The 228,471-nt window shown below is 64.0% G+C and carries 200 protein-coding genes, 2 other RNA genes and 2 pseudogenes (1 of these 204 running past the window's edge); 79 read left to right on the plus strand and 125 right to left on the minus strand.

The window, feature by feature from the left end:
- The 3 genes from EN869_RS15535 to EN869_RS15545 form a co-directional block, all read right to left on the minus strand.
- Positions 1-1,805: potassium transporter Kup (locus EN869_RS15535; RefSeq protein ID WP_135859823.1), on the minus strand; the 1,805-nt coding region annotated here is incomplete at its 3' end.
- Positions 1,806-1,954: 149 nt separating this feature from the next.
- A complete protein-coding gene (locus EN869_RS15540) occupies positions 1,955-3,868 on the minus strand; it encodes a potassium transporter Kup (RefSeq protein WP_127228841.1) in 1,914 nt (637 codons plus the stop codon).
- An 86-nt stretch (positions 3,869-3,954) separates the two neighbouring features.
- On the minus strand, positions 3,955-4,695 hold the full coding sequence (locus tag EN869_RS15545; RefSeq protein WP_127228842.1) for a pyridoxine 5'-phosphate synthase: 741 nt from the start codon (positions 4,693-4,695) through the stop codon (positions 3,955-3,957).
- A 109-nt stretch (positions 4,696-4,804) separates the two neighbouring features.
- On the opposite strand from EN869_RS15545, the gene EN869_RS15550 reads away from it, so the two are divergent.
- Complete coding sequence (locus EN869_RS15550; protein WP_127228843.1) at positions 4,805-5,200, plus strand: STAS/SEC14 domain-containing protein; 396 nt, start codon at positions 4,805-4,807, stop codon at positions 5,198-5,200.
- Between the two features lie 12 nt (positions 5,201-5,212).
- On the opposite strand, the gene EN869_RS15555 is transcribed toward EN869_RS15550, so the two are convergent.
- From EN869_RS15555 to EN869_RS15595, 9 genes are all read right to left on the minus strand, one after another.
- A complete protein-coding gene (locus tag EN869_RS15555; RefSeq protein ID WP_127228953.1) occupies positions 5,213-6,340 on the minus strand; it encodes an ATP-dependent RecD-like DNA helicase in 1,128 nt (375 codons plus the stop codon).
- A 133-nt stretch (positions 6,341-6,473) separates the two neighbouring features.
- Positions 6,474-6,824 carry a nitrile hydratase accessory protein gene (locus EN869_RS15560; RefSeq protein WP_127228844.1) on the minus strand — a complete coding sequence of 117 codons (351 nt, stop codon included), beginning with the start codon at positions 6,822-6,824 and terminating at the stop codon, positions 6,474-6,476.
- Positions 6,811-7,470: a nitrile hydratase subunit beta gene (nthB, locus tag EN869_RS15565; protein ID WP_127228845.1), complete on the minus strand. Its 660-nt coding sequence runs from the start codon at positions 7,468-7,470 to the stop codon at positions 6,811-6,813. Before nthB ends, EN869_RS15560 begins: the two co-directional genes overlap by 14 nt.
- Positions 7,467-8,084, minus strand: a complete 618-nt coding sequence (gene nthA / locus EN869_RS15570; protein ID WP_127228846.1) for a nitrile hydratase subunit alpha — start codon at positions 8,082-8,084, stop codon at positions 7,467-7,469. The genes nthB and nthA overlap by 4 nt, the downstream gene beginning before the upstream one ends.
- Positions 8,085-8,230: 146 nt before the next feature.
- Positions 8,231-11,380, minus strand: coding sequence for an efflux RND transporter permease subunit (locus EN869_RS15575; RefSeq protein WP_127228847.1), 3,150 nt, complete (start codon positions 11,378-11,380; stop codon positions 8,231-8,233).
- Positions 11,377-12,678, minus strand: a complete 1,302-nt coding sequence (locus EN869_RS15580; protein WP_127228848.1) for an efflux RND transporter periplasmic adaptor subunit — start codon at positions 12,676-12,678, stop codon at positions 11,377-11,379. The genes EN869_RS15575 and EN869_RS15580 overlap by 4 nt, the downstream gene beginning before the upstream one ends.
- 214 nt (positions 12,679-12,892) lie before the next feature.
- Positions 12,893-13,489, minus strand: coding sequence for a LysE family translocator (locus EN869_RS15585; RefSeq protein WP_127228849.1), 597 nt, complete (start codon positions 13,487-13,489; stop codon positions 12,893-12,895).
- Positions 13,490-13,608: 119 nt separating this feature from the next.
- Positions 13,609-14,184, minus strand: coding sequence for an acetolactate synthase small subunit (gene ilvN / locus EN869_RS15590; RefSeq protein ID WP_127228850.1), 576 nt, complete (start codon positions 14,182-14,184; stop codon positions 13,609-13,611).
- 137 nt (positions 14,185-14,321) lie between these two features.
- Positions 14,322-16,106 carry an acetolactate synthase 3 large subunit gene (locus EN869_RS15595; protein WP_127228851.1) on the minus strand — a complete coding sequence of 595 codons (1,785 nt, stop codon included), beginning with the start codon at positions 16,104-16,106 and terminating at the stop codon, positions 14,322-14,324.
- 380 nt (positions 16,107-16,486) lie between these two features.
- Here EN869_RS15595 and EN869_RS15600 point away from each other — a divergent pair, with 380 nt between their 5' ends.
- Positions 16,487-18,295, plus strand: a complete 1,809-nt coding sequence (locus EN869_RS15600) for an NAD(P)/FAD-dependent oxidoreductase (protein WP_127228852.1) — start codon at positions 16,487-16,489, stop codon at positions 18,293-18,295.
- A 52-nt stretch (positions 18,296-18,347) separates the two neighbouring features.
- Here EN869_RS15600 and EN869_RS15605 read toward each other — a convergent pair whose 3' ends face one another.
- From EN869_RS15605 to EN869_RS15615, 3 genes are all read right to left on the minus strand, one after another.
- Positions 18,348-19,508 (minus strand): PcfJ domain-containing protein, encoded by a 1,161-nt coding sequence (locus EN869_RS15605; protein ID WP_127228853.1) that lies wholly within the window; start codon positions 19,506-19,508, stop codon positions 18,348-18,350.
- 703 nt (positions 19,509-20,211) lie between these two features.
- Positions 20,212-20,802 carry an HD domain-containing protein gene (locus EN869_RS15610; RefSeq protein ID WP_127228854.1) on the minus strand — a complete coding sequence of 197 codons (591 nt, stop codon included), beginning with the start codon at positions 20,800-20,802 and terminating at the stop codon, positions 20,212-20,214.
- Positions 20,799-21,944 carry a gamma-butyrobetaine dioxygenase gene (locus EN869_RS15615; RefSeq protein ID WP_245489315.1) on the minus strand — a complete coding sequence of 382 codons (1,146 nt, stop codon included), beginning with the start codon at positions 21,942-21,944 and terminating at the stop codon, positions 20,799-20,801. Before EN869_RS15615 ends, EN869_RS15610 begins: the two co-directional genes overlap by 4 nt.
- 117 nt (positions 21,945-22,061) lie before the next feature.
- Between EN869_RS15615 and EN869_RS15620 the strand changes: the two genes are divergently transcribed.
- Positions 22,062-22,946, plus strand: coding sequence for a LysR family transcriptional regulator (locus EN869_RS15620; protein WP_127228856.1), 885 nt, complete (start codon positions 22,062-22,064; stop codon positions 22,944-22,946).
- Here the strand turns inward: EN869_RS15620 and EN869_RS15625 are convergent.
- Genes EN869_RS15625 through EN869_RS15635 form a run of 3 tightly spaced genes read right to left on the minus strand, consistent with a single transcriptional unit; the run spans position 22,938 to position 24,397 of the window.
- Positions 22,938-23,477, minus strand: a complete 540-nt coding sequence (locus EN869_RS15625) for a GNAT family N-acetyltransferase (RefSeq protein ID WP_127228857.1) — start codon at positions 23,475-23,477, stop codon at positions 22,938-22,940. The two genes, EN869_RS15620 and EN869_RS15625, sit on opposite strands and share 9 nt — an antisense overlap.
- A gap of 39 nt (positions 23,478-23,516) precedes the next feature.
- Complete coding sequence (locus EN869_RS15630) at positions 23,517-23,825, minus strand: hypothetical protein (RefSeq protein ID WP_127228858.1); 309 nt, start codon at positions 23,823-23,825, stop codon at positions 23,517-23,519.
- Positions 23,826-23,830: 5 nt separating this feature from the next.
- Complete coding sequence (locus tag EN869_RS15635; protein WP_127228859.1) at positions 23,831-24,397, minus strand: XRE family transcriptional regulator; 567 nt, start codon at positions 24,395-24,397, stop codon at positions 23,831-23,833.
- A gap of 152 nt (positions 24,398-24,549) precedes the next feature.
- Between EN869_RS15635 and EN869_RS15640 the strand changes: the two genes are divergently transcribed.
- The gene (locus tag EN869_RS15640; protein ID WP_127228860.1) at positions 24,550-26,382 is read left to right on the plus strand and encodes an ATP-binding protein; all 1,833 of its coding nucleotides are present in this window, start codon (positions 24,550-24,552) and stop codon (positions 26,380-26,382) included.
- Positions 26,383-26,548: 166 nt separating this feature from the next.
- Here the strand turns inward: EN869_RS15640 and EN869_RS15645 are convergent, their stop codons facing one another.
- Together EN869_RS15645 and miaA are read right to left on the minus strand one after the other, a co-directional pair.
- Positions 26,549-27,340: a GGDEF domain-containing protein gene (locus EN869_RS15645; RefSeq protein ID WP_127228861.1), complete on the minus strand. Its 792-nt coding sequence runs from the start codon at positions 27,338-27,340 to the stop codon at positions 26,549-26,551.
- Between the two features lie 125 nt (positions 27,341-27,465).
- Positions 27,466-28,410, minus strand: coding sequence for a tRNA (adenosine(37)-N6)-dimethylallyltransferase MiaA (miaA, locus tag EN869_RS15650; protein WP_127228954.1), 945 nt, complete (start codon positions 28,408-28,410; stop codon positions 27,466-27,468).
- Between miaA and serB the strand changes: the two genes are divergently transcribed.
- On the plus strand, positions 28,400-29,287 hold the full coding sequence (gene serB, locus EN869_RS15655; protein ID WP_127228862.1) for a phosphoserine phosphatase SerB: 888 nt from the start codon (positions 28,400-28,402) through the stop codon (positions 29,285-29,287). The two genes, miaA and serB, sit on opposite strands and share 11 nt — an antisense overlap.
- Positions 29,284-29,856 carry a GNAT family N-acetyltransferase gene (locus EN869_RS15660; RefSeq protein ID WP_127228863.1) on the plus strand — a complete coding sequence of 191 codons (573 nt, stop codon included), beginning with the start codon at positions 29,284-29,286 and terminating at the stop codon, positions 29,854-29,856. The genes serB and EN869_RS15660 overlap by 4 nt, the downstream gene beginning before the upstream one ends.
- 45 nt (positions 29,857-29,901) lie before the next feature.
- Here EN869_RS15660 and EN869_RS15665 read toward each other — a convergent pair whose 3' ends face one another.
- The 6 genes from EN869_RS15665 to EN869_RS15690 form a co-directional block, all read right to left on the minus strand.
- Complete coding sequence (locus EN869_RS15665) at positions 29,902-31,419, minus strand: DegQ family serine endoprotease (RefSeq protein WP_127228864.1); 1,518 nt, start codon at positions 31,417-31,419, stop codon at positions 29,902-29,904.
- 145 nt (positions 31,420-31,564) lie between these two features.
- Positions 31,565-31,750 carry a DUF2065 domain-containing protein gene (locus tag EN869_RS15670; RefSeq protein ID WP_127228865.1) on the minus strand — a complete coding sequence of 62 codons (186 nt, stop codon included), beginning with the start codon at positions 31,748-31,750 and terminating at the stop codon, positions 31,565-31,567.
- Between the two features lie 5 nt (positions 31,751-31,755).
- Positions 31,756-32,697 (minus strand): protease modulator HflC, encoded by a 942-nt coding sequence (locus EN869_RS15675; protein ID WP_127228866.1) that lies wholly within the window; start codon positions 32,695-32,697, stop codon positions 31,756-31,758.
- Complete coding sequence (gene hflK, locus EN869_RS15680) at positions 32,697-33,800, minus strand: FtsH protease activity modulator HflK (RefSeq protein WP_127228867.1); 1,104 nt, start codon at positions 33,798-33,800, stop codon at positions 32,697-32,699. The genes EN869_RS15675 and hflK overlap by 1 nt, the downstream gene beginning before the upstream one ends.
- 248 nt (positions 33,801-34,048) lie before the next feature.
- On the minus strand, positions 34,049-34,567 hold the full coding sequence (locus EN869_RS15685) for a dihydrofolate reductase (RefSeq protein WP_127228868.1): 519 nt from the start codon (positions 34,565-34,567) through the stop codon (positions 34,049-34,051).
- A complete protein-coding gene (locus EN869_RS15690) occupies positions 34,567-35,583 on the minus strand; it encodes a DUF4424 domain-containing protein (protein ID WP_127228869.1) in 1,017 nt (338 codons plus the stop codon). Before EN869_RS15690 ends, EN869_RS15685 begins: the two co-directional genes overlap by 1 nt.
- Positions 35,584-35,724: 141 nt before the next feature.
- Between EN869_RS15690 and cobF the strand changes: the two genes are divergently transcribed.
- Complete coding sequence (cobF, locus tag EN869_RS15695; RefSeq protein ID WP_127228870.1) at positions 35,725-36,498, plus strand: precorrin-6A synthase (deacetylating); 774 nt, start codon at positions 35,725-35,727, stop codon at positions 36,496-36,498.
- A gap of 5 nt (positions 36,499-36,503) precedes the next feature.
- Here the strand turns inward: cobF and EN869_RS15700 are convergent, their stop codons facing one another.
- The 4 genes from EN869_RS15700 to modA all read right to left on the minus strand — a co-directional run bounded on the left by EN869_RS15700 (position 36,504) and on the right by modA (position 39,558).
- Entirely contained in the window at positions 36,504-36,845 is a 342-nt protein-coding gene (locus tag EN869_RS15700) for a winged helix-turn-helix domain-containing protein (protein WP_127228871.1), read from the minus strand.
- A gap of 85 nt (positions 36,846-36,930) precedes the next feature.
- The gene (gene modC / locus EN869_RS15705; RefSeq protein ID WP_127228872.1) at positions 36,931-38,043 is read right to left on the minus strand and encodes a molybdenum ABC transporter ATP-binding protein; all 1,113 of its coding nucleotides are present in this window, start codon (positions 38,041-38,043) and stop codon (positions 36,931-36,933) included.
- Positions 38,040-38,744, minus strand: coding sequence for a molybdate ABC transporter permease subunit (gene modB, locus EN869_RS15710; protein ID WP_127228873.1), 705 nt, complete (start codon positions 38,742-38,744; stop codon positions 38,040-38,042). The genes modC and modB overlap by 4 nt, the downstream gene beginning before the upstream one ends.
- Positions 38,745-38,763: 19 nt before the next feature.
- A complete protein-coding gene (gene modA / locus EN869_RS15715; RefSeq protein ID WP_127228874.1) occupies positions 38,764-39,558 on the minus strand; it encodes a molybdate ABC transporter substrate-binding protein in 795 nt (264 codons plus the stop codon).
- A 167-nt stretch (positions 39,559-39,725) separates the two neighbouring features.
- Between modA and EN869_RS15720 the strand changes: the two genes are divergently transcribed.
- Complete coding sequence (locus EN869_RS15720; protein WP_127228875.1) at positions 39,726-39,935, plus strand: molybdopterin-binding protein; 210 nt, start codon at positions 39,726-39,728, stop codon at positions 39,933-39,935.
- A 15-nt stretch (positions 39,936-39,950) separates the two neighbouring features.
- On the opposite strand, the gene EN869_RS15725 is transcribed toward EN869_RS15720, so the two are convergent.
- Together EN869_RS15725 and EN869_RS15730 are read right to left on the minus strand one after the other, a co-directional pair.
- A complete protein-coding gene (locus tag EN869_RS15725; RefSeq protein WP_127228876.1) occupies positions 39,951-40,745 on the minus strand; it encodes a thymidylate synthase in 795 nt (264 codons plus the stop codon).
- A 145-nt stretch (positions 40,746-40,890) separates the two neighbouring features.
- Entirely contained in the window at positions 40,891-41,202 is a 312-nt protein-coding gene (locus tag EN869_RS15730; protein WP_042644091.1) for a DUF2853 family protein, read from the minus strand.
- Between the two features lie 168 nt (positions 41,203-41,370).
- Between EN869_RS15730 and ssrA the strand changes: the two genes are divergently transcribed.
- Positions 41,371-41,731, plus strand: a transfer-messenger RNA (tmRNA) gene (ssrA, locus tag EN869_RS15735).
- 161 nt (positions 41,732-41,892) lie between these two features.
- On the opposite strand, the gene EN869_RS15740 is transcribed toward ssrA, so the two are convergent.
- Complete coding sequence (locus tag EN869_RS15740) at positions 41,893-43,098, minus strand: multidrug effflux MFS transporter (protein WP_127228877.1); 1,206 nt, start codon at positions 43,096-43,098, stop codon at positions 41,893-41,895.
- A gap of 212 nt (positions 43,099-43,310) precedes the next feature.
- Between EN869_RS15740 and EN869_RS15745 the strand changes: the two genes are divergently transcribed.
- The 5 genes from EN869_RS15745 to EN869_RS15765 all read left to right on the plus strand — a co-directional run bounded on the left by EN869_RS15745 (position 43,311) and on the right by EN869_RS15765 (position 45,572).
- Positions 43,311-43,994, plus strand: coding sequence for a TetR/AcrR family transcriptional regulator (locus EN869_RS15745; protein WP_127228878.1), 684 nt, complete (start codon positions 43,311-43,313; stop codon positions 43,992-43,994).
- A 116-nt stretch (positions 43,995-44,110) separates the two neighbouring features.
- The gene (locus EN869_RS15750; RefSeq protein WP_127228879.1) at positions 44,111-44,641 is read left to right on the plus strand and encodes an SspB family protein; all 531 of its coding nucleotides are present in this window, start codon (positions 44,111-44,113) and stop codon (positions 44,639-44,641) included.
- 7 nt (positions 44,642-44,648) lie between these two features.
- Positions 44,649-44,846, plus strand: coding sequence for a DUF4169 family protein (locus EN869_RS15755; RefSeq protein ID WP_127228880.1), 198 nt, complete (start codon positions 44,649-44,651; stop codon positions 44,844-44,846).
- 8 nt (positions 44,847-44,854) lie between these two features.
- Complete coding sequence (locus tag EN869_RS15760) at positions 44,855-45,082, plus strand: ribbon-helix-helix domain-containing protein (RefSeq protein WP_127228881.1); 228 nt, start codon at positions 44,855-44,857, stop codon at positions 45,080-45,082.
- A 58-nt stretch (positions 45,083-45,140) separates the two neighbouring features.
- Complete coding sequence (locus EN869_RS15765; protein ID WP_127228882.1) at positions 45,141-45,572, plus strand: helix-turn-helix domain-containing protein; 432 nt, start codon at positions 45,141-45,143, stop codon at positions 45,570-45,572.
- Between the two features lie 40 nt (positions 45,573-45,612).
- Here the strand turns inward: EN869_RS15765 and EN869_RS15770 are convergent, their stop codons facing one another.
- A complete protein-coding gene (locus tag EN869_RS15770) occupies positions 45,613-49,542 on the minus strand; it encodes an AsmA-like C-terminal region-containing protein (RefSeq protein WP_127228883.1) in 3,930 nt (1,309 codons plus the stop codon).
- A gap of 207 nt (positions 49,543-49,749) precedes the next feature.
- Between EN869_RS15770 and EN869_RS15775 the strand changes: the two genes are divergently transcribed.
- Positions 49,750-50,718, plus strand: coding sequence for a Dyp-type peroxidase (locus EN869_RS15775; protein WP_127228884.1), 969 nt, complete (start codon positions 49,750-49,752; stop codon positions 50,716-50,718).
- Between the two features lie 29 nt (positions 50,719-50,747).
- Here the strand turns inward: EN869_RS15775 and EN869_RS15780 are convergent, their stop codons facing one another.
- Both EN869_RS15780 and EN869_RS15785 read right to left on the minus strand, forming a co-directional pair.
- Positions 50,748-51,245 (minus strand): hypothetical protein, encoded by a 498-nt coding sequence (locus tag EN869_RS15780; protein WP_127228885.1) that lies wholly within the window; start codon positions 51,243-51,245, stop codon positions 50,748-50,750.
- A gap of 2 nt (positions 51,246-51,247) precedes the next feature.
- The gene (locus EN869_RS15785; RefSeq protein ID WP_127228886.1) at positions 51,248-52,666 is read right to left on the minus strand and encodes an FAD-linked oxidase C-terminal domain-containing protein; all 1,419 of its coding nucleotides are present in this window, start codon (positions 52,664-52,666) and stop codon (positions 51,248-51,250) included.
- Positions 52,667-52,831: 165 nt separating this feature from the next.
- Between EN869_RS15785 and EN869_RS15790 the strand changes: the two genes are divergently transcribed.
- Complete coding sequence (locus tag EN869_RS15790; RefSeq protein WP_127228887.1) at positions 52,832-53,317, plus strand: thioesterase family protein; 486 nt, start codon at positions 52,832-52,834, stop codon at positions 53,315-53,317.
- A gap of 145 nt (positions 53,318-53,462) precedes the next feature.
- Entirely contained in the window at positions 53,463-53,660 is a 198-nt protein-coding gene (locus EN869_RS15795; RefSeq protein ID WP_127228888.1) for a hypothetical protein, read from the plus strand.
- 3 nt (positions 53,661-53,663) lie between these two features.
- Here EN869_RS15795 and EN869_RS15800 read toward each other — a convergent pair whose 3' ends face one another.
- A complete protein-coding gene (locus EN869_RS15800; RefSeq protein ID WP_127228889.1) occupies positions 53,664-54,140 on the minus strand; it encodes an Lrp/AsnC family transcriptional regulator in 477 nt (158 codons plus the stop codon).
- Between the two features lie 88 nt (positions 54,141-54,228).
- Between EN869_RS15800 and EN869_RS15805 the strand changes: the two genes are divergently transcribed.
- Positions 54,229-55,155 carry a DMT family transporter gene (locus EN869_RS15805; RefSeq protein WP_127228890.1) on the plus strand — a complete coding sequence of 309 codons (927 nt, stop codon included), beginning with the start codon at positions 54,229-54,231 and terminating at the stop codon, positions 55,153-55,155.
- A 10-nt stretch (positions 55,156-55,165) separates the two neighbouring features.
- Here EN869_RS15805 and EN869_RS15810 read toward each other — a convergent pair whose 3' ends face one another.
- Complete coding sequence (locus EN869_RS15810) at positions 55,166-56,053, minus strand: dienelactone hydrolase family protein (protein WP_127228891.1); 888 nt, start codon at positions 56,051-56,053, stop codon at positions 55,166-55,168.
- A 213-nt stretch (positions 56,054-56,266) separates the two neighbouring features.
- Here EN869_RS15810 and EN869_RS15815 point away from each other — a divergent pair, with 213 nt between their 5' ends.
- The gene (locus EN869_RS15815; RefSeq protein ID WP_127228892.1) at positions 56,267-56,704 is read left to right on the plus strand and encodes a hypothetical protein; all 438 of its coding nucleotides are present in this window, start codon (positions 56,267-56,269) and stop codon (positions 56,702-56,704) included.
- Between the two features lie 16 nt (positions 56,705-56,720).
- Here EN869_RS15815 and EN869_RS15820 read toward each other — a convergent pair whose 3' ends face one another.
- Complete coding sequence (locus tag EN869_RS15820) at positions 56,721-59,036, minus strand: glucose/quinate/shikimate family membrane-bound PQQ-dependent dehydrogenase (protein WP_127228893.1); 2,316 nt, start codon at positions 59,034-59,036, stop codon at positions 56,721-56,723.
- Between the two features lie 205 nt (positions 59,037-59,241).
- On the opposite strand from EN869_RS15820, the gene EN869_RS15825 reads away from it, so the two are divergent.
- Positions 59,242-61,845 (plus strand): UvrD-helicase domain-containing protein, encoded by a 2,604-nt coding sequence (locus EN869_RS15825; RefSeq protein ID WP_127228894.1) that lies wholly within the window; start codon positions 59,242-59,244, stop codon positions 61,843-61,845.
- Positions 61,846-61,851: 6 nt separating this feature from the next.
- On the opposite strand, the gene EN869_RS15830 is transcribed toward EN869_RS15825, so the two are convergent.
- The 5 genes from EN869_RS15830 to EN869_RS15850 all read right to left on the minus strand — a co-directional run bounded on the left by EN869_RS15830 (position 61,852) and on the right by EN869_RS15850 (position 66,805).
- Positions 61,852-62,898 carry an ABC transporter permease gene (locus EN869_RS15830; RefSeq protein ID WP_127228895.1) on the minus strand — a complete coding sequence of 349 codons (1,047 nt, stop codon included), beginning with the start codon at positions 62,896-62,898 and terminating at the stop codon, positions 61,852-61,854.
- Positions 62,898-63,686: an ATP-binding cassette domain-containing protein gene (locus EN869_RS15835; RefSeq protein WP_127228896.1), complete on the minus strand. Its 789-nt coding sequence runs from the start codon at positions 63,684-63,686 to the stop codon at positions 62,898-62,900. Before EN869_RS15835 ends, EN869_RS15830 begins: the two co-directional genes overlap by 1 nt.
- A gap of 88 nt (positions 63,687-63,774) precedes the next feature.
- On the minus strand, positions 63,775-64,782 hold the full coding sequence (locus tag EN869_RS15840) for a substrate-binding domain-containing protein (RefSeq protein ID WP_126060124.1): 1,008 nt from the start codon (positions 64,780-64,782) through the stop codon (positions 63,775-63,777).
- A gap of 83 nt (positions 64,783-64,865) precedes the next feature.
- Entirely contained in the window at positions 64,866-65,771 is a 906-nt protein-coding gene (locus EN869_RS15845; RefSeq protein WP_189341208.1) for a sugar phosphate isomerase/epimerase, read from the minus strand.
- Between the two features lie 2 nt (positions 65,772-65,773).
- Positions 65,774-66,805 (minus strand): Gfo/Idh/MocA family oxidoreductase, encoded by a 1,032-nt coding sequence (locus tag EN869_RS15850; RefSeq protein WP_127228898.1) that lies wholly within the window; start codon positions 66,803-66,805, stop codon positions 65,774-65,776.
- 199 nt (positions 66,806-67,004) lie between these two features.
- Here EN869_RS15850 and EN869_RS15855 point away from each other — a divergent pair, with 199 nt between their 5' ends.
- From EN869_RS15855 to EN869_RS15865, 3 genes are all read left to right on the plus strand, one after another.
- Positions 67,005-68,030, plus strand: a complete 1,026-nt coding sequence (locus EN869_RS15855; RefSeq protein ID WP_127228899.1) for a LacI family DNA-binding transcriptional regulator — start codon at positions 67,005-67,007, stop codon at positions 68,028-68,030.
- Between the two features lie 346 nt (positions 68,031-68,376).
- On the plus strand, positions 68,377-69,792 hold the full coding sequence (locus EN869_RS15860) for an esterase-like activity of phytase family protein (RefSeq protein WP_245489347.1): 1,416 nt from the start codon (positions 68,377-68,379) through the stop codon (positions 69,790-69,792).
- 90 nt (positions 69,793-69,882) lie between these two features.
- Complete coding sequence (locus EN869_RS15865; RefSeq protein ID WP_127228901.1) at positions 69,883-71,355, plus strand: MATE family efflux transporter; 1,473 nt, start codon at positions 69,883-69,885, stop codon at positions 71,353-71,355.
- Positions 71,356-71,361: 6 nt separating this feature from the next.
- Here EN869_RS15865 and EN869_RS15870 read toward each other — a convergent pair whose 3' ends face one another.
- On the minus strand, positions 71,362-72,570 hold the full coding sequence (locus tag EN869_RS15870) for an MFS transporter (protein WP_127228902.1): 1,209 nt from the start codon (positions 72,568-72,570) through the stop codon (positions 71,362-71,364).
- 137 nt (positions 72,571-72,707) lie between these two features.
- Here EN869_RS15870 and EN869_RS15875 point away from each other — a divergent pair, with 137 nt between their 5' ends.
- Complete coding sequence (locus tag EN869_RS15875) at positions 72,708-73,283, plus strand: TMEM175 family protein (RefSeq protein WP_127228903.1); 576 nt, start codon at positions 72,708-72,710, stop codon at positions 73,281-73,283.
- A 5-nt stretch (positions 73,284-73,288) separates the two neighbouring features.
- Here the strand turns inward: EN869_RS15875 and EN869_RS15880 are convergent, their stop codons facing one another.
- On the minus strand, positions 73,289-73,570 hold the full coding sequence (locus EN869_RS15880; RefSeq protein WP_127228904.1) for a hypothetical protein: 282 nt from the start codon (positions 73,568-73,570) through the stop codon (positions 73,289-73,291).
- A 131-nt stretch (positions 73,571-73,701) separates the two neighbouring features.
- Here EN869_RS15880 and EN869_RS15885 point away from each other — a divergent pair, with 131 nt between their 5' ends.
- The gene (locus EN869_RS15885) at positions 73,702-74,568 is read left to right on the plus strand and encodes an SDR family NAD(P)-dependent oxidoreductase (RefSeq protein ID WP_127228905.1); all 867 of its coding nucleotides are present in this window, start codon (positions 73,702-73,704) and stop codon (positions 74,566-74,568) included.
- A 7-nt stretch (positions 74,569-74,575) separates the two neighbouring features.
- On the opposite strand, the gene EN869_RS15890 is transcribed toward EN869_RS15885, so the two are convergent.
- The 4 genes from EN869_RS15890 to EN869_RS15905 all read right to left on the minus strand — a co-directional run bounded on the left by EN869_RS15890 (position 74,576) and on the right by EN869_RS15905 (position 77,106).
- Positions 74,576-75,004: a low affinity iron permease family protein gene (locus EN869_RS15890; protein ID WP_167498503.1), complete on the minus strand. Its 429-nt coding sequence runs from the start codon at positions 75,002-75,004 to the stop codon at positions 74,576-74,578.
- A 328-nt stretch (positions 75,005-75,332) separates the two neighbouring features.
- Positions 75,333-75,974, minus strand: coding sequence for a DapH/DapD/GlmU-related protein (locus EN869_RS15895; RefSeq protein WP_127228906.1), 642 nt, complete (start codon positions 75,972-75,974; stop codon positions 75,333-75,335).
- Between the two features lie 59 nt (positions 75,975-76,033).
- Positions 76,034-76,519 (minus strand): CreA family protein, encoded by a 486-nt coding sequence (locus EN869_RS15900; RefSeq protein WP_189341207.1) that lies wholly within the window; start codon positions 76,517-76,519, stop codon positions 76,034-76,036.
- 80 nt (positions 76,520-76,599) lie between these two features.
- The gene (locus EN869_RS15905; RefSeq protein WP_127228907.1) at positions 76,600-77,106 is read right to left on the minus strand and encodes a cytochrome b/b6 domain-containing protein; all 507 of its coding nucleotides are present in this window, start codon (positions 77,104-77,106) and stop codon (positions 76,600-76,602) included.
- A 201-nt stretch (positions 77,107-77,307) separates the two neighbouring features.
- On the opposite strand from EN869_RS15905, the gene EN869_RS15910 reads away from it, so the two are divergent.
- The 3 genes from EN869_RS15910 to EN869_RS15920 all read left to right on the plus strand — a co-directional run bounded on the left by EN869_RS15910 (position 77,308) and on the right by EN869_RS15920 (position 80,788).
- On the plus strand, positions 77,308-77,892 hold the full coding sequence (locus EN869_RS15910; protein WP_127228908.1) for an SCO family protein: 585 nt from the start codon (positions 77,308-77,310) through the stop codon (positions 77,890-77,892).
- A 79-nt stretch (positions 77,893-77,971) separates the two neighbouring features.
- Positions 77,972-78,844: a 50S ribosomal protein L11 methyltransferase gene (locus EN869_RS15915; protein WP_127228909.1), complete on the plus strand. Its 873-nt coding sequence runs from the start codon at positions 77,972-77,974 to the stop codon at positions 78,842-78,844.
- Between the two features lie 99 nt (positions 78,845-78,943).
- On the plus strand, positions 78,944-80,788 hold the full coding sequence (locus tag EN869_RS15920) for an aminopeptidase P family protein (RefSeq protein WP_127228910.1): 1,845 nt from the start codon (positions 78,944-78,946) through the stop codon (positions 80,786-80,788).
- Positions 80,789-80,881: 93 nt separating this feature from the next.
- Here EN869_RS15920 and EN869_RS15925 read toward each other — a convergent pair whose 3' ends face one another.
- On the minus strand, positions 80,882-81,178 hold the full coding sequence (locus EN869_RS15925; RefSeq protein WP_127228911.1) for an AzlD family protein: 297 nt from the start codon (positions 81,176-81,178) through the stop codon (positions 80,882-80,884).
- The gene (locus EN869_RS15930; protein ID WP_127228912.1) at positions 81,175-81,903 is read right to left on the minus strand and encodes an AzlC family ABC transporter permease; all 729 of its coding nucleotides are present in this window, start codon (positions 81,901-81,903) and stop codon (positions 81,175-81,177) included. The genes EN869_RS15925 and EN869_RS15930 overlap by 4 nt, the downstream gene beginning before the upstream one ends.
- Before the next feature lie 329 nt (positions 81,904-82,232).
- Between EN869_RS15930 and EN869_RS15935 the strand changes: the two genes are divergently transcribed.
- Positions 82,233-82,991, plus strand: coding sequence for an SDR family oxidoreductase (locus EN869_RS15935; RefSeq protein WP_127228913.1), 759 nt, complete (start codon positions 82,233-82,235; stop codon positions 82,989-82,991).
- A gap of 127 nt (positions 82,992-83,118) precedes the next feature.
- Here the strand turns inward: EN869_RS15935 and EN869_RS15940 are convergent, their stop codons facing one another.
- The 21 genes from EN869_RS15940 to mraZ form a co-directional block, all read right to left on the minus strand.
- Positions 83,119-83,811: a TIGR02453 family protein gene (locus tag EN869_RS15940; RefSeq protein ID WP_127228914.1), complete on the minus strand. Its 693-nt coding sequence runs from the start codon at positions 83,809-83,811 to the stop codon at positions 83,119-83,121.
- Positions 83,811-86,018: an NAD-dependent DNA ligase LigA gene (gene ligA / locus EN869_RS15945; RefSeq protein ID WP_127228915.1), complete on the minus strand. Its 2,208-nt coding sequence runs from the start codon at positions 86,016-86,018 to the stop codon at positions 83,811-83,813. The genes EN869_RS15940 and ligA overlap by 1 nt, the downstream gene beginning before the upstream one ends.
- Before the next feature lie 134 nt (positions 86,019-86,152).
- Positions 86,153-87,826 (minus strand): DNA repair protein RecN, encoded by a 1,674-nt coding sequence (recN, locus tag EN869_RS15950; RefSeq protein WP_127228916.1) that lies wholly within the window; start codon positions 87,824-87,826, stop codon positions 86,153-86,155.
- A gap of 211 nt (positions 87,827-88,037) precedes the next feature.
- Positions 88,038-88,907, minus strand: coding sequence for an outer membrane protein assembly factor BamD (locus EN869_RS15955; RefSeq protein WP_127228917.1), 870 nt, complete (start codon positions 88,905-88,907; stop codon positions 88,038-88,040).
- 299 nt (positions 88,908-89,206) lie between these two features.
- Positions 89,207-90,154 (minus strand): UDP-3-O-acyl-N-acetylglucosamine deacetylase, encoded by a 948-nt coding sequence (gene lpxC, locus EN869_RS15960; protein WP_127228918.1) that lies wholly within the window; start codon positions 90,152-90,154, stop codon positions 89,207-89,209.
- Between the two features lie 342 nt (positions 90,155-90,496).
- Positions 90,497-92,164 (minus strand): cell division protein FtsZ, encoded by a 1,668-nt coding sequence (gene ftsZ / locus EN869_RS15965; RefSeq protein WP_127228919.1) that lies wholly within the window; start codon positions 92,162-92,164, stop codon positions 90,497-90,499.
- A 67-nt stretch (positions 92,165-92,231) separates the two neighbouring features.
- A complete protein-coding gene (gene ftsA, locus EN869_RS15970) occupies positions 92,232-93,539 on the minus strand; it encodes a cell division protein FtsA (protein ID WP_127228920.1) in 1,308 nt (435 codons plus the stop codon).
- Positions 93,536-94,480 carry a cell division protein FtsQ/DivIB gene (locus EN869_RS15975; protein ID WP_127228921.1) on the minus strand — a complete coding sequence of 315 codons (945 nt, stop codon included), beginning with the start codon at positions 94,478-94,480 and terminating at the stop codon, positions 93,536-93,538. Before EN869_RS15975 ends, ftsA begins: the two co-directional genes overlap by 4 nt.
- Positions 94,468-95,394 carry a D-alanine--D-alanine ligase gene (locus tag EN869_RS15980; protein ID WP_127228922.1) on the minus strand — a complete coding sequence of 309 codons (927 nt, stop codon included), beginning with the start codon at positions 95,392-95,394 and terminating at the stop codon, positions 94,468-94,470. Before EN869_RS15980 ends, EN869_RS15975 begins: the two co-directional genes overlap by 13 nt.
- A 311-nt stretch (positions 95,395-95,705) precedes the next feature.
- Positions 95,706-96,671 (minus strand): UDP-N-acetylmuramate dehydrogenase, encoded by a 966-nt coding sequence (gene murB, locus EN869_RS15985; protein WP_127228923.1) that lies wholly within the window; start codon positions 96,669-96,671, stop codon positions 95,706-95,708.
- The gene (gene murC / locus EN869_RS15990; protein ID WP_127228924.1) at positions 96,668-98,074 is read right to left on the minus strand and encodes a UDP-N-acetylmuramate--L-alanine ligase; all 1,407 of its coding nucleotides are present in this window, start codon (positions 98,072-98,074) and stop codon (positions 96,668-96,670) included. The genes murB and murC overlap by 4 nt, the downstream gene beginning before the upstream one ends.
- The gene (gene murG / locus EN869_RS15995) at positions 98,071-99,195 is read right to left on the minus strand and encodes an undecaprenyldiphospho-muramoylpentapeptide beta-N-acetylglucosaminyltransferase (RefSeq protein ID WP_127228925.1); all 1,125 of its coding nucleotides are present in this window, start codon (positions 99,193-99,195) and stop codon (positions 98,071-98,073) included. Before murG ends, murC begins: the two co-directional genes overlap by 4 nt.
- Before the next feature lie 6 nt (positions 99,196-99,201).
- On the minus strand, positions 99,202-100,353 hold the full coding sequence (gene ftsW / locus EN869_RS16000; protein ID WP_127228957.1) for a putative lipid II flippase FtsW: 1,152 nt from the start codon (positions 100,351-100,353) through the stop codon (positions 99,202-99,204).
- Positions 100,353-101,756 carry a UDP-N-acetylmuramoyl-L-alanine--D-glutamate ligase gene (gene murD, locus EN869_RS16005; RefSeq protein WP_127228926.1) on the minus strand — a complete coding sequence of 468 codons (1,404 nt, stop codon included), beginning with the start codon at positions 101,754-101,756 and terminating at the stop codon, positions 100,353-100,355. Before murD ends, ftsW begins: the two co-directional genes overlap by 1 nt.
- A 10-nt stretch (positions 101,757-101,766) precedes the next feature.
- On the minus strand, positions 101,767-102,849 hold the full coding sequence (gene mraY, locus EN869_RS16010; RefSeq protein ID WP_127228927.1) for a phospho-N-acetylmuramoyl-pentapeptide-transferase: 1,083 nt from the start codon (positions 102,847-102,849) through the stop codon (positions 101,767-101,769).
- A 26-nt stretch (positions 102,850-102,875) separates the two neighbouring features.
- Complete coding sequence (locus EN869_RS16015) at positions 102,876-104,309, minus strand: UDP-N-acetylmuramoylalanyl-D-glutamyl-2,6-diaminopimelate--D-alanyl-D-alanine ligase (RefSeq protein WP_127228928.1); 1,434 nt, start codon at positions 104,307-104,309, stop codon at positions 102,876-102,878.
- Positions 104,306-105,760, minus strand: a complete 1,455-nt coding sequence (locus tag EN869_RS16020) for a UDP-N-acetylmuramoyl-L-alanyl-D-glutamate--2,6-diaminopimelate ligase (protein WP_127228929.1) — start codon at positions 105,758-105,760, stop codon at positions 104,306-104,308. Before EN869_RS16020 ends, EN869_RS16015 begins: the two co-directional genes overlap by 4 nt.
- Positions 105,761-105,814: 54 nt before the next feature.
- On the minus strand, positions 105,815-107,539 hold the full coding sequence (locus tag EN869_RS16025) for a penicillin-binding protein 2 (protein ID WP_127228930.1): 1,725 nt from the start codon (positions 107,537-107,539) through the stop codon (positions 105,815-105,817).
- Positions 107,536-107,931 (minus strand): hypothetical protein, encoded by a 396-nt coding sequence (locus tag EN869_RS16030; protein ID WP_127228931.1) that lies wholly within the window; start codon positions 107,929-107,931, stop codon positions 107,536-107,538. The genes EN869_RS16025 and EN869_RS16030 overlap by 4 nt, the downstream gene beginning before the upstream one ends.
- A 4-nt stretch (positions 107,932-107,935) precedes the next feature.
- Positions 107,936-108,952: a 16S rRNA (cytosine(1402)-N(4))-methyltransferase RsmH gene (gene rsmH, locus EN869_RS16035; protein WP_127228932.1), complete on the minus strand. Its 1,017-nt coding sequence runs from the start codon at positions 108,950-108,952 to the stop codon at positions 107,936-107,938.
- Positions 108,949-109,407, minus strand: a complete 459-nt coding sequence (gene mraZ / locus EN869_RS16040) for a division/cell wall cluster transcriptional repressor MraZ (RefSeq protein WP_127228933.1) — start codon at positions 109,405-109,407, stop codon at positions 108,949-108,951. Before mraZ ends, rsmH begins: the two co-directional genes overlap by 4 nt.
- A gap of 394 nt (positions 109,408-109,801) precedes the next feature.
- Between mraZ and EN869_RS16045 the strand changes: the two genes are divergently transcribed.
- Complete coding sequence (locus EN869_RS16045; protein ID WP_127228934.1) at positions 109,802-110,917, plus strand: cystathionine gamma-lyase; 1,116 nt, start codon at positions 109,802-109,804, stop codon at positions 110,915-110,917.
- A gap of 148 nt (positions 110,918-111,065) precedes the next feature.
- On the opposite strand, the gene rnpB is transcribed toward EN869_RS16045, so the two are convergent.
- The 5 genes from rnpB to EN869_RS16070 form a co-directional block, all read right to left on the minus strand.
- Positions 111,066-111,462: RNase P RNA component class A (gene rnpB / locus EN869_RS16050), an RNA gene on the minus strand.
- A gap of 159 nt (positions 111,463-111,621) precedes the next feature.
- On the minus strand, positions 111,622-112,326 hold the full coding sequence (locus EN869_RS16055) for a transglycosylase SLT domain-containing protein (protein WP_127228958.1): 705 nt from the start codon (positions 112,324-112,326) through the stop codon (positions 111,622-111,624).
- Between the two features lie 184 nt (positions 112,327-112,510).
- Positions 112,511-113,278 carry an N-acetylmuramoyl-L-alanine amidase gene (locus EN869_RS16060; protein ID WP_127228935.1) on the minus strand — a complete coding sequence of 256 codons (768 nt, stop codon included), beginning with the start codon at positions 113,276-113,278 and terminating at the stop codon, positions 112,511-112,513.
- Positions 113,275-113,994, minus strand: coding sequence for a DnaJ family molecular chaperone (locus EN869_RS16065; RefSeq protein ID WP_127228936.1), 720 nt, complete (start codon positions 113,992-113,994; stop codon positions 113,275-113,277). The genes EN869_RS16060 and EN869_RS16065 overlap by 4 nt, the downstream gene beginning before the upstream one ends.
- Positions 113,995-114,124: 130 nt before the next feature.
- Positions 114,125-114,331 carry a hypothetical protein gene (locus EN869_RS16070; RefSeq protein ID WP_127228937.1) on the minus strand — a complete coding sequence of 69 codons (207 nt, stop codon included), beginning with the start codon at positions 114,329-114,331 and terminating at the stop codon, positions 114,125-114,127.
- Positions 114,332-114,507: 176 nt separating this feature from the next.
- Here EN869_RS16070 and EN869_RS16075 point away from each other — a divergent pair, with 176 nt between their 5' ends.
- Genes EN869_RS16075 through EN869_RS16085 form a run of 3 tightly spaced genes read left to right on the plus strand, consistent with a single transcriptional unit; the run spans position 114,508 to position 120,144 of the window.
- Positions 114,508-118,140, plus strand: coding sequence for a hydantoinase B/oxoprolinase family protein (locus tag EN869_RS16075; RefSeq protein WP_127228938.1), 3,633 nt, complete (start codon positions 114,508-114,510; stop codon positions 118,138-118,140).
- Positions 118,141-118,183: 43 nt separating this feature from the next.
- Positions 118,184-119,482: a DUF3419 family protein gene (locus tag EN869_RS16080; RefSeq protein ID WP_127228939.1), complete on the plus strand. Its 1,299-nt coding sequence runs from the start codon at positions 118,184-118,186 to the stop codon at positions 119,480-119,482.
- A complete protein-coding gene (locus EN869_RS16085; RefSeq protein WP_127228940.1) occupies positions 119,479-120,144 on the plus strand; it encodes a class I SAM-dependent methyltransferase in 666 nt (221 codons plus the stop codon). The genes EN869_RS16080 and EN869_RS16085 overlap by 4 nt, the downstream gene beginning before the upstream one ends.
- A gap of 2 nt (positions 120,145-120,146) precedes the next feature.
- Here EN869_RS16085 and EN869_RS16090 read toward each other — a convergent pair whose 3' ends face one another.
- Positions 120,147-121,532, minus strand: a complete 1,386-nt coding sequence (locus EN869_RS16090; RefSeq protein WP_127228941.1) for a serine hydrolase — start codon at positions 121,530-121,532, stop codon at positions 120,147-120,149.
- 287 nt (positions 121,533-121,819) lie between these two features.
- On the opposite strand from EN869_RS16090, the gene EN869_RS16095 reads away from it, so the two are divergent.
- The 3 genes from EN869_RS16095 (at position 121,820) to EN869_RS16105 (ending at position 124,377) form a co-directional block, all read left to right on the plus strand.
- Positions 121,820-122,611 (plus strand): GH25 family lysozyme, encoded by a 792-nt coding sequence (locus EN869_RS16095; RefSeq protein WP_127228942.1) that lies wholly within the window; start codon positions 121,820-121,822, stop codon positions 122,609-122,611.
- A gap of 181 nt (positions 122,612-122,792) precedes the next feature.
- Positions 122,793-123,971, plus strand: a complete 1,179-nt coding sequence (locus EN869_RS16100; RefSeq protein WP_127228943.1) for a lytic murein transglycosylase — start codon at positions 122,793-122,795, stop codon at positions 123,969-123,971.
- A gap of 22 nt (positions 123,972-123,993) precedes the next feature.
- Positions 123,994-124,377 (plus strand): hypothetical protein, encoded by a 384-nt coding sequence (locus tag EN869_RS16105; RefSeq protein WP_127228944.1) that lies wholly within the window; start codon positions 123,994-123,996, stop codon positions 124,375-124,377.
- Here EN869_RS16105 and EN869_RS35660 read toward each other — a convergent pair.
- Entirely contained in the window at positions 124,317-125,303 is a 987-nt protein-coding gene (locus EN869_RS35660; protein ID WP_348632014.1) for a LysR family transcriptional regulator, read from the minus strand. The two genes, EN869_RS16105 and EN869_RS35660, sit on opposite strands and share 61 nt — an antisense overlap.
- An 84-nt stretch (positions 125,304-125,387) precedes the next feature.
- Here EN869_RS35660 and EN869_RS16115 point away from each other — a divergent pair, with 84 nt between their 5' ends.
- Complete coding sequence (locus EN869_RS16115; protein WP_127228945.1) at positions 125,388-126,119, plus strand: SDR family oxidoreductase; 732 nt, start codon at positions 125,388-125,390, stop codon at positions 126,117-126,119.
- Between the two features lie 113 nt (positions 126,120-126,232).
- Here the strand turns inward: EN869_RS16115 and EN869_RS16120 are convergent, their stop codons facing one another.
- Positions 126,233-127,453: an alanine racemase gene (locus tag EN869_RS16120; protein WP_127228946.1), complete on the minus strand. Its 1,221-nt coding sequence runs from the start codon at positions 127,451-127,453 to the stop codon at positions 126,233-126,235.
- A gap of 208 nt (positions 127,454-127,661) precedes the next feature.
- Here EN869_RS16120 and EN869_RS16125 point away from each other — a divergent pair, with 208 nt between their 5' ends.
- Positions 127,662-128,582: a DMT family transporter gene (locus EN869_RS16125; protein WP_127229192.1), complete on the plus strand. Its 921-nt coding sequence runs from the start codon at positions 127,662-127,664 to the stop codon at positions 128,580-128,582.
- A 388-nt stretch (positions 128,583-128,970) separates the two neighbouring features.
- On the opposite strand, the gene metF is transcribed toward EN869_RS16125, so the two are convergent.
- On the minus strand, positions 128,971-129,891 hold the full coding sequence (gene metF / locus EN869_RS16130) for a methylenetetrahydrofolate reductase [NAD(P)H] (RefSeq protein ID WP_127229193.1): 921 nt from the start codon (positions 129,889-129,891) through the stop codon (positions 128,971-128,973).
- A complete protein-coding gene (locus tag EN869_RS16135) occupies positions 129,891-130,898 on the minus strand; it encodes a metalloregulator ArsR/SmtB family transcription factor (protein WP_127229194.1) in 1,008 nt (335 codons plus the stop codon). Before EN869_RS16135 ends, metF begins: the two co-directional genes overlap by 1 nt.
- Positions 130,899-131,039: 141 nt before the next feature.
- On the opposite strand from EN869_RS16135, the gene EN869_RS16140 reads away from it, so the two are divergent.
- The 4 genes and pseudogenes from EN869_RS16140 to EN869_RS16155 all read left to right on the plus strand — a co-directional run bounded on the left by EN869_RS16140 (position 131,040) and on the right by EN869_RS16155 (position 133,963).
- Positions 131,040-131,546: a TrmO family methyltransferase gene (locus tag EN869_RS16140; protein WP_127229195.1), complete on the plus strand. Its 507-nt coding sequence runs from the start codon at positions 131,040-131,042 to the stop codon at positions 131,544-131,546.
- A complete protein-coding gene (locus tag EN869_RS16145) occupies positions 131,543-131,857 on the plus strand; it encodes a DUF2293 domain-containing protein (RefSeq protein WP_095815677.1) in 315 nt (104 codons plus the stop codon). Before EN869_RS16140 ends, EN869_RS16145 begins: the two co-directional genes overlap by 4 nt.
- 86 nt (positions 131,858-131,943) lie before the next feature.
- Positions 131,944-132,898 (plus strand): annotated as a pseudogene (locus tag EN869_RS16150) (D-amino acid aminotransferase).
- A 222-nt stretch (positions 132,899-133,120) separates the two neighbouring features.
- Positions 133,121-133,963: an SDR family oxidoreductase gene (locus EN869_RS16155; RefSeq protein WP_127229196.1), complete on the plus strand. Its 843-nt coding sequence runs from the start codon at positions 133,121-133,123 to the stop codon at positions 133,961-133,963.
- 170 nt (positions 133,964-134,133) lie between these two features.
- Here the strand turns inward: EN869_RS16155 and EN869_RS16160 are convergent, their stop codons facing one another.
- Positions 134,134-134,760, minus strand: a complete 627-nt coding sequence (locus EN869_RS16160) for an MOSC domain-containing protein (protein WP_127229197.1) — start codon at positions 134,758-134,760, stop codon at positions 134,134-134,136.
- A gap of 178 nt (positions 134,761-134,938) precedes the next feature.
- Between EN869_RS16160 and EN869_RS16165 the strand changes: the two genes are divergently transcribed.
- Positions 134,939-135,529, plus strand: a complete 591-nt coding sequence (locus EN869_RS16165) for an isoprenylcysteine carboxylmethyltransferase family protein (RefSeq protein ID WP_127229198.1) — start codon at positions 134,939-134,941, stop codon at positions 135,527-135,529.
- On the opposite strand, the gene EN869_RS16170 is transcribed toward EN869_RS16165, so the two are convergent.
- From EN869_RS16170 to ettA, 4 genes are all read right to left on the minus strand, one after another.
- A complete protein-coding gene (locus EN869_RS16170; protein WP_127229199.1) occupies positions 135,512-136,633 on the minus strand; it encodes a beta-ketoacyl-ACP synthase III in 1,122 nt (373 codons plus the stop codon). The genes EN869_RS16165 and EN869_RS16170 overlap by 18 nt on opposite strands.
- 116 nt (positions 136,634-136,749) lie before the next feature.
- The gene (locus EN869_RS16175) at positions 136,750-137,085 is read right to left on the minus strand and encodes a hypothetical protein (protein ID WP_127229200.1); all 336 of its coding nucleotides are present in this window, start codon (positions 137,083-137,085) and stop codon (positions 136,750-136,752) included.
- Between the two features lie 109 nt (positions 137,086-137,194).
- On the minus strand, positions 137,195-137,962 hold the full coding sequence (tam, locus tag EN869_RS16180; protein ID WP_127229201.1) for a trans-aconitate 2-methyltransferase: 768 nt from the start codon (positions 137,960-137,962) through the stop codon (positions 137,195-137,197).
- 35 nt (positions 137,963-137,997) lie between these two features.
- A complete protein-coding gene (ettA, locus tag EN869_RS16185) occupies positions 137,998-139,647 on the minus strand; it encodes an energy-dependent translational throttle protein EttA (protein ID WP_127229202.1) in 1,650 nt (549 codons plus the stop codon).
- 261 nt (positions 139,648-139,908) lie between these two features.
- On the opposite strand from ettA, the pseudogene EN869_RS16190 reads away from it, so the two are divergent.
- Positions 139,909-141,188, plus strand: a pseudogene (locus EN869_RS16190) (GGDEF domain-containing protein).
- 17 nt (positions 141,189-141,205) lie between these two features.
- On the opposite strand, the gene EN869_RS16195 reads toward EN869_RS16190, so the two are convergent.
- Positions 141,206-142,204 (minus strand): ribonuclease, encoded by a 999-nt coding sequence (locus EN869_RS16195; RefSeq protein ID WP_127229203.1) that lies wholly within the window; start codon positions 142,202-142,204, stop codon positions 141,206-141,208.
- A 251-nt stretch (positions 142,205-142,455) separates the two neighbouring features.
- On the opposite strand from EN869_RS16195, the gene EN869_RS16200 reads away from it, so the two are divergent.
- The 3 genes from EN869_RS16200 to EN869_RS16210 all read left to right on the plus strand — a co-directional run bounded on the left by EN869_RS16200 (position 142,456) and on the right by EN869_RS16210 (position 146,288).
- Positions 142,456-143,388: an alpha/beta hydrolase gene (locus EN869_RS16200; RefSeq protein ID WP_127229204.1), complete on the plus strand. Its 933-nt coding sequence runs from the start codon at positions 142,456-142,458 to the stop codon at positions 143,386-143,388.
- An 81-nt stretch (positions 143,389-143,469) separates the two neighbouring features.
- Positions 143,470-144,642, plus strand: coding sequence for a CaiB/BaiF CoA-transferase family protein (locus EN869_RS16205; RefSeq protein WP_127229205.1), 1,173 nt, complete (start codon positions 143,470-143,472; stop codon positions 144,640-144,642).
- On the plus strand, positions 144,639-146,288 hold the full coding sequence (locus tag EN869_RS16210; protein ID WP_127229206.1) for a thiamine pyrophosphate-binding protein: 1,650 nt from the start codon (positions 144,639-144,641) through the stop codon (positions 146,286-146,288). The genes EN869_RS16205 and EN869_RS16210 overlap by 4 nt, the downstream gene beginning before the upstream one ends.
- Positions 146,289-146,369: 81 nt before the next feature.
- Here the strand turns inward: EN869_RS16210 and EN869_RS16215 are convergent, their stop codons facing one another.
- Both EN869_RS16215 and EN869_RS16220 read right to left on the minus strand, forming a co-directional pair.
- Positions 146,370-146,816, minus strand: a complete 447-nt coding sequence (locus EN869_RS16215; RefSeq protein ID WP_127229207.1) for a CHRD domain-containing protein — start codon at positions 146,814-146,816, stop codon at positions 146,370-146,372.
- Positions 146,817-146,981: 165 nt separating this feature from the next.
- On the minus strand, positions 146,982-148,265 hold the full coding sequence (locus EN869_RS16220) for a cystathionine gamma-synthase family protein (protein WP_127229208.1): 1,284 nt from the start codon (positions 148,263-148,265) through the stop codon (positions 146,982-146,984).
- Between the two features lie 123 nt (positions 148,266-148,388).
- Here EN869_RS16220 and EN869_RS16225 point away from each other — a divergent pair, with 123 nt between their 5' ends.
- The gene (locus EN869_RS16225; protein WP_127229209.1) at positions 148,389-148,847 is read left to right on the plus strand and encodes an Lrp/AsnC family transcriptional regulator; all 459 of its coding nucleotides are present in this window, start codon (positions 148,389-148,391) and stop codon (positions 148,845-148,847) included.
- A gap of 124 nt (positions 148,848-148,971) precedes the next feature.
- On the opposite strand, the gene EN869_RS16230 is transcribed toward EN869_RS16225, so the two are convergent.
- Genes EN869_RS16230 through EN869_RS16245 form a run of 4 tightly spaced genes read right to left on the minus strand, consistent with a single transcriptional unit; the run spans position 148,972 to position 152,817 of the window.
- Positions 148,972-149,943, minus strand: a complete 972-nt coding sequence (locus EN869_RS16230) for an ABC transporter substrate-binding protein (protein ID WP_127229210.1) — start codon at positions 149,941-149,943, stop codon at positions 148,972-148,974.
- 39 nt (positions 149,944-149,982) lie between these two features.
- Entirely contained in the window at positions 149,983-151,137 is a 1,155-nt protein-coding gene (locus EN869_RS16235; protein ID WP_127229211.1) for an ABC transporter permease, read from the minus strand.
- Positions 151,134-152,012, minus strand: a complete 879-nt coding sequence (locus EN869_RS16240) for an ABC transporter permease (RefSeq protein ID WP_127229212.1) — start codon at positions 152,010-152,012, stop codon at positions 151,134-151,136. The genes EN869_RS16235 and EN869_RS16240 overlap by 4 nt, the downstream gene beginning before the upstream one ends.
- A 13-nt stretch (positions 152,013-152,025) precedes the next feature.
- Positions 152,026-152,817 (minus strand): ABC transporter ATP-binding protein, encoded by a 792-nt coding sequence (locus EN869_RS16245; RefSeq protein WP_127229213.1) that lies wholly within the window; start codon positions 152,815-152,817, stop codon positions 152,026-152,028.
- 116 nt (positions 152,818-152,933) lie between these two features.
- On the opposite strand from EN869_RS16245, the gene EN869_RS16250 reads away from it, so the two are divergent.
- Positions 152,934-153,338, plus strand: a complete 405-nt coding sequence (locus tag EN869_RS16250; protein ID WP_127229214.1) for a cupin domain-containing protein — start codon at positions 152,934-152,936, stop codon at positions 153,336-153,338.
- A 17-nt stretch (positions 153,339-153,355) separates the two neighbouring features.
- Here EN869_RS16250 and EN869_RS16255 read toward each other — a convergent pair whose 3' ends face one another.
- The 4 genes from EN869_RS16255 to EN869_RS16270 all read right to left on the minus strand — a co-directional run bounded on the left by EN869_RS16255 (position 153,356) and on the right by EN869_RS16270 (position 156,905).
- Positions 153,356-153,733, minus strand: a complete 378-nt coding sequence (locus EN869_RS16255) for a hypothetical protein (RefSeq protein ID WP_127229215.1) — start codon at positions 153,731-153,733, stop codon at positions 153,356-153,358.
- 2 nt (positions 153,734-153,735) lie between these two features.
- Positions 153,736-155,187 (minus strand): dihydropyrimidinase, encoded by a 1,452-nt coding sequence (gene hydA / locus EN869_RS16260; RefSeq protein WP_127229216.1) that lies wholly within the window; start codon positions 155,185-155,187, stop codon positions 153,736-153,738.
- Between the two features lie 96 nt (positions 155,188-155,283).
- Positions 155,284-155,658, minus strand: a complete 375-nt coding sequence (locus tag EN869_RS16265) for a hypothetical protein (protein WP_127229217.1) — start codon at positions 155,656-155,658, stop codon at positions 155,284-155,286.
- Positions 155,655-156,905 (minus strand): Zn-dependent hydrolase, encoded by a 1,251-nt coding sequence (locus EN869_RS16270; RefSeq protein ID WP_127229218.1) that lies wholly within the window; start codon positions 156,903-156,905, stop codon positions 155,655-155,657. The genes EN869_RS16265 and EN869_RS16270 overlap by 4 nt, the downstream gene beginning before the upstream one ends.
- Before the next feature lie 121 nt (positions 156,906-157,026).
- On the opposite strand from EN869_RS16270, the gene EN869_RS16275 reads away from it, so the two are divergent.
- Positions 157,027-157,665, plus strand: coding sequence for a TetR/AcrR family transcriptional regulator (locus EN869_RS16275; protein WP_127229219.1), 639 nt, complete (start codon positions 157,027-157,029; stop codon positions 157,663-157,665).
- A 96-nt stretch (positions 157,666-157,761) separates the two neighbouring features.
- Here the strand turns inward: EN869_RS16275 and EN869_RS16280 are convergent, their stop codons facing one another.
- On the minus strand, positions 157,762-159,090 hold the full coding sequence (locus tag EN869_RS16280; protein ID WP_127229220.1) for an aspartate aminotransferase family protein: 1,329 nt from the start codon (positions 159,088-159,090) through the stop codon (positions 157,762-157,764).
- A gap of 235 nt (positions 159,091-159,325) precedes the next feature.
- Here EN869_RS16280 and EN869_RS16285 point away from each other — a divergent pair, with 235 nt between their 5' ends.
- Positions 159,326-159,955: a TetR family transcriptional regulator C-terminal domain-containing protein gene (locus EN869_RS16285; RefSeq protein WP_095769027.1), complete on the plus strand. Its 630-nt coding sequence runs from the start codon at positions 159,326-159,328 to the stop codon at positions 159,953-159,955.
- Positions 159,956-159,970: 15 nt separating this feature from the next.
- On the opposite strand, the gene EN869_RS16290 is transcribed toward EN869_RS16285, so the two are convergent.
- Positions 159,971-160,843: a helix-turn-helix transcriptional regulator gene (locus tag EN869_RS16290; protein ID WP_127229221.1), complete on the minus strand. Its 873-nt coding sequence runs from the start codon at positions 160,841-160,843 to the stop codon at positions 159,971-159,973.
- A 103-nt stretch (positions 160,844-160,946) separates the two neighbouring features.
- Between EN869_RS16290 and EN869_RS16295 the strand changes: the two genes are divergently transcribed.
- Together EN869_RS16295 and EN869_RS16300 are read left to right on the plus strand one after the other, a co-directional pair.
- Positions 160,947-161,792: an SDR family oxidoreductase gene (locus EN869_RS16295; RefSeq protein ID WP_127229222.1), complete on the plus strand. Its 846-nt coding sequence runs from the start codon at positions 160,947-160,949 to the stop codon at positions 161,790-161,792.
- On the plus strand, positions 161,789-162,511 hold the full coding sequence (locus EN869_RS16300) for an SDR family oxidoreductase (RefSeq protein WP_127229223.1): 723 nt from the start codon (positions 161,789-161,791) through the stop codon (positions 162,509-162,511). Before EN869_RS16295 ends, EN869_RS16300 begins: the two co-directional genes overlap by 4 nt.
- A 248-nt stretch (positions 162,512-162,759) precedes the next feature.
- Here the strand turns inward: EN869_RS16300 and EN869_RS16305 are convergent, their stop codons facing one another.
- The 5 genes from EN869_RS16305 to EN869_RS16325 all read right to left on the minus strand — a co-directional run bounded on the left by EN869_RS16305 (position 162,760) and on the right by EN869_RS16325 (position 167,654).
- On the minus strand, positions 162,760-163,218 hold the full coding sequence (locus EN869_RS16305; protein ID WP_127229224.1) for a carboxymuconolactone decarboxylase family protein: 459 nt from the start codon (positions 163,216-163,218) through the stop codon (positions 162,760-162,762).
- A gap of 30 nt (positions 163,219-163,248) precedes the next feature.
- On the minus strand, positions 163,249-163,767 hold the full coding sequence (locus EN869_RS16310; RefSeq protein WP_127229225.1) for an Rrf2 family transcriptional regulator: 519 nt from the start codon (positions 163,765-163,767) through the stop codon (positions 163,249-163,251).
- Positions 163,768-164,125: 358 nt separating this feature from the next.
- Positions 164,126-165,439, minus strand: coding sequence for an NAD-dependent dihydropyrimidine dehydrogenase subunit PreA (preA, locus tag EN869_RS16315; RefSeq protein WP_127229371.1), 1,314 nt, complete (start codon positions 165,437-165,439; stop codon positions 164,126-164,128).
- A gap of 2 nt (positions 165,440-165,441) precedes the next feature.
- On the minus strand, positions 165,442-166,806 hold the full coding sequence (locus tag EN869_RS16320; RefSeq protein ID WP_127229226.1) for an NAD(P)-dependent oxidoreductase: 1,365 nt from the start codon (positions 166,804-166,806) through the stop codon (positions 165,442-165,444).
- Between the two features lie 113 nt (positions 166,807-166,919).
- Positions 166,920-167,654, minus strand: a complete 735-nt coding sequence (locus tag EN869_RS16325) for a gamma-glutamylcyclotransferase (protein ID WP_127229227.1) — start codon at positions 167,652-167,654, stop codon at positions 166,920-166,922.
- Between the two features lie 174 nt (positions 167,655-167,828).
- Here EN869_RS16325 and EN869_RS16330 point away from each other — a divergent pair, with 174 nt between their 5' ends.
- Complete coding sequence (locus EN869_RS16330; protein ID WP_127229228.1) at positions 167,829-168,605, plus strand: VOC family protein; 777 nt, start codon at positions 167,829-167,831, stop codon at positions 168,603-168,605.
- Positions 168,606-168,628: 23 nt separating this feature from the next.
- Here the strand turns inward: EN869_RS16330 and EN869_RS16335 are convergent, their stop codons facing one another.
- Positions 168,629-169,117, minus strand: a complete 489-nt coding sequence (locus EN869_RS16335; protein ID WP_127229229.1) for a hypothetical protein — start codon at positions 169,115-169,117, stop codon at positions 168,629-168,631.
- A 197-nt stretch (positions 169,118-169,314) separates the two neighbouring features.
- On the opposite strand from EN869_RS16335, the gene EN869_RS16340 reads away from it, so the two are divergent.
- The gene (locus EN869_RS16340) at positions 169,315-169,713 is read left to right on the plus strand and encodes a DoxX family protein (RefSeq protein ID WP_127229230.1); all 399 of its coding nucleotides are present in this window, start codon (positions 169,315-169,317) and stop codon (positions 169,711-169,713) included.
- Positions 169,714-169,792: 79 nt separating this feature from the next.
- Here EN869_RS16340 and EN869_RS16345 read toward each other — a convergent pair whose 3' ends face one another.
- Together EN869_RS16345 and EN869_RS16350 are read right to left on the minus strand one after the other, a co-directional pair.
- A complete protein-coding gene (locus tag EN869_RS16345) occupies positions 169,793-172,219 on the minus strand; it encodes an FAD-dependent oxidoreductase (RefSeq protein WP_127229231.1) in 2,427 nt (808 codons plus the stop codon).
- A 79-nt stretch (positions 172,220-172,298) separates the two neighbouring features.
- Positions 172,299-173,837, minus strand: a complete 1,539-nt coding sequence (locus EN869_RS16350) for a trimethylamine methyltransferase family protein (protein ID WP_127229232.1) — start codon at positions 173,835-173,837, stop codon at positions 172,299-172,301.
- Positions 173,838-174,047: 210 nt separating this feature from the next.
- Here EN869_RS16350 and EN869_RS16355 point away from each other — a divergent pair, with 210 nt between their 5' ends.
- Positions 174,048-174,638 (plus strand): transglycosylase SLT domain-containing protein, encoded by a 591-nt coding sequence (locus EN869_RS16355; RefSeq protein ID WP_127229233.1) that lies wholly within the window; start codon positions 174,048-174,050, stop codon positions 174,636-174,638.
- A 13-nt stretch (positions 174,639-174,651) separates the two neighbouring features.
- Here the strand turns inward: EN869_RS16355 and EN869_RS16360 are convergent, their stop codons facing one another.
- From EN869_RS16360 to EN869_RS16385, 6 genes are all read right to left on the minus strand, one after another.
- Positions 174,652-176,985 carry an ABC transporter ATP-binding protein gene (locus tag EN869_RS16360; RefSeq protein ID WP_127229234.1) on the minus strand — a complete coding sequence of 778 codons (2,334 nt, stop codon included), beginning with the start codon at positions 176,983-176,985 and terminating at the stop codon, positions 174,652-174,654.
- 49 nt (positions 176,986-177,034) lie between these two features.
- Positions 177,035-178,192, minus strand: coding sequence for an ABC transporter permease (locus EN869_RS16365; RefSeq protein ID WP_127229235.1), 1,158 nt, complete (start codon positions 178,190-178,192; stop codon positions 177,035-177,037).
- A gap of 12 nt (positions 178,193-178,204) precedes the next feature.
- Positions 178,205-179,239: an ABC transporter permease gene (locus EN869_RS16370; protein WP_127229236.1), complete on the minus strand. Its 1,035-nt coding sequence runs from the start codon at positions 179,237-179,239 to the stop codon at positions 178,205-178,207.
- Between the two features lie 219 nt (positions 179,240-179,458).
- The gene (locus EN869_RS16375) at positions 179,459-181,117 is read right to left on the minus strand and encodes an ABC transporter substrate-binding protein (RefSeq protein WP_127229237.1); all 1,659 of its coding nucleotides are present in this window, start codon (positions 181,115-181,117) and stop codon (positions 179,459-179,461) included.
- 274 nt (positions 181,118-181,391) lie between these two features.
- Complete coding sequence (locus tag EN869_RS16380) at positions 181,392-187,445, minus strand: translocation/assembly module TamB domain-containing protein (protein ID WP_127229238.1); 6,054 nt, start codon at positions 187,443-187,445, stop codon at positions 181,392-181,394.
- A 2-nt stretch (positions 187,446-187,447) separates the two neighbouring features.
- Positions 187,448-189,391 carry an autotransporter assembly complex family protein gene (locus tag EN869_RS16385; RefSeq protein ID WP_127229239.1) on the minus strand — a complete coding sequence of 648 codons (1,944 nt, stop codon included), beginning with the start codon at positions 189,389-189,391 and terminating at the stop codon, positions 187,448-187,450.
- 277 nt (positions 189,392-189,668) lie between these two features.
- Between EN869_RS16385 and EN869_RS16390 the strand changes: the two genes are divergently transcribed.
- The 10 genes from EN869_RS16390 to EN869_RS16435 all read left to right on the plus strand — a co-directional run bounded on the left by EN869_RS16390 (position 189,669) and on the right by EN869_RS16435 (position 205,664).
- Positions 189,669-195,149: an alpha-2-macroglobulin family protein gene (locus EN869_RS16390; protein ID WP_127229240.1), complete on the plus strand. Its 5,481-nt coding sequence runs from the start codon at positions 189,669-189,671 to the stop codon at positions 195,147-195,149.
- Positions 195,150-195,266: 117 nt separating this feature from the next.
- Positions 195,267-197,357, plus strand: coding sequence for a penicillin-binding protein 1C (pbpC, locus tag EN869_RS16395; RefSeq protein ID WP_245489314.1), 2,091 nt, complete (start codon positions 195,267-195,269; stop codon positions 197,355-197,357).
- A 253-nt stretch (positions 197,358-197,610) separates the two neighbouring features.
- The gene (locus EN869_RS16400) at positions 197,611-198,321 is read left to right on the plus strand and encodes a M15 family metallopeptidase (RefSeq protein ID WP_348630808.1); all 711 of its coding nucleotides are present in this window, start codon (positions 197,611-197,613) and stop codon (positions 198,319-198,321) included.
- A 209-nt stretch (positions 198,322-198,530) separates the two neighbouring features.
- The gene (locus EN869_RS16405; RefSeq protein WP_127229243.1) at positions 198,531-199,559 is read left to right on the plus strand and encodes a sulfate ABC transporter substrate-binding protein; all 1,029 of its coding nucleotides are present in this window, start codon (positions 198,531-198,533) and stop codon (positions 199,557-199,559) included.
- 65 nt (positions 199,560-199,624) lie between these two features.
- Positions 199,625-200,476: a sulfate ABC transporter permease subunit CysT gene (gene cysT, locus EN869_RS16410; protein WP_127229244.1), complete on the plus strand. Its 852-nt coding sequence runs from the start codon at positions 199,625-199,627 to the stop codon at positions 200,474-200,476.
- Entirely contained in the window at positions 200,469-201,353 is an 885-nt protein-coding gene (gene cysW / locus EN869_RS16415; RefSeq protein WP_127229245.1) for a sulfate ABC transporter permease subunit CysW, read from the plus strand. The genes cysT and cysW overlap by 8 nt, the downstream gene beginning before the upstream one ends.
- Positions 201,354-201,423: 70 nt before the next feature.
- Positions 201,424-202,464 (plus strand): sulfate/molybdate ABC transporter ATP-binding protein, encoded by a 1,041-nt coding sequence (locus EN869_RS16420; protein WP_127229246.1) that lies wholly within the window; start codon positions 201,424-201,426, stop codon positions 202,462-202,464.
- Between the two features lie 200 nt (positions 202,465-202,664).
- Entirely contained in the window at positions 202,665-203,651 is a 987-nt protein-coding gene (locus tag EN869_RS16425; protein ID WP_127229247.1) for a sulfate ABC transporter substrate-binding protein, read from the plus strand.
- A 250-nt stretch (positions 203,652-203,901) separates the two neighbouring features.
- Positions 203,902-204,351, plus strand: coding sequence for an Rrf2 family transcriptional regulator (locus EN869_RS16430; RefSeq protein ID WP_027167615.1), 450 nt, complete (start codon positions 203,902-203,904; stop codon positions 204,349-204,351).
- 167 nt (positions 204,352-204,518) lie between these two features.
- Entirely contained in the window at positions 204,519-205,664 is a 1,146-nt protein-coding gene (locus EN869_RS16435; RefSeq protein ID WP_127229248.1) for a hypothetical protein, read from the plus strand.
- Positions 205,665-205,698: 34 nt separating this feature from the next.
- Here the strand turns inward: EN869_RS16435 and EN869_RS16440 are convergent, their stop codons facing one another.
- The 7 genes from EN869_RS16440 to EN869_RS16470 all read right to left on the minus strand — a co-directional run bounded on the left by EN869_RS16440 (position 205,699) and on the right by EN869_RS16470 (position 213,674).
- On the minus strand, positions 205,699-206,211 hold the full coding sequence (locus tag EN869_RS16440; RefSeq protein ID WP_245489313.1) for a gluconokinase: 513 nt from the start codon (positions 206,209-206,211) through the stop codon (positions 205,699-205,701).
- Between the two features lie 43 nt (positions 206,212-206,254).
- On the minus strand, positions 206,255-207,241 hold the full coding sequence (locus EN869_RS16445; RefSeq protein ID WP_127229249.1) for an ABC transporter permease: 987 nt from the start codon (positions 207,239-207,241) through the stop codon (positions 206,255-206,257).
- The gene (locus EN869_RS16450) at positions 207,238-208,218 is read right to left on the minus strand and encodes an ABC transporter permease (RefSeq protein ID WP_127229250.1); all 981 of its coding nucleotides are present in this window, start codon (positions 208,216-208,218) and stop codon (positions 207,238-207,240) included. The genes EN869_RS16445 and EN869_RS16450 overlap by 4 nt, the downstream gene beginning before the upstream one ends.
- A complete protein-coding gene (locus EN869_RS16455; protein WP_127229251.1) occupies positions 208,215-209,759 on the minus strand; it encodes a sugar ABC transporter ATP-binding protein in 1,545 nt (514 codons plus the stop codon). Before EN869_RS16455 ends, EN869_RS16450 begins: the two co-directional genes overlap by 4 nt.
- Positions 209,760-209,834: 75 nt before the next feature.
- Positions 209,835-210,959 (minus strand): sugar ABC transporter substrate-binding protein, encoded by a 1,125-nt coding sequence (locus EN869_RS16460; protein ID WP_127229252.1) that lies wholly within the window; start codon positions 210,957-210,959, stop codon positions 209,835-209,837.
- Positions 210,960-211,253: 294 nt separating this feature from the next.
- On the minus strand, positions 211,254-212,282 hold the full coding sequence (locus EN869_RS16465) for a LacI family DNA-binding transcriptional regulator (RefSeq protein WP_127229253.1): 1,029 nt from the start codon (positions 212,280-212,282) through the stop codon (positions 211,254-211,256).
- Positions 212,283-212,444: 162 nt separating this feature from the next.
- Entirely contained in the window at positions 212,445-213,674 is a 1,230-nt protein-coding gene (locus EN869_RS16470; protein WP_245489312.1) for an MFS transporter, read from the minus strand.
- 157 nt (positions 213,675-213,831) lie between these two features.
- Between EN869_RS16470 and EN869_RS16475 the strand changes: the two genes are divergently transcribed.
- Positions 213,832-214,119 carry a DUF3175 domain-containing protein gene (locus tag EN869_RS16475; protein WP_127229254.1) on the plus strand — a complete coding sequence of 96 codons (288 nt, stop codon included), beginning with the start codon at positions 213,832-213,834 and terminating at the stop codon, positions 214,117-214,119.
- A gap of 212 nt (positions 214,120-214,331) precedes the next feature.
- Here the strand turns inward: EN869_RS16475 and EN869_RS16480 are convergent, their stop codons facing one another.
- Both EN869_RS16480 and EN869_RS16485 read right to left on the minus strand, forming a co-directional pair.
- Complete coding sequence (locus EN869_RS16480; protein ID WP_127229255.1) at positions 214,332-215,108, minus strand: FadR/GntR family transcriptional regulator; 777 nt, start codon at positions 215,106-215,108, stop codon at positions 214,332-214,334.
- A 103-nt stretch (positions 215,109-215,211) separates the two neighbouring features.
- The gene (locus EN869_RS16485) at positions 215,212-216,108 is read right to left on the minus strand and encodes an NAD(P)-dependent oxidoreductase (protein ID WP_127229256.1); all 897 of its coding nucleotides are present in this window, start codon (positions 216,106-216,108) and stop codon (positions 215,212-215,214) included.
- A 13-nt stretch (positions 216,109-216,121) separates the two neighbouring features.
- Between EN869_RS16485 and EN869_RS16490 the strand changes: the two genes are divergently transcribed.
- Complete coding sequence (locus tag EN869_RS16490) at positions 216,122-217,183, plus strand: NAD(P)-dependent oxidoreductase (RefSeq protein ID WP_281015720.1); 1,062 nt, start codon at positions 216,122-216,124, stop codon at positions 217,181-217,183.
- Positions 217,184-217,279: 96 nt separating this feature from the next.
- Here EN869_RS16490 and EN869_RS16495 read toward each other — a convergent pair whose 3' ends face one another.
- Positions 217,280-218,269 carry a sugar-binding protein gene (locus EN869_RS16495; RefSeq protein WP_127229258.1) on the minus strand — a complete coding sequence of 330 codons (990 nt, stop codon included), beginning with the start codon at positions 218,267-218,269 and terminating at the stop codon, positions 217,280-217,282.
- A gap of 451 nt (positions 218,270-218,720) precedes the next feature.
- Here EN869_RS16495 and EN869_RS16500 point away from each other — a divergent pair, with 451 nt between their 5' ends.
- The 11 genes from EN869_RS16500 to EN869_RS16555 all read left to right on the plus strand — a co-directional run.
- Complete coding sequence (locus EN869_RS16500) at positions 218,721-219,464, plus strand: ATP-binding cassette domain-containing protein (protein ID WP_112127130.1); 744 nt, start codon at positions 218,721-218,723, stop codon at positions 219,462-219,464.
- A 40-nt stretch (positions 219,465-219,504) separates the two neighbouring features.
- Positions 219,505-220,503 carry an ABC transporter permease gene (locus EN869_RS16505; protein WP_127229259.1) on the plus strand — a complete coding sequence of 333 codons (999 nt, stop codon included), beginning with the start codon at positions 219,505-219,507 and terminating at the stop codon, positions 220,501-220,503.
- Between the two features lie 161 nt (positions 220,504-220,664).
- Complete coding sequence (locus EN869_RS16510) at positions 220,665-221,492, plus strand: AraC family transcriptional regulator (protein ID WP_127229260.1); 828 nt, start codon at positions 220,665-220,667, stop codon at positions 221,490-221,492.
- A gap of 104 nt (positions 221,493-221,596) precedes the next feature.
- Complete coding sequence (locus EN869_RS16515; RefSeq protein ID WP_127229261.1) at positions 221,597-222,040, plus strand: SRPBCC family protein; 444 nt, start codon at positions 221,597-221,599, stop codon at positions 222,038-222,040.
- Positions 222,041-222,052: 12 nt separating this feature from the next.
- On the plus strand, positions 222,053-222,847 hold the full coding sequence (locus EN869_RS16520; protein ID WP_127229262.1) for an FAD binding domain-containing protein: 795 nt from the start codon (positions 222,053-222,055) through the stop codon (positions 222,845-222,847).
- A gap of 58 nt (positions 222,848-222,905) precedes the next feature.
- Positions 222,906-223,388 (plus strand): (2Fe-2S)-binding protein, encoded by a 483-nt coding sequence (locus tag EN869_RS16525; RefSeq protein WP_127229263.1) that lies wholly within the window; start codon positions 222,906-222,908, stop codon positions 223,386-223,388.
- A 10-nt stretch (positions 223,389-223,398) separates the two neighbouring features.
- The gene (locus EN869_RS35500) at positions 223,399-224,766 is read left to right on the plus strand and encodes a xanthine dehydrogenase family protein molybdopterin-binding subunit (RefSeq protein ID WP_127229264.1); all 1,368 of its coding nucleotides are present in this window, start codon (positions 223,399-223,401) and stop codon (positions 224,764-224,766) included.
- Position 224,767: 1 nt separating this feature from the next.
- The gene (locus EN869_RS35505; protein WP_127229265.1) at positions 224,768-225,772 is read left to right on the plus strand and encodes a molybdopterin cofactor-binding domain-containing protein; all 1,005 of its coding nucleotides are present in this window, start codon (positions 224,768-224,770) and stop codon (positions 225,770-225,772) included.
- An 8-nt stretch (positions 225,773-225,780) separates the two neighbouring features.
- Positions 225,781-226,662, plus strand: coding sequence for a MoxR family ATPase (locus tag EN869_RS16540; protein ID WP_127229266.1), 882 nt, complete (start codon positions 225,781-225,783; stop codon positions 226,660-226,662).
- A gap of 226 nt (positions 226,663-226,888) precedes the next feature.
- Entirely contained in the window at positions 226,889-228,025 is a 1,137-nt protein-coding gene (locus tag EN869_RS16550; protein ID WP_127229267.1) for a VWA domain-containing protein, read from the plus strand.
- Positions 228,025-228,471 carry the 5' portion of an amidohydrolase gene (locus EN869_RS16555; RefSeq protein WP_167506926.1) on the plus strand. 441 nt of this gene lie beyond the right edge of the window, so only the first 447 of its 888 coding nucleotides appear in the window; it begins with the start codon at positions 228,025-228,027; its stop codon lies off the right edge, out of view. The genes EN869_RS16550 and EN869_RS16555 overlap by 1 nt, the downstream gene beginning before the upstream one ends.

Raw genomic sequence — 228,471 nt, forward strand, 5'->3', positions numbered from 1 at the left:
ATCGGCATGCCGGAATTGGGCGAGGCTTTCAGCGACCGGCGCGACAGGAAGAAGGACGTCGTCATGATGTCGAACTTCCAGCCCTGCTTGCGGCAGATCGCCAGAGCGCGCGGGATGTTGGGCTGCTCCATATAGCCGAAGGTCAGCGTCACGCGCATGAACAGCTCGTTGACCGTTTCCAGCTTCACGCGTTCGCTGTCGGGCACAATCGGCTGAGGCGCCGTCACCACCGACAGGATGACGTTCTTTTCGTGCAGCACCTTGTAGTGCTTGAGGCTGTGCATCAGCGCCGTCGGCGCGCTCAGCGGATCACTGGTCAGGAACACCGCGGTACCCGACACCAGCTGCGGCTTCTTCTTCAGGAGGTTCGCCGCCAGGAAGTCGAGCGGGATCTCGTTGCGGCGGGTCTTCTCGAACAAATAACGGCTGCCGCGCACCCAGGTCCACATGCCGAGGATGATGGCGAAGGCGACTGCGAGCGAGGCCCAGCCGCCCTCGAACACCTTGACGATGTTGGAGGCAAAGAAGCCGATATCGATCAGCGCGAACATCGCAGTCAGCGCCGCCGCCAGCCAGATGTTCCATTTCCAGATGCGCGTCATGACGACGAACAGCAGCGTCGTCGTCACCAGCATGTTGCCGGTCACCGAGATGCCATAGGCCGAGGCGAGCTTGCCGGATTCGCCGAAACCGACCACGAGCAGCATCACGACGAGCGCGATCAGCATATTGACGCGCGGCATGTAAACCTGACCGGACTGCTTCTCCGACGTATGCAGGATTTCGAGCCGCGGCAGCATGTTGAGCTGCACCGCCTGCCTCGTCAGCGAATAGGCTCCGGAGATGACCGCCTGGCTGGCGATGACCGTCGCCGCCGCGGCCAGCACCACTATCGGGATCAGCGCCCAGCCCTCGTTCATCTCGAAGAACGGATGACCGACCGTGCCGCCCTTGGCGAGCACATAGGCGCCCTGCCCGGCATAGTTCAAAAGCAGGCACGGAAACACGATTGCCAGCCACGCCAGAACGATCGGCTTGCGACCGAAATGGCCGAGATCGGCGTAGAGCGCCTCGGCGCCGGTAACGGCCAGGAAGACCGCGCCGACGGTCACGAAAGACACGTCGGGCGAATTGATGAAGAAAGCCACGATGTAATGCGGGCTTATCGCCCAAAGGATTTCCGGATCCGTGATGATGTGCTTCAACCCCGAGAGACCGATGGCAAGGAACCAGAGGGCGGTGACCGGGCCGAACACCAGGCCGACGCCACCCGTGCCGAAGCGCTGGACAGCAAACAGCATCGCAAGGATCAAAAGGGTCAGCGGCACGACATAGGGCTGGAAGGCCGGTGTGACGACATTCATGCCTTCGACCGCCGACAGCACCGAGATGGCGGGCGTTATCACCGCGTCGCCGAAGAACAGCGACGCCCCCACGATGCCGATGCCAAGCACGATCGCCGAGCGCGCCGGGAAGGTGCCGCGCGCCAGCGCCATCAGCGACAGCACGCCGCCCTCGCCGCGATTGTCGGCGCGCAGCACGAACATGATGTATTTGATGGTGACGGTTATCGTCAGCGACCAGATGATCAGCGATAGCACGCCCAGGATGTCGGCGCGATTGGCGACGTCGCCGCCGGACGAGGCATGCAATGCCTCGCGGAACGCGTAGATCGGGCTGGTGCCGATGTCGCCATAGACGACGCCCAGCGCCCCAAGCATCAGCACCTTGGTGCTGTGCTGCCCGATTTCCGCGTGGCTCGACTGGTCGGCGGGTTCTGCCTCAGCACCGTTGGCAAGGGCCATGGACGACACTCCGATAAAAACGCGCGGTGCTCTACGCTTGCTGCAGTGCAATATCAAGTGCCCCTGCGTGAGGGCTCCCATGCCGCCGGTGCACGGCTTTCAGTATACGGAACGGCTGGGCTTGTTCATACAATGGAAATCGGTCTCATTCAGATGGCGACCTGCGTGCCGATCTCGACGACCCGTCCGGTCGGAATCTGGAAATACTCCGTCGCGTCCGCGGCTGAGCGCGCAAGGCTGATGAACAGCCTGTCCTGCCACACCGGCATGCCGGAATTGGGCGAGGCTTTCAGCGACCGGCGCGACAGGAAGAAGGACGTCGTCATGATGTCGAACTTCCAGCCCTGCTTGCGGCAGATCGCCAGAGCGCGCGGGATGTTGGGCTGCTCCATATAGCCGAAGGTCAGCGTCACGCGCATGAACAGCTCGTTGACCGTTTCCAGCTTCACGCGTTCGCTGTCGGGCACCACCGGCTGCGGCGCCGTCACCACCGACAGGATGACGTTCTTTTCGTGCAGCACCTTGTAGTGCTTGAGGCTGTGCATCAGCGCCGTCGGCGCGCTGAGCGGATCGCTGGTCAGGAACACCGCGGTACCCGACACCAGCTGCGGCTTTTTCTTCAGGAGGTTCGCAGCCAGGAAGTCGAGCGGAATCTCGTTGCGGCGGGTCTTGTCGAACAAGTACCGGGTGCCGCGGATCCAGGTCCACATGATCAGCCCCATGAGAGAGGCGACCGTGATCGACACCCAGCCGCCCTCGACGACCTTGACGACATTGGCCGAGAAGAAGCCGAGATCGATGATGCCGAAGAGCACCACCAGCGCCAGCGCGAGCGCCAACTGCCACTTCCACAGCCAGCGCATCACCACGAACAAAAGCACGGTCGTCATCAGCATCTCGCCGGTCACCGAAATGCCGTAGGCGGCGGCCAGCGCGCTCGAACTGCCGAAGCCGACGACCAGAAGCATCACGCCGAGCGCCACCAGCAGATTGACCCGCGGCATGTAGATCTGGCCGCTCTGCATCTCGGATGTGTGCTGCACCTCGATGCGCGGCAGAAGGTTGAGCTGCACGGCCTGCCTGGTCAGCGAGAAGGCGCCGGAAATGACAGCCTGGCTGGCGATGACGGTGGCCGCCGTCGCCAGGCCGACCATCGGCATCAATGCCCATTCCGGCAGCATCTGGAAGAACGGGTTGGTCGGCTTGCCGCCATGCGAGAGCACGAAGGCGCCCTGACCGAAATAATTCAGCAGCAGGCAAGGAAACACGACGGCAAACCACGCCATCACGATCGGCTTGCGGCCGAAATGGCCGAGGTCGACATAAAGCGCCTCGGCGCCGGTGACCGCCAGGAATACCGCGCCGACGGTGACGAAGGCGCCTGTCGGCGTGGTGGCAAGATAGTAGATCGCGTAATACGGATTGATCGCCAAGAAGACGGATGGATCGTCGACGACGTGATAAAGGCCAGCCGCGCCGATGGCCACGAACCATGTCGCCGTCACCGGTCCGAACACGGCCGCAACTTTGCCGGTGCCGAAGCGCTGCACGGCGAAAAGCACCGCCAGGATGACCAGCGTGATCGGAACCACAAAGGCATCGAGCGCCGGCGTGACGACTTCCAGGCCTTCGACAGCCGACAGCACCGAGATCGCCGGGGTGATGATCGAGTCGCCGAGGAACAACGCCGCGCCGCAAAGGCCGACCACCAGGATGAGCCTTGAGCCGGGGGGATAGGCGCTGCGTGCCAGCGCCATCAGCGACAGCGTGCCGCCCTCGCCCTTGTTGTCGGCCCTGAGCACGAAGGCGACATATTTGATCGTGACGATGATCGTCAGCGCCCAGACGATCAGCGACAGCACGCCGAGCACGTCATGGCGGGCAACCGAGCTCGACGAAGCATGCAGCGCCTCGCGGAAGGCGTAGATCGGGCTCGTGCCAATATCGCCATAGACGACGCCCAGCGCGCCGAGCATGAGGACCTTGGTGCTGTGGTGCCGGTCGGTTTCGCCACGGCTCGAGCGTTCGAGGGATTCTGTTTCGCCTGCGTTGGCTAGCACCATGAACCCCGCATCACCGGATTCGCCACGCTCCGAGGTCGCCGCAATGCGCGGGACGCACCAAAACCGCCGAAACTAGGCAAGCCGCCCTACCATCCGCAGGCCTTCAAGAACCGCCCGACCGTGCCGGCCATGCCATACTCCAGCGCATCCGCTGTCAACCCATGTCCGATCGATACTTCGGCCAATGCCGGGATGCGTCTGGCCAATGCTGGCAGGTTCTGCACGGTCAGATCGTGGCCGGCATTGACGCCAAGCCCGGCCGCGAATGCCGCATCCGCGGTTTTTCCCAATCGTTCCAGTTCTTTCGCCGCCTTTGTGGAATCGGAATGAAAGCCGCCATAGGGGCCGGTATAGAGCTCGATACGGTCGGCGCCGGTATCGCGGGCCGCATTTATCCCCTGCGGGTCCGCGTCGGAAAACAGCGACACGCGCAACCCGCTTTTCTTCAATCGCCTGACGATCGGTGTGAGGAACGCTGCCTGGGCAACGAAGTTCCAGCCATGGTCGGATGTCGCCTGCGCCGGATCGTCCGGCACCAGCGTCACCTGCTCGGGCTGGTTCTTCTCGACAAGTGCCAGGAAATCCTCGCTCGGATAGCCCTCGATGTTGAATTCCGCCTTCGGAAACTCATCGTCGATCAGCGCCCTGATCTCGGGCAGGTCGGAATGCCTTGTGTGTCGCTCGTCAGGCCTGGGATGCACCGTCAGCCCATGCGCGCCGGCGGCGAGTGCGAGGCGGCCAATGCCGATGACGCTCGGCCACGGCAGATCGCGGCGATTGCGCAGCATGGCGATGGCATTGAGGTTGACCGAAAGCTTCGCGGGCATAAAACGGCGTCCAGTGGATCGGCGCGCATCTATACCGCCTTTCCAGGGAACAGATAGAGGGTTTCGGGTGTTCCAAGGGATGGATGGTGGCTAAGACAAGGATTTGCCAGTGAATTTCCTTGAAGCCGTGCCGGCGATCCGCCGCATCGATACCAACCGCGACGCGCTCTTCGCCATAGACGTCGTCGGCGATGTCTCGCCGGCCGACGCGGAAAACCTGTTCGGCCTGCTCGAGGCCGCCTATGCGCTGCATCCGAGGATCGACGTGCTGGTGCGGCTGACGGACGCGGAAAGCGTCGACTGGGCCAATATTTCGCCCGACACGCTCAAGCAAGGCGTGGCCGACGCCATGGAACATGTCGTGCGCTGCGCGGCCATAGGCGAGCCGAGTTGGGCCTCCCTCGTCGCCGGCGTCTTCCCGAAAACGTTGCCTGTCGAAGTCAGACGCTTCGATGTCGACGATGAGGAAGCCGCCTGGCAGTGGCTTGGTGCAAGGCCGACATGACATTCGCCGACGTCAGCGCACGACCGTCAGCCGCTCGGCGGCGCGGGTAATGGCCGTATAAAGCCAGCGCTGCCTGGTTTCCTTGAAGGCCCAGCTCTCGTCGAACAGCACGACGTCGTTCCACTGCGAGCCCTGCGCCTTGTGCACGGTCAGCGCATAGCCATAATCGAAATCGTCGAAACGCTTCTTCTGCTGCCAGGGGATCTCGGCGTCCGGGTCCTCGAACGCAGCCTTGAGCAGCTTGATCTTGGCGACGCCGCGGTCGGGATCGTCCTCTTCCGGCGAGACAAGAAGGTTGATGCCGGGCTTCACCGTCTCGCGCGAAGACGTCATCACCTTCCACAGCGAGCCGTTGAGCAGCCCCTTGGCCGGGTCGTTGCGCAGGCAGACCAGCTTGTCGCCGGCCTGCGGAAAATCAGCATTGAAACCCTTCAGCTCGCGCAGCCTTTGATTGTAGCGACGGCGCGTGCGGTTGGTGCCGACCAGCACCTGGTCGGCCTTGAGCACCAGATCCTGGTTGACGCCGTCCCTGCCGATCACCTGCGCCGTGCCGTAATTGCCATGCATGAATTCGCGACCCTCGCGCACGTCGAGCGCCAGCCGGATGATCGGATTGTCGCGCGCCTGGCGGTGGATTTCGGTCAAAAGCACATCCGGTTCGTGCTCGGTGAAGAAGCCGCCGCCCGAGATCGGCGGCAGCTGCGCCGGATCGCCAAGCACCAGGATCGGCGTGCCGAAACTCTGCAGATCGCGGCCGAGCTGCTCGTCGACCATCGAGCATTCGTCGATGACGACGAGCTTGGCTCGCGCAATCGGGCTTTGCCGGTTGAGTGAAAAGGTCGGCGACATCGAGGTCTTGCCGGTCACCTCGTCCTCGACTGATTCCTCGCCCTTCGGCCTATAGATCAACGAATGGATGGTGCGGGCGTTGGTCGCCCCTTTCGAGCGCAGCACCTGCGCTGCCTTGCCGGTGAAGGCGGCGAACTGCACTTGACCGTCGACATGCTCGGCGAAATAGCGCGCCAGCGTCGTCTTGCCGGTGCCGGCATAGCCGAACAGGCGAAAGACCTGCGGCCGGCCCTCTTTGAGCCAGCGCCCGACCGCCTTCAGAGCCTCGTCCTGTTGGGGAGAAAATTCCATCAGTGCGGCAGACCGGATTCGCGAGAGAAAGACAAGATTGGCCGTCACACCGACCGTGTCAGTGGCAATCACAAGCGCCTCCGACAAGTCAGGCTATCAGCCGCAAACCAGAACGTAAAGAGAACAAGATAACCTATCGCCTTGCGCGCGGATCATTCTCCAGCAGGATCGGCTTGCCATGCGGCGTGGCGTGCGCGGCGCGTTCCCAGGCGGCGGCGAGCGCATCGACATCATTCTTGCCGGCGACGCCCTTCCGGGACAAAAGCGTTTCCAGCGCCGCCAGCCAATGTTCGTAATAGTCATGCCCGTCGCTCGCCGCGCCAGGTTGCTTCACCTCGGCCGACAAGGCCTCCGCCCATTCGCTCCACGAAAACAGGCCCTTGCCGTGCAACGCAACCGTCAGGGCAAAGGCTTCGGCCTGCCACGGCTCGGCGAACACAGGCCCGTCGAATCCTGCCGGCAAGGCGCCTTCATGCCGGCTCAAGATAACTCTCCCAGGCGTCGATCGAGACGCTGAGCGTCGGATCGGCGCCCTCGCCCCAGATCTCCGGTCCGTCGAACACGACCGTATAGACCCATTGTGGGTTCTCGCCCTGGCCATGCGCGTTGCTGTCGGGGAAGACGAAGCCGTCGCGCACCGCCTCGATCGTCCCGTTCCTGCCGCGCGCGTAGCGCGGCAGGCGCGTATGGCCGGTCGGGTTGAAATTCTTCGTCCGCACCCGGTCGCCCGCTTGGAACCGAGCCGGCGTGGCGACCGGCCGGTCGCACGGCCCGCCCTTGGCGAGCACGGCCGGCACATCAGCAGCCTTCAGCACTCTCTTCGGCGTCGCGGCCGCATCGACCGCCTTGCCGGCGGCAAGGTCGCGCTCTGTGACGAAGCCGTGGCGTTTCAAGAGCGTTTCCAGCGCCTTGATCCAGATCTGATAGTAACTCGACGAATAGTAGTCGGCCGGATGCAGCGATTCCCGCGCATGCCGGCTTTCGTCGATATTCCACGCCCCCATGCCGCCGGCGGTAAGCGTCACGCCCAGCGCCCGCCGCTCCCAGGCGGCGTGGAAATAAGGCTCGTCCTTCTCGGGCGCGACTGGCCCGAAGCCCATCTGCCCGCCGAGATCCTGCGGCCCGTTCATGCCGGCTCCCCTTCCGGTTCCTTGGCCAGCGCGGTGCCGATCATCGCGTCGCGGCTGACCAGTCCGGCGAGATGTTCCTCGCTCCAGCCCTCGGTGCCTTTCGGCCGCATCGGCACCACGAGGTAGCGAAGCTCGGCGGTGGAATCCCACACGCGGATCTTCTTCTCGGCCGGCAGCGTCAGCCCGAACTCCTCGAGCACGCCGCGCGGATCGATCACCGCCCGCGATCGGTAAGGCGGCGCCTTGTACCAGACCGGCGGCAGGCCAAGTACCGACCACGGATAGCAGGAGCACAGCGTGCAGACGACGAGGTTGTGCGTCTCCTCGGTGTTGAACACCGCCTGCATATGCTCGCCCTGGCGCCCGGTATAGGAGAGCGACTCGATCGCGGCGGTAGCGTCGCGCTTGAGCCACTCGGCATAGGCCGGATCGTTCCACGCCTTCGCCACCACCCGCGCGCCATTGCGCGGACCGATCTTGGTCTCATAGGTATCGACGATGACGTCGATGGCCGCCGGATCGATCAGGCCCTTTTGGGTCAGGATCGTCTCCAGCGCGCGCACGCGCGCCGCGAACGGATCGAGCTCGTTGTCGTGGTCATTATCGTGGGTCATGAGGTCAGACTAGGATCGGCTGCCGTTGGCCGCAAGCGCGACGCCTTGGGCCAGTGGAACTGGAGCGAAACTGAGGCTTCGCTCCAGGCTTGTTTTCTGAGGCACGATCTTGTCCGAAAAGTCTGCAACTTTTCGGGATCATGCTTCTACTCGGCCGCCACCTTCTTCGGCTCTGCCTCTCCGTCAAACAGCGAGGCTTGCTCGCCGCCTTCCACCACTTCCAGTGCCGGCTTGTTCCTTCTCGAGGAGAAGCTGAGCAACCAGCCGGAGAAGTTTTCGAAATAGACGTAGATCACCGGCGTGACGAACAGCGTCAGCGCCTGCGAGGCGAGCAGGCCGCCGACCACCGCGACGCCGAGCGGCTGGCGAAGCTCAGCGCTGGCGCCGGTGCCGAGCGCGATCGGGAATGTGCCCATGAGCGCGGCCAGCGTCGTCATCATGATCGGCCGGAAACGCATCAGGCAGGCCTTGTGGATGGACTCCTTCGCCGACATGCCCTGTCGCCGAAGCTCCAGCGCGACATCGACCATCATGATGCCGTTCTTCTTGACGATGCCGATCAGCATCAGGATGCCGATCACCGCGATCACCGAAAGATCCATGCCGGCGAAGCGAAGCGCCACCACTGCGCCCAGCACCGCCGACGGCAGGCCGGTGAGGATGGTGAGCGGATGGATGAAGCTCTCATAGAGCATGCCGAGCACGATGTAGATCGTCAGGATGGCGCCGCCGATCAGCAAGCCCTGGTTGGCCAGCGAGTCCTGGAAGGTCTTGGCGGTGCCGGCGAAGCTGGTCGAGATCGCCGTCGGCATGCCGATCTGTTCCTTGAGCTGATCGATGCGGGTCACCGTATCGCCGAGCGAAACACCCTGCGGCAGATTGTAAGAGATCGTCACCGCCGGCAGCTGTCCAAGCTGGTTGACCGTCAAGGCGCCGGCCGTGCGGTCGACACGGGCGAAGGCGCCAAGCGGCACCAGACTGCCGCTCGCCGTCCTCACCTGGATGGCCAGCATATGTTCGGGCGACCACTCGATCTTGGGATCGAGTTCGGTGATAACTTGATAGCTGTCGGCCGAACCGAAGATCGTCGATACCTGGTCGGTGCCGAAGCCGCCATAGAGGGCCGAACGCAGCGTGCTGGTGTCGATGCCGAGCTGGGCTGCCTTGTCCCGGTCGACCACCAGCGATGCCTGCAAGGCGTTGTTCTGCAAATCGCTGGTGACATCGGTGAAGTTCGTATGGTCGGCCGCCATCGCATCATTCAACTTCTGCGCCCACATATCCGTCTGGCGGGTATCGAGCCCCTGGACCACGAGCTGATAGGCGCTGGCCGACGACCGCGAGCCCAGCCTGAGGTTCTGCACAGGCTGCATATAGGTCTCGATGCCCGCCACGCCGGCGAGCTGGCGCCTCAGATCCGCGAGCACCTTCTCGATGTTGGGACGCTGGTCCTTGCCCTTGAGCTGGACGAAGAGCTGCCCCTGGTTGAGCGCGTTGTTGCCGCTGCCCGCCGACCACGCCACATGATCGACATAGGGCGACTTCGAGAACACGCTGGCCACCTGGCCTTGCAGCTTCGCCATGGCATCGAACGAGATGTCCTGGCGCGCGATCGTCGTCACCGAGATCTGGCCGATATCCTCCTGCGGAAAGAAGCCCTTCGGCGAAACCTGGATCACCCACACCGACGCCGCGGCAGTGGTGATGAAGACCAGGAAGATCAGGAAGGTATGGCGCAGGCAGAAGCTCAAGAGCCAATCATAGGCGCGGGTAACGATGTCATGCCTGCCGGCGCCATGCGCCTCGCGATCCGCCTTCGTCACCGACAACAGCCGCGAGCAAAGCATGGGCGTCAGCGTCAGCGAGACGAACATGGAAGCCAGGATGGCGACGGTCACGACGACGGCGAATTCGTTGAAGATGCGGCCGATGACGCCGCCCATCAAAAGCACCGGGATGAACACCGCCACCAGCGAGATCGAGATCGAGATGATGGTGAAGCCGATCTCGCGCGCACCCTTCAACGACGCGTCGAAGGCCGAGAGCCCGTCCTCCTCCATGTGGCGGAAGATGTTTTCCAGCATGACAATGGCGTCGTCAACGACGAGGCCGACGGCCAAAGTCAGTCCCATCAGCGAGATGTTGTCGATGGAAAAGCCGAACAGGAACATCGCGCCGAGCGTGGCGATCAGCGAGATCGGCACGGCCACCGCCGGGATGATCGTCGCCGTTATTCTGCGCAGGAAGACGAAGATCACCATCACCACGAGCGCGATGGTCAACAGCAGCGTAAACTGAACGTCGTCGACGGCTTGGCGGATCGAGGTCGAGCGGTCGTTGAGCAGCTTGATCGAGGCCGCCGCCGGCATCTGGTCCTGGAAGGACGGCAGCATCGCCTTGACCTTGTCGACGACATCGACAGTGTTGGCGTCGGGTTGGCGCTGCACGGCCATGATGATCGCGCGCGTGCCGTCGTACCAGCTCGCGGTGGTCGTGGTCTGCACGGAATCGACGACCCGCGTCACCTCGCCCAGCCGCACCGGATGGCCGTTCTTGGTGGCGATGATGAGGTTGGAGAAGCCGGCGGCGTTGGTCAGCTGCGTGTTGGCGGTGATCGTCAGCTGCTGCTTGTTGTTCTGCAGCACGCCGAGCGGCGTGTTGCTGTTGGCCGAGGCGACGGCCGCCTGCAGCTGGTCGATGGAGATGCCGCGCGCGGCCAACGCCGTCGGATCGATCTGGATGCGTACGGCATATTTCTGCTGGCCGAAGATCGACACCTGGGCCACGCCGTCGATGGTCGAAAGCGACGGCGAGATGACGTTTTCGGCGAAGGCGTCGAGATCGGTCAGCGGGACCGTGTCGCTGACCAGCGACATCAAGAGGATCGGCGCGTCGGCCGGATTGACCTTGCGATAGCTAGGTGGCGAGGTCATTTCCGGCGGCAGCGACTTTTGCGCGCGCGCGATCGCCGCCTGGACATCCGCCGCCGCGGCGTCGATGTCACGGTTGAGCACGAACTGGATGGCGATCGAAGTCTGGCCAAGCGAGTTGGTGGTCGAGATCGAATCGATGCCGGCGATCGTCGCGAATTGCTTGATCAGCGGCGTCGCCACCGATGTCGCCATCGTCTCCGGCGAAGCGCCGGGCAGGCTGGCCGAAACATTGACCACCGGAAATTCGGCGCTGGGCAGCGCCGCCACCGGCAGGAACTTATAGGCAAAAATACCGCCCAGAATCAGGGCGAGCGACATCAGCAGCGTGGCGACGGGCCTGCGAATGCAGAATTCGGAAATCATTGGCTCGCCCCGCCGGCCTTGTCTGCCTCGGCGACCTTGGGCGATGCCTGGTCACCGGATCCGGCAGCCTTGCCTTCATGCACCGCCGCGCCGTTTTTCAATCGTGTCTGGCCTTCGACGACGACCTTCTCGCCGCTCTTGAGACCATCGCTAATGGCGCTGTTTTGCCCCTCCGTCAGCGCCACCTGCACCGGACGCATCTCGACGGTGTTGTCCGGCTTGACGACATAGACGAACGGGCCCTTCTGGCTGGGCTGCACCGCCACCGTCGGCACCGAGGTCATGTGCGGCATCGTGCCGGCGTCGAGCACCACATTCACATATTGCCCCGGCCACAGCGAAAGATCCGGGTTCGGGATGCTGGCCCGCGTGGCGATAGTGCCGGAAGCGGTATCGACGCTGGAATCGACGAAGTCGAGCGTGCCCTTGCCGATCGGCGTCGGATCGCCGTCCTTGGTCAGCGTCACGTCGCCTTGCTGCGGGTCGGCCAGCGCCTTGTGCAGCAGGGCAAGGTTGCTTTCCGGCAGCGTGAAATTAACCTGCAGTGGATCCATCTGCGTGATGGTGACCAGCGGCGTCGAGCTGCTGGAGTTGCCATTGCTTGTGGTGACGAGATCGCCGACCGACACATTGACGGCGCCCAGCCGGCCCGCGATCGGCGCCGCGATGGTCGCATAGCTCAATTGCACGGTATCGGCGTCGATCGTCGCCTTGTCGGCGTCGATGGTGGCGGCCGCGGCTTTCTGCGCCGCCAGCGCCTGGTCGTAGGTCTGCTGCGTGCCCGCCTGCTTGGCGACGAGGTCCTTGGCGCGCTGCAGATCGGCCTGGGCGCTCACCAGCATCGCCTGGTCCTTGACCAGCGTCGCCTGGTCCTTGGTCAGTTGCGCCTTCAGCGCGCGGTCGTCGAGTTGGAACAGCACGTCGCCCGCCTTGACCATCTGCCCGTCCTTGACGTCGATGGAGACGATCTGGCTTGAAACCCGGGCATTGATGTTCACCACTGCCGGCGAGGAGACGAAGCCGATGGCATAGCGGCGGATCGGGAAATCGGCGGTCGTTGCGATGGCGGAGACGATCGAGGCCGAGCGCGGCCCGCCGCCTTTCGCATTGTCGCCCTTCGAATTGTCCGAAGCTTTGGCCGTCTTGTCGCCGGTGCCCGTCTTGTCCGTGGCGGTCGCGTCAGCCTGCTTGCCCGAAATCAGCTGCTGGACGCTGGCCAGCGTCGTGGGCGAATAGTAAAGCCCGGCGCACGCCAGGCAGGCGAGCGCTGCAACTGCAAAGGCGATTTTCCCGCGCATCGACAAACAAACCTTCTACCGACACGCCGATCCCGGTGGTCTATTTTAGCTCGATTCACGGCGCCTTGCCGCGATTTCGGCCGAATAGATAGGACAAGGCTTTGGCGGAAAAGGGCCAAAACACGGCATTACGAAGATTTAATGTGCAGTGCACAAAGGTTAGGCAGCCGGCTAACGTGCCGCGGCCGGACCGCTCGCCGGTCCGAAAAACAGCTCAGCGGAGCATCGGCCACAGCGTTGCGGCAAGCAACATACCCATGCCGATATTGAACCATTTCAACCGCACCGGATCCGACAGGAAACCGCGCAGCGCCGTGCCGAAGCCGGCCCAGACGGAGACGCTCGGCAGGTTGACGATGGTGAATGCGATCGAGATCAGCGCCACCGAGACGAATGGATGATCGGCGTTGGTGTAGACGGCCATCGCAGTGATGGCCATCACCCAGGCCTTGGGATTGACCCACTGGAAGGCAGCGGCGTCGATGAAGCGCATCGGCCGCCCCTCCGCCCCTTTTCCGTCGCTGATCGAGCGCGACATGGCAATCTTCCAGGCGAGATAAAGCAGATAGGCGGCGCCGGTGATTTTCAGCGCCGCATGCAGCGCGGGCAACGCCGTCAGCACCGCGCCGAGCCCGAACCCGACGGCAAGTAACAGGACCAGAAAGCCGATGCTGATGCCGAGCATGTGCGGAACCGTCCTGGCGATACCGAAATTGACGCCGGACGCGAGCAGCATGAGGTTGTTCGGCCCGGGCGTGATCGAAGTCACGAAGGCATAGACCAACAGGGCAAGGAATGCGTCGAACGACATGTAATCCTCCCGAATATGTCAGCCTTATTGTCCTTATTTAGCAAGCACACAAAAGCCACCGGCGGGGGACTGCCGGACCAGAGACAAGATTGAAAGGATGTGAGCTGTGCCCGCCTTGCTCACATGCCTTGCGGGCCGCGGTTCATCGCCGCCACGCCGGTGCGGCAGATCTCGACCAGGCCGAGCGGCTTCATGATGGCGATGAACTGGTCGAGCTTGGAGCCCTTGCCGGTGATCTCGAAGATGAAATGCTCTGTGTTGGCGTCGATGACCGAAGCGCGGAAGGCATCGGCGAGGCGGAGCGCCTCGACGCGGGCATCGCCGGTGCCGGCGACCTTGACCAGCGCGAGCTCGCGCTCCAGCGGCCGCTCCTGCCCGAGCTCACGCGAGCGGACGGAAAGGTCGACCACCCGGTGCACCGGAACGATGCGTTCGAGCTGGTTCTTGATCTGCTCCATCACATGCGGCGTGCCGCGCGTGACGATGGTGATGCGCGACAGATGCTTCTCGTGCTCGGTCTCGGAGACGGTGAGGCTCTCGATGTTGTAGCCGCGCCCGGAGAACAGGCCGATGACGCGGGCGAGCACCCCCGGCTCGTTGTCGACCAGCACGGAAAGCGTGTGCGTTTCCGGCTTCTCGGTTTCCTTGGCGATGAAATAGGCGGAGCCGGTCGGTTGAAGGTGCTGTGCGTTCATGACGTGAATCTCGATTTCAGACTTTTGAGCTAATTCTCTGTTTGCGCACGGCTTTCTCGCGACAGCCCGCCTTTGTGGCTGCTATGGATGGAGCATGATGTTGCCCGAAAACCGCTTCACACTTTTCGGCATCATGCCTAAACCAGTTCCCTGCCCTTGGCGTCGATGGCGTTGGCGACCGCCTCGTCGGTGGCCTCGTCGGGCAACAGCATCTCGTTATGCGCCTTGCCGGACGGGATCATCGGGAAGCAGTTGGCCAAGGTCGCCACGCGGCAGTCGAACAGCACCGGCTTCTTGACCGAGATCATCTCCCTGATCGCGTCGTCCAGCTCGTCCGGCCTGTCGCAGCGAATGCCGTGGCCGCCATAGGCCTCCGCCAGCTTGACGAAGTCGGGCATCGCCTCGGTGTAGGAATGCGACAGCCGGTTGCCGTGCAACAGCTGCTGCCACTGGCGCACCATGCCCATATACTGGTTGTTCAGGATGAAGATCTTGATCGGCGCCTCATATTGCACCGCCGAGCTCATCTCCTGCATCGTCATCTGCACCGAGGCGTCGCCGGCGATGTCGATGACCAGCGCGTCGGGATGCGCGATCTGCACGCCGAGCGCCGCCGGCAGGCCGTAACCCATCGTGCCCAGGCCGCCCGAGGTCATCCAGCGGTTCGGCTTGTCGAAGTGATAGTGCTGCGCCGCCCACATCTGGTGCTGGCCCACCTCGGTAGTGATGTAGGTGTCCATGTCCTTGGTCAGCGCATAGAGCCGCTGGATCGCGTATTGCGGCATGATCACGTCGTTGTTCATCTTGTAGGCGAGCGAGTCCCGCGCGCGCCATTTCGCGATCTGCTCCCACCACGGGTAAAGCGCCTTCTTGTCGGCCTTGGCGGCGGTCGCCCGCCACAGCCGCACCAGGTCCTCCAGCACGCGGCCGACATCGCCCAGAATCCCCACATCGGCGCGGACGTTCTTGTTGATCGAGGACGGATCGATATCGATGTGGATCTTCTTCGAGTTGGGCGAGAATGCGGTGAGCCGGCCGGTGATGCGGTCATCGAAGCGCGCGCCGATGCAGATCATTACGTCGCAATCATGCATGGCCATATTGGCTTCGTACGTGCCGTGCATGCCGAGCATGCCGACCCAGTTCTTGCCGGACGCCGGATAGGCGCCGAGACCCATCAGCGTCGAGGTGATCGGGAAGCCGGTGAGGTCGACCAGCTCGCGCAGCAGATGGCTGGCTTCCGGACCGGAGTTGATGACGCCGCCACCCGAATAGATGATCGGCTTCTTCGCGCCGGCCATCAGCTCGACCGCTGCCTTGACCTTTTCCAGGTCGCCCTGGACCTTCGGCTGATAGCTGGTGCGCGGCGCCGTCTGCGGCGGCACATAGGTGCCCTTGGCGAACTGCACGTCCTTCGGAATGTCGACCACGACTGGACCGGGGCGGCCGGTCGTCGCGACATGGAAGGCTTCATGGATTGTGGCGGCGAGCTCGTTGACGTCCTTCACCAGCCAGTTGTGCTTGGTGCATGGCCGCGTGATGCCGACGGTATCGCATTCCTGGAAGGCGTCGGAGCCGATCAGCGAGGTCGGCACCTGGCCGGTGAGGCAGACCAGCGGAATGGAATCCATCAGCGCGTCCTGCAGTGGCGTCACCGCATTGGTGGCACCGGGGCCGGACGTCACCAGAAGCACGCCGGCCTTGCCGGTCGAGCGCGCATAGCCTTCGGCCGCGTGGCCGGCGCCCTGCTCGTGCCGGACCAGAATGTGCTCGACCTCGTCCTGCTGGAAAATTTCATCGTAGATCGGAAGGACCGCGCCGCCCGGATAGCCGAAGATATGCTTGACGCCGTTGTCCTTCAGCGCCTGCACCACCATCTCCGCGCCCGTCATTTCGCGCCGCTCGTTCTGTCCATTGCTCATCGGTCTGGTCCCGTACTGTCGCCATTTGGGCGTTGCTGGTCGTTTAGTTGGATTTCAGGCAATAAAAAAGGCCCCCGAGGGAGCCTGTGTGGTGCGCATGGGAGGTTTTCGCCCGGCGGTTACACCGCCTTGCCCACGCGCCAGCCTACGAGAATGAGTGCCGTTTTCATGGTCGCGGACACTAGAGGGGGGTATGGCAGCCTGTCAACGGCAAAAATGACGCCTTTGCGCCACTCGCCAGCTCAAGCCATTGAAAACGCGCCAAACTATTGGAGGGCGTGACGCGAAGGAGGTTTTGCCGAAATACTTTGCGCATGCCGGTAGCCATATCCGGCCACAGCGCTCACCCAAAGAAGCGATCACAAGCCCGGAGGAAACTGATGCTCGAGAGAACACCCACCACCAAGGCGCAAGCGCTGCTCGACAAGTTGGGCAAGGCGCTGGAAGCCGGCGACATCGACAGCGCCGTCAACTGCTTCCAGGCCGACTGCTACTGGCGCGACCTCGTCACATTCACCTGGAACCTGAAGACGATGGAAGGCCGCGACCAGGTTCGCGACATGCTCCAGGCGACGCTGGCCAACACCAAGCCGACCGGTTGGGCGGTAGCCGAAGGCGAGGAAGCGAGCGAGGATGGCGGCATCATCACCGCCTGGATCACCTTCGAGACGAATGTGGCGCGCGGCTTTGGCCTGGTGCGGTTCAAGGGCGACCTGATCTGGACGTTGCTCACCACGATGGCGGAGCTGAAAGGGCATGAGGAGAAAGCGGGCTTCACCCGCCCGCTCGGCGCCAAGCACGGCCACGGCAAGGGCCGCAAGACCTGGCGTGAGGAGCGCGACGACGAGATCGCCGAGCTCGGCCATACCAGGCAGCCTTATGTGGTGATCATCGGGGGCGGTCAGGGCGGCATCGCGCTCGGTGCAAGGCTGAAACAGCTCGGCTTGCCGGCCATCATCATCGAGAAGAACGAGCGTGCCGGAGACTCCTGGCGCAAGCGCTACAAGTCGCTCTGCCTGCACGACCCGGTCTGGTACGACCACCTCCCCTATATCGACTTCCCGAAGAACTGGCCGGTCTTCTCGCCGAAGGACAAGATCGGCGATTGGCTGGAGATGTACACCAAGGTGATGGAGCTGAACTACTGGTCCTCCACCACTGCGAAGTCGGCTAGATACGACGAAAAGGCCAACGAATGGACCGTTATCGTCGAACGCGACGGCAAGGAGATCGTGCTCAAGCCCAAGCAGCTGGTGCTGGCGACCGGCATGTCCGGCAAGGCGAACTGGCCGAAATACAAGGGCCAGGACATTTTCCAAGGCGAGCAGCAGCATTCCTCGACCCATCCCGGCCCGGACAAATACCGAGGCAAGAAGGTCGTGGTCATCGGCTCCAACAACTCGGCACATGACATCTGCGCCGCGCTATGGGAAGGCGGCGCCGACGTGACCATGGTGCAGCGCTCGTCCACCCATATCGTCAAATCCGACACCCTGATGGATATCGGCCTCGGCTCCCTCTATTCGGAGCAGGCGGTCGAGAACGGCATGACGACGCGCAAGGCCGACATGATCTTCGCCTCGCTGCCCTATCGCATTCTGCACGAATTCCAGATTCCGCTTTATCAGCAGATGAAGGAACGCGACGCGAAATTCTACGAGGACCTGGAGAAGGCCGGCTTCATGCTCGACTGGGGCGACGACAACTCAGGCCTGTTCATGAAATACCTACGCCGCGGCTCCGGCTATTACATCGATGTTGGCGCCTGCGACCTCGTCATCGATGGCTCGATCAAGCTGAAAAGCGGCCCGGGCGCTGCCGTGCAGGAACTGACGAAGACCGGCTTAAAATTCGTCGACGGCAGCGAATTGCCTGCCGATCTGGTGATCTACGCCACTGGCTACGGTTCGATGAACGGCTGGGCCGCCGACCTCATCTCACAAGAGGTGGCGGACAAGGTCGGCAAGGTCTGGGGCCTCGGCTCCTCCACCACCAAGGATCCAGGCCCATGGGAAGGCGAGCAGCGCAACATGTGGAAGCCGACGCAGCAGGAAGCGCTATGGTTCCACGGGGGCAACCTGCACCAGTCGCGGCACTATTCACAGTATCTGTCACTGCAGCTCAAAGCCAGGCAGGTCGGTCTGCCGACGCCGGTCTATGGGCTGCAGGAGGTTTATCACAAGGGGTAGTTGCTACCGTGCAAAAGACCCGCGCAGCGCTTCCGCCGCGCGGGTCTTGCGTTCAAGCCCTGAGCATCACGCCTCTCGCCTTGGCCCAGCGCTCGACAATCTTGCGCTCTTCCGGCAAGGCCAGACGGTTGCCGAAACCGCGCACCTGGATCGCGCGGTTTTGCGGATCGAGCTCGATCGTCAGCAGCCGCTCGATCTTGCCCAGCGCCGTGCGTCGCAGCACCCAGATCGAGGCGTTGCCGGCGATGCATTTTGCCGCGTACATCGAAACGCAGTGATGCATCGCGCGGCTCTCGGCGACCAGATCCTCGGCCGTCTTCAACTGCCGAACGAAGAAACGCTCGCCGCGCACCTTCGCGTCCTTGGCCGGTGGTTGCCATTCCCAGTCCTCGAGACGCGAGCCGTCCCAGGCACGCCCCTCGCCCTGCGTTCCGACGGCATTGCGAGTACGTCCGGCCGCGCGGCGGCGCATAGCCTCGATGCGTTCGATCGCGGCGATGTCGCGATGCCAGTCCAACATCTGCCGGCGCAGCGAGAGAAGCGTGCGCCCCTTCAGGCTGTAGGCCGCATCTCGCTGATGCATGGCGCCGATGTAATCGCACAGATCGTCGATCTCCTCCTTCGAAGCGGGATGTCCGCAGAAGAAGCGCACCACCTCGCGCCAGAAGGCCAGTTCGCGGCGCGGCGTGCGCGCGATCTTGGTGCGCGCAAGGCGGGCCGCCAAGCCCTGGTCATCCGTGTACGACCGGGCGATCGCCAGCCAGAACGCCTCGGCGAAACCAAAATCGCCGGACACGTTGAGGAAGCAATGCACCTCCCTGCGCGACAGCCATGCGTTGGCGCCCTCCTTGTAGAGCGAGTCGCCACGCGCCACGGTCACATACCAGACCTTGCGCAGAGCAATCTCGTTGGCGTCCAGTCCCGTGCTGTCCAACCAGATGCTTTCGAGCGCGGCCGAAACCGGATAACGCGCATAGAGATAGCGCGCCGCGGCCAGCCGCAGGCGCGCGCGGTCGCGCGTCTTCAGCTTCGGACGCCACAGCGCGCCGTCTCGGATCGCCATGCCGGCAAAGCCCGAGCGCGCGTCGTCCAGCGCTCGCTCGAAATCCGGAACGGGGCGCGTGGCGGCGAAAACCTGCCGCAACCTTGCATCATATGCTTCAATACGTTGGCGCTCGGCGTCCTGCCTGCGCTGGATCATGGACCTGGCCATGGCCGTTCTTCCCAGCTGGAACCCTGTCAGCCGCACGCATTTCCAGCGTCGGCACGGATCGTGGCGAACTGGATTGCGGGATCATTGACAGGTCTCCTTTCGGGATGACGGGTTGCGGATGGCGGGCTCTCTAGACGAGCGGCCGATTTGCCTCAAGCGATATCTTTCAATGTTTACAATAGCCTGCCGGAGTGTTGCAAAGCCGCATCTAAGGCCTTCGGGCAGCCACCATCGTTCGCGGAAAGCGCTCGGCTCACCGTCGTTTGGTCCCGCACGGTCAACCGCGCGGAAAAGATAACTGCCCTCCGCAGATTTGCGGTCGGCGCTCGCATCGTCAGGAAGTTTGAAATCCGCGGTAGCGGGTCAACTGGTCCGTCCGCCGCGAAGGCGCGAAATGCGTGAACAGGATCTCATCGTCGCCTCCATCAAAAGCGTAGTTGGGACGGCCGTTGAAACCAACTGGCCGCATGTCGGGCGCGGCTAATACATCCGTTCGAGCGCGTCAGCAAGGCGCCGGCTATGCTCGGCATAGCTGGGTTCGAGCGAGGTCTCGACATTCCGCCCATTGGGACTGGACGCAATTGGACCCGGCGCGCGAACACTTGCGACCTGGAGGCGGTCGCGGCAGCCGTCCGGCCGGAATCAGGGTGTTTTCGCCGTCGAAGCAAAAGCACATGGCCGTCCCCTCCCCGATCGTACCTAGCTAAGCCGCCCTTTCCGCCGCGAATTTTCTCACGACGCGCTCCAGCATGGGCACATAGTCGCGAAAGGTGCGCGTCTTCATGTCGGCGACCTTGCCGCACTCGTCCCAGATGCGCACCCGCACCGCTTCCTCGTGGAACGGGTTCTTGCGGAACTCAGCCACTTCCTCGGCATTCATCGGTCCCCCTTGAAGCGACAGCGTGTGCACCGAGGCCGGCGACAGCTTGCTGAAATAGGTCGGATCGGTGGCGCACAGATAGCGCTTGGCCGAGACATGCAGCCGGACGCACTCGACGATGACCGGCGGAAAGAACGGCGCAAGCACCTCGCCGCCCGCCTCGTCATGGTGCTTATCCTCGACGTCGTCGGGTGAATAGGTGCCGAACTCGCTGGTGTAGTGGCCGATGTCGTGCAGCAGCGCCGCCGCAACCAACTCCTCCGGCGCGCCGTCCTGCTCGGCAAGCCATGCGCCCTGCAGCATATGCTGCGACATGGTGACCGGCTCGCCGAGATAGGACTCGGCGCCGCGGCGCTCGAAGATATCGGCGATGAACTCGACGATGTTGCCGGCGTTCAATTCGTTCGGGCTCATTCGGCGGCTTCCTTGAAATCGTGCTCGATCGCGGCCAGCGTCGACAGCAGGCCATCCTTGTCGGCGTAGCAGCCCTGCAGCCAGCGCTTGCCGCTGCCCGAAAACGCCTTGCGCGCATGCATGACGCGCGTGTTGTCGACGATGAAGGATTGTCCCGCCTCGAGCTTGAAGGTCACCTCGAAGGCCGGATCCTCGATCAACTCGGCGAACCGCCGATAGGCCGCGTAGTATTTCTCCATCTCGGCGAACGGCACGTCGATGACCGGCGCCAGCGAGCGGTTGTTGAAGCGGATGCAGATCAGCTCGCCATCGGGTCCGAGCTCGATCATCGGCCGCTTGGACTGCAGCCGCACGCCTGACGAGCCGGCATATTCGAAGCGCGCCGGATAGGAACAGAGCAGCCGGAAGCCGTCCGGATTTTCCGCCTCAACTGCGGCCGCCACCGCGAACCCGTCGACGACGCTGGATTCGCCGCCCTCGACCGTATTCTCGATGCAGGCAAGGATCTGCAGCGTCGGCACCGGATCGCGGTAAGGATTGTCGGTATGCGCCTGCAGGCCGAGATTGGTGTAGGCGAGATTGTTCGGATTGATTTCGGCCCGCACCTCGAACCAGCGCCCGTAATTGGTCTCCCTGATATAGCCGAAGAGGTCGGCCACTTTGCACAGCGCGCCGGATTCGGCAGGCAGGCCGTCCATGACGGCAAAGCCGTAGCTGCGCACCGCGGCCAGCCATTGCCGCAGCACATTGCTGTGGCGGCTGGCATCGATGTAGGCGGCGCGCGGCACGGAATTCTGCATGGTGGCTTTCGTCCAGCGCTGTATGTCGCCTGCCGTCCAGCCGGGCTGGTGAGCCCTCTGGCGATCGTAGACATGGCCGCGAAGCCAGCCTGCGGGAAAGCCGACGGTCTTGCCTTCCGGAATGAAGGTGACTTCGAGCACCTCGCCCTTGATCGAGGCCGCGCCGATACGCGTTTCGGCCGGAATGTCGAGGATGGTGATCAGCCGCTGGCCGTTGCCGGCGCTGCGAGTCTTATCGTCCAGCGCGTTGTCGCGCAGCCACATGGCATGGAAGCGGCTCACCGCGCCATCCTGCCAGCCAAGCTCGATCGTTCGCCCGTCGTCGCCCAGCGTTGCCTTCATCAGCATATCCCGGAAGCTCCTATCTTCTACCCGCCATTGCGGGCACGGATTGCATGCTGGCTTCACCCTAGGCATAATTCAAATTATCTTTTTTCGAGTAATGGCGTTGAATTTCTAATGACTGGAAAAGCATTCGACCCGATGCCGCCTCTCGATTGGCTGCGCACTTTCGAGGCAGCCGCTCGCCTGTCGAACTTCACCGCCGCGGCCGCCGAGCTCGGGCTCACCCAGGCCGCCGTCAGCCAGCACATCCGCTTCCTGGAGGAGCGGCTCAAAAGCCGACTGTTCGCGCGGCTGGCGCGCGGGGTGGCGCTGTCGCCGGAGGGCGCGGCCTATCTCCCCCACATCCAGGCGGCTTTCGCGACCATCGGCAACAGCACCAACGAGCTGTTCGAGCCGCGCGCCGTGCAGACCGTGTCGATCCGCGTTCCGATCTCTTTTGCGCTTCTGGTGCTAGTCCCGGCCCTGCCGGACCTGGCAAACGCGCTGCCACAGATCCGGCTCGACCTGGTGACCATCCATCGGCCGACCGATTACGACCAGCCGGGATCGGCGCTCGACATACGCTTCGGCAACGGATCGTTTCCCGGACGCGAGGCCGACCGCCTGACCATCGAGGGGCTTGTTCCGGTCGCATCGCCCACGCTCGCCCCTGATGGTGACTGGACATCGTTGCCGCTGCTTCTTGTGGCCGGCGCACGCGAAATGTGGGCGGAATGGTTTGCCGCTGCCGGGCTTGACGGCCACTCCCGCCGTTCGCATCGCTTCGACAGTTTCGTCGCCGCCATGGAAGCGGCGAAGGCCGGCGCCGGAGCGCTGCTTGGCTCTCGGCCGCTGATCGACGCCGCGCTCGAAGACAAAGCTCTCGTCAAGCTTTCGGATTTCGTGCTGTCGAGCCCATCGGGCCATTTCCTGACAAGGCCGTCATCATCGCGGCTGTCCGGCGCCGAGCAGGATTTTCGCCGCTGGCTCCTGTCGCGAATTGCCGAAACTTCAAGATAGCGCGCGGGCCGCTCTCCCTATCCGCTTCCAGTAGATGAGCGTGCCGGTCAGCCCGCCATGCGGTTTCAGCGCGAAGTCCGGGATCTCGCCGGTCAGCGTGAAACCAAGTTTCTCGTAAAGGCCGGACGCCCCCTCCTCGCTCGCGGTGTCCAGCACCAGCAGCGTGCGGCCCTTCTCAACGGCGAGTTTCTCGGCTTCCCGCATCAGGCGGGTCGCGACGCCCTTGCCGCGATGGTCGCGGCCGGTCATCAGCTTGGCTATCTCGGCGCGGTGCGGCTGATTAGGCGGCAGGTCGAGCAGCAGCGTGACGGTGCCGGCAAGCGCCCCATCCTGCCATGCGCCCAGCACCGCCCTTTCGCCGCGCGCGGCCGCGGCAAGCGACTTGCGCCAGAAGTCCAGCGCCGCGTCCGGCGACAAGGGATGCATGAAGCTCACCGAGCCGCCGGCCGCGACCGTTTCAACCAACAGATCAGCGAGCATCGCGGTGGTTGCCGCATTGTCGGCCAATGGCCGGATTTCAAAGGAATTCATGTTTGGTGCTTTCCAAGGGAATAAGGCTCGGGAACAAGGTCATTCGAAATGGCTGATCCGCCTTCGCCGTCGCGCCCGCCGGATTTCGGCGATGCGCTCGGCATCGTCCTCGCTGAGCTGGCGGCCGCGCTCCAGGATCTCGAGCGTATATTCCTCATAGGTCAGTCCGAGCTGCTCTGCCCTTTCCAGCCGCATCAGCATGACGGCATGGCTTGGCGCCTTCCAGGCCTTGTCGTGGGCGGCCCGCCAGGCGAGGAAAATATAGGCGTCGCCCTTGCCCCAGGGCGGGCCGTCATAGTCGTCGAGCGGCGGCCCGCCATTGTGCGAGCGTTTCGGCCGGCGACGCATCGGGCTCAGTCCCTGACCAGCGCCACGAGATACTCCGCCGCGTCCGGGCCGAGAGCGTGGAAGACGCAATCCGAAGGAGCGCCCAGCGCCAGGCAGTCGCCGGGCTCGAGCCTGTGCACCACATCGCCCTCGGTGAAATCGAGCCTTCCCTCGATCAGCCAGATCTGCTGCTTGATGAAGGCGTAGGATGCGGCTGGAAGGCTTACCCTGGCGCCCGCCGGCAGGCTGACCCTGATCAGTTCCAGCGGCATTTGCGATGCAGGCGACAGATGCCGTCGGATGTAGCCCGTTGCCGGATCCCGCCAGACCGGCTGCTCGTCCTTGCGCGAAACGCCACCGCCTTGCATCTCGGCCCGAGCGATCAGCGTCGACAACGTCATGCCGAAGGCGGCTGCGATGCGCACCAGAAGCGCCGCGGTCGGACTGGTCGTGCCGCGTTCGATAGCGCTCAGCATCGCCTTCGACACGTCCGAGCGCTCGGCAAGCTCGGCCAGCGACCAGCCCCTCACCGTCCTTTCGGAGCGGACCCGTCTGCCAATCGTGGCGCTAATGTCATTCGATATACCATCCATTCGTCCAATATATCGGAATTACGCAACCTGAGAAGAGGTTATTCGATCGAATTGTCGTGAGCGACTTAACGGCGCCTACACCATTCGACATCACCTGACTTTAACCCCGATTGGATAGGGTTCCCGGTGCAGGGGAATGGGACCAGGGCATTATGTTTGTTGAACGCGAAGCCTCCGTGGGAGAACCGACCTCGCAGGAACGCCGCGACATCCAACAGAACGACAAGCGCATTCTGGGCAATGTCGTGCAATGCGACGGCGCGCGCGCCACCATCAGCGCCCATGCCGAGGACACCGAAGGCGCGGTCACCGGCCTCTGGACAGTCGGCAAGATGATCTCCATCAATCTCGGTTCGACCCGAACGGTCGGCCTCGTCTACGCCATCGGCAAGTCGGATCGCGCCTGGAACCACGAAGGGCAGAATCCGATCGAGGTCAGCGTCGAGCTGGTCGGCGAAGTACGCGACGGCGCCGAACCCGGCTCCAAGCCGGTCTTCGACCGCGGCATCACCACCTATCCGCATATCGGCGCCGTTGCCCACCGCATCCGCAGCCGCGACCTGCAAGCGGTCTACGATCTGGCCGGGCGCCATTCGGTGACCATCGGCACGCTGTCGCAGGATGAGTCGATCGACGCCAACATCGCCATCGACGACACGCTGGCGCGCCATTTCGCCATTGTCGGCACCACCGGCGTCGGCAAATCGACGGCGGTCTCGCTGCTGTTGCGCAAGACGATCGAGGCGCGTTCTGACCTGCGCGTGCTCATCCTCGACCCGCACAACGAGTTTGCCGCCTCGCTTCCGGAATATTGCGTCAAGGTCGATTCCAAGACGCTCGACCTGCCGTTTTGGATGTTCAGGCTGGAAGAATTCGCCGAGGTGCTGTTTCGCGGGCGCGAGACGGTGCCGGAAGAGGTCGACGCCCTGCGCGACCTGATCCCGGCCGCCAAGAACCTTTACCGCAACCCGAATTCCGGGACCTACATCAGGCGCGGCAGCGATGCGCTGACCGCCGACACGCCGGTGCCCTACCGCGTCGCCGATCTCATCAAGCAGATCGACGAGCGCATGGGTATGCTCGAGAGCAAGAACGACCGCCCGATCCTGAAGTCGCTGAAGACGCGCATCGAATCGGCGGCGGCCGACCCGCGCTACCGCTTCATGTTCAATTCGCGGCTGATCGAGGACACGATCCACGAAACAATCGGCAATATTTTCCGCGTCCCCAGCCATGGCCGACCGGTGACCTGCTTCGAGATGGCGGGCATGCCGTCGGAAGTCGTCAACTCGGTCTGCTCGGTACTGGCGCGCCTGGCCTTCGACCTGGCGCTGTGGAGCGAAGGCCGGCTGAAGCTGCTGTTGCTTTGCGAGGAAGCGCATCGCTACATGCCGGCCGATCCGCGCCTCGGCTTCGCGCCGACAAGACACGCGCTGTCGCGCATCGCCAAGGAAGGCCGCAAATATGGCTGCTACCTCGGCGTCGTCACGCAGCGGCCGGGCGAGCTCGACCCGACCATCCTGTCGCAGTGCTCGACCTTCTTCGCCATGCGCCTCGCCAACGAGCAGGACCAGGCGATCATCCGCTCGGCGATCGCCGACTCCTCGGCCTCGACGCTGGCGTTCCTGTCTTCGATGGGCCAGCGCGAAGCCATCGCCTTCGGCGAAGGCGTAGCCACGACCATGCGGCTGAAGTTCGAAAAGCTGGCGCAGCAATTCATCCCCGGCACAGCAAAGGGCGACCAGGCCGAACAGGCGGAGCTGGGCAACGATGTCGACCTCGCCATGGTCGTCGAACGGCTGCGCAACGTTCCGAAGCCGACGCAGTCCATGGCCTTCGCCGAGGCGGTGGATTCTACGCGTCAGGCAGGCGACCCCGACTACAAGAAGCCAGCCGCCGCTACGCGCGCGCAGCCCGACGACGACTTCGACACGCGCTACGGTCTGAAGCCCTCAACCTTCGGCATGCGCCAGCTCAACGATTGATCGACCGACCTCGCAAGCACTGCCAAATTCCGAACAGGAATTCATCAGGCCGGATCGAATGACGTGGCTTTCGAGAAGCCGGAGCGGAGCGGACATTCAGTCCGTGAGCACCGGAAGTCGAGAAGGGCGCGTCAGTCGACCGGCCTCATGAATTCATGTTGGAATTTTAGGCGCAGACGCGGTTGCGGCCTTGCTTCTTCGCCTCGTAGAGCTGGCGATCGGCGCGGCGGTAGAAATCCTCCGCGCTCTCCTTGTGGTCCCAGACGGCAAGTCCGACGCTGGTGGTGACCTTGAGCCGCACATTGCCCGACAGGATCGACATGCTGGCGATCGCTTTGCGGATGCGTTCGGCGAATCTGGCGAGCAGCTCGACATCCATGTTGGGGGTGACCACGGCAAACTCCTCGCCGCCCAGCCGCGCCACCACATCGTGATAGCGCGTCATGCCCCTCAGGCAGGTGGCGACGGCCCTCAGGACCTCGTCGCCGACATCATGACCGTGCGTATCGTTGACCTGCTTGAAATGATCGAGATCGAGGATCATCAGCCCGACCGGCCTGTCGATGCGGCGGAATTCGTGCAGATATTCACGCAGCGCGTCGTCGAAATAGCGGCGGTTCTGCATGCCGGTCAGACCATCGGTGAGCGCGGCCTGCTCGAGCGTTTGCGAGCGGGCGCTGAGCGAAACCGTCATGGCCCTGAGCTTGCCCTCTTCCCGCACCTGGCCGCGGATCAGCGGGTAGATGAAGAAGATGCCGAAGGACAGCGAGGTGGCAAGCAGCGCTCCGGTCACGAACAATAATTTGTTGAGATAGATGATCCTTGCGAGGCGCGACGCGGGATCGAGATCGGTCGCGATGTCCTGCAATTGGCCATAGGCATGGAAGGTCACCAAGCCGGCGGCGAGGATCACGAAAATAAACACGAAAAATGCGGATTCCGCCTTATGGAAACGCATCTACTCCCCGCGGCACTGTAACCCCTGAGGTTATGGCATGGCCGACCTTACGGAGGGTTAATCCAAACAACCCTGGCGAGAATTAGAACCGGGGATTTTAAGGCCTTGATTGAAAATGGTATTAGTCAGTCGTGGACTGCCAGCTCGTCGCCCGGCCGCAGCCTGCGCCACTCCGCGCCCAGCTGGTGCCGGAACCAGGTCGACTGACGCTTGGCATACTGCCGGGTCGCGATCTTGGCCCGTTCGATCGCTTCGGGAAAATCGCACTGTCCCGCCATCGCCGCCTGCAGCTCGCGCACGCCGATCGCTTTCATCGCCGGCAGGTCCGGATCGAGGCCGAGCGCTGTAAGCTGCCGCACTTCGTCGAGCGCGCCCTTGTCGAGCATCTGGTCGAACCGCGCCTCTATGCGCTGGACCAATTCCGTCCGCTCCGGCTCGATGACCAGGAAGCGCGCGCTGTCGCGATCGATCAGCGGGCGGCCGCGCGCCGCCTGCCATTCCAGGATCGAGCGCCCCGAAGCGTCGAGCACTTCGAGTGCCCGCACGATACGCTGACTGTCGGTCGGCCTGAGTTGCATGGCGACAGCCGAATCCTCATGCATCAGCAGTCGATGCAGCCTTTCGGCCCCTTGCTCCTTGAGCTCGTGGCGCCAGCGCTCGCGGACAGCCGCCGGAATGTGCGGCATATCCGAGATGCCTTCGGCAAGCGCCCGGAAGTAGAGCCCGGTGCCGCCGACGAAAACGACGTGGCGGCCGGACAGGACGCCGTCTTCGACCAGCTTCGTGACATCGCGCAGCCAGGCACCGGTGGAATAGGCTGTCGAGGGATGCACATGGCCGTAGAGGAAGTGCGGCGCGCGTGTCATGTCGGCGGCGCTTGGCCGCGCCGTCAAAACATCGAGCACCGAATAGCCCTGCATGGAATCGGTGTTGACGATGACCGCGCCTTTGCGTTCAGCGAGATCGAGTGCCAGCGCCGACTTGCCGCTGGCGGTCGGCCCGGCTATCAGGATCGCGTTCTTGACGCGGCCTTCGCCCGCATGCCTGCCGGAAGTCTCGATGTCGCTGATCGCCACGCTAGTGTCCCGTCCAGAAGCCCGCGCCGTGCCGGCCTCGCTTGCGAATATGGCCTTGCGGGCCGCCGGCGCAAGCGCCGTTCAATGGCTCGCTGAAGACGTCGCCTGCGATCTCGTATTGCCGCAGACGCCGGATGTCGGCGAAATGACCGCCAATCTGCGCGCGGCATTGGCTTCGGAGCCGATCGACATCATCGTCCAGCCTGCTGAAGGCAGACGCAAGAAGATCCTGCTCGCCGACATGGATTCGACGATGATCGACCAGGAGTGCATCGACGAGCTTGCCGACGAAATCGGCGTCAAGGACCATGTGGCGGCGATCACCGCGCGCTCGATGAATGGCGAGATCGCCTTCGAGCCCGCCTTGCGCGAGCGCGTCGCCTTGCTGAAAGGTCTGGATACCGCCGTGGTCGATCGCGTCATCGCCAACCGGCTGACGCTCGCCGCCGGCGGGCGCGCTTTGGTACGGACGATGCGCGCCCATGGCGCCTGGACGGCGCTGGTCTCGGGCGGCTTCGACGTTTTCACCGGCCGCATCGCCGCCATGCTGGGTTTCCAGGAAAATCGGGCCAACCGCCTGATCGAGAAAGACGGCGAATTCACCGGCATCGTGGCCGAACCCATCCTCGGCCGCGCCGCCAAGGCCGAAGCGCTGCTCGACATCGCGGCGCGGCTCGGGCTGACGACAGAGGAGGCCATCGCGGTCGGCGACGGCGCCAACGATCTCGACATGATCCGCCTTGCCGGCACCGGGATCGCGCTCCACGCCAAGCCGGCGGTGGCCGAGCAGGCCCGTATCCGCATCGATCATGGCGACCTGACCGCGCTGCTCTACCTCCAGGGCTATCGCCGGGAGGAGTTCATTGAATGAGGCCGATCCGCACCGAGCGCTTGATCCTTCGCAACTGGGAAGAACGTGATCGCGCACTCTTCCACCGCATCAACTCCGACGAGCGCGTCATGGAATTCTTTCCGTTCCGCCGCGACCGCGCGGCCGCCGACGCCAAGATGGACGAGGTACGCGGCTGGATCGACGAGGATGGCATTGGTTTCGCCGCCGCCGAGATCGCTGCCACCGGCGAATGCATCGGCTTTGTCGGATTGTCGGGAACGGAAGACATCGACGTGCTGGCGCCGGGCACGATCGAGATCGGCTGGCGGCTGGCACCGGAATTCTGGGGTAAAGGCTATGTCACCGAGGCGGCCGAAGCCTGGCTCGCCTTCGGCTTCGAAACACTTGGACTGGACGAAATCGTCTCCTTCGCGGTCGAGGAGAACCATCGTTCCACCGCCGTCATGAAGCGGCTCGGCATGCGCGCCGATCCCGCTGCCGATTTCGACCATCCCGCCGTTCCCGACAGCCACCCGCATCTCAAGCGGCATGTCATGTACCGGCTGTGGCGCGAAGACTGGCAGGCGCGAAAAAGGGCGACCCGCTAGCCGCCCTTTTCATTGAAACTCAGCCGGTTGCGCTGCTCTCCGGACTCAATCCATCCGGATCGTCACGAAGCGCAGTTCGCCGGTCTTCGAGGCCAGCATCAGGAGCGCGTTCTTGCGGCCCTGCTCCTTCAGCGCGCCGATCCGGTCCATCACGTCCTTCGGCGTGCCGACCGATTCCTGCGCGATCTCGGTGATCACTTCGCCCGGCTGGATGCCGCGCTCGGCCGCCGCAGAATTCTTGGCGACGTCGGTGATGACCACGCCCGACACGTCGGCGGCAATGCCGAACTTCTGCCGTGTCTGGTCATTGAGCTCGCCGACCGTCATGCCGAGCACCGAAGCCGTCGACACCGGAGGCGTCGCCTTATCGCCCTTGTCCTGGTCGGTGTTGCCGTTCTCGCCGCTGGCCAGCTTCTCGCCATCCTCGAGGCGGCCGAGCGTCACCTTGACGGTCTGCTCGACGCCCTTGCGCACGATGACGACATCGACCGCCTTGCCGACCGGGCTTTCCGCGACGACGCGAGGCAGGTCGCGCATCTCATGGATGTCCTTGCCGTCGAACTTGACGATGACGTCGCCGGCCTGCACCGAACCGTTGTCGACCGGGCCGCCCTTGATGACGCCGGCCACCAGCGCGCCCTTGGCGGTTGCCATGCCGAGGCTTTCGGCGATGTCGTCCGTCACCGGCTGGATACGCACGCCAAGCCAGCCGCGCCGCGTCTCGCCATACTGGCGAAGCTGGTCGACGACGCCCGCGGCAAGCTGCGAGGGGATGGAGAAACCGATACCGATCGAGCCGCCCGACGGCGAGATGATCGCGGTGTTGATGCCGATGACCTCGCCTTGGGCGTTGAACAGCGGGCCGCCGGAATTGCCGCGATTGATCGCGGCGTCGGTCTGGATGAAGTCGTCATACGGGCCGGAATTGATGTCGCGGTTGCGTGCCGACACGATGCCGACCGTCACCGTGCCGCCGAGGCCGAACGGGTTGCCGATCGCCATCACCCAGTCGCCGACGCGCATCTTGGTGGAATCGCCGAACTTCACCGCCGTCAGCTTGTGACCTTTGGGCTCGACCTTCAGCACCGCGACATCGGTCTTGGTGTCGGTGCCGATCAGCTTCGCCTTCAGCGTGACGCCGTCGGAGAAATTCACCTCGATATCGTCGGCATCGGCAATGACGTGGTTGTTGGTCACCACGATCCCCTGCTCGGCGTCGATGACGAAGCCGGAGCCGAGCGACTGCACCTTCTGCGCCGCACCACCCTTGTCGCCGCCGCGGTTCTTGAAGAAATCGTCGAAAAAGTCCTGGAACGGCGAGCCCTCGGGCAATTGCGGCATCGGCACCGCACCCGGCCCTTCCGTGCCTTTCACCGTCTGCGAGGTCGAGATGTTGACCACCGCGCCGAGAAGGCGTTCGGCCAGATCGGCGACGGAGGGCGGACCATCGGAGGCGATCGTCGGCGTGACGAAGGACGGAACAGCAGCAATGCCGACCACGAAAGCGGTGGCGCCGGCGAATACCATGCGCCGCGCCGCGCGCAAAAAGATGTCGGATATCATCGTGGCCTCCGGTGTATCTGAAAAGGACAGGCGCTTTCGCAAAGACGCCCCGTCAAGCTCATGTTGGCAAGAAATAAGGCACGTTTGCGGCTATGGCCATCGTCTCAGGATAAATCGTCGGTCGTCGCGGCACCAATGAATTCGGTCAGCCGCGAACCAACCAGACAATGGCGACACCGACGGCGATCGCGACCAGCCCACCGATCCGCAGCGCATTCTCGGGCATCGACAGCACTTCCGTCGCCAGTTTCCGGGCCAGGCCCGGAAACCCGCCATAGACCAGGCCCTCTATCACCAGGACCAAGCCGATCGCCGCGACAAAATCCTGCACCGCCGCTACTGGGCGGTGCTGGGTTGCGCGGCCGGCGCCGCCGGAGCTACGGGTTGCCCGGGCTGAGGCTTGCTCTCCGGATCGCGGAAGTAGCGGAAGAACTCGGACTCCGGCGACAGCACCATCGTCGTTCCGCTGCTGTCCAGCGCCGTGCCATAGGCGTTCATCGAGCGGTAGAAATCGAAGAAGGCCGGATCGCGCTTATAGGCGTCCGCGAAGGTGGCGCTTCGCTGCGCCTCGCCCTCGCCGCGAAGGATTTCCGATTCCTTCTGCGCCTCGGCGACGATCTCGACGACCTCGCGGTCGGCGCGTGCCCTGATCCGCTGCGCCGCCTCGTTGCCGCGGGCTCTCAGCCGCTCGGCTTCGGCCAGGCGCTCGGCCTTCATGCGATCATAGGTCTGCTGCGAAACCTCCGCCGTCAGATCGGTTCGGCGGATACGCACATCCTCGATGTCGAGGCCAAGCGAGGTCGCATCGGGGCGAAGCTGATCGCGCACCTCGCGCATCATGACGCCGCGCTGTTCGGAGAGCGCGGCCTCGAAGTCGCGCAGGCCGTAGACACGGCGCAGCGCCGCGTCGAGACGTGTCCTCAGGCGGGCCTCGGCCAGTTCCACCTGACCGGACACAGCCGCGCGGAAGGTGCGCGGATCCGAGATGCGGTAGGCGATGAAGGCATCGACCTCGTAGAATTTGCCGCCCGAGACCTGGACGCGGATGTTGTCGAGGTCGAAGCGCATCACGCGTTTCTCGACCATTTGCACGCTGTCGGCGTCGAAGAAGGCGAACGGCGCCTTGAAGTAGACCCCAGGCTCGTTCTTGACGTCGATGATCTCGCCGAACCTGAGCACGATCGCCTGCTGGCCGGCATTGACCACGAAGATCGAGGAGTAGAGCAGGAACAACAGGACAGCCGCGATAACGGCGATGATGGGAAGACGGTTGGCCATCACTGGTTACCTCCCGTCACGCCCAGCGCCGGCGCCTGCGTTTTCGGCTGCAATGCCGGCAGCGGCAGGTAAGGCAGCACGCCCTGACCGTTGCCCGGCTCGACGACGACCTTGTTCGAGTCCTTCAGGATCTTCTCCATGGTTTCGAGATAAAGGCGCTTGCGCGTGACGTCGGGCGCCTTGGCATATTCGTTGTAGACGGAGATGAAACGCTGCGCCTCGCCTTCGGCCTCTTGCACGACGCGGTTCTTGTAGGCGGCCGCGTCCTCGCGGACCTGCGCGGCCTGGCCGCGCGCCTGGCCGAGTTTCTGGTTGGAGTATTGGTTGGCCTGCTCGACGAACTTGTCCTCGTCCTGCTCAGCGCGCTGCACCTCGTCGAACGCGTCGGCCACCTCACGCGGCGGCGCCGCGTCCTCGATCGAGACCGCGTTGACCTGGAGGCCGGTCTTGTAGCCGTCGAGCGTGCCCTGGATGATCTCGCGCACCGCGGTTGCGATGCCCTGGCGGTCGTCGCGGAAGATGTCCTGCGCCGGACGCCGGCCGACGACTTCGCGCATGGCGCTTTCGGCGACCTGGGTCAGCATGCCATCGGGATCGGAAACGTCGAACAGATAGGCCCTGGGATCGGCGACCTGGTAGGCGACCGAGAACTGCACGTTGACGATGTTCTGGTCACCGGAGAGCATCAGCCCGGAGCCGCTGGTCGCGCCGCCGCCGATGCTGACGAGCTGCTCGGAGATCTTGGCCGTTTCGACTGTTTCGATCGGCCACCAGTGGAAATGCAGGCCCGGCTGCGAAAGTTCGGTCTTCGGCTGGCCGAAGCGCAGCTCCACCGCAACCTCGTCGGGCTGCACGGTGTAGATGGCCTTGAAGGCCCACAGCACGATGAGCGCGAGCGCGATCAGGCCGAGCACGGCCGGACTGGCGCCGCCGCCGCCCGGAAGCGCGCGCCGCAGCCTGTCCTGGCCGCGACGGATGATGTCTTCAAGATCGGGAGGCGAGCCTTGCGGGCCGCTTGGCCCCTTCGGTCCCTGCCCCCATGGCCCCTGATTGCCGCCGCCGCCCCAAGGGCCGCCGCCACCGCTCTTGTCGTTCCAGGGCATGAATGTCCTTTCGCTTCGGTTCCCTCAGGCCTTACGGCGCAATTCTAGCGCATGACCACCAAAACCCATATCGGTTTTCGGAAAGGAAACATGCGCCAAAATCAAAGTTTTACAGCAGCCTCTTGCGCCTCAGGGTTGGACGCACGCAGCTGTAGCATCGTTCTTCTATAGGGACGCGCCGATCCGCTTTCAACGCGATGTGCCATCGCCACAACGCGATTTGGATCGGCAGCGACCCTTTGTCGTCGTCAATGAGTGTCACGGCGGCGTTCGTACACCGTATAGCGCGTTGCGTGGCTGTCCTTCTCGCCCTCGGGAAAATCCTCGGCGCGGACGACTTGCCAGACATCAGGATCGATCGGCGGGAAATGCGCGTCGCCATCGACGCTGGCCAGCACATGCGTGACATGCAGGCGGTCGGCGAGCGGCAGCGCCTGGGCATAGATCTCGCCGCCACCGACCACGCAAATCTCCTCGGCGCCCGCCATGCAGCGGCCGTGCACCTTGGCCAGCGCGATCGCGTCACCCAGCGAATTGGCCACCTCGACGCCTTCAGCGCGCCAGGCCTTGTCGCGGGTCACAACGATGTTGAGCCGGCCGGGCAGCGGCCGGCCGATGCCTTCATAGGTCTTGCGCCCCATGATGATCGGCTTGCCCATCGTGTCGGCCTTGAAGCGCTTGAGATCGGAGGAGAGCCGCCACGGCAGGCCGCCTTCGCGCCCGATCACGCCGTTTTCGGCAATGGCGACATAGATCGCGATGTCCATCAGCCGCCATTCCCGCCCTTGTCCGAGGGCACGAGCAACAGGATGTCGATGTCGTGCTCGGGGTAGAAATCCTTGGCCGTCGTCTCGAAGGTGGTCGGGCCGACCTTGCGGACATTGTCGCCACAGAACGACACCAGATTGTCGGCGCTGCCCTTGTCGATGGTCAGCTTGAAGTTGCCTATGGTCCCGGTCGCCCAGTTGCCGCCAGTGGTCAGGATATAGGCGATGCGGTTCTCGTAATATTTCGGATAGCCGTCCGGATTGGCCTTTGCCGCCTTGCGCACCGCGTTGTCGAATGTCTGATCCATGCAGTAGCGGGTCTTGTAGGTATCGTATTGCGGGCTCTGGAACTGACCTTCTGAGAAGAAGCTGACCGAGGAGGTGCCGCCGACGCTCGGCTTGTAACGATGCGAGACGTGGACGTCCTTGTTGGCCGGGAAGGTCGAGCGCCACCAATATGTCGAGCGCAATTGCCAGAACGGCGTGTAGGCGGTTTGCATGCCCGAACCGTCGTCGGCGGTATCCTCGATGATGATGCCGCGGTTTTCCCAATCCTCGGCGACATCTTTGGGCAGTTTCGCCAGCGCCGCCTTGGCGGCATCGCCGAACGGGTTGAACGGCACATCCTGCGCCTTCAGGTCGGCGCTGATGTCGATGCCGAGAGCAAAAACCTTCTGTTCGAGCTGTGGTTTGGCCGCGACGCCGTCGATGGTCACCTCGAAGCCGAGGAAATTGTCGCTCTGGTTCTCCGGGATCGCCGGCATTTCTTCGGGATCGCCCGAAATGTCGGGCATCGGGAAGGCAACGATGGCGTCGACATCCTTATCGGTGTTGTTGTGGAACACATAGTCGACGCTCACCTTCCCCGGCGAGATGAAAAGGTCCTCGCTTTGCATGGCGACGGCGTCGCTGCGCGAAAGGATAAGGCCGCCGGTGCCTAGCTCGGCGACGGAATCATTGGCGAAGGCCGGAGCGGCCATGACTGCCAGCGCTGCGGTCAATACGGTGCGTAACATGGACCCCTCCTCGACGGCAGTGCCGGGACCAGCCGGATGCATCCTTCCATCTACCCGTTTCAAGACGGTGTTTCAAAGCCCTTCCTCGCCGGTTGTCGGGACTTCTGGACACCGCGCCGCCGATCGGGCAAGGGGATCGCCATGCGCAAGCTTCTCGTCATCGGCATCGGCGCCGGCAATCCCGACCACATGACGGTCCAGGCCATCGACGGTCTGAACCGCGCCGACGTGCTGTTCATTCCCGACAAGGGGGCGAAGAAGAACGATCTCGCCGATTTGCGCCGGCAGATCTGCGACCGCTTCGTGACCAACCCGAAATCGCGTCGGGTCGAGTTCGATGTGCCGGTTCGGGCCGAGCCGACATCGTCCTACCGCGTGACCGTCGACGACTGGCACGAAGCGATCGCATCCATTTATGAAGCCTTGATCCGCGACGAGTTGGCCGAAGACTCCTGCGGCGCGTTCCTGATCTGGGGCGACCCGTCGCTCTATGACAGCGCGCTGCGGATCCTCGAACGCGTTCGCGTCAGAGCCAATGTCGGTTTCGAGCTCGAGGTCATTCCGGGCATCACGGCGATCCAGGCGCTCGCGGCGAGCCACGCGACCGCGCTCAACCGCATCGGCGATTCGATCCTGGTGACGACCGGCCGCCGGCTGACGGAGGAAGGCCTGCCCGCCAATGCCGGCTCGGCGGTGGTCATGCTCGACGGCAAATGCGCCTTCAACACGCTGGCCGACATGGATGTCTTCATCCACTGGGGCGCCTATCTGGGCACGCCGGACGAGATCACAATCTCCGGCCGGCTGGGCGATGTCGGCGCCGAAATCGAAAAGGTCCGAGAAGAAGCCCGGCGAAGGAAGGGCTGGATCATGGACACATATCTGCTGAGAAAACCCGGCGAGCCAGAAGAATAGGCGCCTTACCCGGCATCAATCTCCGCCTGCAGCGCCTGCATATGGACGGCGGCGGCCGATGAAGCGGCGCGCTCTATCGCCCGAAACCGGCTGACGACCGCCAAACCGACCGATGTCAGTTGCGCGCCGCCGCCCTTCTTGCCGCCGGTCTGCGCAGAGACCAGCGGCTTGCCGAACACACGGTTCATGTCCTCGACCAGATCCCAGGCATGCTTATAGGACATCTCCATGCCGCGCGCCGCTGCCGAGATCGAGCCGAAGGCGGCGATCTGCTCCAGAAGCTCGATCTTGCCCGGGCCGATCCGGCCGTCGGGGTCGAGGTTTATCCGTAAGCTCAGCGATGGCATGTCCTGTCCTCCGCGATCACGCCGAGATTATCCCTTCCCCGGCCAGATCGCTATTCCAAATCAACATAGCGACATCGCTCATTCGTCAGCCATCCGCCTCGACCGACAGCCCGGCCCCGGTCGTCGCGCTGTCGAAGCTCACCGTCTTGATCACCGCGAAAACCTGACGGCCGAGCGACAGGCGAAGGGTGCGCTTCGACTGCTCGGTTATGCGCGCCAGCACGATGGCGCCGTTACAGTCGATGGCGATTTCCACCGTCGGTTCTATGCCTGGCCTGACTGCGGCGATCGTTCCCGCCAATATGTTGAGCGCGCTGAGGCCGGTCGGCTGCTCGGTTGCGATCATGACGTCGCGGGCGCGGATGCGGAGCCGCACCGTGGCTCCGGCTGGCCGTGCCAGTCGCGGCACGCGTATCTCGCCGGCCTGAGAGCCGAGCACCGTCATGCCGAAAGCCTCGTCGTGATGCAGGACCTTAGTGTCGAGCACCGCCCCGCCTTCGCCGCGCTCTTCCGCCGGCAGCAAATCCAGCCGCTGCATGATCGCCTCGGTCGGACCCGAGGCCACGACCTTGCCTTGCGCAAGCACCACGACGTCGCTCGCCAGCCGCGCCACCTCGGCGACGGAATGGCTGACATAGACGATCGGGATCTTCGTCTCGTCGCGCAGCCGCTCGACATAAGGCAGAATCTCGGCCTTGCGCGCCTCGTCGAGCGAGGCGAGCGGCTCGTCCATCAGAAGCAGTTTTGGGCTGGCAAGCAGGGCGCGGCCGATGGCAACGCGCTGTTTCTCGCCGCCCGACAGTCTCGCCGGCCGCCGGTCGAGCAGGTGACCGATGCCGAGCAGCTCGACCACCGCATCGATCTTGGCATAGCGCTCGGTAGATGGCGTGAACCAGCGGCCGTAGCGCAGATTGGCGGCGACGCTCATATGCGGGAACAGCCGCGCGTCCTGGAACACCATGCCGATCCGCCGCTTGTGCATCGGCACGAATATGCGCGCATCGGTGTCGACCAGCACGCGCCCGTCGACCGCGATGCGGCCCTTGTCCGGCCGGATCAGCCCGGCGATCAGATTGATCACCGTCGACTTGCCTGAGCCAGATGGCCCGAACAGCGCCGTCAGCCGGCCGGCGCTGTCGAATTTGGCTTCAACGGCGAAGTCTCCGAGCCGATGGTTGATATCGACCGAGAGCGTCATTCGATATCCATCCTCTGGCCGACCCGGCGCGCCAGGACTTCCGAGGCCACCAGCGCAACCATCGAGATGCCGATCGAAATCAGTGTCAGCCGCAGCGCCCCGGCATCACCGCCCGGCACCTGCGTGAAGGTATAGATCGCCGAGGGCAGCGTCTGCGTTTCGTTGGGGATGTTGGAGACGAAGGTGATGGTGGCGCCGAACTCGCCCATCGCCTTGGCGAAGGAGAGGATCGCGCCGGCGATCAGGCCGGGCAGGATCAGCGGCAGCGTGATGGTGGCGAACACCCAGAGCGGATTGGCGCCAAGCGTGCCGGCCGCCGCCTCGATTCTGCGGTCGACCGCCTCGATCGACAGCCGGATGGCGCGCACCATCAGCGGAAAGCCCATCACGCCGCAGGCCAATGCCGCGCCCGTCCAGCGGAACGAAAAGACGATGCCGAAATGCTCGGCGAGGAAGACGCCGGCCGGCCCGCGCCGGCCGAAACTGAGCAAGAGCAGGTAGCCGGTCACCACCGGCGGCAGGATCAGCGGCAGATGCACCAGCCCATTGAGTAGGGTCTTGCCCCAAAAGCGCCCCCGCGCGAGCAGCAGCGCGATCAGGATGCCGGGCGGCAGGCTGGCGATCATTGCTACCGTCGCCACCTTGATCGACAGCCGCACCGCATTCCATTCGTCGGGAGTGAGGTCCAGCAGCCAGTTCATATGCGGTGTAAAGTCTTTCTCAGTTGCTCGGCGCGAGCACCGTAAAACCCTGTTCCTTGAAGAGTTCGGCGGCCTTGGCCGACTCGACGCACTTCAGGAAGGCAGCCGTATCCTTGTCTTTTGAATCCGCGGTCTGGGCAATCGGGTAGATGATCGGCGGATGCGAATCTTCCGGGAAGGTGCCGACGACCTTGACGCCCTTATCGGCATGCGCGTCGGTGGCATAGACAATGCCGAGCGGCGCCTCGCCGGTCGACACCAGCTTCAACGCCGCGCGCACATTCTCAGCCTGCGCGACCTTGCCCTCGACCGACGACCAGACGCCCAGCGATTCCAGCGCCGCCTTGCCGTATTTGCCGGCCGGCACGGCCTTGAAATCGCCCATGGCGAGCTTGCCGTCGCCGATGAGCTTGGCAAGATCAAAACCCTTCTCGACCTTGGTCTCGACCTTGGAGTCCTTCGGAGCCACCAGCACGATCCGGTTGCCGAGCAGCTTCACTTCGGTATCAGGCTTGGTCAGCTTCTTGTCGGAGAGATATTTCATCCAGTCGAGGTCGGCCGACACGAAAATGTCGGCCGGCGCGCCGCCTTCGATCTGCTTGGCCAGGGCGGAGCTCGCCGCATAGGAAATGGTGGCGGCCTCGCCGACTTCCGGCTCGCAGGCCTTGTTGACCGCGTCGAGCGCGTCCTTGAGGCTGGCTGCGGCAAACACGATCACCTTGTCGTCGGCATGGGCCGCCGGCACCGCGGCCATCAGCATCGCCGTCAGACCGCCGACGGCGATCGCCTTCAATCCAAAACCCTTGCCCGTCATCAAATCTCTCCATGGTATCGAAATCCGTACGGCCCAAAGCCTTGGATCGATATATCCGGATGAACATAACAAGGAAAGGCTTTTTGCCGGTCGTGGCGTTATGCGCCAGCATGATTCCAGCCTACGGTGAGAACGAAACGGCACAGCAAAGATCAACGGAGAGACGCATGAAGATCAGCGCCCGCAACATCCTCAAGGGCAAGGTCACCGAAATCGTCAAGGGAGCCACCACCTCGCATGTCCGGATCGACATCGGCGGCGGCGTCATCGTCACCGCGTCGATCACCAACGAGGCGGTCGCCGACCTCGCGCTCGAGAAAGGCAAGCAGGCCTATGCTGTGATCAAAGCTTCGGACGTCATGGTCGGGATGGACTGAGCCGGTGAGGCTCACTCATACCGCGATCGGCGCTTTAATGTTCGCATCCGCGAAATAATTCTCGAGCCGGAAATCCTCGAAACGGAAGGCGAAAAGGTCCTTCACGTCCGGGTTGATCCACATCGTCGGCAAGGCTTTGGGGGTGCGCCGTATCTGCTCGCGCGCCTGCTCGAAATGGTTCGAATAAAGATGCGCGTCGCCGAGCGTGTGGACGAAGTCGCCGGGCTTCAGCCCGGTGACCTGCGCCACCATCATGGTCAGCAAGGCGTAGGAAGCGATGTTGAACGGCACGCCGAGGAAGATGTCGCCCGAGCGCTGGTAAAGCTGGCAGGAGAGCCTGCCTTCCGAGACATAGAACTGGAACAGGCAATGGCAGGGCGGCAGCGCCATCTCCTCCACCTCGGCCGGGTTCCAGGCCGAGACGATCAGCCGGCGCGAGTTGGGATTCCGGCGTATCTCCTTCAAAAGCCCTGCGATCTGGTCGATCTCGCCGCCATGCCCGTCCGGCCATGAGCGCCACTGCTTGCCGTAGACCGGGCCGAGATCGCCGTTCTCGTCGGCCCATTCGTCCCAGATGCTGACGCCGTTGTCGTTGAGATATTTGATGTTGGTGTCACCGGCCAGGAACCACAAGAGCTCGTGGATGATCGACTTCAGATGCAGCTTCTTCGTCGTCGTGACCGGAAAGCCGCGCGAAAGATCGAAGCGCATCTGGTAGCCGAACACCGAGCGTGTTCCGGTTCCCGTGCGGTCGCCGCGGTCGGTGCCGTTCTCCAGCACATGCTTCAACAGGTCGAGATATTGGCGCATCAGCTCTGCCTCGATTCGGGCTTACAGCCGATCATACCCGACTGTCAGCCAGTCGAACACCGCAAAGCAGGCAGCAAATATGGACCCACGTCGATAGATCCGCAGCGCCGGCACGGTTTCGCGCCGGCCGCCGGGCAACTATGTCCTACAGGGAGCCGAGTTTGCCGAGATCCTTGGCGACCAGATAATAGAAGGTCACGCGGCTCTTGGTGTTGTCCGCTTGCATCGCCTTGCAGGTCTTCTCGATCGACGCGTTGGCCTTGGCGGCATCCGCGATGCCGAGCTTCTTGCCGATCCAGTTCTCGCGGACACGGTCGAGTTCCTTCGGATCGGTGCAGGATACCAGCGAGGAATCGCGGTTCCGGAGCGCAATGCCCAGATGCTTGACGATCTTGTCGACCGCGTCGGCGCTGGCGCCGGCGTCGTATTTCTTCACGTCCGCTAGATAGTCGGCCATCAAACTTCCCCTCGTCGGCGCCGCGAATCCGGTCGATGAGGGTTGCGGCGCGTTGCGCAACTTGTGCACTAGGTCAGAGACTCCTCACCGTGAGCGAGATTTGATTGAGTGGACGCGCAAGTCAACCCTTGGCTGCACAGTTTGGCATAACTGGATAAGCGCCGGTTTGGCCTTTCTTTTTCCCTCATCGCTCCCTATATTCGCTTCGTCGGCTTGACCGACTATGGCGATAAACAGGCGATGAAATAAGCCGTTCGGACCCGGGGGCGGTACCCGGCGCCTCCACCAAAAACCGCTCTGGCTGACGGAGCGGCTTTTGCTGGGGGCGAAATAGGATCGACGAAGGTGTAAAGATCGTACTTTCGCCCGGCATTGTACCACCGTAATCGGGCTAAACTTATAGTTGCCAACGACAACTATGCGGAAGCTCGTCTCGCTGCTTAATGCGGCGCGAACGCTTCAAATCAAGTCCTAGCGGTTCGCACTTCTAGGCGGGGTTCGGAGGTACCTGGCAACAGAAACCTCCACCTTCCCCTTTTCGCTTCTTTCCCAATCAACCGATCGGCCAAGGCTCGTCCGGCGCTTGATGCCGGTCGAGGAACGGGTGCGCTTCGTCATCGATCAAACGGGTTTGCAATAGATATGAAAAAGGCCGGGCAAACCCGGCCTTTTTCAATGCTTTGATCCGCCTTACTCCGCCGGCGCTTCTACCGCTTCGCGCGCGCGGCCGAGCGTCAGCTTGGCCAGTGTGAACGAGATCACCGCGCAGAGCGTGATGCCGGCCACCATCGGCAGCGGCGTGCCATCGAAGAAGATGCCGGCGACACCCATGGCCAGCGCGCCGATGGCGAAATGCAGCGTGCCCATCAGCGCCGAGGCCGTGCCGGCGATCTCGCCATGCTCTTCCATGGCCAGCACCGAGGTGGTCGGAATGACCAGGCCAAGGAAGCCGTAGCCGATGAAGAGCAGCGCCGCCATCACGTCGAGCCGATCGACGCCCGACGCCATGATAGCGAACAGCGCCACCATCACCGTGGCATAGCCGGTGACCGCCACCCAGACGACGCGCTTCAGCCCGAAACGATCGGCCAGCAGCCCGGTCAGCTGCGACATGCCGATGAAGGCAACCGCGTTGATCGAGAAGAACACGCTGTAGACCGACGGCGATAGGCCGTAATGGTCGATCAGGATGAAGGACGAGCTCGACAGATAGACGAAGAAGCTCGCAATGCCGAAGCCCGCGATCGCCACAAGGCCGAGGAAGTTGCGGTCTCCCATCAGGTAGCGATAGCCAGCCAGGGCAGTGCCGAAGGACGAATTGGCGCGCTCCTCAACCGACCGCGTCTCCTTGAGCGAGGTGGCAAGCAGGATTGTGGCCAAAGCCGCGGCACCCGTCACCGTCCAGAACACGGCGCGCCAACCAAAACTCTCGATGATCTGGCTGCCGGTCAGCGGCGCGAGGATCGGCGACACCGAGAACACCAGCATCAGAAGCGACATCAGCTTGGCGGCCTCGTTGCCGGTGTGCAGGTCGCGCACGATGGCGCGCGGCACGGCCATGCCGGCGCTAGCGCCGAGGCCCTGCAGGAAGCGGAAAGCGATCAGCCACTCGATGTTCGGCGCCATGGCCGAACCGACACCGCCGACCATGAACAGCGCGAGACCCGCGTAAAGCGGCACCTTGCGCCCGACCATGTCGGAGATCGGGCCGACGACGATCTGACCGAAACCCATCGACAGGAAGAAGATCAACAGGCTCATCTGCACGGCGGCGGTGCCGGCATGCAGGTCCTGGCCGATCGAAGGCAGCGCGGGCAGATACATATCGATCGCGAACGGGCCAATTGCGGACAACAAGCCGAGCACGACCGCAATGCGGAGGAATTTGGGACTCATGGTAAGGCTCTTTTCGGATCTGGTTGCCGCCGCGAAATGCCGGCGTCTGAACCCAGGACGTTCCATCCCGCGGAAATCCGACATCTGAGGACGAGTGTGTTCGTCTCGTAAGAACGAACACATCCGTTTTCGCAGCGCGGACTTCCCTCTTGTTGTGTCCACAAATTTAGACAGCCTTGTCCAATTCGTCAATCACAGCTATATAGATTTTCATGAAGCACGGCGTTTCTCCTGACACTTTCCCGCCACGCAGCCATGAGGCAAAGCGGATGTCGGTGGTCGACGCTGCCGCTTCGGTTTTCTGCCGGGAAGGCTATGCCGGCGCCAATATCGACCTGATATCGGCCGAGGCCGGCGTGTCGCGGCAGACGGTCTACAACCATCATGGCGACAAGCGAAACCTCTTCGTCGCTGTCGTGCGCGACCTGACCGAGCGCTGCAATGCCGGCATCTTCGCAACCATCGCCACCTTCCCCGACCAACCCGCGGACCTGGAAGCCGATCTGATTGCCTTTGCAGTGCGCATGAACCGCAACTGCATCTGCAACCGCGACGGCCGTTTCCTGCGCAAGCTGATCCAGGCCGAAGGCGAGCGTTATCCGGAACTGTTTGCCGAATGGCGCGAACAAGGCCCGGGCCGCACCTGGTCGGCGCTTGCCGCGCGTTTCGCCCGGCTTGCCTTTGCCGGCCATCTGTCAATCGGCGACCCCGACGTCGCGGCGCGTCAGTTCCTCGCTCTCGTCAACGCCGAGCTTCAGATCACCTTCATGCTGGGCGGCATACCGACCGAGGAAGAGGTGCTGCGCTCCGCCACAAATGGCGTGCGGACCTTCCTCGCCGCCTTCGCCAGGAAGAAATCGCCAGCCGGCAAACAGGCCGCGCTCGTTCACGCCTGAGCGATCAAATCGCCAACACCCCTCTTGGCCTCGCGGCTTTGCGCCTATATGCGGTTTACGCCGCGCTTAAGCTTGATTACAGCTATGCGGACGATTCAACGGAATCCGACCGTCACATGGCCGACGACCACATCCGCTACGACATTCTGGCCCAGGAGGCACTGCGCGGCGTCATGCGCAAGGTCCTGGCCGAGGTCGCGCGCACGGGCCTTCCGGGCAATCATCATTTCTTCATCACCTTCCTGACCGGCGCGCCGGGCGTGCGCATCTCGTCCAGGCTGCGCGAGCGCTATCCGGAGCAGATGACCATCGTCATTCAGTTCCAGTATTGGGACCTGAAGGTGACGGATGCCGGCTTCGAGGTCGGCCTTTCCTTCTCCGACGTCCCGGAAAAGCTCGAAATACCCTTCTCCGCCGTGCGCGGCTTCTATGATCCGTCGGTCAATTTCGAGCTCGAATTCGACGTTAAGACCGAGGGCGTGGAAGAAGAGGCCCCTGCTCCGGCCGCCGAGCCGATCGCCGTCGTCCCTGAGAAGAAGGCCGAAACCAAGAAGAAGGCTGCCGAGGCCGAAAAGAAGCCGGCGGTCGCCGAGACCGGCGGCAAGGGCGCCGACGTCGTTTCGCTCGACGCCTTCCGCAAGAAGTAGCGGAACCATGGGCGAGATCGTCAATCTCCGCCAGGCCCGCAAGCAGAAAGCGCGCATCGAGAAAGAACGCCAGGCTGGCGAGAGCCGGGCCTTGCATGGCCGCACCAAGGCAGAGCGCGAGCGCGACCGGCTGTCGTCCGAAAAGGCCGAGAAATTCGTCGCCGGCCATCGCCGTGAAAAACCCGACGATCCTGGCAAGCGCTGAGTGTTGCTATGGCCGCGGTCGAAAAACGCTCGGTAACGATCCGCGGTCACCGCACCAGCTTTTCGCTGGAACAGCCCTTCTATGACGATCTCATCGCCATCGCCGCGGAGCGCTCGCTGTCGCTCGCGGCTCTGGTCGCCGAGATCGACGAGACGCGCACCCGCGACGCCAACCTGTCGTCGGCGCTCAGGCTCTACGTGCTTGCCTGGGCAAAGCGCGGCGGCAGCACGACCTAGCCCACGCTATCGCCGACGCCTTGTTGCGCCAAGCGTTGAAAGCGCCATAAGTCGAGACATGACGACGCCGAAAAAATCACGCCCCGCCATCAGCCAGGCCGACTACCAGCGGCTATCCCAGTTCCGTTATCTGATCTGTCGTTTTCTCGAATTCAGCCAGATCCAGGCGAATGAGGCGGGGCTCGCGCCCCGCCAGCACCAGGCGCTGCTGGCGATCAAGGGATTTCCAGACGGCGGACCAGTGGCGGTGGGCGATCTCGCGGAGCGGCTGCGCATCCGCCACCACAGCGCGGTGGAGCTGGTGAACCGCCTTGCCGAGGCGGGCCTTGTCATCCGCGATCCGGACAAGAACGATCACCGGCGCTGTCTGCTGCAGCTCACGCCTTTGGCGGACGATCGCCTGGCCAACTTGTCGGCCGCTCATCTCGACGAGCTTTCGCGCATCGAACCGATGCTGCGGCGCCTGCTCTCGCGCCGGGAAGAGTCCTGACCGGCAAGACGGCTTCGGCTGGTCTTTCGACGGTTGACGCTCAGCCGCCGTCGAGCGACTTCAACAGATTGTCGATCGTGAACGGATTGGCCTTCGGCTTCGCCGGCGCCGGACTCGAACCGTCGTTGACGCCGGGAAGCGATTGGTTGGCTTTTGGCGCCTGCTGAGCCGCCTTGCGCTCGGCTTCGAGCTTGGCCTGCTCCGCCCTCTTGCGATCCGCCTCTGCCTGCGCCTTGGCCGCCTCGTCAGCGGCCCGCTGCTCGGCCTCGGCCTGCGCCTCAGCATCCGCCTTGGCTTTGGCGTCGGCCTCGGCCTGGGCCTTGGCGTCGGCCTCCGCCTTGGCCCTCGCCTCTTCGTCCGCCTTGGCTTTCGCGTCGGCTTCAGCCTTTGCCTGCGCCTCCGCTTCGGCTTTCGCCTTGGCTTCCGCCTCGGCCTTCTGCCGTGCCTCTTCCTCCTGCCGGCGCAGCTCCTCGGCCGCCCTGTCCCGCTCCGTCTGCAGCGACGCGTAATAACGCACTTCGCGCCGCAGCCGCTGCTTCTCCAGCAGCGCCGCTTGCATAGCCTCGACCCGCTGCTGTTCCTTCTCTAGCGCGCGCTGCGTCAGGAACTGCGCCAGCGGACCGCTGTCGAACTGGAGCGCGGTCGCCCCAAGCGGACCGGCCAGGCTGAAATTGACGGCCGGTTCGGAACCGACCAGCGCCTCGTCGCCGGGACGATAGGTCAGCGTTCCCTTCGCCGCGACTGTGCTGGTGTTGAGATCGGCCGTCACGTCGGTGGACAATGTCGCCCCAGGATTGTCGAGCTTGATCGGCGGTGCCCGCACAGTGCCGTTGGCGACAGTGAAAGCTATGTCCATGTCGCCGGCGGCGAAGCTGCCCCGCCCGGCGATCTGAGGCGCGAAGCCCGCCGTCTTTGCCGCGTCGATGTCGCGTCCGATCGCATCGGCCTTGGCGATCATGGCGGCAAAGCCGTCCGGATTGATGCCGTCCACCTTCAATCCCTTCAGCGCCGCAGTGCCGGATCCGGACAAAGCAGCGATCATGGCATCGACCGATTTGCCGCTGGTCGAAAGCGCCGCCGAGAGGTCGCCGCTGCCGCCGATGCCGGCACCTGGCAGCAAGGCGGAAAGATCGCCGCCGGCGAGTCGCATCTGGCCGGAGAACAGGCCGGTGCCCTCCGTGTTCTTGAGGTCGAACAGCCCGGTCAGATCGCCGCCATAGAGCTTCGCCTTGAGGTCGGAGACGTGGATGCCTTCGCCGTCGAGCTTCAGCGAGAATGAAGCGTCATGCGCCGTCGCGAACGGGCCGACGGCGAGCGCCGAGGTGTTGAGATCGAGGTCGGCATTGAACGGCAGGGTCGATTTCTGGCTGAACGGCGCCGTCGGCCATCGACCCTTGGCAGGAGCGAAGGACTGATCGCCGAACAGCGAGACCGCCAGCGGATCGAGGTCGAGTTCATCCAGCGCCAGCGCCCCGGCAAGATGGGGCAGTCCATCCTTGGCGTCGATGTTGACGTCGCCGGACACGGCCGCCTTGTTTATCGCGCCAGTGAGGCCGCTCAGCACCAGCAGCCCGTTGCCGAAATCGGCATCAGCGGCCAGTGACGTCGATGTCCCGGTTCCCATGCCGGGCAGGCCCACGCCCGTCGTCATCAGCCACGGCTCGATGTCGGCAGTGTCGAGATTGACCTTGCCTTTGGCGGTGGGGCCTTGCGTCGTCTCGGCGACGGTTCCGTCGAAGCTCGCCCTGAAATCGTCGGCCGTCAGGTTGAAGCTGGTCGCGAGACCGCCGGCGATCGAACCTTTCGCCGCGAGGTCGGTGCTGGCGTGGCCGAGCATGCCGAGCGGCAGCGCCGGCAGGCCGTAGAGTGCAAGCAGCGTCGTGGCATTGTCGTTGCGGGCGTTGAAGGTGATCGATACCGGGGCCTCTGAGAGCTTGTCCGCCGTTCCCTTGCCGGAAAGCGACGCCGAGAAGGCTGAGCCGCCGGCATTGCCCTGGGCTGAGAGCGCCAGCCCCGTGCTGCCATCGCCATTGTCGGCGGCGCTGGTCAAAAGATCGATGCGCGCATCCTGGAAAAGTTCGGGATAGGCCGCCGCGCGGCTCGCCAGGCCTTTGAGCACGGCATTGTCGGGATAATGCTGTGCCGCGACATCGATCAGCGGCTTCAGGTCCACCGCTACGATGGAGGCATTGAGCTTGCCGGTCGGGCTTTCTGGAAAGTCCTTGACCCGGCCCGTGGCGCTGATCGAGGCGCCGGCAAGACCGCCGATCGACAGCCTGTCGATCTCGAGCAGGCCCTCGCGCAGCCGCAGCGCCGTGTCGACCGTGTCGGCGCTGAGCCCGACGGCGCTGACCGGGCCCGCCTTGATCTGGAAATCGAGATCGCGATCCGAAAAGCGGTTGGCGCCCTTGTCGCTGATGAAGATCGAGGCGAAGGCGGCGAGCCCGTCGAGGTCCATCTCGCCGCCCGTCAGCCGCATCAGCACCGACGGCTTGGCGCCGTCCGGCTGGCTGGAATCGATGCTGCCGGAGAATTTCGCCTTGCCGAGGATGAGTTCGAGATCGCTGAAGGACTGCCGGTTCTCGCTGAGATCGACCTTGGCCTTGAAACCTGCCGCGGGCAGCCGGCGGATGGCCTCGTCGACATCCTTCGACAGCCAGGCGGCAAAACCGGAAGGCTGCCCGACGGCGAGCAGCAACGAGCCGCTGAAGCCGAAATGGTCTTCGACGCTCAGCATGCCGTCGGCTTCGAGTGTCGTGCGGCCGGGCAGCGTTGCGGCAAGCGACTTGACCGACCAGCCACCCTCGACCGGCTCGGCCGAAAGCCGCACGTCGCGTACCGTCGTGTCGCCGGCCACCACGGCCGGCAGCCGGACCTCGAGCGTGCCCGGTATCGTCGGCTTCGGCATATGCTGCAGCGTCTGCTCGAAAGCCGCGATGCGCTGGTCGAGCGTGAAGCCCGATCCGGCGGCCCCGCCGACGGCCTCGTCGAACTGCACCTGCGCACCGCTCGCCTCGACGGCGAAATGCGGCTTCAGGCCGAGATCGACAGAAGCCTTGCCGTCGGCTGTATAAGGGTTGTCGAGCGGCCCGGTTTCGAAGCGGAACTCGTCGACATTGAGCTTTTGGTGGTCGAGCGCGAACTTGCCGTTCAGCCGAAAACCCGGATCGGGCTTGCCGGTGCTAATCTTGACCGGCTCGCCGTCATTGCCGCGCAGCTCGGCCGAATTCCGGTCGGCGCCGGAGATCTTGAGCTGGCCGGAATAGACCGCGGCGCCCTTGACGATGCCGGCATTGCCGTCGGTTTCGATGATCAACGGATAGGCGTCGGGATCCGCCTTCAGCCTCAGCCGCATCTGGCCGTCGGCCTCGAGCTTGCCGGTAGAGGCCGACACGTCCGTGCGCATGCCGTCGAAGCGCAGCGTTCCGTTCATGCGCCAGGGACCGATGAGCGCTTTGGCCGAAATCGTCGAGTTGATCTCGGAGATCAGGTGACGGCGTCCGCCGGCGGCGTGGCGCAGTTCAATCTGCCCCTCGGTGATGGTCAGCTTTTCGATGGCGATCTGGCCGGGATCGAACGGCGTCGAGGGCCGGAGCGCCCAATCGACCGTGCCGTTGCCGGCAACGTCGATGGTTGCCCTGGGATGCACCAGCCGCATGTCGAAGATCAGCACCTCGCCGCGCAAGAACGGAGCAAGCTCCGCATCCATCGAGAAGGTCTCGGCTGTCATCGCCGGCTGGCCATCCGGTCCGCCCGCGACCTCGACATTGGAGAAGGTCACCGAGGGAAACGGCAACAGCCGCGCCGTCGCATCACCCTTCACCGTCACCTTGCGGCCGAGGATGGCGCTTGCCTCGCGCTCGAAATCCGCCCGGTAGCCCGTCCAGTCGATGAAATACGGCACCACCAGCGCCGCGCACAGCACCAGCACGAACAAGCCACCGAAGATCACGAACAGGCGGGCGAGCATCTGTTTCCCAGTTGAAAGTCAGCCGCACTCTACCCGCATCCGCGTGTCGATAAAGAGGCAATTCCGTTAGTTGCGGCCCCGTGGTTACCGGGCAATGTCGCCTGTTGCACGACCGCTCGCGGTCGCGATATCTGTTTTGGCAAATCCCTGCCCGCGGTCACGTCCGTGGCCGCCAATAAATTTAAACCTCAGCACGGAGCATTCCCGATGTCAGGCAAGAACTGGGACAGGGTGCCGATCGACGCCCAGAGCGTCGATGCTCCTCTGTCGACGGCGGCGATTTTCCTCGTCGTCACGGTCGGTGCCGACAAGGTTGCGCTTTCAACCGTCGCATCCGTGCTCGGCGAGTTGGACGATCTCGTCAAGAATGTCGGTTTTCGCGATCTTTCAGGCCGGCTGTCCTGCATCGCTGGCGTCGGCGCCGAGCTCTGGAACCGTCTGTCGCCCAACCGGCGACCGCGCGAGTTGAAACCCTTCGCGCCGATCGAGGGAGCGGCGCATTCGGCGCCCTCGACGCCCGGCGATCTGCTCTTCCACATCCGGGCCGAGCGGCCCGACATGTGCTTCGAGTTCGAGCGCATTTTGCTGAACGGCCTGGGCGACAGCGTGAGCGTCGTCGACGAGGTATCCGGCTTTCGCTATTTCGACGCGCGCGATCTTCTGGGCTTCGTCGACGGCACCGCCAATCCGACCGGCCTCGACCTGCCGGCCTCCGCTTTGGTCGGCGACGAGGACGATGAGTTCGCTGGCGGCAGCTATGTCGTGGTGCAAAAATACCTGCACGACATGGCCGCCTGGGGCAAGACGCCGACGCATGTCCAGGAAGAGATCATCGGCCGCACCAAGATCGACAACATCGAGATCGATGACGACGACAAGCCGCGCAAGTCGCACAAGTCGCTGGCGACGATCGAGGACGATGCCGGCAACGAATACGACATTTTGCGCGACAACATGCCGTTCGGCCGCCCTGGGCAGAACGAGTTCGGCACCTATTTCATTGGCTACACGCGCTATCTGTGGGTGATCGAAAAGATGCTGCAGCGCATGTATGTCGGCGAGCCGCCCGGCGCCTACGACCGGCTGCTCGATTTCTCGACGCCCCACACCGGCACGACCTTCTTCGCGCCGACACGGCCCACGCTGCAGAAGCTTGTCGAAGGCGTTCAGGAATAGCGTCGCCGGGCTGTGGCTAGGCTAGGCCATCAATAGTTCACTGCTTCGAGCAAGGCCTTCAGCACCGCGCCTTTTCGCAGGCCTACCTGGAAATCTCGCGCAATGAATTCCAGGGTCGAATCGTGGAACGTGAGAATGAAGTGCCGGCGACCGGAAAACAACTCCGGCACATGGCGCGGGTGAACCCGGTTCGCTTCTTCCAGAGAAGCAATCCACGACGAATTGAGGACCTCAAACGCGGAATATGGCTGCAGGCCGAGCGCGTAGAGCCGATGCCCGCTGAGCGCCTCGTCGTTTGGCGGGCCGAATTGCAACGCGACATAAGGGGCTACCGTCAGGATCGCGACGGCCTCCCCCTCGGCAACTGCTGAAACCGATCGCGGATTGGTGCCGTCAAAGGACGGATCCGGAACGTTGACGATATAAGCGATCAACAGCCGCTCTTCATCCGCGAAGACATGCGGCAACGGGGCGCCCGCCGACGATGGCGGCAGGTCAAGAGGCAGCAGAGCCTCTGCCGCGGCCATGACTAGTGTCCTGGGCCCGGCAAGATCTTGCCGGGGTTCATGATGTTGAGCGGATCGAGCGCCTGCTTGATCGTGCGCATGATATCGACGCCATGGCCGAGCTCGTGGCGCAGGAAGCCGACCTTGCCCTGGCCGATACCGTGCTCGCCGGTGCAAGTGCCTTCCATGGCGATCGCGCGCATGTTGAGCCTGGCGACGAATTTTTCGGCAAGCACGATCTCATCCGGATTGTCGACATCCATCAGCACCAGCACGTGGAAATTGCCATCGCCGGCATGGCCTACGATGGGTGCTATCAGCCCCATCTCGGCAATGTCGGCCTCGGTCTCGGTGACGCATTCGGCAAGCCGCGAGATCGGCACGCACACATCGGTCGAAAGCCCCTTGGCGCCGGGACGCAAGGTCAGCGATGACCAGTAAGCGTCGTGCCGAGCCTTCCACAGCTTCGTCCGCTCCTCGGCGACGCTGGTCCACAGGAACGGCCCGCCGCCATTCTCCTCGGCGATCATGCCGAAGGTCTCGGCCTGTTCGGCGACGCCCGCGTCGCTGCCGTGGAACTCGACGAACAGGCACGGGCTCTCCGGATAGTCGAGCTTGGAATAATTCTTCATCGCCCGCATCTGCAGCGCGTTGACCAGTTCGATGCGCGCCACCGGAATGCCCATCTGGATGGTCGCAATCACCGTGTTGCAGGCCGCTTCCAGGCTCGGGAACGGGCAGACGCCACCGGAGATCGCCTGCGGAATGCCCTGCAGCCGCAGCGTCAGCGAGGTGATGACGCCGAGCGTGCCTTCGGAACCGACCAGAAGCCTGGTCAGGTCGTATCCGGCCGAGCTTTTCTTCGCCCGCTTGCCGGTCGTCACCGTCTCGCCATCGGCCATGACAGCGGTCAGCGAGAGCACGTTTTCGCGCATCGTGCCGTACCGCACGGCGTTGGTGCCGGACGCCCTGGTCGCCGCCATGCCGCCAAGCGAGGCATTGGCGCCGGGATCGATCGGGAAGAACAGGCCGGTGTCACGCAGGTGCCGGTTGAGGTCCTCGCGCGTCACCCCCGGCTCGACCGTGCAGTCGAGGTCCTGCGGATTGACCGACAGGATGCGGTTCATGCGCGAAGTGTCGATGGAGATGCCGCCGCCCGGCGCGTTGGTATGGCCTTCGAGCGAGGAGCCGACGCCGAAGGCGATGACGGGCACACGGTAGGCGGCGCAGGCGCGCACGATCTCCTGCACTTCTTCGGTCGTCTCGACGAAGGCGACACCGTCCGGCGCCTGGGTCGGGATATAGGTGGTGGTATGCGCGTGCTGGCCGCGGATCGCCTCGCCGGTCTGGAAGCGTTCGCCGAAGCGCTGCTTGAGGATGCCGAGCACCGCGGCGATGCCTTCCTCGTTGCGCTCGACCGGGTTGAGGTCGCTCAAAGCCATGAATTCCTCCGCGAATGGACCAGTGGCCACCCTTGTAATGCAGCTATGGATGATGCCTAAAGCAAATCCAGGAAAAGTGTGAAGCAGTTTTCCGTCCGCAATTGCGCCAGAACGACGAGAACCTCACCGGCCACGCACTGTCCAGAGACGATCAAGGAAAATCAGATGACGATCCCCGCACCGATCATTTCCGGCCCAATGGCGATCGAAAAGGAATGGATCGACTATAACGGCCATCTCAACATGGCCTATTACAACGTCCTGTTCGACCGCTGCTCGGACCAGGCGTTCGAGCTGATGGGCATGGGGCCGAACTACGCCAAGGAGCGGCGCCTCACCATTTACACGGCCGAGGTCCATGTCTGCTACGTGCAGGAGCTGCATCTCGACCACAAGGTGAACGTCTCGTTCCAGCTGATCGATCACGACGAGAAGCGCCTGCGCGCCTACCAGGAAATCCGTCATGTCGACGGCTGGCTGGCGGCGACGTCCGAATCGCTCTCGCTGCATGTCGACATGGAGGGGCCGAGAGTGGCCCCCTTCCCGGCCGACGTGATGGCCGAGGTCGAGGCCATGCACGCCGCCCATGCCGCGCTGCCGATGCCGGAGCGGGCCGGCCGCTCGATCGGCATCAAACGCAAGAGCGCTTGAAGCACGCAAACGCCCACGTTAACCTTACCAAGGTTTTAACGTGAACAAGTCAGTTGAGTCCGTTGAACGACTCAGGGGCGCGTTCGAAAACCGCCGTACCGGGTTGCGCACGGGCGGCTGGCGGAATGCGGTGCGAGGACAGTGCATGAAAACCGACATCAAGGTCGAAGTGGAGCGGTTGGCGGCCGATCCACGCATCACCGACTATGATTTCTGGCGATCGCTGAAGAACGTCAACAACGAGATCTTCCACATCGCCAACAACAATGAACCGATTCCGTTCGACATGATCCGCTGGCGCGCGATTCTGACCCGGGCGCGCATGAGGCGCGGGCACGGCTGATCATCACCTCTGCTTGAACCCGCCGAGCGGCGAGCGCGGCTCGATCGGCGATGACTGGATGATCGCGGTATTGGTCATCGCATAGGGAATGATCCGGTCGATCAGGCGCTCGAGTTCGCCCACCGAGCCGACATGCGTGAGCGCGATGAAGCAATCCTCGCCGGTCACCCGGTCGCATTGGGCGATTTCCGGCAGGTCGCGAATGATGTCCGCCACCACCGAAAGCTGCCCCGGCACCGGCCTGATTCTGAGCCATGCCGACAGTTTCAGCCCGAGCGCCGCCGGATTGATCCTGACCGTGTAGGCCTCGATCACGCCGTTCTCCTGCAATTTGCGGATCCGCTCCGCCACGCTCGGCGCCGACAGGCCGACGGCACGCGCCAGTTCCGCCGTGCTGATACGCGCGTCCTTTTCCAGGAGCCTCAGGATCTTCAGATCCACGGCGTCGAGATCGGCATTTTCATTTCGAAGGTTTTTCAACTTTTTTCTCTTCCATCAGAAAGAAAACGATCCACTATGCTAATGGTCGCGCATATAGTTTGCGCATTTCGCCTGCGATAATGCGCGTATGAGCAACCAAACGCAAATTCCAGCCGCAAACCAGGCCTCCGGTGGTACCGGGACGGCGCGCCCAGCCCCTGCGGGCCTTGCCGGGCTGGCCGACGCGCTGCCGCCGCATGCCTGGTTCTGCGTCAGCGCGGTGTTCCATTATCTCGGCCCGGCCTTCGCGGTGCTGCTCTTCGATCAGGTCGGCGTGCTCGGCATGGCCTGGTTGCGCATCGCCACCGCCGCTCTCATCTTCGCCCCGTTGACCAAACCCTGGCGCGTTTTCGCCGGCGCCGATCGAGCTCAGCGGCTGCTCCTGCTCGCCTTCGGCGCCTGCCTGGCGGTGATGAACTGCTCGTTCTATCTGGCGCTCGACCGGCTGCCGATCTCATTGGTGGCGGCGATTGAATTCGTCGGCACGATCGCGGTGGCGCTCGTCGGCCTGCGCAGCCGCCGCAATTTCGCGGCGCTGGCCATTGCCGTTGCCGGCACCTTGCTGCTCATCGACGTGAGATGGTCGAGCGATCCGGTGGGCCTGTTCTGGGCCTTTCTGAACGGCGCGCTGTTCGTCGGCTACATCGTGATCGGCCACCGCGTCGCCCGGACCGGCATCGGCATTGCAGGTCTCGGCACCGCCATGGCGATCGCCTTCCTCGTCGTCTTGCCCATCGGCTTTAGCGAAGCGCTGCCGGCCTTCTCGTCGCCGCAACTGCTGATCGCCGCGATCGGCGTCGGCGTCTGCTCTTCAGTCATCCCTTACATCTGCGATCAACTCGCCATGGCGCGACTGCCGCGCGCGAGCTTCGCGCTGATGCTGTCGCTCCTGCCGCTCACGGCGACGCTCATCGGCGTCGTCGTGCTGCGCCAGGTGCCGGTCGTCACGGATTGCCTCGGCGTCGCTCTGGTGATCGCCGGCGTTGCCATGCACAAGCCGGCGGCAAATACATGAATTTGTTCGACTAGGCGAGCTTCTCTTTGAGAAACGCCACTGTCCTGCCCCAGGCAAGGTCGGCCGCCTTCTTGTCATAGCGCGCGGCCGAAGTGTCGTTGTTGAAGGCGTGGTTGGCGCCCTCATAGACATAGACCTTGTATTCAACATGGGCTGCATCAAGCGCCTTCTTGTAGGCATCGATGCCGGCATTGGTGCGCTCGTCCAAACCGGCATAGTGAAGGAGCAGCGGCGCCTTGATCTTCGCAGCATCCTCCGCCTTGGGCTGCATACCGTAATAGGCGACGCCGGCGCTGAGATCGGGCGCATGGACGGCAAGCTGGTTCACCGCGCCGCCGCCCCAACAGAAACCGACCGCACCGACCTTGCCGTTACCGTCCTTGAGGCCCTTGAGATAGGCGACCGTCGCCACGCCGTCGGCCGCGACCTGGGCAGCGTCGAGCTTGGTGAACATGTCGCGCGCCTTGTCCTCGTCGGACGGCGTGCCGCCAAGCGGCGACAGGAAGTCGGGCGCGAGCGCCACGAATCCCTCCAGCGCTACGCGTCGGGCGACATCGCGGATGTGCGGGTTGAGACCTCTGTTTTCGTGGATGACGATGACGGTGCCGAGCTTGCCGGACTGACCGGCGGGCTTGACCAGATAGCCCTTCATCTCACCGCTTGAGCCGGGATAGGTGATGTCCTCGCCCTTCACGCGGGAGTCGTCTTCGGCGACGATCGCCGCCTGGATGGAATTCGCCGCCAGCATCGGCGCGATCGCGGTCGCCGCGGCGCCCGAGCCCGCCAGCTTCGTCAGTTGCTCCATGAAGCGGCGCCGGTCGAGCGTCAGATGCGTATACTCGTCATAGGCATCGATCATCGCCCGCGTGATGACGGGCTTGGCAACGGGCTCGGTCATGGCTTTCCTCGACGACAGTTGGCAACGATTGGCTGGGGTGATCCGCAAGATAGGGTCGGGATTCAAGCGGTCCAGTCACGTCCGGATGACGATCAAGAGAGCCGCGGCTCGCCCATCACATTTTGGTCATTTCCGAAAGCCTTGATGATGCTGTCACATTAGGAAGGAAAGCTGCTGGCGCAGCTTCGATCCGATCGACGAAAGGGGAACGCCATGAATGTACAGGACATCGTCAACACCGTCTCGCAAAAGGCGGGACTTGACGAACCCACTACCGAGAAGGTCGTCGGCACCATCTTTTCCGTGCTCGAGCATGAGGCTGAAGGGACCAGCGTTTCGTCCTTCTTTGCCCAGATCCCCGGCGCCGACGCCCTGGCGCAGAAATATGACGTCATGGCCGCCGGCGCGGCGGCCGGTTCGGGCGGCGGCCTGTTGTCGTCGCTGCAGGGCGCGCTTGGCGGAGTGCTCGGCGAAAAGGCCGGGGCCCTGATCAACGGCATTGCAGCCCTCAAGGCGTCCGGTCTCGACATGGCGCAAATCCGGCAGGCCGGGGAGACCTTGATCAAACAGGCCGAAGCAGCCGCCGGCCCGGATCTTACGAACCAGGTGCTGGACCAGGTGCCGAGCCTGAAAGGCCATCTTGGGCTTTGAAGCCCGACGCCTTCCCTCACTTCGGCAAAGCATAGGCCATCACATAGTCGCCCGGCTTGGTGCCGACCGAGCCGTGGCCGCCGGCGACGATGACGACGAACTGGCGGCCATCGGCCACCGTATAGGTCATCGGTGTCGACTGTCCGCCGGCCGGCAGCCTCGCCTGCCAGAGCTGCCTGCCTGTGGCGAGGTCATAGGCGCGCAGATAGTCGTCGACAGCGGCGCCCAGGAAAGCGACGCCGCCCCCCGTGATCATCGGCCCGCCGATGCCTGGAACACCGACCTTGAGCGGCAAGGGCAGTGGCGTCATGTCGTACACAGTACCGTTGCGGTGCTTGTAGGCGATGTTTCCGGTCTTGAGGTCGACGCCGGCGACATAGCCCCAGGGCGGCGCCTGGCAAGGAATGCCGAGCGGCGACAGGAACGGCCCCATCGCCACCGCATAAGGCGCGCCCTCGTTGCGGTTCAGCCCCTGCTCGCTGCCCTTGGTGTTGTCGCCCGGCGGCGGCACGTCCGCGCGCGGAATGAGCTTCGAGGTGAAGGCGAGATAGGTCGGCATGCCGAACATCACCTGCCGCACCGGGTCGACCGCGACACCACCCCAGTTGAAGACGCCGAAATTGCCGGGATAGATCAGCGAGCCCTGCAGCGAGGGCGGCGTGTAACGACCCTCATAGCGCAATTTCTTCAGCTCGATCCGGCAGGCCAGCTGGTCGAAGATGGTGATGCCCCACATGTCGGCGCCGGTCAGCGGCTTCGGATTGAAGGAAAGGTCGGAGGCAGGCTGCGTCGGCGAGGCATGATCGCCCTCGATCGCGCCGCCGGGTGCTGCCACTTCCTTCACCGGGATGATCGGCTCGCCCGTGCGCCGGTCGAGCACATAGAGATCGCCTTGCTTGGTCGGCCCGACCAGCGCCGGCACGACGCCGCCCTGCGTTGTGATGTCGACCAGTGTCGGCTGCGCCGGCACGTCCATGTCCCACAGATCGTGATGCACGGTCTGCCGCACCCAGCGCAGCTGGCCGGTGTTGAGGTCGAGCGCGGTGATCGATGAGGAGAATTTCTCGACATTGGCGCTGCGGCCCATGCCGAGCTGGTCCGGCGTCTGGTTGCCAAGCGGCAGATAGAGCAGCCCGAGCTTCTCGTCGGCGCTTGCGGTCGACCACATGTTGGGGGAGTTGTGCGTGTAGGTCTGCCCGGCGGGCAGTGGCGTCGTCACGTCCGGATTGCCCGAATCCCAGTTCCACAACAGCGCGCCGCTATCGACCTCGAAGGCGCGGATGACGCCCGACGGCTCTTCGGTCGAATAATTGTCATTGACCGCGCCGCCGACGATGATCTTGCCGCCGACGATCAGTGGCGCCGAGGTCGAATAGTAATAGCCCGACTTCGGGTAAGGCATGTTGGCCATCAGGTTCAGCGTACCGCCCTCGGCGAAAGACGGGCAGACTTGCCCGTTCGCGGCATCGAGCGCGATCAGCCTGGCATCGGAGGTCGGCAGGTAGACTCGCTGGGCGCAAGGCTGGCCGGCGGCGATCTTGGCGTCGGCATAATAGGACACGCCGCGGCAGGTCTGGTGCTGGCGGTTGGGATCGAGCTTGATCTTCGGATCGTAGCGCCATTTCTCCTTGCCAGTCGCGGCATCGATGGCGATGGCGAAATTATGCGGCGTGCAGATGAACAGCGCATCGCCGATCTTGAGCGGCGTCACTTGATAGGTTGTTTCGCCGATGTCGTCGGGGCCTTTGACGTCACCGGTGCGGTAGGTCCAGGCCGGCTGCAACTTGGCGACATTGTCGGGTGTGATCTGGTCGAGCGGCGAATAGCGCTGGCCGAACGGCGTGCGGCCGTAGAAATGCCACTCGCCGGCCGGCATGTCGCCGCCGAGATTGGCCGCCGTCGTCACCTTATCGGTGCCCAGTGTGCCACCGATGTCCTTGGGATCGGCGGTCATCGAATACCCGGCGACCGCGAGCGAAGCGAGCACGGCCAGGATCAGCGGCGCGCGCGCGTCCGGCCCACGCAGGCCGCGCCTTGCCCATGGCGTCAGCAGCCACAGCGCGATGAGCACGATGACGCCGCCACGCGGACCAAGCTGCCACCAGTCGAAGCCGATTTCCCAGACCGCCCAGCAGAGCGTGGCAAGCACGAACAGCGCGTAGAACCAGAGCGAGGTCGACCTGCGCATGAGAAGCAGCCAGCCGGTGATCAGGAAAACCAGGCCGGCGATGACGTAGTACCAGCTGCCGCCCAGCACGGCGAGCCAGATGCCGCCGCCGCCGAGAACGAGCCCGATGAGGAACAGGACGAGGGAGGTGATGGTGACAGCCAAGACGGTGCTCCTTCGACTGTTGCCCGCTTCAAGCAATTCCAGGAAAAGCCTGAAGCGACTTCCAGGCGACGGCGTGCCGTCCCTGTCCTGCCGCCAGCTTTCCCTTGCCCGCTCCGGCTGTCAAGTTGGTCCGGGACACGCGAAACTAGAACAAAACGTAGACAAGTTCTGGCCTTTCGCTGCCGAATCACTACATTCGGGGGCGATGTCGGGCTTTTCCGAAGACATGCCTTTTTTCGATGAACCGAATGCGCGGCCCGCGGCGGCCCCGTCCGGCATAGCCGCGCGCGCCATGGCGGCGCGCAGCGGCCAGAACAGCGCGCCCGATTACCTGAAGGGTCTGAACCCGGAACAGCGGCTCGCTGTCGAAACGACCGAAGGCCCGGTCCTGGTGCTGGCCGGCGCCGGCACCGGCAAGACGCGCGTGCTCACCACCCGCATCGCTCACATCCTTGCCACCGGCAGGGCTTTCCCGTCGCAGATTCTGGCCGTCACCTTCACCAACAAGGCCGCGCGCGAGATGAAGCAGCGCATCGGCCATTTGATCGGCGAAGGCAATGTCGAGGGCATGCCTTGGCTCGGCACCTTCCATTCGATCGGCGTGAAACTGCTGCGCCGCCACGCCGAGCTGGCCGGATTGAAGCCAGATTTCACCATCCTCGACACCGACGACGTGGTGCGGCTGATCAAGCAATTGATCCAGGCCGAGGGCCTGGACGACAAGCGCTGGCCGGCCAAGACCTTCGCCCAGATGCTCGACAACTGGAAGAACAAGGGCCTCGGCCCCGACGAGATTGCCGAAGGCGATGCGCGCAGCTTCGGCAACGGCAAGGGCCGTCAGCTCTACAAGGCCTATCAGGAGCGGCTGCAGACGCTGAACTCCTGCGACTTCGGCGACCTGCTCTACCACCCGATCCACATCTTCCGCGCCTATCCGGACGTGCTGAAGGACTATCACCGCAAGTTCAAATACATACTGGTCGACGAGTATCAGGACACCAACACTGCGCAGTATATGTGGCTGCGGCTCCTCGCCCAGCGGCCGGAAGGCAAGCCGATCTCCCCCCTTGAGGGGGAGATGTCCGGCAGGACAGAGGGGGGGGCCTCGCGCGGCAAATCCCCCGTTAACATCTGCTGCGTTGGCGACGACGACCAGTCCATCTATGGCTGGCGCGGCGCCGAGGTCGACAACATCCTGCGTTTCGACAAGGATTTTCCGGGCGCCACCATCATTCGGCTGGAGCGCAACTATCGCTCCACCGCGCATATCCTCGGCGCCGCTTCGCACCTCATCGCCCACAATGAGGGCCGCTTCGGCAAGACGCTGTTCACCGACCGCGACGATCCCGAGGACGACAAGGTGCATGTCCATGCCGCCTGGGACTCGGAAGAAGAGGCCAGAGCCGTCGGCGACGCCATCGAGGCGTATCAGCGGCAAAAGCACAATCTCAACGACATGGCGATCCTTGTGCGTGCCTCCTTCCAGATGCGCGCCTTCGAAGACCGCTTCATCACGCTCGGCTTGAACTACCGCGTCATCGGTGGCCCGCGCTTTTATGAGCGCCTCGAAATCCGCGACGCGCTGGCCTTCTTCCGCGTCGTCGCCAACGGCGGCGACGACCTCGCCTTCGAGCGCATCGTCAACGTGCCGAAGCGCGGCCTGGGCGAAGCCACCATCCGCCAGATCCACGACACAGCGCGCGCCATGCGCATCCCGATGCTGGAGGCGGCTGCGACGCTTGCCGAAAGCGACGAGCTGAAGCCGAAACCGCGCGCGGCATTGCGTGAGGTCGCCGCAAATTTCGAGCGCTGGCAGAAGGCGCTGGAGACGACACCGCACACCGAGCTCGCCGAGACCATTCTCGAAGAGAGCGGCTATACCGACATGTGGAAGAACGACCGTTCGGCGGAAGCGCCCGGGCGGCTGGAGAACCTGAAAGAGTTGGTCCGCTCGATGGAGGAGTATGAGTCGCTCCGCTCCTTCCTCGAACATGTGGCGCTCGTCATGGATGCCGAGCAGAATGCCGAGCAGGACGCGGTCTCGATCATGACGCTGCATTCGGCCAAGGGCCTCGAATTCGAGACCGTCTTCCTCCCCGGCTGGGAGGAAGGCCTGTTCCCGCACCAGCGCGCGCTGGACGAAGGCGGCCGCTCCGGCCTCGAGGAGGAGCGCCGCCTCGCCTATGTCGGCCTGACGCGCGCGAAGAAGAACCTGCACATCTGGTTCGTCTCCAACCGCCAGATCCACGGCCTATGGCAATCGACCATTCCGTCGCGTTTCGTCGACGAGCTGCCGGAAACCCATATCGACATCGCCGAGGGCGGTAATTCCTACGGCGGCTACGGCAATCCCTATGGCGGCCGCGCCTTCGCCTCGGGCCGCGGTGGCGGCGGCCGGCAGAACCCCTACGGCGCCTCGCGTTTCGACAATGTCGGCGCCAAGGATCAGGGCAGCTTCTCCAACACCTATGCCACGCCCGGCTGGCAGCGCGCGCAGGCGAACCGCACCGAGGCGACCGACCGCAACTGGGGCACCCGCTCCGGCCACCAGGTCGAGCGCATCGGCTATGGCGAAACCGATAGCGGTTACGGCGCCGGCCGGACCTCGGTGAAGGGCCGCACCATCGAGGGCGAGTTGGTCGCCAAATCCGTCGCCGACACGCCGTCCGCCTTCAACGTCGGCGACCGCGTCTTCCACCAGAAATTCGGCAACGGCAACATCGCGGCGATCGAAGGCAACAAGCTCACCATCGACTTCGACAAGGCCGGGCAAAAGCGCGTGCTGGATGGGTTTGTCGCGCCGGTGTGAGCCCCCTCACCTGTACCTCGCCTGGTTCCACTTATGGCCGAGCAGCGACAGGATGATGATCAGCCCGTTGAAGAACTGCACGTAGAAGCCGCTCAGGCCCGCAGCCACCACGCCGGTCTGGATGAACGACACCGTGACCGCGCCGATCGCCCCACCGACGACGGTGCCGATGCCGCCCCAGGTCGGCGTGCCGCCGACGAACACCGACGCCAAAACCGGCAGCAGATAGCCGTCGCCCGCCGTCGGCCACCAGGTGAAGTTGATCATCACCGAGAACGTGCCGGCGATCGCCGCCCCGATGCCGGTGAAGACGAACACTTTCACCTTCACCAGCTTGACGTCGATGCCCATCTGCTTGGCGCTGTCCGGATTGTCGCCGACCACCCTCACCTGCGCGCCGAAGCGGTGCCGGTTGTAGAGCAGCGCCGAGAACACGACGAAGGCGATCGCCCAGAAGATCTGCACCGGAATACCCCAGATCTGGCTGGAGAAGATCTTGTAGGCCGCGCTGTCGGCCAGATTGGTCAGCGCCGTCGACTTGCCCTCGTTGATGATCTGGATCAGGCCGCGCAACAGGAAGTTCATGCCGAGCGTGGCGATCAGCGACGACAGCCCGCCATAGACGACCAGCGACCCGACCAGGAAACCGAGCAGCGTGCCGGTGACCAGCGCCGCCGCGATGCCGAGGAACGGATCGTAGCCGGCCTGCACCACCAGCGCGAAGACCCAGGACGCAAAACCCATCGTTGCCGGGAAAGACAGGTCGATCTCGTCGCAGGTGACGACGAAGACAAGCGGCACCACCACGAAAAGCGCAACGGGAAGCGTCGTTAGTACCGAGCTGTAGAGATACCAGGTCGTGAAGACGGTCGGGTTGGCGATGATGAACACCGCCATCATAACGATGAACACGGCAAGCGTGCCCAGTGACGCGCGGTTGTCGAGGACGAAGCCGCGCAGCCAGTGGTTGGACGGATGGCTCCATTCCTTGGCAGCCGGGCCGCTTGTTCTTCCGAGGGGAGTTTGCAGGTCGGGTTCCATAGCCTTGCTCATCACGCTCTCTGCTCCGCGCCCTCGTGCAACCCCGGCAAGCCGCCGGGATGCGCCACATCTTCCATGAAGTTGATCAGGTCCTCGGCAGACTTCACCTCGCTACGGTCGGCCGTCAGCGCCACCTTGCCGCGGTCGAGCACGACGAAACGGTCGGCGATGTCGAAGACGTGGTGGATGTTGTGGCCGATGAACAGGATCGAGCGGCCGCTCGCCCGCACCTGGCGCACGAAATGGAACACTTTTGCCGTCTCGGTCAGCGACAGCGCGGTCGTCGGCTCGTCGAGGATGATCAGTTCCGCCTGCTTATAGATGGCGCGCGCGATCGCTACGCCCTGGCGCTCGCCGCCCGAGAGCTGGCCGACGATCGAATGCGGCGTGAACACTTTCGAGGTGAAGCCGATCTCGCGCATCAGCCGGCTCGCCTCCGCGATCTCCTTGTTGACCTTCAGCCAGCCCATGAAGCCGGTTAGCTCGCGGCCCATGAAGATGTTGCGCACGATGGTCTGCTGCACGGCCAATGCCCGGTCCTGGAACACCGTCTCGATGCCGGCGTCGCGCGAGCGCGCCGCGCTCCATCCGGCGACCGGGTTGTCGCGTACGAGGATCTCGCCGCTGGTCGGTTTGACCACGCCGGACAGGATCTTGATCAGCGTCGACTTGCCGGCGCCGTTGTCGCCGATCAGGCCGACCACCTCGCCACGATCGACGCTGAGGTTGACGCCGCCCAGCGCATAGACCTGGCCGTAGGATTTCTTGATGTCGCGCAGTTCGATGATGCGTTCGCCCATGCGATCCTCGCTTGAATTGCTTGTTCTGCCGGCCTCGTCTGCCGGCGGTCCCGCCGGCCGGGTCAAGCCCGGCCGGCGGCCTGGGAGGTCAGCGCAGCGCCTGCTTGGCGAGCTCTGAGACGATCTCGTAGTTCTGCGGCGTCACGAAGCCGGCGCCGGTGTCGACATTCATGGGCGCCAGCCCCAGCACCACCTGCTGGCACAGGCTGAGGATCGGCAGGTAGCCTTGCATGAACGGCTGCTGGTCGGCCGTCAGTTGCACCCAGCCGCCCTTGAAGGCCTCGACGATCTGTGGGCTGGTGTCGAAGCCGAAATTGAAGATGTCGCCGGGCTTCCTGCCCGCCGCCTGCATATAGGTGGCGACATTGCCCAGCATCTGCCCGCCGGGATAACCGACCGCCTTGACGCCGGGATTGTTGAGCAGCGCGGCAGTGATCGGCGGGATCGCGAGATTGGGATCGGCTGCCCATTCGGTTTGTGAATTGATCTGAACGACATCGACGCCCGCCTCCTTCAGCGCGGCGACCGTCCCACGCTCGCGCGCGCCGCGGCTCTCATTCTCGAACGGGCCGATCATGATCGCCTTGTCGCCGGCTTTCAGCCCGGCCAACTTGAACGCCTCGGCGCCGAGCGCGCGCCCCTGCTGCTCCTGCTGCGCGCCGACATAACCGCCCCCGAACGCCGCCACCACAGTCGGCACCGGAACGTTCTGGTACATCATCTTGATGCCGTCCTTATGCGCCTGTTCGGCCAGCGGCATGATCGCGGCGTCGCCCGGATGGCCCATCATGGCGATGCCCTGGGGCTTGACGGCGACCGCCTCGCGCAATTGCTGCACCATCTTTTCGACGTCCCAACCGGAAAAGATGTAGTCGACCTTCGGCCCGAGATCGGCCGCTGCCTGCTTGGCGCCATTATAGACGATGGTGCCGAAGGCGTCGCCCTCGGCGCCGCCGACGAAGAAGCGGATGTGGACGTCCTTGCACCATTGGGCGTCAAGCGCCTTTGCCGGCAAGGTGGAAATCGAGGCGCAGAGCGCCGTGGCGGCCGCCACGACGGTCGAGCGCAGAACAGTTCTTCTGGTCGTGATGCTCATGCACGTTCCTCCCTTTTGGTCCCTCGCGATCAAGGGTTTTCAACAGTTGCTCGGATCGGCCGGCTCCTCCCGCCGGCCGGCACTCAAACCGGATTGGGCAGGTAGCTATTTCCTCCCCGGCATTGCTTGAGATATTCCAGCGCCCGGACCTGCCCGGTGATCTCGAGATCGTCGCGATAGACCGGGTCGTGCCATCCCTCGATGTCGATGGCGCCCTTGTAGCCGGCCAGCCGCAATTCGCTGATCACGCGCGTCCAATCGCTGTCGCCGAAGCCTGGCGTGCGCATCTGCACGAAAGGCAGGCGGCCGAACACGCCATGCTCGCGGATCACGTCCCAGCGCACCGTCGCGTCCTTGCCGTGGACATGGAAAATGCGCGGCGCCCATTTGCGGATCTGCGGGATCGGATCGATCAGGTAGACGAGTTGATGGCAGGGCTCCCATTCGAGGCCGAGGTTCTCATCCGGCACTTCGTTGAACATCAGCTCCCAAGCGTCGGGATTGTGTGCGATGTTCCAGTCGCCGCTTGCCCAGTTGCCGTCCATGGCGCAGTTCTCGAAGGCGATGCGCACGCCCTTATCGGCGGCGCGCCTGGCCAGAGGCCCCCACACCTCGCGAAAACGCGGCAGGCTGTCGGTCAGCTTCTTGCCACGGATGCGTCCGGTGAAGCCGCTGACCGTGGAAGCGCCGAACAGATGCGCGTTATCGATCACCGTCTCCCAGGCCGCGAGCACACCGCGATCGACCTCGCCGCTTTCGAGCGGATTGCCGAACACGCCGATCGACGACACCGTCACATCGGCATCGCCGATCGCTTCCTTGATCTGGCCGGCCAGCCTGGGCAGATCCTTGCCGCCCAGCGTCTGCCAGAAGAAAGGCTGCATGCTCTCGAAGCCAAGCGGCAGGATCTGCTTCACGTAGGCGGCCGGATCGTCGAGATTGGCCCGCACCATGGTGCCGATCCTGATATCGAGAAGCGGGTTCGGCATCGTCATCCTTCCTGGGTCGCGATCGCCACGCGCCGTCCGGTTTCCGCGCTTTCGATCGCGCCGAACACCATGGCGAGGCTTTTGATGTTGTCTGCGCCGCGGGTCTCCGGCTCGGTGCCGGTTTCGATCGCGCGCATGAAATCCTGGATGATGCCGAGATGTCCGCCGACGCGGTCGGCCGGATCGAGCGCCGGCACCTCGATGGCTTGCGTCTTGTCGATGATACCGTCGCGGCCGGACGCAACCACCTCCGCCTTCAGCCCGTCATCGCCGTCCCACAACAGGCTGCCCCGCTCGGCGACGATGCGCCAGCTGCCTTCCCAACTGGTGCGGAAACCATCGGCGCACCAGGAGCCGGCATAGGTGAAGACCTTGCCGCCGCCGAGGTCGAAGACGGCGCTCGCCGACGAGCCCTGCCGGTACCAGGAACTGGCCGGTTCCCATTCCTGGCAATAGACGCTGGCCGGCTCGCCGGCGACCATGTAGCGCGCGGCATCGAAGGTGTGGATCGCCATGTCGAGCAGCAGCACATGCGCCATCTCCTCGCGAAAGCCGCCGAAATGCGGCGCGATGAAGAAATCGGCATGGATGCTGGTCGGCTTGCCGATGGCGCCGGAGTCCAGGAAGCGCCGGATTCGCCTGACATTGGCGACATAGCGCCGGTTCTGGACGACGGCGTGGACGCGCCCGGCCTGGCGCGCCGCAGTGATGATGGCCTGCGCATTCTCGGGGCTGTCGGCCAGCGGCTTTTCGGTGAGCAGGTGGCAATGATGGGCAAAGGCCGAAAGCGCGACCTCGCGGCGGGCCGCCGGCACCACGACATCGAACACGGCGTCGGGCTTCGTCTGATCAAGGACGGCGTCGAGGCTGGTGCCGATGACTGCGTTGGCGAGATCGTATTCGCGCGCCCTCGTCTTGGCCCGCTCGGCATCGAGATCGACGAGGCCGGCAATGGCAAGCCTGTCGATCCGCCTTGCGGCATCGAGCCACTGCTTGCTCATGGCTCCGCACCCGACCAGGACGACCTTCATCATCCAGCGCTCCTCCTCCGCTCGGCCCCCTCCAGGCCGAGTATCACGGCATCCACGGCATCACCGTAAACGTTTTTCCGTAAACGTTTACGAGAACACACCCGATGGCGTAGAATGTCAATCACCTGCTCGCGAAAAATCGACATCCACTGCTTGGCCTGAAGGGCGGCTGGTGCTAGCGAAGGCAGGGGGAGAACCGGCCTTGGCGTCCAGCATCCACGATCTCGCGCGTCACCTGAACATTTCGATCGGCACCGTGTCCCGCGCGCTGAACGGCCGCGCCGATGTCAACGCGGAGACGCGCCAGCGCGTGCTGGAGGCCGCCAGGAAGCTGAACTATTCTCCCAACCAATCCGGCCGGAGTCTGAGGAAAGGCGCCACCCATTCGATCGCCTTCATGCTGCAACCGCATCCCGGCGACCAGCAATATGGCGAGCCGTTCTTCATCCCGTTCCTGATCGGTCTGCAGGCGCGGCTCGCCGAGCATGACCTGGATCTGATGGTCGTCATGGGCGAGCCCGGCCAATATCAGCAAGAGAGGCTCCGCCGCGTGGTTGAGACGCGCCGGGCCGACGCGGTCGTGCTGGCCAACACACGGCGGGAAGACGATCGGATCGACTATCTCAGCAAGGCTGGCTTTCCCTTCGCCACGCTTGGCCGAAGTCAATCCGGCGGCGACACCTATCCTTCGCTCGATATCGATTTCGAGAGGGCCGGCGATGAAGCCGTTGACCGGCTGGTCGCGCGCGGCCACCGCCGCATCGCCGCCATCCGCCCTTCGCTTGATCTCAACTTCGGCTACCTATTCCTCGACGGCTACCGCAAGGCGCTGAAGCGGCACGGCCTCGAAGTCGACCCCGGCCTGATCGCCGACGGCTTCATCAACGAGACCGGCGGCTACCAGGTGACGCCGCGCGTGATGCTCTCCAGGGACCGGCCGACGGCCATCATCTTCAACAATGACGCAATGGCGCTCGGCGGCTGCAAGGCGCTGGCCGAGATGGGCATCAGGCCCGGCCACGATATCGCGGTGATCGTCATCGTCGACACGCCACTCTGCCGCTATTTCTCGCCGGCGCTGACCGCCTTCCGACCGTCGCTGGAGCCCATGGGAAGACGTCTGGCCGAGATGCTGCTCGCCTCCCTTCCCGCCTTCGCAGGTCCCGAAGGCACACGCATCATCCGAGAAGTCTGGCCGTTGGAGCTTGTCGCAAGAGAAAGCGATTAGCGCCTTTTCCTTCTCCCCTTGTGGGAGAAGGTGGCCGAGCGAAGCTCGGTCGGATGAGGGGTGCTCCAGGGAAAGCCAACGCCTCGCTCCGCTAGAACACCCCTCATCCGTCTCGGCGCTATCGCGCCGATCCACCTTCTCCCGCAGGGGGAGAAGGAAGAAGCCGTCGCCTGTCACGCAACCATCACGTTCGCGTCCTAGACCGCTCGATGGCAAGGGCTGGCCGTATCGTCAATGCCGCGCCCTTTTGAGCTCGTTGGCCGCTCTGCTCGTCACGAAGGGGATATCGATGAAACATCTCAACCGAACCGTCGCGCTCGGCGCGGCGCTTGCCCTGTTCACCGCCATGACACCGGCGCTCGCCGACGGCGTCGCCTATGTCAATAAGGGGCTCGTCGGCATCGGCCGCATTCCGGCCGGCCAGAAGGACAAGTTCGGCGAGACTTTCGGGTCGGGTTCCGGCATGGCGATCGACACCAAGGGCTGGTCACGCGACGGCGCCGGCTACAAGGGTTCGCTCTGGCTGCTGCCGGATCGCGGCTACAACGTCGCCGGCACCACGGACTATCGCGCCCGCGTCAACACGATCGCGATCGAGCTCTCCCCAACCGCGCCGGGCGCCGCGCCCGCCGCCGGACAGGAACAGACCGGCGTCAAGGCGACGCTTGCCGACACCATGCTGCTGACCGATGACAAGGGCGCCGACACCACAGGCCTCGATCCGCTGAACGGCGTGCGCGAAGCTGCCGGCGACATGCCGATCCTGCCGCAGGCCGACAATGGCAAGCTTTCGCTGGACGACGAAGCGATCGTGCGCCTGCCCGACGGCACAATGTTCATCTCCGACGAGTACGGCCCCAACATCTACCGCTTCTCGGCCGAAGGCCGTCTGATGTCGGCGACGCAGCCGCCGGCGGCCCTGGTGCCGATGCGCCACGGCAAGCCGAACTTCGCTTCCGACAATCCCGGCCCGGGCGCCGCCGAGCCCGACCCGAAGGATCCCGAGACCGGCCGCCAGAACAACCAGGGCCTCGAAGGCATGTCGTTGACGCCGGACGGCAAGTTCCTGATCGCGGTGCTGCAGTCGGCGACCCGCCAGGACGGCGGCGATTCCGGCTCGACCCGCCAGAATACACGCGCGCTGGTCTATGACGCCTCCGACCTCGCCCACCTCAAGCTGGCGCACGAATATGTCGTGCCGCTGCCGGTGTTCAAGGACGCCAAGGGCAAGACCAAGGTGGCCGCGCAGAGCGAGATCGTGGCGCTCTCCGACACCAGCTTCCTGATGCTGGCGCGCGACAGCGGCAACGGCCAGGGCGTGAAGGGCGACGAGTCGCTCTACCGCAAGATCAACATTGTCGATCTCTCCGGCGCGACCGATATCGCCAACGGTCCTTTCGACGCGGCCGACAAGCCGGTCGCGCCGAAGGGCGTGGTCGATGCGTCGGTGACACCGGCGAAGCTGACGCCGTTCATCGACATCAACGACCCGGCCGAGCTCGGCCGCTTCGGCCTGCACAACGGCGCACCGAACGACAAGAACAACCTCTCGGAGAAGTGGGAGGCGATGTCGCTGGCCCCGGTGCTCGACCCGAAGCTGCCCGACGACTATTTCCTGTTCGTCGCCAACGACAACGACTTCCTCACCCAGGACGGCTTCCAAGTCGGCGCGCCCTACAAGGCCGATGATGGCGCCGATGTCGACACCACCTTCCTGGTCTATCAGGTCACCCTGCCCGGCCTTTCCAGCAACACCCAGTAAGTCGCCTGGCCATCTGCCTCGCCCGGAAAGGGGTGCATGTGCCTCAGGCCTGCGATAGCATCGCAGGCCTGACTCATTTCCGGTGCCTCCATGGATGACAAAAAGCCTGCCCGCCCGGGCGTCGGCGACCTGACCAGCGGGCCGATCCCGCGCACGCTGCTGTTGTTCGCGCTGCCGGTGCTGGGCTCCAACGTGCTGCAGTCGCTGAATGGCTCGATCAACGCGGTCTGGGTCGGCCGCTTCCTCGGCGAGGCGGCGCTCACCGCCACCTCAAACGCCAATCTGGTGCTGTTCCTGATCCTCGGCACGGTCTTCGGCATCGGCATGGCGGCGACCATCCTGGTGGCGCAATCGGTCGGCGCCCGCGACTTGCCTGAAGCAAAGCGCATCGTCGGCACCAGCGCGACCTTCTTCTTCCTCATCTCGGTCATATTCGCCGTCTGCGGCTGGATCTGGGTCGACGCCATCCTCGCCGGGCTCGGCACGCCGGCCGACGCGCTGCCGCTGGCGCGCAGCTACCTGCGCATCATCTTCGCCGCGGTGCCGATGACGAACCTTCTGTCCTTCGTCATGACCGTGCTGCGCGGCGCCGGCGACTCGGGCACGCCGTTTGTCTTCATGGCGCTGGCGGTCGTTCTCGACGTCGTGCTCAATCCGCTGCTGATCCGCGGCATCGGCCCCTTCCCCGAACTCGGCATCGCCGGCTCGGCCACCGCGACGCTGATCGGCCAGACGGTGAGCGTGATCGCCATCCTGATCGTGCTCTATGTCCGCAAGCACCCGCTGCGACTCGCGGGTACCGACCTTGCGCTGCTTAGACCCGATCCGGCGCTGCTACGCATCGTCGTCTTCAAGGGCACTCCGATGGGATTGCAGATGATCGTCATCTCGGCCGCCGCGCTCACCGTGATGGGCATCGTCAATTCCTATGGCTCGCAGGTCGCCGCCGCCTACGGCATTGCCGCCCAGCTCTGGACCTACATTCAGATGCCGGCTCTCGCCATCGGCGCCGCCGTCTCCTCCATGGCGGCGCAGAATGTCGGTGCCGGCCGCTGGGACCGCATCGGCAAGGTCGCGGCCTCAGGCGTAGGCTTCAACCTGATGCTGACCGGCGCGCTGGTGGCGCTGCTCTTCGTCTTCGACCGCGCCGTGCTCAGCCTTTTCCTCAGCGGCGACAGCACCGCGATCGACATCGCCGCCCACATCAACAAGGCGGCGTCCTGGTCGTTCATCCTGTTCGGCATCACCATCGTCTTGTTCGCCACGGTGCGCGCCACCGGCGCCGTCATGCCGCCGCTGGTCATCCTGGTCATCTCGGTGCTGATCGTGCGCACCGGCTTTGCCTACTACTTCAGGAGCTGGATCGGCCAGGAAGCGCTGTGGTGGAGTTTTCCGGCCGGCTCCATCACCTCGCTGGCGCTGGCCGCCGCCTATTACCGCTTCGGCCGGTGGCGGACCATGCATATGATCGAGGACAGGCCGGCCGCCGGCGAGCCGCCGGACACCGGCCTTGGCTTGCCGCGCCAGCGTGCCAATCTTGCCCCTGAGACGCCGGCCAGTTGAGGTCCGCTACCGCACGTATTTGGCGCCGAAACCCAGCGCGACCAGCGAGAAAGCCGTGATCATTCCGGCAAAGGCCAGGCTTGCCGTCGTGGCATTGGTCAGGCTCGACAGGACGCCAATGCCGATCACCGGCAGCGCATTGCCGCAGAAGCAGCAGATGAAGAATGCCGATACCACTTCGGCACGACGGTCTGCCGGCGCGATTTGGTTCACCACTTGCAGGCCGCCGCGATAGCCGAACGCCCCCGCCACGCCGCAGACCGCTGTCGCAATGATCATCAGGACCATCGAGGCATAGACCTGCGCCGCCACGATCAAAGCTGCGGTCGGGATCATCAGCACCAGCGCGGCGAGCATGGTGGAGCGGCTGGTGAGCCATGTGGTGCCGACGATGGTCGCCGCCGCCACGATCGACAGCTCAAAGAAAAGTCCACCTGCCTCCGCGTGGTTGGCGACATGCAGTTGCTGCGCCAGGATGCTTGGCGCCAGCGCCGCATAGAAGCCGACCAGCGCCATCGCGCCGAAGCCCGTCACCGCCGGCGCGACGAATTGAGCGCGGATGTTGTCGGGCACGGAGAGTTGCGGCCGCAGCGAGACGGCGGAGAGCCGTCCGGGGCAGGAGACCGTTTCGCGCGTGCGCCAGATCAGCAAAGTGACCACCGCAAGCAGGACGAGATAGACCGCGAATGTCAGCCTGAGCGGCCACGGCGCATATTGGGCAAGCAGCCCCGAGATCAGCGCGCCAACCCCAAGGCCGATGAAGTTGGTGCTGGTGGCGATGACGGCGGCGCGTGACTTGTCCTGGCCCTCGATCAATTCGGCAAGCCAGGCGGTGCCGGCGCCTGCGCCGACACCGATGCCAAGGCCGCTCAGAATGCGCGCGATGTCGAGCCAGGCGAGATTTTCCGCGAACAGGAAAAGCAGCGCGCTGACCACGGCAACCGCCATCGCGGCGAGCGCGGCGGGACGACGGCCGACGACATCCGACACCCGGCCGAAGAACAGCAGCGCCGTGAGATTGCCGACGACGTAGACGGCATAAACCAGCGTCAGCGTGATCTGCGAGAAGCCGAAGGCCTGCTTGTAGATCACGTAGAGCGGCGTCAGCGCAGTGCTGCCGGCAAAAAGCGCGGCGATCATGGCGGCGACGGCGGCCTTCGCGGCGTTCCCGCCAAGCTCATTGTCACGCGTCATGGTTTGAGCGTAGCTGGTCATGGCCACCTCCGGTGGTTGCAAGCCCAACGCCTATATAGTGGCGCCGTTCCTGCCACCTAATCTCCTCCTGACAATTTCGGCAGGATGGTCAGGCGCCGCGTCCTCCCGTAACGTCTGACGAGAGCGAGGGAGGAATCATGGGCAAGGGACGGGTCGAGGCATTCACCGATGGCGTCGTCGCCATCATCATCACCATCATGGTGCTGGAGTTGAAAGTGCCGCACGGCGAGGATTTCTCGGCCCTTGTACCGCTGTGGCCTGTCTTCTTCAGCTATGTGCTGTCCTTCATCAATGTCGGCATCTACTGGAACAATCTGCACAACATGTTCCATACCGTGCAGCGCGTCGACGGGTGGGTGCTGTGGGCGAACCTCAACATGCTGTTCTGGCTGTCACTGATGCCGGTGACGACGGCCTTCATGGGCGAAAACCACTTCGCGCCGGTGCCCGTCGCGGTCTACGGCGTCGACCTGGCGCTCTGCGCCGTCGGCTTCAACATCCTCTCGGCCGCCCTCCACCGCCTGCACGACCCGGAAAGCATCTTCGCCAGAGCGTTGGGCAACGACCGCAAGGGAAAGATCTCGTTGGCGCTATACCTCGCGGCCATAGCTTTGACCTTCGTCAACCAGTGGCTCGGTGTCGCGATCTATGTGCTGGTAGCGATGATCTGGTTCGTACCGGACAAGCGGTTCGAAAGGCTGCTAGAAAAATAGCTAATTTAGCTTCGCATCGCCTTCAGCTTCTCGGCCGCCGAAGCGGCAAGGTCGGCATAGCGCTCCTCCAGCCGTTCGGCCGCCTTGATGACCGGGAAGTCGTGGCCGAACTTCTCCAGCGCCAGCCGCAGCTTCTCGGCGAATTCCGCCTGCTTTTCCAGCGCCGCGAACAGCGTCTTCACCTGCGTCTCGCTGATATCGGGATTGGCCAGCATCTTCGGCACCTCGCGGCCCATCTGGTCGCCATTGACGGTCTGCTCCTTCAGGATTCCGATCCAGTCGGTCAAATGCCGAACTCCTTTTTTCAGGACAACATGCGCGGCGGGCGCTGCGGTGGTCAACCCGTTGCAGACGAACCGGCCTTGCCTCGGCGGCGGCCGGCGTTAAGTTCGGCCGGGCCCGAACAAGGATGAAAATCATGACAAGCGACGCCGAAATCCAGACCGCCCTGCCCGCTTTCGCTTCCGGCAATGTCGCCGTCATCACCGGCGGCGCCAGCGGCATCGGCCTCGCCGCGGCGAAACGCTTCGCGGCGATGGGCATGAAGACGGTGCTGGCCGATATCGGTGGCATGCGCCTCGACCAGGCAAGAGGGGCCGTTGCGGCGATCGCCGGCCAGGATGCCGTCCTCCCGATCCCGACCGACGTCTCCAAGGCGGAAGAGGTCGACCGGCTGGCGGACCTCGCGCACGGCGCCTTCGGCCCGGTGTCGGTGCTGATGAACAATGCCGGCGTCGGCAACAATCCGGGCAAGCCTTGGGATAACCGTGATGCCTGGAAGCGGCTGCTGGACATCAATTTCTGGGGCGTCGTGCATGGCGTCGAGGCCTTCGTGCCGCGCATGCTCGCGGCGGACAAGCCCGGCCTGATCATCAACACAGGTTCCAAGCAGGGCATCACGACGCCGCCCGGCAACCTCGCCTACAACGTCTCCAAGGCCGGCGTGAAGACGTTCACCGAAGGGCTGGCGCACGCGCTTCGCAACGAGCCTGGGGCGAAGGTTTCGGCGCATCTGCTGATCCCCGGCTTCACCTATACCGGCCTGACCGAAGGCGCGACGCAAAAGCCCGCCGGCGCCTGGACCGGCGAACAGGTGATCGACTTCATGCTGGCATCGCTGATCGACGACGACTTTTACATCCTTTGCCCCGACAACGAGGTCGCGCGGCCGACGGATGAAAAGCGCATGGCCTGGGCGATCGGCGACATCATCGAGAACCGCCCGGCTCTGTCGCGCTGGCATCCCGATCACAAGGACGCCTTCGCCGCCTTTATGAGCCGCTGACGGGCACTCAAGCGGCGGTTTTCTTCTTGGCGCGGGTCTTGCCGGTCAAGGCCTTCTTGGCCTCCTCGGCGATCTTGCGGTCGTGCCGCTTCGCCGCCGCCTCGCATTTGTCGCGGATCTCTTTGACCTCCGATTCCGTCAGGTGCTCGATACCGATGAATTGGTTGTGGGCGCGGCCGACCCTGATCAGTTCGTCCAGCTTGGCCTGGATCGCCGCGCCGTCGCGGTTCTGCGTGTTCTGGATCAGGAACACCATCAGGAAGGTGACGATGGTGGTGCCGGTGTTGATGACCAGTTGCCAAGTGTCGGAAAAACCGAAGATCGGGCCGCTTGCCGCCCATGCAACCACGATCAGCAAGCAAATGGCGAAGGTAGGCGCCAGGCCAGCCAGATGCGCCACCCAGTTGGCTATCCTGGTAAAAATCTTCTCGATCATGCAAATCCCGAAAATCGTGGACGCGCAGGCATTTGCGAAGAAACAAGCTGCCGCCCCCTCCGGTTCCAAGGATTTGAATTTTCGAGCCTGCGCGCGGCTGCAATCAGACACACGCCAGAAGCGCAGCCGTGTGAAAAAGCACCTTATCGGTTGTTTGCGATAGTGCCGGTGCAGGCAAGAGAGCCTGTTCCTTCCGCTTCGGCGGTTTACCTCGAGCCCCTTCCGCTGCGCCACCCCCGCATGGCGGAAGGGGCAACTATCCCCGAGGGCAGAGCTTAGCATCCGGGTAGCGCCGCGGCGCCTGATGGCGTTCCGCCGCTGGTTCGCCTCAGTGGGTATTGTCTTCCCAGCGATCGAGGAAGGCTTCGATCGGCATGGCCTGCATTTCGGGGATTGCTCTCGCCAGTTTCTCGGGCGCCCAGTCCCACCAGGCGAGGCTGTCGATGCGCGCCGCCACGTCGGCGGAGAAACGCTGACGCAGTGGCTTTGCCGGAACGCCGGCGACGATCGTGTAGGGCGCGACGTCATGCGTCACCACGGCATTGGCGCCGATGACGGCGCCGTTGCCGATCACGACACCAGGCATGACGACCGCGCCGTGGCCGATCCAGACATCGTGGCCGATGCTGACCGACTTCGCCTGACGCCGCGCGCGAAAAGCCGCGTCGACGCCCAGCCAGCGGAAATACTCGTTTGGCCGATAGCCGACCTTGTGCTGCGTCAGCCGCTCGATCGGGTGTTCGAGCGCGTTGATGCGGCTGTTGGCGGCAATCGAGCAGAACTTGCCGATCGTCGTGTAGATTGCTTCCGAATGGCGCTCGAAATAGGAGAAATCGCCGACGCTCACCTCGCGCAGGATCACCCGCTCGCCGATCGAGGCATAGCGGCCGAGCTTGCATGCCTTCAGCTCCGCCGTCGGATGGATGCGCGGCTCGGAGTCCTTGAGAACGAGGTTTTCAGGGCGGTCCATGCCCGGGCTTTACGCCCGCGCGATTGCTCCCGCAAGCGGGACAGATAATCCGCTCGAACCTATTGCGGCTTGCCCTTCGTCCACACCACGTTCTGGCCGTAGAGCGGCACGGTGGTGACCGACATCTTGGCCGAGCCGTTCTGCACCTGCCGCGAATGCGACAGATAGATCAGCGTCTCGTTCTTCTTGTCGTAGATGCGGTTCACCACCTGCTTCTTCCAGATCAGGCTGAGGCCCTGCTTGAACACTTCCTCGCCGCCCTCGCCCATATCGATGTCGCCGATGGTGATCGGCCCGGTCTGGCGGCAGGAGATCGAGGAATCGGGCGGATCCTCGAACCAGTTGCCCTTGTGCAGCCGGTCGATGATGCTGCGGTCGAAATAGGCGACATGGCAGGTGACGCCGTCGACCTTAGGGTCCTTGATGGCGTCGATCATGATGTCGTTGCCGACCCAGTCGACACCCACTTTGCCCACCTCGTCGGCCACGGCCGCGCCGGCGCTGAGGGCAAGACATACGGCGAATAAACCGATCAGTTTTCGCAAAGATTGCCTCCTCGGTTGGCGATTGCCGATGTCAGGTGGGACAGGATCGTGGCGTTTGCAAGCCGCCCGATGCACGCAAACTATGCCTGGCGGAAGGCCAGCATCTGCCTGAGCACATTCGACTTGAGGACAAAATGCTGGACGAGCGCACCGGCGATGTGGAGCAGCACCACATAGAGCAGCACATTCTTGCCGAGGACATGCACCAGGCCTGCGCCCGGCACCTGCAGGAACCACGCCGCGGCGCCGGAAAGCGGCACGATGAAGATCAGCGCGTAGATGACGAGATGCGTCAGCCTGGCGAGCAGCCGCAGCGCCGGATGCTCGATGCCAGAAACTGGCGGAACGCCGCGCGTCTCCCGCAGCCAGAGCCGCCAGGCAGCGAGGACCAGTACGGCAAGGCCAAGCACGACATGCATATAGGCCAGCGGCCAATCGCCCGCAGCGGCTTCCTGTCCGCGGCGCAGCGCGCGCCACACATGCTGCATGCCGTCATGGGCCACGAACTGGATCAGGATGAGCGCGGCGATGCTCCAATGCAGCCAGACCTGGGTCTTCGAATAGGACGATACTGGCGAGCCGGCCATCAGGCTGCTCCATCAGGGATGGTTTATGGAGGATAATTGGACAGCCAAGCCGGTCAAATTAAGGATCGGTAATGGTCCGCCACGCGATCGGACCGCTCGGCCGATTGCGGCAACGCGACATCTTTGCGCGACCGCCGCCGACCCGTTAAGACTGTCGCCAAACTGGCTTCCAGCCAAAGCAATCGCGACGGACATTCACTGATGATGCGTGCAATCCTGGTCGGCATTCTCGTCCTGATGGCGGCAGGCATCGGCTGGCTGACATTCGACTGGTACCGCGGCCATTACGGCGGCGAGCCCTACGGCGCGCCCTTCACCCTGGTTGACCAGAAAGGCGCTCCAATCACCGAGGCGGCCTTCAGGGGCCACCCGAGCGTCGTCTTCTTCGGCTTCACCCATTGCCCGGAAGTCTGCCCGACAACGCTCTTCGAGCTGGCCGGCTGGCTGAAGACGATGGGCGACAGCGGCAAAAACCTCAACGCCTATTTCGTCACCGTCGATCCGGAGCGTGATACGCCCGAGACGATGAACACCTATGTCAGCAATTTTTCCGACCGCATCACCGGCATCACCGGCGATCCGGACAAGGTGCACGCCATGGCCAAGGCTTTCGGCATCTACTGGAAGAAGGTCGACACCGGCGACGGCGACTACACGATGGACCACACGGCCTCCGTGCTGCTCCTCAACGCCAAGGGCGAATTCGCCGGAACCATCGCTTACGGCGAGACGGCCGACGCCGCTGTCGCCAAGCTGAAGCGTCTGGCGGCGGGTGGCCAAACATGACCCCGAACCGAAGGTCAGCGACCGCAAAAAGTGGGAACCGGTTCTCGGAGAAGGTCATGTTCAAACAAGAGGCTTCCTGATGGGGCAGACCCGGCTCCATCTCACCGCCAACAAGGCTGAGGCCGATCGCATCTTCATGGCGCTAGACACCGCCTTCGAGGACGACGGCCTGCCGATCGCCGTGCTGGAGCTCGACGAGGAAAAAGACATCCACGAAGTGTCGCTCTATGCCGACGGCGACGTCGATCCGGTCGAAGCGCGGGTCAAGGATATTCTGGCCGGCCTCGGCCTGCCGAAACCTGTCGAGCGTGAGGTCCTGCCTGAGGTCGACTGGGTGTCGCGCTCGCTGGAAGGCCTGAAGCCGGTCCGCGCCGGCCGCTTTTTCGTCCATGGCTCGCACGACCGGGCCAAGCGCCACGCCGGCGATCTCACCATCGAGATCGAGGCCGGCCTTGCCTTCGGCACCGGCCATCATGGCACCACCGCCGGCTGCCTCGAAATGCTGGAGCAGGTGGTGCTGCGCGAACGGCCGCGCAACGCGCTCGACCTCGGCACCGGCAGCGCGGTGCTGGCGATCGCGGTTGCCAAGCTGGCGCATATCCCAGTGCTGGCGACCGACATCGATCCCGTCGCCGTCCGCGTTGCCGCGGCTAACGCCCGTCTCAACCACGTCAAGGCGTTGGTTGAGACCGTGACGGCGCCAGGCTTCCACAACCCGATCTTCGCCAGGCGCGCGCCGTTTGACCTGATCGTCGCCAACATCCTGGCGCGGCCGCTGATGCGGCTGGCGCCCGAAATGGCCCGGCATATCAGGCTTGGCGGCTCGCTGGTGCTTTCCGGCATCCTCGACAGGCAGCGCGACGCGGTGATCTCGGCCTATGTCGGCCAGAGCTTCCGCCACGTGCGCACGCTTCATCGCGAAGGCTGGGTGACCATCCACCTCAAGCGCTGAAGTAGGCAGCAGCGGCCGATCTGGCCCTGCCGAAATCGATTCCGGTTTCCAGGCCTATGCGCTACGGTCGCGGCGAGCCATTCGAGGGAGATGCCCACAATGTTCCAGACCTTTGATTCCGCTGGCGATCCGACCGTCGGCAAGCCGCGCGTAGCACTGCTGCGGCAAAGGCTGGCTGAAAACGGTCTCGACGGTTTCATGGTGCCTCGCGCGGACGAGCACCAGGGCGAATATGTCGCCGACCGCTCGGCGCGGCTGAAATGGATGACCGGCTTTTCCGGTTCGGCCGGTGTCGCCATCATCCTGCGCGACCGCGCCTTCATCTTCGTCGATGGCCGCTACACGCTGCAGGTGCGCAACGAAGTTGATCTCGGCATCTTCACCGTCGAGAGCCTGATCGACAGTCCGCCGGCCAGCTGGATCAAGGACAATCTCGGTAAGGGCGCGAGACTCGGCTTCGACCCCTGGCTGCATACGATCGGCGAGGTCAAGGCGCTGAAGGCGTCGGCCGAGCAGTCCGGCGCGACGCTGGTGCCGCTCGACAGGAACCCCATCGACATCATCTGGAAGGACCAGCCGGAGCCGCCGCGCGCGCCGGTCGAGCTTCACCCGATCGCCTTTGCCGGCGAGCTCGCCAAGGACAAGCTGGCCCGGCTGGCCGGCGCGATCGAGAAGGAAGGCGCCACTCATGCGGTGCTGACCGATCCCTCTTCGATAGCCTGGGTGTTCAACATCCGTGGCGGCGACGTGCCGCACACGCCGCTGGCACTGGGCTTTGCCATCCTCGCAGCCGACGGCAAGCATCAGCTGTTCATGGACCAGCGCAAATTCCCGCACCAGGTCGCGGCCTATCTCACCCAGCTCGCCGATCCGCAGGATCCGAACGAGTTCGAAGCGGCAATCGTCGACCTCGCAAAGGGCGGAGCCAAAATCGCGCTCGACCCTGTGCTGGCGGCTGACAAGCTGAGAATGCTGGTCGAGGACAATGGCGGCACGGTCGTGCTGGCCGCCGACCCGGCGCGCATCCCGCGCGCCACCAAGAACCAGGCCGAGATCGCCGGCAGCCGCGCCGCGCATCGCCGCGACGGCGCCGCGGTCGCCAAGCTGCTATGCTGGCTCGACCGCCAGAAGCCCGGCACGCTGGACGAAATAGCCGTCGTCACCAGGCTCGAGGAGGTGCGCCGGCAGACCGGCGAGGAAACGCAGATGCCGCTGCGCGACGTGTCCTTCGACACGATTTCCGGGGCCGGCCCGAACGGTGCCATCATGCATTACCGCGTCTCGCGCGCCACCAGCCGCAAGCTTGAGAGCGGCGAGCTGTTCCTGCTCGATTCCGGCGGCCAGTATCAGGACGGCACCACCGACATCACCCGCACCGTGCCGATCGGCGAGCCGACCGAGGAGATGCGCGAACGCTTCACGCTGGTGCTGAAGGGCATGATCGGCATCTCGACGCTGCGTTTCCCCGCCGGCACGCGCGGTTCAGAGATCGACGCCGTTGCCCGCATGGCGCTGTGGAAGCATGGCTGCGACTTCGCTCATGGCACCGGCCATGGCGTCGGCTCCTACCTTGCGGTGCACGAAGGGCCGCAGCGTATTGCCCGCACCGGCACCGAAAAACTGCTGGCCGGCATGATGCTGTCCAACGAGCCGGGCTATTACAAGGAAGGCGCCTACGGCATCCGCATCGAGAACCTGATCCTGGTCACGCCTGCCGAACAGATCGAAGGTGGTGACATCGCCATGCACGCCTTCGAGACCCTGACGCTGGCGCCGATCGACAAGCGCCTCATCCGCAGTGACCTGTTGCACCGGGACGAATTGCAGTGGCTCGACCGGTATCATGCCCGGGTGCTGGCCGAGATCGGTCCGATGGTCGACGGCGAGACGCTTGCTTGGCTGGAAAAAGCCACCGCGCCGCTGCCGCATGACGCAAAGATTTGAGGACAGCCTCTTTCTCCCCGTTCACGGGGAGAAATGCCCGGCAGGGCAATGAGGGGCAGCGCCAACGTTTCGAACGATCGCACCGGCAGAATTCTATCCGATGAACTGCCGTGCGAGGATCAACACAGCCGCGCCGGCCAAGAACATCGCCATCAGGCCGCCGCGCAGCGACACCAGCACGGTGACGATCAGCGCCGCCCATTCGGCCGGTCCGGCATGCAGCAGTTCCGGGGCGACCAGCGTCGTCAGGACGGCGGCCGGCACGGCGTTGAGGCCGGCCTCGACGCGCGGATGGATGGTGTCGAAGCGCGAGATGACGAGGTGGCCGCCAACCCGTGTCAGATAGGTAGCGACAGCGCCGGCAAGGATGATCCAGAAGGTCGTGCTCATGGCCGCTTGCCAACGCCGCTGTGATGCGGCGGCAGGATCACCGCCAGGAGAACACCGGCGATCGCGCCGATCGAGACATGCCAGGGCGAGCCGACGGTTCTGTAGGCGATGATCGAGGCGACGGCGCTGGCGGCAACGACGGGCGCCCAAAGCGGCCGCTTGCGGAAGCCAAGCACCAGGCCGAGGAAATAGATCGGCAGCAGGAAATCGATGCCCAGCGCATGCGTATCCGGGATCATCTTGCCGAACACCGCGCCTAAGCCGCTTTCGATCACCCAGAACACATAGACCGGGAGGCCGAGCCCGAGATACCAGACGAAACCGACCGGGCGGCCGGATTCAGCCCTTGCCTCGGCGATTGCGAATTGTGGGTCGGTGAGGATGAAATAGCCGGCGGCCTGCTGCAGCAGCGGCCAATGCGCGATGCGCCGGCCGATGCCCGCCGAATAAAGCACGTGGCGAAAATTCACCGCGAAGATCGACAGCACGATCAGCCACGGCGCGACATGCTGGCCGAACAGTTCGATGCCGACCATCTGGCTGGCGCCGCCATAGATCATGGCGCTCATCAGGAAGGCTTCGAGCACGGAGAAACCATTGTCGACCGCGATCGCGCCGAACAGCACCGCGAACGGCGCGGAAGCGACGACGACCGGCATCGACAATCGCACGCCGTCCCAGAAGTCGCTCCCGGTCCTGCCCTCAGAGATTGTTTCCGCCGTCATCAGCCGCTCCTAATGCATGACGCCCCTGAAGTGCGCAGCTGTTCTGGGACATGCATCAAAACAAAACTTGAAGCGCCTTGCCTGAGCGGATTCCAGCGCAACGCGCTTCAAGTGCGGCCTGATGTAGGAAGCGTCGCTGTCATTGTCACACCAATTCGCTTGACCCGACGATCAGCGGAACTGATCGCCCCCGCTTCCGTGGCCGATGACAAACTGGCAAGCGTTCGAAAGCTTGCCCAAGGGTGTTACCGGATGATGGATTTTCCATCCGCCCCTATTGTCGAGCGATCAAACCCGGTGCCAAGATCGGGACAAAAGAGGGGCAATGAATGATCGTCTTTGATTTCACCGGCAGGCATGCGGTCGTCACCGGAGCTGGCGGCGGCATGGGCGAAGCGATCGCGCTGGCGCTGCTCGGTGCCGGCGCCTCCGTCACCGCCATCGACATCAAGCCCCGCCCGGTCTCGCTTGCCGCCTACGACGACAGGCTGACCTTCGCCCAAGGCGATTTGACCGATGCCGCCTTCGTCGAGCGAAGCATCGGCGCCGCCGGCCGCGAGCGCGGCCGCATCGACTATCTCGCCAATGTCGCCGGCGTGCTGTGGTTCGGCCGCGACAAGTCAGCGCTCGAGATGGATCTCGATGTGTGGGACCAGGTGTTCAACATCAATCTGAAATCTTTCGTGCACACGGCGCGAGCGGTCGTTCCGCATATGCGCGCCGGCGGGCGCGGCGGCGCCATGGTGCATTTCTCGACCATCCAGTGGTATCGCGGCGATCCGAAACCGCAGGACGCCTATCAGGCCTCGAAGGCGGGCGTCTGCGCCCTCTCCAAGTCGTTGGCCATGCAGCTTGCCGGCGAGCGGATCCGCTCGAACGCCATCTGCCCCGGCATGGCGCTGACGCCGTTGCAAGCGCGTTGGGACACCGAGGAGAAACGCGCCGCCGTGGCGGATTATACACCGCTCGGCCGCATCGGCACACCGCAGGACATGGCCAATGCCGCGCTGTTCCTGCTGTCGGACGCCGCAAGCTACATCACCGGCATCGAGCTCGCCGTCGACGGTGGCCTGTTGATGCGGATGTAGGCGGTTAGAGCAATTCCAGGAAAAGTGTGAGCGGTTTTCCGCCCGGAATTGCGTAAAAACAAAAAGATAGAGCGGTTCGCCGTTTCCGTGAAACGGTGAAACGCATTTGCCTGACCCTGCGACGGCGTCAGGCCGCCACAGCTGTGCCCTGGATCGCCCTGCCCCAGTCGAGCAGCGGCTTGGCGCCAAGCGTGAAGTCGACGAGGTCGTCGACCAGGGCCGGCGAATGAATCGTTGCCGGATCGATGTCGTGCCGGACCACGAAATGCCGATTGCGCACAGCCTGGGCGAGGTCGTCGTCGCCGACGTCCTCGAAACCGCGCGGCGCGCGCTTCAGGCGGTCCTCCGCATCGAGCTCCAGGCCTGCCTTCTTGAGCGACGAGACCATGGCGCGGAACGCGGCCGGCTTGGTCACGATCGCCTTGCGCATCGCCTGCAGCAGCTCTGGCGCCGGCTGCCACCAGGCGACGCCGGCGAAGCAACGCTCCAGCCCGATATGCACATAGAAGACGCCTTGTGACATCTTGGTGCCGTCCGGCGACAGGATCGCCGACAGATGCCGGTTGTAGGGCCGCTTGTCCTTGGCGAAGCGCACGTCGCGATTGATGCGGAACAGCGATTTCTTGCGGTCGCCGCGCAAGCCGAGCTTGGCCGCCTCGAACCGCTCGCTGAGCGTCTCGACGAGATCGCAAAACGGCCCATGCAGCTCGCTGTCGAAGAGGTCGCGGTTTTCCTGAAACCACTCCCGGCTCTGGTGGAAGTCGAGCGCCTTGAAGAACGGAATGGCTTTTGGCCCAAAGCCCTTGAACGCGCCCGCCATCAGCCGCCCCTGCCGATGCGCTGCAGCCAGGTGTCCTCGTCGATCACCTCGATGCCGAGATCAGACGCGGTCTTGAGTTTGGAGCCTGCGCCGGGCCCCGCCACCACCAGATCGGTCTTGGCCGAAACCGAGCCCGCGACCTTGGCGCCGAGACGCTCCGCCATCGCCTTGGCCTCGGAGCGCGTCATCTTTTCCAGCGTGCCGGTGAACACGACTGTCTTGCCGGAGACTTCGCTGCCGGCCGAGATTTCCATGACATAGGGCTTCGGATGAACCTGGGCGAGCAGGGAGTCCAGCACGTCGTCATTGCGCTCATTGCCAAAGAAGTCGCGCAGCGCATTGATCACCGTGTCGCCGATGCCGTTGATCGACGGGAAAACCGTGTGCGGATCCTCCGCCTTTGCGGTCTCCTTGCCCACACGAATCAGTTCCTCGATGGTCGAGAACTGACGGGCAAGCACGGCGGCCGTCGTTTCGCCGATATGGCGGATGCCGAGCGCGAAGATGAACCGATCGAGCTCCGGCTCGCGCCGCGCGTCGATGGCGGCGAAGAGCTTGTCGAGGCCTTCATAGTTGCGCTCCTCGACGCTGCGCACATTCTTGCGTGTCTTGCCCGAGGCCTCCTCGCGCAGCCGCGCCTGCTCCTCGCGCCGCTCGGCCAGCGCCCTGGTGACGGCCGGGCGGCGATCCTTCAGCGTAAAGATGTCAGCCGCGGTCTTCACCAGCCCCGCATTGAAGAAGAGGTCGATATTTTCCGCGCCCAGCCCCTCGATATCCATCGCGCCCCGCGACACGAAATGGCGCAGCCTTTCCACGGCCTGGGCGGCGCAGATCAGCTCGCCGGTACAGCGCCGGCGCGAATCCTCCTTGCCCGTCTTCTCGTTGATCTCGCGCGTCGCCGGCGAACCGCAAACCGGGCAGGTATGCGGGAATTCGTAAGGCACGGCATTGGCCGGCCGCTTGTCGATTACGACGCTGACGATCTGCGGGATGACATCCCCTGCCCGCTGGATAACCACCGTGTCGCCGATGCGCACGTCGATGCCGTCGCGGATCGGCTGGCCGTTGCTGTCGAAACCCTTGATATAGTCCTCATTGTGCAGAGTGACGTTCTCGACCACCACGCCGCCTACGGTCACCGGCGCCAGCCGCGCCACCGGCGCCAGCGTGCCGGTACGGCCGACCTGGATGTCGATCTTCTCGACCGTGGTCATCGCCTGCTCGGCCGGGAATTTATGAGCGACCGCCCAGCGCGGCTCGCCAGTGACGAAGCCCCAGCGTCGCTGCAGCTCGAGCTGGTCGACCTTATAGACCACACCGTCTATGTCATAGCCGAGCGAGGAACGCTGTTCCTCGATCCGGTGGTAGTGCGCGATGAGTTCCTCTTTGGACTTCGCCCGGACCATCAGCGGGCTGACCTTAAAACCCCATTCGGCGAATTTCTGCACCGCGTCGAACTGCGTCGGCGCGGGGTCCGCCGTCGTGTAACCCCAGGCATAAGCGAAGAATTTCAAGTTGCGGCTGGCAGTGACCGACGGGTCCTTCTGGCGCAGCGATCCGGCCGCCGTGTTGCGCGGATTGACGTAATCCTGGCCGCCTGTAGCCGCCGAGCGCTGCTTCAGCGCCTCGAATTCGGCATAGGTCATATAGACCTCGCCGCGGATTTCGATGACCTCCGGCCAGCCTGAGCCCTGCAGCTTCTTTGGGATGTCGGCGATGGTCTTCAGATTGGCGGTGATGTCCTCGCCGACGGCGCCGTCGCCGCGCGTCGCACCCTGCACGAACACGCCGTTCTCGTAGCGCAGCGAGGCCGACAGGCCGTCGATCTTCGGCTCGGCGGTGAAGGGGATGTCGAGATCTTTGTCGCGGTCGAAGAAGCGCCTTCCGCGTTCGATGAAATCGGCGACGTCCTGGTCGGTATAGGCCTTGGCAAGGCTGAGCATCGGCACCGCGTGCCGCACCTTGGCAAAGCCTTCGGCCGGCGGCGCGCCGACCCGGCGCGATGGCGAATCCTCGCGAACGAGATCGGGGAAACGCTCCTCGATGGCGAGGTTGCGCCGTGCCAGCGCGTCATATTCGGCGTCCGAGATCGTCGGCGCATCCTCGGTGTGATAACGCCGGTCGTGCTCGGCGATCTCCGCCGCGAGCCGCTTCAGCTCCTCCGCGGCCTCGCCTTCGCTCAGCGATTCGACTGGTTTTTCCGACATGAAAGGCGGTCCTCGAATTATGGCGGGCCACTATAAATCAGGATTCGCCGGCATGAAGTCGCCTTACGCAAAAATCATTCCCGAACAGCAAGATGCAGCCATCTGCTGACTCAGCCTGCCAGCGTCCGGAAATCTTAAGCCGCCGCGGTATTCTCGCGCAGCAGCCTGTCGGCGGCGGCGCGGGCTTCGTCGGTGATGGTGGCGCCGGCCAGCATGCGAGCGATCTCCTCCTGGCGCGCGGCGCGATCCATTTCGGCAATACCGGTGGCGACGCGGTCCTTGCCGCCGGATTTCGAGATCAGGAAATGCGTGGCCGCGCGGGCGGCTACCTGCGGCGCATGCGTGACCGAAAGCACCTGCACACGCTTCGACAGCCGCGCCAGCCGCTGGCCGATGGCGTCGGCAACCGCGCCGCCGACGCCGGTGTCGATTTCGTCAAACACGAGGGTCGGCGCCGAGCCGCGATCGGCCAGCGCCACCTTCAATGCCAGGAGGAAGCGCGACAGCTCGCCGCCGGAGGCGACCTTCATCATCGGCCCCGGCCTTGTGCCCGGATTGGTCCGCACCCAGAACTCGACCTGGTCGATACCCTCTTCCATGCGGCTTTCGGCATTGCTCGTCATCTCGACGATGAACTCGGCCCGCTCGAGCTTGAGCGCCGGCAATTCCGCCATGACCGCCTTGGTCAGGCCCGTCGCCGCCGCGTGGCGCAGCGAGGAAAGCTGTGCGGCGGAAATATCATAGGCCTCGCGCCCGGCGGCGGCCTGCTTCTCCAGCGCATGCAGCCGCTCCTCACCGGCATCGAGGTCGGCGAGATCGGCCACCATCGTGTCGCGCAGTAGCGCCAGATCGTCGACCGCCACATTGTGCTTGCGCGAAGCGGCACGCAGCGCAAACAGTCGCTCCTCCGCCTTCTCCAAACGCTGCGGATCATATTCGGTGGCGCGAAGCGCTGCTTCGACACCGGACTGGGCCGCGTCGAGCGAGAGCATCGCCTCGTCGAGCGACTTCACCACGTCGTCGAGCAGGCCCGGCGCTTCGCCTGCCTTGCGCTGCAGCCGGCGCAACAGGCTGGCAAGCTGCGGCAGCGGCGAGGACGGCCCGGACAGAACATCCTGCGCGTCATGGATTTCGCCGGCGATTTTTTCGACGCGCATCATCTGCGCGCGCAATTCCGCAAGCTCGCTCTCCTCGCCCGGCTGCGGGTCGAGCTTTGCCAACTCGGCCACCGAGGCGCGCAGATAATCCGCCTCGCGCGCCGCCGCTTCGACCTTGGCGCGATGCCGGGAGAGCTCCTGCTCGCAGTTTCGCCAGTAGCGCCAGGCCTCGCCCGCGCCGCGAACGGCGCCGAGATGGCCGCCGAAACTGTCCAGCAATTCGCGATGCGCGCCGGGATCGACCAGCGCGCGCTCGTCATGCTGACCATGGATTTCGACCAACGCGCGGCCGACATCGCGCATCAGCGTGACGCTGGAGGGCTGGTCGTTGACGAAGACGCGCGTGCGGCCGTCGGCCGTCTGCACGCGGCGCAGAATGATGTCGCCGTCATCCTCGATGTCATTCTCGGCAAGCAGCGCGCGGGCCGGATGGTTGCGCGGAACGTCGAACACCGCGATCACCTGGCCTTGCGCGGCGCCGTGGCGCACCAGCGAGGCATCGCCGCGCGCGCCGAGCGCCAGCGACAAGGCGTCGAGCAGGATGGATTTGCCGGCGCCGGTCTCGCCGGTCAGCACCGAAAGCCCAGGCAGGAAGTCGATGTCCAGCTTCTCGATCAGGACGATATCGCGGATCGACAGTCTGGACAGCATCAGAACCCGGACCTATTGCATGTCGGCCAAAACGGACCCGGTTTGGACAACGACACGCGCCAAAAACAAGAGACTTAAAGCGCGTCGCATCGGCCCGTTCAAGCGCGACGCCTTAAGGTGCGACCATAGGGGAGTCGCAGCGCCGCACTATCTTTTTGTTTTTGCGCCGGATCAATCCGAAAAGCGCTGCAGTCGGGCCAATGCTCAGGCCTTAGGCGCCGGTGATCAGCTTCCCGGCCTTGGAGATCCACGACCCGGCATTTTCGCGCGGCGCAAGCCCGTTGCTCTGCAGGAGCTTATAGGAATCCTTGTACCACTGGCTGTCGGGATAGTTGTTGCCGAGCACCGCGGCTGCCGTCTGCGCTTCCGAGGTCAGGCCCATCGCATAGTAGGACTCGGTCAGGCGCGCCAGCGCCTCCTCGACATGGCGGGTGTTGGAGTAGCTCTCGACCACGGTGCGGAAGCGCTTGACGGCGGCGATATAATCGCGGCGCTCGAGATAGTAGCGGCCGACCTGCATCTCCTTGCCGGCGAGCTGATCGTTGGCGAAGCGGATCTTGTCCTTGGCATCGCCGACATATTCGGAATTGGGCCAGCGGGTCACCAGATCCTGCATGGTCTGGATGGTCTGGCGCGCTTCCTTCTGATCCTGGGTGACGTCCTTGATCTGCCGATAATAGCTCAAGCCGATGATGTATTGCGCATAGGCGGCTTCGTCGGTCGACGGATAGAGCGTCAGGTAGCGCTTCGCGGTGCCGATCGCCTCGTCATAATTGCCGGCGCGATAGTCGGCGAAAGCGCCCATCACCATCGATTTGCGCGCGAATTCCGAATAAGGATGCTGGCGGTCGACGGCGTCGAACTTCTTGCTAGCCTCGTCGAGTCGGCCGGCATTCATGTTGGCCAGGCCCTGATTGTAGAGAACGTCGGCCGGTTCGGTCTGGTCGACATAGGTCGCCAGGTTGACGTCCTTCTTCTCCGACATGCAGGCCGACAGCACGAGCGCGGGAGCAACCACCGACAGCGCCAGCAAAACAGCCCGACGCGGCGCTACCGATTGACCAACTCGCGAAAAAAACATGTTTGAATTCCGCCCCTTCGGCGTCGTTTCGGTCCGGGCCGCAGCCATAAACCATTATCCCCTTGCCCGGCAACGCTATGTCCGGCCAATCGCACATTTTTGTGGCGGCTGCCGGACGCCGCGATCTGAGCGCGATTTGGTGTCTCGGTGATGCATTATTACCACACCACCCTTGCCCAGATCAAACCCGACGGCCGCGCCTTGCGATACCGTGCAGGAGCCTGCCAGAAGGTGGCAAAGGAACCGTTACAGGCTGCAAGGGCTGGAAAACGCCGCTGTCGTCTGTGAGGAGAACCGCCTCAGATAACCCAGGGCGCGTAAACCGGCCCGCTCACCGCGATCATCTCGGCGACTCGGCCGCGCTCGCGGCGCCTGGTCTCGACGATCTCGAAGGCCGTGCGGTCGGAAAGCAGCCGGCGCAACGCCGAGGCGTTCATCCGGTGGCCGCCGCGATAGGAACGGAAGCAGCCGATGAAGCGCGCGCCGGCCAGCGCCAGATCGCCCATCGCATCGAGCGTTTTGTGGCGGGCGAACTCATTGGGATAGCGCAAGCCCCCGACATTGATGACGCGGTTGTCGTCGCCGATGACCAGCGAGTTTTCCAGGGACGAGCCGAGCGCATAACCGGCGGCCCAAAGCCGCTCGACATCCTTCATGAAGCCGAAGGTGCGGGCGCGCGCGATGTCGCGGCGGAAGATGTCGGGGTTGATGTCGGAGGCAAATTGCTGCCGGCCGATCGCCGGGCTTTCAAAATCGATCTCGACCTCGAAGCGCGTGCCGTCATAGGGGCGGAACTCCGCCCAGGATGCGCCTGCTTCCACGCGCACCGGCTTGACCACGCGGATATAGCGCCGCTTCACCGCCAGCGTCTCGATGCCGGCCTGATCGAAGGCTTCGACGAAGGCCATGGCGCTGCCGTCGAGAATGGGGACCTCCGAACCGTCGATCTCGATGACGAGGTTGTCGATGCCAAGACCGAAAACCGTGGCCATCAGATGCTCGACCGTGCCGATATGTTCGCCCGCCGGATCGCCAAGCATGGTGCAAAGATCGGTAGCGCCGACTTCCGCGACCAAAGCGCGGAAATCGCGGCTTTCACTGCCATTCGAAAGATGGAACACGATGCCCGAGTCGGCCTCGGCCGGCAGGAAATGAACGGTGACCGGCTTGCCGCTGTGGACGCCGATGCCAGTCAGCGTCGCGCGCGATTTCACTGTCGTCTGATAGTCGTGCAAGAGTAACCCCATACGCCCTAATGCCTGCGTCCGCTCGATCGGCCTTGGGTATCTTGCAGCCAGATCGATGGTCTGGCGCGCGCACAAATGCGGCAAAATAAGCAAGAGCATGCGGCTCTGTATGATCGGCAGGCAGGGCTACTCCCCGAATCCCGGCAAACCGACTTTAGTCCGTGGCGAAGATAATGGCCCCCTCGGGAGACTCCAAATCACGGTTTTTTACCCCGTGTAACCACGGGAAGACGTGATAAATATCTCGTAACGCATTGTTTTAACTAGGCTTTATAAAGGAAACAGGCAGACGATTTTTCGTCTGCCTGTTAACAACCGTTATATATCGTTAACGATCAGCGGTCAGTTGGCCTGACGGCGCAGGAACGCCGGGATCTCCAGCTGGTCGTCTTCCTGCACCGTGCGGGCCTGCGGCGTCAGCCGGCCCTGGTCGTCGAGCTGGCCGCGGCGCGGCGCGTAGAGCTGCGGATCCTGGCTGGCGAGACGGCGCATCTCGGGCGCTGCCTGGCGCAGCTTCGGTTCACGCGGCTGCGCCGGCTGGAGCCGAGCCGGCTCTTCCTCGCGGCGGGTAAGGCCGTTGGTCAGCCGCTTGATCAGCCCCATCGGACCGCTGTTCTCATGGTCCGCGGGCCGCGTCTTGGCTTCGACTTCAGCCCTTACCACCGGCGGAAAGTCTTCCACGCGCGGCATCCGCTGCGGCGCCGCGGCCACCGGCTGCGGCATCTCGCGCTGCGGGGCGGGCTGCTGCATGACCTGCGGCTGCGCCACCGGCTGCGGCTGCGGCTGCGGCTGGGCCGGCGGAGCCTGGAAGATCTTGCTCTGCGGCCGGAAGTCGTCGACCGGCATGGGGCGCGACTGCGCCATGGCGGCGGCGTTTGCCTCGGCGAGCTGGATCGCCTCGGCGACCGGATCGACCGCCCGCGGCTCGTAGACTTGCTGCTGAACCGGTGCCGGGCGGATTTCGGCGACCGGAGCCGCCGCTGGACGGGCAGCCGGCTTCTGCGGCGCGCGGATCGAGATCGGCGCCGCGGCGATTTCAGCGGCCGACTTGTCGATGCCGGTGGCGACGACCGACACGCGGATCACGCCTTCCAGCTCCTCGTCGAAGGTGGCGCCCAGGATGATGTTGGCGTCCTGGTCGACCTCTTCGCGGATGCGGGTCGCGGCTTCGTCGACTTCGAACAGGGTCAGGTCGCGGCCGCCGGTGATCGAGATCAGCAGACCCTTGGCACCCTTCATCGAGGTCTCGTCGAGCAGCGGGTTGGCGATGGCGGCTTCCGCCGCGGCCATCGCGCGGCCCTCGCCCGATGCCTCGCCAGTGCCCATCATCGCCTTGCCCATCTCGCGCATAACCGAGCGCACGTCGGCGAAGTCGAGATTGATCAGGCCTTCCTTGACCATCAGGTCGGTGATGCAGGCAACGCCCGAGTAGAGCACCTGGTCGGCCATGGCGAAGGCATCGGCGAAGGTGGTCTTGTCATTGGCCAGCCGGAACAGGTTCTGGTTGGGGATGACGATGAGCGTATCGACGCATTTCTGCAGTTCCTCGATGCCCAGGTCGGCCGTCTTCATGCGGCGCTGGCCTTCGAAATGGAACGGCTTGGTGACGACGCCGACGGTGAGGATGCCCTTCTCGCGCGCCGCGCGGGCAACGACCGGAGCAGCTCCCGTGCCGGTGCCGCCGCCCATGCCGGCGGTGACGAAGCACATATGGGTGTTGGACAGGTGGTCTATGATCTCGTCGATGCACTCTTCCGCCGCCGCGCGGCCGACTTCCGGCTGCGAGCCGGCGCCGAGGCCCTCGGTCACATGCGCGCCGAGTTGGATGAGCCGCTCGGCCTTCGACATGGTCAGCGCCTGCGCGTCGGTGTTGGCCACCACGAACTCGACGCCGCGCAGGCCGGCGGTGATCATGTTGTTGACGGCATTGCCGCCGCCGCCGCCGACACCGAACACGGTGATGCGGGGCTTAAGCTCGGTGATGTCCGGCTTTTGCAGATTGATGGTCATTGTCTCCGTCCTTTGCCTTTCCCGCCGCCTCGCCGCTGCGGCCGCCTATGGGGCTGTCCCCGTCAAATTAAAAACTGTCTCTCAACCACTGACTCATGCGATGCAGTTTTCCGCCCGTCCCGGTCATCCTGAAACCGGAAAGTCCTTTCGCCGAATGGCTCTCGAAGCTCGCCATCTGCGGATAGATCATCAGCCCGACCGGGGTCGAGAACGCCGGCCCCTTGGCCGCCTCCGGCAGGCCTGCCACGCCGAGCGGCCGGCCGATGCGCACATTGCGCCCGAGAATGCGGCGCGCGGCTTCCGGCAAGCCTGAGAGCTGGCCGGCGCCGCCGGTCAGCACGACGCGTTTTCCCACGGCATTGCCATAGCCGGACTTGTTCAGCCGGTCGCGCAAAAGCTCCAGCGTCTCGTCGATGCGGGCGCGGATGATGCGCGTCATCACCGAGCGCGGGATCTGCAGCGGCACATCACCTTCCTCGCCGATCGGCTGGATCGAGACGAGGTCGCGGTCGTCGGCGCTGCCGGGCAGCGCCGAGCCGTGCATCACCTTCAGCCGTTCGGCGGCATCGAGCGAGGTCGACAGGCCCTTGGCCATGTCGAGCGTCACGTGGTTGCCGCCGATGGCGATGGCGTCGCCGTGGACGAACTTGCCTTCCGAGAACACCGAAATGGTCGTCGTGCCGCCGCCCATGTCGATGCAGGCGGCGCCCATTTCGAGCTCGTCATCGACCAGCGAGGCAAGCCCGCTGGCATACGGTGTCGCCACCATGCGTTCGACCGACAGATGCGAGCGGTTGATACAAAGCTCCAGATTGCGCATCGGCGCCGCGTCGCCCGTCAGAACATGCATGTCGACGCCCAGCGCATCGCCGACCATGCCGCGCGGATCGCGCATGCCGCGCTCGGCATCGAGCGAGAAACCGACCGGCAGCGAATGGATCACTTCGCGCTCGGCCCTCAGCGCCTGCTTGGCGCCGGCGGCGAGCACGCGCTTGATGTCGACTTCCTCGACCTGATGGCCGCCCAGATTGATGGTCGCCGAGAAGGCCTCGCTCTTCAGCCGGCCCGCCGTCATGTTGACGATGAGGGAATCGACCGTGAGCCCGGCCATGCGCTCGGCCGCATCGACGGCCAGACGGATGGCATGTTCGGCGCGGTCGAGGTCGACCACGACACCCGACTTCACGCCTTGCGACTTCTGGTGGCCGATGCCGATCACCTGGATGCGGTGCGAGCGCCCGCGCAGCAGCTTGCCGTCCTCGTTCGGCTTGAGCTTCGCCACCACGCAGCAAACCTTGCTGGAGCCGACATCGAGCACCGTGAGCGTGCCCGACCGGCGCGAAGAAGCATCGGCACTGCCGCCAAGCCAGTTCATATCTTTGCCCCCGCCTTGCGCTTGGCCAGGTTCTTCGGCTTGTCGCTGAGCGCGGCTTCGCGCTGCGTCGCCGCTTCCGGCGAAAGCTCTACGACCAGCCGGTCGGGGAGCCGCATGTCGACGGCGGCGATGTCGCGCGTCAAAAGCCCGTTGTCATGGTCGATCCTGACGAGTTCGGCGATCGCCTGGTCCTCGTCGTCCTCGGGCAGCTTGATCGTGATGCCGTTTTCTAGTCTCAGATCCCAGCGCCGCTCGCCGACCCGGATATAGCCTTTGACCCGCGCGGCGAGTTCCGGATAGCGCTTGATCTTCTCGAGAAAGGCCGGCGCCATGGCCGGCCCGCCCGTGCCGATGATCAGCGGCAGCAGCGCCTGCTTGCCGCCCGAGAACGGCGCGATCACCTCGCCCGACTTTTCGATGACCGACACCGAGGCGCCCTGCTGCCAAAGCGCGAAGGCCTCGCGCTCTTCGATGCGCACCTCCAGCGTATGCGGATAAATCTTGCGCACTGCCGCACCCTCGACCCAGGGCAGCGTCGCGATGCGCTCGCGGGCCGCTTCGGCGTCGAAGCCGATCAGCGAGGTCCAGCCGTCGAGGCCGAGCCGATCGAGCACGTCGATTTCAGAAGTCTGGCGGTTGCCGACCACCTTGATCTGGTCGACAGCAAAGCCGGTGCGGGCCGTGATGCCCTGCACGACGGTATCGGTGTAGCCGCCAAGATAGGCGCCATAGGCGCTGCTCGACGCGATGAGCGCCGCAGAAAGGATCGCTGCCGAGAAGCGCGGCGCCTCATATTCGCCGCCGCACAGGCGCCCAAGCACCCGGACCGGCCGGCGAAGCTGGCGGGGCAAGACGAAACGGTCGAATGACAGCGACAGACCGAACAGCGCGAAACCAGCCGCGCCGCCGCCATTACCCTGTCCCCACCTCAACGCAGACACGAAGCGTCCTCCACCATCCAACTCAACAAATCGCCGAACGAGTGTCCCGCTTGGGCGGCGATTTCAGGCACCAGAGACGTCGGCGTCATGCCCGGCTGGGTGTTGACCTCAAGCCAGACAACCTCGCCGTTTTCGGAGTGGCGGTCGTCGTAACGGAAGTCCGACCGGGAGACGCCCCGGCAACCGATGGCAAGATGAGCCTTAAGGGCCAGTGTCTGTATTTTTTGGTAAATATTCGGTGAAATTTTAGCAGGGATTTCGTGTTTTGATCCGCCAGGAACGTATTTTGAATCGTAGTCGTAGAAGGAATGCCCGGTCGGGATGATCTCGCAGACGCCGAGCGCCACATCGCCCATCACCGCGCAGGTCAGCTCCCGTCCATGGATGTAGCGCTCGACCATGACGGTCTCGCCATATTTCCATTCCGTCGAGCCGATCACCTGCGGCGGATGCGACTGCCCCTCATGCACGATGACGACGCCGAAGCTCGACCCCTCATTGACCGGCTTGACCACATAGGGCGGCTTCATCGGATGCTTGTTCTGGACGGCGAAACGGTTGACCACCTTGGATTCCGCGACTGGAATGCCGGCCGCCTTGGCGACCTTCTTCGCCTGCTCCTTGTTCATGGCCAGCGCCGATGCGAGCACGCCCGAATGGGTGTAGGGAATTGCGAGATATTCGAGAATTCCTTGGATGGTGCCGTCCTCACCGAACGGACCGTGCAGCGCATTGAAGGCAACGTCAGGCTTGAGCTCGGCAAGCACCGACCCGACATCGCGCGAAACATCGACGCGGGTGACCTGATAGCCTTCAGTCTCGAGCGCATCCGCACACGCCTTCCCCGAGGACAGAGACACGGGCCGCTCCGAGGAGAATCCACCGAGGAGAACAGCCACATGCTTCTTCTTCATTTCCCGTCATCCCCTCTCACGCCGGGCCTGCAACCGATATTCCCACACCACATTCCCGAGCATTGAGTCCGAGTCTTCCGGCGGGTTGCCCCCCAGACGGAAACGCGGCTGAACGCGTCGAACGACTCAAATCAGGAAACGCTTTAGGGCAGAGAATCAGAGAGTTGATTCGCTGGCAAGTACCTATGATTCCGAGAGATTCACTTTCCGCGAAAACAGCCGAGAAAAGTGTGTTGTTGAGTCTTTGCAGCAACGGTTGACGTCGCCACGAAGGCGCCGAAGTTCAAGTACTACGTGAACTTCACGAGGCTCTAAAGCAATTGCCCCAGGAACTCCTGCACCGCATGGCCGGGGCGGAAATTGCCAAGGCGCCTGATCTCCCAGCGCAGCCGGATGCCGGAATTCTCGAGCACGCGCGCGCGCACCGTCTCGCCGAGATATTCGAGGTCGTAGCCGGTGGCCGTGCCGGTGTTGATCATGAAGTTGCAATGCATCGGCGACATCTGCGCGCCGCCGATCATCAGTCCACGGCAGCCGGCTTTGTCGATCTCCTTCCAGGCCGAGGTGCCTTCGGGATTCTTGAACGTCGAGCCGCCGGTCTTCTCACGAATCGGCTGCACCGTCTCGCGATGGTTCTGAACGGCATCCATCGCCGCCTTGATCGCCGCTTTGTCTTCGGCAACGCCTTCGAAGACAGCCGAGGTGAAGATCAGCCCGGCAGGCGCCGACGAATGGCGATAGGTGTAGCCCATATCGGCATTGCTGAGCGTATGGAGATTGCCCTTACGGTCCAGCGCCCTCACCTCGACGACCCGCTCGCGCGTCTCGACGCCGTTGGCGCCGGCATTCATTCTGAGCGCCCCGCCAATGGCGCCCGGAATGCCGTGGTAGAAATGGAAGCCGCCAATGCCGGCCTCATACGCCACCGCCGCGACACGCTTGTCCGGCGTCGCGGCGCCGGCTTTGATCGTGGTCGCCCCGGTAGCCTCGGCTTCGCCAAAGCCCTTGGCCGAGAGCCTGACGACGAAGCCCGGAATGCCGCCGTCGCGCACCAGAAGGTTCGAGCCGACACCGACCACCATCACCGGCACCTCTTCCGGCACCGCGCGCAGGAAGGCCGCCAGGTCCTCCTCGTCGGCGGGCTGGAACAGCGCCTCCGCCAGGCCGCCGGCCCGGAACCAGGTGATCTTGTCCATCTCGGCGTTCGGCGTGATGCGGCCGCGCAGCCCGGCAAGCCGGTCGCCTAACTTGTCGATGAGATCCTGGCCGCGCATCATGAGGGCGTCCCGCCAAGTTCCTTGGGCAGCGCATAGGCCCATTGCGTGATGTTGCCGGCGCCGAGGAAGACGACGAAATCGCCGGGCTTGGCCAGCTCGCGAATGGCCGGCGCGATCGCCGCCTGACCATCGATATAGCGCGCGTCGCGGTGGCCGCCGGAGCGGATGCGCGCAACCAGCGCATCGGAGGTCACGCCTTCGATCGGCTCTTCCCCGGCCGCATAGACCGGCGCCACCATCACCGTGTCGGCGTCGTTGAAGCAGACGGAGAATTCCTCGAAGAGATCGTGCAGGCGGGTGAAGCGATGCGGCTGCGCGATGGCGATGACCCGCCCTTTGGTCGCGCTGCGCGCGGCCTTCAGCACCGCCGCGATCTCGACCGGATGGTGGCCGTAATCGTCGAACACCTCGACGCCGTTCCAGGAGCCGGTGTGGGTGAAGCGCCGCTTGACACCGGCGAAGGACGACAGGCCCTTCTTGATCGCTTCGGCCGAAAGACCGAGCTCATGCGCGACCGCAATCGCCGCCGTCGCGTTGGATACGTTGTGCCGGCCAGGCATCGGCAAGCGCAGCGCTTCGATGATCGAGGTGCCGCGCCCCTTGCGGTCGCGGATGACCACATCGAACTCCGAGGTCGCGCCTTGCATGCGGTGGTTGGTGAAACGCACGTCGGCCTGTGCGTTCTCGCCATAGGTGATGACGCGCCGGTCCTCGATACGGCCGACCAACGCCTGCACCTCCGGATGGTCGGTGCACATCACGCCGAAGCCGTAGAACGGCACGTTCTCGACAAACTGGCGGAAAGCCTCGCGCACCTTGTCGAAACTGCCATAGTGGTCAAGATGCTCGGGGTCGATGTTGGTGACGACGGCAATGTCGGCCGGCAGCTTGAGGAAGGTCCCGTCGCTCTCATCCGCCTCGACCACCATCCACTCGCCGTCGCCCATGCGCGCATTGGTGCCATAGGCATTGATGATGCCGCCATTGATGACCGTCGGGTCGAGCCCGCCGGCTTCGAGCAGCGTCGCCACCATCGAGGTGGTCGTCGTCTTGCCATGCGTGCCGCCGATGGCGACCGCCTGGCGGAAGCGCATCAGCTCGGCCAGCATCTCGGCGCGGCGCACGATCGGCAGCAGCTTCTCGCGTGCGGCCTTGAGCTCGGGGTTGGACTTCTTGATCGCGGTCGAGACCACCACGACTTCGGCATCGCCGATGTTCTCGGCCTTGTGGCCGACGAAGCATTCGATGCCCTTGTCGCGCAGCCGCTGCACGTTGGCGCCGTCGGCCTGGTCGGAACCTTGCACCTTGTAGCCGAGATTGTGCAGCACCTCGGCGATGCCGCTCATGCCGATGCCGCCGATGCCGATGAAATGCACGAGGCCAATCGTCTGCGGCATCTTCATGCGCGCGTCCTCCTGTAGTCTGAAACCGTTTTGCCGGACGCAATAGCCTCTGTCAGATCGGCGAGCAACCGCGCGGCGTCGGGTTTGCCGGCGGAGCGGGCAGCGGCGGCCATGGTCGCCAGGCGGTTCGGATCCTGCATCAGCCCGCCGACCAGCTCGGCAATCCGTTCAGCCGACAGCGTCGATTGCGGATGAAGCTCGGCGCCGCCCGCGGCGGCAAGTGCGGCGGCATTCGCCGCCTGGTCGTGGTCGAGCGCGTGCGGGTAAGGCACCAGCAGCGCCGGCCGGCCGATGACGGCGATCTCCGAGACGGTCGAGGCGCCGGAGCGCGACATCACCAGATGCGCCGCCGCCATGCGCGCCGCCATATCGGTGAAGAAGGGCGAGACCTGGACGTCGACGCCGAGCTCGGCATAGGCGGCCTTCACCCGCGCCACATCCTCGGCGCGCGCCTGCTGGGTGATCACCAGCCGCTTGCGCAGGTCTTGCGGCAAGAGCGCGATCGCCGCCGGAACGGCATCGGAGAAGAATTGCGCGCCCTGGCTGCCGCCGAACACCAGGAAGCGGAACGGCTCACTCTCGTTCGACGCCACGTAAGGCGTTTTCGCCGCCTCGCGCACCTGCGGCCTGACCGGATTGCCGGTGGTCACGGTTTTGGCGCCGTCCGCGCTTTCCCCTTCGGGCAGGAAGCCGCCGGCAATCGCGTCGACGCGGCCGGCAAGCGCCTTGTTGGCACGGCCCATGACGGCGTTCTGCTCATGGATCACTGTCGGCACCTTGCGCCTTGTCGCGGCATAGAGCGGCGGCAGCGTCGGATAGCCGCCGAAGCCGACGACCGCCTCGGGCTTGATTCTGGCGATGACGCGCCCCGCTTCGCGCACGCCTTGCCAGATTTTCCAGAAGGCCGAGATCACGGCGAGCGGATTCTTCGAGCCCAGCGTCGCCGACGGGATCGCGTGAATGTCGGCGGCTGGAAACTGGCCGGAATAGCGCTCGGCGCGGCGGTCGGTGGCAAGATGCACTTTCCAGCCGCGTTCGATCAGCTCATGCGCAAGCGCTTCGGCGGGGAAGAGATGTCCGCCCGTTCCACCGGCTGCAAGCAGGATGACGCCCTTTGCCATCCTGCCTCATTCCGCCGGCATGGCGCGCTGCGCAAGGACGAAGCCCATCTGCTTGCGCTTTTGCGGCCGCTTGCGGGTCAATGCGAGCACCATGCCCATCGAGACGGCGATGGCGATTTGCGAGGAGCCGCCATAGGAGATGAAGGGCAGCGTCATGCCCTTGGCCGGCATCAATTGCAGGTTCACGCACATGTTGATGGCCGATTGCAGGCCGAACACGGTGACCAGCCCGCCGACCGCGTAGCGGGTGAAATCGTCATGCTCCTTAAGAGCGATGTTCAAGCCGCGCAGCACGATGAAGGCGAAGATTGACATGATGAAGAAGCACATGATCAGCCCGAACTCCTCGCCCGCGACCGAGAAGACGAAGTCGGCATGGCTGTCCGGGATGACCCGCTTCACCGTGCCCTCGCCCGGGCCGACGCCGAACCAGCCGCCGTTGATCAGCGCTTCGCGGCCCATATCGACCTGGAAGGTATCGCCTTCACCGGTGAGGAACTTGTCGATGCGCGCCGCAACGTGCGGGAACACGGTATAGGCGGCAAATAGACCGCTTGCCCCGGTGATGCCGAGAGCGATGATCCAAAGCCACGGCAGGCCGGCCATGAAGAACATGACGCCCCAGGTGCCGGTCACGAGCATGGTCTGGCCGAGATCGGGCTGAGCGACCAGAAGCGAGACCACCAGGACCAGAAGCAGGAGGGCGAACAGATTGCCGGGAATGTCGGGCTGGCGCTTGTGCTCGGCAAAGAGCCAGGCGCAGATGACGACGAAGGCCGGCTTCAGGAATTCGGACGGCTGGATCGAAAGGCCGGCCAGCGACACCCAGCGCCGCGCGCCCTTGACCTCGACGCCGACGTAGAGAACCGCCACCATCAGGACCAGCATGATGCAGAGCAACACAAGCGACATACGCCTTATCTGCCGCGCCTCCAGGAAGGAAACCGCAAGCATGACGATGAGCGCGGGGATGGTGAAGATGATCTGCCTGGTGGCGAAATGGAAGCTGCTGAGGCCGATGCGCTCGGCGACCGCTGGGCTTGCCGCGAAGGACAGGATGATGCCCAGCCCCATCAGCGACAGGAATGCCGCCAGGAACCAGCGATCGATCGTCCACCACCAGGTTGCGACAGGACTTTTGTCGAGACGGCTTTGCATCAACGTGGCCCTCCGATGGGTTTCACCCCATCAATAGCAATCGCAGCTTGCCTGAAGGCTTCGCCGCGAACTTCGAAATTCTTGAACTGGTCGAAACTGGCGCAGGCCGGCGAAAGCAGCACCACCGCCTCGCCACCGGCATCGCTTGCAGCGTCGTTGGCGGCATGCTCGACCGCCGCGGCAAGTGTTCCTGATATCTCGTAGGGCACGGCCTCGCCGAGCGTGGCCGAAAAGGCGGGCGCCGCCTCCCCGATCAAATAGGCCTTGGCGATGCGCGGGAAGAAGCCCCGCAAAGGCTCGATGCCGCCTTCCTTGGGCAGGCCGCCGGCGATCCAGTAGATGCGGTTGGGGAAGCTGGACAGCGCCGGCGCCGCCGCGTCGGCATTGGTCGCCTTGGAATCGTTGACGAACAGCACGTGGCCTTTGCGGCCGACCTGTTCCATGCGGTGCGCCAGCCCCGGGAAGCTTTCGAGCCCGGCCTGGATCTCGCCAAGCTCGAGCCCGACCTTCAGGCAGGCGACGACAGCGGCCAGGGCGTTCTGTGCATTGTGCTGGCCGCGCAGCGAGCCGATGCCCTCCAGGAAAGCGACGCGGCTGTAGCGGCCATGCACGGCTTCCATCAGACTGGTGCCGTCGGCGAAATAGCCGTCGGTCAGCGGCAGGCGCTTGGAGATGCGCACGACCTGCCGCCCGGCCCGCTCGAGCCGATCGGCGATCTGGGCGCACCAGGAATCGTCGACGCCGATGATCGCCGTGTCCGAGCCGGCAACCAGGCGCTCCTTGATCGAGGCGTAGTGGGCCATCGTGCCGTGCCGGTCGAGATGATCGGGCGTCAGGTTGAGCAGGATGCCGGCGGTCGGATTGATCGAGGGCGCAAGGTCGATCTGGTAGGACGAGCACTCGACCACGTAATGCCGCTGCGGCTCAGGCGGATCGAGCGTCATGATGGCGCGGCCGATATTGCCGCCCATCTGGGTGTCGCGGCCGGCCGACTTCAGGATATGCGCCGTCAGCGCCGTCGTCGTCGACTTTCCGTTGGTTCCGGTGATCGCGATGAACGGCGCTGCCGGCGCTTGGCCGACGCGCTCGCGGCAGAACAGCTCGATGTCGCCGATCACCTCGACGCCGGCGCCGCGCGCCAGTTCCACCGTCCAATGCGGCTTGGGATGCGTCAGCGGCACCCCCGGCGACAGCACGAAGGCGGCGAAGTGCTGCCAGTCGGCGGCGCGCAGATCGCCGGTCGCGATGCCTGCGGCCGCTGCCTTGGCGACACTGTCGGGATTGTCGTCCCAGGCCAGCACTTCGGCACCGCCAGCGATCAGCGCATGCGCGGTGGCAATGCCGGAGCCGCCAAGCCCGAAGAGCGAAACGCGTTTGCCTGACAAGGAAGCGGCGGGGATCAAGCGTGGCGTCCTATCTGAGCTTGAGGGTGGACAGGCCGACCAGCGCCAGGATGACGGCAATGATCCAGAAGCGGATCACCACCTGGCTTTCGGTCCAGCCCAGCTTTTCGAAATGGTGATGGATCGGCGCCATCAGGAAGACGCGCTTGCCGGTCATCTTGAAATAGCCGACTTGGATGATGACCGAGAGGATCTCGACCACGAACAGACCGCCGACGATGACCAGCACGATCTCGTGCTTGGTGGCGACTGCGATGGTGCCGATCAGGCCGCCCATCGCCAGCGAACCGGTGTCGCCCATGAAGATCGCGGCCGGCGGCGCGTTGAACCAGAGGAAGCCGAGGCCGGCGCCGATCACCGCGCCGAGCACGACGGCAAGCTCACCGGTGCCGGGAACGAAATGGATCTGCAGATATTCGGCGAACACCGCGTTGCCCGAGAGGTAGGCGATGACGCCGAACGACGCCGCCGCGATCATGATCGGCACGATCGCCAGGCCGTCAAGGCCGTCGGTCAGGTTCACCGCATTGCCCGCGCCGACAATGACGAAACAGGAGAACGGCACGAAGAACCAGCCGAGATTGATCAGGAATTCCTTGGCGAAGGGAAAGGTCAGCGACGATGAGAACGGCGCCTGGCCATTGTGCATGATCACCCATGCCGCGATGGCGGCGATGATGAACTCGATCGCCAGTCTCGCCTTGCCGGAGAAGCCCAGATGCGACTGCTTGGTGACCTTGAGATAGTCGTCGTAGAAGCCGATCGAGCCGAAGCCGACGGTGACCAAAAGCACCACCCAGACATAGATCGAGGAAAGGTTGGCCCATAGGAGCGACGAGCCGATGATGCCGCACAGGATCATCAGCCCGCCCATGGTCGGCGTTCCGGCCTTCTTGAAATGCGTCTGCGGGCCGTCGGCGCGGATCGGCTGGCCCTTGCCTTGCCGCAGCCGCAACGAGTTGATGATCGTCGGCCCGAAAATGAAGACGATCAGCGCCGAGGTGATCAGCGCGCCGCCGGTGCGGAAGGTGATGTAGCGGAAGACGTTGAAGAACGAAATCCGATCCGCGAAATCGACGAGCAGTGTGAACATGGTCTTTCCGTCCCCCGGAGCCCGACCTACGTCGGTTCAATGTTTGCGGCTTCCGCCGGAAATTTGCCGAGCAACGCCTCGACCAGCTTTGAAAATCCGATGCCTTTCGACGACTTGACCATCACCACGTCGCCGGGCCTCAGCGCGGAGATCACGATCGGCTTCAGTTCGTCGGCGCCCGCCCGATACTCGGTCTGGACATCGGCGGGCAAAATCTTGGCCAGCGCCTGCATTTCCGGCCCGCCGAGAAAGACATTGCGCGTACCCGTGCCGACGATCAGCTCGGCGAGCGCGGCGTGCAGCTTCGCAGAATGGCTGCCGAGTTCCAGCATATCGCCGAGCACGGCGATGCGCCTGCCTTCGCCCGATACAGGCGTCGCGTTGAGCAGCGCCATGGCCGCCGCCATCGACGCCGGATTGGCGTTGTAGCTCTCGTCGATCAGCGTGATCGGCCCGTTCGGATGGTGCAGGATATGGCGCTGCCCGCGCCCGCGCTCAGCCGAGAGATCGGCAAGCGCCGCTGCAACTTTGTCGAGATCGGCGCCGACAAGCTTGGTGGCCCCCAGCACGGCCAGCACGTTCTGGACCATGTGGCGGCCAGGCACGCCGATGCGCGCCGCAACATCCTGCTTGCCGATCTTCGCGGTGATGTCGGAATGGTCGGCGTGAAGTTCGCAGCCGGTGAGGCGGAATGTCGAGCGGGCGTTTTCGCCGAAGCCGAAGACATGCTCGACGTCGGCTTCCTTCGCCATTTTCTCGAGCAGCTTCCAGCGCTGATCGTCGCGGTTGAGCACCGCTGCGCCGCCGGGCTCCAGTCCCTCGAATATCTCGGCCTTCGCCTTGGCGATCTCGTCGAGATTCTTGAAGAAGCCGAGATGTGCGGCGGCAATCATCGTCACGATGGCGACATTCGGCCTGACCATCTTGACCAGCGGCCTGATCTCGCCCGGATGGTTCATGCCGATCTCGAAGACCGCGTAGTCGCAATCCTGCGGCATGCGCGCCAGCGTCAGCGGCACGCCCCAGTGGTTGTTGAACGACTGTGCCGAGGCATGCACCTTGCCGACCGCCGACAGCACATGGCGCAGCGCCTCCTTGGTGGTCGTCTTGCCGGCCGAGCCGGTGACGGCAATGATCTTCGCCTTCGAGCGTGCGCGGGCCGCGACGCCGAGTTTCTCCAGCGCCGCAAGCACATCGGGAACGACAATCATCGGCGCTGTCAGCCGCCCCAGCGACGGCAGCTTGCCCTCGGCGACGACCAGCACGGCAGCACCCGCTTTCACCGCCGCGGTCGCGAAATCGTGGCCGTCCATCGCCTCGCCCTTGATGGCGAAGAAGGCGTTGCCCGGCTCCAGGCTGCGGCTGTCGATCGAAATGCCGGTGATGCCTTGCGGCAGCGAGCCGATCGGCCTGCCTTCCATGGCTTCGACCAGCGCTTCCGACGTCCACAGCAGGCTCATGCGGCGCGCTCCCTCAGCGCTTCACGCACTTCCTCATGGTCGGAGAAGTGGAAGGTTTCGCTGCCGATGGTCTGGCCTTCCTCGTGTCCTTTGCCGGCGACGATCAGCGTATCGCCGGCGCGAAGCATGGCCACCGCTTCGTGGATCGCCTTGCGGCGGTCGCCGATCTCGATGGCGCCGGGCGCGGCGGCAAGGATCGCAGCGCGGATGGTTTCCGGCACTTCCGTGCGCGGGTTGTCGTCCGTGACGATGACTATATCGGCAAGCCGCGTCGCGATCTCGCCCATGATCGGCCGTTTTCCCCGGTCGCGGTCGCCGCCGCAGCCAAAGACCACGACGACGCGGCCGGTGGTGAAGGGCCGGACCGAAGTCAGCACATTTTCCAGCGCGTCCGGCTTGTGCGCATAGTCGACATAGACCGGAGCACCGGCGGCGGTGGTGCCGACGAGGTCGAGCCGGCCCGGCGCGCCTTTCAGTTTTTCCAATGCCGCCAAGACTTTGCCCGCGGATGTTCCAGTCGCGATGGCTAGACCGGCCGAAACCAGCGCATTGACGATCTGGAAATCGCCGGCCAAGGGCAGGTCGACCTCGTAGAGCACGCCGTCGGCCTCGACCTCGGCGCGCTGGCGATGGCGCTCGTGCTCGACGCGCTTCAGCGTCAGGAAATCGCCATGGCGGCCAACCGTCAGCACCTTCAGCCCCGCCGCCTTGGCGGCCTTTATCGTTGGCTCCGACCACGGATCGTCGGCAAAGACGATCGCGGGCGCGCCCTTGGGCAGCAGCGTGTCGAACAGGCGCAGCTTGGCGCGATGATAATCCTCGACCGTCGGATGGTAGTCCATGTGGTCGCGGCCGAGATTGGTGAAGGCGCCGGCCGCGAGTTTCACGCCGTCGAGGCGGCGCTGGTCGAGACCGTGGCTCGAGGCTTCCATCGAAGCGTGGGTGACGCCGGCATCCGCCAGTTCCTTGAGCAGTCGGTGGAGGGCCACCGGGTCGGGCGTCGTCAGCGAGCCATACTCGTTTCGGCCGGGCGCCACTACGCCGGTCGTGCCGATCGACGCGGCGGCAAAACCCGCCTGCTCCCATATCTGACGGGTGAAGGCGGCGACGGACGTCTTGCCGGCGGTGCCGGTGACGGCGACCATGGTCTGTGGCTGGCGGCCGAAGAAGCGCGCCGCGCTGAGCGCCAGCGCCAGGCGCGGATCATCGACGGCGATGACCGGGATCGACAGGCCGGAAACGGCCGTGCCCTTGCCGGTGACGATCGCGGCGGCGCCGCGGGCCGCGGCATCGGCCGCATAGGTCGAACCATCGGCCTTGCTGCCGGCGAGCGCGAAGAAGACGACGCCGGTCTTGACCGCGCGGGAATCGGAGGAAAGTCCGGTCACTTCCAGGTCGGGGGAGGCTGCTCCCTCGACAGGCAGGACGCCGGCTAGATCTTTTAGATGCATTGAGTTCCGTTCACCGCAACAAAATAGCGCGCAGTTGCCGGCGCGCCCCAAGAATCACTGATACGAAACCAGCGTTGCACCATTTTCATGGCTGAAATCTGGCTTCACGCCAAGCATGGCCGCCGAGCGCCTGATGATATTGCCGGCGATAACCCCCGCATTGTTGGCGGCAACGTCCGTCATGCCAGGTTTTTCCGGATGCGGGGCGTCGGCGATCGTAAACACCAGAAATTGCGGATCGTCCATCGGGAAGGCGGCGACGAAGGTGTTGAAGTTCAACTCTTTCGAGTAGCGGCCGTTGATGACCTTCTCGGCCGTACCGGTCTTGCCGCCGACGCGGTAGCCGGGAGCCCTGGCGTTTCTGGCCGAGCCCTTTTCGGCGTTGAGCGTATAGAGGTAGCGCATGCCTTCGACCGTCTTGTCGCTGACCACTCGCTTGGCCACCGCCATTGCATCCTGCTCGCTGCGGACCAGGAATGTCGGTTGGATCAGAAAGCCCTGCATCAGCGCCGCGCAACCGACGGCCGCCTGCAGCGGCGTCGTCGACACGCCGTGGCCGAAGGCGATGGTGAACGAATTGACCTGCTTCCAGACCTTTGGCTCGGTCGGGCGGGCGATTTCCGGCAGTTCGGTCTGCATCTTTTCCAGAATGCCAAGGCGATGCAGGAATTCGCGGTGCCCTTCAATGCCGACCAGCTCGGCCTCCCTGGCTGACCCGATGTTGGACGAATAGAGGAACACCTCCGGCAACGACAGCACACGGTTCTTGCCGTGGAAATCGTGAATGGCCTGGTGGCCGACCCGGATCGGATGCGAGGCGTCGAAATGACTGTTCATCGTCGCCTTGCCGGAATCGAGCGCCATGGCAGAGGTGAAACTCTTGAAGGTCGAGCCCATTTCGTAAAGGCCAGCCGACATACGGTTCAGCCGGTCCTTTTCCTGGGCGTTATAAGGATTGTTCGGGTCGAAATCCGGCACCGAGGCCATGGCCATCACTTCGCCGGTCTTGATGTTCAGCACGACCGCGCCGGCGCCCAACGCACGATAGCGCTCCAGGCCGGCGGCGATCTCGTCGCGCACCACATGCTGGACGCGCAGGTCGATCGAGAGCCTGACTGGCTTCAGATCCTTGGCCACCGCCAGGCCCGACGCCTGCAGGTCGCTCAACCCCTGCTCGTCGATATATTTCTCCATGCCGGAGATGCCCTGGTTGTCGATGTTGGTGAGGCCGACAATGTAGGACGACGTCTCGCCGCTCGGATAGAAGCGGCGCTTTTCGGTGCGGAAGCCAAGGCCGGGGACGCCCAGCGCCATGATGTCGGATTGCTGCTTCGGCGTCAGCTGTCGCTGCAGCCAGACGAAGCCGGCGCCGCTCTTGAGCTTGCGATAGGTCTGCTCGTAGTCGATCTCCGGCAGCACGCTCGACAATTTCTCGATCGCTTCGTCTGCGTCGACGATGCGGCGCGGCTCGGCAAACAGCGACGCCGTCTTGATGTCGGTCGCCAGCACCTCGCCGTTGCGGTCGACGATATCCGGACGCGACGCCGTGACCCGGTTCTCCGGACCGCCCGAGAGATCGGGATTCTGCATGCCGAGATAGACGAGCCTGCCGGCAATGGTCGAATAGATGGTGAAGAACACCGCCATCGTCATGATGATGCGGGTCTTTGCCTTGCCGCCGGTCGCCTTGCGCGCGGCGTCGACGACGATCGAGCCGTCCTCGGCTGCCTTCTTGCGGCGCTTAAGCAGGTTGCCGATCCTTGGAAGCCTGCCGATCATTGCACGGTGCTCCCGGTGACGACCGAATCCTTGCCGTCCGAAGGCTCTTTGCCGGAATTGTCGGCCATGCCGCCGAGCCGCTGCGAGGAGAGGTCCTCGATCGTCAGGGGCTTCACCGGAATGTCGTCGAGACTGCCGATCTGGTGCGCATTGACCGGTTCGAGCCCGAGTTGGCTCTTATAGACGTCAGTAAGTTTCTGCAGCCGCGACGGCTGGGTGAGCAGGCTCCAGTCCGCCTTGAGGAGATCGATCGTTTCTTCCTCGTAGCGGATCTGCGACTGGATCTTCTGCACCGCCGCCAATTGCTCTTCGGCTTCCCGCTTGGTCTTGTAGGTCAGGGCCGCGGCCGAGACCATGACGGCGATCAGGACTATGTCGCTGGTACGAAACACGTGCTCACCTCTCCCCCGGCCGCTCGACGGCGGGAAGCTTTGGAAGGCCGAAAATCGAAAAATCGCCGGCGCGCGCCGGCGCCTCGGTGCGGATCGCCACGCGCAGCCTGGCCGAGCGCGCCCGCGGATTGGCCGCTGTCTCGGCCTCTCCCGGCGTCACGCCGCCGCCGGATTTGCGGAAGGTGGCAACGCGTACGGGCGCATCGGGCATGTGGCGCGAGCCGCTGGCCGCTTCGGAACGATCGGCGATGAAGCGCTTGACAATGCGGTCCTCGAGCGAATGGAACGTCACCACGGCAAGCCGCCCGCCGGGTTTCAACACCCGCTCGGCGGCCAGCAGCGCTCTCGCTAGTTCGCCAAGCTCGTCATTGACGAGGATGCGCAGCGCCTGGAAGACGCGGGTGGCCGGATGGATCTTGTCCTTCGGCCCTCTCCCGATATGCGTTTCGATGGCGTCGGCGAGATCGAGCGTGCGCTCGAAAGGCTTCTTCTCGCGCCGGCTCTCGATCATCCGCGCGATGCGGCCGGCATGGCGCTCCTCGCCGAGAAAGCCGAAGATGCGGGCAAGGTCGCCGGCCTTGAAGCTGTTGACGACGTCGGCGGCGCTCAAGCCCGCCTGCGCCATGCGCATGTCGAGCGGTCCGTCGGCGCGAAAGGAAAAACCGCGCTCCGCCTGGTCAAGCTGCATGGAGGAAACGCCGATGTCGAGCACGACGCCATCGACATTGTCGGCATGTTCGTCCAGCGTCGAGAACGGCGCCTGGACAAGCCTCAACCGGCCGCCGGCCTGCTGCTCGAGCGCCCTGCCCTCCGCGATTGCGTCCGGGTCGCGGTCGATGCCAATGACGGAGGCTCCACGATCGAGGATTGCGCTGGTGTAGCCGCCGGCGCCGAATGTCCCGTCGACGATCGTCTCGCCTTCCTTCGGCGCGAGCGCGTCGAGCACCTCGGCAAGGAGGACCGGAATGTGACGGGCCGGTCCGCCAACGGCGTGAGGATCATCGCCGTGGCCAGCCATCATTCCGATCGCTCCCCGGGCTTCGTCCCCTGCCGAAGCTGCAACAGCCTGGCCCGCGCCTGCGCGCCATAGGCGGCAAGCCGTCCCGGCTCCCAAACCTGAAAGAAATTGCCGCGGCCGACAAAGGCAACCTCGTTCGCGATGCCCGTATGCTCGCGGATGAAATCGGTCATCGTTATCCGGCCGTCCTGGTCCAATTTCAGAAACGTCCCGTCGCCATGGCAGAAGAACGACATGTCGTCCGCCGTCTGCAGGAACGGGTCTTCCAGCGCGATCCGCTGCTCGTAGCGGTCGAGCAGATCGAGGCCGCCGACATCCATGGCCGGCAGGTCCAGGCAGCGCAGCGCGTAAAGCTCCGAATAACCGCGTTTCTGCACCACGGCGCGGAAATGCGCAGGAACGGACACGCGCCCCTTCGCATCGATCCTGTTTACCGCATTTGACAGAAATCGGTCCAATGAACACTACAGCCGCTTCCGCCGCCGCACCCCTTCCCATGTCGTTCTCTGCGCCCCCGCGCTCGCGATAAATCGCTTCAAGCACCGGGGCGAAAACCGACAAACGCGCAGCCGCCGCGGCTGCCCGATTGGCGTACGCTTCACCCTGACGCGGAACGAAAGCTTGATTTAGATGGGATATCATGGGGCACTATGGGCGTCAACGGGAACAGACATCACAAACAAGCGCGCCGCAACCAGAAAGCGCAGGCTGGAGGCACGTCTCGTCTTTATCCTCTATTAAGCCTAACGAAGCGTTTAGAGCCTTCTGGCCCAAAAAGACGCGGCTTGCCGCGAACAGCCGGCACGCATAGCGTCGCCGGCAATTGCTATTCAGCCGAAGGGATGAAGCCTGATGTCCAAACCAGCGAAGTCCCGCGCCGCGGCGCTTGCCCATTTGCGCAGCGCCGATTTCGCCAAGGGCGATCCGATCCCTCTGCCGCTGACCATGGCGTCGATCTTCCACACGCCGGGCGCAGAGGCCGGCTTCGATCAGTATGGCCGCTACGACAATCCGACCTGGCGCGCCGTCGAGCACGCGCTCGGCCACCTCGAAGGCGCGCAATGCGTCGCCTTCCCGTCTGGAATGGGCGCAATCTCGTCGGTGTTTTTCGCGCTGCTGAAATCAGGCGACCGCGTGCTTCTGCCGTCAGACGGCTATCACGCCACGCGCGCCATGGCCGAGCGCTTTCTCAACCCCCTCGGCATTGCCTGCGACACCAGGCCGACGCCAACCTTCCTCGACGGCGGCTTCGACGGTTACCGGCTGGTTTTTGCCGAGACGCCGTCCAATCCCAGGCTGGACATCTGCGATATCGCGGCGGTGGCCGAAGCCGTTCACAGACAGGATGGGCTGCTCGTCGTCGACAACACGACGATGACGCCCTTCGGCCAGCGTCCGCTCGACCTCGGCGCCGACATCGTCGTCTCCGCCGACACCAAGGCGGTGAACGGGCACTCCGACGTGCTTTTCGGCCATGTCGCGAGCCGCGATGCCGACATCATCGCCAAGGTGACGGACTGGCGCAGCCTGGTCGGCGGCATCCCCGGCCCTTTCGAGGCCTGGCTTGTGCATCGCGGGCTGGAAACCCTTGAGGTGCGTTTCGACCGGATGTGTTCCTCGGCTGAAACGATCGCAAGGAAGCTGAGAGCCCATCGCGCGGTCAGCGGCCTGCGCTATCCCGGCTTCGACGACGACCGGTCGCACAATCTGGCGCGTGCCCAGATGGATCGCTTCGGCTTCCTGATCTCGTTCGAATTGGCCTCGGAACAGAAGGCCGAGGCGTTCATCGACAATTGCGCGCTGATTGAATCGGCGACTTCCTTCGGCGGCGTGCACACCTCGGCCGAGCGGCGCTCGAAACGCGGCGATGCCGTGCCGCTGGGCTTCGTGCGCCTGTCGATCGGCTGCGAGCCGGTGGAGGAGCTGTGGCAGGCGATCGAGGCGTCATTGGACAAGGTCGCCGGCTGAGTAGCTACGGTTCGAGATTCTTGCTCTGATCTTGCGCCAGCCGTGGGAACAGGTGGATCGCTTTCAGAGCGCTTGCGCCTCACGCTGAATCAGAAGTCACGCCTTTCGGCGTAACCTTCTGGTTTTGGGTATCTATTGCGATTTGAAAAATGCCAGCTGGCCTGTAAGCCGGGTTCTGTATGGCCCTCGCCTTGCGGCGAGAACGTGGCGGCCATTCATCTTGGGCGCATGTTGCCATGCGCCTCACGCAACCTACCCGGGCGGTGGGCCGGAAACAGCCCTCGAAGGTTTCCCCTCGCACCGCCCCTATTCGGTTTTGCTCCCGGTGGGGTTTGCCCTGCCGCTTCCGTTGCCGGTCGCGCGGTGGGCTCTTACCCCACCCTTTCACCCTTACCGCAGCGAATGCCGCGGCGGTTTGCTTTCTGTGGCACTTTCCCTGGGGTCGCCCCCGCCGGCCGTTAGCCGGCACCGTGTCTCCATGGAGCCCGGACTTTCCTCACCCGCAGCCTTTCGGCTCTCGCGGGTGCGGCCGCCCGGCCAGCTGACAGCCGCGTATAAAGGGATTCCCGCCTGAAAACGCAAACGAAAAAGCTAGCCCGTCTCGCCCGAAGCTCTTGGGCTATGCCGGAGAGCGCGGCGGTTTTGAGACAACGACATGCATGGAAGAACACGGCGCGGCCCAAATCCACCTCAATGGATAAGCCTCAGGCCGGAGAGCCCAGCGCCACCATCTGCACCTTCACCTTGCTGCAATACGCGGCCGAAACCGGGTTCATCCGTGTCGCGCCATGACCTGCGTTGTATTTGAGGATCGTGCCGCAGGTGGTGCCGCCGCCGAGGTCCCGCGCCATGGCGAGGTACTTCATGCCGTACTTGATGTTGGTGTCGGGATCGAACAATCCCTTGGCCGAGCCGGTGTAACCCATCATGCGGGCCGTGGCCGGCTTGATCTGCATCAGGCCGATCTCGCCTGCGCCGCCGACCATGTTCGGCCGAAAGTTGCTTTCGATCTTGATGACGGCCGTGGCCAGCGACACCGGCACGCCATAGCTCGCGGCATAGCGGGCAATGATCGCCGAATACTGGCCGTCGCCGGCGGCAGCGGGGGTCGCCACAGCGATCTTGCCGGGATGAATCGAGGCCGTTGTGGTAAGATCGATGGATTTTCCGCCGCGCTTGGCGCGTTTGGCCGTTGATTTTGTCACCTTGGTCGCCGCGGCCTTCTGCACTCTTGCCGGAGCAGCTGCCCGCGCGGTTTTTGGTGTTTTGGCGCTCGCCTTTGGCGTTGCCGGGGCGGCTGAGAAGCCATTATCGCCCCTGAGGCTCAGCGGGGCACTGTTGGCTTGATTGAAGGCAAAACTTATCATTCCGGCAGCAACAGCTGCCGCTACAACGGTCAATTTTGGCATGTAGTCCTGTTCTGTTAGAACCGCGCGAAGAACTTCACGCGATTGCGCCAATTCAACATCGGATTACCCGGGAGGATAGAGGCCCGACGACTTGCGGGGAGGCATTTGGCGGCGGAATTGGCGGCAATGAAGGCGGCGCAATTCACTTTAAGTGACAGATTGTAATTTGCGGAACTTGTCGGGGCTATTTTGCCGGAACTGCCTTTACGGAAGCCAGGAGCCTTTGCAGCGTGCGGAATGTCGAATTGTCCGCCACGCCATCCACCAGCCGTCGCCGGAAATGCCGCTGGAACGCCGCCACCACGATTTCCGTCTGCTGGTCGTAAATACCCGAGATCTCGACGCCATAGCCATAGAGCGCCAGCATCGATTGCAGCGCTTCGACGTCGGAGCCGGTGTCGCCGGCCTTCAGCGCAGCGCCCGCCCTTATCGGTGCCGCCGGCACGAGATGACCGACGCCGGCCGCGAACAGCGCCTTCCAGGGGAATTTTTCGCCAGGATCGATTTTGCGGCCTGGCGCCACGTCCGAATGCGCCAGCACCCTTGCCGCGGGAATGGAATAGCGGCCCACGATGCCGGCGCATAAATCGATCACGGCGCCAATCTGCCGCCGCGGGAAGGCCTTGTAGCCCAGCGTATGCCCGGGATTGACGATCTCGATCCCGACCGAGCAGGAGTTGATGTCGGTGCGCCCGAACCACGAACTCCTGCCGGCGTGCCAGGCGCGGTCACTCTCGCGCACCATTTGCACGACACGGCCGTCCTCGTGGACGAGGTAGTGCGAGGATACCTCGCTTGCCGGATCGCACAGCCACGCCTCGGCGCTCTCGCCCGTCGCCATGCCGGTATAGTGCAGCACGATCATGTCGGGCCGCAACGTTTCGCGGCGCGGCCCGAAATTCGGCGAGACCCGGACCTCGGCGCCTGGCTGGTCGGGCAGAAAGCCGCTCATGCGTGCCTGAGGCCCCGCTCGATCATCTCATAGGCGGCATTGATCGCCGCGACCCTGGTGGTGGCGATCTTGATGAATTCCTGCGGCAGGCCGCGCGCGATCAGCCTGTCGGGATGATTGTCGGAGATCAGCTTGCGATAGCGTTTCCTGATCTCCTCGAACGGCTTGCCGCGTTCGATGCCGAGAACGACATAGGGATCGGCAGCACCCAGATTGACGTGCCGCGACAGGATCGCTTCGTAGTGCGCCTCGTCGATGCGGAAAATCTCGGCGATCCGATGCAGGAACCGGCCTTCATGCTCATGAATCAGGCCATCCGCCTTGGCGATGTGGAAGAGGCCGTCGAGGATGTCCTCCAGCATCATGCAGTTGGCATGACCGGACCCGCAGAGCTGCGCCATGCGCTGGGCATAGATCTCGAAGCCGGCAACGTCTTGCTTGGCGATGTCGTAAAGCCGCGCCACATTGCGTGTCTCGCTAGGCGGCACTTCGAAGATTTCCTGGAAGGCGCGCACTTCATCCTGCGTGACGATGCCGTCGGCCTTGGCCATCTTGGCCGAGAGCGCGATCATCGCCACCGAGAAGGCAACGCGCCGACGCAGGTCCGGGTCACCGGAAAACACGGTGCGCACGGCTTCGACGACATCCGCGACGCCCGAGGACGCCGATGACGAAACACGAGCGATGAAGTCGCCAAGGCGGTCCCAAATCGACATGTCGGCTTCATAGAGCGAACCGGGCGGTTCTATCAAGTCGGGACTATGCCGCAGGTGACCGGCATGTAAGTGCCGGTGCAAAAAAGAAGGCCGGCAACTGCCGGCCTTCCTCGAAATTATCGGTCAGCTCTTACTGCGCAGGAGCGGCAGGAGCCGGTTTTGTTGCCGGAGCCGGTTCAGCGGGCTTCGAAGCGTCGGGCGAGGCCGGCTTCATCGGCTGCTCGCTGGCCGGCGGATTGGTGCTTTGGGTGGTGGTCTTATCGGTGCCACTATTGCTACAAGCCGCGACCCCCAGCAGGGCGAGCGCCGACAAAGACGCCAGAATGAGCTTCTTCATGGTATCTCTCCTTCAACAAGACGCTCACATTTCGGTGAGCGGCCGGAAGGGAAATGCATCAACACGCAGCCGGTTTCATAACGATGCATTTCGATCTGTAACATCAACTTGCGATTGCTGGCGCCGATATCCCGAACTAACAGAACATATGCTTTTGAAGATGGTGGACAAGCAGAATGCCTGCAGCCTCGGGAACGAACAAATGGGACTTTTGGATCGACCGCGGCGGCACATTCACCGATATTATCGGCCGTGACCCGCAAGGGCGATTGCACCCGCGAAAGCTTCTGTCCGAAAATCCCGAGGCCTATGCGGATGCCGCCATCCAGGGCATCCGCGACTTGTTGGGCTTGCAGGCCGGGGCGGCCATTTCCGCCGACGTGATCGGCGACGTCAAAATGGGCACCACCGTTGCCACCAATGCGCTGCTCGAGCGCAAGGGCGACCGTGTGCTGCTGCTCATCAGCAAGGGTTTCCGCGACGCTCTGCGCATCGCCTACCAGGCGCGGCCTGATATCTTCGCCAAGGAAATCATCCTGCCCGAGCAGCTCTATGAGCGGGTCATCGAGGTCGACGAGCGCGTGCGCGCCGATGGCTCCGTCGAGCGGTTGCTCGACCTCGCCGACTGCCGCCCGGCGATCGAACAGGCGAAGGCCGACGGTATCGACGCGGTCGCCATCGTCTTCATGCATGCCTGGAAATATCCCGACCACGAAAAAGCCGTGGCAACAGTCTGCCGCAAGATCGGCTTCAGCCAGATATCGGTGTCTCACGAGGTCTCGCCGCTGATCAAGCTGGTCGGCCGCGGCGACACCGCCGTGGTGGACGCTTATCTGTCGCCGATCCTGTCGCGTTATGTGCAGCGGGTGGCGGGAGAGCTGGGCGCCGGCCCGCGCCTGATGTTCATGATGTCCTCGGGCGGCCTCACCGCCGCCGACATGTTCCAGGGCAAGGACGCGCTTTTGTCGGGGCCGGCGGGCGGCGTCGTCGGCATGGTCGAAACGGCCAGGCTCGCCGGCTTCGAGAAAGTCATCGGCTTCGATATGGGCGGCACCTCGACCGACGTCGCCCATTATGACGGCGAATATGAGCGCGCCTTCGACACCGAGGTCGCCGGCGTGCGCATCCGCGCGCCGATGATGCGCATCCACACGGTTGCCGCCGGTGGCGGCTCGATCCTGCACTACGAGGCCGGCCGCTTCCGCGTCGGCCCCGATTCCGCCGGCGCCAATCCCGGGCCTGCCGCTTACCGGCGCGGCGGCCCGCTCGCCGTTACCGACGCCAATGTCATGCTGGGCAAATTGCAGCCTGATTTCTTCCCGGCGATTTTCGGGGCCGGCCAGGACCAGCCGCTTGACGTCGGCACGGGTCGCGGAAAATTCACCGCACTTGCCGCCGAAATCGGCGATGGCCGGACGCCCGAGGCCGTCGCCGAGGGCTTCATCACCATCGCCGTCGAGAACATGGCAAACGCCATCAAGAAGATCTCGGTGCAGCGCGGCTACGACGTCACGGAATATCTCTTGAATTGCTTCGGCGGCGCCGGCGGCCAGCATGCCTGTCTGGTCGCCGACGCGCTGGGCATGGAAGCCGTGCTCATCCACCCCTTCTCCGGCCTGCTTTCCGCTTATGGCATCGGCCTCTCTTCGGTCTTCGCCTCGCGCCAGCAGGGTCTGCTGCAGCCGCTCGCCGAGGAATCCCGATCGGCGATCGAGACTCTCATCGCGACCTTGCGTGGCGACGTCATCACCGAGCTTGGCGAGCAGGGCATCGCCGAGGAAGCGGTTTCAACCAAGCCCATCCTGCATATCCGCTACGACGGCACCGACACGGCGTTGCCGGTGAATTTCGAGCATGGCTCGATCTTCCGCGCCAGAAGCGATTTCGAGGCCGCGCACAAGGCACAGTTCGGATTCGTCTATGACGACAAGCCGATCGTCGTCGAGACCGTCGCCGTCGAAGGCCTGGAAGCGGCTCGACAGGACAAGGCTGAAGCGTCCACCCCGGCCGGACCGGCAGCGGCCCAGCCCAAGCCTTCGGAAAGCCGGCCTATCTACACCGAGGGGCGCTGGCACGAAGCCGGCGTCTACCGCCGTGAAAACCTGCGGCCATCCGACAGGGTCGCTGGACCCGCGCTGATCATCGAGCCGAACCAGACCATCGTCGTCGAGCCGGGCTGGCGCGCCGAAATCACCAGTCTCAACCACGTCGTGATCCGCCGCACGGAAAGAAAGGCGCGTGCCGCCGCGCTCGGCACCGAAGCCGATCCGGTGATGCTGGAGGTCTTCAACAACCTGTTCATGTCGATCGCCGAACAGATGGGTGTCACGCTGCAGAACACCGCCTATTCGGTGAACATCAAGGAGCGGCTGGATTTCTCCTGCGCCGTGTTCGACCGTCACGGCGCGCTGGTGGCCAACGCGCCGCATATGCCGGTGCATCTGGGCTCGATGGACCGTTCCGTCGAGACCATCATCCGCCTGAATTCCGGTGACATCCACCCCGGCGACGTCTTCGCGCTCAATGCCCCTTATAATGGCGGCACCCATCTGCCCGACATCACGGTGGTGACGCCTGTCTTCGATGATGCGCGGAGCGAGATCCTATTCTGGGCAGCCTCGCGCGGTCACCATGCCGATGTCGGCGGCACCGCCCCCGGCTCGATGACGCCGCTCGCGACGACGGTCGACGAGGAAGGCGTGCTCTTCGACAATTTCCGCATCGTCGATCGCGGCCGCTTCCGCGAGAAAGAACTGGAGACGCTGCTTACCGACCATCCCTACCCCGCGCGCAACCCCGTCCAGAACATCGCCGACCTCAAGGCGCAGATTGCCGCCAACGAAAAGGGCGTGGCGGAACTGCGCAAAATGGTCGCGCATTTCGGCCTCGATGTCGTCGAGGCCTATATGGGCCATGTCCAGGACAATGCGGCCGAGAGCGTGCGCCGCGTGATCGAGCGGCTTCCCGACAGCGCGGCTTACGAGTATCCCACCGACACCGGACAGGTGATCAGGGTGAAGATCACTGTCGACCGGCAAAAGCGCGAGGCGACCGTCGATTTCACCGGCACCTCGCCTGTCATGAAGAACAATTTCAACGCGCCGGAACCCGTTGCGCGCGCGGCGGTTCTCTATGCCTTCCGCGTCATGGTCGAGGACATGATCCCGATGAACGCCGGCTGTCTGAGGCCGATCAACATCGTCATCCCCGACGGCTCGATGCTGAAGCCCACCTACCCCGCGGCGGTCGTCGCCGGCAATGTCGAGACTTCGCAGCATGTCACCAACGCGCTGTTCGGCGCCATGGGCGCCATGGCCAACGCGCAAGGCACGATGAACAACCTCACCTTCGGCAACAAGAAATACCAGTATTACGAGACGATCTGCTCCGGCTCGCCGGCCGGCCGGATGAATTCGGGACGCGGCTTTGCCGGCACCTCCGGCGTTCACACACATATGACCAACTCGCGCCTCACCGACCCCGAGGTGCTGGAACTGCGCTTCCCCGTCGTGCTTGAAGACTTCCACATCCGCGAGGCTTCCGGCGGCAAGGGCAAGTGGAACGCCGGCGACGGCACCAAGCGCACCATCCGCTTCCTCGAACAGATGGAATGCGCGATCCTGTCTTCCCATCGCAACCGGCCGCCTCAGGGTCTCGACGGCGGCGGTGACGGCGAAGCGGGCTCGACCAAGGTCAGGCGCAATGACGGCTCGGTCGACGTTTTGAAGGCGTGCGACCAGACCACGCTCGACGCCGGCGAGGCCGTCATCGTCACCACGCCGACGCCTGGAGCGTTCGGGAAAGTGTGAAATTCACGTCAACCTGCCGTCAACAGGCTGTCACCTGCCTGTCATGACGCTGCGCTACCCGCTTGCGCCAACGCAAACGGGGAATCACCTTTCCATGTCGGACGTATCCGGAGAACTCGTTTATCGTCGAGGCAAGGAAGTCGGAAAGGCCGTCTACCAGAACCGCGCATTGTCGAAGGACGGCATTTCGGAGCGGCTCTTCGCCTTCCTGTTCTCCGGCCTGGTCTATCCGCAGATCTGGGAAGACCCGGATGTCGACATGGACGCCATGCAGCTCGGCGCCGGTCACCGGGTGGTCACAATCGCCTCGGGCGGCTGCAACATTCTGGCTTACCTGACCCGCTCGCCGGCCAGGATCGACGCCGTCGATCTCAACGCCGCCCACATCGCGCTCAACCGAATGAAGCTGGAAGCGGTGCGCCATCTGCCGTCGCACGGCGACCTGTTCCGCTTCTTCGGCGCCGCCGACACCAGCCACAATTCGGATGCCTATGATCGCTTCATCGCGCCGCATCTCGATCCGGTCAGCCGCCATTACTGGGAGCGCCGCAGCTGGCGCGGCCGCCGTCGTATCTCGGTCTTCGACCGCAATTTCTACCAGACTGGGCTGCTCGGCCTCTTTATCGCTATGGGCCATCGCGTCGGCAAGCTGTTCGGCGTCGATCCGGCCGGCATCATGAAGGCTCAGAATATCGGCGAGCAGCGCCGCTTCTTCAACGAGGAGCTGGCGCCGGTCTTCGACAAGAAGCTGCTGCGCTGGGCGACGTCACGCAAGGCCTCGCTGTTCGGCCTCGGCATCCCGCCGGCGCAGTACGACTCACTGATCACTTCCGGCGACGGCTCGATGGCGAGCGTGCTGAAGGCGCGGCTGGAAAAGCTCGCCTGCGACTTCCCGCTCAAGAACAATTATTTCGCCTGGCAGGCCTTCGCCCGCCGCTATCCGCAACCCGGCGAGGCAGCACTCCCCGCCTATCTGGAACAGCGCAACTACAAGACGATCCGCGACAACATCGACCGCGTCGCCATCCACCACGCCAATCTGATCAAGTTCCTGGCCGCCAAGGACGCGGGCACCGTCGACCGCTTCGTGCTGCTCGACGCGCAGGACTGGATGACCGACGACCTGCTCAACGCGCTGTGGACCGAGATCACCCGCACCGCTTCGGCCGGCGCCCGTGTCATCTTCCGCACCGCGGCCGAACCCAGCCTGCTGCCCGGGCGCCTCTCCAACTCGCTGCTCGACCAGTGGACGTACGAGAGCGACGCCTCGCGCGAATTTTCGGCGAGGGATCGCTCGGCGATCTATGGCGGCTTCCACCTCTATGTGAAGCGCGCCGCATGAGCACGACGGAGCTGCCGGCCAGCCATGCCGAATTGATGGACGGCGTCTACCGCTGGCAGCGCCACATCTACGACCTGACCCGCAAATACTATTTGCTCGGCCGCGACCGGCTGATCGACGGGCTGGACGTGCCGCAAGGCGGCACCGTGCTGGAGCTCGGCTGCGGCACCGGCCGGAACATCGCGCTTGCTGCCCGCCGCTATCCGGACGCCCGCTTTTTCGGCCTCGACATCTCCGCAGAGATGCTGGAGACAGCGTACGCGGCCGTCACTCGCGACGGCCTGTCCGGCAAGGTCAATCTTGCGCGCGGCGACGCCACCGATTTCGACGCCAAGGCGCTCTTCGGCGTCGAACGCTTTGACCGCGTCTTTATTTCCTATTCGCTGTCGATGATCCCCGGTTGGGAGAAGACCGTATCGGCTGCACTTGCCGTGCTTGCGCCCGGCGGCTCGCTGCACGTCGTCGATTTCGGCCAGCAGGAAGGCCTGCCGCGCTGGTTCCGATCCCTCCTGCGCGGCTGGCTGCGGAAATTCCATGTCGAGCCGCGCGCCTCGCTGCGCGACGTGCTTGAATCGGAATCGCAGCGCACCGGCGCAACCTTCCGGTTCAGAACGCTTTCTCGCGGTTATGCCTATCTCGGTGTGATCGGATCTTCCAAATAGCGCTACTGGTGCAGCGCCTTGACCAGCGCGCCAACCATCACTTGTGGACGATAGCCGAACTTGGCCGGCGTCAATCCCAAGCGCACCACGACCAGTTGCTCCGACGGAACGATCGCCACCGTCTGGCCGTCATGGCCCTCCATCCAGTAGATGTCCTTGGGCAGGCCGGCGGCGGCGCCCGCGCCGGTATTTTCCTCATCGCCCGGTCCCTCGATCCAGAGCTGACCCTTGCCGTAGACCTTGGAGGCCGACGCCGGCTCGCGCATCCAGTCGACAAAGCCGGTGGGCAGGATCTGGTTGCCGTTCCAGGTTCCGCCCTGCAGCAGGAACTGGCCGAAGCGTGCCCAGTCATGCGCCGTTGCATAGAGATAGGACGAGCCGACGAAGGTGCCCTGCTCGTCGGTTTCGAGCACGGCGCTCTTCATACCGAGCGGCTCGAACAGCGCGGTGCGCGGCCAGGCCAGCGCCTTGGCCTTGTCGCCGATCGCATCCTGCCACAGCCGCGACAGCATCACCGCCGTGCCGCTCGAATAGGAAAACACCTTGCCGACCTCGCCGGTCAGCGGCTTGGCTTCGGCGAAACCAGCCATATCCGGTTCGAGATAGAGCATGCGCGTCACGTCGGCGACGTCGCCATAATCCTCGTTGAACTCCAGTCCGCTCGACATCGCCATCATATCGGCAAGGCTGATGGCGGCACGGCCGTCGGCCTTCCACGGCTTGAACAAGCCCTTGCTGTCGACGGCCATCTTGCCGTCCTTGACCAGAGTGCCGACGATCGCGGCATTCACCGTCTTGGTCATCGACCAGCCTAGCAGCGGCGTCTTGGCCGAAAACCCCTCGCCATAGCGTTCGGCAACGACGCGGCCGTTCTTCACCACCACGATCGCGCGCATGCCGGTGCCGGCCATCGCGGCATCGTCGACGATTTTCGCGACCTCGGGATTTTGTGACGCATCCACGCGCTCGCCGTCGGGCCAGAGCGCGTCCGCCTGCGCCGGCGTGGAGGCTGCCGCGCGCAGCGACGTCTGACGCGCCTTGCCGGTGTCACCGTCGGGAACCGTGGCGCAGCCGACGCCGTCGCGTTCCACCGCGACGCTCTTGCCGAGCACCCACAGCAGGCCGGCGGAGACCAGTCCCCTTTCCTTGTCGACGGAAACCTTCATCAGCCTGAGCAGCGGATGGCCCGGCGCCTGCACGTCGACGGCCAGAACCTGCTTGGCGTCGCGGCCGGCGATGAAGACGTTCGAGCAGACGATCTTGGCCGAATAGCCGGAGCCTACCCGGATCAGGTCCGGCGGCGCGAAATAGAGCCAGGCGAAGAGCGCGGCCACCGCCAGGATCGCGAGCCCAAGCAGCCATCTGATGAACTTCACGACCGCCCGCATCTTTTCCGCCCTTTGGATTCGCCGGCTCGCTTTATGTCATCGATTTGCCGCCATTGCTTCCGCAAAATCATCGGTGTAGTCGAGCGCCGTCAATGGATTGTCAACCATGTTCGGCGATCTACTTGTCCATGTCGCCCAAAAGTGCGCGGCGGTTTTGGGATAACGACCTGGACTGACAATGAGACTATGGCGGTCCTGTGGGGCGACCGCCAGGAGGGGGCCCGCGCAAGCGACGGCCATCTGCAAAGACCCAACAGCAGCCGGCTGAACCCGGCTTGGGAAATGCCATGCGCCGTCTTGCGGCCATCCTGATGCTGACGCTGCTGGGCGCCTGCTCGACGGTGGACGATCTCTCACCGCTCTCGCCATCCTCGCAGACGGTTGCCGTGCGCGCGCCCAAATTCGAGGATTCCAAGCCGCATGAATGGGACAGCGGCGCGCCGTGGACCTACGCAATCCACGGCACCGATGTCTCCAAATACCAGACCTCGGTCGACTGGCCGGCGGCCAGGGCGAGCGGCATCTCCTTCGCCTTCATCAAGGCGACGGAAGGCGGTGATCGCTTCGACGACTACTTCAACGAGCACTGGACGCGCACCAGGGCCGCGGGAATCCCGCGCGCGGCCTATCATTTCTTCTATTTCTGCACGCCGGCCGAGACCCAGGCGCGCTGGTTCATCGCCAATGTTCCAAGAGACCCGTCGGCGATGCCGCCGGTGCTCGACATGGAATGGAACCCAAAATCGCCGACCTGCAGGCTGCGGCCGGACCCGGCGACGGTGCGCGCGGAGATGACCACTTTCCTCGAAATCGTCGGGCGCTATTACGGCAAGAAGCCGATCATCTACACCTCGATCGACTTCTTTGACGACAATCAGCTCGCGACCTTCCGCGGCTATCCTTACTGGCTGCGCTCGGTCGCGGGTCACCCGCGCGAGAAATACGGCAGCCACCCCTTCACCTTCTGGCAGTACACCGGAACCGGCATCGTGCCCGGCATGACCGGCAAATCCGACATCAACGTCTTCAACGGCTCGGAAGCCGCCTGGAAGAAGTGGCTGCGGCAGAACACCCGTTGACATCCGATCTCCCGCCTGCTTTTCGACACGGCGGGCGGCGAAACATGCAACCGCTGGTAATCTGGAGCGGCGCGCTCGTGCGAGTGCCTGGCGTCTCCTGAGTTTTGAAATCCTCGCATGCGCCTGTCCGACCCCGGTCCGGGTCACGATGGAGCCATGCGCCGGTCTCGAAAGGGAAGCGATGCGATTGCGCGTTGAAATCCTGGCGGCGCTGTTTGTCGGCGTGTTTGCATTGCCCGCCGCGGCGCAGGACTGCGGCGGCGACTTCGAGGCCTGGAAACAGGGCGTGGCGGCCGAAGCCAAGGCGGCCGGCGTAGGCGCCGTAGGGCTCGACGCGTTGGAAGACGCCACCATCGATGAGCGGGCGCTGGCCCGCGACCGTGCTCAGGGCGTCTTCACCCAGACGTTCACCGAATTCTCCAACCGCATGATTTCTGGCTATCGCCTGAAGCAGGGCGCGGCCAATCTCAAAAAATATGCCGACGTCTTCGCCCGTGCCGACCAGGAATTCGGCGTCCAGCCGGCCATCATCGCCGCCTTCTGGGGGCTGGAGACCGACTTCGGCGCCGTGCAGGGCGACTTCCATACGCTGAATGCGCTGGTCACGCTTTCGCATGATTGCCGGCGCCCGCAGCTCTTCCGGCAGCAATTGGTGCCGCTGCTGACGCTGATCGACCGCGGCGTGCTGCCGGCCGACGTCAAGGGCGCCTGGGCCGGCGAGATCGGCCAGACGCAGATCCTGCCGACCGACTATCTGGCGCATGGCGTCGACGGCGACGGCGACGGCAAGGTCGACCTCAGGAACAGCGTGCCGGATGTCATCATGACCACGGCCAGCAAGATCCAGTCGCGCGGCTGGAAGCGCGACCAGCCCTGGGTCCAGGAAGTGCGCGTCCCCGACGAAATGCCATGGGACCAGACCGGCCGCGCCAACAAGCTGCCGCTGTCGCAATGGGCTGAGTGGGGCGTCACCGAACCCAACGGCAACCCGCTCATCGACAATGGCCTGAAAGCCGGCCTGGCGCTGCCGATGGGCCGCAAGGGTCCGGCCTTCCTCACCTACGACAATTTCGACGTCTATCTGGAATGGAACCAGTCTTTCACCTATGCGCTGACCGCGGCGGTCATGGCGACGCGGTTTGCCGGCGCGCCGCAATTCGACCCGCGCACGCCCGAGCAGGGCCTGAGCGGCGAACAGATGAAGGCGCTTCAGACCAAGCTCGAGGCCAAGGGCTACTATGTCGGCACGGTGGACGGCATCCTCGGCACCAACACGCGCGAAGCGATCCGCAAGGAGCAGATGCGGCTAGGCCTGCCCGTGGATGGCTGGCCGACGCCGGAGCTGTTGGCCAAGCTGTAGTTGTAGTGGAAGCGTGTCGCTCATGAGCCGCTTTGAGCCAAAGAATAGCTACACGCCGTTGACCGCCTCTCCGCTACCTTGGCCGGACATCGAGGCTTTCTACGTTTCACTTACCGAGACCGCGTTCGATCAACAGCCGATTGTTGATCTCATTCGCCATATCCGCCTCGCATATGCGGAAGGCAGAATCCACGCCACTACATCAATGCACACGCTGGTCGTCAGCGTGAACAATCCCATAGAACTCAATCGCGAAAATCTTCGAGTGGATTACCACTTCGGCTCTCGGGAATGGGCTTTCGGCTACTTTTCGAAGCCGTTCAAACCAGCCGAATTCGTCAGGCGCTATCCTAAACCGTTGGGAATCGAAAAGTTCGACAGTTTCGTAACGATGATCGGCTGGTAAACCCCTATCGCCTCGACCGCACGAAATCTATGAACGCGCGTAGCGCCGGCGGAACATGCCGTCGGCTTGGGTGATATAGATAGAAGCCTGGAAAACGGGGGGACCAGGCTTCGAGAAAGCGGACGAGCCTGCCCTTTTCTATCCAGGGCTGGACCTGATAATCGATCATATAAGCCACGCCTGCCCCGGATCATGAATTCCGTGTCGTTGACGATAAGATTGCCTTTGAGGGCTATCTCCAGCGAACGTCGGCCGCGTGAGAACTCCCATCGATAGATGTCGCCGGCGCCTGGCCATTGGAAGTTGATGCAGCGATGCTTGTGCAGGTCCTTTGGGTGGCGCGGAACCGCACGTCCGGCAAGGTAGGCTGGAGCCGCCACCGCCGCAATCTGCAGCTCATCGCTGAGCTTGACTGCGACCATGTCCTGCTCGAGCCGCTCGCCGAGCCGGATGCCCGCGTCGAAGCGCCTTTCGACGATGTCGGTCAGCATGTCGTCGACGACAACCGTCAATGCGATATCGGGATAGGCAAGCTGGAAATCGCCGAGAACCGGCGCGATGAACCGCATCGCGGCGACCCGCGATGCATTGATGCGCAGCGTGCCCGCAGGCCGATCGCGGCCTGACTGGACCTCGGCCAGGGCGCCGTCCAGTTCTTCGAACACGCCCGCAAGGCGACCAAACAGCTTTTCGCCCGCCGCCGTCGGCGAAACGCTGCGCGTCGTGCGGTTGAGCAATCTTACGCCGACCCGCGCCTCCAACTGCCGGATCGTTTGGCTGAGCGCTGGCGGCGACACCTGCAGCCGAGCTGCGGCGCGGACGAAACTGCCCTCTTCCACGATCGCCGAAAAGGCCTTGAGTTCGTTAAAGTCGGAGCCGCGCATTATGTATTTCCTGATTAACAGGCCAGTCAGATAATAGCGCATTATTCGACCAATCTCAGATCGCTACCTTTGAGCCGCCGGTCCAGCGCACAGATCTGCGGGACCTGAAGGTGAAGGATCCTGATCGTGTCTCAATCGCTGCAAGGCAAAACCGCAATTGTAACCGGCAGCTCGCGCGGCATTAACCGCGCGATCGCCGAAGGACTCGCAGCCAAGGGTGCGGCCGTCGTCGTCAACTATGTCGGCAACAACAAGGCGGCGGATGAGGTGGTGGCCGCCATCACCGACAAAGGCGGCAAGGCGGTTGCCATACAAGCCGACATTTCCGTTCTCGCCGATGTTCGCCGCCTCTTCGACGAGACCGAGCGCCGGCTGGGCAAGATCGACATCGTGGTCGCCAATGTCGGCGTCGCCGTCATCAAGCCGCTCATTGAAGCGACCGAGGCCGATTTCGACCTGGTCTTCGGCACCAACGCCAGAGGGACGTTCTTCACGCTTCAAGAGGCGGCCAAACGTGTCCGCGACGGTGGCCGCATCATCGCCGTCTCGACCGGCGGCACCAAGATGTTCTTCAGCCAGACGGCGCTCTATCTCGGCAGCAAGGGCGCTGTCGAACAATTCGTTCGCGTGCTCTCGCGCGAGTTGGGACCGCGCGGTGTCACCGTGAACGCGCTGTCGCCAGGCTTCACCGATACCGATCTGTTGCGGGAGCGCGATCGCGCCGTGGCCGCCGGCATGTCGCCCTTCGGCCGGATCGGTGCCCCGCGTGACGTTGCCGATGTCGCCGTCTTCCTGGCCAGCGATGAAGCGCGCTGGCTGACGGGCGAAAACATCCAGGCCGGCGGTGGGGTGGCGTAAGGATAGGCAGTAGGCAGTAGAAAAATACCGAGGCGACATTCAGAGGATAGGGAGAATTAACGCCCTTCTTTCTACCTCCTACTGCCTACTGCCCACTGCCTAATCCCTACTTCCTAATCCGCCATCGTCTCCAGACTGGCAAAACCCTCCGGCGCGTCGCCCTCGTCGAACGGCGTCATCACTTCGACGAACGTGTCGGGGAAGAAGCCGTTGAAACGGGTCCTCAGCGACAGGGAGTAGGCGCCGATATGGCCGATCTCGATCCAGTCGCCGGTGTCGACCGTTTCCGGCAGCCAGAATGGCCTGGACAGGATGTCGACGGAGTCGCAGGTTGCGCCGCAGACCTTGAACGGCACGATGTTTTTTTCCGCGCCATTGCGCGTGCGGATCGCCGGATCCGGGATGAAGCGGGCCGGCAGCGTGATCTTGCCGGTCCATGAATCCGACAGCGATGCCCAGATGCCGTCATTGATGTAGAGCCGCTTGCCCTTGCGCAAGAGCACGCGCACGATCAGCGAAAGGCAGCGCGCAACGATCACGCGGCCGGGCTCGGCCACCAGCGGCATCTGGTCGAACTGGTATTCCTTCAGGTCGCCGGCGAGCCGCGACATCAGCTGGCCCAGCGACGGCATCTCGACCAGCTTGCGGTTGGGATCGTGGCCGTATTCGGCGGGAAAACCGCCGCCGACATCGAGCCCGGCAATATCGAAGGTCAGCCGGTTGCGCACCCAGTCGGCCGAGGCGAGCGCCCGCTCATAGGTGTCGGGATCCTCGATCTGGCTGCCGACATGGAAACAGAGGCCAACCTTGTAGCCGGTGCGGTTCAGCCGCTGGGAGAGCTCGACCGCATTGGCCGGGCCGGCGCCGAATTTCTTCGACAATTCGTAAGCCGCATGGCCCTTGGTCTGGATGCGCACGAAGACGGTGATGGCGCCTGGGTCGATATCGAGCGCCCGCACGACGCGCGTCAGCTTGGTGATCTCGTCCTCATGGTCGAGCGAGATCACCCGGATGCCGTATTTCTCGAGCGCCAGCTTGATGTCGGACTGCGCCTTGACCGGATGCATGTAGAGCATCTCGGCATCCGCCGAGACCGCGCGCACAGCCGCGAACTCGCCTGGCGAAGCGACGTCGAAGGTGCTGACGCCGGCCTCCACCAAGGTCCTCAGCACGATCTGCTCGCCATTGGTCTTCACCGCATGAGCGGTCTTGCCGGGAAACATGCTCATGAACTGCAAGGCATCCGCCTTCAGCACCTGCGGGCGAAAGCAGTAGACCGGATCGTCCGGACGAAGCGCCAGTGCCGCCTCGCGGGCATTTTCGAATCGCTGCATGGACGAATCCTCAGGTCTGGAGCGCGCACAATTAATCCTAGCTAGCCGCCAAAGAAAACAGTTGTGTGTCTCGCTATCGCCCGTGGCCGGCGCAAATCTTTGCCGACGCTAAACCAGTGGTCAGGTTTCGGGTGGCCCTTGCCGCCAGACCCGACATCGGTTGGTGAGGTGTTGGCGGGCCGGGATCGGCCCCCGGGAGGAACAGGACATGTCCACCATAGCCGGCGCCGCGCCGACGCGCGGACCCATGGCGCTCAAGGATTGGGCGCAGCTTCTCTTGCTCGGCGCGATCTGGGGCGGATCGTTCTTCTTTGCCCGCATCGCCGTGTCCGATATCCATCCGCTGGCGCTGGTGCTGTTCCGCGTCGCCATCGCGGCGATCGCACTTCAGCTTTATCTGGCGATCCGCGGCCCGTCCTTTCGTCTCGCCTTCCCGCATGCCGGCCTGTTCTTCCTGCTGGCGCTCACCAACAATGTCGTCCCCTTCTCGCTGATCTTCGCCGGCCAGACCGAGCTCGGCGCTGGCGTCGCCTCGGTGCTCAACGCCACGACGCCGTTCTGGACGCTGACCCTGGCCAACGCGCTCACCACCGACGAGAAGCTGTCCTGGAACAAGCTGGCCGGAATCGCGCTCGGTGTAGCCGGCACCGCGGTCATGATTGGCCCGGGTCTTGTTGCCGGCCTCGGCGGGCCGGTCTGGGCCAAGTTCGCGCTGATCGGCGCCTCGGTGTCCTATGCGATCGCCTTGATGATCGCGCGCCGCTTCAAGGGCGTGCCCTCGCCAGTCATCGCCACAGGGCAACTGACCGCGTCGACCATCATCATGATCCCCATCGTGCTCATTGCCTATGGGCCGAAGGGCTTGTTCTCCGCCTCGCCGCCGGTCTGGGCAGCCGTGCTGGCGCTGGCGCTGCTGTCCACCGCCTTCGCCTACATCCTCTATTTCAACCTCGTCGCCTCGGCTGGCGCCACCAATGCCTCGCTGGTCACCCTGGTCGTACCGGTCAGCGCGGTGCTGCTCGGCTTTCTCTTCCTTGGCGAGCGGCTTGCGCTGTTCGAAATCGGCGGCATGACGCTGATTGGACTCGGCTTGATCACCATCGACGGACGGCTGTTCGGCCGATGGTAGCGGTGTCATGCCACACCGCCGCCACAATTTATTCACAACCGCGGAGCCGCCTTTTGCCGAAGAGTTTCAACGGCTAACGGCAAATTCGAAGTCGCAAATTCCACAATCATGTCGCAATGCAGCACGTTTTCCGCTTGCCTGTGGCACAAATGACCCTAGACTCCTGCCATAGCTCTGAAGAGGAGGCTATGGCATGGGACTGACGAGGCCAATCAACGCTTTGATGATTTGTGCCGCATTCGCATTCATCGGTGCCCTTATCATAGGCGTTCTTCCCTGACCCGCCAAAGCCGGGAAGACCAGACACCGAGGAAAGTCCAAGAGTTCGAAAGGGCCGGGTTTCCACCCGGCCTTTTCCATTACAGCCTGACCTCTCTCGCAGCCTGACTCAGGCCGCGGCCGAACCAGCCGCCGCCTCCGCCTCATGCGAGCGGATGCCGATCATGTGGCAGATGGCGAAGACGAGGTCGGCGCGGTTCATCGTGTAGAAATGGAAATCGCCGACGCCGCGCTCGACGAGGTCGAGCACCTGCTCGGCCGCCACGGCCGAGGCGACCAGCGCATGCGTCTGCGGATCGTTCCCCAGCCCCTCGAAACGCTCGGCCAGCCAGGCCGGCACCAGCGCCCCGCAGCGCGACGAGAAATTCGCGACCTGGGTGAAATTATGCACCGGCAGGATGCCGGGCACGATCGGGATGTAGATGCCGGCGCGGCGCGCCCGCTCGACATAGCGCTCATAAAGATCGTTGTCGAAGAAGAACTGGGTGATCGCCCGCGTCGCGCCATTGTCGACCTTGCGCTTAAGCATGTCGATGTCGGTGGCGAAATCCGGGCTCTCCGGATGCTTTTCCGGATAGGCCGAGACCGAGATATCGAAATCGCCGGCGCTCTTCAGCGCCCCGACCAGTTCGGCCCCGTTGGCATAGCCGTCCGGATGCGGCCTATAGATGGTCCCGACGCCTGCGGCCGGATCGCCGCGTAGCGCGACGAAACGGGTGACGCCGAAGTCGACGAATTCCCGGATGACGGCGTCGACCTGGTCGCGCGCCGCGTCGACGCAGGTCATATGCGCCGCCGGCGTCAGCGTCGTCTCGTTGAGGATGCGCTTGACCGTGCGCGCCGTACGCTCGCGGGTCGAGCCGCCGGCACCGTAGGTCACCGAGACGAATTTCGGCTTGAGCGGCTCCAGCCGGGTGACCGTGTCCCACAGCCTAGCTTCCATCTCGTCATTCTTCGGCGGGAAGAACTCGAACGACACCCTGACCTTTTCGCCGATGTCGGGACGGCGGGAAAAGCGGAACTGATTCATCAGGCTGTTTCCCTCGCTGGCAAGGAATCGTTGGACGGATCGGCGATCAGCAGCCGGCGGTCGCGGCCGAGCCAGAGCTTGACCGTAAGCCTGGCCTCATTGCCGCCGCGCGGCCCGAATTCCTGGCTGTCCTCGAGGTCGAGCCCGGCCTCCTCGAACCATTCCGACATCTGCCGGTCTGAGAAGCCCAACCGCAAATGCGCGTGCTGGTCGCGCAGGAATTCAAGCGAATGCGGCGCGAAGTCGACGACGATCAGCCGGCCGGACGGCCTGAGCAGCCTTGCCGCCTCGCTGATGGCGCGCGCCGGATCGTCGAGATAATGCAGAACCTGGTGGATGGTGACGAGGTCGAAGGCGTTGCGCTCGACCGGCGGCGAGAAGATGTCGCCCTGGCGCACCTGCGCATTGGCGATGCCGGCCTTGTCGAGATTGGCGCGCGCCACGGTCAGCATCTCGCGCGACATGTCGATGCCGACGCCGCGCCGATAGAGCGGCGCGAAGATTTCGAGCAGCCTGCCCGTGCCGGTGCCGAGGTCGAGCATCGACTGGAACGGCCGCTTGCCGACGAGCTTGAGCAACGCCGCTTCCACCGCGCGGTCCGGGACATGCAGCGAGCGGATGTGGTCCCAACTCGCGGCGTTCTCGGAGAAATATTCGGCGGCGCGGTCCTGCCGCTTGCGCTTCACCGCCGCCAGCCGCTCGAGATCGCGCACCACCTGCGGATCGGTCTCGCTGATGCCCGAAACCAGACGCTGCACGAAGTCGCGCGAATTGTCCGTATCGGTCAGCCGGAAAAAGGCCCAGGACCCCTCCTGGTAGCGGCCGATCAGCCCGGCATCGAGCAGCAGCTTCAGATGCCGCGACACGCGCGGCTGCGATTGCCCGAGGATCTCGGTGAGGTCGGAAACGGTAAGATCGCCACGCGACAGTAACACCAGTATGCGCAGCCGGCTGGATTCGGCCGCCGCCTTCAATGTATCTACCATTGTGTCGAGCGAGACATGCATGAGCGGGTTCTCGTTGAAAGATATAAAGATATGTTTATGTCGATTTTGAAACCCTGGCAAGCGCCTATGTCGCTTCCGGACAAGAAAATGGCGCAGCCGTGATCCGCGCAGGGCGGGCGGCTCCTCCGGAGGGTGAAAAGCATGTTTGAGACGCGCGAAGGCGAAATGCTTCTTGCAGCCGATCCGGGACAACTTCGGCCGGACGGCCATGTCGTCTTTATCGGCCGCATCGTCTCGCCCTGGACGAGGCGCGAAGACTGTCCCAAGAACATGAGAGCTGCCCGCGAATCCCGGCGGGCCGCAACCGTCCTGATCGACGAACCCTATCGCCCGGGGCCGCGCGACCTCGACCGCGCCAGCCACGTCGTCATCCTGTCCTGGCTCCATCACGCGCCGCGCAATCTGATCGTGCAGAAGCCGCGCCATGCGGCTGAACCGAAAGGCGTTTTCTCGCTGCGCTCCCCTGCCCGTCCGAACCTGGTCGGCCTGCATGTGGCGAAGCTCGTCACTCTCGACATCGCGGCCGGCCGGATCGAGATCGACGCCATCGATGTGCTGGACGCCACGCCGGTCATCGACATCAAGCCCTATTACGCTTCGACCGATGCCTTTCCCGAAGCGACCATTGCCGGACGCGACGAGCAATGAGCGCCCCCACCGGCCGCCGCCGCGCCATCGCCAAGGCGCTGACCGCGCTTCTGCCGCTCGCGCCTTATGCCGATATGGAAAAGATCCGCGCTGACGCCGGTTCGGTGCACATGAAAACCTTGCCGCCGACCATCGCGGTGTGGCTGGCAACAATCGCCCATATCCGTCACGCCCATACCGATTATGAAAAGCTGCTTGCAGAAGGTTACGACCGGGACAGCGCGCGCTTCTTCGTCATCGAGCAGACCAATGTGGTGCTCACCCGCTGGCGCGCGACACGGCTTCTGGAGGAAGACGACGAGGACGAATGAGGCCAAGCAGCGCTGCCTGGCTGGCTCTACTGCATCCGCAGCCGGACGCTAGCCTGCCTTCACTGGAACGCCCGAGGAGGAATGAAATGAGCCAGGCCGCCGCCACGCCAGCCAATTTCCCCTTTCTCTCCGAACGCCATCTCGACCGGCATGCCTATCCCGACGGCGTCGCCTTCCTGGACGGGCAATATCTGCCGATGTCGCAGGCCACGATCTCGGTGCTGGACTGGGGCTTTCTGCATTCCGACGCCACCTACGACACGGTCCATGTCTGGGACGGCCGCTTCTTCCGCCTCGACCTGCATCTCGACCGCTTCTTCGGCGGGCTGGACAAACTGCGCATGACAATCCCGTTCGATCGCGACGGCGTTGCGGAGATCCTGCACAATTGCGTCGCGCTGTCGGGCCATCGCGCGGCTTATGTCGAGATGCTGTGCACGCGCGGCGCCTCGCCAACCTTCAGCCGCGACCCGCGCCAGGCGGTCAACCGCTTCGTGGCCTTCGCTGTCCCCTTCGGCTCGGTTGCCAACGCCGAGCAATTGCGCAGCGGCCTGCATGTCGCGATCAGCGACAAGGTGCGCATCCCGCCGGCCTCGATCGATCCCTCGATCAAGAACTACCACTGGCTCGATCTCGTCCGCGGCCTTTACGATGCCTATGACCTTGGCGCCGACACCGCGCTGATCCTCGACTTCAACGGCAATGTCGCCGAAGGTCCGGGCTTCAATGTGTTCCGCGTCAAGGACGGCAAATTATCGACGCCGGCCGTCGGCGTGCTGCCCGGGATCACGCGCCGCACCGTGTTTGACCTGTGCGCCGAAATCGGCCTCGCCATCACACGAAGCGGTCAGCGTCGCCGCTCTCAAAGATGCCGACGAGGTCTTCATCACCTCGACCGCCGGCGGCATCATGCCGGTCACCAAGATCGACGGCGCGCCCGTCGCGAATGGCAAGGTCGGCGCGATAACCGAGCGCCTTATGGCGCTCTATTGGAAGCGGCATGAGGATCCGGCCTGGTCGAGCGCGGTGCGCTATCCCTGACCTGCCAACCAAATAATTCCGGTGCCGCCTCTGGAAAAACGCCGCAGGCGCCGTACATGCAGCAAGCGGAGTATCCTCCGCTTATGTCCGGAATACATCGCCCCCAGAGCAATTCAAGGAAAGCCGCATGGCGGTTTTACGCCTGGAATTGCGTAAAAACAAAGAGTTGGAGCAGATCAGCGTTTCTATAGAACGCCGCTCTGACAGCAAGGATCACAGATCATGACAAACAAGGTTTGGTTCATCACCGGATCGTCAAAGGGCTTTGGCCGCGTCTGGGCCGAGGCGGCGCTCGCCCGCGGCGATAGCGTCGCCGCCACTGCCCGCGATGCCACCACGCTCGCCGACCTCGTCGAGAAATACGGCGACAGCATCGCGGCCATAAAACTCGATGTCGCCGACAAGCAAGCCGTCGATGCCGCGATTGCCGAGGCGCACAAGCGGTTCGGCCGCCTCGACGTCGTCATCAACAATGCCGGTTACGGCCATTTCGGCGCCATCGAGGAAGTCACCGAGCAGGAAGCACGCGACCAGATCGAGACGAACGTCTTCGGCGCGCTCTGGGTCACCCAGGCGGCGCTGCCCATCATGCGGGCGCAGCGCTCCGGCCACATCATCCAGATCTCGTCGATCGGCGGCGTCAACGCCTTTGCTTCGCTCGGCCTTTACCACGCCTCGAAATGGGCGCTGGAAGCCTTCAGCCAGTCGCTCAGCCTCGAGGTCGCACCGTTCGGCATCCACGTCACCCTCGTCGAGCCGGGCGGCTTCTCGACGGACTGGGCTGGACCGTCGGCCAAGGTCTCCAAGCCGTTGGACGTCTATGAACCCGTCCGCGCGGCCATGGCCGAGCGTCGCAGCCGAGCCGTGGCGGGCGACCCCGAAGCGACGGGCCCGGCGATCCTCGCCATCGTCGACGCTGCCGAGCCGCCGCTCAGGGTCTTCTTCGGCGACGGCGGCCTGCCGATGATCAAGCAGGAATACGCCAATCGCATCGCCACCTGGGAAAAGTGGGATGATGTTTCGGTGATGGCGCAGGGCGCCAACAAGAACCGCAAGGCGGCCTGATCGCAAGGGCCGGACCTAGACCGGGCCGAGGCATGTTGAGATTCAGGTCAGGGCGAGTCGAGAACGGTAGGTTCCAAGAACCGGAACGGAGCGTGCGTTTGGGCACGTGAGTACCGGAAGCGCAGGAACCTGCCGTTCGCAGGCCGGCCTCACCTGAATATCAGCATGCCTCAGCGATAGATCCACTGCTCCGGCACCCGCACGGAAATCTCTTCGCCAGCCCTTACAACGCCCGGCTTCTCGACCCAGGCGACCAGGCCGCGCAGCCGTTTCGCCTCCTTGGGAAAGAGCAGCGCGGTGGCGCTGAGATCCACGGCGCCGACATGCTCGGCGATCGACTGTCCCGCAAAGCGGCAGGGCTTGTTCTGGCCGTCGACCTTGAGCGTCACGCCGCCCTTGAAGAACATCAGCGAGCCGGCCGGCAGCATCGACAGATGCGGCACGCCTTCGACCACAAGATTGGCGCCGATCCACTCCGGCCTGATCTCATCGAGGCCCATGCGCTGCGCGACAATGGCGAGCTCATCGGCGGCGACAAGTGACAATTGCCGCTCGTTGCGCATCTCGGTGCCGCGCGGATACCAAGGTTCGCGCCCGCCTGAACGCCGCGTCGTCCCGCCATGGAAGTCGCCGGCAATGCCATCGAAGCCAAGCTGCAGTTCATCGACCGCCCGCGTCTCGAAATGATCGTGCGGAGCGGCATAGAGCGCCGCTGCCGTTGCCGTCAGCTTGCGGCCCGGCACGATCTCGGCGGCCGGTTCCGCCACGGGAAAAAGTTCGAGGTTCGTTTCCTGCATGCCGTTGGTCTAAAGGTGCCGAAGAATGCGGTCCAGTCGAAAGCGCTGATGATCCGATCACGCCGCTTGATGGCGATCACGATCTTCTTACCGCAAATCGCTTTCGCCAACTTCTGCGAACCGCAATGCTGCCGCGCCGGCGGCATAGACGACTGCGCGCAATCGGGAAGGTTCGATCATGCAGGTTGGACACGCAATCGCGGCGATTTGGCTGTTCTGGGTAGTATCCTGGGTGCTTGCCGCGGCCTGGGCGGATCCCGCGCAAAAGCGCGCCGATCTCAAGTCGGAGATGCGCTATCGCGTTCTTTGGCTGGCCGGCACGGTACTGCTGTTCGTGCCGGCGCACGGCTATGTCGGCGGGATGCGGCTCTGGATGCCGACGCTCACCGAAGCCTGGATCTGTGTTGCCCTGATCGCAATCGGCATCGCCTTCGCGTGGTGGGCGCGTCTGCATCTCGGCCGCTTGTGGTCCGCCAACGTCACCGCCAAGGCCGATCACCGCGTCATCGACACCGGTCCCTATAGCCTGGTCCGTCACCCGATCTACAGCGGCCTCCTGCTGTCAATCCTCGCCACCATGGCCGTCAAGGGCACGGTTTGGGGCATTGCCGGCGCTGCCCTGCTGCTCGTTGGTGTCGTCGTCAAGGCGAGGCTGGAAGAAAGCTTCCTGCGCGGCGAGCTTGGTCCGGCCTATGACGACTATGCCAGGCGCGTGCCGATGCTGGTGCCCTTCGCGCCGGCCTTATCGACGCTACAGCATTCTCAATAGGGCGCCGCCGATCGAATAGCCGGCGCCGAAGGCGCAGATCAGGCCGAAATCGCCGGCCTTCATGTCGGCGTGGTTTTCCGACAGCGCCACGATCGCGCCGGCGCCGGCCGTGTTGCCGAGCCGCTCCAGTACCATCGGCGCGCGATCGTGATCGACGTCGTGGCCGAAGGATAGTTTCAGGATCATCGCATTCATGCGCGCATTGGCCTGATGCAGCCAGAACCGGCGGATCCCCTGCGGCGTCAGCCCATGCTCGGCCAGGAACTCGACGATGAACTTTTGGCCGGCGACGGTAACTTCCTTGAACACCTTGTTGCCGACCTGCTTGATGAGATTGCCTTCCAGGTTGATCATGTAGGGATCGTCCTGGGCGGTGCGCGTGTGATAGCCGAGATTGGTGCGGATGTTGTTCGACATCTGCGTCCAGGTGCGCGTGTCGAGCACCTCGAAACGCCCCGGCCGCTTTTCGCCCTGCGCCAGCCCCTCGACGACCATGGCGACCGAGGCGTCGCCGAAGATGAAATGCGTCTGCCGGTCGCGGAAGTTGAGATGGCCGGTGATGATTTCCGGCGTCGACACCAGGATGCGCTTGTGCGCCCCTGCCCTCACCAGATTGACGGCGACATGCAGCGCGGCCGCCGCCGAGGAGCAGCCCAGCCCCATGTCGAAGCCGGCGCCCTTGGTGCCGAGCGCCTCCTGCATCTCGATGGCGATGGCCGGATAGGGCCGCTGGTGATGCGAGGCCGAGCAGACGACCAGATCGATGTCGGACCCGTCGACGCCTGCATGGGCAAGCGCTTTCCTGGCCGAGGCGATGCCGAACTCAGCCTCCAGCGACAGCGCGTCGTCCGGCCGCGCCGGAATGCGCGGCGTCATGCGGGTCGGGTCGAGAATGCCTTCGCGCTCGATGACATGGCGGCTCTTCACGCCCGAGGCATGCACGATGAAGTCGCTGTCCGATTTCTGCAAAAGCGGTTCGCCGGTGTTGGCACGGCGCGCATTCTCGGTGTCGACCCAGTTGTTGAAGCTGGCGACCAGCTCTTCATTGGTGATGACGGGCTCAGGGATTTCGGCGCCGATGCCGCTGATGATGACGCGATGCATGTCCAATCCGTACCGGGCCCGGGCGTAACGGGCTCTGATGTGGGCGCGGAAATGGCCCTGCGCAACCCTTGTCGCATTTGGCCGGTTTATGCCAGCTTAAACTCCGCCCTGGCGGCTCACCAGGCACACAGCTTCGTGTTGGTCTGCGGGTTGTTCCAGCAGGCGCCGTCGTCGCGGCTGCGCACGAATTGCCCAGGCAGCGATCGGTTGCGGCCGCCCAGCCTGGCATAGCCGAAGGCAAAACCCGGCTGGTCGATTTCAAGCGTGATTGTAGGATAGCCCGGCGCCGAGACGCGAAAACTGCCCTCGCCGTCCAAGGCCTTGTAGTTGCACGGATAGTAACCGTCATCCGTGGTGAAGCAGCGCGCCGGCTTGGCCTCGGCCGCCATTGAAAAAGAAACCACCGCAGCCATGCACAGGCTGCTTGCGAGCGCGATCTTGCCCCGTGTCATCCCTCTACCCCTGCCCTATGGCCTCCCGCTGCGGGATAGCGACCATGGTCCAGATGGATGAAATGCGCATGACGGCGCAAAAGGGTCAAGCGCTCCGAAAGCAGGGAGCCTAAGAGCGTTTGGCGACGATGAAGATGCGCGGGAAGCGTAAGAGCACCTTGCCGTTCGCCGTCTTCGGATAGGCCTTGGCGACCTTGGCGGTGTAGTTGTCGAGGAACACCTTCTTCTCATCCGCATCGAGCGGATCGAGGAAAGGCTTCAGGCCGGTCGACTTGACCCATTCGACGATCGCTTCGGCATCGGCCAGCGGATGGTTGTAGATCGTGTGCCAGATATCGAGCCGGTCGGCGACCGGTGACAGAAGGTCGTAGTAGAAGGACACCGGCGGCAGCGGCCCGCGCGCCGCGCCCTCGAGCTTGGCCGCAAACGGCACTTCCGCCGCGGTCTCCCGCATCAGCTGGTGCGAGGGCTCGCCGAGATTGTCGGGCATCTGCACGGCCAGCGCGCCGCCCGGCGCCAGAAGCTCCATCAGCCGCCGGAACACCGCCGGATGTTCCGGCAGCCACTGGAAGACGGCGTTGGCGAAGATGACGTCGACGGGATGCTCTGGCTGCCAACTGGCGGCGTCCGCCAGTTCGAAATTGACATTGGGCAGCCGCGCCCTCGCCTTCTCGATCATGTCGGGCGAGGTATCGAAGCCGGTGACCTGGGCGCCCGGCCAGCGCTCGACCAGAAGCTCGGTGGAGTTGCCGGGACCGCTGCCGATGTCGACGACGCGGCGCGGAAAATCAACTGGCACCTGCGCCACGAGATCACGCGCCGGCCGCGTGCGCTCATCCTCGAACTTCAGATATTGGGCGGCGGACCAGTCAGCCATGTGAGAACCTCGCTCCGTTCGCCGCCCCTTTGGAATTACCGCGTCAGCCGCTTGTGCGTCATGCGATGCGGGGCGGCCGCTTCGGCGCCGAGGCGCCGCACCTTGTCCTTCTCATATTCCTCGAAATTGCCTTCGAACCATTCGACATGCGCGTCGCCCTCGAAGGCCAGCATGTGGGTCGCCATGCGGTCGAGGAACATGCGGTCGTGGCTGATGATGACAGCGCAGCCGGCATAGGCTTCCAGCGCATCTTCCAGCGCGGCCAGCGTTTCAGTGTCGAGGTCGTTGGTCGGTTCGTCGAGCAAAAGCACATTGCCGCCGCCCTTGAGCATCTTGGCCAGATGCACGCGGTTGCGCTGACCGCCCGACAGGTTGCCGACCTTCTGCTGCTGGTCGCCGCCGCGGAAGTTGAAGGACGAGCAGTAGGCGCGGCTGTTGACCTCGTGCTTGCCGAGCTTGATGACTTCGGCGCCGCCGGAAATTTCTTCCCACACTGTCTTGTTCGGGTCGAGCGCGTCGCGGCTCTGGTCGACATAGCCTAGCCTTACCGTCTCGCCCTTGCGGATCCAGCCGGCATCCGGCGTTTCCTGGCCGGTGATCATCTTGAACAGCGTCGTCTTACCGGCGCCGTTCGGGCCGATGACGCCGACGATGCCGCCCGGAGGCAGCCGGAACGACAGGTCCTCGATCAAGAGCTCGTCGCCAAAACCCTTGTTGAGGCCTTCGACCTCGATGACGACATTGCCGAGGCGCTCGCTCGCTGGGATGACGATCTGCGTGTCGGTCGGCTTGCGGTTCTGCGACTGCTCGACCAGTTCCTCATAGGCCTTGATGCGCGCCTTCGACTTGGTCTGGCGCGCCTTCGGCGAGGACTGGATCCACTCGCGTTCGCGCCAGATCGACTTCTGGCGGGCATCGTCCTCGCGGCCTTCCTGGATCAGGCGCTTGGCCTTGGCGTCGAGATATTTGGTGTAGTTGCCCTCGTAGGGAATGCCGCGGCCACGGTCGAGCTCGAGGATCCAGCCGGTGACGTTGTCCAGGAAGTAGCGGTCGTGGGTGATGATCAGCACCGAGCCCGGATAGTCGCGCAGATGCTTTTCCAGCCATTGCGTGGTCTCGGCGTCGAGATGGTTGGTCGGTTCGTCGAGCAGCAAGAGGTCGGGCTGTTCAAGCAGCAGCCGGCACAGCGCCACGCGGCGGCGCTCGCCGCCCGACAGGTTGGTCACTTCGGACTCTGGCGGCGGGCACTGCAGCGCGTCCATCGCCATCTCGACCTGCTGCTCCAGGTCCCACAGGTTGAGGCGGTCCATCTCGTCCTGGAGCTTGGCCGACTCGTCCGCCGTCTCGTCGGAATAGTTCATCATCAGCTCGTTGTAGCGCTCGATGATGGCGGTCTTCCGGGCGACGCCGTCCATGACGTTCTCACGCACGGTCTTCGTGTTGTCGAGCTGCGGCTCCTGCGCTAGGTAGCCGACGGTCGCGCCCTCGGCCAGCCACGCCTCGCCCTGGAATTCCTTGTCGAGCCCGGCCATGATGCGCAGGATCGTCGACTTACCCGAGCCGTTGGGGCCGAGAATGCCGATTTTGGCATCCGGATAGAAGGACAGGTGAACGTTATCGAGCACCTTCTTGGTGCCATAGGCCTTCGACAGGCCGGACATGTGATAGATGAACTGGCGAGCCACGCGCGCTTTCCCTGGAAACGAGTGTCAAGGTGGATGGGGGTTGCGCGCTATGTAGGCGATGAAGCGCCGAACGGCAATCGCTTTCGGCGCCGCAGCGGCCAAACGGTGCGCATTGGCCGGTTTTACGCCCCGACTCTGTCCGCCGATTTCACCGCCGCCGCGATGGCCTGAAATCAGTGGTTAACCATTCGCCTGCAAAACGCTAATAGATTGGGAGACAACGGCCATGCCGCGGTTTCGGGGAAAGATCGGATCGACGACGTGCTGAACGGTGTCCTGCTCCTTGCCGAAGCGGTTCTGTATTTCGGCGCCATGGTTACGCTTTTCCGCTTCCGGCGCCGCATCGGGCTAGGCGTGTTCATCTGCGCGCTCGGCGTCATGCACTTCCTCGAGACTTATCTCGCCAGCGTCTTCTATGTCGCGCTGCCGTTCGGGCTGGTGTCGCCCGGCTCCGCCGTTCTGTTCTCCGGCAAGCTCGTCATGCTGCTGCTTCTCTACATGAAGGAGGACGCGGCAACCGTCCGGCAGCCGATCTACGGCCTGCTGCTAGGCAACGCGCTGATGATCGGCCTGGTGCTGATCCTGCGGCTGCACGCGATCGCGCAGCTTCCGAACGGCAGGGTCCCCGACATCGGCTTCATCGACGAGATGGGCTGGCTGATGGTCTGGGGCACCACGCTGCTCTTCATCGACGCCATACTCATCATCCTGCTTTACGAGAAGCTCGGCGCCTATCTGCGCGCGGGGCCATTCGTTCGCATCCTGGCATCGGTCGCCAGCGTGCTCACCTTCGATCAGGCCGGCTTCTTCACCGCGCTGCATTTCGTCGCCGGCGCGCCGATCGCGGTCTTCTTCGGAGGCTGGTTCGCCAAGATGGGGGCGGCGCTTGCCTACAGCGGCATGCTCGTCGCCTATCTCAAATGGGTCGAGGATAACGACATCGCCGTGCCACGCGGCCTCTCCGATATTTTCGATACCCTCACCTACCGCGAGAGCGCTATGAGGCCCTGATCAAATATGTCGGCCGCGACGGCCTCACCGGCCTGTTGCATCGCGGCAGCTTCGATGCCGACGGCGAGTCCGCGGTCTCGGCCGCCATCAGGATGGGCAAGCCGCTCAGCCTGCTCATCGTCGACGTCGACCATTTCAAGTCGATCAACGACCGCTTCGGCCATGCCGAGGGCGACAGGGTGCTGAAATCGATGGCTGCGCTGCTGGCCGAGACGATTGGCGGCAACGACCAGGTATTTCGCATCGGCGGCGAGGAATTCGCCATACTGACGCAACAGTCGCACGCGCCCGCCAGGCTGCTCGGCGAGACCATCAGGAATGCCGCCAAGGCCTCGGCGCACACCGCCCGCTTCAACCTCACGGTAAGCGCCGGCGTCTCCACCGTCAGCGAAACGACGCGCTCCCTGGCCGACATTTTCGCGCTGGCCGACCAGCGCCTCTACAAGGCCAAGCTGAGCGGGCGCGACCGCGTGGTCGGCGAACCCGGCAGCGAGGCGATCATCCTGCAGGCGGCCCCGCGAACCGCCTGACCGATAACAACCGCCGCTTATTGGAAACCGATCGCGTCGACCGTACCCTTCGGGCAACCGGCCTTGCCCGTCGGCGCCGAGGCCATTAGCAGATCGCCGAGCTTGCTGTCTGGGCCGATCGGACCAGACAGGCCGAGCGTCAATTCGCCGATCATGCGCCGGCCGCTCGACGGATCGACCAGGCAGGAGACACGCACGCGGTCGCCGGCGCCGGCCCCGAAGGCCGCGTTGAAAGCGCCGCGGATCTCGTCCGACGTCAGCTGCCTGCCGACGTTCTTGGTGAAGAGGTCGCGCACCGCCGAGGCGTTCACTGCCCGCATCAGGTTCAGCGCGTCGGAGAAATACTCCTGCTGGCTCTTGCCGTAGCAGGTGCCGTGCTTGATCCATTCATGCCGCTCCAGCTTGGAGGCGGTACCCGGCATCACCTGCTCGAGCTCGGCGCGCGTCTTGGCGTCGAGATCGACCGGCGGCAGGTCTCCCCAATGCGCCGGATTGTCATTGGCCTTGTCGCTCGCCGACACCTGGCAATAGAAATTGCCGTTCGGCTGTGGCCACAACCCATGCAGCGTAAAGTGCGAAGCGTCGAACTCGCTCGGGCTCTGGGCCTTGCATTCGGGCTTGCTGGCCTTGGTCTCGCAGAAAGCCGGCTGCCAGCTCAGCGCAAAGACATATTCGGGTTTTCCGGAGGCCGACGGCTTGGTCTGGCCGGACGGCGTGGTCGCGGCGCTGCCGCCGGTGACATGCCCGCAGCTGATCTTCACCCAGCGCCGCTCGGGATCGGCGCCGGGCACCTGGATGAGATAGTGGGTGGGCTCGTCCTTGTTGCCGGCAAGCAGATCGTAGCTCTTACCGGCCTCGGTCGAGATGTTGCCGGGGTTCTTGCCGTTCTTGATGGCCTGGGTCGCCGGACAGGCGCTGTCGGCCACGAAAGTTCCGCTCATCTTCACGTCGGCATGAGCCGCCCCGGCGCCGGCCAGAGCCAGCATCATCGAACCCCACAATGCCCAAACCCGCATTCCCGCTCTCCCGGCGATCATTGATCCGTATTGGATTCGTCACACTAGAACAGGCGACGTGTCAGAATTGCGATCTTTTTTCACGACGCGAAGAAACAATCCCCAAATCTCAACGCTTCCAATCGGCAAATTCGCAAGCCGCCCCTCGCTGTCTCTGCGGAGCAATAGATTTCCAGCCTGGCATATCTCAGTCGCCTCATCCACTTGACGCCGGCAAAGCCCTCGCCCAACAGTCGCCGAGGGAGCGAGATATGCCATTCGACAGAAAGACCAGGCTGGCCTCATCGACCGGGGCCGAGCTCAACCTCTATGTGAAGGAAGCCGCGCAGGGTCCGCGCGCCGTGGTTCAGATCAACCACGGCCTGGCCGAGCACGCGGCGCGCTACGCGCGCTTTGCCGATTTCCTGAGCGGGCGGGGTTTCCACGTCTACGCCCATGACCATCGCGGCCATGGCGCGACGAAGGCGGCCGACGCGCCGCTCGGCAAGTTCGCGGACAGTGACGGCATAGCCAAGGTGATCGCCGACGTCGACGCCGTTCACGACCTGATCGCGAAAGAGCATCCGGGACTGCCGGTGATGGCTTTTGGCCACTCGCTCGGCGCCTCGATAGCGTTGAACTTCGTGCTGCGCCACTCACAGCGCATCCATGCCGCCGCGATCTGGAACGGCAATTTCTCGCAAGGGCTTCTCGGCCAATTGGCGCTGCTCATCCTGGGCTGGGAGCGCATGCGGCTTGGCTCCGATGTGCCGTCGCGCCTTTTGCCCAGGCTCACTTTCCAGGCCTGGGGCAAGGCCGTGCCCAACCATCGGACCTTGTTCGACTGGCTGTCACGCGATCCGGTCGAGGTCGACAAATATGTCGCCGACCCGCTCTGCGGCTGGGACGCGTCCAACTCGATGTGGCGCGACGTGGTCAACATGGCGCAGCACGCCGGCAAGGATTCCAGTTTCGCCGGCGTGCGACGTGATCTCCACTTCAACCTCATCGGCGGCGAGAAGGATCCCGCGTCGGATTATGGCAAGGCGGTCCACCATCTCGCAAAGCGCATGCAGTCGATGGGCTTTTCGAATCTGGTTTCAAAGGTTTACGCCGACACCCGCCACGAAAGCCTGAACGAGATCAACCGCGACGCCGTCATGAACGATTTTGCCGGCTGGGCCGACAGCGTGCTGAAATCCTGATCCGGCTTGGCCTATCGTATGGGTCGTGACACGACCCGTGCGGGTTGCTAGAGGCTGCCTTTCGTTAGAACACGGTGATCCATGGCCGAACCCCCGCTGAAAGGCATTCGCGTTATCGAACTTGCCCGCATCCTGGCCGGCCCCTGGGCCGGGCAGTTGCTCGCCGATCTCGGCGCCGATGTCATCAAGGTCGAAAGCCCGGACGGCGGCGACGACACGCGCAAATGGGGTCCGCCCTTCGTCATGAGCTACGACGGCGAGAACCTCTCGGCCGCCTATTACCATTCCTGCAATCGCGGCAAGCGCTCCATCGCTGTCGACTTCTCCAAGCCGGAAGGCGCCGAGACGCTGCGCAAATTGGTCGCCACCGCCGACGTGCTGATCGAGAACTTCAAGCTCGGGGGCCTGAAGAAATACGGTCTCGACTACGAGAGCCTGAAGGCGATCAACCCGCGCCTTGTCTATTGCTCGATCACCGGCTTCGGCCAGGACGGCCCTTACGCGCCGCGCGCGGGCTACGATTTCATCATCCAGGCCATGGCCGGCATGATGTCGATCACCGGCGAGCCCGGCCGCGAGCCGCAGAAGGCCGGCGTCGCCATCTCCGACCTGTTCACCGGTCTCTATTCGGTGATCGCCATCCAGGCGGCACTGCGCCACGCCGAAAAGACCGGCGAGGGCCAGCACATCGACATGGCGCTGTTCGACAGCCAGATCTCGGCGCTCGGCAACCAGAATCTCAATTATCTTGTCTCCGGCAAATCGCCGGTGCAGATGGGCAATGCGCATATGAACATCGCGCCTTACGAGGTGCTGCCGGTGCGGGACGGCCACATCATCCTGGCCGTCGGCAATGACGGCCAGTTCGCTAAGTTCTGCGCCGCTGTTGGTCTTATCGATCTGCCCGCCAATCCGGATTTCGCCAGCAACCCGGCTCGCGTCGCCAACCGCGCGAAGCTGCGCGAACGGATCATCGAGAGGCTGAGCACTTGGGATCGCGATCCGCTGCTGGCCAAGCTCGAAGCCGCGGGCGTGCCGGCGAGCCCGATCAATACGATCGGCCAGATGTTTGCCGACCCGCAGACGATCGCGCGCGGCATGCGGCTCGACCTCGATGACGGCCATGGCAATCGCCTGCCTTCGGTGCGCGCGCCGATGGTGATGTCGGGCACGCCGCTGGTTTATGAGCGCCCCTCGCCGCGCCTCGGCGAGCACACGGACGAAATCCTTGCCGAACTGGAGAGAGCAAAATGAAGACCGGCGGACAACTGATTGTCGAGGCGCTCGAAGCGAACGGCACCGACCGCATCTTCTGCGTTCCGGGCGAATCCTATCTCGCAGTGCTCGACGCGCTGCATGACTCTTCGATCCGCACCATCGTCTGCCGCCAGGAGGGGGGTGCTGCGATGATGGCCGACTGCCAGGGACGGCTGACCGGCAAGCCCGGCATCTGCTTCGTCACCCGCGGCCCCGGCGCCACCAACTCGTCGGCCGGCGTCCACATCGCCATGCAGGATTCGGTACCGATGATCCTGTTCATCGGCCAGGTCGCCAGCCACGCCAAGGAACGCGAGGCCTTCCAGGAGGTCGACTACAAGCGGTTCTTCGGCGACATCGCCAAATGGGTGGTGGAGATCGACGACGCCGCGCGCATCCCGGAATTCGTCACCCGCGCCTTCGCCGTCGCAACCTCCGGCCGCCCCGGCCCGGTCGTCATCTCGCTGCCGGAGGACATGCTGACCAGCGAGGTCGAGGCGCCGTCAGCGCTGCCGCACACGCCGGTCGAGACCCGTCCGGGCGAAGCCGAACTCGATGCGCTGCAAATGCTGCTTGCCAACGCCAAGCGTCCTTTCGCCATCCTCGGCGGCACGCGCTGGAACGAGGAAGCGGTGGCGCATATGCGCGCGATCGCCGAGACGTGGTCGCTGCCCGTTGGCTGCTCCTTCCGCCGCCAGATGCTGTTCGACCATCTCCATCCCAATTACGCCGGCGATGTCGGCATCGGCATCAATCCAAAGCTTGCGGAGCGGATCAAGCAGGCCGACGTGGTGCTTTTGATCGGCGGCCGCTTGGGCGAGATGCCGTCCTCCGACTACACGTTGCTGAAAAGCCCCTACCCCGACCAGGCGCTGGTGCATGTCCATGCCGATGCCGGCGAGCTTGGCCGCGTCTACCGGCCTACGATAGCCATCAATGCCTCGCCCACTGCTTTCGTTGAAGCCTTCGCCAAGCGCAAGCCGGCAGCCAGGCCTTCTTGGGCGGCCGAGGCGGAAAAGGCGCACGCCGCCTATCTCGAATGGTCGACGCCGCCCCAGACCGGGCCGGGCGCCGTCCAGATGGGACCGATCATCGAACATCTGGGAAAAGTTCTGCCGGAAGACGCCATCCTCACCAACGGCGCCGGCAACTACGCCACCTGGGTGCATCGCTTCTATCGCAACCGCCGCTTCGGCACGCAGGCGGCACCCACCTCCGGCTCGATGGGTTACGGCACGCCGGCCGCGGTCGCCGCCAAGTCGCTCTACCCGGATCGCATGGTGGTCGCCTTCGCCGGCGACGGTTGCTTCCTGATGAACGGCCAGGAATTCGCGACCGCTGTTCAGTACGACCTGCCGATCATCGTGATCGTCGTCAACAACGGCATTTACGGCACCATCCGCATGCACCAGGAGCGGGAATATCCGAGCCGCGTCGTCGCCACCACGCTGAAGAACCCGGACTTCGCGGCACTTGCCCGTTCCTATGGCGGTCACGGCGAGACGGTCGAGAAGACCGCCAACTTCGCGCCGGCCTTCGAACGCGCGCTGGCCAGCGGCAAGCCGACGATCATCGAGATCAGGCTCGATCCCGAAGCGATCACGCCGACCCGCACCCTGACGCAGATCCGCGACAAGAGCTAAGACGAAAGGCGGCTGTCGCCTTTCTGCCGGCGACGCTGTCTCTACGGATGGAAGGAAAGGCGGTGGCCCGCGCCTCCTGTGTTACATCGCGCCGCCGGATTTCTCGATCTGGCCGCGGATCTCGCCGTCCTTGTTGGCGGCGGTATGTATGTTGACATAGTACTTACCGGCCTCGAGATCGGCCGCCTGCGCGTCCGTCAGCGTCGCCGATCCCTTGATCGGGCTCTTCAGCTTCTTGAACGGGATGACCGGGTCCGCATTCGCGCCCATATCCGCCGGACCGTGGATGTGGCCGGCGACGGCCGGTCCGCTGAGACCGGAATATTTGACGTTCCAAGTAAGCTTCTTCTTGTTTGTGTCGAAGGTGAGTGTAGCGGTGCCCTTGCCCTTGGTGGTCACGGGCGGGCTCTGCTGGCTGCCGTCGAGCGTCGCCTTGAACTTCATCGTCTCGGCCATGGCCGGCGCTGCGAGAAGGAAGGCGGTCGAGACGGCTAAGGCCGAAAGCATCGGCACGGACAGGATGCGCATGAAAGAACCTCCGTTGATGGCAGCACCTCGCGCGGCTCCCCGACGCACGGATGCCTCCCTGAAACGGTTGGGCGGCGATTTGTATCCCGGCACACAATTATTTTACCGCAACCAACGAAAAAGGGGCGGTCGTCCGCCCCTTTCGGATTCAATGAAAGGCTATGGTCAGACGGTGGCCAGCGCCTGCGCTAGGTCGGCGATCAGATCGTCCGCATGCTCGACGCCGATGGACAGCCTGACCGTGGTCTCGAGCACGCCGATCCGCTGGCGCACCTCGAAGGGAATACCGGAATGGGTCATCGCCGCCGGATGGCTGGCCAGTGATTCCGTTCCGCCAAGACTTACCGCCAGCTTGAAGATCTGCAGGCTGTTGAGAAAGGCGAAGGCCGCCTTCTGCCCGCCGCGTATGTCGAAGGAGAATGTCGAGCCGGCGCCGCTGCATTGCGCCCGGTAGGTGCGGCCCGCCGGCGTATCCTCGCCCAGGAACGGCAGATAGTGCACCCTTTCGACTTTGGGGTGATCTCGCAGGAATTCAGCAACGAGGCGTGCATTGTCGTTCGCTCGTTCCATGCGGATCGACAGCGTCTCCAGAGAACGACCGAGCATCCAGCAGGAATGCGGGTCCAGCTGCGTACCGATTGCGCCGCGCAGCGCCTTGATTGCCTTGGTGACCGCCTTGCCGCCCAGGGCGGCGCCAGCAATCAGATCTGAGTGGCCGCCGACATATTTGGTCAGCGAATAGACCGAAACATCGGCGCCGTGTTCGATGGGCCGCTGGAACACCGGGCCAAGCAGCGTGTTGTCGCAAACAATGATCGGCTTCGTCCCTTGCCGGACACCGATCTCGTCGGCGATCCGGCGCATCAGTTCGATGTCGACAAGGCTGTTGGTTGGGTTTGACGGCGTCTCGATCAGGATGACCGAGACGCGGCCCTTGGCCAGGGCAGCATCGGTGGTCGCGCGCACCGTCACGTCGTTGACGCCGTTCGCGAAGCCGACTGCGTCGATGCCGAAACCGGCGAGCGTGCGCGTCAGAAGCGTCTCGGTGCCGCCATAGAGAGGCTGCGAATGCAGGATCACGTCGCCCGGCCGGGCATAGGCGAGCAGCGTGGTCGCGATTGCCGACATGCCGGACGAAAACAGGATACAGGCCTCAGTCCCCTCATAGATCGCCAGCCTGTCCTCGACGATCTCGCTGTTCGGATGGTTGAAGCGCGAATAAACCAGGCCGGAAGCCGTGCCGCTTGGAGGCTCCTTGCGGCCAGAAGTGTAATCGAAGAAGTCGCGTCCCTCTTCCGCGGATTTGAACACAAAGGTCGAAGTCAGGAACACCGGCGGCTTGACGGCGCCTTCCGACAGCTGCGGATCGAAACCATAGCTCAGCATCAGTGTCTCCGGATGGAGCTTGTGGTTGCCGATATGGGTTTTCGACGGGCGCGGCGCGGTCATGACTTTCCCCTGTTTTTCGCGTGATATCGCCCGGCAATTTATGCGATCCGCCTCACGCAGTCCTTGCTATTTCCGGCATCGCATGGCTGCATCTTCGCAACAAATTGCCGAGGGATGCCAAAAGTGCAGCAGAAGATAGCTGACGATTTCGACCGCAAGATTTTGCGCGAACTGCAAGCCGACGCCCGCATCACCAATAACGAGCTTGCCGAACGGATCGGCCTGTCGCCATCGCCGTGCCTGAGGCGCGTGCGGCGGCTGGAGGAAACGGGCATGATCAGAGGCTACACCGCTCTGGTCGATCCGGCCGCCTTCGGCTGGGGCATGGTCGCCATCGCAACCATACGCCTCAGCCGCCAAAACGAGGACGAGATCGTCATGTTCGAGGAAGCGATCCGCGGTTGGGACGAGGTGCTGGAATGCCACCTCGTCACCGGCTCGCGCGACTACGTGCTGAAGGTGGTGACCGGAAACCTGGAACAGTATGAGCGCTTCATCAAGGAGAAGATCGCGCGGCTGAAATGCGTTGCCTCGATCGAGACCAGCTTCGTCATGAACACGATAAAGGAACGGCGCCTCTGATTGCATGTCGCCCAAAAGTGCGCAGCGGTTTTGGGGTAACGACATACATCAAACAAAGAAAAGAGCGGTTCTTTCGAACCGCTCTTTCAGGCTCCATCTCAAGATCGGACCTGTCTAAGCAGACTTACTTGATTGCCTTGTCGGTGATCGCGGTCGTGTAGGCGCCGCTCGCCTCCTTGCTGATGATCTTCTGGTCGAGCAGCGCCTTGGCGGTACGCTCGTAAGCAGCCGGGATCAGCTTGCCGTCGGCATTGTCGACCAGCTTGGCCACTTCCTTCATCATGAACTTCTGATGGTTCTCGTCCTGGCCGCCGGCGTCGACGACGATCCCCGCCGCCTCGTCGGTGTTCTCGGTGGCGTATTTCCAGCCCTTCATCGAAGCGCGCACGAAGCGCACCATCTTGTCCTCGAAGGCCGGATCCTTGAGCTTGTCCTCAAGCGTGTAGAGCCCGTCCTCCAGAAGGTCGTTGCCCATGGCCGAGTAGTTGAACACGACCAGGTCCTCCGGCTTGTACCCGGCATCCAGCACCTGACCGTATTCGTTATAGGTCATCACCGAGATGCAGTCGGCCTGTTTCTGGATCAGGGGCTGCACGTCAAAGCTCTGCTTGAGCACGGTGACGCCGTCCGGGCCGCCATCGGTCTTGAGGCCGATCTTGTTCATCCAGGCGTAGAAGGGATATTCGTTGCCGAAGAACCAGACGCCGAGCGTATGGCCCTTGAAGTCGGCTTCCGTCTTGATCGGGCCGGCCTTGGGGCAAACCAGTTCCATGCCGGCCTTCTTGAACGGCTGGGCGATGTTGACGAGCCCCACGCCCTTGTCGCGGGCCGCCAGCGCGCCGCCCATCCAGTCGACGATAACGTCGGCGCCGCCGCCGGCGATCACCTGCTCGGGCGCGATATCCGGGCCGCCCGGCTTGATTTCGACGTCCAGGCCTTCGGCGTCATAAAAACCCTTGGCCTTGGCGACATAGTAGCCAGCGAACTGGGCCTGCGTGACCCATTTCAATTGCAGTGTCACCTTGTCGGCGGCCATTGCCTGGAAGGCGGCCAGCGACATCGCGCCGGCCAAAGCGGAAATCAGCAGTCTTTTCATGTTTTTACCCTCTGAAGTTAGTACCCAAACCCACCGCCCCTATCCACCTCGGACAGAGGGGTGCCAAAACGTGACGGCTCTTTCGATCAGAGCGACCACGCCATAAAAGACCGAACCCGCAAGTGCTGCAACTGCGATTTCGGCCCACACCATGTCGATGTTCATCCGCCCGACTTCCGTCGAGATGCGGAATCCCATGCCCACGACAGGCGTGCCGAAGAACTCGGCGACGATGGCGCCGATCAGCGCCAGCGTCGAGTTGATCTTCAGCGCATTGAAGATGAACGGCATTGCCGCCGGCAGCCTGAGCTTCAGCAAGGTCGGCCAATAGCCCGACGCATAGGTGCGCATCAGGTCGCGCTCCATATGCCCGGAGGCGGCGAGGCCCGCGACCGTGTTCACCAGCATCGGAAAGAAGGTCATGATGATGACCACCGCGGCCTTAGACGGCCAGTCGAAGCCGAACCACATGACCATGATCGGCGCGACGCCGATGATCGGCAGCGCCGAGACCATGTTGCCGATCGGCAAGAGCCCGCGCCGCAGGAACGGCACACGGTCGGCGAGGATGGCGACGGCGAAGCCGGCGAGATTGCCGGCGATATAGCCGATGAGCACCGCCTTGAAGATCGTCTGCCGCACATCCGACCCCAGGATCGGCAGCGAGTTGGCGATGCGCGCGCCGATGGCGCTGGGCGGCGGCAACAGGATGAAGGGAATGCCGGCCCCGCGCGTCACCGCTTCCCAGATGATCAGGATCCACGCGCCGAAGATCGCCGGGATGATCAGCCGCAACGCGTTCCTCGCAACGCTTTCGCTTGGACGCAACGAGGAGAGCAAGGCAACGCAGCGCCAGGCAAGCAGCCAGGCGGCGGCAAGCAGCAGGAAATACGGAGCAAGCGCCGTGCCCTCGAAACCGGCGATGCCCTTGATCAGCAGCCAGGCGGCGGCATGGGCGCCGACGAAAAGTACGGTCGCCTCAACGATCGGCGTGAGCGTCACCATCGAGACGAGCGCCGCGATCAGCAGCAGCCCGATGATCAGAGCTTTTGCTCCCATGTAGGGATAGGCGACGGTTGCGGTGGGCTCTGCCAAGGCCGCGACTTCCGGTTTCGACATCGCGCCTAGCGCGAAGGCGACCAGGCAAAGCAGGACCGCAAGAACCGACTGCCAAGAGGGCTTCAGCCAGGTCATGCCGGCCTCCCGCCCATTGCGCGGTCGACGAGGCGTCCGGCGATGCCGACCACCATCACCAGCAGCGCCGCGACGATCGAGCCGGCGACCAGCGCCGACCAGATATCGATGGTCTGGCTGTAATAGGCGCCTGCAAGCAATTTTGCGCCGATGCCGGCGACGGCGCCCGTCGGCAATTCGCCGACGATGGCGCCGACAAGGCTTGCCGCCACCGCCACCTTCATCGAGGTAAACAGGAACGGCACCGAGGCTGGTACCCTGAGTTTCCAAAAGGTCTGCGAGGCCCTGGCGTTATAGGTGTGCATCAGATCGAGATGCATGAGCTCGGGCGAGCGCAGGCCTTTCACCATGCCGACGGCAACGGGGAAGAACGACAGATAGGTCGATATCAGCGCCTTGGGGATAAGGCCGGTGATACCGATCGCCGCCAGCACCACGATGATCATCGGCGCAACCGCCAGGATCGGGATCGTCTGCGAAGCGATGATCCACGGCATCAGGCTGCGGTCGAGCGTCGCCACATGCACGATGCCGACAGCGATTACGATGCCGAGCGCGGTGCCGAAGGCAAAGCCGAGCAGCGTCGAGGACAGCGTCACCCAGGCGTTGTAGACGAGGCTTCGGCTCGAGGTGACGGAGCGCAGGAAGGTGTTTTCGAAGAAATTCACCGCCACCTGGTGCGGCGCCGGCAGCGTCGGCTTCGGCTGCGACAGCGTCTTGCCGATGAACTCGACCGCGCCGGGCGTTTCGTTGCCTCGTTGATCGACGTCGCGCTGGAACGGAGCGTTGAGGATGACGGCAAAGACATACCAGAGCACGACCACGCCGGCGAGGATGGCGGTGACGGGGATGATCTTGGAACGGAACGGGTCCATTTAGCAGGGCGCCTCAATCATCATAGCTGTGCCCTGCCCTGAGGCCGTCACGAACCCGCGCGGCGATCGCCAAAAACTCCGGCGTCTCGCGGATGTCGAGCGGCCGCTTCCTTGGCAGCGTCGATTCGATGATGTCGGTGACGCGGCCTGGCCGCGGCGACATCACGACGATGCGGGTCGACAGATACACCGCCTCCGGGATCGAGTGCGTGACGAAGCAGATCGTCTTGTTGGTCCGGTCCCACAGATCGAGCAGCTGTTCGTTCAGATGGTCGCGCACGATCTCGTCCAGCGCGCCGAACGGCTCGTCCATCAAAAGCAGGTCGGCATCGAAGGCAAGCGCGCGCGCGATCGAGGCGCGCTGCTGCATGCCGCCGGAAAGCTGCCAGGGATATTTCTTCTCGAAGCCCGCGAGGTTGACGAGTTCAAGCGTGCGCTTGATGCGCTCCGCCTGCTCGGCCTGGGAGAGCCCGATGATCTCCAGCGGCAGCGCGACATTGCGCTCGATGGTCCGCCACGGGAACAAGGCTGCCGCCTGGAAGACATAGCCATAGGCGCGTTTCTCGCGCGCCTGCTCCGGCGTCATGCCGTTGACGGAGATCGCGCCCGAGGTCGCCTTCTCCAGATCGGCGATGACGCGCAGCAAGGTCGTCTTGCCGCAGCCGGACGGGCCGATGAAGGAAACGAATTCGCCCTTGCCGATGGTCAGATCGACATTGGACAGCGCCTGCACCGGACCGTCATTGGTCTGGAAGGTGAGGCCAAGCTTGCTTGCCGAAACGACGGCTGGCGGGTGTTCGGTCATTGGCTGCGGCCTGCCTTTCGCGGCCGTCGCGATGTCCGCAATCCGGTTGATTTTATGATAGCGTTGCTTTCCACTCGTCCTGTCCCACCCGATCGACGCCGCCCGGAGCCTTGCCGATGCCGCCTAAACCCACCTGTCATCTCGTTCGCCCCGAAAGCACCTATCAGGGCAAGCAGGGGCTGAGCTATTTCGCCGGCATCGCCGCCGAGACCGTCGGCTCCTCCGGCATCTCCATGCATCTTCTCACCATGCCGCCCGGCGCCCGCGCCAAGGCGCATATGCATGAAAGCCACGAGACGGCCATTTACGTGCTCTCGGGCGAAGTCCACACCTGGTACGGCGACCGGCTCGAACACCACATCGTCGTCAAGGCCGGCGACCTGTTCTACATCCCGGCCGGGGTACCGCATCTGCCGGCCAATCTGAGCGGAGCGCCTTCCTCGGCGGTCATCGCCCGCACCGACCCCAACGAACAGGAAAGCGTCGTCCTGCTGCCGGAACTGGATGGCCTCGTCGCTTGACCCTGACGGGATCGCCGTCATTTGCATCGCGCGACTTCGCCCATCACATGGCCGTCCTCGTCGGCCACCACCAGCTTCTTGGCATTCTTTGCGCTGCGCTTAATGGTGAACTTGGTCGGCGCCTGTCCCTCTTCGCCCTCCGCCTCGCACTTTGCCGTCACCACCAGCGACCCGTCGGCCTGGGGCTGCTTGTCGCTGAAGGTACAGGCGCTGGCCGCCGTGATCAGCTCCTTGTCGGTCAAAAGCAGCATCTTGTCGGCGGCCACTTCCTGGCCGTTCCGGTTGATGCAGCCATATTTGTCGCCATAGGGCTTGCTGAGGTCGATGCCCGCGGCAAGAGCCTGGCCGGCGGCCAGCAGCGCGGTCGCCGCGATCGCAAGATGAAGAGCCCGCATGGTCAGACCCCGGTTGCCGGAATGCCGGTGCGTTCGACCTTGCGCGGCGCGGAAATCTCCTTCCAGGTCGACAGCGCCCGGTTGACCGCGGCGTTCGGCTCACGCGCAACGAACTCGCCATGGCCGACCTTGGCCTTGACGTCCGCTTCCTCGATCGACAATTCGCCGCGTGAGAAGACGAAGCGCGGCAGGCCGGTCACCTCGACACCTTCGAAAACGTTGTAGTCGATCACCGACTGCTGCTTCTTGGCCGAGATCGTCTTCTTGCGCTTCGGATCCCAGACGACGATGTCGGCGTCGGCGCCTTCGACGATGGCGCCCTTCTTCGGGTACATGTTGAGGATTTTGGCGATGTTTGTGGAGGTCACCGCGACGAACTCGTTCATCGTCAGCCGCCCGGTGTTGACGCCTCTCGTCCACAGCACCGGCAAGCGGTCCTCGAGCCCACCCGTGCCGTTCGGGATCTTGGTGAAGTCACTGATGCCGTTGCGCTTCTGCTTCGTGGTGAAGGAGCAATGATCTGTCGCCACCACCTGCAGCGACCCGGCCTGCAGGCCGGCCCACAGCGAATCCTGGTGCCACTTGCTGCGGAAAGGCGGGCTCATCACGCGGCGCGCCGCATGGTCCCAGTCCTTGTTGAAATATTCGGTCTCGTCGAGCGTCAAGTGCTGGATCAGCGGCTCGCCATAAACGCGCATGCCCTTCTGGCGGGCGCGGCGGATGGCTTCATGACTCTGCTCGCACGAGACATGCACGACATAGAGCGGCACGCCGGCCATGTCGGCGATCATGATGGCGCGGTTCGTTGCCTCGCCTTCCACCTCCGGCGGCCGCGAATAGGCATGACCTTCCGGGCCGTTGTTGCCGGCGGCCAGCAGTTTTTGCGAGAGCGCGGCGACCACGTCGCCGTTCTCGGCATGGACCAGCGGCAGCGCGCCGAGGTCGGCGCAGCGCTGGAACGACGAATACATCTCGTCGTCGTCGACCATCAGCGCGCCCTTATAGGCCATGAAATGCTTGAACGAAGTGATGCCCCTGTCGACGACGGTAGCCATCTCGTCGAACACCTGCTTGCCCCACCAGGTGATCGCCATGTGGAAGGAATAGTCGCAGGCCGCCTTCGAGGTCTTGTTGTCCCACATCTGCAGCGCTTCCAAGAGCGACTGCTGCGGTGCCGGCAGGCAGAAATCGACGACCATCGTCGTGCCGCCGGAAAGTGCTGCGCGCGTGCCGGATTCGAAATCGTCGGCCGAATAGGTGCCCATGAAAGGCATTTCGAGATGCGTGTGCGGATCGATGCCGCCCGGCATGACGTAGCAGCCCGTGGCGTCGAACTCGTGGTCGCCGTGCAGGTTGGAGCCGATAGCGACGATCTTGCCGTGCTGCATCAGCACGTCGGCCTTCCACGTGCGGTCGGCGGTGACGACGGTGCCGTTGCGGATGACTTTGGTCATTTTCTTGTTCCCTTTTGCTGCCGCGCTTCTTGTGAGCGTTTGTAGCGAGACTTCGATGGCAGCGGATTCCGCCACCAGTTCACTCCACGTTTCGTATCAGCCCATGATATTTCTAGAATTTCGAAAGAAGACAAGTTGCAAAATCGAGAACAAAATTACCGATATCACGAAGAAATACAGAACAAAAAATGGCATAGATGGGTAAGAGAATTGAAAATCATCATACAATATGTTCCAATACAGCAGGTAGATGATCATACTTACCGCAGCATTGGCTACGGCCGCGTAGATAAAGTTAAACCTTCGAACGACGTAGGCAAAGATGACCAATCCTGGCACGCAATAGGGCGCCAATAGGATTAGTCCGGCAGTCTGCATGCCAACGGCATGCGGGCCAACGATTGACCCCACAAAAAAGGACAGGATCAACAACAAGGCCACCATGGGTGCGATGATCCGGCTGTTGGTCACTCGACGATCCCCGCAGTCTCCACCACCGCGTGGAACAGCACATCGGCGCCTGCCGCCGCCCATTCCTTGGAGATGTCCTCGGCCTCGTTGTGGCTGAGACCGCCCACGCAAGGGCACATGACCATTGTCGCGGGCGCGACCTTGGCCGCCCAGCAGGCGTCGTGGCCGGCGCCGGAAATGATGTTCATGTGGCTGTAGCCCAGCTTTTCGGCGGCGGTGCGCACACGGCCAACCAGCGTCGGATCGAAGGTTACCGGATCGAAATGGCCGACCGCCTCGACCGAGCATTTCACTCCGAGCGCCTCGCAGATCTTCGGCGCCTCCTTCTCGATGCGGGCGCGCATGCCGTCGAGCTTCGCCTGGTCCGGCGAGCGTATGTCGACGGTGAAAATCACCGTGCCTGGCAAAACATTGCGGGAATTCGGCGAGAACTTCATCTGTCCGACGCCGCCGACGGCGCCCGGCTGGCTCTCCATGGCAACCGTCTGCACCATCTCCAGGATACGGGCCATGGCAAGGCCTGCATTGACGCGCATGTTCATCGGCGTCGAACCGGTATGCGCCTCCCTGCCGGTCAGCGTGAACTCCAGCCACCACAGGCCCTGGCAGTGGGTCGCCACGCCGATCTGCTTGTTCTCGGCTTCGAGGATCGGTCCCTGCTCGATGTGATACTCGAAATAGGCGTGCATCTTGCGGGCGCCGACCTTCTCGTCGCCCACCCAGCCGATGCGCTTCAGTTCGTCGCCGAAGGTCGCGCCGTCGAGATCCTTGCGGGCATAGGCGTAGTCCACCGTGTGCACGCCGGCGAACACGCCGGAGGCAAGCATTGCGGGGGCGAAACGCGCGCCCTCCTCATTCGTCCAGTTGGTGACGACGATCGGATGCTTGGTCTTGATGCCGAGATCGTTGAGCGAACGCACGACCTCGAGGCCCGAGAGCACGCCGAGCACACCGTCATATTTGCCGCCTGTCGGCTGGGTATCGAGGTGAGAGCCGACATAGACCGGCAGCGCGTCCGGATCGGTGCCGGCGCGCGTCATGAACATGGTGCCCATCTGGTCGACGCCCATCGAAAGCCCGGCCGCATCGCACCAGGACTTGAACAGCGCACGGCCCTCTTTGTCAGAATCGGTGAGCGTCTGGCGATTGTTGCCGCCGGCAATGCCGGGACCGATCTTCGCCATCTCCATGATGGAATCCCACAAGCGGTCCGAATTGATTCGCAGATTTTCGCCGGGTGCGGCCATTTGCAGTTCCCATTTGCACCAGAGGTCTTGTCGCCTCTTGAGTGGTTTGCATCCTGACCGTATGGTCAGCTTTCAGACTACACAACCTGACCAACCGGTCAACGAGAATCTTGGGGAAGACATGGCCGAAACCACCCGCCCCATGCGCAGACAAGACATAAGGCGGGAGAATGAAAAAGCCATTCTTCTCGCCGCCGAAAAAGTTTTCGCGGAGGCCGGGTTCGGCGGCGCCACGATGCAGCTGATCGCCGATCTGGCGGGGCTGCCAAAGGCAAATCTCCACTATTACTTCGCCACCAAGGAAGAACTCTACCGGTCCGTCGTCCAGAACATCTTCGAGATCTGGCTGCAGGCCGCCAATTGCTTCGACGCGGCGCGCGGCCCGGTGGACGGCATCAGCGCCTATATCGACGCCAAGATGGAAATCTCGCGCCGCCATCCGGATGGCTCGAAGGTGTGGGCCTCGGAAGTGATGCACGGCGCGCCGGTGCTTCAGGACTATATGGAATCGACGCTGCGCGAATGGACCGACGGCCGCGTCGAGATCATCAGGCGCTGGATCGAGGAAGGCAAGATGGACCCGGTGGACCCGCGCCATCTGCTCTATATGCTCTGGGCCACCACCCAGCATTATGCCGATTTCGGCCACCAGATCGAGACGCTGAACGGCGGCAAGTCTTTGTCCGACCGGCAATGGCGGGAAGCCAAGGAAAACATCAAGCGCGTGATCCTGACCGGCATCGGCGCGCAGCCTGCCTGAGTCGGACCGCACTCAAGGGCCAGCGCATCGGCCGACCTCGGACAACCGCGTCACGGACACCCTCCCCTCGACGGGAAGGGTGTCCGCGCCGGCTTATCAGTCGATCGACCTCAGCACATCCCGAACATGGTCGATCAGTTCGTTGATCTGGCCCTTGGTGATGATCAGCGGCGGCGACAGCGCGATGATGTCGCCGGTGGTGCGGATCAGCGCGCCGCGCTCGAACGCCTTGACGAAGGCCGAGAAGGCCCGCTTGGTCGGGCTGCCGGCGATCGGCGCCAGCTCGATCGCGCCGATCAGGCCGATATTGCGGATGTCGATGACATGCGGCTCGCCCTTCAACGAATGCAACGCGTCTTCCCAGTAGGGCGCCAGTTCCTCGCCGCGCGTCAGCAGGCCCTCTTCCTTGTAGGTGTCCAGAGTGCCGAGCGCCGCGGCGCAGGCGATCGGATTGCCCGAATAGGTATAGCCGTGGAAGAACTCGATCATGTGCTCGGGGCCGGTCATGAAGGCGTCGTGGATTTCCTTCTTGACGAACACCGCGCCCATCGGAATGACGCCGTTGGAGACGCCCTTGGCGGTGGTCATGATATCCGGCGTGACGCCGAAATAGTCGGCCGCAAACGGCGCGCCAAGGCGGCCGAAGCCGGTGATCACTTCATCGAAAATCAACAGTATGCCGTGCTTCGTGCAGATTTCCCGAAGTTTTTGCAGATAGCCCTTCGGCGGCAGGATGACGCCGGTGGAGCCGGCGACCGGCTCGACGATGACGGCCGCGATGGTCGAGGCGTCATGCAGCGCGACGAGGCGCTCGAGATCGTTGGCGAGTTCCGCGCCATACTCAGGCACGCCCTTCGAGAAGGCGTTCTTCTCAGGCAGATGCGTGTGCGGCAGATGGTCGACGCCGCCGAGCAGCGTGCCGAACATCTTGCGGTTGGAAACGATACCGCCGACCGAGATGCCGCCGAAATTGACACCATGGTAGCCGCGCTCGCGGCCGATCAGGCGGGTGCGCGAGCCCTCGCCCCTGACACGGTGATAGGCGATCGCCATCTTCAGCGCCGTCTCGACCGATTCCGAACCGGAATTGGTGAAGAAGACATGGTCCATGCCCTTCGGCGCGATATCGACCAGGCGGTTCGCCAGCTCGAACACGATGGGATGGCCCATCTGGAAAGCCGGCGCGTAATCCAGCTCGGCGGCCTGGTTCTGGATCGCTTCGGTGATCTTCGGCCGGCAGTGGCCGGCGTTGACGCACCAGAGGCCAGCCGTGCCGTCGAGCACCTTGCGGCCGTCGCTGGTGGTGTAATGCATGTCCTTGGCGGACACGAACATGCGTGGCGCCTGCTTGAACTGCCGGTTTGCCGTGAACGGCATCCAGAATGCGCTGAGATCGTTCGGCGTGACTTTCAGCCGGTTGGACATGACCAAGACTTCCCCTTGTAACCTGTTTCGGTGCGGCCAACGCTTGGTCTTTGCTGCGTTTTCGTGCTACGCAAATTTTTGACCGGTTGGACAAACGTTAGCACCGCCTGTCGGCGGTCAGGGGATTACTAGCGGAAATGCGGCATAAAAAGCGCGCTCCACAGCCCAAGGAAAAACTGGTCCAGACAATTGGTCCAGATGGTCATCGCGGCGGCCTGCAAGGATGACGGACACCATGGAAGGCTCCGCTCCCCGCCGCACCCGCATCCAGCAGGAAAAGCGCGAGCTCATCCTCGAAGCTGCGCTCGAAGTCTTCTCCGCCAACGGTTTTCGCGGCTCGACCATCGACCAGATCGCGGAAGCAGCCGGCATGTCGAAGCCCAACCTTCTCTATTACTTCCGCCGCAAGGAAGACATTCACGAGACGCTGATGCAGCGCCTGCTCGACACCTGGCTGGCGCCGCTGCGCGAGCTTGACGACATCGGCGACCCGCTGACGGAGCTCAGAAGCTATATCCGCAGGAAGCTGGAGATGGCGCGGGATTTTCCGCGCGAAAGCCGGCTGTTCGCCAACGAGATCCTGCAGGGCGCGCCGCGCATCAAGCCGATGCTGGAAGGCGAACTGAAGACCTTGGTCGACGAGAAAGCCGCCGTCATCAAGGGCTGGATGCGCGCCGGCAAGATCGCCCGCACCGATCCCTGGCACCTGATCTTCTCGATTTGGGCAACGACGCAGCATTATGCCGATTTCGACGTCCAGGTGCGCGCCGTGCTCGGCGCCGACCGCGGCGGCGACGGCCGCTTCGAGGACGCGGCAAGGTTTCTGGAGCAGTTGTTCCTGGATGGGCTGAAGCCGAAGGGCTGACCCTGCCCTGATCGTTCAGGCGCTGCGCCGCTCGGTTGGAAGCTCGTCGAGCAGTTTCTTCAGCTTGGCGACAGAGTTGTGCTCGGCAAGTGGCGTGTAGACGATCAATCGCATATCCGAACCGTCGTCGATCGACAGGCTCATATGCTCGAACGTCATCGCGCCGGCGATCGGATGCCGCAAATGCTTCAGCCCGGAAAGCCGGTGCACGACATCGCGCTGCGGCCACCATTCGCGGAACTCCGGGCTCGAGCGCATCATCAGCGCGATCAGCCGCTCGAAATCTGGATCGCCGGTGTATTTCGCGCTCTCGGCGCGGAACGCCGCGAGCGTTGCACGGGCTACTTGCTCCCAGTCGACCAGCAGATGCCGCCGATGCGGATCGGTGAACACGCCGTGGATGATGTTGCGCGCATCGCCCTCCAACCGGCCATAATCGCCGAAAATGGCGACGGCCGCGTCGTTCCAGGCCAGCACGTCCCAGCGCGGGCCGACGACATAGGCGGGCTGCAGAACCAGGCTTTGCAGCATGTGCAGCAAGGGCCCCTCGATCTTTCCGGCAACGATGCGCCGCCGCTCCGGCTGCTGGCGGCCGGCCAGCGTAAACAAATGCCGCTGCTCGGCGCCGTCGAGCCGCAGCGCCTGGCAGAGCGCCGACAGCACCTCGACCGAGGGCCGCACATCCCTGCCCTGCTCCAGCCAGGTGTACCAGGTCGTGCCGACGCCGGCGATCATCGCCACTTCCTCGCGCCTCAGCCCGGGCGTGCGCCGCCGCGCGCCGCAAGCGACGCCGGCGGCATCGGGCGAAAGCCTCTCGCGGCGGGAACGCAGGAAGGCGCCGAGTTCGCGCCGGCGGTGATCTTCAGGGGAATGGGTCGCGATATCCATGCGGCTATTATAGCAGTACTAATACCAGGATAAAGTTTGAACTGTTTGAGACGCGCGCCGTGTCCCATCTTTCCGTTCAGAGCAGCACAAGGAGGCTCTGAACATGGAACTCAAGGACAAAACCATTCTCATCACCGGCTCGACCGACGGTGTCGGCCGTGTGGTCGCCGAAAGGCTCGGCGCCGGTGGCGCCCGCGTGCTGGTGCATGGTCGCGACGAAACTCGCGGCAAGGAAGTCGTTGCCGCCATCGAGGCCAAGGGCGGCAAGGCGGAATTTCTCGCCGCCGACCTGGCTTCGCTCGCCGAAGTGCGCCGGCTCGCTGAAGCCGTCCGCACCAGGACCGACCGGCTCGATGTCTTGATCAACAATGCCGGCGTCGGCACCGGCGGCCAGGACGCCAAACGGCAGGTCAGCGCCGACGGCTACGAGCTGCGCTTCGCCGTCAACTATCTCGCAGGTTTCCTGCTGACGTCGGAGCTTTTGCCTTTGCTCAAGGCAAGCGCGCCGGCGCGCATCGTCAACGTCGCCTCGGCCGGCCAGCAGGCGATCGATTTCGACGATGTCATGCTGACGCATGGCTATAGCGGCGTGCGCGCCTATTGCCAGAGCAAGCTGGCGCAGATCCTGTTCACCGTCGATCTGGCGGAACAGCTTGACGGTACCGGCGTCAGCGTCAATGCACTGCATCCGGCGAGCTACATGGACACAACGATGGTCCGGCAGGCGGGCGTCACGCCATGGAGTTCGGTCGAGACCGGCGCAGACGCCATTATCAACCTCGCGACATCGCCGGCGCTCGAAGGGCGCAGCGGCCGCTATTTCGACGGCCAGCGGCAATCGCGCGCCGACGCCCAGGCCTATGATGAAAAGGCCCGCCGCCAGTTGCGCGCTCTCAGCCTCGAGCTGACCGGACACCAATCTTCAAAATCCAAGGAACAACATTCATGAGCGAGACCATCGAACATTGCGTCATCATCGGCGGCTCTTCAGGCATCGGCCTCGCCACGGCCAGGCGGCTTGTCGGCCCCGGCATGAAAGTCACGATCACCGGCCGCAACGAAGACAAGCTGAAAAGCGCCTGGAAGAGCCTCGACGGCACCGTCGGCAAGGCTGCCTTCGACGCCACCAAGCCGGATGAAGTCCGGCAGTTCTTCGAGCGCCTCGGGCCGTTCGATCACCTGGTTCTCGCCGCGAGCGGCGGCAAGGGGCTGGGACCGTTCGCGACGCTCGACCTCGCCGATATCGGCAGCGGCGTCGAGGAAAAGGTCCGACCGCAATTGTCGTGTCTGCAGGCGGCCTTGCCGACCTTGAACAAAGCTGGATCGGTCACTTTCATCTCGGCCGTCTCGGCGCAAATTGCCGCGCCCGGCGTCGCCGGCATCGGCGCCATCAACGGCATGCTCTTGACCGTCGCGCCGATCCTGGCGGTCGAGTTGAAGCCGCTGCGCGTCAATGTCGTGGCGCCCGGCGTCATCGACACGCCTTGGTGGGATTTCTTGCCGGACGACCAGCGGCAGGCGGTGTTTGCCGAATATGCCGGCAAGACGCCGGTCGGCCGCGTCGGCCGCGCCGAGGATGTCGCCGAGGCGATCGTCTTCCTGGTCTCCAACGGCTTCATGACCGGCCAGGTGCTGACCTGCGACGGCGGCCTGCGCTACGCCGCCTAAGTGGTATTAGGCGAAAATCCGACGTCAGCGCTACCCCTCATCTGGCTGCCGCCATCTTCTCCCCGTTAACGGGGAGAAGGGTTTGGCGTCAGTGATTTCGCCAATGTCCAAGCTTGCAAGAAGGCGCCGCGACCAGCCCTTTCTCCCCGTTCACGGGAGAGAAAGGCCCGGCAGGGCAATGAGGGGCAGCGCCAACATCAGAAAATAGTTCGCCGACAACTGAGACGCCCGCGCGCCGCCCTGTTCGCTCAGGCGGCTTTTGCCTTTTCGACCGGATGGACGGAGCGGAACGGTATGGCGAGGCGATTCCACATGTTGATCATGCCAACCAGCACGGTCAGCTTCACAAGTTCCTCCTCGGAAAAATGCTCCAGCGTGGCGGCATAGAGATCGTCCGGTACGTCGTTGTCGGAAATGTTGGTCACCGCCTCGGTCCAGGCAAATGCCGCCCGCTCGCGCTCGGAAAACAGCGGAGATTCCTTCCAGGCGGCGACCAGATAGAGGCGCTGCTCGGTCTCGCCGTCGCGCCTGGCCTCACGGCTGTGCATGTCGACGCAGTAGGAGCAGCCATTGATCTGCGAGGCCCTGAGCTTGACCAGATGGATCAGACTGGCCTCCAGCCCGCTCTCCTCGACAGCCGTGTTGAGCTCCGTCACTGCCTTCATGAGAGCCGGCGCCTTGGCATAAAATTGAAGTCTCTGTTTCATCGTCTTTGCCTTTCCACATTGTCTGGCGGGTTAAGTCTGTTTGGATGAAGCGGATTTCTGCGGCCGCTGGTGGCGCTCGACGAAAGCGCAGCTCGCGGCATAGGACCGCGGATCGCCTTCGGCGGCGTATTCGGCAACGACGTCGGACAGCTTCACTTCGGCGAGCGCTGCCCGATAAGCGCGCTCGGCCTTGAGCATCGCGGCATTGATGCCGCAGGGTTTGACATAGGCCGACGCATCGATCTTGACCGGGCCGCGCTGGCGGATTTCGCCGCAGCGGAACGCGGGCTCCCGTCCCTCGACCGCCAGCACGATATCCAGCAGCGTGATCTGTTCCGCCGCTCGCGCCAGCCGATAGCCGCCCGCCGGCCCCGGCACCGATTCCAGGATGCGCGCCGCCGTGAGCTGGTTGAGATGTTTCAACAGATAGCTCGGCGACAGCCCGAAACACTCCGCCAACGCCGCGCCCGGCATGGTGCTGTTGCCGTCGACGCTGGCCAGCGTCGCTGCGCAGTGGATGGCCGCCTCAACGCCCTCTCCCAGCTTCATCGTGCCGATCTCCTATTCATGGATATCTTATATCCTGGATATAGCGCATCTTCAATTGGGAAAATGAAAATTGTCCGCCAATTCGCAATAGGAATGTGAGAGAGAACGGCGCTTCGCAGAACTTGGGTTCCTCGCACCCCGCAAAGCGGGGGAGAGGTGGCTCGGCGAAGCCGAGACGGAGTGGGAGTCGACCAGCGCTACATTGGACAATGCATGCGCCAAGCTGCCATGCATGCTATCGCCAAGGACCAGCCGCTTGGAAATGGGGCCTCAGCGGCGTCCAGCCGCCGCGAGACCCTCTCCGTCCCGGCTTCGCCGGGCCACCTCTCCGCACTCTCGTGGGGCGAGGAACCCAAGCTTATTCCGCGGCCACCTTGGCCATCGGATTGTTGGGGTGCGTCGTCCAGTTGGCGTAGATCGGCGACACCGGCTTGCCGGTGCGCTGGTCCACGACGCCGGCTGCCAGTGGCTCCATGGTGATGCAGCCTTCGACCGGACAGACATTGACGCAGAGATTGCAACCGACGCATTCGGCTTCGATCACCTCGAAATGCCTGGCGCCATTGACCATCCTGGTGATCGCCTGGTGCGAGGTGTCCTCGCAAGCGATGTGGCAGCGGCCGCATTTGATGCAGGCGTCCTGGTCGATATGCGCCTTGGCGACATAGTTGAGGTTGAGATACTGCCAGTCGGTGACGTTGGGCGTGGCGCGGCCGATGATGTCGGAGAGCGAGGCGTGGCCCTTCTCGTCCATCCAGTTTTCCAGCCCCGCGATCATCTCCTGCACGATCTTGAAGCCGTAGGTCATGGCCGCCGTGCAGACCTGCACATTGCCGGCGCCGAGCGCCATGAATTCGGCAGCATCCCGCCAGGTGGTGATGCCGCCGATGCCCGAAATCGGCAGGCCGCGGGTTTCGGGATCGCGCGCGATCTCGGCCACCATGTTCATGGCGATCGGCTTCACCGCCGGGCCGCAATAGCCGCCATGCGAGCCCTTGCCGTCGATGGTCGGCTGCGGCGCGAAACTGTCGAGATCGACGCCGGTGATCGAGTTGATCGTGTTGATCAGCGACACAGCGTCGGTGCCGCCGGCATGCGCCGCCCGCGCGGGCTTGCGGATGTCGGTGATGTTGGGCGTCAGCTTGGTGATGACGGGCATGCGCGTATACTGCTTGCACCAGCGCACCACCATTTCGATATATTCCGGCACCTGGCCGACCGCCGATCCCATGCCGCGCTCGCTCATGCCGTGCGGGCAGCCGAAATTGAGCTCGATGCCGTCGGCGCCGGTCTCCTCGACCAGCGGCAGGATCGCCTTCCAGCTTTCCTCGACGCAAGGCACCATGATCGAGGCGATCAGCGCCCGGTCCGGCCAGTTCATCTTGACCTGCTTCATCTCGCGCAAATTGGTCTGCAGGTCGCGGTCGGTGATCAGCTCGATGTTGTTCAGGCCCAGCAGCCGGCGGTCGGCGCCCCAGATCGCGCCGTAACGTGGGCCGTTGACGTTGACGACCGGCGGGCCTTCTTCACCCAGCGTCTTCCACACAACGCCGCCCCAGCCCGCCTTGAAGGCGCGCTCGACGTTGTAGGCCTTGTCGGTCGGCGGCGCCGAGGCCAGCCAGAACGGGTTTGGCGACTTGATGCCGATGAAGTTGTTGCGGATGTCTGCCATGCTCATGCCCTCCCGTTAGAGGTCAGTGCCCGGTGGATGCTCTCGGCGGCGTCGCGGCCCTGCGCTACCGCCGAGACGGTGAGGTCGTCGCCGCCGAAGATGCAGTCGCCGCCGGCCCAGACTTTTGCAAGTGAAGTGCGGCCTTCGGCATCGACCTTGATGCGGCCGCCTTCGAGCTCGATTGCCTCCTCGCTGCCGTTGAGATGCGCCGGCACGAAACTCTGGCCGATCGCCTTGAACACCTGGTCGGCGACGAGCGTAAGCCGTTCGCCGGTGCCGACGAGCTTGTCGCCGCTCATGGCGGTGTATTCGAGCTCGATCCCAGAGACCTTGCCGTTCTCGGCGATAACGCGCGTCGGCTGCAGCCAGTGGCGGATGGTGACGCCGTTGGCGGCGGCCAGATCCTGCTCGAAGCCGGAAGCGTTCATGTGCTCCTGGCCACGGCGATAGCAGATGGTCACCTCTTCCGCCCCGAGCAGCTTCGACTGCACCGCGGCATCGACCGCCGTCATGCCGCCGCCGATGACGACCACGCGCCGGCCGACCGGCAGGCTGGAAAGGTCGCTTGCCTGGCGCAGTTCGGCGATGAACTCCACCGCGTTGGTGACGCCATCCGCGTCCTCGCCGTCGGCGCGCAGCGCATTGACGCCGCCAAGCCCCATGCCGAGGAACACGGCGTCATAGTTGCGCATCAGGTCAGCCAACTGGAAGTCGCGGCCGAGCGCCTTGCCGTTCTGGATGTCGATCCCGCCGATCGCGGTGACATAGTCGACCTCGGCCTGGGCGAAATCGTCGACGCTCTTATAGGCGGCGATGCCATATTCGTTGAGGCCGCCGGCCTTCGGCCGCGCCTCCAGGATCGTCACCTCATGGCCATGGCGGGCAAGCCGATGCGCCGCCGCCAGCCCGGCCGGCCCGGCGCCGACCACGGCGATGCTCTTGCCCGTCGCTTCGGCGCGTTTGTAGAACTGCTTGCCCTCGCTCATGGCGACGTCGGTGGCGTAGCGCTGCAGCCGGCCGATCTGCACCGGCTTGCCCTCGGCCACTTCGCGCACGCAGACCTCTTCGCACAGCGTCTCGGTCGGGCAGACGCGGGCGCACATGCCGCCAAGGATGTTCTGGTCGAAGATCGTCTTGGCCGAGCCCAACGGATTGCCGGTGGCGATCTGCCGGATGAACAGCGGGATGTCGATCGACGTCGGACATGCGTTCATGCACGGCGCGTCGTAGCAGAAATAGCAGCGATCGGATTCGACCAGCGCCTCATGATGGTCAAGCGGAGGGTGCAGGTCGGAAAAATTGTCGGCATATTGCTCGGAGGACAGCCGGCCGCCGGCAATGCCTTCGATGAAATGACCAGTCGCCATTCCAGTTCCCCTTGTTGTCGTTTTGGGGAAGGCTAGCACGTTTTATTTTTTTATCAATTGGTCAATTTTCGGCCAAGCCAATGTAATGGCTGAGTAAAACATGACAATGAAGCTCATATTATGACCCCCTCGGTAACCTCCGCGGCGTCGTGGCATGTGACCCGGTGGCCGTGGATCGACCGTATCTCGTCCGCCACCAATTCCTGCAGCCGCCACAGATTGCGGTCATGGATGCCGAAGGTCTCGAGATGGCTGACGGTGTTGTAGAGATATTCGGCGCCGGAGCCGACATGGCCGCACGCACGTGCCAGGACCCACGCGACCTTCTCCAGCGGCTGCCCGAGCGACGTCCCCCTGCCGGTCACGCCGACCCAGAAGCCCAGCGCCCGCACCCGACCTTGCGCCGTCCGCACCGGAACCCATCTGACGGAAGCAACGCTCTCATGGTCGTCGATTTCACGCCGCAGCAGTCTCTCGATCTGGGCCGGCTTTTCGCCGTCCGGCAGGCGGTAGATGACGCCGTCGCAGCGTCCGCCGCGTTCCAGAGCCATCATCAGCCCGGGCTGCGCGGCGCTGCCTCGCCAGCGCACCATGTCGAGACAGAAGGAGCGATGCCAGCCATGCGCCGAAGCACGCAACTGCTCGACCGACTCGAAGGCCGGTTTCCAGATCAGCGAGCCATAGGCGAACACCCAGAGCGGACCCTCGTCGGCCTCAGCGGCGAGACGCGCGGCGAGCGCGCCGAAATCATCGTCGTTGAGTTGTGTCCACTCCCCGCTCGGACCGGGATCGATCTCCTCGCGATGGCAGAGTGCGACAAGCTCTGGCGTGAGCGACATTCGGCGCATGGAAACAAGCCCCTCTTTGACCGCAGCAAAGTCGAAAACCCTCGGCCACGCAAGATCGCTGGTCTAGCGCCTTGCCGTTCCCGAATTCTGGCCCAGATGTCGGATTCCTGTCGCCGGATCGTCCTAGAATGGATCGAACCGCGATCGCTGCCTGAACCGGTGAGGAGACCGACCATGCCGAAATCCCCGCAACCTTTCTTCTGGTACGAATTGATGACCAGCGACCTCGACGCCGCCGAGGCTTTCTACACCGCCGTGGTCGGCTGGAAGGCCGAGCCCTTCGACAAGGCGCCCGGCGTGCCCCGCTACATCGTCGTGAATTCGGCAGTGCGTGGCGTCGGCGGGCTGATGACCATGCCGGCGGAACCCGCCAAGATGGGCATGCCGCCGGCATGGCTAGGTTACATCTACACCAAGGACGTCGACGCCTCGACGAAGGCTCTCAAGGACGCCGGCGGTACGGTGCATCGCGCGCCGGACGATATCCCAGGCGTCGGCCGCTTCGCCGTCGTTGCCGACCCGCAAGGGGCGACCTTCATGTTCCTTCAGCCCAACCAGCCCGAACAGCCGCCGGTGCCGGCGACCACGCTCGGCCATGTCGGCTGGCATGAGCTATACACCTCGGACTGGAAAGCCGCCTTCGATTTTTATTCCAGTCAGTTCGGCTGGGAGAGCGCCGGCGAGTTCGACATGGGCGAGATGGGTATCTACAAAACCTTCGGTGCCGGCCCCGAATCCGGCGGCGGCATCATGAACAAGCCGCCGCAGATCCCGGTTCCCGTCTGGCAGTTCTATTTCAACGTCGACGCCATCGACGCCGCCGCCAAGCGCGTCACCGACAATGGCGGCAAGGTCATTATGGGACCGATGGAGGTGCCGAGCGGCCAGTGGATCATCCAGTGCCAAGACCCGCAAGGCGCGCATTTCGCCTTGCTGGCACCGGTGCGGTAGCGCACTTCCTGGCTGGCGCCGGATCACTCCGGCGTCAGCACCGCCAGCTTCAGATCGGCCTTTTTCGCGCCGCTGACCTGGATGATCGCGGCGCCGCCCGCGAGCTTGAAGCGCACGCTCTTGCGGATGCCCGGACAGGTCTTCACGCCGCTGAACGCCGCCGATTTTACGGTCTTGCCGTCCTGCACGACATCGACCCAGGCCTCATCGGACAGGCTGAGCTGCAGATCGCCTTCCGGCGGCACGGTCACATTTGCCGTCGCGCCGAACGTACCGGCTTTCGGTGCACGCTGCGGCGGCACCTCAAAGGGGACCGTGTCGACCGCCGCGAGCGTGAGATCCACCGCTTCCCCGACCGTCAGGGTGGCGCCCGATTGCGCGGCGGGCGCCTCCGGAAACAGCGCCTGCTCACGTTCAACCGGCCATTTGAAGGCATCGCAGCCGGTATCGGCGGCCATGGCGAAGCTGGTGCCAGCAAGGATTGCGAAGAGGCCGATGACGATTTTTCTCATGATGAAGGGACTCGCTTGGTTTGATCCGCCCCCACCTAATACAACCATAAGGATAGATATGCAACTACTGCGAGAACAATTATGGGGAAATTGAAACCATTTCCGCTCACCGATTGTTGATGGCAGGCCAAGGGAAGTGAGTGGTCCGTCGCCGGGCGATAATTTAAGGCCCGAGCGGGGGTAAAATTGGAGTTCAGATGAAGCTTTTCGAAACCCTTGCCCAGTACCGGCCGCAGGCATTGGGTGTGCTGCGCATCATGACCGCCCTGCAGTTCATCGAGCACGGGACCCAGAAACTGTTCAATTTTCCTCCCGGCGCCCATGCCGAGGCCCTGACCGGGCTTGCGCTGACGTCCGGAATCCTTGAGTTTGCCGGCGGCGTGCTACTCGCACTGGGGCTCTTCACGCGCCCGGTGGCGTTTCTGCTCTGCGGTGAGATGGCGATCGCCTATTTCATGGCGCATATGCCGCGCAACTTCTTCCCGGCCAACAATGGCGGCGACGCAGCCATCCTGTTCTGCTTCATCTTCCTCTATCTGGTCTTTGCCGGTCCGGGCGCCTTCGCGGTGGACAATCGCGAGAGCGCCAAGGCCTGATGGCGGCGTGCGCCTCGAGGCTTTTTGTTTTGACGCAATTCCGGACGGAAAACCGCTTCGCACTTTTCCTGGAATTGCTCTAGCCGCGCATCCGCTCGAAATTGGCATCGAACAGCGGCGTCGCCTGAATGCGCGCCGCATGCCGCTTGCCGAGGATCTCGATCTCGAAACCGTCCGGTCTGTCGGCGATTTCCTTGGGCACATAGCCCATGGCAACCGACTTTTTCGAATTGTGCGCATAGCCGCCCGACGTGACCCAGCCGCGCACGGCGCCCTCATGCCATATCGCCTCGTCGCCGATGACGTCGGCATCGGTCGCCTCTACGATGAAGCTGCGCAGCCGAAGCTTGCCGCCCTCTCTGCGCTCGGCGAGCGCGGCCTCCTTGCCGATGAAATCGGCGTCCTTACCGTAAGCGACGAAACGGTCGAGCCCGGCCTCGACCGGCCCGTAGATCGGCCGGTATTCGCGCGCCCATGAGCCGTAATTCTTTTCCAGCCTCAGCGCATTGAGCGCGCGCGAGCCGAACAGGCCGATGCCGAATTCCTCGCCCGCCTTGATCAGCACCTGGTAGGCGGCGCGCTGGTATTCCGGCGCGACCCAGATTTCGTAGCCGAGATCGCCGGTATAGCTGACGCGGCCGACAAGGCATGGCGCCATGCCGATATCCATCCTGGCGACCGCCATGAAGGGGAACGCCGCGTTCGAAACATCGGCGCGGGTGACCTTGGCCAGCACCTCCCTCGCCTTCGGCCCGGCGATCGCAAGGCCGGTGAGCTTCTGGCCCAGCGCTTCGATCCGCACCAAGCCACCCTTGGGCAGATGCGCCTCGAACCAGCGCATATGGTACTGCTCGGCGATGCCCGAGCCGGCGATGAACCACTCTGCGTCGTCGATGTTGGCAAGCGTGAAATCGCCGATCAGCCTGCCGTCGTCCTTCAGCATCGGCGCCAGCGTCATGCGGCCGCGCCTAGGCAGTTTGCAGGCAAGCATGCGGTCGAGCCAGGCGGCCGCGCCCTCGCCCGTCACCTTGTATTTGGCGAAGTTGGAAATTTCCGACAGGCCGACGCCTTCGCGCACCGCCACGACTTCCTTGGCGACATGCTCGAAATCGGTCGAGCGCCGCCAGGAGAACTCATCCTTGACGCCATCCGGCGCGTACCAGAGCGGCACTTCGAGCCCGTAGGACACACCCCATTGCGCGCCCTTGGCCGCAAGTGTGTCATAGACCGGCGTCGTCTTCAGCTGACGCCCTGCCGGCAGTTCCTCATTCGGGAAGCGGATCGAGAAGCGGCGCGAGTAATTCTCGCGCACCTTGGCGTTGGTATAGGCCATCGTCGCCCAATCGCCGTAGCGCGCCACGTCCATAGCCCAGATGTCGGCGCCCGGATCGCCCTCGATCATCCAGTTGGAGAGCGCCAGGCCGACACCGCCGCCTTGGGAAAAGCCGGCCATGACGCCGCAGGCGACCCACAAGCCGGGCAGGCCACGCACCGGACCGACCAGTGGATTGCCGTCCGGCGCGAAGGTGAAGGGGCCGTTGATGATCTGCTTGATGCCGGTCTTCTGGAAGGCCGGGAAGTGGCGGAAGCCGACTTCCAGCGACGGCGCGATACGGTCGATGTCCGGCTCCAGCAATTCGTGGCCGAAATTCCACGGGGTTTGAAACTCGGACCAGACCTTGTTGGCCTTCTCATAGGTGCCCATCAGCATGCCGCCACGCTCCTGGCGCAGATACAGCTCGCCGTCGAAATCGACCGCATGGATGATCTCGGTGCCGGTCTTCTTGTTCCAGTCGGCGACCTCGGGCATATCCTCGGTGATCAGATACATGTGCTCCATCGCCAACACCGGCAGTTCGAGCCCGACCATGCGGCCGACCTCGCGCGCCCACAGCCCGCCGGCATTGACCACATGCTCGGCGATGATATCGCCCTTGTTGGTGATGACGCGCCATAGTCCATCGGCCCGGCGCACGATGTCCTCGACCTTGGTGAAGCGCTCGACCTCGCCGCCCAGTTTCCGCGCGGCCTTGGCATAGGCATGCGTCACCCCGGACGGGTCGAGATGGCCGTCCTCCTTGTTGCGCACCGCGCCGACGAACTGGCTGGGATCGATGAGCGGCATCAATTCCGCCGCCTCCTTCGCCGAGATCACTTCGAGATCGATGCCGAGATAGCGGCCCTTCGAAACCACGCCGCGCAGCCAGTCGAGCCGCGCCTCGGTCGCGGCCAGAAGCACGCCGCCGGTCAGGTGCACGCCGGTCGCCTGCCCGGAAAGCTCCTCGATCTCCTTGTAGAGCGAGATCGTATATTTCTGCAGCTTGGCGACGTTGGGATCGCCATTGATGGTGTGCATGCCGCCGGCCGCATGCCAGGTCGAGCCCGAGGTCAGCTCGTCGCGCTCCAAAAGCACGACATCGGTCCAGCCGTGGCGGGCAAGATGGAACAGCACCGAGCACCCGACGACACCGCCGCCGATGACCACGACCTTTGCATGCGATTTCATGGGCTTTTTCTCTGATATCAGGATGTTAGACGGTTAAGCGGATTCAGGATGGTAGGGCCTTGACTCAAAATGGGAAGCATCACGGCTCGCCTTGCCCGATCGCTTCCTTGCGCCGCGCCATATAGGCCTCGAGCGCCTCGCGCACAGCCGGGTCGATGACCGGCTCGACATACTCCTCCAGCGCCTTCTTCCACAGCCGCGTCGCGCGCGCCGTCGTGTCCAGGCCGCCGGCCTCCTGCCAGGCTTCGTAATTCTGCCAGTTGGAGAGCATCGGCTGGTAGAAGGCGGTGGCGTAGCGCTCCAGCGTGTGCGGTTCGCCGAAGAAGTGGCCGCCGGTCGGCACCGCGCCCAGTGCCTCCACTGCCAACTCGCTTTCGTTGACTACGATCGGTCGCAGGAATTCCATCATGTGCTGCATCATCTCGACATCGATGATGAGCTTTTCGAACGAAGCCGTCAGCCCACCCTCCTGCCAGCCGGCGGCGTGGTAGACGAGATTGCCGTGGCCGAGCACCGCGCCCCACAGCGCCATCATCGTCTCATAGGCGCCTTGCGCGTCCGCCGCATTGGAAGCCGAGCCCGGCGTGGTGCGGTACGGCAATTCATAGCGCCGCGCCAACTGCCCGGACGCGATGTTGGCCTTGGTGTTTTCCGGCGTGCCGAAGGCTGGCGCGCCGGACTTCATGTCGACATTGGAAGTGAAGGCGCCGTACATCACCGGCGCGCCCGGCCGCACCAGTTGCGTCAGCACGATGCCGAACAGCGCCTCGGCATTTTGCTGCGCCAAAGCACCTGCAAGCGTCACCGGGCTCATCGCGCCCATCAGCGTGAACGGGGTGACGGCCACCGACTGGCCGTATTCGGCCATGGTCATCAGCCCTTCCGCCATCATCTCGTCGAAGCGGCGCGGCGAGTTTACCGAGATGATGGTGGTGACGCCCGGATCCTGCGCCATCTGCTCGAGCGTCAGCCCGCGCGCGATCGCCATCATCTCGATGCCGTCGAGCGCCCTGCCCCGACCGATCGCCGAAACATGAAAGCATTTGTCGGTCAGCGTCAGATTGGCGAAATAGGTGTCCATATGCCTGGTGTTCGCCGGCAGCTCGATCGGTGCGCAGACCTGGTTGCCCAGCATATGGATGCAGTTGAAGTGCTGCGCCAACCGGACGAGGTCCTGATAGTCGGGCAAGTTGCCGGCGCGACGGCCGCGCTCCATGTCGTGCACATTGGGCGGCCCGGCAACGAGCGTGAAGTTGATGGTGTTGCCGCCAAGATGGATGGCGTTTTGCGCATTGCGTGGGGTCAGCGTATAGCTGGCGCGCGTCGTTTTGAGCGCCTCCTCGACCATGCCGCGATCGATGCGCACATTCATCGAGCCGTGGTCGACCTTGGCGCCGGCGCGCTCGAACAGCGACAGCGCCCGCGGGCTCATCACCTCGATGCCGAAATTCTCGAGTATATGCATCGATGCCTGGTGGATGGCCTCGATCTGGTCGGCCGACAGCAGCGCCATCGGCGGATAGGGATTCTGCACCCGCCGCGGCGGCAGTTGCGGAATGGCGGCCGGTCCCCGATTGCTGGTGCGCTCGGCGCCGCGCTTGCGTCTTGGTTCGCTCATGCGCGCATCAGAGCGCCGGCGTCACGGGCGGGCTGTCAGGAATTCGCCATTTGCCGGCGTGATTTTAGCCTAGGCGGCATTTTTGTAAATCGATGAGAAGAATAGCGACTCCATAAGTCGCAATATCAACAATCGATTTTTCACGCCTGCACGCCCGCGTTAAGGAAGACGGCAAGACTCCTTTTATGATTTCGGCCTATTCGTCTCCCAATGCGTAGGTCGAGTTTTAGTAAAATTGTCGCTGTCTCTGTGCTGCTGGCGCTTTCGGCCTGCGCGACGGCGCCCAGCCACATCAACAATGTCTGCGCCGTCTTCGACCAAAATGACGGCTGGTTCGACAACTGGCAGTCCGCCGCCGAACGGACTGAGCAGAAATACGGCGTGCCCGTCCCCGTGCTGATGGCGACGGTGCGCAAGGAATCCGGCTTCAAGAGCAATGCCCGCCCCCCGCGCACCAAATTGCTCGGCTTCATCCCGTGGACGCACGTCTCGAGCGCCACAGGCTATTCGCAGGCGCTCGACGGCACCTGGTCGCAATACCAAAACGAGACCGGCAACTGGACGGCGCGCCGCACCAAATTCTCCGACGCCGTCGATTTTGTCGGCTGGTATCATTCCAAGACCGCCGACACCTTCGGCGTCGCGCGCAACGACACCTACAATCTCTATCTGGCCTATTATCTCGGCTGGACGGCTTACGGCCGCGGCAATCGCGGCGACGCCGGCGTGCAGAATTACGCGCGGGCCACCGACAAGATGGCGCAGGACTATGCAGCGCAGCTACGGCAATGTGGGAACTAACACCCTTCCGGGTTTAGTGCCGCCTTGTCGTGTCCTTCGGCTTTGAAACACCGGTCTCCGAAACCTCGTCTCGGACTTCGTGGCGACGGGCTCGCATGCCGGCCTCACCCTGCTCCACGGCATCTCCGATCTCATCGGCTGCAGCGCTGCCTGTTTTGCCACGCGGCCGCTTGGGCGCCGTTCCGGCAAGGCCCGGCCCCGCGACATGCGGCGCGTCGTCCGGCACGCCCTCATGCGCGGCATGCTCCTTGTCGAATTTTATAACCTGCTCCATCTTGGCCAGCACGTCGTCCGCCAGCCAGCATAGGCTCATATGGCCGTCGCCGAGATTCTTCACCGGCGGCACTTTCGTCTCGCACAGATTATCCGGCACCAGCTTCTTGTAGCCGCAGCGCGTCTGGAACGGGCAGCCGGTGGGCGGGTTCATCGCCGACGGGATGTCGCCTTCAAGCACGATGTGTTTCTTGACCACGCTGGTGTCGGCGATCGGGATCGCTGACAAAAGCGCCTCGGTGTAGGGGTGGTAAGGCGGCGAGAAAATCTGGTCGGTCGTGCCCTGCTCGACGATATAGCCGAGATACATGACGACGACGCGGTCGGCGATGTAGCGCACCACCGACAGGTCGTGGCTGATGAACAGCATCGTCGTCTTGTTCTTGCGCTGGATGTCCATCAAGAGCTCGGTCACCGCCGCCTGCACCGAGACGTCGAGGGCCGAGACCGGTTCATCGGCCACCACCACCTTGGCGTCGCCGGCAAAAGCGCGCGCCACGCCGATGCGCTGCTTCTGGCCGCCCGAAAGCTGGCGCGGCTTGCGGGTTTCGAACGCCCGCGGCAGCTTCACCAGGTCGAGCAGTTCCAGCATGCGCTGGCGCCGTTCGGCGACATTCTTGCCGACATTGAACTTTTCCAGCGTGCGGATGATCTGCGAACCGACGCTGTGGCTGGGATTGAGCGTATCGAACGGGTTCTGGAACACCATCTGGATCGACGACACGGTGTCAACGCTGCGGCTCTCTATGCCGGTCGACTGAATTTCCTTGTTGGCTAAAGTCACGGTGCCGGAGCTTGCCGTTTCGAGACCCAGCAGCACCTTGGCCAGCGTCGACTTCCCGCATCCGGATTCGCCGACGATCGCCACCGTCTCGGATTCGCGCGCGGTGAACGAGATCGTCTCGTTGGCCTTGACGACGCGGCCCTCGCTGGAGCCGAACACTTCGCTGCCGCCGACCTTGTAGTATTTTTTGAGGTCCTGGATTTTCAGCACCGGGGCGCCGGGCTCGACCTTTTCCTTGACCTTCTTGGCGCCGGGCGGCAACGCCTCCCAGTCGATCTCGTTGAAACGCACGCAGCGCGAGAAATGCCCCTCATGGCCATCGACCGGAACCATCGGGATTTCGGCAGCGTTGCAGACGCCCTCGACGAAATGGTGGCAGCGCGGCCCGAAATTGCAGCCCTTCGGCCGCTCATGCGGCAGCGGCAACTGTCCAGGGATGGAGATCAGCGGCCGCGAATTCTTGTCGGCGCCGGGCAGCGGGATCGAGCGGAACAGGCCTTGGGTATAGGGGTGACGCATCCGGTCGAACACGTCCTCGATCTTGCCGGTCTCGACCGCCTCGCCGGAATACATCACCGTGATGCGGTCGCAGGTCTCGAGGATCAGGCCCAGATTGTGCGACACGAAGATCATCGAGGTGCCGAACTTCTCGCCCAGCCCCTTGACCAGCTCGACGATGCCGGCCTCGACGGTGACGTCGAGCGCCGTGGTCGGCTCGTCGAGCAGAAGCAGCGCCGGCTTCGACAGCAGCGCCATGGCAATGACGATGCGCTGCTGCTGGCCGCCGGAAAGCTGGTGCGGATAGGAGCGCATCATGCGCTCGGGATCGGGCAGCTTCACCGCCCGCACCATCTCCAGCGCGCGCTTGTAGGCCTCGTCCTTCGACACCTTGTCGTGGATCAGCGGCACTTCCATCAGTTGCTGGCCGATCTTCATCGCCGGATTGAGGCTCGCCATCGGCTCCTGATAGATCATGGCGATCTTGTTGCCGCGGATGGCGCGCAGTTCCTCATCGGACATCTCGCCCATGTCCCTGCCCTGGAACTTGATGCGTCCGCCGACGATCTTTCCGATGTTGGAGAGGTCGCGCATGATGCCGAGCGACACGGTCGACTTGCCGCAGCCGGACTCGCCGACGATGCCCATCGCCTCGCCGGGCATCACCGTGCAGGAAAAATCCATCACGGCCGGGATTTCGCCCTTGCGGGTGAAGAAGGAGATCGAGAGGTTCTCGATCTCGATGATCGGCTGACCGGTCGCCTTGGCTGGATCTCGAACTGCCTCGTTCATGGGTCGCTCCAATCCTTGATCTTTAGAAGATGGGGCCTCAGGCCCCCCATCAATCCTTCATCGATTGCTCACGCAGCGAATCCGCCAAAAGGTTCAGCCCCAGCACGAACGACATCAGCGCGATCGTCGGCGGCAGCGCCGGATGGATGAAGGAGCGCAGCAGGCGGCTGGCGTCCTTGATCGCGGTGCCCCAGTCGGGGCTTTCCGGGGCAAGCCCAAGGCCGAAATAGCCGAGCGTTCCGAGCAGGATCGTCGTGTAGCCGATGCGCAGGCAGGCATCGACGATCAGCGGACCGCGCGCGTTGGGCAGGATCTCCCAAAGCATGATGTACCAGGGCGATTCACCGCGCGTCTGCGCCGCCGCCACATAGTCGCGCGTCTTGATGTCCATGGTGAGCCCGCGCACGATGCGGAACACACCTGGACTGGAGGCGAACACCACCGCCACGAAGATGTTGAGCTGGTTCGGATCGATATGGACGATGTGCAGCGGGTCCTTGTCGAAGACCAGGCCGACATAAATCCAGCCGCCGAGGACAAGCGTGATGCCGAGCAGGATATAGAGCCGGTCCGGCCGGTTCTTGAAACGCGTCCAGAACAGGACGCTGAAGAAGATGATCGGGAACAGGAAGAACAATCCCGCCATCGCATAGGGGATCGGCGTGTCCATGATGCCCGGCGTCACCAGCAGGTAGAACAAGAGGATCACCGGGAAGGCCAGCACCAGATTGGCAAGGAACGACAGCAGCGTGTCGATCCTGCCGCCATAGTAGCCGGCCGGCAGGCCGAGCGTGATGCCGACCATCAGCGCGAAACCGGTCGCCGCCGGGGCGATGATCAGCACGATCTGGCTGCCATAGACCATGCGCGAGAACACGTCGCGCGCCAGCTTGTCGCCGCCGAAATAATAGATGAGCTTGGACGTCGGCTCGACCGCGCCGGGCAGCGTGTCCTTCATGATCGAGACCTGCGCCAAGGGATCGAAAGGCGAGATCGTCGAGGCGAAGATCGCCGTGAACAGCCAGAACAGGCAGATGAAGACGCCGGCGATGCCGACGCCGCTGTCGAAGAGCTGGCCGTAAAGGCCAAGCCGCTTCTTGTAGGCGAAGCTGACACCCATCACCAGGATCAGCGCGATCCACACCGGCCAGAAACGCCAAAGCACGCCGACCACGATGTCGAAGGCATTGATATACTCGGTCTGCATCGGCCCTGCCCCTTATTGAACCCTGATGCGCGGATTGAGGAACGCGTAGCCGACATCGGAGATGAGCTGCGTGATCAAGACGATGAACACCGAAACCAGCGAGCAGCCGAGCAGAAGGTCGATGTCGTTGTTGCCGGCAGCCTCGACCAGCGTGTAGCCAAATCCCTGGTAGCGGAACATCACCTCGACGATGACGACGCCGGTGAGCAGCCAGGGAAACTGCAGCATGATGACGGTAAACGGCGCGATCAAAGCGTTGCGCAGCGCATGCTTGACGACCACGCTGCCGAAGGACAGGCCCTTGAGGCGGGCAGTGCGGATGTATTGCTGCGTCATCACCTCCACCATCGAGGCGCGCGTCATGCGCGCGATGTAGCCGATGCCGTAGATGGCCAGCGTCATCACCGGCAGGGTGAAATTGTAGAAGGTGAGGCCTTGGCTCGCCGAGGCGGCGGAGCCGTTCAGCCAGCCCAGCCACGAGGCGAAGATAACGGTGAAGATGACGCCCGACACATATTCGGGCGTCGCCGTCGAGGCGATCGAAGCGACAGACAGCGTGCGGTCGGTGCGCGAGCCCTCGCGCATGCCGGCAAGGATGCCGACCAGCAGCGAAATCGGCACCATCACCGCCAGCACCCAGAACATCAAAAGCCCCGTGGCGCCGAGCGCCGGGAAGAGCTTCGAGGATACCGTCGTCTTGAATTTGGTCGAGCAGCCGAAGTCGCCCTCCAGCACGCCGGAGAATGTCGGCACGACCGGGTCGTTGCAGAAGGAGAAGCGTTGCGCCGGCTTTCCGGTCGCCGGGTCGGTGATCGGCTGCTTGGGCAGGACCCCCAGCCACTGACCGTAGCGGACGAAGAAATTCTGGCGGTAGCCATGGTTGACCAGCCAGCTTTCGAGCTGTTCGGCGGAGGTGTGCATTTCGGTCTGGCTGATAGCCAGCTTCTTCAGATTGGGATCGAGATTGATCAAGAAGAAGACGATCAGCGTCAGGCACAGCATCGTCAGCGCCATGGTGCCGAGACGTCTCGCAATGAAAGAAAGCATGGCGGGCCCCTGCCGACGGGTTGGGGAGCCTCTTTGCCCGATATCCCGCCGCGAGGCGGAACAAGCCGGCAAACAGACGTCCGAATGCGATCAACCGTGTTTATTGCATGACCCTGCTCGACGAGTCCGCAACTTTTTTGCTGCAGCGGCTCTCCGGTCCCAGTTCACGCAAAGGAAGGGGACAAAGGAGCGGAGCGCCCCTTTGTCCATTCGCTCGGATCAGGCCTCGTCGAGCCAGATCTTGCCGTAGTCGCGCTCGAAGGTCGGATGCATTTTGTAGTTCTTAACAGCGGCGACCGAATGGCTGTAGAGCTTGCGCCAGTAGGGCTGGATGATGATGCCGGAATCCTGCAGGATCTGCTCGATATCCTTCATCATGCCCTTGCGCTTGGTGGCGTCGGCGACCGACAGCGCGGCGTTGAGCTTGGCATCCCAGTCGGGATTCGACCAGGCGGTCTCGTTCCAGGCTTCGCCGGTGCGGTAGGCCAGAGCCAGAACCTGGACACCGAGCGGCCGCATGTTCCAGTTGGTCATCGAGAGCGGATACTTGGTCCAGTCGTTCCAGAAGGTCGAGCCCGGCAGAACCGTGCGCTTGACCTTGATGCCGGCGTCGCGAAGCTGCGCCGCGATCGCATCGCCGGTGTTCTTGTGCCAATCCTCGTCGACGGTGATCAGCTCATGCTCGAAATCAGCCTGGCCGGCTTCCGCCATCAATGCCTTCGCCTTGGCCGGGTCGCGCGCGATCTTCGGCAGTTCGTAGTATTCTGGATGAATTGCGCAGACATGATGGTTCTCAGCAACGGTGCCGGCACCGCCATAGCCGAGCTGCAGGACGACCGCATTGTCGACGGCGAGTTGCAGGGCGCTGCGAACCTTCTGGTTGTCGTAAGGCTTGTTTTTGACGTTGGAGCGGCAAACGATAGTGGCCGCGGTGACCACTTCCGACTTGACCAGCTTCATGCCGTCGAGGATCGACACATAGTCGGCCGACGTCTCGAAATTGGTGTGCACTTCACCCGCCTCGAAAGCGCTGACCATTGCTGCCGGATCGGTGCCGTAGTCGATGAACTCGACGCCGTCGAGGAACACCTCGCCGTCCCACCACTTGTTGTCGGAACGGCGCTTGTAGACCACCTTCTGGCCGACGTCGTAAGAGACCAGCTCGAACGGACCAGTGCCGATCGGGCAGGCTTTGAAGTCGCCACCCTTTTCGTCGAACGACTTGTGGACGAGCAGAGCAACATAGTCGCAAATTCCGGGAATGATCGAGATGTCGGGCTTGGTCAGCGACAGCTTGACCGTCATGTCATCGACCTTGGTGACCGCGCCTTCACGGAGCTTGCCGGTCTTGTCGTCAAACAGCGTGCCAAGACGGCCGGGCATGGAATTGCCTTCGGCGGCCTTTTCGCCCCAACGGTTGAAGTTGTGCAACACGTCGTCGGCGGTGAAGGCATCGCCGTTGTGCCAAGTCACGCCCTTGCGCACATGCAGCACATACTCGGTGGCATCGTCATTAACGTCCCAGCTCTCGAGCAGATAGGGACGGAACGTGTATTCGGTGGTGTATTTGACCAGCGGCTCAAGCGCCTGACGCTCGGCGTTGGCGATTTCCGACCAGTCGGACTTGCGCGGGTCCTTCGGATCCTTGACCCACTGTGCGACCTTCAGGACGCCACCCTTCTTGCCCTGCACGTCCTCGGCCCTGGCCGGGGTCGGATCGGCGAGGCCGAGCATGCCGTAGGCCATTGCCGTGGACGCTCCGAATACGCTGGCGAGCGCCAGGAATTCGCGACGATCGACCTTTCCCGCCTTGGCTTCTTCGGCCATTTTCAGGATGTGATCCGGAACGCGATCACCGTTGCTTGTATAGATTGCCATGACTAACTCCCATTGTTGGCTTTCCGCCTTTTAACATTCCGCATCCTGACCGCCTTGTCAAAAGACGGTTTGGGCTAGGAACATGTTAGGGAATGTGCATCTTTGGATGCAACCCGGTTCGCGCGATAACGACAGTCTTGACGCAAATTTGCTAGCGCGACGCGATTTCCAAAAAATCGTCGCGGGCGATTAAATCAACACATTTGATAACGATAAGGGCGCCGCCTTCGAGGCGGGCAGCTTGTTCGACAGGTCGGGAAAGCGCAGCGCGGCCTCAATATTCGCGCTCGTAAAAGACGCCGCCCTTCGCTTCGCCGGCATCATTGGCCTCGCCGCGCAGCTTCACGCCGCGGCCGACATTGAGGTCGATCGTCGCCTTGCCGGACCCCGGCTTGTCGCCCTTCTGTATGGTCACATAGGTGCGGTCGTTGAGATACTTGCCGGCCGAAACCGCCGTGCCGCCCTTCTCGTCCGTCGTCACGTCAAGGTCGTCGATGCCGATCGCGTTGCGCAAATTGTCAAGCAGCGAGGTCGTGCCGCCGGCGCCTGCCAATTGCGCGGCAGCGTCGGCGAGCTGGGCGATCTGCAGCGGCGACAGCTTAGACATGGATTGACCGAAGATGAGCTGCGCCAGCACCTCGTCCTGGGGCAGCGCCGGCACGGAGGAGAAGGTGAACTTCGGATTGGTCGCTTCGCCCGAAACGACGATGGTGACAGTGGCGCTGCTCGTCGTCGTGGTCGCCGTGAGATTGAGGTAAGGCACCAGCGATCCCTGGAACCCGACCGTACCCTCCGTGAATGTCAGCCGCTTCGCGAGGATTGTTAGCCGCCCGCGTTGCAAGGTGAAGGTGCCTACGGCCTGCGGTGACGACGCCGGGCCGGTCAGCTTCAGCGAGCCGCCCAGTTCGGCGTCGACGCCCCTGCCCTGAATGAAAATCTGGTTCGGTGCGTTGACCGTCACATCGAGGGCGAGACCGCTGCCGCCTTTGCTGCTGCCGCTGGCCGTTGCCGGCCGCAGCGCCTTGTCCTGCGCCCGCACGGCGGCTGGCGCATTCTTGTGCTTCACATCCAATTCCGAGAGCGAGCCCGGCAGCCTGTCTGGAACCGTGATGACCGTCCTTGCCAGGTTGATCGTGCCGGCAACCACAGGCGCCGAAACCAGCGGCCCCTTGATGGTCAGGTCGCCGCCGAGATTGGCGGTCACCACCCGGCCGTCGGTATAGCGGCCGTCGGTGAGCTTGATCGAGAGATCGGCCGGAAAACCCTGCGCCGGATTGATGCCGACCGTGCCGCTGGCCGACAGGCTGCCGCGCGTCGACAGCGTTCCGCTCAGGCGGTTGATCCTGGCGACGCCGCCGCCGATCGAAACGTCGGCGGCGATGTCGTTGACCGCGAGGCCCGAACGCGCATCGATAAGGCGCGCGCCGGATGTCGTGACATTGCCGCTGATAACCGGCGCAGATGCAGGACCACGCACCTGCACATCGACATTGGCGGTGCCGTTGAGCGCCAGCCCTTGCGCGGCGAGCTTCGCGGCCAGGAAGGAGAACGGCACCTTGCCGTTGAAGTTGAGCGCCAAGGTTGGTGTGCCCGCGGTCGTCACCGAACCGCCGCCTTTCAGACCGAGACCGGCCCCGTCGCTGATATTGGCGTCGAAGGCGAGCTTGTTGCCGGCAAAATTTCCCGACGACGACACGTTCATGCCGCCGAGGCCGGCGCCGCGCGTTTGCGAGGTCTGCACGCCGGAAGCATCGATGTTGAAGGCAACCGACGGGCTCGCCGGCGCGCCGGTGACCTTGACCGTGCCCGAGATCGAGCCGGCCGCGTCGAGCCCCTTCGAGAAGCTGTTGGCGAGCGAGATCGGCACTTTGGCCAGATTGGCGCTGATGTCGAGCGCCTGCGCGACCTTGCCTGTGACCGTCGCCGTGCCGCCGCCGAGGTTGAGCACCAGTCGGTCGAGCGTCGTCACGCCGTTGGAGATGGTCACCGTCGAGGCCTGCGCGATTGCCGCCTTGATGCCCTGCACGGTCGCCTGGCCCGATGCGACCTCGATGGTTGTCGTGCCGTTGGCCACCTTCACCCGGCCGGCCGCCTTCGCCGGAATGTTCTTGACCGTTGCGCCGCCGGAGAAGCCGGTCCAATCGCCGTCGCGCTTCAGATCGACATCGATGCCGGTAACGACGGTACTGCCGGAAGTGACGCTTTCGGCCCGCACCGTGCCGGCGATGACGGGCGCCGCCATATAGTTCGCGATCTGGGCATCGATGGCGACGTTCTTGGCCGAGAGGTCGCCGCGCTTGATGGCCGAGGTGTTCGCCTTGATCACGACGTCTGCGCCGTTGGCGGTCTTGGAGAAGGCAATCGTGCCGCGCACATTGCCTTCCGCCTTTTCCAGCGCGAGCGCGGCCAACGGTCCGATATCGGGCAGGTCCAGCAAAACCGTGCCGACCGGAACGAAAGCGTCGTCGAGCGCCAGATCGCCGGAAATCTTGTTCGGGCCGAGCGACAGCAAAAGCCCGTTGATCGCGCGGCTGCCATTGGTCGTTGCAAGCACCGCGCTGCCTTGCAAATTCTGCCCGGCGACAGTGCCGGTGAGCTGCACATTGGCTGCCGGATTGGCGGCATCGGCCTTGCCGGTGGCCGTCAGCTTCAGCCCGGTGATCTCGCGCGCCGCCACCAGGAGCCGGTCGCTGTTCACCGTCATCGACAGGTCGGGCGCCGTGACCGGCCCTTGCGCATTCAGGGCAAAGGCGATGGAGCCCTTGGCGTCTTTCGAGAGCAGTGACACATCGCTCAACGCACCCCTGACGTCGGCGGCGAGCTTGCCGTCGGCGAGGCTCGCCTGTCCGTCGGCGCTGAGCGCGCCCGAATTGAGCTTCAGCCCGTCGATATTGACATTGCCGTTGGCATCGCGCTTCAGCGCGGCGCTCAGCTTTGCGGTATCGCCGAGCATGCCGCGCGCCGACGCCGGCAAGGCAGAGGACGCAACATCGGCCGTCACATTAAGGTCGACAGCGCCGTCGCCCAGCGATATCCGGCCGGCGACCTGGCTGTTGAGCGCATCGCTCTTCAGCGAGCCGCTGTTGACGGCGACGGAATCGGGTGCCAGCCGGCCATTGACCTTGGCCGTGACCTTGCCGGCAATCAGCGGCGCGATCACCGGATTGTCGAGGGCGATCCTGTCCACCGACACCGTGCCGGAAACCGGACCGGCCCGCCCCTTAAGGTCGAAGGCATCCGAATGCAGCGCCAGGATGAGACCATCCACCTTCGCCTGGCTGGCGGCAATGGAGGGCAGGATCGCGGACAAATCCAGCCGCGCCTGCGTGCTTTCGCCCGCCATCTTTGCCGATAGCGACTGAACTTCGACCTTGACCGGGCTCTCGGCGCTGCCGACCGTCAGCGGCAGGCTGGGTCCGGATGATATGAGGTCGAGGGAGAAATCGCTGGCGCCGTTGGGGTTGAGGGTGCCGGCGGCCTTGCCTGAAATCTTGTCGCCCGAGAGTGTGGCGTGGTCCAGGGCCACGCCGCCCGACAGCGTATAAGTGCCGGCGGCATCGAGATCGAGCGGCCCGAGCCCCGCCTGCCGGGTCTGGCTGGTCTCGGCGCCCGCCACCTTGGCGTCGAACTGAATGTCGGGATTGGACGAAGGACCGGTGACGTGCGCCGTGCCCTCCACGGTTCCGGCTCCGTCGAGGCCGGGCACGAAATCATTGGCCAGCGCCACCGGCAGGTTGGCGAGGTTGGCCGTCAGGTCCAGGGTCTGTCCGGCGCTGCCGGAAACCGTCGCCGAGCCGCCGCCGAGATTGAGCGCGAGCTTCTCGATTGTCGTCACGCCATTGGCGATGGACAGGCTGGATGGCTCGGCAATGGCCGCCTTGATGCCGCGCACCGTCGCCTCGCCGGAAGCGATCTCAACGCTCGTGGTGCCGTTGGCGATCTTCACCCGGCCGGTGGCCGTAGCAGGAATGCCGGACGCGGTGGCGCCGCCGGCAAAATTGGTCCAGTCGCCGTCGCGCTTCAAATCGATGCCGATGCCGCTGATGACCGTGCTGCCCGAGGTTACGCTATCGGCCTTGATCGTGCCCGAGATTGCCGGCCCCTTCAGGTAGTTGGCGATCAGCGCGTTGACGGTGATGGCCTTTGCCGCCAGATCGCCGCGCGCGATCGAGGTGCTGGCCGCGTTTATGGTGACGGTCGGCACCTCGCCTTCCTTGGCGAAGGCGATCGTGCCGTTGATGTCGCCGGTGGCGGTCTGATCCGCCAGCGCCGCGAGCGGGCCGATATCCGGCACGGCAAGCGTCAGCGTGCCAAGCGGCAGGAGCTTGTCGTCGAGCGCAAGATCGCCCGAAACCTTGTTGTCGCCGAGCGCCAGGGTCAGGCCCTTGATCGCGCGCTTGCCGTCCACTGTCACCAGCGAGGCCGCGATGTCGAGCGCCTGCCCTTCGGCGCTGCCGGTCAGCGAGATGTCGGCTGACGGATTGGCGACATCGGCCTTGCCTTTAGCCGAAAGCTTGATGTCCTTCACCGTGCGGCCGGCCGCCGTCAGGCTGGCGCTGTCCGCCGACACAGTGAAATCCGGCGCCAGGCGCGGTCCGCTCGCCGTCAGCGCGAAGTTGATCCCACCCGCGAGCGGGGTGCCGGCGAGCGACGACAGCGGCGAGACATCGCCCAGCGTACCTTTCACGCTGGCCTGGAGGTCCGACCCTTGCATGCTGCCGGTGCCGCTGGCGCTGAGCGAGCCGGAGCTGATCTCCAGCGAGTTGGCGGCAAACGCGCCTTGCGGATCGCGCGTGGCAGTGGCCGAGAATTTCACGCGCTCGCCGAGCAGCGAGCTGACCTGCGGCGGCAACGCCTTCGAGACGGCGTCGGCATTCATCTTCAGCGTCATCGACAGATCGGCGAGCGACACGCCCGCCGTCAGCGCGGCGTTGAGCGCGTCGCTGCGCAACGTGCCTTTCTCGATCGTCACCGTCTCGCGGCTGATCGTGCCGGAGAGATCGGCGGCGAGCTTGCCGGTCACCAGCGGCGCCAGCGTCGCCACATCGGTCTTCAGGCCGGCGGCCGCAAGCTTGATGCTGACCGGGCCGGTGCGGTTTTCGATATCGAAGCCGTCGGAATGGATCTCGCCTGTAATGTTGTTCAGCTGCGTGCCGCCGACCGCGACCGAGTTGAGTGTTGTCCCGATATCGACCTTCGGCGCCGTGCCGTCGCCGAAGGCGCGCACTGTGGCCTTTTCGACAGCGACCAGGATGGGGACGGCGCTGTTGCCGACATCGACGGTGACCGGCTTGTCCTTGGCGGAGAGCTCCACGGCAAGGTCGCTGACGCCCTTCGGATCGACATTGCCGGTTGCGGTGCCGTGCACCGCATCGCTCTCTATCTTGGCTTGCTCGATGTCGACCCCGCCCGACGTGGTCGCTGTTCCGGCAAGGTCGAAGCCCGTCTTGCCGGCAAACAGCGCCTTTATCTTCTGCGGCAGGAAGGGTTCGAATTCGCCGTCGCCCTTGGCCTCGATGCGGTGACCCTTATCGGACAGCTGGTGGCGAGCGGTGAACTGGGTGACGATCCGGCTGTCGACCATGAAGGTGCCGACACCGCTCCAGTTGGCCAAAGGTCCGCTGCCGGTGACGACGATGTTGACGGGCGGCGCATCCGGCAGCTTGAGCAAATTGGCGATGATGCCGTCGGCGGGCTCCGACGCCTTGAGATCGAGGTCGAGCTTGTTGTCTGCCGGCGCGAAGTGGATCTTGGCGTCGACATTGCCCTGCTTGCCGTCATGGCGGCTCACATTGAGCACGCTTTCGATCGCCAGCGGCGACGGGTCGGCCTTGACCGACCCCTTCGCGGCGAGCTCGGCAATGCCGCTGCCGGCAAGCTCCTGTCCGAGCGCGATCTCAGGCAGATCGATCTGCCTGACATCGATCGACACCGGCAGGCTCGTCGAACCGCCCTGCGATGGCTGCTGGCTCGGCTGCGGCAGCCGCGCCAGCTCGATGCGCTCGGCGGCAAGGCGATCGGCGTCGAAATTCCGGGAGAGCAGCGCCGTCGGCGACCAGTCGAGCGCCACCTTGCGCGCCACCATCCAGGGACCGGCGCGGTCTTCCAGCACCACATGGTCGAGCCGAAGCTGACCCGACCAGATACCTTCGATGCCGCTGACCGTCACCTTGCGGTCCTCGCTCGACGCCATCTTCGAAATCAGGCTGGCGAGATTCTGGCGGCCGCCTTCGGTGCCGGTCAAAACGACGAGCGCGCCGATCGCCACCACCAGCAGCAGAAGCAGCGTGTAGCTAAAGATGCGGAGGATGCGCCAAAAGATCTTCATCGTCAGAACGCCTGGCCGATGCCGGCATAGATGCCGAAATGCGGATCGCCCGGATCGCGGTTGAGCGGCACCGCCGCGTCGATACGCAGCGGTCCGAATGGCGTGATGTAGCGCAGGCCGACGCCGGCGCCCACCTTCACATTCGAGAAATCGGGGAAGGATCTGGTCGAGACCGTGCCGGCATCGACGAACGGCACGATGCCGATCGTGTCGGTGACGCCGATGCGCATCTCGACGGAGGTCTCGAAGAAGGAAAGGCCGCCGATCGGCTGCCCATTGATGTCCTTCGGGCCGATGCCCTGGTAGGAATAGCCGCGTACCGAGCCGCCGCCGCCGGAATAGAAGCGCCGGTCGGCCGGCACGTTCTGCAGCCCGGTGCCGACGATCGAACCGAGCGTGGCGCGTTCGGCCAGCACGAACCGGCTTGCGGTATCCAGCGACTGGTAAGTGTAGCCCTCGCCCTTGAGCTTCAGGAAGGTCGCGCCGTTCAGTATGTCGTAGCTGGGCTCGGCAGAGGCGAGGAAGCGGAAGCCCCGGGTCGGGTTCAGCTTGTTGTCGCGGCTGTCATAGACATATTGCAGCGGCACGCTGGCGATCAGATAGGTGTGCTTGCCGAAGGTGTCGGTGATCCTGGAATAGTCCAGGTCGAATTCGGCCGAGACCCGCTGCTTCTTGTCGAGGTCGTAGGAAACGCCGACATCGCCCTTGACCGAGAAATGGTCATAGGCATCGGGATGCTCGAACACCGTCTTGATGCCGGTGAAGAATTTCGACGTCGGCCCGAGCACGCCAGGCTTCTCGAACATGACGCCGGCATTGTAATTCAGCGCCGAGATGCTGTTGCTTCCGATGCCGCTGATCGAGCCGTCGATGCGCAGCTTCTCGGCCTGGCCGAACAGGTTGCGATGCCCCCAATAGCCTTCGAGCCCGAGTCCTTCCGTATTCGAGACGGTGCCGCCGATGCCGAAATAGCGCGGCTTGCGCTCGCTGACCTGGACATCGATCGGGATATTGCCGTTGGCGTCGAGGCTGTCGCCTTCCTTGATGGTCACGCTGTTGAAGACTTCGAGGCCGAGCAGCCGGTCGCGGGCATCGTCGATCTCCTGCGGCGAGTATTGCTTGCCGCGCTGCAGCCCGGTCATATACTCGGTGAAACCGCGATCGACCTTCTCGGTCCCCTCGACCGTCGTGTCGCCATAGCCGGCGACCGGGCCTGCCGCCACCGTCAGCGTGACGTCCAGCGTCGAGCTGGCATGCTCGGCGACGATTTCGCGGTCCGTCACCTTGGCCAGCGGCCTGCCCTCGTCCTTCAGCGCCCGTACGATCAGGGCTTCCGCCTTGAGCACGGCGCCGGAGCTGGCATCGCCGCCGGCGATCAGCCCGAAATCGGCGCTCGCCAGCCCGGCGGCATCGCCTTTCAACCGGATATTGCCCAGTGTGAACTTCGCCCCGGGCGCGACGCTGATGACGACCGGAATGGGCTGCGGCCCTTTGAATTCGGCGTCCGGCGGTAAGTCGTCGATCGATTTGCCGTCGATCGTGATGGTGACCACGCCCTCGTAGCGGGCATCGGCGTAGAGCGCGGCTACCAGTTGTTCACGGTCGCTGCGCGCCTTGGCCATCAGTCCAAGCGATCCCGACACCGGATGATCCTCGTCGTTTTTCAGCGCCGAGGCGTTTTCGAGCCTCTTGACCAGATCCTTGTCGGCGCCACTCTTGTCAAGACTTGGCGCGTCGATGGTCACCGTATAGCGCAGCGGATCGACGATGTCGGCGTCCTCATCCTTGGACGAGCCCCAAAGCTTGATACCGAAAATCTCGAAAGCCGCCGCCTGCCGCATTTCACCGGCCAGCACGGCCGAGCAGACGAGCGCGAAAAGCAGGGCGCGCGGAAGCCCGCGCCCTGGCGCGAACCCTCCTGACATCTGCGTTTCATGCGCCGGCATTAAGATAACCTAGTCGACAAAACTAAAATTGGAATGAAGTTTCAAAACGTTCGTAAAGGGGCCACAATCCAATTGTCTGAAATAGTCCGGGCTTGGAATTCACACCTTTTGCGATTCCGCAAGAAAGTGTGATCCGTCTCACAGAGGTTATGTCGAAATACCGGCCTTTGGCCGGCATGGAAACCGTTTGCGGGTGATAAACCTGCGGCGTTCCGGCGTTGACAAGCCTGAGCGAAGCTTGATCATGCCTGGACGCTGGCAACGTCTGGAGGGTGATGTGGCAATGCGCGCGGGTCGTGGTCTCTCTTTCCTTCTTCTCATCTTTTTCGCCCTGGGCGGGGCGGCATTCGCGGCCGAAGCCCGGCGAATGGTGACAACCGACAATTCCGACTATTTCGGTTTCGACCTCCGGTCGGAGCAGAATGTCAGCCTCGACCAGTGCAAGACCACGTGCCTCGGCGATTCCGCCTGCCGCGCCTTCACCTACAACACCAAGGCGAAGTGGTGTTTTCTCAAATCCGACTATAACCAGCTGAAATCCTTCACCGGCGCCATTGCCGGCAAGATCGCCAATGTCGATGGCGACCCCGATATCGGCGCCCCGCCTGCCCTTGCTTTTTTCCCGAACTGGATGGCCGACCAGGCCCAGCAGTTCCGCAACAAGCTGACCGATCCGGCCTATGACAAGCCGACGGAGGGGCTTGCCGCGCTGCAGGCGGCAGCGGAGCAGGCCGCGCTGACCGGCGACCATCGCCTTGCCATGCAGAAATACCAGGCCGCGCTTTCGGTCCTGCCCGACGATGGTGCGCTGTGGCTGGCGCTGGCGCGCGAGATACTTGCCGTGCAGCCGGCGACGAACACCACCGAACCCTCGACTTTCCCGATGAACGCCACCTCGGCGGCCTTCAACGCCTACAAGCTGGTGCGCACTAGGAAGACCCGCGCCGAGGCGCTGGCGCTGCTTGGCGCCGGCCTCGACAAGCGCGATCTCTACCGCCCGTCGCTGCAGGCCTACGAGGCGAGCCTTGCGCTGGTGAGCTCGCCCGCCGTCCAGGCCGATTATGCCGACCTCAAAGCGCGCAAGGGTTTCCGCGTCATCGAGCACACCGTCGATGCCGATTCCTCCTCACCGCGCATCTGTGCCCAGTTTTCCGAGGAACTGGTCAAGACCGGCGTCGACTATGCGCAGTTCGTGACCGTCGACAAAGCCGCCCCCAAGGCCGTCGAGGCCAAGGACAAGCAGATCTGCGTCGAAGGCCTGGAGCACGGCCAGCATTACGACGTGACCTTCCGCGCCGGCCTGCCGGCGGCGATCAGCGAAACGCTCGCGGCCCCGGTCGTGCTGTCGATCTATGTCCAGGACCGCGCCCCGTCGGCCCGCTTTACCGGCGACAGCTTCGTGCTGCCGGCCGGCGCGCGCCGCGGCATCCCGGTCGTCACCGTCAACATGAACGCCGCCAAGATGACGCTCTACCGCATCGGCGATCGTTCGCTAGCTCAGCTTCTGTCCGGCTATCAGTTCCTGCATCAGTTGGACGGCTACGACATTTCCACCATTTCCGACCAGATGGGCGCGCCGGTCTGGTCCGGCACACTGGAAATCGCCAATGATCTCAACAAGGAAGTGACCACCTCTTTCCCGGTGGATGAGGCGATCCCGCAGCGCAAGCCTGGCGTCTATGTGCTGACCGCGCAGCCGGTCGACGACAAGAGCGACGACTATGGCTCGCGCGCCACGCAGTGGTTCGTCGTCTCCGATATCGGTCTTTCCACCTATACCGGCCAGGACGGCCTCAACGTCTTTGCCCGGTCGCTGGGCTCGGCCAAGCCGATTTCCGGCGCCGAATTGACGCTGCTGGCCAAGAACAACGAAATCCTCGGCACCGCGACCACCGACGCCGAAGGCCACGCTGTGTTCAATCCCGGCCTCACCCGTGGCGAGAACGGCATGGTGCCGGCCGTGCTGATGGCCAAGCAGGGCGACAACGACTTCGTCTTCCTCGACATGGCCAAGGCCGGCTTCGATCTGTCGGATCGTGGCGTCGAGGGGCGCGCCTCGCCCGGTGCGCTCGACGTCTATGCCTGGACGGAGCGCGGCATCTACCGTGCCGGCGAGGACGTGCATGTCGCCGCCCTCGCCCGCGACGGCGCCGCCAAGGCGGTCGAGAACCTGCCGCTCACCTTCATCTTCACCCGTCCCGACGGCGTCGAGAACCGCCGCATCGTCAGCAATGGCGAGTCCACTGGCGGCCATGCCGTCGACCTGCCGCTCGAGGCCAATGCGATGCGCGGCACCTGGACGGTGTCGATCTACACCGACCCCAAGCAGGCTGCCGTCGCCAGCCAGATGTTCCTGGTCGAGGACTTCGTGCCGGATCGCATCGAGTTCGACCTGACCGCCGACAAGAAGGAGATCGCCCAGGGCGAGACCGCCAACGCCACCGTCGACGGCCGCTTCCTCTACGGCGCGCCGGCCGCCGGCCTTGCGCTCGAAGGCGAGATGACGCTGTCGACCACCAGCAGTTGGGACAGCTTCAAGGACTTCACCTTCGGCCTCGCCGACGAGCAGTCGAGTGAGCCGACCGTGACGCCCCTCGCCAATCTTCCGGTCGTCGGCGACGACGGCAAGGCGACCTTCCCGATCACCATCGACCAGTTGCCGTCGACCACCAAGCTGGTCAACGCCAAGGTCACGGTACGCATGCGCGAGGCTGGCGGCCGCGCCGTCGAGCGTTCGCTCGACATCGGCGTTCGCCCGCAGCGCGATGTGATCGGCATTCGTCCGGATTTCGAAGGCGATGAGGTGCCGCAAGGCGGAACCGCCAAGTTCAGCATCATCGCCGTCGACCCGAACGGCAAGCGCGAGGAGCTGAAGGGCGCTCAGTGGTCGCTGGTCAAGGTCGAGCGCAATTATCAATGGTACCGTTCCAACAATTCCTGGAATTACGAGGCCGTAAGCCTCACCAAGGCCGTCGCCAACGGTGCCGTCGACCTGAAGGCCGACGGCGAGGCGACGGTGTCGCTGCCCGTCGACTGGGGCCGCTACCGGCTCGAGGTCGAGACGGCCGACCCGGACGGTCCGGCGACCAGCTATGAGTTCGATGCCGGCTGGTATGTCGCCTCCACCACCACCGAGACGCCCGACGGCCTGGAGATCGCGCTCGACAAGGACACTTACGGCGCCGGAGAAGTCGCCAAGCTGAAGGTCTCGCCGCATTTTGCCGGCGAACTTCTGGTCACCATCGGCGCCGAGAAGCTGTTGAAGACCGTCACGGCTTCGGTGCCGGCCGGCGGCGGCACCGTCGATATCCCGGTCGGCGACGACTGGGGCGCCGGCGCCTATGTCACTGCCACCTTGTTCCGGCCGGGCGACGCGCAGGAATCGCGCATGCCCGCCCGCGCCATCGGCGTCAAATGGCTTTCCGTCGATCCTGGTTCGAAGAAGCTGGCGGTCAGTTTGACGCCGCCGGAAAAGACCTTGCCGCGCCAGCAGCTGTCGATCCCGATCGCGGTCAACGGCGCCCAGGCCGGCTCCAACGCCTATGTGATGGTGGCTGCCGTCGATGTCGGCATCCTCAATCTCACCAACTACAAGGCGCCGGATCCCGAAAACTGGTTCTTCGGCCAGCGCATGCTGGGGCTTGAGATCCGCGACCTCTACGGCCGGCTGATCGACGGCTCGCTCGGCACCATGGGCAAGATAAGGACCGGCGGCGACGGCGCCAACATGCAGGCGCAAGGCAGCCCGCCGACCGAAAAGCTGGTCGCTTTCTTCTCCGGCCCGGTCGAGCTCGATGCCAATGGCAAGGCGCGGGTCGATTTCGACATTCCGCAATTCAACGGCACAGTGCGCGTCATGGCTGTCGCCTGGACCAAGGAAGCCATCGGCCATGCCCAGACCGACGTCATCGTGCGCGATCCGGTGGTGATCACCGCCGGCCTGCCGCGCTTCCTGGCGCCGGGCGATGCGGCAACCATGCGCCTCGACATCGCCGACACCGATGGCCCGGCCGGCGACTATGCGCTCTCCGTCACCACGACCGGCGACCTTTCGACCGGCGACAAGCCCCTGCCCGAGAAGCTGACGCTCGCCCAGGGCAAGCGTCAGTCGCTCACCTTCCCGCTGGTTGCCAAGACCGCGGGCGACGCCTCGGTCACCGTCAAGCTCGCGCATGCCGACGGCACCGCGGTCGAGCAGACGCTCTATCTGCCGGTGCGCCCGGCACAGCTTCCGGTCACCACCCGCATGGTGGTCGACCTGAAGCCGAAGGGCGGCTCGCTACGCGTCGACAAGGAATTGCTTGCCGCAAGCGTGCTCGACGGGGCTTCGGTCAGCGTCGGCGTCTCGCAGTCGTCCGCACTCGACGTGCCGTCGCTGTTAATGAGCCTCGACCGCTACCCCTATGGCTGCGCCGAGCAGACCACCAGCCGCGCCATGCCGCTGCTCTATGTCAACGACATGGCCAAGACCATCGGCATGGAGAGCGATCCGGACCTGCACGGCCGCATCCAGGACGCCATCTACAAGGTGCTGTCCTATCAGTCGTCAAGCGGCAGCTTCGGCCTGTGGGGGCCGGGTTCGGGCGATCTGTGGCTCGATGCCTACGTCAGCGAGTTCCTGACCCGGGCGCGCGAGGAGAAGTATGACGTTCCGGCGCTGGCGATGAACCAGGCGCTGAACAACCTGCAGAACTCGCTGGGTTATGACCAGAGCGTCCAGGATCGCGGCAGCGATATCGCTTACGCGCTCTATGTGCTCGCCCGCAACAAGAAGGCCTCGATCGGCGATCTGCGTTACTACGCCGACACGCAGCTCGAAGCCTTCTCCAGCCCGATGGCCGTCACCCAACTGGCGGCGAGCCTGGCACTCTATGGCGATACCCAGCGTTCGGAATCGACCTTCCAGACAGCGCTCAGGCTGGCGCAGTCGGAAACCGACTACGACTGGTACCGCTCGGACTACGGCTCACGGCTGCGCGACGGCGCGGCGATGCTGGCGCTGGCGGCGGAATCGAGGCCGGTGCCGAGCATCATGCCGCAGCTGATCAAGCTGGTGGGCGTGGTGCGCGCCGATGCCCGCTGGACGAGCACCCAGGACGAGTCCTGGATGCTGCTTGCCGCGCGGGCGCTGAAGGAAGGCAATGATTCCATCACGCTTTCCGTCAACGGCGCGCCGCATTCGGGCGGCTATTCCGACCAGGTCGCCGGCAGCGACCTCGTCGACAGCCCACTCACCATCGCCAACACCGGCGCGACGCCGCTGCAGGCGGTGGTGACCGCGGTCGCCGCGCCGGTCGACCCGCTGCCCGCCGGCGGCGACGGCTTCACCATCGATCGCACCTACTACAAGCTCGACGGCACCGAAGCCAATGTCACCGAGGCCAGGCAGAACGAGCGCTATGTGGTCGTGCTCAAGATCTATGAGCAGAACAAATGGCCGTCGCGGCTGCTGATCACCGACCTGTTGCCGGCCGGCTTCGAGATCGACAATCCGAGCCTGGTCTCCAGCGCGCAATTGTCGAACTTCTCCTGGCTGGCGCAGACCGACGCGGCGCATCTGGAGTTCCGCGACGACCGCTTCGTCGCCGCCTTCAATCCGAACGAAGGCGACGGCGACCGCAACATCACGCTGGCCTATGTCGTGCGCGCCGTGACGCCGGGCACTTACGCCCATCCGGCGGCCACGGTGGAGGACATGTACCGGCCGCAATACTCGGCCCGCACCGCCACCGGCGTGATGGAGGTGAAGGCGGAATAGCAAGGTCGCCGGTTTATCCTTCTCCCCGTCACTATACGGGGAGACGGTGCCGGTTCACCCTCCGAAGCTGCAGCGTAGCTGCTGCGAAGGACGGGCAGGCAGATGAGGGGCAGCGCAATGCTCTCCAGAAAATTCTTTCGAAGAACCGCAATCGCCGGCGCCTGCCTCGCCGGCTTCGCAGCTTTTTTCCTCGCCGCGCTCTGGGAACTCGACCGCGCCTTCCCGCCGCCGCTTCCGGCAAAGCTGACGGTCTCGACCGAAGTGCAGGACCGCGACGGCCAGCTGCTGCGCGCCTTCGCCACGCCCGACGGCTACTGGCGGCTCGAAACCCGGCTCGACCAGGTCGACAAGCAGTTTGTCGACATGCTGGTCACCTATGAGGACAAGCGTTTCTGGGATCACCGGGGCGTCGATCTGTTGGCGCTTTGCCGTGCCGCCGGCCAGCTCGTCACCAGCGGCCGTATCGTGTCGGGCGGCTCGACCTTGTCGATGCAGCTTGCCCGACTGATCGAGCCGCGCGACAGCCGCAGCCTCGGCTCCAAGCTCAAGCAGATGCTGCGCGCCATCCAGATCGAGCGGCGGCTCACCAAGCAGGAAATCCTCGAACGCTACCTGACGCTTGCGCCCTATGGCGGCAATCTCGAAGGCGTTCGCGCCGCCTCGCTCGCCTATTTCGGCAAGGAGCCGAAGCGGCTGACCGTTTCGGAAGCCGCCCTCCTCGTCGCGCTGCCGCAATTGCCGGAAAAGCGCCGACCCGACCGCAATCTCGATATCGGGCACGCCGCGCGCGACCGGGTGCTGACCCGAATGGTCTCGGCCGGCCTGCTCGGCGAGCGCGAAGCCGCGCGCGCCGCCCTCGACGACGTTTCCGGCCTGCGCAGAAAACTGCCGGCGCTGGCCGCGCATGCCTCCTACGCCGTGCTGCCCAAGGCAATGCCCGGCAAGCCGCTGCAGCTCACCATCCGCAAAAGTGTGCAGCAGGGGCTTGAGCAGGTGGCAAGGGATGCCGCCAGGAAGCTCGGCCCAAAGCTTTCCGTCGCCATGGTGATGGCCGACGCGCGCACCGGCGACATCCTCGGCGAGGTCGGCTCCGCCAATTTCTTCGACGCCAGCCGCTCCGGTTGGATCGACATGACCAAGGTGGTGCGCTCTCCCGGCTCGACGCTGAAGCCCTTCATCTATGGACTTGCCTTCGAGCAGGGTCTGGTGGCGCAAGAGATGATCATCGAGGACAGCCCGGTCGATTTCGGCGGCTACCGTCCAAAGAATTTCGACATGGGCTACCAGGGCGACGTCTCGATCCGCCAGGCGCTGCAATTGTCGCTCAACGTGCCGGCGATCCGGGTGCTCGACGCTGTCGGTCCGGCACGGCTGACGGCGCGGTTCCGTCAGGCCGGCATCAACCCGGTCCTGCCGGTCAACGAGGCGCCGGGCCTCGCGATCGGGCTGGGCGGCGTCGGCGTGACGTTGCGCGATCTGGTGCAGCTCTATACGGGGCTCGCCAATGGCGGCAAGATGCATACGCTGCATGACGGCACCGAGCCGGCCAATGCCGAGCGCACCACCGCCACCATCCTCGATGACCAGGCCGCCTGGCAGATCAACGACATCCTGTCCGGTGTGAAACCGCCGGAAGGCGCCATGCAGCGCGGCATCGCCTACAAGACCGGCACGTCATACGGCTATCGCGATGCCTGGTCCGTCGGCTTCGACGGCCGCTATGTGCTGGGCGTGTGGGTTGGCCGCGCCGATGCCAGCCCCGTCCCCGGCCTGTCGGGTTATGTCTCGGCGGCTCCCATCCTGTTCGAAGGTTTCGTCCGTTCCGGCCTTGCCAGCGTGCCGCTGCCCAGCCGGCCGCCGGGCGTCTTCAATCCCAAGCGCGAGGAATTGCCGGTGACGCTTGCCCGCTTCGGTGCCGGCTCCGACGGGCTGGTGCAGGCGACAGCCACCGAGCCCGCGCCGACCATCATCTTCCCGCCCGACGGCGCCCGCGTCGATCTCGGCACCAACTCCGCCGACGCCACGCCGCTGGTGCTGAAGCTGCAGGGTGGCCGCGCGCCGTTCCGCTGGCTCGCCAACGGCAAGCCGCTCGCCGGCATCGACCGCCGCCGCACCGCGACCTGGCAACCGGACGGCACCGGCTATTCGACGCTGACCGTGATCGACGCCGCCGGCCGCGCGGCAAGCGTGAAGGTTTTCGTTGAATAGGATGCGGCAAGCGATTCAGGGGATTGCGTTTCTTAAGGCTTCGGCGCGCGGGGTTTCTCCCTTGACGTATGGCGCGAGGCCCCCCTCTCTGGCCTGCCGGCCATCTCCCCCTCAAGGGGGGAGATTACTTGCTTCACCGGCTTCGCCAATCTTCGACGTCGGAAAGATAGATCCGGCGCCGAAACCGCCAATCTCCCCGCTTGAGGGGGAGATGCCCGGCAGGGCAGAGAGGGGGGCCTCGCGCCGACCTCTGTTGGTAACATTCCTCGCAACGCTGGCCCTGCTGTCCGCAACCCCCACCCCGGCCCGCGCCGATCCCCTGTCCGCCGGCTTCGTCAGGCTCGCCGATATTGACCCGACCATCCGCCAGGACATCCGCTACGCCGGCCGCGAAAATTTCCTGCACCGCAAGGTCGATGGCTATGACGCGCCGGTCTGCATCCTGACCGCGCCGGCCGCGAAGGCGCTGTCCAGCGTTCAGAAAGCCATGACCGCCAAGGGGCTGACGCTGGTCGTCTTCGACTGCTACCGGCCTGCCCGTGCCGTTACCGACATGGGCAAATGGACGAGACAAGGCGGCCCGCCCGACCCGCAATGGTACCCGACGGTCGAGCGCGGCGATCTCATCGCCAAGGGCTATGTCGGCCAGTTGTCCAGCCACTCGCGCGGCTCGACCGTTGACCTCGCCATCGCCAAGGCCGGCAGGAAAAGCTCCGTACATCCGGCCTGCGGCGCGCCGGAAGGCGGCACGCTCGATTTCGGCACCGGTTTCGACTGCTTCGATCCGATGAGCGAGACGGCGCACCATCCTCTTTCCGCTGAAGCGGCAGCCAACCGCAAGATGCTGGTTGCCGCCATGCGTGCCGCCGGCTTCCGCAATTATGCGCGCGAATGGTGGCACTTCACGCTGGCCAAGGAGCCCTCCCCCAAACGGCGTTTCGATTTTCCGGTCACCGCACCTTAGCCTAAGGCGTCCCAGCCTTGCCCAAGCCGTTGCCGGCCCTAATTAGGCCGGCTGGCGAGGATTCATGGTCTCGCCGGCTTGAGGAAGATATTTCTTCGGAAGGTGTCGATACGGCGAGAAATTGCTTCAAGGAGGTGAAAAAGGCAACATTCAATGCATCTAATTTCTATAAACTCGCTAGAGTTCGCAGCAGTTCAACGGAGGCGGGAATGACCAAACCTCATTTCAGGAAACTGCTCGGCGCGCTGGTCGCCACATCTATCCAGTTCGGCACACTCGGTTTCGCGTTTGCCGACACCACCATCCTCAACGTGTCCTACGACCCGACACGTGAGCTCTACAAGGCCTATAATGAGGCCTTCGCCGCACACTGGAAAGCTGAGACCGGCGAGACGGTCACCATCCAGCAGTCGCATGGCGGATCCGGCGCTCAAGCCCGGGCGGTGATCGACGGCCTCAATGCCGACGTGGTGACGCTGGCGCTTGAAGGCGACATCAACGCCATCGTCTCCAAGTCGAAGAAGATCAATCCCGACTGGCGCAAGAAATTCGAAAACAATTCAGCGCCTTACACCTCGACCATCATCTTCCTGGTGCGCAAGGGCAATCCCAAGGGCATTCATGACTGGAACGACCTGGTCAAGGACGGCGTGCAGGTGATCACGCCGAACCCGAAAACCTCCGGCGGCGCGCGCTGGAACTATCTGGCGGCCTGGGCCTATGCCAACGCGCATGACGGCAATGACGAGGCCAAGACCAAGGAATTCGTCGGCAAGCTCTATGCCAATGCCCCCGTGCTCGACAGCGGCGCGCGCGGCTCGACCGTCACTTTCGCGCAAAAGGGACTGGGCGACGTGCTGATCGCCTGGGAGAACGACGCCTATTTGGCGCTCGACGAATTCGGCGCTGACAATTTCGACATCGTCTACCCGCCGACCTCGATCCTGGCCGAACCGCCTGTTGCCGTCGTCGACGCCAATGTCGACGCCAAGGGCACGCGCAAGGTGGCCGAAGCCTATCTTTCCTATCTCTACTCGAAGGAAGGCCAGACCATCATCGCCAAGAACCATTATCGCCCCGCCAAGCCCGAACTGGTGCCGCCGGAAGACCTCGCCAAGCTGCCGCAGATCAAGCTGGTCACCATCGACGACCCGCAATTCGGCGGCTGGAAGAAAGCGCAGCCTTACCATTTCGGCGACGGTGGTATATTCGACCAGATCTACAAGCCGGCGCAGTGAGAGGCTGGGCCTCAAAAACTGGCGACTGCAATCTGGTTGAGTAAGAAGGGACGATCCAGAACAGCATGACCACAGCACCCGCCCAGGCGGGGTGGCGGTTCAGACAGCCGAGTGTCATTCCGGGTTTCGGACTGACGCTCGGCTTCTCGCTTGCCTACCTCACGCTCATCATCCTCATCCCGCTTTCGGGGCTGATCTGGCGCTCGGCCGCGCTCGGCTGGGCCGATTTCTGGGCCTTGGCCACCGACCGGCGCACTCTCACCGCGCTTGAGATCAGTTTCGGCACGGCCTTCATCGCCGCCGCGGCCAACGTCGCCTTCGGCACACTCGTCGCCTGGGTGCTGGTCCGCTACCGTTTCCCCGGCCGCCGCATCGTCGATGCCATGGTCGACCTGCCCTTCGCGCTGCCCACCGCGGTCGCCGGCATCGCGCTGACCACGCTCTACGCCCCCACCGGCTGGCTCGGCAAATTGCTGATGCCGCTCGGCATCAAGGTCGCCTACACTCCACTCGGCATCGTCGTGGCGCTGGTCTTTATCGGCCTGCCCTTCGTCGTGCGCACCGTGCAGCCGATCATGGAGGAGATCGACAAGGAGGTCGAGGAAGCCGCCGCCACGCTCGGCGCCAGCCGTTTCCAGATCATCACCCGCGTGTTGTTGCCCGGCCTGGCGCCAGCCATCGTCACCGGCTTCTCGCTCGCCTTCGCGCGCGGCGTCGGCGAATACGGCTCGGTCATCTTCATCGCCGGCAACCTGCCCTACAAATCCGAGATCGCACCGCTTTTGATCGTCATCCGGCTGGAGGAATACAACTACCCGGCCGCGACGGCGATCGCCGCGATCATGCTGGGACTGTCCTTCGCGATGCTCTTGGTCATCAACCTCGTGCAGACATGGAGCCGCAAGCGCTATGGCTGATCCCGAGATCAAATCCTATGAACCACTGCATGAAAGCCGCTCGGCGGCGGTCACCGAAAGCCGGCCCGTCCGCATCACGCTGACGACCGTCACGCTCGTCTTTCTCGGCGTCTTCCTGCTGTTGCCACTGATCATTGTGTTCAAGGAGGCTTTTGCCAAGGGCGTCGGCGCCTATTTCCAGTCCCTGGGCGATGCCGACACGCGCTCCGCCATCCGCCTGACGCTGCTGGTGGCGGCGATCTCGGTGCCGCTCAATCTCGTCTTCGGCCTTTCGGCTGCCTGGGCCATCGCCAAGTTCGAGTTCAAGGGCAAAGCGTTCCTGACCACGCTGATCGACCTGCCCTTCTCGGTCTCGCCGGTCATTTCCGGCCTGGTCTATGTGCTGCTCTTCGGCGCGCAAGGGCTGCTCGGCGAATGGCTGAAGGCGCACGGAATCCAGATCTTGTTCGCGGTGCCGGGCATTGTGCTCGCCACGGTTTTCGTCACCTTCCCCTTCGTCGCGCGCGAGCTGATTCCGCTGATGCAGGAGCAGGGCAATGGCGACGAGGAGGCGGCGCTCTCGCTTGGCGCCAACGGCTGGCAGGCCTTCTGGTACGTGACGCTGCCCAATGTCAAATGGGGGCTGCTTTACGGCGTGCTGCTCTGCAATGCGCGCGCCATGGGCGAGTTCGGCGCGGTCTCCGTGGTGTCCGGCCACATACGGGGCCTCACCAACACCATGCCGCTGCATGTCGAGATCCTGTACAATGAGTACAACGCCGTCGGCGCTTTTGCTGTCGCTTCGCTGCTCGCCGGCCTGGCGCTGGTGACGCTGGTCTTGAAAACACTTCTCGAGCTGCGCTACGGCGCCGAGATCGCCGCGACACGCGGACACTAGGTGCATGTCACCCAAAAGTGCGTAGCGGTTTTGGGATAATGATATGCATCAACGAAACTGAGGGATTTGCATGGAAGTTCGCGTCGTCAACGTGCGCAAGGAGTTCGAGCGGTTTCCGGCGCTCCACGACGTGTCGCTCGACATCAGGTCGGGCGAGCTCATTGCGCTGCTCGGGCCGTCCGGCTCGGGCAAGACGACGCTGCTGCGCCTGATCGCCGGCCTGGAGCGGCCGACCAAGGGCGCGGTCTTCTTCGGCGACGAGGACGCTTCGCAGAAGTCGATCCAGGAGCGCAATGTCGGCTTCGTCTTCCAGCATTACGCGCTGTTCCGCCACATGACGGTCGCCGACAATATCGGCTTCGGTCTGAAGGTCCGGCATGGCGCAGCGCGGCCGCCGGCGCAGGAAATCCGCCGCCGGGCGCTGGAGCTGCTCGACCTCGTCCAGCTGTCAGGCCTGGAAAAGCGCTATCCCGCGCAGCTCTCCGGCGGCCAACGCCAGCGCGTGGCTTTGGCCCGCGCCATGGCGATCGAGCCCAAGGTGCTGTTGCTTGACGAGCCGTTCGGCGCGCTCGACGCCCAGGTGCGCCGCGAACTGCGCCGCTGGTTGCGCGAGATCCATGACCGCACCGGCCACACAACCGTTTTCGTCACGCATGACCAGGAAGAGGCGCTGGAGCTCGCCGACCGCGTCGTGGTCATGAGCCAGGGCCGTATCGAGCAAGTCGGCGGCGCCGACGAGATCTACGACACGCCGAACTCGCCTTTCGTCTATTCCTTCATCGGCGAATCGAGCGCGCTGCCCGTCAAAGTCGAGAACGGCGAGGTCTGGCTCGCCGACCGGCCGATCGGCTTGCCGGCGCCGCATGCGCCGTCCGGCGAGGCACAGCTCTACTTCCGCCCGCACGATGTCGAGCTGGTCGACGGCTGCAGCGGCTGCATCGCCGGCACGGTCGCCGCCAGCCGCCGGGTCGCCGGCACCAGGCGGGTCGAGCTTGAGGTCGGCGGCGAGCGCCAGCGCGTCGAGATCGAGCTGCCGGTCGACCACCCGGCGGCGCAGAAGAGCCGCGTCGCCTTCCGGCCGCGGCGCTGGAAGCTTTTCCCGACAGCCTGACCGTCGTCCGACTTCGGCGGCCTGCACTTTCCTGTTCAGGGACGCCGTGAATCTGTTTGAAAGAAAATCCTACCAAACAGCCGTTTCGACGTGAGATTTTCCAGCCGTCGAGCATCAGCTCGGCCAGCATGTCTCGTGACGGTCACCGTGCCCGGCTATGCTTCGCGCCATAGTCCCGGTTGATTTTTCTGGAGCGTTTCATGAAGCGTCTATTGCTTGGCATCGCGGCTGCTGCCGGCCTCGTCCTCGCATCCTCCCAAGCCTGGTCGGCCGACAAGCTTTTGAATGCATCCTATGACGTCGGCCGCGAGCTGTTCGCCGCCATCAACAAGGCCTTCGTTGCCAAGCACCCGGGCGTGATCATCGATCAGTCGCATGCGGGCACCTCGGCGCAGGCGCGCGCCATCGCCGAGGGGCTCGCCGCCGATGTCGTTACCTTCAACCAGGTGACCGACGTCGACTTCCTGGTCAAGAAGGGCCTCGTCTCGGCAGACTGGCAGAAGGATTTTCCCGACAACGCCTCGCCCTTCTATTCGCTGCCGTCCTTCCTGGTCCGCGCCGGCAACCCCAAGCACATCAAGGACTGGAACGACCTGGTGCGCGACGACGTGCAGGTGATCTTCCCGAATCCGAAGACGTCGGGCAATGCGCGCTACACCTATCTGGCGGCGACCGCCTACGCCAAGGAGGCCTTCAAGGGCGACGACGCCAAGGTGAAGGAGTTCATCACCAAGCTCTTCAACAACGTGCCGATCTTCGACACCGGCGGCCGCGCCGCCACCACGACGTTCGTGCAGCGTGAGATCGGCGATGTGCTGATCACCTTCGAGTCCGAGACGCGTGGCATCCGCAAGGAATATGGCGACGACAAGTTCGAGCAGGTCACGCCTTCGGTCAGCCTGCTGGCCGAGTTCCCGGTGGCGATCGTCGACAAGGTCGCCGACGAGCATGGCAGCCGCGACCTCGCCAAGTCCTATCTCGATTTCCTCTACACGCCGGACGGCCAGGAGATCGCCGCCGAGAACGGCTTGCGGGCTCGCGATGGGGCGGTCGCCGCCAAGCACAAGGCCGACTTCCCGGACGTCCGGCTGCTGACCGTCGACGAAGTCTTCGGCGGCTGGGACAAGGTGCAGAAGGAGCATTTCGCTGCCGGCGGACTGCTCGATCAGACCTATGGCAGCCGCTGAAAGGGCTCCACAATCAGGAAGCGCAAGGAGGCCGGCTTTGCCGGCTTCTTCTTATAAGCGGGGTTGCATGAGTTCCCAGGGGAAATCCCGGCCCCTACGTGAAAAACGTTACGAAGAATCAACGCGTTTCTGCCTAAGCTGCACCGGCAAATTGTTGGTCCAGAGGGCGTTCAACGGTCAAACTGTCATGATTTGCACACAAACAACCGCCAGATGCAGACGCATTGGGGTTTGATGAATTGAATCGGGCATGCTGACCAAAAAAGGCAAATACGGCCTCAAGGCCCTCGTGCATCTTTCCAGCCTGCCAGCTGGTCAGCTTGCATTCGTCAACGACATTGCCGTCGCTAACAACATCCCGAAAAAATTCCTGGACGCGATCCTGGGCGAGCTGCGCAATGCCGGCTTCGTCCAGAGCCGCAAGGGCAAGGAAGGCGGCTATCGCCTCGCCCGGCCCGCTTCCGAGATCAAGATCGGCCATGTCGTGCGTGTGCTCGACGGGCCGCTGGCGCCGATCCCTTGCGCCAGCCGCACGCAATATCAGCGTTGCGAGGACTGCGACGAAGCCACCTGCCAGGTCCGTCACATGATGCTGGAAGTGCGCCAGGCGATTGCCGAGGTGCTCGACAACCGCAGCCTCGCCGCCATGCGCGACGCCGACAACGACGATTTCCCGGCGGAGCTCACCTCCCAGATCTAACACCTGAAAAAGTGTGCAGCGGGTTGGGGTTCGCCGACCTCGCCACAAGTCTTCCGGTACGATTGCGCGGGACGAGATGCCGCCTTTCCCGACCTGTCGCCTCTCGGTTGCCAGTCTATCGCGGACGCAGTAAAGCGGCTGGGAGGACGAAAACAGGGCTCTGACGCATGAGGCTGCCTTGGCTTGGCAATTCCCGCAAGGCCAGCCGGCAGCCATCGTCCAGCGACGTCTTTCACACCGAGATCACTGCCGACGTGCCAGTGCCGCAACGCGGTGAGTCCGTTCGCTTCTTCAGCCGCAGGGTCGTCCGTCCCGGCAAATTGCGCCGCTTCTCCAATCGGGACCTGCGCGAGAGCTTGCTGTCCTGCTTCTATCTCGGCGTCGCCGCGACGCTTCCGGTCTCCTGGTGGGACCCCATCTGCGGTTGGGTGTCCAGGCTGAGGCGCAGGCGCCACTTTCGCAAGGAATTCGCCCGCTACGACGTCGCCGTGAAGGCTGTGCTCGGCGACGCCGTCGACACGAAAAGCATGTTCGAAAGACAGCTTGCCGCCCTTCACTCCCGGCGGCTGCTGGTTGCGGCGCATCTCGTCGCCGGCTGGCGCTGGACGCCGGCGATCCGGCTGGAAGGCCTCGAAGGTCTGCGAGAGGCCCTGCGCAAAGGGCGCGGCGCCATCATATGGTGCGACCAGTTCACCGCGCAGACGATCATGGGCAAGCGCGCCCTGCATGAGGCCGGTCTCGATGCCCATCAGGTAAGCGCGCAGTATCATGGCTTCTCGCCGAGCCAATTCGGCTTCCGCGTGATCAACCCGCCATTGGTCAAGGTCGAGAACCGTTTCCTGAAAAGCCGCATCGTCTTTGAGCGCACCGACGCCTATCAGGTTACGACGCGCATCCAGAAGGTGCTCAAGGGAAACGGTGTCGTGCTGATGACCAACACCGTCTATGCCGGCTCGGCCTTCGCCGAGGCCGCGATGGGCGAGCGTGGCTGGACACACCTTGCCTCGGCGCCGGCAAACTTCGCCGCGCGTGCCGGCGCGGCGCTGTTTCATATGGCGACGATCGAGACGGTCCCGTTTCGGCAGTATCGCGCGATCATCGGCGAGCTGAGCGCGGGCCTGCAAGTCCCCGCATCGCCGGCAAAGGACACAGCAGCGAAGAACCTCGCCGTTCAGGCGGGATACATCCTGTCGAAACGCGACCATATGCTGGAAACGCTCAAACTCTGTCCGGAGCAGATGATGGCGTGGTCAAGCGCGATGCGATTGACCGAGCGACCGAGCGAAGCCGCGATCGGAGACGACGGCGCGTGAGGGTCTTCGGATCCGCTCCAGGATCTGTTCAGCTTCACAGGCTCTGGCCGATGATCTCTTTCACGATCTTTGCAACCGTTTGCGTTCCGTCGATTGTCACAGCCAACTCATCGTCGGCAGGCTCTTCCAGCGTGGCAAACTGGCTGTCGACGAGGCTGGCCGGCATGAAATGGCCCTTGCGATTGGCCACCCGTCGCCAAGCGGTTTCGCGATCGATCTTGAGATAGAGGAAGACGATGCCGGGGCAGAAGCGTTCCAGCCGGTCGCGGTAGCTGCGTTTCAGCGCCGAGCAGGCAGCCACCGCTTTGTGTCCACCGGCAACCGAGCTCGCGATACGCTCGCCTATGGCGTCGAGCCAGCCCTCGCGCAGCGCATCCGTCAGCGGCTCGCCGCGCGCCATGCGCGCTACATTCTCCGGCGGATGCAGCCGGTCTCCTTCGATGAAGTCGGCGCTGAGAGCCTTGGCGAGCGCCTCGCCGACGGCCGTCTTGCCGCAACCTGCAACACCCATCACGACGATGGCCAGCGCCGTCCTGAGATCGTTCATGCAAGGCTCCGGGACTACGGTATTGCGCTCGCCTGATCCACGGTCAGCGGCTTGCCGGCGCGCGCCCGTAAAGCAGAAGCATGGCGACGATGACGACACCATAGATGATCTGCCGCCCCGCCTCCGGCATCTGCATCACCGAGAGGATGGATTGCAAGAGCGTGATCAGGATCACGCCCGCCACCGTGCCGAGATAGGAGCCGCGCCCGCCGAGAATCGACGTACCGCCCAACACGACGGCGGCGATCGACGGCAGCAGATAGGCGTCGCCCATCGACTGCGCCGCCTTCGAGGCATACCCGGCCAGAAGCACGCCGCCAAAAGCCGACAACCCGCCGGAGACGGCGAAGGCGATCAGCACGATGCGGCGCGTGTCGATGCCGGAAAGGTAGGCGGCGCGCTCGCGGTTGCCGATGCCGTAGACTGCGCGTCCGAAGCTGGAGCGGGTCAGCATGAAGACCATCGCGGCGCCGATCAGCGCCCAGATGATGACGGCGTTGGGAACACCGGGAATGGTGAAGCCGGTTGCCAGGTAGCGCATCGCCGCGGTCGCTGAATCCTGTGGCGAGAAGCCGCCCGTATAGACCACCATCAGCCCTTGCGCGACGGCGTTGGTGGCTAAGGTGATAATCATTGATGGGATGCGCAGATAGGCGACGCCGATGCCGTTGACGATGCCGATCGCGACGCCGCATAGCACCCCGAAGGGAATGGCCAAAGCGACGCCGGCCGACCCGTAGGCCGCCGCCGCGCAGGCCATCATGGCGCCCGCCGCCACCGCCCATGGCACTGAGAGGTCGATCTGGCCGAGCAGGATGACCAGCATCATGCCGGTCGCGATGACGCCGAGGAAGGACGCGACCTTCAACTGCTGCAACAGATATTCCGGCGACAGGAAGCTGCGCGAGTAGAGGCTGCCAAGGAAAAGCAGCAGCACGATGCAGGCAAAGGCGGTGACGACAGCCGGATCGGCGCGTCGCAGAAATTTGGGCATGCGACCGGCGAGGCCGCCGAGTGTCGTCTCGCTCACAGGAACCACTCCAGCCGGTTGCGCACCCGAAACAGCGCGAAAGCACCGAGGCTGACCGCGATCAACAGGATAACGCCCTGGAACAGCGGCTGCCAGAGCGGATCGAAGTCGAAGACGAACAAGAGGTCGCCGATGGTGCGGAAGGCGAGCGCGCCGAAGATGGCGCCGATGGCGCTGCCCTTGCCGCCGAACAGCGACACGCCGCCGAGCACAACGGCGGCAATCGAGAACAGCGTGTAGGCGTTGCCGCTCGCATAGGCCGCCTCGCCTGTATAGGTGAAGAAGGTCAGGAACAGGCCGCCGATGGCCGCCAGCAGGCCGGCAAGCGTGTAGGCCAGAAACTTGCCCCTGCGGATCGGCACGCCAGACATGTAAGCCGCCATCTCCGATGAACCGGCCGCATAAGCGGCGCGCCCGAATTCGGAGCGGCTGAACGGCACCCAGACGACCAGCACGACGACGAGCAGCGCAACGAGGCTCGCCGGCACTACGCCGAAGAAACGCCCGGTCAGGAAATCCGCAAGGTCCTCGTTGACCGAACCACCGGGAACCGGCCGCAAAAGCAGCGCGAGGCCGAAAAAGACGGCGCCCGTCGCGATCGTGGCCACAATCGGCTGCAGCCGGCCGTAGATGATGATGGCGCCGTTGATCGCGCCGCAGAGCAGCCCGGTGCCGAGCACCGCCAACACTCCAAACCCCGTCTCGAGGCCGGTGCCGATCACCAGCCATGAAGCCATGCAGTTGGTCAGCGTGAAGATCATGCCGACCGACAGGTCGATGCCGGCGGTGATCACCACCAATGTCTGCGCCATGGCGACGAAGGCGAGCAGCACGCCCTTGTTGGCGGCGGTCTGCACGACATTGGCGGTGAAGCCGGCCGGATGGTTCGCGCTGTAAATGGCGAACATGACGATGAAGATGCCGAAGGCGAAAAGCGTTCCGCGCTGCTCGGCCAGCCAGTAGCGCCAGTCCTTCACGCCTTGCCTCCCAGCCCGATGCGGTTGTCATCGCCGTGGATGTTGAGCGCGCTGGCGATCAGCGCGTGCTCGGTGATCTCGGCGCCGACCAGCTCGCGCTTGACCGCCCCGTCATAGAGCACCAGCACGCGGTCGCAGCAGCCGATCAGCTCGTCATAGTCGGTCGAGTAGAACAGGATCGCGGCGCCCGCGTCCGCCAGCTTGCGCATCAGCTGGTAGAGCTCCTGCTTGGTGCCGACATCGATGCCGCGCGTCGGATCGTTGAGCAGGATGATGCGCGGCTGCCGCATCAGCCATTTGGCGATCACCACCTTCTGCTGGTTGCCGCCGGAAAGCGCGCCGACGGGGATGTCGAGCCCGGCTGTCTTGATCGCCAGCAGCCCGACCATGTCGTCGATCAGCCGCTGCTCGGCGACGCGGTCGATGATGCCCGCTTTCGACAGCCTGTCGAGCGCCGCGAAGGATAGGTTCTCGCGCACCGTCATCGGCAGCATCAGCCCTTCGGTCTTGCGATCCTCCGGGATCAGCGCCATGCCGATGCGGCCATGGCTGGCCGCGGTCGGGCTGGCGATCGAAACGGGCTTGCCGTCGATCAGGATCTCGCCGGAAATGCCGCGCAGCACGCCAAAGAAGGCAAGCAGCAATTCGCGCTGCCCCTGCCCGTCGAGACCGCCGAGGCCCACGATCTCCCCCGCCTTGACACTCAACGAGATATTGTCCAGCCGGTCGGCCCAGGAGAGCTTGCGCGCTTCGAGAACCGTCGTGGCGGCCGGAGCTGGACCGGGTTTCGGCGGGAAGATATGGCTGTATTCGCGGCCGATCATCAGCTCGACCACCTCATTGTCGCTCTTCGAGCCCGCTGGGTAGCTGGCGACGTTGCGACCGTTGCGGAACACCGTGCAGTGGTCGGCGAGCTCGGCGATCTCGTTCATGCGGTGCGAGATGTAAAGCAGCGCCAGTCCTTCCGACCGCAGCCGCTTCAGCACCTCGAAGACCTTGGCGACATCCGCCGCCGTCAGCGCCGAGGTCGCTTCGTCGAGGATCAGGATACGCGGTTTCCGGGCCAATGCCTTGGCGATCTCCACCATCTGCCGGCGCGACAGCGGCAGGTCCTTGACCAGGGCACAGGGATGGATGTCGGAAGCTCCGGCGCGTGCCAGCGCTTGTTCCGCGATGCGCCGCTGCGCCTTGCGGTCGATCATGCCGAAGCGCTTCGGCGGATCGGAAATGACGATGTTGTCGGCGACGCTCAATTCGGGGATGAGCGACAGTTCCTGGAAGATGCAGACGATGCCGGCCTGGTTGGCCGCGGCCGGCGAGGCGAAACTCACCTCGTGGCCGTCAAGCGTCATCGTACCTTCGTCGGGCGCCACGACGCCCGCCATGACCTTGATCAGCGTCGACTTGCCGGCGCCGTTCTCACCGAGAATGGCGTGGATGCCGCCGGCGGTGACCGTGAGGTCGGCCTTTTCCAAGGCCCGCACGCCGCCATAGCGCTTGGATATGCCTTCCATGCGGAAGAGCGGAGCCGCGCCGTCCATCAGCCCTCCCCGGCCGGTTTCAATTTGGCGATAGGCGACGGTGCCGCGGGCTCGCCGCGACACCGTCCGGTCAGATTATTTGTTTTCCTTGGTCTGGCCCATAATTTCCTGCGCGGTGAAATTGATGCCGCAGGTCGGGAAGGAATTGCCGACGAAGAAATTGTCGGACTGGTCGGGGAAGAAGTCCTGGCCGGCCTTGAAGTTCGGATCCTCCACGATTGCCAAGGGCAGCTTGACCGATTGCGGCACGACATTGCCCTCAAGCGCCGAGATCGCGGTCTTGATGGCAACCGCCACCTGTGCGGGGCCGGTGCCGGCGGACGAGCACTTCAGTCCATCAGCAGCGTGGGCGGCACAGAATTTGCGGAAGCCGTTCTCCGTCTCGCCGCCGAACGGCACGAACGGATGCTTGGCATCGATCATCGCCTGCACGATGCCGGTGTCGCCGCCTTGCCCGGTGATGCCGTCGAACGGCCCGCTGGTGGCGATCGCGTCGGCCGTGGCCTTTTGCGCCACGCCGTCATCCCACTTGCCGACGACCTCGGTGACATTCCACTTCTTGCCCGATCCATCGAGCACCTCGTGGATGCCGTTGTGGCGATCGGTATCGACGGAGGTGCCGGCGACACCGCGCACCTCGAGCACCTTGCCGCCGTTTGGCACATGCGCGACCAGCCATTTGCCCCAGAGCTCTCCCAGGCCCTTCTGGTCGACATTGACGTTGATGGCGTCCTTGGTGTCGAGGATGTTGTCGAAGGCGACAAGCACAACGCCGGCTTCCTTGGCGCGCTTGATGACCGGCCCGAAGGCGGTCGGATTCTGGGCGTTGACGACGATCGCGTCAAAGCCGGAATCGATGAAGTTGTTGATCGCCGAAATCTGCGCCGGCACGTCTTCGCCGGTCGACACGACCTTGAATTCCTTGATCTTCTTGGCGACGTCCGGCTGCGCCGCGTAGGCCTTGGCCGTCTGGATCATCTGGATGCGCCAGGTGTTGGCGATGTAGCCGTTGGCAAGCGCGATACGGTAAGGACCGTCTTTCTTCGGAAACTTGAAAAACTGCGTGTCGGCTGCCCATGGCGCAAAGCAGTCCGGCTCTGCCGCGGGTCCCTTGACCACTTCAGGTCCGGCGATCGCCGACGAACTCAGCATGACGAATGCAGTGGCGGCAATGACGCCGCCAACGAGTGACTTGATCATCGATATTCCTCCCAGTTGCAGTTCTGCTTGTGATGAATCATGGCGCTACCGGCCGGCATACTCCACCGAACCGAACGCGCTCACGGAGACGTCCCCGTCGCCCTGATCCTCCTCTTCCCCACCTCTCCTGGCAATTTAGAAAACTATCATATTATACATAATAAACAAGATCGGACTGTTGCTTATGTATAATAAACAGCCTCCCCGACCTTGCCGGATGTTGATTTTATAGACAAATGGTAGCGCTACCATGACTGGGTGTAAAGCGCCGCGTTGGGCATTTTTCCAGACTCTTCAACGCGCCGTGCTCTCGCGCCGCATGAGCTCGAAACCGAGATCGACGATGCGCTGTTGCGGTGGGTTTCCGGCAATCGCCGCAAGCGCCATGGCGACGGACCGGGTGCCGATCTCATAGCGGTGCGTGCGCACGCTGGTGATGGAAGGAAACGCCACCTGCATCATGTCGAGGTCATTGAAGCCGACAATGCCGATCTGCTTCGGCACGTCGATCGATGCGCGGTGGCATTCGAACAGGACGCCGAGCGCGATATCGTCATTGTTGCAGAACACGCCGTCCAGCGTCGGCATCTTGGCCAGCGCGTCGCGGAACAGCTCGCGCCCGAGGCTCACGCTTGACGGCACGGGCGTCGTGGTGATCAGCCGCGGATCGAACAGACCGGCGGTCTCCATGGCGGCGCGATAGCCGGCAAGGCGCCGCTGCGAACGCGGATCCATCCGCGCGCCGATGAAGCCGATCTTGCGGTAGCCGGCCTGAAGGAGGTGCTCGGCGGCCGTCCTGCCGCCGTCCAGATGCGAAAAGCCGACCATCATGTCGACCGGGTCCGGCCCGGTCTCCATCACCTGCACCACCGGGCAGCCGGCATTCTCCAGCAGTCGTCGCGCGCTGGGCGTCTGGTCGATGCCGGCCACGATCAGCGCCGCCGGCCGTTGCGATCCGAAAACCTGCAGCAGGCGCTCTTCCTCAAGGCCGGAATAATGCGTGTTGCCGATCTGGATGCGGAACGGGCTGTCGGAGAGGCTGTCATAGATGCCGCGCACCACCTCGGCGAAGACGTTGTTGGTGAGCGAAGGGACCAGCACGCCGAACACTTCGGCGCGCGCCGAGGCGAGCGCGCGCGCGTTCGGGTCCGGGACATAACCAAGCTCGTCGACCGCGGCCTGTATCTGTCGGCGAAGGTCTTCCGACACCCGTCCGGGCTCGCGCAGCGCGCGCGACACGGTGATCGCGCCGACGCCGGCCTTGCGCGCCACATCGGCGATGGTCGGACGGCCGCCGCCACGGCGGGAACGAGGCCTGGTCAAGGGCGAGCCTCGCGCGGCAAATCCCGCCCGCTGCGTTCTCGCAATGCCATCGCACTCGGTATCGCCATGTCGCAGGCCTGTGCCACGTCCATTGGCCTTGGCGTCGCGCAGCCGCGATTTGTTGTCAAGCTGGAGCGTTTCCTGCAGAAGCGGCGTGGGCCGTCAGACCGTGACGACGCCGCTGCGTCTTGCCTTCCAGAAAACCAGGACCATCGCGATGATATTGAGCAGGTTCCATGCGATCCCGTTGAGAAAGGCGGCTGAGTAGGACCCGGTGAGGTCGTAGATCCAGCCCGACATCCAGCCGCCGATGGCCATGCCGAAAATGGTCGCCATGATGACGATGCCGACGCGCTGGCCAGCTTCCTTGGCGGGCATGTATTCCCGCACGATGATGGCATAGCAAGGCACGATGCCGCCTTGCGACAAGCCGAACACCAGCGAGACGACATAGAGCGAGGCAAGGCCGTCGAAGGGAATGTAGAAGAACAGCGACAGGCACTGCAGCACCGAACCGATCAACAAGGTCCTGACCCCGCCGATCCGGTCGGCGATGAAGCCGGAAGCAAGGCGGCTGACGACGCCGGCGGCCATCATGATCGACAGCATATCGGCGCCATGCGCGACGCCATAGCCGAGGTCCATGCAATAGGCGACGATATGCACCTGCGGCATCGACATCGCCACGCAACAGCCCAGACCGGCAATGACGAGCAGCACCTGAAGCGCGGTCGGCGACAATGAAATCGGCTGGACCAGGCGCGCGCCTGGCGAGCCCGAAACGACCGCCGGGGCGCCGCGTCGCAGCATCAGAACCAGCGGCACCATCGTCACCAGGCAGGCGATGCCGATGGCCACATAGGTGAAGCGCCAGCCCTCCGCCTTCATCAGCGGCGTTATGATCGTCGGCCAGACCGTTCCGGCGAGATAGCTGCCGGCTGCAGCCGTAGCCACGGCAACGCCGCGTCGGCGATTGAACCAGTGCGAGATGTCGGCGATCAGCGGTCCGAAAATCGCCGATGTCCCCGCCCCGATCAATATGCCTTGAGCGAGCGTGAACTGCACAATCGAGGTGGAGAGCGACGCCAGCCCGAAGCCGGCAACCAGCGCGATTGAGGAAACAAGCGCGGGGATCCAGTAGCCGACGCGGTCGATGGCGCGGCCGACCAGCACATTGCCGGCGGCGAAGCCCACCATTGTCGCGGTGTAGGGCATCGAGGCAGCGGCGCGGTCGACGCCGAATTCAGCCTGAACCGCCGGCAAGACCACGACCACCGCCCACATGCCGACACCGCCGATCGTCGCCAGCAGCAGGGAAATGCCAAGCCGCGTCCATGCATAGACGCTGTCGATGCCGGCATTGTCTGCCGCGTTTGCTGGTACTGCCGTCACGGCGTCTCCTGTCCGCGATTTTCGCGTGACCGCGTGTTTGGGCGCACTATCGGCCCATTTGCCGGCCCGAGCAGCGCCACGACCGGTAATTCCGTGGCTCCAGAACCGGAACCCACCCCTCACCATCGAGTTTTGCCCCTGAAGGAAGGAGTTCGCCATGACCGCCAAGAAGAAATGGTCGGCCGACGTGACCGAGCACAGCGATGCGCTGGATCTCGAGGATCATGTCTTTGAGTCCGATGATGCCAAGAAGATCGCCGCATCGCTGAAGCGATCGGCTGAGCACAGCGACCGCCGCAAGGCGGAGCCGTTCCAATCCGCCATGTCGATGTTGAATTTCTATATCAACCGCGCCGGCAGGAACCTGCCGGAGAAGCGCAAGCGGGTGCTGGAGAAAGCCAAGGACGAGTTGCGTGCAGCGTTTGGTCGCGAGAAACAGAATTAGGCGCTGGAAGGATTGAGGTCTGTTGAGATTCAGGTCAGGCCGAGCTGAGAATGGTGGCTTCCGAGAACCGGCCTACGCCGGCCGTAGCCTTCATCGGGCGAAGACACTTATGAGGGCTTCGGCCGGCGAAGGCCGGAGCGGAGCGTACTTTCAGCACGTGAGCACCGGAAGCCGCCGGTCTCAGCTCGGCCTCAGCTGAATATCAATGGACCTTAGCGGGACTGGATCACTTCGTCGGTATTGGCCAGCAGCTTGCGCACCGCGTTGCGCGCCGCATCGGGCCGTTGCAGGCGGATGCTCCTTTCGATCGCCTCATGCAGCTTCTGGACGTGGTGCAGATCGTCCAGCTCGCGCGTCGTATAGGTGAAGAGGTGGTCGAAGGCGGATTCGATCAGCACGCCGAGCGGCACCAGCAGATCGTTGCCCGAGGCCCTGAGGATGGCGAGATGGAAGCGCGTGTCAGCGCGGGTGCGCTCCTGCAGGTTGGTGGCCTCGCCCATCTCGCGGCAGGCCAGACTGATCTCGGCCATCTGCTCGTCGGTGCGCCGCATCGCCGCGAAGGCCGTCGCCTCCGGCTCGATGATGTGACGGAACTCCTGCACCGTCCTCAGGAACACCTCGCGATCGGGCGACGTCGCGTACCAGGACAGCACGTCGCGGTCGAGCAGGTTCCAGCGTTCCTTGGGCTCGACCCAGCTGCCGATCTTCGGCCGCGACGCCAGAAGGCTCTTTGCCATCAGCATCTTGATCGCCTCGCGCACCGCCGAGCGGCTGACCTCGAAGGTCTCGGACCATTTCGCTTCATTGGGCAGGATGGTGCCCGGCGGATAGTCGCCGCGCACGATCCGAAGGCCGATTTCGCTGGCTAAGGAAGTGTGAACGCTGGCGCCGGGGATGCGCGGCGCATTGGCCCGTCGGACGCCGGCCGGACGCTCCGCAGCCTCCATCTTCGTCAGCTTCTTTTCGTTGTTCGGCTTTGCGTCCCGCATGTGATCCAAAAAATCCGGTTTTCAGGGGCTGTCAAGCATCGCAAGCAAGCTTTGCCGCAAGGCGAGAGGATGTGCACAGATCAACCAGCATTTGAGGGCAACCTCACGCGGTTTTGACGTATTTGCGCCAGCTGTGCTCCGGCCGGAAGCCGAGCACCTCGCGCGCCTTGCGGTTCGAAAGCAGCGTCTCATATTCGCCGAGTTCGGCCTTGACCGGCACACCCGGATAAAAGCGCTTCAAAAGCTCCGCCGTTGGCAGGTCCGATGAGGTGTCGTCATTGGCCGCGTTGAACACCTGGTAGCCCAACCCATCCTTCTCGATGGCCTTGAGCGTGATCTGGCCGAGATCGCGCGCGTCGATGTAGCTCCAGGCGATCCGCTTGCGGAAGCCCGGATCGGCGAACCATTTCGGGAACAGCGAATATTCATGCGGCTCGATGACATTGCCGATGCGCAGCGCATAGATGTCGAAGCCGCTGCGCAGCGCGAACGCCCGCGCGGTCTTCTCGTTGACGATCTTCGAGAGCGCGTAAGAGTCCATCGGGTCGACGTCGTAATCCTCGTCGAGCGGGAAATGCGTCGGATTGCGCGGCTCGTTGGCGAAGACCAGGCCGTAGGTCGTTTCCGAGGAGGCGATGATGACCTTGCGGATGCCGAGCTTCACCGCCGCCTCGATGACATTGTAGGTGCCCATCGCATTGACGCGGAACACCTCGTTGTCCGGCGTGATCATGATGCGCGGGATCGCCGCGAAATGCACCACGGCGTCGACCGGCTGCGCCCTCAGCGATGGATCGAACTCGTGCAGGCCCATATAGCTCGACAACGCGTTGAAAACCTGTCCGCTGTCGGTGATGTCGGTGATCAAGGTGCGCACTTTGGGATTGTCGAGCGGCTTGGTATCGATGTTGAGCACCTGGCAGCCATGTTCGACCAGATACTGCACGACGTGACGGCCTGCCTTGCCGCTGCCGCCGGTGAACATGATCCGCTTCGTCATTTTACTCTCCACAATGCTCGGGAATTATGTGTATTGTCGGACAATATGGCATTCCGCAATCGCCCGCTACCGCGATCCGCGAAAACCTATCGCGCGCCGAGCGCGCTTTCACCACGAAAGACAGGAAACAGACGACATGAGCACCACCGCTGCCCGCGAAAACATCGGTTTCATAGGCCTCGGCCTGATGGGGCACGGCATCGCCAAGAACATCGTCGACAAGGGCTATCCGCTGACCTTCCTCGGCCGCAAGAACCGCAAGCCGGCGGAGGATCTGCTCAGCCGCGGCGCGACGGAAGCCGCGACGTCCAAGGATGTGGCCGCCGCCTCCGACATCGTCTTCATCTGCGTCACCGGCTCGCGGGAGGTCGAAGAGATCATTCGCGGTCCGGGCGGGCTGAAGGAAGGCCTCAAGAAGGGATCGGTCGTGGTCGATTGCTCAACCTCCGACCCGGTCTCGACCGTGGCCTTGGCCGCCGAGCTCAAGGCAATCGGTGTCGAGCTGGTCGACGCGCCGCTCAGCCGCACGCCGAAAGAAGCCTGGGAAGGTACGCTCGATGCGATGGTCGGCGCGTCGGACGCGCTGTTCGCCAGGCTAAAGCCGGTGATCGAGACTTGGGCCGGCCGCATCGTCCATATCGGCGACACCGGCGACGGGCACCGCATGAAGCTGCTCAACAACTTCATCTCGCTGGGCTATGCCGCGATCTATTCGGAAGCATTGGCGCTGGCCGAGAAGGTCGGCATTTCCCCGCAGCGTTTCGACAGCGTCATCCGCAACGGCCGCATGGATTGCGGCTTCTACCAGACCTTCATGCGCTGGACGCTCGAGGGCGACCGCGACGCGCATAAGTTCACCATCGCCAATGCCTTCAAGGACCTGACCTATCTGGGATCGATGGCGGGCGCGGCGGGAATTGCCAACCCGCTCGGCAACGCCACCAAGAATTCGTTCGCGATGGCGCATGCCGCCGGTCCCGCCGAACAATACGTGCCGATGCTTGCCACCCATATCGGCAAGCTCAATGGCGTCGACCTGACGCCCTCGAAGGACGGCGTGAAGCAGAAGATTTGACCGCGGGAAACGGCTGTCCCGCGAAAGCGAAGCTGAAAAAATCGGGGGCGCCTCATGGGCGCCCCCTTTTTCTGCGGTTCTGGATACCGCCAGCGCCTACTTCTGGATGCAGGTGTCGGCCGTTTCCTTGGTGCATTCGTCAAGGCCGGTGAAGACCGGATCGTCGACTTTCTTGCCGCCGATAAGGTCGAGCATCACCGCCGGCGCCTTGTAGCCCATTTCGAACGGCCGCTGCCCGACCAGCGCGGTCACCAGGCCTTCCTTGGCGATCGCCACCTCGTCGCCGATCGTGTCGGCGGCGCCGATGACGAACTCGTTCTTTGCGATCTTGTCGGCCATCGGCTTGAACAGGTCGCGATAGGGCTGCGGGGCGCCGAACAGCGGCCAGCCGCCCATGATGCCGAAGGCGTCGAGCTTCGGATTGGCGGCGAGGATGTCGGTCATCGCCTGCACGCCCTTGGCGCCGTCGTCATTGGTGAACACCGGGCAGCCGGGGGCTTCGGTCCAGCCGCCTTCGCCGGCAAGTGCCGCGAGGCCTTCCTTACCCGACAGCGCATCGCGCATACCTTGCGCGCGGCGCAGGATGTTGTCTGCCGCCGGATTGCCTTCGATGGTGCAGACCGTGCCGCCATTCGGCTTGGCCTTCTTGATGTATTCGCCGATCTTCTTGCCCATCAGGTAGTTGTCGGTGCCGAGATAAGTCTTGCGCAGGGCGGCGTCTTCCTTGGCAAGATCGGCGTCGACCGTCATGATCGGGATCGACGGATTGGCGCTCTTGATCGTCTGCGCGATCAGCGGCGCGTTGGACGGCGAGATCGCCATCGCGACCGTGTCAGGCTTGCTCAGCATGTCCTGCACGATCTGCGCCTCGCCGGCTTCATCCGAGGTCGAAGCCGGACCGGTGTAGAAGCACTCATATTCCGAGCTGGCGTTTTCCTTGTTCCACTTCTCGCAGCCTTGATGGATGGCTTCGAAGAATGGATTGTCGAGACCTTTCACGACGATGACGAGCTGTTTCTTGGCTAAAGCCGGCCCGGCGCCCAACGCCATGGCGGCGACGGCGGCAAGCAAAAGTGTTTTCCTCATATCAGTCCTCCCTTGAAACAGACGGACACCGCGTGCCCGCCACACCGATCAGACCGGATGCGCAAGAACGATGCCGAGCATCTTCCCAATGCTCGTGTCCCGGGCCGGGCTGATAAGCATTTGCCGATCCATCTGCCCCAATACTGGCGCAGCCGGATCCTTGATAGTCAAGCCATTTGCCCCGTTCCGCCGTATACGCGCTCGATGGGCAAATTATTCCTCCGAGGCTAGCTAATATCGGCTTTTCGCCAACGGTCAATTCCTATTTGTCCTACAAAACCGATTTTTTGTCGAGTCTCGAAATTAATCGTCAGACAATTGATTGACGGCTTTGCCGGCTTTTGCCTAAATGCATGTATCGCGCCGTTCGTGAGGAGATGGACGGCGGAACGTAAGCACTGCTGGCAAGCCGGCAAACCGCTGCGTCAACAAATGGGGAGGCTTAAGGCTGGTGTCGGTTCTCGAACTCGCCAACATCTCGAAGCATTTCGGCGCCATCCAGGCGGTCAACGATGTCTCGTTCTCGCTGGAGGCTGGCGAGGTCGTCGGCCTGATGGGCGACAACGGCGCCGGCAAGTCGACGCTGGTCAAGATGATCGCCGGCAATTTCCGCCCGAGCCATGGCACCATGCATCTGGAGGGCAAGGAGATTGTCATGCACAAGCCGGCCGAGGCCCGCCAGCACGGCATCGAGATCGTCCACCAGGACCTGGCGCTCTGCAACAATCTGACGGCCGCGGCAAACGTCTATCTCGGCCGCGAGCTGCGCCGCGGCATCGGCCCGTTCCGCATCCTCGACTACGCCGCGATGTACAAGCGCGCCGGCCAGCTCTTTGCCGAGCTGAAATCCGAGACGCGGCCGCGCGACCTGGTCAAGCAGATGTCGGGCGGCCAGCGCCAGGCGGTGGCGATCGCCCGCACCATGCTGTCGCAGGCCAAGATCGTGCTAATGGACGAGCCGACGGCGGCGATCTCGGTCCGGCAGGTCGCCGAGGTGCTCAACCTCATCCGCCATCTGCGCGACCAGGGCATCGCCGTGGTGCTGATCAGCCACCGCATGCCCGACGTGTTCGACGTCGCCGACCGCGTCATCGTCATGCGGCGCGGCCGCAAGGTGGCCGACAAGAAAATCGCCTCGAGCTCGCCCGAGGAGGTCACCGGGCTGATCACGGGCGCCATCGAACAGGTTGCGTAGTCGTGTGGATCGGCGTCATGTCTCTCAGGAAAGGTCGATAATGGCAGTTACCCTTGACCAGACGATCGCGCAGAAGCAGCACACCTTCCTGTCGCGGCTCTTCGCCAACCAGACCTTCTGGGTGGTGATCGCGGTCATCCTCGCCTGCCTGTTCCTGTCCTTCGCCACCGATTCCTTCGCCACGTCGAAGAACATTTACAACATCACCCGCAACGTCACCTTCGTCGCCATCGTCGCGCTCGGCATGACCTTCGTCATCATCACCGGTGGCATCGACCTGTCGGTCGGCTCCGTGCTTTGCCTGTGCTCGATGGTGCTTGCCGTCACCATGCATGCCGGCTATTCGATCGAGATCGGCATCCTGGCCACGATCATCACGGCGCTCGCGATAGGCGCCTTCAACGGCGTGCTCATCGCCTATATCGGCTTTCCGCCATTCGTGGTGACGCTCGGCATGCTCTCGGTCGCGCGCAGCCTTGCCATGGTCGCCTCGAACAACACCGTGGTCTTCCAGTTTGGCCCGGACCACCAGAAGCTTCTGGCATTGGGTGGCGGCGCCTGGGTCTTCGGCATCGCCAATCCGGTGCTTTACATGATCATCCTGGCGCTGATCACCGGCTTCACCCTGCGCTGGACCAAGTTCGGCCGGCATATCTTCGCCATTGGCGGTAATGAGCATGCGGCGACGCTGACCGGTGTGCCGGTCAAGCAGATCAAGGTTGCCGTCTACATGATCTCGGCGTTGTCGGCGGGCCTCGCCGGCATCATTCAGACCGGCTGGCTCGGCGCCGTCACCACCAATCTCGGCACCGGCATGGAGCTGCAGGTCATCGCCGCCACCGTCATCGGCGGCGCCAACCTTGCCGGCGGCGTCGGCACCGCGCTCGGCGCCATCGTCGGCGCCGCCCTTATCGAGGTGATCCGCAACAGCCTTGGGCTGCTCGGCATCAACGCCTTCTGGCAAGGCACCTTCATCGGCGGCGCGATCATTCTGGCGGTGCTGTTCGACCGCATCCGCAACTTCAGGCGTAGCGACTAGCGCTATTCGGTTCGGTTCCTATCGCTCAGTCTGAAAATCCGTCCAGGCGCTTTGCGCGCAAGTTCCGCCGCGCCCAGCTTGCCTTGACGCGGCCGTACCCCGGCCGCACTATTCCCCGGCGGACGAAGGGAGGCCAGTCGCCCGCGGGAGGAACGATACCCATGACGGACGCGATCAGGCTCTATTGGGGCCGGTTCGGACATGTTTCCGTGCTGAATGTCGCCAACGACTTCGTCACCCATGCCCATGGCGAGGCGCATCTCATCATCTGGCTGGAAGGCACGGCCGGCGAAATGACCATCGGCCGCGAGACGGTGCGGCTTGGACCGTGCACGGCAGCCGGCATCAATTCGTTCCAGCCGCACAGCCACGCGCTGTCGCATGACGGCAGGCCCGGCCTGTTCCTCGCCTTCTACATCGATCCTGACTGGGCGCGCCGGCGCCGCGACCTGCCCTCCTCGGCACCGCTGTTCACGCAGGCTGCGATCACGCTGGAGCCCTGGCTGCACCAGGCGGCGGCGAACCTGCTTGATCATCTCACCGACAATGAAAGCATCGACGACATCGCCAATTACGAGATCGAGCGTTTCATCGACTCAGTGCTCGACGCCGCGGACGCCTCGGCGCCGCAGATAGCCCGCGCGCGCATCAACACCATGCTCGACTTCCGCGTCCGCAAGGCTATCCAGCTGATGAAGGCCAATGTCTGCGAGCGCATCTCCTTCGATGACGTCGCCCGCTCGGTCGGCCTGTCCCGGCCGCATTTCTTCGCGCTCTTCAAGGAACAGACCAACCTGACGCCGAACGTTTACTGGAACACGCTGCGCATGGAGGAAGCCGTGCGCCAACTGCAGTGGTCCGAAGCACCGCTGATCTCGGTCGCCTGCAATCTCGGTTTCACCACCCAGGGCAATTTCTCGCGCTTCTTCCGTGACCATGTCGGCGTGCCGCCGACACTCTACCGTGAAGCCGCGCGGGCAACGGCCTAAAGCGCCTGTTTTTCCGACCGGTTGATACGCCTGCAAGACGCATTGATAAGCACCGCTTGATCGACCGCTCTAGCCTCACCTCATCACTGCGAGGGAGCGAGCCCATGGCGAAAGTCACCATTTCAAGCGTCATCGACGCCCCGATCGAAGAGGTCTGGGCGCGCATTCGCGATTTCAACGGCCTGCCCAGTTGGCATCCGCGCATGGTGGAAAGCCTTATCGAGGACGGCAAGGACGCCACCACCATCGGCTGCGTGCGCAATTTCAAGCTGGTCAGCGGCGCGACATTGCGTGAAAAACTGCTCGACTTCTCCGACGAGAATTTCCTGGTCAGCTACTCCATCCTCGAGACGCCGCAGCCGCTCACCAATCACAAGGCGACGCTGCAATTGCGCCGCGTCACCGACGGCAATCGCACCTATGCCGAATGGACGGCGAGCTTCGATGCCGCCCCCGAGGAGGCCGACAAGCTGGCCGAGGGCATGGGCGCCAATGTCTTCCAGGGCGGCTTCAACGCCCTGAAGGCCCATTTCGCCGGCCAGAGCTGACGGGAGCCCGCCATGTCGCTTGCGCTGCGGAGTTTCTCGACCGTGAAAGACGCCAACGCCGCCTTGCAGGCCGCCGGCACACGCTATCTCGGCGGCGGCACGCTGGTGGTCCGCGCCGCCAATGAAGGCGATGTCTCCGTCTCCAGCCTTGTCCGCGTCACCGATCCTGGCCTCTCGCGGATCGCGGTTTCCGGCGGCGACGTCCGGCTAGGCGCCTCGGTCACCATGGCCGCTATCTTACGCCATCCGGAGCTTACCGCGCTCGCGCCGGCCGCGCGCGCTGTCGGCGGGCCGGCGATCCGCAACATGGCGACCGTCGGCGGCAACCTGTTCGCCCCTGCCCCTTACGGCGATTTTGCGGTGGCGCTGTTGGCGCTGGACGCGACCGTCATCACTGAAGACAGCGAAATGCCGATCGAGACTTTTCTGGCCGGCCGCGATACCAGCCGCGCCATCGTCACCGCTGTCGGCTTTTCATTGCCCAAGGCGGAGAGCTTCCGCTTCCTGAAAGTGTCACGCGTCAAGCCGAAGGGCGTCTCGGTGCTGAGCATCGCCGCGCTCCTTGAGCGCACGGTAGACGGCACGGTGACCGCGGCGCGGATCGCGCTGGGCTGCATGGCCGATCGGCCGATGCGGGCCACCGCGGCGGAGAAAGCGCTGCTCGGCTGCAAGCTGACGCGGCAGGAGATCGCGCCGGCGCTGGCCGCCGCGGGCGAAGGCATCGCGCCGATCACCGACCCGATCGCCAGCGCCTGGTATCGCGCCGAGGTGCTGCCGGTCCATCTCGGCCGGCTGCTGCTCAGTTGAACATCCGTGGGGGACGCGCGTCTGTTCGGTTCTTCGGGCAGGCGCGCAGGGAGGAAAAATGGCGAAAGTACCTGTCCAATTCACGCTCAACGGTTCCGAAAAAGCCGAATTCATCGAGAGCGGCACGACGCTGCTCAACGCACTGCGCGACAAGATCGGCGATACCTCGCCGAAGGGCGGCTGCCACCAGGGCACCTGCGGCGCTTGCTCGGTCATCATCGACGGCGAATTGAAACTCTCATGCCTGACGCTGGCCGAGACCTGCGGCGGCGCCGACATCAAGACCACCGCCGGTCTTGCCGAAGGCGGCGTGTTGCATCCGCTGCAGCGCGCCTTCCTCGATGCCTTTGCCACGCAATGCGGCTTCTGCACGCCTGGTATGATCATGGCGGCAAAAGTGCTGCTCGACCGCACGCCCAATCCCAGCCGCGAGGAGGTGGTCGAGGCGCTGTCCGGCAACATCTGCCGCTGCACCGGCTACGAACCGATCATCCAGGCAGTGCTGACGGCGGCACGCGCCAGCTCGCAGAACGCCGCCTGAGGGGATCGCCATGGAACTGCGCAAGGACTATTTCGCCGATGTCCGCAAGGACGGCCTCAACGAAATCGGCCAGCCGCGGCCACGCCTCGATTCGCCGGGACACGTCACCGGCAAGACCGCCTATTTCGCCGACCGGAACTTCCCGGGCATGCTGCATCTGAAGATGGTGCGCAGCCCGCACCATCACGCCCGCATCCGCTCGATCGACACGTCAGAGGCGGAAAAGCACCCGGGCGTCGTGCGCGTGCTGACCGCCAAAAACGTGCCGCACAACGTCTATACCATCCTGATCCTGATCCAGGTCGGTCCCGAGGACGAGACCGTGCTCGCCGACGGCAAGGTGCGCTGGAAGGGCGAGGCCGTGGTGGCGGTGCTGGCCGAAACCCAACGCGCCGCGCAGGAAGCCGTCGCAAAGGTCAAGGTGGACTACGAAGTGCTGCCGGCGGTCTTCGACATCGAGCAAGCGCTCAAGCCCGGCGCGCCTTTGGTCAACGAATATCACGGCCAGAACTATTATCTCTACGACAGCGGCGAGTGCCGCAAGGTGCGCTTCGGCGACGTCGAGGCGGGCTTTGCCGAGGCCGACCACATCCTCGAGCAGTCCTATCAATCCTCGCCGATCGAGCACGCGCCGACCGAGACGACCGGCTGCGTTGTGGTGCCGGAGGGCAATGAACGCTTCACCTGCTACACCAACACGCAGGCGATGTTCTTCACCCTCGACAACACCTCGATCATCTTGCAGATGCCGGGCTCGAAGCTGCATTTCGTCGGCGGCACGGTCGGCGGTGGCTTCGGCGGCAAGGTCGACGTCATCGTCGAGCCGATCGCCATTCTCGGCGCCAAGCTGACGGGACGCCCGGTCTCCTTCGTCTACAGCCGCGAGGAGGAGATGCAGATCTCCTCGCCGCGTGCGGCCGAGAAGGTCGTCATCAAGGACGGCGTCATGAGGGACGGCCGCATCGTCGCGCGCAAGGTGACCGGCTACACCGATGCCGGCGCCTATTCGCGCCACTCGCCCTACGGCGCGCAGAAGGGTGCCGCGCACTATCCCGGCCCCTACACGATCCCTAACGTTTGGATCGACACTTACTGCGTCTACACCAACCGCACGCCTTCGTCGGCCATGCGCGGCTTCGGCGTCACCATCGGCGACTTCGCGCTGGAAGTGCAGATGGACAAGCTGGCGCGGCTGATCGGCATGGACCCGCTCGAATTCCGCTTCATAAATGCCTATCGCGACGGCGACATGAAGGCGCATCGCCAGCCGACCGAGGGTGCTGCGCTGATCGAATGCATGCAGGAAGCCTCGCGCGTCGCCAACTGGCCGGTGGCGGAGAAATACATGGCAATGTCCTCCTACAGGAAGGGAGCCTGAGATGGCGATCCGGCGTGGACGCGGCGTCGCCGCGATTAACTATCCGACCGGCATGAACCTCGGCGGCGACCCGACCCAGGCGCTGGTCCATTCGACGCCGACCGGCAATTTCATGGTGACGCTCTCCAGCGTCGATCTCGGCCAGGGCATGAAGCAAATCATGGCGCAGATCTGTGCCGAGACGATCGGCGTGCCGACCGACCGTGTCGTTGTCGACACCGCCGACACCGACACCGGCCCGCACTGCATGGGCACCTTCGCCTCGCGCGGCACGCACCGCGCCGGCAACGCCGTCATCCAGGCGGCCAAGGAAGCCCGCCAGGTGATGCTGGAAGTGGCGGCCGAGGAACTGGAGGTGAACGCGTCCGACCTCGAGACCGACGGCCAGGGAAACATCCAGGTGAAAGGCGCGCCGCAGAAATCGATCTCGATCTTCGACGTCGCGCTGTCCGCGCATTTCAAGCGCGGCCGCTCGATCTCGGGCCGCGGCATGTTCCTGATCCCGCGCTCCTATCCGGAGAAGGAAACCGGCGCGATGAAGCCCTCGACCTGCTACGCCCATGCCTGCACCGTGGCCGAGGTCGAGGTCGACGACGAGACCGGCGAGGTGACGGTGCTGACGGTGAAGAACGTCTTCGAGATCGGCCGCGCGCTGAACCCGAAAATGGTCGAACAGCAGCTGGTCGGCGGCTCCTGGATGGGCATCAGCCACGCGTTGTACGAGACGACCGAGCCCTATTATCCGAACCGCGACCATGGCGGCACCGACTTCAACCAGTATCTGATGCCGGGTCTTGGCGATCTGGCCGAGACCGAGACCATCGTGCTGGAGCGCCCTTCCGCCGACGGACCGTTCGGCGCCAAGGGTCCGGGCGAGATGTGCGCCAACCCGCAGATCCCCGCGGTCGCCAATGCCGTGTTCGACGCGGTCGGCGTGCGCATCGATACGCTGCCGATCACGCCGGAACGCATCCTGCGCGCGCTGAAGGCGCAGGCCGCGGGCTGAGCGGGAAGATGGCAAACGCCGACCCCGTCGCGGTCGCGGCTTCGCCGGAGGCGATAGCCGCGCGCCTTGCCGCCTCGCGCTACCTGGCTGACGACAGCCTCGCCACCGCGATCTTCCTGGCGATCCGATTGGGCAAGCCGCTGTTGCTCGAAGGCGCGCCGGGCGTCGGCAAGACCGAGGCCGCCAAGGCGGTCGCCGATTTACTCGGCCGCGAGCTGGTGCGGCTGCAATGCTATGAAGGCATCGACGCCGGGCATGCGTTGTACGAATGGAATTATCAGCGGCAGCTACTCGCCATCCGCCATGCCGGCGAGCACGAGATCGACATCTATGACGACCGTTTTCTGATCGCCCGGCCGCTGCTGCAGGTGTTGCGCGCACCTGAACGGCGCGTGCTGCTGGTCGACGAGATCGACCGTTCGGACCATGAGTTCGAGGCGCTGCTCTTGGAATTCCTCTCCGACTTCCAGATCAGCATTCCGGAGCGCGGCACCATCCGCGCGGCAACGCAGCCGATCGTCATCCTGACCTCGAACCGCACGCGCGAGCTGGCCGAGGCGCTGCGCCGGCGCTGCGTCTACCACTGGATCGGCTATCCCGACGCTCAGCGCGAGGCCGAGATCATCGTGCTGCGCACCGGCGATGTCGCCGAGGCGACCGCCCGCGCGGTGGCGAACGCCGTGCAGGAAATCCGCGCACGCCCGCTGGCCAAGCCGCCGGGCATCGCCGAGGCGGTCGAATGGGCGAATGCCGCGACCATCCTCGAAAAGGGCGGCAGTCCCTGGCCGGAGGCCTTTCGGCGGGCCATCGGCGTGCTGATCAAGGACGAGGAGGATTTGTCCGCAATTGCGCCGGAGCTCGGAAGGATCGTCGAGGAGGCGCTGGCGTGATGAGCAATCGCAACGCGCTAGCGCGATACCTCAGGTCCAATGCGCAGCGCTGGCGGGACAGCACCCCCCTCTGGCCTGCCGGCCATCTCCCCCGCAAGGGGGGAGATCAGACGTCACACGGGCTTTCGCTAGTTTTCAACGCCGCAAGATTGAGCGGACCGCCCAAGCTGCCAATCTCCCCCCTCGTGGGGGAGATGTCCGGCAGGACAGAGGGGGGTGCGAAGGAATGAGGCGTCCGCAAAACCTGCGCCCCGCTGCCGAGCCCTTCCTCGGCTTCGCCCGTTTGCTCCGCCGCCACGCCTTTGCCATCGCCCCGGAACAGGTCACCAGCTTCATGCAGGCGGTAACCCTGCTCGGCCCCCGCTCGATGAACGACATCCGCGAGGCGGCTCTTGCAACGCTGGCGCCCCCGCCCGATCGCCGCGGCGAATTCGAGGCGCTTTTCCGCAGCTATTTCTACGGCGACGCCAGGCCTTCGATCGAAGGCGAAGAGGACGACGAAACCCGCATCAAGGATGATCGCGGCACGCGCGAGGAAGAGAACCAGGTCGCTCACCAGAAGAAAGGCGGCGAGCTCTCCTCGGCGCTCGAGCAGCTGAGCAGCCGCGATTTCCAGCGCGACGCCGATGGTCTCGGCCAGTTCCGCCGCAAGCTCGCCTCCGCCCTGCCCGCGCGCCGTTCCTTCCGCACCACCCGCACCCGCTCGCGCGGCACGCTGGACCTCAGGCGTTCGCTCAGCGAAATCGTCAGTGCCGATGGCGACATTCCCTCCCCGCAACTCCGCCGCCGGCAGGCCGTTCCGCGAAAACTGCTGCTGCTCATCGATGTGTCAGGCTCGATGAAACTGCAAACCGCCGACTATCTCAAGCTGGCACACGCTGCGGTGCAAGGCGCGGACCGTGCCGAAGTCTTCACCTTCGGCACGCGGCTGACCCGTATCACGTCGGCGTTGCGCATCCGCGACCGCAGCCAGGCGCTGGCGCGTGCTGCAGTGTCGGTGGACGATTGGGACGGCGGTACCCGCATGGGGCCGACCTTGCTCGCCTTCCTGTCGGTGCCGCGCTTTTCAGCCTTCGCGCGCGGTGCCTGCGTCGTCATCCTGTCGGACGCGCTGGAGCGCGGCGACCATGCCGACCTCGAAACCGCGATGCGTCGCCTCGGCGCCCGCGCCTTCCGGCTGTCGCTGGCGACTCCGCTCGCCGGTGATCCGCGCTTTCGCCCGGCGACGTCGGCGCTGCGCGCCATCCTGCCTTTATTGGACGACCTGGTCGACGGCTCGTCGCAAAAGAGCCTATTCGATTTCATCCTGTCGCTCGCCCGCCCGGCGCCTGCGGCCGATTCCATCTGGAAGAAGGTATCGTGATGCAGAAGGCAATCGACGCGCATTTCCACATCTGGCGCCAAAAGGATCAGCCCTGGCTGGTCGGACCGATGGTGCCGCGCATCTTCGGCCCCTATGAGCCGATCCGCCGCGACTATCCGATCACCGAATTCCTGGAAGATCAGAAGGGCTCGGGCGTTGAGAAGGCCATCTATGTCCAGACCAACTGGGCCAAGGAGGATTTCGAGAAGGAAGTCGCCTTCCTGCAGAAGACCGCGGATGAAACCGGCTGGCCGCACGCCATCGTCGGCTATGCCGACATGACGGTCGACGACGTCCGCCCGCAGATCGACCGGCTGATGAAATACAGACTGCTGCGCGGCCTGCGCATGCAGCTGCACTGGCACGAGACGCCCGCCTTCCGCTTCGCCGCCTCGGCCGATCAGGTGATCGATCCGAAGGTGCGGAAGAACGTGGCACGGCTGAAG

This window comes from Mesorhizobium sp. M2D.F.Ca.ET.226.01.1.1 (assembly GCF_004022705.2).
Taxonomy (GTDB): domain Bacteria; phylum Pseudomonadota; class Alphaproteobacteria; order Rhizobiales; family Rhizobiaceae; genus Mesorhizobium.

Excerpts from the sequence above, each read along its gene's own strand:
- EN869_RS16105 (WP_127228944.1), top strand. The coding sequence starts at position 123,994 with ATGAGCCGCTTTGAGCCAAAGAATAGCTACACGCCGTTGACCGCCTCT.
- EN869_RS16490 (WP_281015720.1), top strand. The coding sequence starts at position 216,122 with ATGCTCGGGAATTATGTGTATTGTCGGACAATATGGCATTCCGCAATC.
- EN869_RS15540 (WP_127228841.1), bottom strand. The coding sequence starts at position 3,868 with ATGGTGCTAGCCAACGCAGGCGAAACAGAATCCCTCGAACGCTCGAGC.
- EN869_RS16125 (WP_127229192.1), top strand. The coding sequence starts at position 127,662 with ATGTCCACCATAGCCGGCGCCGCGCCGACGCGCGGACCCATGGCGCTC.
- EN869_RS16230 (WP_127229210.1), bottom strand. The coding sequence starts at position 149,943 with ATGAAAAGACTGCTGATTTCCGCTTTGGCCGGCGCGATGTCGCTGGCC.
- EN869_RS15635 (WP_127228859.1), bottom strand. The coding sequence starts at position 24,397 with ATGGATGGTATATCGAATGACATTAGCGCCACGATTGGCAGACGGGTC.
- EN869_RS15805 (WP_127228890.1), top strand. The coding sequence starts at position 54,229 with ATGAGCAACCAAACGCAAATTCCAGCCGCAAACCAGGCCTCCGGTGGT.
- EN869_RS16200 (WP_127229204.1), top strand. The coding sequence starts at position 142,456 with ATGCCATTCGACAGAAAGACCAGGCTGGCCTCATCGACCGGGGCCGAG.
- EN869_RS16485 (WP_127229256.1), bottom strand. The coding sequence starts at position 216,108 with ATGACGAAGCGGATCATGTTCACCGGCGGCAGCGGCAAGGCAGGCCGT.
- EN869_RS16425 (WP_127229247.1), top strand. The coding sequence starts at position 202,665 with ATGAAGCGTCTATTGCTTGGCATCGCGGCTGCTGCCGGCCTCGTCCTC.
- EN869_RS15605 (WP_127228853.1), bottom strand. The coding sequence starts at position 19,508 with ATGGCCAGGTCCATGATCCAGCGCAGGCAGGACGCCGAGCGCCAACGT.
- EN869_RS16205 (WP_127229205.1), top strand. The coding sequence starts at position 143,470 with ATGGCCGAACCCCCGCTGAAAGGCATTCGCGTTATCGAACTTGCCCGC.
- EN869_RS16280 (WP_127229220.1), bottom strand. The coding sequence starts at position 159,090 with ATGTCCAACCGGCTGAAAGTCACGCCGAACGATCTCAGCGCATTCTGG.
- EN869_RS16275 (WP_127229219.1), top strand. The coding sequence starts at position 157,027 with ATGGCCGAAACCACCCGCCCCATGCGCAGACAAGACATAAGGCGGGAG.
- EN869_RS15660 (WP_127228863.1), top strand. The coding sequence starts at position 29,284 with ATGAGGCCGATCCGCACCGAGCGCTTGATCCTTCGCAACTGGGAAGAA.
- EN869_RS16525 (WP_127229263.1), top strand. The coding sequence starts at position 222,906 with ATGGCGAAAGTACCTGTCCAATTCACGCTCAACGGTTCCGAAAAAGCC.
- EN869_RS15915 (WP_127228909.1), top strand. The coding sequence starts at position 77,972 with ATGGGGCAGACCCGGCTCCATCTCACCGCCAACAAGGCTGAGGCCGAT.
- EN869_RS15815 (WP_127228892.1), top strand. The coding sequence starts at position 56,267 with ATGAATGTACAGGACATCGTCAACACCGTCTCGCAAAAGGCGGGACTT.
- EN869_RS15615 (WP_245489315.1), bottom strand. The coding sequence starts at position 21,944 with ATGAAGGCAACGCTGGGCGACGACGGGCGAACGATCGAGCTTGGCTGG.
- EN869_RS15700 (WP_127228871.1), bottom strand. The coding sequence starts at position 36,845 with ATGCCATCGCTGAGCTTACGGATAAACCTCGACCCCGACGGCCGGATC.
- nthB (WP_127228845.1), bottom strand. The coding sequence starts at position 7,470 with ATGAACGGGCCGCAGGATCTCGGCGGGCAGATGGGCTTCGGGCCAGTC.
- murB (WP_127228923.1), bottom strand. The coding sequence starts at position 96,671 with ATGATGCGCGGCCAGGATCTCATCGACAAGTTAGGCGACCGGCTTGCC.
- EN869_RS16135 (WP_127229194.1), bottom strand. The coding sequence starts at position 130,898 with ATGCATGTCTCGCTCGACACAATGGTAGATACATTGAAGGCGGCGGCC.
- EN869_RS16245 (WP_127229213.1), bottom strand. The coding sequence starts at position 152,817 with ATGACCGAACACCCGCCAGCCGTCGTTTCGGCAAGCAAGCTTGGCCTC.
- EN869_RS16380 (WP_127229238.1), bottom strand. The coding sequence starts at position 187,445 with ATGAAGATCTTTTGGCGCATCCTCCGCATCTTTAGCTACACGCTGCTT.
- EN869_RS16385 (WP_127229239.1), bottom strand. The coding sequence starts at position 189,391 with ATGCCGGCGCATGAAACGCAGATGTCAGGAGGGTTCGCGCCAGGGCGC.
- EN869_RS15885 (WP_127228905.1), top strand. The coding sequence starts at position 73,702 with ATGACAAGCGACGCCGAAATCCAGACCGCCCTGCCCGCTTTCGCTTCC.
- EN869_RS35505 (WP_127229265.1), top strand. The coding sequence starts at position 224,768 with ATGGCGATCCGGCGTGGACGCGGCGTCGCCGCGATTAACTATCCGACC.
- cysT (WP_127229244.1), top strand. The coding sequence starts at position 199,625 with ATGACCACAGCACCCGCCCAGGCGGGGTGGCGGTTCAGACAGCCGAGT.
- EN869_RS15630 (WP_127228858.1), bottom strand. The coding sequence starts at position 23,825 with ATGCGTCGCCGGCCGAAACGCTCGCACAATGGCGGGCCGCCGCTCGAC.
- EN869_RS16455 (WP_127229251.1), bottom strand. The coding sequence starts at position 209,759 with ATGGACGGCGCGGCTCCGCTCTTCCGCATGGAAGGCATATCCAAGCGC.
- EN869_RS15625 (WP_127228857.1), bottom strand. The coding sequence starts at position 23,477 with ATGAATTCCTTTGAAATCCGGCCATTGGCCGACAATGCGGCAACCACC.
- EN869_RS15860 (WP_245489347.1), top strand. The coding sequence starts at position 68,377 with ATGACACCGGCGCTCGCCGACGGCGTCGCCTATGTCAATAAGGGGCTC.
- ftsA (WP_127228920.1), bottom strand. The coding sequence starts at position 93,539 with ATGAACTGGCTTGGCGGCAGTGCCGATGCTTCTTCGCGCCGGTCGGGC.
- EN869_RS15770 (WP_127228883.1), bottom strand. The coding sequence starts at position 49,542 with ATGCTCGCCCGCCTGTTCGTGATCTTCGGTGGCTTGTTCGTGCTGGTG.
- EN869_RS16405 (WP_127229243.1), top strand. The coding sequence starts at position 198,531 with ATGACCAAACCTCATTTCAGGAAACTGCTCGGCGCGCTGGTCGCCACA.
- EN869_RS16290 (WP_127229221.1), bottom strand. The coding sequence starts at position 160,843 with ATGGATATCGCGACCCATTCCCCTGAAGATCACCGCCGGCGCGAACTC.
- EN869_RS16540 (WP_127229266.1), top strand. The coding sequence starts at position 225,781 with ATGGCAAACGCCGACCCCGTCGCGGTCGCGGCTTCGCCGGAGGCGATA.
- EN869_RS15640 (WP_127228860.1), top strand. The coding sequence starts at position 24,550 with ATGTTTGTTGAACGCGAAGCCTCCGTGGGAGAACCGACCTCGCAGGAA.
- cysW (WP_127229245.1), top strand. The coding sequence starts at position 200,469 with ATGGCTGATCCCGAGATCAAATCCTATGAACCACTGCATGAAAGCCGC.
- EN869_RS16015 (WP_127228928.1), bottom strand. The coding sequence starts at position 104,309 with ATGAGCCTGCTGTGGACGTCGGAAGCGCTGGTCGAAGCCATGGAAGGC.
- EN869_RS16255 (WP_127229215.1), bottom strand. The coding sequence starts at position 153,733 with ATGCGGGCTCTTCATCTTGCGATCGCGGCGACCGCGCTGCTGGCCGCC.
- EN869_RS16350 (WP_127229232.1), bottom strand. The coding sequence starts at position 173,837 with ATGAGCGAACCAAGACGCAAGCGCGGCGCCGAGCGCACCAGCAATCGG.
- EN869_RS15610 (WP_127228854.1), bottom strand. The coding sequence starts at position 20,802 with ATGAGCCCGAACGAATTGAACGCCGGCAACATCGTCGAGTTCATCGCC.
- EN869_RS15865 (WP_127228901.1), top strand. The coding sequence starts at position 69,883 with ATGGATGACAAAAAGCCTGCCCGCCCGGGCGTCGGCGACCTGACCAGC.
- recN (WP_127228916.1), bottom strand. The coding sequence starts at position 87,826 with ATGCTGTCCAGACTGTCGATCCGCGATATCGTCCTGATCGAGAAGCTG.
- EN869_RS15795 (WP_127228888.1), top strand. The coding sequence starts at position 53,463 with ATGAAAACCGACATCAAGGTCGAAGTGGAGCGGTTGGCGGCCGATCCA.
- EN869_RS16330 (WP_127229228.1), top strand. The coding sequence starts at position 167,829 with ATGCCGAAATCCCCGCAACCTTTCTTCTGGTACGAATTGATGACCAGC.
- ligA (WP_127228915.1), bottom strand. The coding sequence starts at position 86,018 with ATGTCGGAAAAACCAGTCGAATCGCTGAGCGAAGGCGAGGCCGCGGAG.
- EN869_RS16025 (WP_127228930.1), bottom strand. The coding sequence starts at position 107,539 with ATGATCGGCAGGCTTCCAAGGATCGGCAACCTGCTTAAGCGCCGCAAG.
- EN869_RS16345 (WP_127229231.1), bottom strand. The coding sequence starts at position 172,219 with ATGAAATCGCATGCAAAGGTCGTGGTCATCGGCGGCGGTGTCGTCGGG.
- EN869_RS15825 (WP_127228894.1), top strand. The coding sequence starts at position 59,242 with ATGTCGGGCTTTTCCGAAGACATGCCTTTTTTCGATGAACCGAATGCG.
- EN869_RS15725 (WP_127228876.1), bottom strand. The coding sequence starts at position 40,745 with ATGCGCCAATATCTCGACCTGTTGAAGCATGTGCTGGAGAACGGCACC.
- EN869_RS16270 (WP_127229218.1), bottom strand. The coding sequence starts at position 156,905 with ATGGCCGCACCCGGCGAAAATCTGCGAATCAATTCGGACCGCTTGTGG.
- EN869_RS15595 (WP_127228851.1), bottom strand. The coding sequence starts at position 16,106 with ATGAGCAATGGACAGAACGAGCGGCGCGAAATGACGGGCGCGGAGATG.
- EN869_RS15780 (WP_127228885.1), bottom strand. The coding sequence starts at position 51,245 with ATGGCCGCGGCAGAGGCTCTGCTGCCTCTTGACCTGCCGCCATCGTCG.
- preA (WP_127229371.1), bottom strand. The coding sequence starts at position 165,439 with ATGGCAGACATCCGCAACAACTTCATCGGCATCAAGTCGCCAAACCCG.
- EN869_RS15585 (WP_127228849.1), bottom strand. The coding sequence starts at position 13,489 with ATGTCGTTCGACGCATTCCTTGCCCTGTTGGTCTATGCCTTCGTGACT.
- mraY (WP_127228927.1), bottom strand. The coding sequence starts at position 102,849 with ATGTTCACACTGCTCGTCGATTTCGCGGATCGGATTTCGTTCTTCAAC.
- modB (WP_127228873.1), bottom strand. The coding sequence starts at position 38,744 with ATGAACTGGCTGCTGGACCTCACTCCCGACGAATGGAATGCGGTGCGG.
- EN869_RS15830 (WP_127228895.1), bottom strand. The coding sequence starts at position 62,898 with ATGAGCAAGGCTATGGAACCCGACCTGCAAACTCCCCTCGGAAGAACA.
- EN869_RS16070 (WP_127228937.1), bottom strand. The coding sequence starts at position 114,331 with ATGAAGAAGCTCATTCTGGCGTCTTTGTCGGCGCTCGCCCTGCTGGGG.
- EN869_RS16175 (WP_127229200.1), bottom strand. The coding sequence starts at position 137,085 with ATGACACGGGGCAAGATCGCGCTCGCAAGCAGCCTGTGCATGGCTGCG.
- EN869_RS15935 (WP_127228913.1), top strand. The coding sequence starts at position 82,233 with ATGATCGTCTTTGATTTCACCGGCAGGCATGCGGTCGTCACCGGAGCT.
- EN869_RS16195 (WP_127229203.1), bottom strand. The coding sequence starts at position 142,204 with ATGCGGGTTTGGGCATTGTGGGGTTCGATGATGCTGGCTCTGGCCGGC.
- EN869_RS16045 (WP_127228934.1), top strand. The coding sequence starts at position 109,802 with ATGTCCAAACCAGCGAAGTCCCGCGCCGCGGCGCTTGCCCATTTGCGC.
- EN869_RS16240 (WP_127229212.1), bottom strand. The coding sequence starts at position 152,012 with ATGGACCCGTTCCGTTCCAAGATCATCCCCGTCACCGCCATCCTCGCC.
- EN869_RS16055 (WP_127228958.1), bottom strand. The coding sequence starts at position 112,326 with ATGCCAAAATTGACCGTTGTAGCGGCAGCTGTTGCTGCCGGAATGATA.
- EN869_RS16085 (WP_127228940.1), top strand. The coding sequence starts at position 119,479 with ATGAGCACGACGGAGCTGCCGGCCAGCCATGCCGAATTGATGGACGGC.
- EN869_RS15555 (WP_127228953.1), bottom strand. The coding sequence starts at position 6,340 with ATGGAATTTTCTCCCCAACAGGACGAGGCTCTGAAGGCGGTCGGGCGC.
- ftsZ (WP_127228919.1), bottom strand. The coding sequence starts at position 92,164 with ATGACCATCAATCTGCAAAAGCCGGACATCACCGAGCTTAAGCCCCGC.
- metF (WP_127229193.1), bottom strand. The coding sequence starts at position 129,891 with ATGAATCAGTTCCGCTTTTCCCGCCGTCCCGACATCGGCGAAAAGGTC.
- EN869_RS15545 (WP_127228842.1), bottom strand. The coding sequence starts at position 4,695 with ATGCCCGCGAAGCTTTCGGTCAACCTCAATGCCATCGCCATGCTGCGC.
- EN869_RS16075 (WP_127228938.1), top strand. The coding sequence starts at position 114,508 with ATGCCTGCAGCCTCGGGAACGAACAAATGGGACTTTTGGATCGACCGC.
- EN869_RS16480 (WP_127229255.1), bottom strand. The coding sequence starts at position 215,108 with ATGCGGGACGCAAAGCCGAACAACGAAAAGAAGCTGACGAAGATGGAG.
- EN869_RS16520 (WP_127229262.1), top strand. The coding sequence starts at position 222,053 with ATGTCGCTTGCGCTGCGGAGTTTCTCGACCGTGAAAGACGCCAACGCC.
- EN869_RS16365 (WP_127229235.1), bottom strand. The coding sequence starts at position 178,192 with ATGCAGACCGAGTATATCAATGCCTTCGACATCGTGGTCGGCGTGCTT.
- EN869_RS35660 (WP_348632014.1), bottom strand. The coding sequence starts at position 125,303 with ATGCGCTATTATCTGACTGGCCTGTTAATCAGGAAATACATAATGCGC.
- EN869_RS15750 (WP_127228879.1), top strand. The coding sequence starts at position 44,111 with ATGGCCGACGACCACATCCGCTACGACATTCTGGCCCAGGAGGCACTG.
- EN869_RS16080 (WP_127228939.1), top strand. The coding sequence starts at position 118,184 with ATGACGCTGCGCTACCCGCTTGCGCCAACGCAAACGGGGAATCACCTT.
- EN869_RS15645 (WP_127228861.1), bottom strand. The coding sequence starts at position 27,340 with ATGCGTTTCCATAAGGCGGAATCCGCATTTTTCGTGTTTATTTTCGTG.
- EN869_RS16090 (WP_127228941.1), bottom strand. The coding sequence starts at position 121,532 with ATGCGGGCGGTCGTGAAGTTCATCAGATGGCTGCTTGGGCTCGCGATC.
- ftsW (WP_127228957.1), bottom strand. The coding sequence starts at position 100,353 with ATGCAAAGCCGTCTCGACAAAAGTCCTGTCGCAACCTGGTGGTGGACG.
- EN869_RS16295 (WP_127229222.1), top strand. The coding sequence starts at position 160,947 with ATGGAACTCAAGGACAAAACCATTCTCATCACCGGCTCGACCGACGGT.
- EN869_RS16160 (WP_127229197.1), bottom strand. The coding sequence starts at position 134,760 with ATGCAGGAAACGAACCTCGAACTTTTTCCCGTGGCGGAACCGGCCGCC.
- EN869_RS16370 (WP_127229236.1), bottom strand. The coding sequence starts at position 179,239 with ATGCTTTCTTTCATTGCGAGACGTCTCGGCACCATGGCGCTGACGATG.
- EN869_RS16285 (WP_095769027.1), top strand. The coding sequence starts at position 159,326 with ATGGAAGGCTCCGCTCCCCGCCGCACCCGCATCCAGCAGGAAAAGCGC.
- EN869_RS16170 (WP_127229199.1), bottom strand. The coding sequence starts at position 136,633 with ATGCATCGCGTCATCATCAGCGGCATCGGCGCCGAAATCCCTGAGCCC.
- EN869_RS16215 (WP_127229207.1), bottom strand. The coding sequence starts at position 146,816 with ATGCGCATCCTGTCCGTGCCGATGCTTTCGGCCTTAGCCGTCTCGACC.
- tam (WP_127229201.1), bottom strand. The coding sequence starts at position 137,962 with ATGGCTGACTGGTCCGCCGCCCAATATCTGAAGTTCGAGGATGAGCGC.
- EN869_RS15620 (WP_127228856.1), top strand. The coding sequence starts at position 22,062 with ATGACTGGAAAAGCATTCGACCCGATGCCGCCTCTCGATTGGCTGCGC.
- EN869_RS15575 (WP_127228847.1), bottom strand. The coding sequence starts at position 11,380 with ATGATTTCCGAATTCTGCATTCGCAGGCCCGTCGCCACGCTGCTGATG.
- EN869_RS16325 (WP_127229227.1), bottom strand. The coding sequence starts at position 167,654 with ATGCGCCGAATGTCGCTCACGCCAGAGCTTGTCGCACTCTGCCATCGC.
- EN869_RS15580 (WP_127228848.1), bottom strand. The coding sequence starts at position 12,678 with ATGCGCGGGAAAATCGCCTTTGCAGTTGCAGCGCTCGCCTGCCTGGCG.
- EN869_RS16060 (WP_127228935.1), bottom strand. The coding sequence starts at position 113,278 with ATGAGCGGCTTTCTGCCCGACCAGCCAGGCGCCGAGGTCCGGGTCTCG.
- EN869_RS15775 (WP_127228884.1), top strand. The coding sequence starts at position 49,750 with ATGTCAGGCAAGAACTGGGACAGGGTGCCGATCGACGCCCAGAGCGTC.
- EN869_RS15895 (WP_127228906.1), bottom strand. The coding sequence starts at position 75,974 with ATGGACCGCCCTGAAAACCTCGTTCTCAAGGACTCCGAGCCGCGCATC.
- EN869_RS15730 (WP_042644091.1), bottom strand. The coding sequence starts at position 41,202 with ATGGCCGACTATCTAGCGGACGTGAAGAAATACGACGCCGGCGCCAGC.
- EN869_RS16155 (WP_127229196.1), top strand. The coding sequence starts at position 133,121 with ATGACAAACAAGGTTTGGTTCATCACCGGATCGTCAAAGGGCTTTGGC.
- EN869_RS15600 (WP_127228852.1), top strand. The coding sequence starts at position 16,487 with ATGCTCGAGAGAACACCCACCACCAAGGCGCAAGCGCTGCTCGACAAG.
- lpxC (WP_127228918.1), bottom strand. The coding sequence starts at position 90,154 with ATGGGGTTACTCTTGCACGACTATCAGACGACAGTGAAATCGCGCGCG.
- EN869_RS16505 (WP_127229259.1), top strand. The coding sequence starts at position 219,505 with ATGGCAGTTACCCTTGACCAGACGATCGCGCAGAAGCAGCACACCTTC.
- EN869_RS16420 (WP_127229246.1), top strand. The coding sequence starts at position 201,424 with ATGGAAGTTCGCGTCGTCAACGTGCGCAAGGAGTTCGAGCGGTTTCCG.
- EN869_RS16305 (WP_127229224.1), bottom strand. The coding sequence starts at position 163,218 with ATGAAACAGAGACTTCAATTTTATGCCAAGGCGCCGGCTCTCATGAAG.
- EN869_RS15835 (WP_127228896.1), bottom strand. The coding sequence starts at position 63,686 with ATGGGCGAACGCATCATCGAACTGCGCGACATCAAGAAATCCTACGGC.
- EN869_RS15925 (WP_127228911.1), bottom strand. The coding sequence starts at position 81,178 with ATGAGCACGACCTTCTGGATCATCCTTGCCGGCGCTGTCGCTACCTAT.
- modC (WP_127228872.1), bottom strand. The coding sequence starts at position 38,043 with ATGACGCTCTCGGTCGATATCAACCATCGGCTCGGAGACTTCGCCGTT.
- pbpC (WP_245489314.1), top strand. The coding sequence starts at position 195,267 with ATGCTCTCCAGAAAATTCTTTCGAAGAACCGCAATCGCCGGCGCCTGC.
- EN869_RS16510 (WP_127229260.1), top strand. The coding sequence starts at position 220,665 with ATGACGGACGCGATCAGGCTCTATTGGGGCCGGTTCGGACATGTTTCC.
- EN869_RS15785 (WP_127228886.1), bottom strand. The coding sequence starts at position 52,666 with ATGGCTTTGAGCGACCTCAACCCGGTCGAGCGCAACGAGGAAGGCATC.
- murG (WP_127228925.1), bottom strand. The coding sequence starts at position 99,195 with ATGGCAAAGGGCGTCATCCTGCTTGCAGCCGGTGGAACGGGCGGACAT.
- EN869_RS15890 (WP_167498503.1), bottom strand. The coding sequence starts at position 75,004 with ATGATCGAGAAGATTTTTACCAGGATAGCCAACTGGGTGGCGCATCTG.
- EN869_RS16335 (WP_127229229.1), bottom strand. The coding sequence starts at position 169,117 with ATGAGAAAAATCGTCATCGGCCTCTTCGCAATCCTTGCTGGCACCAGC.
- EN869_RS16095 (WP_127228942.1), top strand. The coding sequence starts at position 121,820 with ATGCGCCGTCTTGCGGCCATCCTGATGCTGACGCTGCTGGGCGCCTGC.
- EN869_RS16435 (WP_127229248.1), top strand. The coding sequence starts at position 204,519 with ATGAGGCTGCCTTGGCTTGGCAATTCCCGCAAGGCCAGCCGGCAGCCA.
- murC (WP_127228924.1), bottom strand. The coding sequence starts at position 98,074 with ATGAAGATGCCGCAGACGATTGGCCTCGTGCATTTCATCGGCATCGGC.
- ilvN (WP_127228850.1), bottom strand. The coding sequence starts at position 14,184 with ATGAACGCACAGCACCTTCAACCGACCGGCTCCGCCTATTTCATCGCC.
- hydA (WP_127229216.1), bottom strand. The coding sequence starts at position 155,187 with ATGACCAAAGTCATCCGCAACGGCACCGTCGTCACCGCCGACCGCACG.
- EN869_RS16460 (WP_127229252.1), bottom strand. The coding sequence starts at position 210,959 with ATGATCAAGTCACTCGTTGGCGGCGTCATTGCCGCCACTGCATTCGTC.
- EN869_RS15745 (WP_127228878.1), top strand. The coding sequence starts at position 43,311 with ATGAAGCACGGCGTTTCTCCTGACACTTTCCCGCCACGCAGCCATGAG.
- EN869_RS15685 (WP_127228868.1), bottom strand. The coding sequence starts at position 34,567 with ATGGACATCGCGATCTATGTCGCCATTGCCGAAAACGGCGTGATCGGG.
- EN869_RS16375 (WP_127229237.1), bottom strand. The coding sequence starts at position 181,117 with ATGGCAATCTATACAAGCAACGGTGATCGCGTTCCGGATCACATCCTG.
- EN869_RS15675 (WP_127228866.1), bottom strand. The coding sequence starts at position 32,697 with ATGGCCAACCGTCTTCCCATCATCGCCGTTATCGCGGCTGTCCTGTTG.
- EN869_RS15875 (WP_127228903.1), top strand. The coding sequence starts at position 72,708 with ATGGGCAAGGGACGGGTCGAGGCATTCACCGATGGCGTCGTCGCCATC.
- EN869_RS15955 (WP_127228917.1), bottom strand. The coding sequence starts at position 88,907 with ATGTTTTTTTCGCGAGTTGGTCAATCGGTAGCGCCGCGTCGGGCTGTT.
- EN869_RS16065 (WP_127228936.1), bottom strand. The coding sequence starts at position 113,994 with ATGTCGATTTGGGACCGCCTTGGCGACTTCATCGCTCGTGTTTCGTCA.
- EN869_RS16355 (WP_127229233.1), top strand. The coding sequence starts at position 174,048 with ATGCGTAGGTCGAGTTTTAGTAAAATTGTCGCTGTCTCTGTGCTGCTG.
- EN869_RS16165 (WP_127229198.1), top strand. The coding sequence starts at position 134,939 with ATGCAGGTTGGACACGCAATCGCGGCGATTTGGCTGTTCTGGGTAGTA.
- EN869_RS16140 (WP_127229195.1), top strand. The coding sequence starts at position 131,040 with ATGTTTGAGACGCGCGAAGGCGAAATGCTTCTTGCAGCCGATCCGGGA.
- EN869_RS15720 (WP_127228875.1), top strand. The coding sequence starts at position 39,726 with ATGAAGATCAGCGCCCGCAACATCCTCAAGGGCAAGGTCACCGAAATC.
- EN869_RS16020 (WP_127228929.1), bottom strand. The coding sequence starts at position 105,760 with ATGCATCTAAAAGATCTAGCCGGCGTCCTGCCTGTCGAGGGAGCAGCC.
- EN869_RS15760 (WP_127228881.1), top strand. The coding sequence starts at position 44,855 with ATGGCCGCGGTCGAAAAACGCTCGGTAACGATCCGCGGTCACCGCACC.
- EN869_RS16210 (WP_127229206.1), top strand. The coding sequence starts at position 144,639 with ATGAAGACCGGCGGACAACTGATTGTCGAGGCGCTCGAAGCGAACGGC.
- EN869_RS16145 (WP_095815677.1), top strand. The coding sequence starts at position 131,543 with ATGAGCGCCCCCACCGGCCGCCGCCGCGCCATCGCCAAGGCGCTGACC.
- EN869_RS15840 (WP_126060124.1), bottom strand. The coding sequence starts at position 64,782 with ATGAGCATCACGACCAGAAGAACTGTTCTGCGCTCGACCGTCGTGGCG.
- serB (WP_127228862.1), top strand. The coding sequence starts at position 28,400 with ATGTCGCTGATCGCCACGCTAGTGTCCCGTCCAGAAGCCCGCGCCGTG.
- EN869_RS16120 (WP_127228946.1), bottom strand. The coding sequence starts at position 127,453 with ATGCAGCGATTCGAAAATGCCCGCGAGGCGGCACTGGCGCTTCGTCCG.
- EN869_RS16550 (WP_127229267.1), top strand. The coding sequence starts at position 226,889 with ATGAGGCGTCCGCAAAACCTGCGCCCCGCTGCCGAGCCCTTCCTCGGC.
- nthA (WP_127228846.1), bottom strand. The coding sequence starts at position 8,084 with ATGACCCACGATAATGACCACGACAACGAGCTCGATCCGTTCGCGGCG.
- rsmH (WP_127228932.1), bottom strand. The coding sequence starts at position 108,952 with ATGATGGCTGGCCACGGCGATGATCCTCACGCCGTTGGCGGACCGGCC.
- EN869_RS16250 (WP_127229214.1), top strand. The coding sequence starts at position 152,934 with ATGCCGCCTAAACCCACCTGTCATCTCGTTCGCCCCGAAAGCACCTAT.
- EN869_RS15845 (WP_189341208.1), bottom strand. The coding sequence starts at position 65,771 with ATGCCGAACCCGCTTCTCGATATCAGGATCGGCACCATGGTGCGGGCC.
- EN869_RS15755 (WP_127228880.1), top strand. The coding sequence starts at position 44,649 with ATGGGCGAGATCGTCAATCTCCGCCAGGCCCGCAAGCAGAAAGCGCGC.
- EN869_RS15665 (WP_127228864.1), bottom strand. The coding sequence starts at position 31,419 with ATGATATCCGACATCTTTTTGCGCGCGGCGCGGCGCATGGTATTCGCC.
- modA (WP_127228874.1), bottom strand. The coding sequence starts at position 39,558 with ATGACGGGCAAGGGTTTTGGATTGAAGGCGATCGCCGTCGGCGGTCTG.
- EN869_RS16220 (WP_127229208.1), bottom strand. The coding sequence starts at position 148,265 with ATGACCGCGCCGCGCCCGTCGAAAACCCATATCGGCAACCACAAGCTC.
- EN869_RS16340 (WP_127229230.1), top strand. The coding sequence starts at position 169,315 with ATGAAGCTTTTCGAAACCCTTGCCCAGTACCGGCCGCAGGCATTGGGT.
- EN869_RS16360 (WP_127229234.1), bottom strand. The coding sequence starts at position 176,985 with ATGAACGAGGCAGTTCGAGATCCAGCCAAGGCGACCGGTCAGCCGATC.
- EN869_RS15850 (WP_127228898.1), bottom strand. The coding sequence starts at position 66,805 with ATGATGAAGGTCGTCCTGGTCGGGTGCGGAGCCATGAGCAAGCAGTGG.
- EN869_RS16310 (WP_127229225.1), bottom strand. The coding sequence starts at position 163,767 with ATGAAGCTGGGAGAGGGCGTTGAGGCGGCCATCCACTGCGCAGCGACG.
- EN869_RS15980 (WP_127228922.1), bottom strand. The coding sequence starts at position 95,394 with ATGAAGAAGAAGCATGTGGCTGTTCTCCTCGGTGGATTCTCCTCGGAG.
- EN869_RS35500 (WP_127229264.1), top strand. The coding sequence starts at position 223,399 with ATGGAACTGCGCAAGGACTATTTCGCCGATGTCCGCAAGGACGGCCTC.
- EN869_RS15690 (WP_127228869.1), bottom strand. The coding sequence starts at position 35,583 with ATGTTACGCACCGTATTGACCGCAGCGCTGGCAGTCATGGCCGCTCCG.
- EN869_RS15790 (WP_127228887.1), top strand. The coding sequence starts at position 52,832 with ATGACGATCCCCGCACCGATCATTTCCGGCCCAATGGCGATCGAAAAG.
- EN869_RS15810 (WP_127228891.1), bottom strand. The coding sequence starts at position 56,053 with ATGACCGAGCCCGTTGCCAAGCCCGTCATCACGCGGGCGATGATCGAT.
- EN869_RS15910 (WP_127228908.1), top strand. The coding sequence starts at position 77,308 with ATGATGCGTGCAATCCTGGTCGGCATTCTCGTCCTGATGGCGGCAGGC.
- hflK (WP_127228867.1), bottom strand. The coding sequence starts at position 33,800 with ATGCCCTGGAACGACAAGAGCGGTGGCGGCGGCCCTTGGGGCGGCGGC.
- EN869_RS16100 (WP_127228943.1), top strand. The coding sequence starts at position 122,793 with ATGCGATTGCGCGTTGAAATCCTGGCGGCGCTGTTTGTCGGCGTGTTT.
- EN869_RS16495 (WP_127229258.1), bottom strand. The coding sequence starts at position 218,269 with ATGAGGAAAACACTTTTGCTTGCCGCCGTCGCCGCCATGGCGTTGGGC.
- EN869_RS15740 (WP_127228877.1), bottom strand. The coding sequence starts at position 43,098 with ATGAGTCCCAAATTCCTCCGCATTGCGGTCGTGCTCGGCTTGTTGTCC.
- EN869_RS16300 (WP_127229223.1), top strand. The coding sequence starts at position 161,789 with ATGAGCGAGACCATCGAACATTGCGTCATCATCGGCGGCTCTTCAGGC.
- EN869_RS16440 (WP_245489313.1), bottom strand. The coding sequence starts at position 206,211 with ATGAACGATCTCAGGACGGCGCTGGCCATCGTCGTGATGGGTGTTGCA.
- EN869_RS15930 (WP_127228912.1), bottom strand. The coding sequence starts at position 81,903 with ATGACGGCGGAAACAATCTCTGAGGGCAGGACCGGGAGCGACTTCTGG.
- EN869_RS15870 (WP_127228902.1), bottom strand. The coding sequence starts at position 72,570 with ATGACCAGCTACGCTCAAACCATGACGCGTGACAATGAGCTTGGCGGG.
- cobF (WP_127228870.1), top strand. The coding sequence starts at position 35,725 with ATGCGCAAGCTTCTCGTCATCGGCATCGGCGCCGGCAATCCCGACCAC.
- EN869_RS15920 (WP_127228910.1), top strand. The coding sequence starts at position 78,944 with ATGTTCCAGACCTTTGATTCCGCTGGCGATCCGACCGTCGGCAAGCCG.
- EN869_RS16320 (WP_127229226.1), bottom strand. The coding sequence starts at position 166,806 with ATGGCGACTGGTCATTTCATCGAAGGCATTGCCGGCGGCCGGCTGTCC.
- EN869_RS15905 (WP_127228907.1), bottom strand. The coding sequence starts at position 77,106 with ATGGCCGGCTCGCCAGTATCGTCCTATTCGAAGACCCAGGTCTGGCTG.
- EN869_RS15940 (WP_127228914.1), bottom strand. The coding sequence starts at position 83,811 with ATGGCGGGCGCGTTCAAGGGCTTTGGGCCAAAAGCCATTCCGTTCTTC.
- EN869_RS16515 (WP_127229261.1), top strand. The coding sequence starts at position 221,597 with ATGGCGAAAGTCACCATTTCAAGCGTCATCGACGCCCCGATCGAAGAG.
- EN869_RS16430 (WP_027167615.1), top strand. The coding sequence starts at position 203,902 with ATGCTGACCAAAAAAGGCAAATACGGCCTCAAGGCCCTCGTGCATCTT.
- EN869_RS16235 (WP_127229211.1), bottom strand. The coding sequence starts at position 151,137 with ATGACCTGGCTGAAGCCCTCTTGGCAGTCGGTTCTTGCGGTCCTGCTT.
- EN869_RS16475 (WP_127229254.1), top strand. The coding sequence starts at position 213,832 with ATGACCGCCAAGAAGAAATGGTCGGCCGACGTGACCGAGCACAGCGAT.
- EN869_RS15765 (WP_127228882.1), top strand. The coding sequence starts at position 45,141 with ATGACGACGCCGAAAAAATCACGCCCCGCCATCAGCCAGGCCGACTAC.